Origin of the sequence: Paenibacillus sp. GM2, assembly GCF_900069005.2 — a bacterium.
Classification (GTDB): Bacteria; Bacillota; Bacilli; order Paenibacillales; family Paenibacillaceae; genus Fontibacillus.
Genome location: NZ_LN831279.1, coordinates 1,674,658 through 1,905,343 on the forward strand (window position 1 = coordinate 1,674,658; position 230,686 = coordinate 1,905,343).

General features: G+C 47.3%; 199 protein-coding genes, 2 pseudogenes and 1 other annotated feature (1 of these 202 cut by a window edge). Of the genes and pseudogenes, 117 read left to right on the plus strand and 84 right to left on the minus strand.

Features of this window, described 5'->3' with window-relative positions; all coding sequences use genetic code 11:
• Together hemG and BN1360_RS17345 are read left to right on the plus strand one after the other, a co-directional pair.
• Positions 1–423, plus strand: the final stretch of a protein-coding gene (gene hemG, locus BN1360_RS17340; RefSeq protein ID WP_068781110.1) for a protoporphyrinogen oxidase. The gene continues 963 nt to the left of window position 1, outside the view; only the last 423 of its 1,386 coding nucleotides appear in the window; its start codon lies off the left edge, out of view; its stop codon occupies positions 421–423.
• 316 nt (positions 424–739) lie between these two features.
• Positions 740–2,446 (plus strand): proline--tRNA ligase, encoded by a 1,707-nt coding sequence (locus BN1360_RS17345; protein WP_068781111.1) that lies wholly within the window; start codon positions 740–742, stop codon positions 2,444–2,446.
• A gap of 297 nt (positions 2,447–2,743) precedes the next feature.
• Here the strand turns inward: BN1360_RS17345 and BN1360_RS17350 are convergent, their stop codons facing one another.
• Positions 2,744–3,973, minus strand: coding sequence for an aminopeptidase (locus BN1360_RS17350; protein ID WP_068781112.1), 1,230 nt, complete (start codon positions 3,971–3,973; stop codon positions 2,744–2,746).
• A 317-nt stretch (positions 3,974–4,290) separates the two neighbouring features.
• On the opposite strand from BN1360_RS17350, the gene BN1360_RS17355 reads away from it, so the two are divergent.
• The 10 genes from BN1360_RS17355 (at position 4,291) to BN1360_RS17400 (ending at position 18,452) form a co-directional block, all read left to right on the plus strand.
• Positions 4,291–6,195, plus strand: a complete 1,905-nt coding sequence (locus tag BN1360_RS17355; protein WP_068781113.1) for an assimilatory sulfite reductase (NADPH) flavoprotein subunit — start codon at positions 4,291–4,293, stop codon at positions 6,193–6,195.
• Positions 6,196–6,312: 117 nt separating this feature from the next.
• Entirely contained in the window at positions 6,313–8,037 is a 1,725-nt protein-coding gene (cysI, locus tag BN1360_RS17360; RefSeq protein WP_068781114.1) for an assimilatory sulfite reductase (NADPH) hemoprotein subunit, read from the plus strand.
• A 214-nt stretch (positions 8,038–8,251) separates the two neighbouring features.
• Entirely contained in the window at positions 8,252–8,806 is a 555-nt protein-coding gene (locus BN1360_RS17365) for a MarR family winged helix-turn-helix transcriptional regulator (RefSeq protein WP_068781115.1), read from the plus strand.
• 104 nt (positions 8,807–8,910) lie between these two features.
• Positions 8,911–10,716, plus strand: a complete 1,806-nt coding sequence (locus tag BN1360_RS17370) for an ABC transporter ATP-binding protein (RefSeq protein ID WP_068781116.1) — start codon at positions 8,911–8,913, stop codon at positions 10,714–10,716.
• Between the two features lie 14 nt (positions 10,717–10,730).
• Positions 10,731–11,954, plus strand: coding sequence for an MFS transporter (locus BN1360_RS17375; protein WP_068781117.1), 1,224 nt, complete (start codon positions 10,731–10,733; stop codon positions 11,952–11,954).
• 191 nt (positions 11,955–12,145) lie between these two features.
• Positions 12,146–13,519, plus strand: coding sequence for an extracellular solute-binding protein (locus tag BN1360_RS17380; RefSeq protein ID WP_068781118.1), 1,374 nt, complete (start codon positions 12,146–12,148; stop codon positions 13,517–13,519).
• Positions 13,520–13,614: 95 nt separating this feature from the next.
• Positions 13,615–14,508 (plus strand): carbohydrate ABC transporter permease, encoded by an 894-nt coding sequence (locus BN1360_RS17385; protein WP_068781119.1) that lies wholly within the window; start codon positions 13,615–13,617, stop codon positions 14,506–14,508.
• A gap of 18 nt (positions 14,509–14,526) precedes the next feature.
• Positions 14,527–15,408: a carbohydrate ABC transporter permease gene (locus BN1360_RS17390; RefSeq protein WP_082790105.1), complete on the plus strand. Its 882-nt coding sequence runs from the start codon at positions 14,527–14,529 to the stop codon at positions 15,406–15,408.
• Positions 15,409–15,474: 66 nt separating this feature from the next.
• Positions 15,475–17,250, plus strand: coding sequence for a sensor histidine kinase (locus BN1360_RS17395; RefSeq protein ID WP_229521031.1), 1,776 nt, complete (start codon positions 15,475–15,477; stop codon positions 17,248–17,250).
• Positions 17,247–18,452, plus strand: a complete 1,206-nt coding sequence (locus BN1360_RS17400) for a response regulator (protein ID WP_068781121.1) — start codon at positions 17,247–17,249, stop codon at positions 18,450–18,452. Before BN1360_RS17395 ends, BN1360_RS17400 begins: the two co-directional genes overlap by 4 nt.
• Positions 18,453–18,567: 115 nt before the next feature.
• Here the strand turns inward: BN1360_RS17400 and BN1360_RS17405 are convergent, their stop codons facing one another.
• Both BN1360_RS17405 and BN1360_RS17410 read right to left on the minus strand, forming a co-directional pair.
• A complete protein-coding gene (locus tag BN1360_RS17405) occupies positions 18,568–19,155 on the minus strand; it encodes a TetR/AcrR family transcriptional regulator (protein WP_068781122.1) in 588 nt (195 codons plus the stop codon).
• Positions 19,152–23,384 carry a 2-hydroxyacyl-CoA dehydratase gene (locus BN1360_RS17410; RefSeq protein WP_068781123.1) on the minus strand — a complete coding sequence of 1,411 codons (4,233 nt, stop codon included), beginning with the start codon at positions 23,382–23,384 and terminating at the stop codon, positions 19,152–19,154. The genes BN1360_RS17405 and BN1360_RS17410 overlap by 4 nt, the downstream gene beginning before the upstream one ends.
• Before the next feature lie 234 nt (positions 23,385–23,618).
• Here BN1360_RS17410 and BN1360_RS17415 point away from each other — a divergent pair, with 234 nt between their 5' ends.
• Positions 23,619–24,323: a DsbA family oxidoreductase gene (locus tag BN1360_RS17415; protein ID WP_068781124.1), complete on the plus strand. Its 705-nt coding sequence runs from the start codon at positions 23,619–23,621 to the stop codon at positions 24,321–24,323.
• Positions 24,324–24,445: 122 nt separating this feature from the next.
• On the opposite strand, the gene cls is transcribed toward BN1360_RS17415, so the two are convergent.
• Positions 24,446–25,903, minus strand: a complete 1,458-nt coding sequence (gene cls / locus BN1360_RS17420; RefSeq protein ID WP_068781125.1) for a cardiolipin synthase — start codon at positions 25,901–25,903, stop codon at positions 24,446–24,448.
• A 620-nt stretch (positions 25,904–26,523) separates the two neighbouring features.
• Between cls and rsgA the strand changes: the two genes are divergently transcribed.
• Positions 26,524–27,630 (plus strand): ribosome small subunit-dependent GTPase A, encoded by a 1,107-nt coding sequence (rsgA, locus tag BN1360_RS17425; protein ID WP_068781126.1) that lies wholly within the window; start codon positions 26,524–26,526, stop codon positions 27,628–27,630.
• 188 nt (positions 27,631–27,818) lie between these two features.
• Positions 27,819–28,556, plus strand: coding sequence for a tyrosine-protein phosphatase (locus BN1360_RS17430; protein ID WP_068781127.1), 738 nt, complete (start codon positions 27,819–27,821; stop codon positions 28,554–28,556).
• A 181-nt stretch (positions 28,557–28,737) separates the two neighbouring features.
• Here the strand turns inward: BN1360_RS17430 and BN1360_RS17435 are convergent, their stop codons facing one another.
• Positions 28,738–29,598: a helix-turn-helix transcriptional regulator gene (locus BN1360_RS17435; RefSeq protein WP_068781128.1), complete on the minus strand. Its 861-nt coding sequence runs from the start codon at positions 29,596–29,598 to the stop codon at positions 28,738–28,740.
• Between the two features lie 153 nt (positions 29,599–29,751).
• On the opposite strand from BN1360_RS17435, the gene fabF reads away from it, so the two are divergent.
• A complete protein-coding gene (gene fabF / locus BN1360_RS17440; protein ID WP_068781129.1) occupies positions 29,752–30,987 on the plus strand; it encodes a beta-ketoacyl-ACP synthase II in 1,236 nt (411 codons plus the stop codon).
• A 54-nt stretch (positions 30,988–31,041) separates the two neighbouring features.
• Here the strand turns inward: fabF and BN1360_RS17445 are convergent, their stop codons facing one another.
• Complete coding sequence (locus BN1360_RS17445) at positions 31,042–31,938, minus strand: cation diffusion facilitator family transporter (protein ID WP_148466605.1); 897 nt, start codon at positions 31,936–31,938, stop codon at positions 31,042–31,044.
• Between the two features lie 418 nt (positions 31,939–32,356).
• Here BN1360_RS17445 and BN1360_RS17450 point away from each other — a divergent pair, with 418 nt between their 5' ends.
• From BN1360_RS17450 to BN1360_RS17485, 8 genes are all read left to right on the plus strand, one after another.
• Positions 32,357–33,385 carry a UDP-N-acetylmuramate dehydrogenase gene (locus BN1360_RS17450; protein ID WP_068781130.1) on the plus strand — a complete coding sequence of 343 codons (1,029 nt, stop codon included), beginning with the start codon at positions 32,357–32,359 and terminating at the stop codon, positions 33,383–33,385.
• Positions 33,386–33,496: 111 nt separating this feature from the next.
• A complete protein-coding gene (locus BN1360_RS17455; protein WP_068781131.1) occupies positions 33,497–34,312 on the plus strand; it encodes a Cof-type HAD-IIB family hydrolase in 816 nt (271 codons plus the stop codon).
• A gap of 166 nt (positions 34,313–34,478) precedes the next feature.
• Complete coding sequence (locus BN1360_RS17460; protein WP_082790107.1) at positions 34,479–35,183, plus strand: response regulator transcription factor; 705 nt, start codon at positions 34,479–34,481, stop codon at positions 35,181–35,183.
• Between the two features lie 5 nt (positions 35,184–35,188).
• Positions 35,189–36,586: a sensor histidine kinase gene (locus tag BN1360_RS17465; protein WP_068781132.1), complete on the plus strand. Its 1,398-nt coding sequence runs from the start codon at positions 35,189–35,191 to the stop codon at positions 36,584–36,586.
• A 117-nt stretch (positions 36,587–36,703) separates the two neighbouring features.
• On the plus strand, positions 36,704–37,243 hold the full coding sequence (locus BN1360_RS17470; protein ID WP_069188368.1) for an FG-GAP repeat domain-containing protein: 540 nt from the start codon (positions 36,704–36,706) through the stop codon (positions 37,241–37,243).
• Between the two features lie 181 nt (positions 37,244–37,424).
• Entirely contained in the window at positions 37,425–38,549 is a 1,125-nt protein-coding gene (locus BN1360_RS17475) for an FtsW/RodA/SpoVE family cell cycle protein (protein ID WP_068781133.1), read from the plus strand.
• A 56-nt stretch (positions 38,550–38,605) separates the two neighbouring features.
• A complete protein-coding gene (locus BN1360_RS17480) occupies positions 38,606–39,190 on the plus strand; it encodes an undecaprenyl-diphosphatase (protein WP_068781134.1) in 585 nt (194 codons plus the stop codon).
• A 103-nt stretch (positions 39,191–39,293) separates the two neighbouring features.
• On the plus strand, positions 39,294–40,286 hold the full coding sequence (locus BN1360_RS17485) for an LCP family protein (RefSeq protein ID WP_229521032.1): 993 nt from the start codon (positions 39,294–39,296) through the stop codon (positions 40,284–40,286).
• A 97-nt stretch (positions 40,287–40,383) separates the two neighbouring features.
• Here BN1360_RS17485 and BN1360_RS17490 read toward each other — a convergent pair whose 3' ends face one another.
• Positions 40,384–40,836, minus strand: coding sequence for an SRPBCC domain-containing protein (locus tag BN1360_RS17490; RefSeq protein ID WP_068781136.1), 453 nt, complete (start codon positions 40,834–40,836; stop codon positions 40,384–40,386).
• Positions 40,837–41,017: 181 nt separating this feature from the next.
• Here BN1360_RS17490 and BN1360_RS17495 point away from each other — a divergent pair, with 181 nt between their 5' ends.
• The 8 genes from BN1360_RS17495 (at position 41,018) to BN1360_RS17530 (ending at position 50,478) form a co-directional block, all read left to right on the plus strand.
• The gene (locus BN1360_RS17495) at positions 41,018–41,800 is read left to right on the plus strand and encodes a helix-turn-helix domain-containing protein (protein ID WP_148466615.1); all 783 of its coding nucleotides are present in this window, start codon (positions 41,018–41,020) and stop codon (positions 41,798–41,800) included.
• 24 nt (positions 41,801–41,824) lie between these two features.
• A complete protein-coding gene (locus BN1360_RS17500; RefSeq protein WP_068781138.1) occupies positions 41,825–42,481 on the plus strand; it encodes a hypothetical protein in 657 nt (218 codons plus the stop codon).
• Between the two features lie 228 nt (positions 42,482–42,709).
• Positions 42,710–43,477 carry an ABC transporter ATP-binding protein gene (locus BN1360_RS17505; RefSeq protein WP_068781139.1) on the plus strand — a complete coding sequence of 256 codons (768 nt, stop codon included), beginning with the start codon at positions 42,710–42,712 and terminating at the stop codon, positions 43,475–43,477.
• The gene (locus tag BN1360_RS17510; RefSeq protein ID WP_068781140.1) at positions 43,464–45,395 is read left to right on the plus strand and encodes an ABC transporter permease; all 1,932 of its coding nucleotides are present in this window, start codon (positions 43,464–43,466) and stop codon (positions 45,393–45,395) included. Before BN1360_RS17505 ends, BN1360_RS17510 begins: the two co-directional genes overlap by 14 nt.
• Positions 45,396–45,492: 97 nt before the next feature.
• The gene (locus tag BN1360_RS17515) at positions 45,493–45,864 is read left to right on the plus strand and encodes a YxeA family protein (RefSeq protein WP_068781141.1); all 372 of its coding nucleotides are present in this window, start codon (positions 45,493–45,495) and stop codon (positions 45,862–45,864) included.
• 125 nt (positions 45,865–45,989) lie between these two features.
• Entirely contained in the window at positions 45,990–48,191 is a 2,202-nt protein-coding gene (locus BN1360_RS17520) for a M1 family metallopeptidase (RefSeq protein ID WP_068781484.1), read from the plus strand.
• Between the two features lie 132 nt (positions 48,192–48,323).
• Positions 48,324–49,031 carry a response regulator transcription factor gene (locus BN1360_RS17525; RefSeq protein ID WP_068781142.1) on the plus strand — a complete coding sequence of 236 codons (708 nt, stop codon included), beginning with the start codon at positions 48,324–48,326 and terminating at the stop codon, positions 49,029–49,031.
• Between the two features lie 4 nt (positions 49,032–49,035).
• Complete coding sequence (locus BN1360_RS17530) at positions 49,036–50,478, plus strand: sensor histidine kinase (RefSeq protein WP_068781143.1); 1,443 nt, start codon at positions 49,036–49,038, stop codon at positions 50,476–50,478.
• A gap of 48 nt (positions 50,479–50,526) precedes the next feature.
• Here the strand turns inward: BN1360_RS17530 and BN1360_RS17535 are convergent, their stop codons facing one another.
• Positions 50,527–51,561: a hypothetical protein gene (locus BN1360_RS17535; RefSeq protein WP_068781144.1), complete on the minus strand. Its 1,035-nt coding sequence runs from the start codon at positions 51,559–51,561 to the stop codon at positions 50,527–50,529.
• A gap of 253 nt (positions 51,562–51,814) precedes the next feature.
• On the opposite strand from BN1360_RS17535, the gene BN1360_RS17540 reads away from it, so the two are divergent.
• Positions 51,815–52,822, plus strand: coding sequence for a phosphotransferase family protein (locus BN1360_RS17540; RefSeq protein ID WP_068781145.1), 1,008 nt, complete (start codon positions 51,815–51,817; stop codon positions 52,820–52,822).
• A 235-nt stretch (positions 52,823–53,057) separates the two neighbouring features.
• Here the strand turns inward: BN1360_RS17540 and BN1360_RS17545 are convergent, their stop codons facing one another.
• Complete coding sequence (locus BN1360_RS17545; RefSeq protein ID WP_068781146.1) at positions 53,058–53,537, minus strand: YbaK/EbsC family protein; 480 nt, start codon at positions 53,535–53,537, stop codon at positions 53,058–53,060.
• Between the two features lie 121 nt (positions 53,538–53,658).
• Between BN1360_RS17545 and BN1360_RS17550 the strand changes: the two genes are divergently transcribed.
• On the plus strand, positions 53,659–54,213 hold the full coding sequence (locus tag BN1360_RS17550; RefSeq protein WP_068781147.1) for a helix-turn-helix domain-containing protein: 555 nt from the start codon (positions 53,659–53,661) through the stop codon (positions 54,211–54,213).
• A gap of 15 nt (positions 54,214–54,228) precedes the next feature.
• Here BN1360_RS17550 and BN1360_RS17555 read toward each other — a convergent pair whose 3' ends face one another.
• Both BN1360_RS17555 and BN1360_RS17560 read right to left on the minus strand, forming a co-directional pair.
• Positions 54,229–55,185 (minus strand): tyrosine-type recombinase/integrase, encoded by a 957-nt coding sequence (locus tag BN1360_RS17555; protein WP_229521033.1) that lies wholly within the window; start codon positions 55,183–55,185, stop codon positions 54,229–54,231.
• Between the two features lie 124 nt (positions 55,186–55,309).
• On the minus strand, positions 55,310–56,200 hold the full coding sequence (locus tag BN1360_RS17560; protein WP_068781149.1) for a multicopper oxidase family protein: 891 nt from the start codon (positions 56,198–56,200) through the stop codon (positions 55,310–55,312).
• Positions 56,201–56,555: 355 nt separating this feature from the next.
• On the opposite strand from BN1360_RS17560, the gene BN1360_RS17565 reads away from it, so the two are divergent.
• From BN1360_RS17565 to BN1360_RS17575, 3 genes are all read left to right on the plus strand, one after another.
• On the plus strand, positions 56,556–56,987 hold the full coding sequence (locus tag BN1360_RS17565) for a MarR family winged helix-turn-helix transcriptional regulator (RefSeq protein ID WP_148466606.1): 432 nt from the start codon (positions 56,556–56,558) through the stop codon (positions 56,985–56,987).
• Positions 56,988–57,019: 32 nt separating this feature from the next.
• Positions 57,020–58,636: an MDR family MFS transporter gene (locus BN1360_RS17570; protein ID WP_068781151.1), complete on the plus strand. Its 1,617-nt coding sequence runs from the start codon at positions 57,020–57,022 to the stop codon at positions 58,634–58,636.
• Positions 58,637–58,822: 186 nt separating this feature from the next.
• Positions 58,823–59,989 carry an AI-2E family transporter gene (locus BN1360_RS17575; RefSeq protein WP_069188369.1) on the plus strand — a complete coding sequence of 389 codons (1,167 nt, stop codon included), beginning with the start codon at positions 58,823–58,825 and terminating at the stop codon, positions 59,987–59,989.
• A 54-nt stretch (positions 59,990–60,043) separates the two neighbouring features.
• Here BN1360_RS17575 and fabV read toward each other — a convergent pair whose 3' ends face one another.
• On the minus strand, positions 60,044–61,228 hold the full coding sequence (gene fabV / locus BN1360_RS17580) for an enoyl-ACP reductase FabV (RefSeq protein ID WP_068781152.1): 1,185 nt from the start codon (positions 61,226–61,228) through the stop codon (positions 60,044–60,046).
• 244 nt (positions 61,229–61,472) lie between these two features.
• Here fabV and BN1360_RS17585 point away from each other — a divergent pair, with 244 nt between their 5' ends.
• Entirely contained in the window at positions 61,473–62,018 is a 546-nt protein-coding gene (locus BN1360_RS17585; RefSeq protein ID WP_229521034.1) for a GNAT family N-acetyltransferase, read from the plus strand.
• A gap of 55 nt (positions 62,019–62,073) precedes the next feature.
• Complete coding sequence (locus BN1360_RS17590) at positions 62,074–63,255, plus strand: aminotransferase-like domain-containing protein (RefSeq protein WP_068781153.1); 1,182 nt, start codon at positions 62,074–62,076, stop codon at positions 63,253–63,255.
• Between the two features lie 183 nt (positions 63,256–63,438).
• Here the strand turns inward: BN1360_RS17590 and BN1360_RS17595 are convergent, their stop codons facing one another.
• The 3 genes from BN1360_RS17595 to BN1360_RS17605 all read right to left on the minus strand — a co-directional run bounded on the left by BN1360_RS17595 (position 63,439) and on the right by BN1360_RS17605 (position 66,667).
• Entirely contained in the window at positions 63,439–64,311 is an 873-nt protein-coding gene (locus BN1360_RS17595; RefSeq protein ID WP_068781154.1) for a carbohydrate ABC transporter permease, read from the minus strand.
• Positions 64,312–64,332: 21 nt separating this feature from the next.
• Positions 64,333–65,190 (minus strand): carbohydrate ABC transporter permease, encoded by an 858-nt coding sequence (locus tag BN1360_RS17600; protein ID WP_068781155.1) that lies wholly within the window; start codon positions 65,188–65,190, stop codon positions 64,333–64,335.
• Positions 65,191–65,317: 127 nt separating this feature from the next.
• Positions 65,318–66,667 carry an ABC transporter substrate-binding protein gene (locus tag BN1360_RS17605; RefSeq protein ID WP_068781156.1) on the minus strand — a complete coding sequence of 450 codons (1,350 nt, stop codon included), beginning with the start codon at positions 66,665–66,667 and terminating at the stop codon, positions 65,318–65,320.
• A 242-nt stretch (positions 66,668–66,909) separates the two neighbouring features.
• Here BN1360_RS17605 and BN1360_RS17610 point away from each other — a divergent pair, with 242 nt between their 5' ends.
• Positions 66,910–67,353 (plus strand): MarR family winged helix-turn-helix transcriptional regulator, encoded by a 444-nt coding sequence (locus BN1360_RS17610; RefSeq protein ID WP_068781157.1) that lies wholly within the window; start codon positions 66,910–66,912, stop codon positions 67,351–67,353.
• 51 nt (positions 67,354–67,404) lie between these two features.
• Positions 67,405–68,364, plus strand: a complete 960-nt coding sequence (locus BN1360_RS17615) for a ring-cleaving dioxygenase (RefSeq protein WP_068781158.1) — start codon at positions 67,405–67,407, stop codon at positions 68,362–68,364.
• A 68-nt stretch (positions 68,365–68,432) separates the two neighbouring features.
• Here the strand turns inward: BN1360_RS17615 and BN1360_RS17620 are convergent, their stop codons facing one another.
• Positions 68,433–68,777, minus strand: a complete 345-nt coding sequence (locus BN1360_RS17620; protein WP_068781159.1) for a hypothetical protein — start codon at positions 68,775–68,777, stop codon at positions 68,433–68,435.
• A gap of 203 nt (positions 68,778–68,980) precedes the next feature.
• Between BN1360_RS17620 and BN1360_RS17625 the strand changes: the two genes are divergently transcribed.
• Positions 68,981–69,304, plus strand: a complete 324-nt coding sequence (locus tag BN1360_RS17625) for an iron-sulfur cluster biosynthesis family protein (protein WP_229521035.1) — start codon at positions 68,981–68,983, stop codon at positions 69,302–69,304.
• 147 nt (positions 69,305–69,451) lie between these two features.
• Here BN1360_RS17625 and BN1360_RS17630 read toward each other — a convergent pair whose 3' ends face one another.
• Positions 69,452–70,408, minus strand: coding sequence for a DMT family transporter (locus BN1360_RS17630; RefSeq protein ID WP_068781161.1), 957 nt, complete (start codon positions 70,406–70,408; stop codon positions 69,452–69,454).
• Between the two features lie 144 nt (positions 70,409–70,552).
• On the opposite strand from BN1360_RS17630, the gene BN1360_RS17635 reads away from it, so the two are divergent.
• The 30 genes and pseudogenes from BN1360_RS17635 to BN1360_RS17780 all read left to right on the plus strand — a co-directional run bounded on the left by BN1360_RS17635 (position 70,553) and on the right by BN1360_RS17780 (position 103,702).
• Entirely contained in the window at positions 70,553–71,902 is a 1,350-nt protein-coding gene (locus BN1360_RS17635; RefSeq protein WP_068781162.1) for an aminotransferase-like domain-containing protein, read from the plus strand.
• 86 nt (positions 71,903–71,988) lie between these two features.
• Positions 71,989–72,606 (plus strand): sugar O-acetyltransferase, encoded by a 618-nt coding sequence (locus BN1360_RS17640; RefSeq protein ID WP_068781163.1) that lies wholly within the window; start codon positions 71,989–71,991, stop codon positions 72,604–72,606.
• A 244-nt stretch (positions 72,607–72,850) separates the two neighbouring features.
• Positions 72,851–74,554, plus strand: coding sequence for a molecular chaperone HscC (locus BN1360_RS17645; protein WP_068781164.1), 1,704 nt, complete (start codon positions 72,851–72,853; stop codon positions 74,552–74,554).
• Positions 74,554–77,196, plus strand: coding sequence for a J domain-containing protein (locus tag BN1360_RS17650; protein ID WP_068781165.1), 2,643 nt, complete (start codon positions 74,554–74,556; stop codon positions 77,194–77,196). Before BN1360_RS17645 ends, BN1360_RS17650 begins: the two co-directional genes overlap by 1 nt.
• The gene (locus BN1360_RS17655; RefSeq protein WP_068781166.1) at positions 77,180–77,836 is read left to right on the plus strand and encodes a DUF1266 domain-containing protein; all 657 of its coding nucleotides are present in this window, start codon (positions 77,180–77,182) and stop codon (positions 77,834–77,836) included. Before BN1360_RS17650 ends, BN1360_RS17655 begins: the two co-directional genes overlap by 17 nt.
• Before the next feature lie 233 nt (positions 77,837–78,069).
• A complete protein-coding gene (locus BN1360_RS17660) occupies positions 78,070–79,623 on the plus strand; it encodes a carbohydrate-binding protein (RefSeq protein ID WP_068781167.1) in 1,554 nt (517 codons plus the stop codon).
• Between the two features lie 473 nt (positions 79,624–80,096).
• Complete coding sequence (locus tag BN1360_RS17665; RefSeq protein ID WP_068781168.1) at positions 80,097–81,575, plus strand: Lsa family ABC-F type ribosomal protection protein; 1,479 nt, start codon at positions 80,097–80,099, stop codon at positions 81,573–81,575.
• A 333-nt stretch (positions 81,576–81,908) separates the two neighbouring features.
• Positions 81,909–83,159 (plus strand): sensor histidine kinase, encoded by a 1,251-nt coding sequence (locus tag BN1360_RS17670; protein ID WP_068781169.1) that lies wholly within the window; start codon positions 81,909–81,911, stop codon positions 83,157–83,159.
• Between the two features lie 20 nt (positions 83,160–83,179).
• The gene (locus BN1360_RS17675; protein ID WP_068781170.1) at positions 83,180–83,833 is read left to right on the plus strand and encodes a response regulator; all 654 of its coding nucleotides are present in this window, start codon (positions 83,180–83,182) and stop codon (positions 83,831–83,833) included.
• On the plus strand, positions 83,826–84,719 hold the full coding sequence (locus BN1360_RS17680; RefSeq protein ID WP_068781171.1) for a hypothetical protein: 894 nt from the start codon (positions 83,826–83,828) through the stop codon (positions 84,717–84,719). Before BN1360_RS17675 ends, BN1360_RS17680 begins: the two co-directional genes overlap by 8 nt.
• Before the next feature lie 123 nt (positions 84,720–84,842).
• Positions 84,843–86,375: a nitrate/nitrite transporter gene (locus BN1360_RS17685; protein WP_068781172.1), complete on the plus strand. Its 1,533-nt coding sequence runs from the start codon at positions 84,843–84,845 to the stop codon at positions 86,373–86,375.
• 125 nt (positions 86,376–86,500) lie between these two features.
• Positions 86,501–90,181, plus strand: coding sequence for a nitrate reductase subunit alpha (locus BN1360_RS17690; RefSeq protein ID WP_068781173.1), 3,681 nt, complete (start codon positions 86,501–86,503; stop codon positions 90,179–90,181).
• A complete protein-coding gene (gene narH / locus BN1360_RS17695; RefSeq protein WP_068781174.1) occupies positions 90,171–91,640 on the plus strand; it encodes a nitrate reductase subunit beta in 1,470 nt (489 codons plus the stop codon). The genes BN1360_RS17690 and narH overlap by 11 nt, the downstream gene beginning before the upstream one ends.
• A 33-nt stretch (positions 91,641–91,673) precedes the next feature.
• Positions 91,674–92,333: a nitrate reductase molybdenum cofactor assembly chaperone gene (narJ, locus tag BN1360_RS17700; protein WP_068781175.1), complete on the plus strand. Its 660-nt coding sequence runs from the start codon at positions 91,674–91,676 to the stop codon at positions 92,331–92,333.
• The gene (narI, locus tag BN1360_RS17705; RefSeq protein ID WP_068781176.1) at positions 92,333–93,013 is read left to right on the plus strand and encodes a respiratory nitrate reductase subunit gamma; all 681 of its coding nucleotides are present in this window, start codon (positions 92,333–92,335) and stop codon (positions 93,011–93,013) included. The genes narJ and narI overlap by 1 nt, the downstream gene beginning before the upstream one ends.
• Positions 93,014–93,034: 21 nt before the next feature.
• Positions 93,035–94,066, plus strand: a complete 1,032-nt coding sequence (locus BN1360_RS17710) for a ThiF family adenylyltransferase (protein WP_068781177.1) — start codon at positions 93,035–93,037, stop codon at positions 94,064–94,066.
• Between the two features lie 95 nt (positions 94,067–94,161).
• Complete coding sequence (locus BN1360_RS17715) at positions 94,162–94,341, plus strand: MoaD/ThiS family protein (protein ID WP_229521139.1); 180 nt, start codon at positions 94,162–94,164, stop codon at positions 94,339–94,341.
• A pseudogene (locus BN1360_RS17720) lies at positions 94,328–94,618 on the plus strand (cyclic pyranopterin monophosphate synthase MoaC); the annotation flags it as partial. The gene BN1360_RS17715 and the pseudogene BN1360_RS17720, both read left to right, overlap by 14 nt.
• 26 nt (positions 94,619–94,644) lie before the next feature.
• Positions 94,645–95,178 (plus strand): molybdenum cofactor biosynthesis protein MoaE, encoded by a 534-nt coding sequence (locus tag BN1360_RS17725; protein ID WP_068781179.1) that lies wholly within the window; start codon positions 94,645–94,647, stop codon positions 95,176–95,178.
• The gene (gene moaA / locus BN1360_RS17730) at positions 95,153–96,163 is read left to right on the plus strand and encodes a GTP 3',8-cyclase MoaA (RefSeq protein ID WP_068781180.1); all 1,011 of its coding nucleotides are present in this window, start codon (positions 95,153–95,155) and stop codon (positions 96,161–96,163) included. Before BN1360_RS17725 ends, moaA begins: the two co-directional genes overlap by 26 nt.
• 12 nt (positions 96,164–96,175) lie before the next feature.
• Entirely contained in the window at positions 96,176–96,985 is an 810-nt protein-coding gene (modA, locus tag BN1360_RS17735; RefSeq protein WP_068781181.1) for a molybdate ABC transporter substrate-binding protein, read from the plus strand.
• A complete protein-coding gene (modB, locus tag BN1360_RS17740; protein ID WP_179014956.1) occupies positions 96,982–97,656 on the plus strand; it encodes a molybdate ABC transporter permease subunit in 675 nt (224 codons plus the stop codon). The genes modA and modB overlap by 4 nt, the downstream gene beginning before the upstream one ends.
• A gap of 20 nt (positions 97,657–97,676) precedes the next feature.
• Positions 97,677–98,408, plus strand: a complete 732-nt coding sequence (locus tag BN1360_RS17745; RefSeq protein ID WP_267490893.1) for a YwiC-like family protein — start codon at positions 97,677–97,679, stop codon at positions 98,406–98,408.
• A gap of 266 nt (positions 98,409–98,674) precedes the next feature.
• A complete protein-coding gene (locus BN1360_RS17750; RefSeq protein WP_229521036.1) occupies positions 98,675–99,436 on the plus strand; it encodes a YheC/YheD family protein in 762 nt (253 codons plus the stop codon).
• Between the two features lie 191 nt (positions 99,437–99,627).
• Positions 99,628–100,122 carry a MarR family winged helix-turn-helix transcriptional regulator gene (locus BN1360_RS17755; RefSeq protein ID WP_069188370.1) on the plus strand — a complete coding sequence of 165 codons (495 nt, stop codon included), beginning with the start codon at positions 99,628–99,630 and terminating at the stop codon, positions 100,120–100,122.
• Complete coding sequence (locus tag BN1360_RS17760; protein WP_068781183.1) at positions 100,082–100,708, plus strand: nitroreductase family protein; 627 nt, start codon at positions 100,082–100,084, stop codon at positions 100,706–100,708. Before BN1360_RS17755 ends, BN1360_RS17760 begins: the two co-directional genes overlap by 41 nt.
• Positions 100,709–100,946: 238 nt before the next feature.
• The gene (locus tag BN1360_RS17765) at positions 100,947–101,276 is read left to right on the plus strand and encodes a PadR family transcriptional regulator (protein WP_068781184.1); all 330 of its coding nucleotides are present in this window, start codon (positions 100,947–100,949) and stop codon (positions 101,274–101,276) included.
• A 14-nt stretch (positions 101,277–101,290) separates the two neighbouring features.
• Positions 101,291–102,160 carry a pentapeptide repeat-containing protein gene (locus tag BN1360_RS17770; protein ID WP_068781185.1) on the plus strand — a complete coding sequence of 290 codons (870 nt, stop codon included), beginning with the start codon at positions 101,291–101,293 and terminating at the stop codon, positions 102,158–102,160.
• A 12-nt stretch (positions 102,161–102,172) separates the two neighbouring features.
• Positions 102,173–102,934: an ABC transporter ATP-binding protein gene (locus tag BN1360_RS17775; protein WP_068781186.1), complete on the plus strand. Its 762-nt coding sequence runs from the start codon at positions 102,173–102,175 to the stop codon at positions 102,932–102,934.
• A complete protein-coding gene (locus BN1360_RS17780) occupies positions 102,935–103,702 on the plus strand; it encodes an ABC transporter permease (protein WP_068781187.1) in 768 nt (255 codons plus the stop codon).
• Positions 103,703–103,914: 212 nt separating this feature from the next.
• Here the strand turns inward: BN1360_RS17780 and BN1360_RS17785 are convergent, their stop codons facing one another.
• A complete protein-coding gene (locus tag BN1360_RS17785; RefSeq protein ID WP_068781489.1) occupies positions 103,915–104,448 on the minus strand; it encodes a CueP family metal-binding protein in 534 nt (177 codons plus the stop codon).
• Positions 104,449–104,660: 212 nt separating this feature from the next.
• Here BN1360_RS17785 and BN1360_RS17790 point away from each other — a divergent pair, with 212 nt between their 5' ends.
• From BN1360_RS17790 to BN1360_RS17815, 6 genes are all read left to right on the plus strand, one after another.
• Positions 104,661–105,569: an RCC1 domain-containing protein gene (locus BN1360_RS17790; RefSeq protein WP_068781188.1), complete on the plus strand. Its 909-nt coding sequence runs from the start codon at positions 104,661–104,663 to the stop codon at positions 105,567–105,569.
• A gap of 39 nt (positions 105,570–105,608) precedes the next feature.
• On the plus strand, positions 105,609–106,574 hold the full coding sequence (locus BN1360_RS17795) for an arsenic resistance protein (RefSeq protein WP_068781189.1): 966 nt from the start codon (positions 105,609–105,611) through the stop codon (positions 106,572–106,574).
• Between the two features lie 162 nt (positions 106,575–106,736).
• A complete protein-coding gene (locus BN1360_RS17800; protein WP_068781190.1) occupies positions 106,737–107,138 on the plus strand; it encodes an Rrf2 family transcriptional regulator in 402 nt (133 codons plus the stop codon).
• Positions 107,139–107,315: 177 nt separating this feature from the next.
• Entirely contained in the window at positions 107,316–107,786 is a 471-nt protein-coding gene (locus BN1360_RS17805) for a DinB family protein (RefSeq protein ID WP_068781191.1), read from the plus strand.
• A 178-nt stretch (positions 107,787–107,964) separates the two neighbouring features.
• On the plus strand, positions 107,965–108,879 hold the full coding sequence (locus BN1360_RS17810; protein WP_068781192.1) for a class I SAM-dependent methyltransferase: 915 nt from the start codon (positions 107,965–107,967) through the stop codon (positions 108,877–108,879).
• 37 nt (positions 108,880–108,916) lie between these two features.
• Entirely contained in the window at positions 108,917–109,828 is a 912-nt protein-coding gene (locus BN1360_RS17815) for an NAD(P)/FAD-dependent oxidoreductase (RefSeq protein ID WP_068781193.1), read from the plus strand.
• 176 nt (positions 109,829–110,004) lie between these two features.
• Here BN1360_RS17815 and BN1360_RS17820 read toward each other — a convergent pair whose 3' ends face one another.
• A complete protein-coding gene (locus BN1360_RS17820) occupies positions 110,005–110,817 on the minus strand; it encodes a class I SAM-dependent methyltransferase (RefSeq protein ID WP_068781194.1) in 813 nt (270 codons plus the stop codon).
• A gap of 209 nt (positions 110,818–111,026) precedes the next feature.
• On the opposite strand from BN1360_RS17820, the gene BN1360_RS17825 reads away from it, so the two are divergent.
• From BN1360_RS17825 to BN1360_RS17835, 3 genes and pseudogenes are all read left to right on the plus strand, one after another.
• Entirely contained in the window at positions 111,027–112,412 is a 1,386-nt protein-coding gene (locus BN1360_RS17825) for a DUF4832 domain-containing protein (protein ID WP_068781195.1), read from the plus strand.
• 208 nt (positions 112,413–112,620) lie between these two features.
• Positions 112,621–113,082, plus strand: a pseudogene (locus tag BN1360_RS17830) (MFS transporter); the annotation flags it as partial.
• Positions 113,079–114,023, plus strand: coding sequence for an MFS transporter (locus BN1360_RS17835; RefSeq protein ID WP_229521037.1), 945 nt, complete (start codon positions 113,079–113,081; stop codon positions 114,021–114,023). The pseudogene BN1360_RS17830 and the gene BN1360_RS17835, both read left to right, overlap by 4 nt.
• Positions 114,024–114,708: 685 nt before the next feature.
• On the opposite strand, the gene BN1360_RS17840 is transcribed toward BN1360_RS17835, so the two are convergent.
• On the minus strand, positions 114,709–115,506 hold the full coding sequence (locus BN1360_RS17840) for a helix-turn-helix domain-containing protein (protein ID WP_069188371.1): 798 nt from the start codon (positions 115,504–115,506) through the stop codon (positions 114,709–114,711).
• Positions 115,507–115,643: 137 nt separating this feature from the next.
• Here BN1360_RS17840 and BN1360_RS17845 point away from each other — a divergent pair, with 137 nt between their 5' ends.
• Complete coding sequence (locus BN1360_RS17845) at positions 115,644–117,413, plus strand: glycoside hydrolase family 2 protein (protein ID WP_068781197.1); 1,770 nt, start codon at positions 115,644–115,646, stop codon at positions 117,411–117,413.
• Between the two features lie 125 nt (positions 117,414–117,538).
• Here the strand turns inward: BN1360_RS17845 and BN1360_RS17850 are convergent, their stop codons facing one another.
• Positions 117,539–118,567, minus strand: a complete 1,029-nt coding sequence (locus BN1360_RS17850; RefSeq protein WP_179014924.1) for a nitroreductase family protein — start codon at positions 118,565–118,567, stop codon at positions 117,539–117,541.
• A 57-nt stretch (positions 118,568–118,624) separates the two neighbouring features.
• Positions 118,625–119,107 carry a MarR family transcriptional regulator gene (locus tag BN1360_RS17855; protein WP_068781199.1) on the minus strand — a complete coding sequence of 161 codons (483 nt, stop codon included), beginning with the start codon at positions 119,105–119,107 and terminating at the stop codon, positions 118,625–118,627.
• A 281-nt stretch (positions 119,108–119,388) separates the two neighbouring features.
• On the opposite strand from BN1360_RS17855, the gene sufC reads away from it, so the two are divergent.
• The 4 genes from sufC (at position 119,389) to BN1360_RS17875 (ending at position 124,578) form a co-directional block, all read left to right on the plus strand.
• Positions 119,389–120,216 (plus strand): Fe-S cluster assembly ATPase SufC, encoded by an 828-nt coding sequence (sufC, locus tag BN1360_RS17860; protein WP_068781200.1) that lies wholly within the window; start codon positions 119,389–119,391, stop codon positions 120,214–120,216.
• Between the two features lie 17 nt (positions 120,217–120,233).
• A complete protein-coding gene (gene sufD / locus BN1360_RS17865; RefSeq protein ID WP_068781201.1) occupies positions 120,234–121,553 on the plus strand; it encodes a Fe-S cluster assembly protein SufD in 1,320 nt (439 codons plus the stop codon).
• A gap of 15 nt (positions 121,554–121,568) precedes the next feature.
• On the plus strand, positions 121,569–122,966 hold the full coding sequence (gene sufB / locus BN1360_RS17870) for a Fe-S cluster assembly protein SufB (RefSeq protein WP_068781202.1): 1,398 nt from the start codon (positions 121,569–121,571) through the stop codon (positions 122,964–122,966).
• Between the two features lie 175 nt (positions 122,967–123,141).
• Positions 123,142–124,578: an MDR family MFS transporter gene (locus BN1360_RS17875; protein WP_256872356.1), complete on the plus strand. Its 1,437-nt coding sequence runs from the start codon at positions 123,142–123,144 to the stop codon at positions 124,576–124,578.
• Between the two features lie 125 nt (positions 124,579–124,703).
• Here the strand turns inward: BN1360_RS17875 and BN1360_RS17880 are convergent, their stop codons facing one another.
• Positions 124,704–125,459, minus strand: a complete 756-nt coding sequence (locus BN1360_RS17880) for a YheC/YheD family protein (RefSeq protein ID WP_068781204.1) — start codon at positions 125,457–125,459, stop codon at positions 124,704–124,706.
• Between the two features lie 249 nt (positions 125,460–125,708).
• Here BN1360_RS17880 and BN1360_RS17885 point away from each other — a divergent pair, with 249 nt between their 5' ends.
• The 6 genes from BN1360_RS17885 (at position 125,709) to BN1360_RS17910 (ending at position 131,141) form a co-directional block, all read left to right on the plus strand.
• Positions 125,709–126,119 carry a hypothetical protein gene (locus BN1360_RS17885; protein ID WP_068781205.1) on the plus strand — a complete coding sequence of 137 codons (411 nt, stop codon included), beginning with the start codon at positions 125,709–125,711 and terminating at the stop codon, positions 126,117–126,119.
• Positions 126,120–126,387: 268 nt separating this feature from the next.
• A complete protein-coding gene (locus BN1360_RS17890) occupies positions 126,388–127,239 on the plus strand; it encodes a helix-turn-helix transcriptional regulator (RefSeq protein WP_068781206.1) in 852 nt (283 codons plus the stop codon).
• A gap of 71 nt (positions 127,240–127,310) precedes the next feature.
• Positions 127,311–128,318 carry an ABC transporter substrate-binding protein gene (locus BN1360_RS17895; protein ID WP_068781207.1) on the plus strand — a complete coding sequence of 336 codons (1,008 nt, stop codon included), beginning with the start codon at positions 127,311–127,313 and terminating at the stop codon, positions 128,316–128,318.
• A gap of 40 nt (positions 128,319–128,358) precedes the next feature.
• A complete protein-coding gene (locus BN1360_RS17900) occupies positions 128,359–129,420 on the plus strand; it encodes an NAD(P)/FAD-dependent oxidoreductase (protein ID WP_068781491.1) in 1,062 nt (353 codons plus the stop codon).
• Between the two features lie 297 nt (positions 129,421–129,717).
• Complete coding sequence (locus BN1360_RS17905; RefSeq protein WP_068781208.1) at positions 129,718–130,041, plus strand: ArsR/SmtB family transcription factor; 324 nt, start codon at positions 129,718–129,720, stop codon at positions 130,039–130,041.
• A 92-nt stretch (positions 130,042–130,133) separates the two neighbouring features.
• Positions 130,134–131,141: an NADP-dependent oxidoreductase gene (locus BN1360_RS17910; protein ID WP_068781209.1), complete on the plus strand. Its 1,008-nt coding sequence runs from the start codon at positions 130,134–130,136 to the stop codon at positions 131,139–131,141.
• 90 nt (positions 131,142–131,231) lie between these two features.
• Here BN1360_RS17910 and BN1360_RS17915 read toward each other — a convergent pair whose 3' ends face one another.
• Positions 131,232–133,604, minus strand: a complete 2,373-nt coding sequence (locus BN1360_RS17915; RefSeq protein ID WP_229521038.1) for an ABC transporter ATP-binding protein/permease — start codon at positions 133,602–133,604, stop codon at positions 131,232–131,234.
• 141 nt (positions 133,605–133,745) lie between these two features.
• Here BN1360_RS17915 and BN1360_RS17920 point away from each other — a divergent pair, with 141 nt between their 5' ends.
• The 5 genes from BN1360_RS17920 to BN1360_RS17940 all read left to right on the plus strand — a co-directional run bounded on the left by BN1360_RS17920 (position 133,746) and on the right by BN1360_RS17940 (position 139,846).
• The gene (locus BN1360_RS17920; RefSeq protein WP_068781210.1) at positions 133,746–134,420 is read left to right on the plus strand and encodes a response regulator transcription factor; all 675 of its coding nucleotides are present in this window, start codon (positions 133,746–133,748) and stop codon (positions 134,418–134,420) included.
• Complete coding sequence (locus tag BN1360_RS17925; protein WP_068781211.1) at positions 134,417–135,484, plus strand: HAMP domain-containing sensor histidine kinase; 1,068 nt, start codon at positions 134,417–134,419, stop codon at positions 135,482–135,484. Before BN1360_RS17920 ends, BN1360_RS17925 begins: the two co-directional genes overlap by 4 nt.
• Before the next feature lie 86 nt (positions 135,485–135,570).
• On the plus strand, positions 135,571–137,331 hold the full coding sequence (locus BN1360_RS17930; RefSeq protein ID WP_068781212.1) for an ABC transporter ATP-binding protein: 1,761 nt from the start codon (positions 135,571–135,573) through the stop codon (positions 137,329–137,331).
• Positions 137,328–139,190 carry an ABC transporter ATP-binding protein gene (locus BN1360_RS17935; RefSeq protein WP_068781213.1) on the plus strand — a complete coding sequence of 621 codons (1,863 nt, stop codon included), beginning with the start codon at positions 137,328–137,330 and terminating at the stop codon, positions 139,188–139,190. Before BN1360_RS17930 ends, BN1360_RS17935 begins: the two co-directional genes overlap by 4 nt.
• Positions 139,191–139,657: 467 nt before the next feature.
• Positions 139,658–139,846, plus strand: a complete 189-nt coding sequence (locus tag BN1360_RS17940) for a DUF3934 family protein (protein WP_068781214.1) — start codon at positions 139,658–139,660, stop codon at positions 139,844–139,846.
• A gap of 232 nt (positions 139,847–140,078) precedes the next feature.
• Here the strand turns inward: BN1360_RS17940 and BN1360_RS17945 are convergent, their stop codons facing one another.
• The 3 genes from BN1360_RS17945 to BN1360_RS17955 form a co-directional block, all read right to left on the minus strand.
• On the minus strand, positions 140,079–140,291 hold the full coding sequence (locus tag BN1360_RS17945) for an alpha/beta-type small acid-soluble spore protein (protein ID WP_068781215.1): 213 nt from the start codon (positions 140,289–140,291) through the stop codon (positions 140,079–140,081).
• 208 nt (positions 140,292–140,499) lie between these two features.
• The gene (locus BN1360_RS17950) at positions 140,500–142,248 is read right to left on the minus strand and encodes a sensor histidine kinase (protein WP_068781216.1); all 1,749 of its coding nucleotides are present in this window, start codon (positions 142,246–142,248) and stop codon (positions 140,500–140,502) included.
• Positions 142,245–142,979 carry a response regulator transcription factor gene (locus tag BN1360_RS17955; RefSeq protein WP_068781217.1) on the minus strand — a complete coding sequence of 245 codons (735 nt, stop codon included), beginning with the start codon at positions 142,977–142,979 and terminating at the stop codon, positions 142,245–142,247. The genes BN1360_RS17950 and BN1360_RS17955 overlap by 4 nt, the downstream gene beginning before the upstream one ends.
• Before the next feature lie 161 nt (positions 142,980–143,140).
• On the opposite strand from BN1360_RS17955, the gene BN1360_RS17960 reads away from it, so the two are divergent.
• From BN1360_RS17960 to BN1360_RS17995, 8 genes are all read left to right on the plus strand, one after another.
• Positions 143,141–143,479: a stalk domain-containing protein gene (locus BN1360_RS17960; RefSeq protein WP_068781218.1), complete on the plus strand. Its 339-nt coding sequence runs from the start codon at positions 143,141–143,143 to the stop codon at positions 143,477–143,479.
• Positions 143,457–144,176: a TraB/GumN family protein gene (locus tag BN1360_RS17965; protein WP_068781219.1), complete on the plus strand. Its 720-nt coding sequence runs from the start codon at positions 143,457–143,459 to the stop codon at positions 144,174–144,176. Before BN1360_RS17960 ends, BN1360_RS17965 begins: the two co-directional genes overlap by 23 nt.
• Complete coding sequence (locus BN1360_RS26460; protein ID WP_420707935.1) at positions 144,170–144,235, plus strand: hypothetical protein; 66 nt, start codon at positions 144,170–144,172, stop codon at positions 144,233–144,235. Before BN1360_RS17965 ends, BN1360_RS26460 begins: the two co-directional genes overlap by 7 nt.
• 217 nt (positions 144,236–144,452) lie before the next feature.
• Positions 144,453–144,764 carry a YbjQ family protein gene (locus tag BN1360_RS17975; protein WP_068781220.1) on the plus strand — a complete coding sequence of 104 codons (312 nt, stop codon included), beginning with the start codon at positions 144,453–144,455 and terminating at the stop codon, positions 144,762–144,764.
• Positions 144,765–145,110: 346 nt separating this feature from the next.
• Positions 145,111–145,626, plus strand: coding sequence for a CPBP family intramembrane glutamic endopeptidase (locus tag BN1360_RS17980; RefSeq protein WP_195714277.1), 516 nt, complete (start codon positions 145,111–145,113; stop codon positions 145,624–145,626).
• 325 nt (positions 145,627–145,951) lie between these two features.
• Positions 145,952–146,659 (plus strand): response regulator transcription factor, encoded by a 708-nt coding sequence (locus BN1360_RS17985; RefSeq protein ID WP_068781222.1) that lies wholly within the window; start codon positions 145,952–145,954, stop codon positions 146,657–146,659.
• Between the two features lie 29 nt (positions 146,660–146,688).
• Positions 146,689–148,083, plus strand: coding sequence for a sensor histidine kinase (locus BN1360_RS17990; protein ID WP_068781223.1), 1,395 nt, complete (start codon positions 146,689–146,691; stop codon positions 148,081–148,083).
• A gap of 115 nt (positions 148,084–148,198) precedes the next feature.
• Positions 148,199–148,918, plus strand: a complete 720-nt coding sequence (locus tag BN1360_RS17995) for a hypothetical protein (RefSeq protein WP_229521039.1) — start codon at positions 148,199–148,201, stop codon at positions 148,916–148,918.
• A gap of 459 nt (positions 148,919–149,377) precedes the next feature.
• Here the strand turns inward: BN1360_RS17995 and BN1360_RS18000 are convergent, their stop codons facing one another.
• Both BN1360_RS18000 and BN1360_RS18005 read right to left on the minus strand, forming a co-directional pair.
• Positions 149,378–149,959: a TetR/AcrR family transcriptional regulator gene (locus BN1360_RS18000; protein ID WP_068781225.1), complete on the minus strand. Its 582-nt coding sequence runs from the start codon at positions 149,957–149,959 to the stop codon at positions 149,378–149,380.
• Between the two features lie 94 nt (positions 149,960–150,053).
• Positions 150,054–150,347 (minus strand): hypothetical protein, encoded by a 294-nt coding sequence (locus tag BN1360_RS18005; protein ID WP_229521040.1) that lies wholly within the window; start codon positions 150,345–150,347, stop codon positions 150,054–150,056.
• Between the two features lie 292 nt (positions 150,348–150,639).
• On the opposite strand from BN1360_RS18005, the gene BN1360_RS18010 reads away from it, so the two are divergent.
• A complete protein-coding gene (locus tag BN1360_RS18010) occupies positions 150,640–151,662 on the plus strand; it encodes an MBL fold metallo-hydrolase (protein ID WP_068781226.1) in 1,023 nt (340 codons plus the stop codon).
• A gap of 165 nt (positions 151,663–151,827) precedes the next feature.
• Here the strand turns inward: BN1360_RS18010 and BN1360_RS18015 are convergent, their stop codons facing one another.
• From BN1360_RS18015 to BN1360_RS18060, 10 genes are all read right to left on the minus strand, one after another.
• Positions 151,828–152,283 carry a DinB family protein gene (locus tag BN1360_RS18015; RefSeq protein WP_068781227.1) on the minus strand — a complete coding sequence of 152 codons (456 nt, stop codon included), beginning with the start codon at positions 152,281–152,283 and terminating at the stop codon, positions 151,828–151,830.
• A 60-nt stretch (positions 152,284–152,343) separates the two neighbouring features.
• The gene (locus BN1360_RS18020; RefSeq protein WP_068781228.1) at positions 152,344–153,294 is read right to left on the minus strand and encodes a LacI family DNA-binding transcriptional regulator; all 951 of its coding nucleotides are present in this window, start codon (positions 153,292–153,294) and stop codon (positions 152,344–152,346) included.
• Between the two features lie 152 nt (positions 153,295–153,446).
• Complete coding sequence (locus BN1360_RS18025; RefSeq protein WP_068781229.1) at positions 153,447–154,064, minus strand: NUDIX hydrolase; 618 nt, start codon at positions 154,062–154,064, stop codon at positions 153,447–153,449.
• Positions 154,065–154,188: 124 nt separating this feature from the next.
• Positions 154,189–154,815: an HAD family hydrolase gene (locus BN1360_RS18030; protein ID WP_068781230.1), complete on the minus strand. Its 627-nt coding sequence runs from the start codon at positions 154,813–154,815 to the stop codon at positions 154,189–154,191.
• A gap of 173 nt (positions 154,816–154,988) precedes the next feature.
• Positions 154,989–155,585, minus strand: a complete 597-nt coding sequence (locus BN1360_RS26265) for a sugar O-acetyltransferase (protein ID WP_068781231.1) — start codon at positions 155,583–155,585, stop codon at positions 154,989–154,991.
• 162 nt (positions 155,586–155,747) lie between these two features.
• On the minus strand, positions 155,748–157,463 hold the full coding sequence (locus BN1360_RS18040; protein WP_068781232.1) for an ABC transporter ATP-binding protein: 1,716 nt from the start codon (positions 157,461–157,463) through the stop codon (positions 155,748–155,750).
• Positions 157,456–159,231, minus strand: a complete 1,776-nt coding sequence (locus tag BN1360_RS18045; protein WP_068781233.1) for an ABC transporter ATP-binding protein — start codon at positions 159,229–159,231, stop codon at positions 157,456–157,458. The genes BN1360_RS18040 and BN1360_RS18045 overlap by 8 nt, the downstream gene beginning before the upstream one ends.
• 18 nt (positions 159,232–159,249) lie before the next feature.
• Positions 159,250–160,761 (minus strand): ABC transporter ATP-binding protein, encoded by a 1,512-nt coding sequence (locus tag BN1360_RS18050; protein ID WP_068781234.1) that lies wholly within the window; start codon positions 160,759–160,761, stop codon positions 159,250–159,252.
• A complete protein-coding gene (locus BN1360_RS18055) occupies positions 160,758–161,495 on the minus strand; it encodes an energy-coupling factor transporter transmembrane component T (protein ID WP_082790113.1) in 738 nt (245 codons plus the stop codon). The genes BN1360_RS18050 and BN1360_RS18055 overlap by 4 nt, the downstream gene beginning before the upstream one ends.
• Positions 161,492–162,106: an MptD family putative ECF transporter S component gene (locus BN1360_RS18060; protein ID WP_068781235.1), complete on the minus strand. Its 615-nt coding sequence runs from the start codon at positions 162,104–162,106 to the stop codon at positions 161,492–161,494. The genes BN1360_RS18055 and BN1360_RS18060 overlap by 4 nt, the downstream gene beginning before the upstream one ends.
• A gap of 172 nt (positions 162,107–162,278) precedes the next feature.
• Between BN1360_RS18060 and BN1360_RS18065 the strand changes: the two genes are divergently transcribed.
• Positions 162,279–163,280, plus strand: a complete 1,002-nt coding sequence (locus BN1360_RS18065; protein WP_068781236.1) for a helix-turn-helix domain-containing protein — start codon at positions 162,279–162,281, stop codon at positions 163,278–163,280.
• A gap of 63 nt (positions 163,281–163,343) precedes the next feature.
• On the plus strand, positions 163,344–163,553 hold the full coding sequence (locus BN1360_RS18070) for a CLC_0170 family protein (RefSeq protein ID WP_068781237.1): 210 nt from the start codon (positions 163,344–163,346) through the stop codon (positions 163,551–163,553).
• On the opposite strand, the gene BN1360_RS18075 is transcribed toward BN1360_RS18070, so the two are convergent.
• The 18 genes from BN1360_RS18075 to tyrS all read right to left on the minus strand — a co-directional run bounded on the left by BN1360_RS18075 (position 163,546) and on the right by tyrS (position 184,694).
• Complete coding sequence (locus BN1360_RS18075) at positions 163,546–164,682, minus strand: Ger(x)C family spore germination protein (RefSeq protein WP_068781238.1); 1,137 nt, start codon at positions 164,680–164,682, stop codon at positions 163,546–163,548. The two genes, BN1360_RS18070 and BN1360_RS18075, sit on opposite strands and share 8 nt — an antisense overlap.
• Positions 164,683–164,784: 102 nt before the next feature.
• Positions 164,785–165,846 (minus strand): GerAB/ArcD/ProY family transporter, encoded by a 1,062-nt coding sequence (locus tag BN1360_RS18080; RefSeq protein WP_068781239.1) that lies wholly within the window; start codon positions 165,844–165,846, stop codon positions 164,785–164,787.
• Positions 165,847–165,852: 6 nt separating this feature from the next.
• Positions 165,853–167,259, minus strand: a complete 1,407-nt coding sequence (locus tag BN1360_RS18085; protein WP_068781240.1) for a spore germination protein — start codon at positions 167,257–167,259, stop codon at positions 165,853–165,855.
• Between the two features lie 247 nt (positions 167,260–167,506).
• The gene (locus BN1360_RS18090) at positions 167,507–168,559 is read right to left on the minus strand and encodes a hypothetical protein (RefSeq protein ID WP_068781241.1); all 1,053 of its coding nucleotides are present in this window, start codon (positions 168,557–168,559) and stop codon (positions 167,507–167,509) included.
• A 43-nt stretch (positions 168,560–168,602) separates the two neighbouring features.
• Complete coding sequence (locus BN1360_RS18095; RefSeq protein WP_068781242.1) at positions 168,603–169,406, minus strand: ABC transporter permease; 804 nt, start codon at positions 169,404–169,406, stop codon at positions 168,603–168,605.
• 12 nt (positions 169,407–169,418) lie between these two features.
• Positions 169,419–170,228, minus strand: a complete 810-nt coding sequence (locus BN1360_RS18100) for an ABC transporter permease (RefSeq protein WP_068781243.1) — start codon at positions 170,226–170,228, stop codon at positions 169,419–169,421.
• On the minus strand, positions 170,225–171,220 hold the full coding sequence (locus BN1360_RS18105) for an ABC transporter ATP-binding protein (protein ID WP_068781244.1): 996 nt from the start codon (positions 171,218–171,220) through the stop codon (positions 170,225–170,227). Before BN1360_RS18105 ends, BN1360_RS18100 begins: the two co-directional genes overlap by 4 nt.
• A 56-nt stretch (positions 171,221–171,276) precedes the next feature.
• Complete coding sequence (locus BN1360_RS18110) at positions 171,277–172,452, minus strand: radical SAM protein (protein ID WP_068781245.1); 1,176 nt, start codon at positions 172,450–172,452, stop codon at positions 171,277–171,279.
• Positions 172,416–173,531 carry a hypothetical protein gene (locus tag BN1360_RS18115; protein WP_229521041.1) on the minus strand — a complete coding sequence of 372 codons (1,116 nt, stop codon included), beginning with the start codon at positions 173,529–173,531 and terminating at the stop codon, positions 172,416–172,418. Before BN1360_RS18115 ends, BN1360_RS18110 begins: the two co-directional genes overlap by 37 nt.
• Before the next feature lie 21 nt (positions 173,532–173,552).
• Positions 173,553–174,959, minus strand: coding sequence for a hypothetical protein (locus tag BN1360_RS18120; RefSeq protein WP_068781246.1), 1,407 nt, complete (start codon positions 174,957–174,959; stop codon positions 173,553–173,555).
• A complete protein-coding gene (locus BN1360_RS18125) occupies positions 174,946–175,218 on the minus strand; it encodes an acyl carrier protein (protein WP_068781247.1) in 273 nt (90 codons plus the stop codon). Before BN1360_RS18125 ends, BN1360_RS18120 begins: the two co-directional genes overlap by 14 nt.
• 495 nt (positions 175,219–175,713) lie before the next feature.
• Positions 175,714–176,031 (minus strand): YerC/YecD family TrpR-related protein, encoded by a 318-nt coding sequence (locus tag BN1360_RS18130; protein ID WP_068781248.1) that lies wholly within the window; start codon positions 176,029–176,031, stop codon positions 175,714–175,716.
• A gap of 156 nt (positions 176,032–176,187) precedes the next feature.
• Positions 176,188–177,558 carry a Na+/H+ antiporter NhaC gene (gene nhaC, locus BN1360_RS18135; protein WP_068781249.1) on the minus strand — a complete coding sequence of 457 codons (1,371 nt, stop codon included), beginning with the start codon at positions 177,556–177,558 and terminating at the stop codon, positions 176,188–176,190.
• Between the two features lie 89 nt (positions 177,559–177,647).
• On the minus strand, positions 177,648–178,472 hold the full coding sequence (pdxK, locus tag BN1360_RS18140; RefSeq protein WP_068781250.1) for a pyridoxine/pyridoxal/pyridoxamine kinase: 825 nt from the start codon (positions 178,470–178,472) through the stop codon (positions 177,648–177,650).
• Between the two features lie 82 nt (positions 178,473–178,554).
• Complete coding sequence (gene tdc / locus BN1360_RS18145) at positions 178,555–180,429, minus strand: tyrosine decarboxylase (protein WP_068781251.1); 1,875 nt, start codon at positions 180,427–180,429, stop codon at positions 178,555–178,557.
• Positions 180,430–180,485: 56 nt separating this feature from the next.
• Positions 180,486–181,892 (minus strand): tyrosine-tyramine antiporter, encoded by a 1,407-nt coding sequence (gene tyrP, locus BN1360_RS18150; protein WP_068781252.1) that lies wholly within the window; start codon positions 181,890–181,892, stop codon positions 180,486–180,488.
• Positions 181,893–182,678: 786 nt separating this feature from the next.
• Entirely contained in the window at positions 182,679–183,383 is a 705-nt protein-coding gene (locus BN1360_RS18155) for a protein rep (protein ID WP_068781253.1), read from the minus strand.
• Positions 183,384–183,431: 48 nt separating this feature from the next.
• Complete coding sequence (gene tyrS, locus BN1360_RS18160; RefSeq protein WP_068781494.1) at positions 183,432–184,694, minus strand: tyrosine--tRNA ligase; 1,263 nt, start codon at positions 184,692–184,694, stop codon at positions 183,432–183,434.
• A 71-nt stretch (positions 184,695–184,765) separates the two neighbouring features.
• Positions 184,766–184,988: a binding site (T-box leader), on the minus strand.
• Positions 184,989–185,579: 591 nt separating this feature from the next.
• Here tyrS and BN1360_RS18165 point away from each other — a divergent pair.
• The 3 genes from BN1360_RS18165 to BN1360_RS18175 are packed head-to-tail and all read left to right on the plus strand — an operon-like array spanning position 185,580 to position 189,309.
• Positions 185,580–186,674 (plus strand): endospore germination permease, encoded by a 1,095-nt coding sequence (locus BN1360_RS18165; RefSeq protein WP_068781254.1) that lies wholly within the window; start codon positions 185,580–185,582, stop codon positions 186,672–186,674.
• The gene (locus BN1360_RS18170) at positions 186,671–188,152 is read left to right on the plus strand and encodes a spore germination protein (RefSeq protein ID WP_068781255.1); all 1,482 of its coding nucleotides are present in this window, start codon (positions 186,671–186,673) and stop codon (positions 188,150–188,152) included. Before BN1360_RS18165 ends, BN1360_RS18170 begins: the two co-directional genes overlap by 4 nt.
• Entirely contained in the window at positions 188,149–189,309 is a 1,161-nt protein-coding gene (locus BN1360_RS18175) for a Ger(x)C family spore germination protein (RefSeq protein WP_068781256.1), read from the plus strand. The genes BN1360_RS18170 and BN1360_RS18175 overlap by 4 nt, the downstream gene beginning before the upstream one ends.
• Before the next feature lie 703 nt (positions 189,310–190,012).
• On the opposite strand, the gene BN1360_RS18180 is transcribed toward BN1360_RS18175, so the two are convergent.
• Genes BN1360_RS18180 through BN1360_RS18200 form a run of 5 tightly spaced genes read right to left on the minus strand, consistent with a single transcriptional unit; the run spans position 190,013 to position 193,695 of the window.
• Complete coding sequence (locus BN1360_RS18180) at positions 190,013–190,285, minus strand: HPr family phosphocarrier protein (protein ID WP_068781258.1); 273 nt, start codon at positions 190,283–190,285, stop codon at positions 190,013–190,015.
• A gap of 48 nt (positions 190,286–190,333) precedes the next feature.
• Positions 190,334–191,785: a glycoside hydrolase family 1 protein gene (locus tag BN1360_RS18185; protein WP_068781259.1), complete on the minus strand. Its 1,452-nt coding sequence runs from the start codon at positions 191,783–191,785 to the stop codon at positions 190,334–190,336.
• Between the two features lie 6 nt (positions 191,786–191,791).
• Positions 191,792–193,042: a PTS sugar transporter subunit IIC gene (locus tag BN1360_RS18190; protein WP_229521042.1), complete on the minus strand. Its 1,251-nt coding sequence runs from the start codon at positions 193,040–193,042 to the stop codon at positions 191,792–191,794.
• A gap of 12 nt (positions 193,043–193,054) precedes the next feature.
• Positions 193,055–193,375 (minus strand): PTS lactose/cellobiose transporter subunit IIA, encoded by a 321-nt coding sequence (locus tag BN1360_RS18195; protein WP_068781260.1) that lies wholly within the window; start codon positions 193,373–193,375, stop codon positions 193,055–193,057.
• Between the two features lie 2 nt (positions 193,376–193,377).
• A complete protein-coding gene (locus BN1360_RS18200; protein ID WP_068781261.1) occupies positions 193,378–193,695 on the minus strand; it encodes a PTS sugar transporter subunit IIB in 318 nt (105 codons plus the stop codon).
• A 254-nt stretch (positions 193,696–193,949) separates the two neighbouring features.
• Between BN1360_RS18200 and BN1360_RS18205 the strand changes: the two genes are divergently transcribed.
• Positions 193,950–195,857 carry a BglG family transcription antiterminator gene (locus BN1360_RS18205; RefSeq protein ID WP_068781262.1) on the plus strand — a complete coding sequence of 636 codons (1,908 nt, stop codon included), beginning with the start codon at positions 193,950–193,952 and terminating at the stop codon, positions 195,855–195,857.
• A gap of 100 nt (positions 195,858–195,957) precedes the next feature.
• Here BN1360_RS18205 and BN1360_RS18210 read toward each other — a convergent pair whose 3' ends face one another.
• From BN1360_RS18210 to BN1360_RS18255, 10 genes are all read right to left on the minus strand, one after another.
• Complete coding sequence (locus tag BN1360_RS18210) at positions 195,958–196,257, minus strand: VOC family protein (protein WP_420707936.1); 300 nt, start codon at positions 196,255–196,257, stop codon at positions 195,958–195,960.
• A gap of 3 nt (positions 196,258–196,260) precedes the next feature.
• Positions 196,261–196,821: a DUF1697 domain-containing protein gene (locus BN1360_RS18215; protein ID WP_068781263.1), complete on the minus strand. Its 561-nt coding sequence runs from the start codon at positions 196,819–196,821 to the stop codon at positions 196,261–196,263.
• A gap of 235 nt (positions 196,822–197,056) precedes the next feature.
• The gene (locus BN1360_RS18220) at positions 197,057–197,473 is read right to left on the minus strand and encodes a hypothetical protein (RefSeq protein ID WP_068781264.1); all 417 of its coding nucleotides are present in this window, start codon (positions 197,471–197,473) and stop codon (positions 197,057–197,059) included.
• 220 nt (positions 197,474–197,693) lie between these two features.
• Entirely contained in the window at positions 197,694–198,194 is a 501-nt protein-coding gene (locus tag BN1360_RS18225) for a DUF4358 domain-containing protein (RefSeq protein WP_068781265.1), read from the minus strand.
• 4 nt (positions 198,195–198,198) lie between these two features.
• Positions 198,199–199,338, minus strand: coding sequence for a DHHW family protein (locus BN1360_RS18230; protein WP_068781266.1), 1,140 nt, complete (start codon positions 199,336–199,338; stop codon positions 198,199–198,201).
• A 12-nt stretch (positions 199,339–199,350) separates the two neighbouring features.
• Positions 199,351–200,757 carry an MBOAT family O-acyltransferase gene (locus BN1360_RS18235; RefSeq protein ID WP_068781267.1) on the minus strand — a complete coding sequence of 469 codons (1,407 nt, stop codon included), beginning with the start codon at positions 200,755–200,757 and terminating at the stop codon, positions 199,351–199,353.
• Positions 200,758–200,793: 36 nt separating this feature from the next.
• Positions 200,794–201,465 (minus strand): SGNH/GDSL hydrolase family protein, encoded by a 672-nt coding sequence (locus BN1360_RS18240; RefSeq protein WP_068781268.1) that lies wholly within the window; start codon positions 201,463–201,465, stop codon positions 200,794–200,796.
• Positions 201,466–201,648: 183 nt separating this feature from the next.
• Entirely contained in the window at positions 201,649–202,500 is an 852-nt protein-coding gene (locus BN1360_RS18245; RefSeq protein WP_068781269.1) for a polysaccharide deacetylase family protein, read from the minus strand.
• A 137-nt stretch (positions 202,501–202,637) separates the two neighbouring features.
• On the minus strand, positions 202,638–204,452 hold the full coding sequence (locus BN1360_RS18250; RefSeq protein WP_068781270.1) for a sensor histidine kinase: 1,815 nt from the start codon (positions 204,450–204,452) through the stop codon (positions 202,638–202,640).
• Positions 204,449–205,126, minus strand: a complete 678-nt coding sequence (locus tag BN1360_RS18255; RefSeq protein ID WP_068781271.1) for a response regulator transcription factor — start codon at positions 205,124–205,126, stop codon at positions 204,449–204,451. Before BN1360_RS18255 ends, BN1360_RS18250 begins: the two co-directional genes overlap by 4 nt.
• A gap of 226 nt (positions 205,127–205,352) precedes the next feature.
• Between BN1360_RS18255 and BN1360_RS18260 the strand changes: the two genes are divergently transcribed.
• Positions 205,353–206,528, plus strand: coding sequence for a serine hydrolase domain-containing protein (locus tag BN1360_RS18260; protein WP_068781272.1), 1,176 nt, complete (start codon positions 205,353–205,355; stop codon positions 206,526–206,528).
• Positions 206,529–206,767: 239 nt separating this feature from the next.
• Here BN1360_RS18260 and helD read toward each other — a convergent pair whose 3' ends face one another.
• The 4 genes from helD to BN1360_RS18280 all read right to left on the minus strand — a co-directional run bounded on the left by helD (position 206,768) and on the right by BN1360_RS18280 (position 211,657).
• Positions 206,768–209,173 (minus strand): RNA polymerase recycling motor HelD, encoded by a 2,406-nt coding sequence (gene helD, locus BN1360_RS18265; RefSeq protein ID WP_068781273.1) that lies wholly within the window; start codon positions 209,171–209,173, stop codon positions 206,768–206,770.
• A 478-nt stretch (positions 209,174–209,651) separates the two neighbouring features.
• Positions 209,652–209,978 carry an AzlD domain-containing protein gene (locus tag BN1360_RS18270; RefSeq protein ID WP_068781274.1) on the minus strand — a complete coding sequence of 109 codons (327 nt, stop codon included), beginning with the start codon at positions 209,976–209,978 and terminating at the stop codon, positions 209,652–209,654.
• A complete protein-coding gene (locus BN1360_RS18275; protein ID WP_068781275.1) occupies positions 209,969–210,700 on the minus strand; it encodes an AzlC family ABC transporter permease in 732 nt (243 codons plus the stop codon). The genes BN1360_RS18270 and BN1360_RS18275 overlap by 10 nt, the downstream gene beginning before the upstream one ends.
• Positions 210,701–210,769: 69 nt before the next feature.
• Complete coding sequence (locus tag BN1360_RS18280; RefSeq protein ID WP_068781276.1) at positions 210,770–211,657, minus strand: helix-turn-helix transcriptional regulator; 888 nt, start codon at positions 211,655–211,657, stop codon at positions 210,770–210,772.
• A 128-nt stretch (positions 211,658–211,785) separates the two neighbouring features.
• Here BN1360_RS18280 and BN1360_RS18285 point away from each other — a divergent pair, with 128 nt between their 5' ends.
• Entirely contained in the window at positions 211,786–212,388 is a 603-nt protein-coding gene (locus BN1360_RS18285) for a DapH/DapD/GlmU-related protein (RefSeq protein WP_068781277.1), read from the plus strand.
• A 407-nt stretch (positions 212,389–212,795) separates the two neighbouring features.
• Here BN1360_RS18285 and BN1360_RS18290 read toward each other — a convergent pair whose 3' ends face one another.
• The 7 genes from BN1360_RS18290 to BN1360_RS18320 form a co-directional block, all read right to left on the minus strand.
• Positions 212,796–216,053: a hypothetical protein gene (locus tag BN1360_RS18290; protein ID WP_068781278.1), complete on the minus strand. Its 3,258-nt coding sequence runs from the start codon at positions 216,051–216,053 to the stop codon at positions 212,796–212,798.
• Between the two features lie 80 nt (positions 216,054–216,133).
• A complete protein-coding gene (locus BN1360_RS18295; RefSeq protein ID WP_068781279.1) occupies positions 216,134–217,477 on the minus strand; it encodes an FAD-dependent oxidoreductase in 1,344 nt (447 codons plus the stop codon).
• 4 nt (positions 217,478–217,481) lie between these two features.
• Positions 217,482–219,593: an MGH1-like glycoside hydrolase domain-containing protein gene (locus tag BN1360_RS18300; RefSeq protein WP_068781280.1), complete on the minus strand. Its 2,112-nt coding sequence runs from the start codon at positions 219,591–219,593 to the stop codon at positions 217,482–217,484.
• 36 nt (positions 219,594–219,629) lie between these two features.
• Positions 219,630–221,159 (minus strand): extracellular solute-binding protein, encoded by a 1,530-nt coding sequence (locus BN1360_RS18305; protein WP_068781281.1) that lies wholly within the window; start codon positions 221,157–221,159, stop codon positions 219,630–219,632.
• A gap of 51 nt (positions 221,160–221,210) precedes the next feature.
• Positions 221,211–222,083, minus strand: a complete 873-nt coding sequence (locus BN1360_RS18310) for a carbohydrate ABC transporter permease (protein WP_068781282.1) — start codon at positions 222,081–222,083, stop codon at positions 221,211–221,213.
• A 3-nt stretch (positions 222,084–222,086) separates the two neighbouring features.
• Positions 222,087–223,046 carry an ABC transporter permease gene (locus BN1360_RS18315; protein ID WP_068781283.1) on the minus strand — a complete coding sequence of 320 codons (960 nt, stop codon included), beginning with the start codon at positions 223,044–223,046 and terminating at the stop codon, positions 222,087–222,089.
• A gap of 260 nt (positions 223,047–223,306) precedes the next feature.
• Complete coding sequence (locus BN1360_RS18320; RefSeq protein ID WP_068781284.1) at positions 223,307–225,598, minus strand: helix-turn-helix domain-containing protein; 2,292 nt, start codon at positions 225,596–225,598, stop codon at positions 223,307–223,309.
• Positions 225,599–225,788: 190 nt separating this feature from the next.
• On the opposite strand from BN1360_RS18320, the gene BN1360_RS18325 reads away from it, so the two are divergent.
• Entirely contained in the window at positions 225,789–225,968 is a 180-nt protein-coding gene (locus BN1360_RS18325) for a hypothetical protein (protein WP_068781285.1), read from the plus strand.
• Between the two features lie 42 nt (positions 225,969–226,010).
• On the opposite strand, the gene BN1360_RS18330 is transcribed toward BN1360_RS18325, so the two are convergent.
• Positions 226,011–226,928 carry an AraC family transcriptional regulator gene (locus tag BN1360_RS18330; protein WP_068781286.1) on the minus strand — a complete coding sequence of 306 codons (918 nt, stop codon included), beginning with the start codon at positions 226,926–226,928 and terminating at the stop codon, positions 226,011–226,013.
• A gap of 133 nt (positions 226,929–227,061) precedes the next feature.
• On the opposite strand from BN1360_RS18330, the gene BN1360_RS18335 reads away from it, so the two are divergent.
• On the plus strand, positions 227,062–229,047 hold the full coding sequence (locus tag BN1360_RS18335; RefSeq protein ID WP_068781287.1) for an alpha-amylase family protein: 1,986 nt from the start codon (positions 227,062–227,064) through the stop codon (positions 229,045–229,047).
• 330 nt (positions 229,048–229,377) lie between these two features.
• A complete protein-coding gene (locus BN1360_RS18340; protein WP_068781288.1) occupies positions 229,378–230,481 on the plus strand; it encodes a DNA alkylation repair protein in 1,104 nt (367 codons plus the stop codon).
• Positions 230,482–230,686: the final 205 nt, after the last annotated feature.

The following is a 230,686-nucleotide window of genomic DNA, read 5'->3' on the forward strand; positions in this document are numbered from 1 at the left end:
GGCTTCATCGTTGCCGACAGCAGCGGCCTGAAATGCCAGGCATCTACCTGGACCAGTCGGAAATGGAGCCACACATCGACAAATCATCAGCTGCTGGTTCGCTTGTTCTATAAAAGCTCAGGCCCGCACTATGAACGGTTGCAAGGCTTATCTGAGGAGGAAATGCTGCAGGAAGCGATGTGCGATCTGCAGCAGAGCATCGGTCAGCTGCCGCCGCCAACAACCTATGCAATTACGCGGTGGACGGATGCTATGCCCAACTATCACTTGCGGCATCATGAGGTCGTCCAATCGCTGGAGCGTAAAGTTGCCCAGCAGTATCCCGGCCTGTTCCTGGCGGGCTGCTCATATTACGGCGTAGGGATCCCGGATTGCATCGCCAACGGCGAAGCGACCGCTGCACGAGTAGCTGAGCTGCTATAGTGTTGACTATCCCACCTGCACATGATAAAGTTTCAAAAAAGCAATGACCAAGACAAGTGTTCCGTAGTTCGCGGTGCAGAGAGAGAATCCCGCAGGCTGAGAGGATTCTTCCGACGAAGGAGCGCTTCCCGACTTGCGAGCTGTAACGGGATAACCGTTACCGGGGTTCGGCCGTTATCCGAAGAAGAGGACAATGACAGGTAAGCAGGCTTTTTGAACGACCGCTTAGCATCATTGTTGAAATAGGGTGGTAACACGACACATTCGTCCCTAACGAATGTGTCTTTTTGTTTTTTATAACAAGGAGGTTGTTACAATGCGACAGAGCACTTTGCTGCTGAACACGTTACGAGAATCGCCTGCGGAAGCGGAGACGGCGAGTCATGAATGGCTGCTGAGAGGCGGATTTATTCGGCAACTGGCCGCAGGGATCTACACCTATCTGCCGCTGGGCCGACGAGTATTGCGCAAGATAGAGGGGATGATTCGTGAGGAGATGGAGCTGATCGGAGTCCAGGAAATACTGATGCCGGCGCTCCAGCCTGCCGATCTCTGGAAGGAGTCAGGACGATATGATGTATATGGTCCCGAGTTGATGCGTCTATCTGACCGCAATGAACGGGAGTTCGTTCTCGGACCCACGCATGAGGAAGTTATTACGGCTTTGGTGCGGGATGAGATGAACTCCTATCGCAAACTGCCGGTTACGCTGTACCAGATTCAGACCAAATTCAGAGATGAGCGTCGTCCAAGATTCGGATTGCTGCGCGGACGGGAATTTGTGATGAAGGATGCCTATTCTTTTGACACAGATTGGGAGGGATTAGATCGTTCCTATCGGAAAATGTATGGGGCCTATGAGCGCATCTTTGAGCGTATGGAGCTGAATTGCAGAGCTGTGGAGGCAGATGCGGGAGCGATTGGCGGAGAAGGGGAGACCCATGAATTTATGGCCTTGGCCGATATCGGCGAGGATACGATTGCATCCTGTACTTGCTGTGATTACGCAGCAAATTTAGAAGCTGCTGTTGGCCGAGACGGAGCTGCCCCCGTCGTGACTTCGGCCGAAGTGCCACCGCGCGAGAAAATCCTTACTCCAGGCATCCGCACCATTGACGAACTCGCCGCCGGCCTGCAGGTAAAAGCTCAGCAAATTATCAAGACGCTTGTTTATAAGGCGGATCAACAAAGGGTCGCTGTAGTCGTCCGAGGTGATCACCAGGTCAATGAACTTAAGGTGATGAAGTATTTAAACAGCGTGAGTCTCGAAATTGTCGATCCGGGTGCCTTACAGGAGCTTGGGCTGGCGCCTGCCGGTTCCATTGGCCCTTGCGGACTCCAAATCCCTGTGCTGGTGGATCAGGAGGTGGCCAGTATGGGGGAAGGGATAGCAGGGGGGAATGAAGCCGGTGTTCACGAAATTCATGTGCGTCCCGGACGGGATTTCAAGCTGGAGCAGGTTGGCGACTTCCGCAGCGTAACAGAGGGGGATCGTTGCCTGAATTGCCAGCAGGGGCGGCTGCAATTTTCGCGCGGGATAGAGCTGGGGCATATTTTTAAGCTCGGCACGAAATACAGCGAGAAGCTGCAAGCTCATTATTTGAACAGCTCCGGCCAAAAGCAACCGATGATTATGGGCTGCTACGGTATTGGAATATCGCGGCTGCTCTCCGCGATCGCTGAACAAGGCCATGATGATCGGGGAATGATCTGGCCTATGCCTGTTGCTCCATTCCAAGTCCATCTGATTCTAATCTCCAGCAAGAATGAACAGCAGGTTCAAACTGCGGACAAACTTTATGCGGAGCTGGTGCAGCATAGGATTGAAGTGTTGTATGACGACAGGAATGAAAGTGCAGGCGTTAAATTTAAGGACTCAGACCTGATTGGCATTCCGCTGCGGATTACTGTAGGCAAGAACGCTGAGCAGGGGGAAGTCGAGTTAGCTGTTCGCAAGAATGGACACCGTGAGTTTGTCTCCATCGATGAGGTTGTTAATCAGGTTAAGGCGCAGGTTTTTTAATGTAAAAGGGGCCGTCATAAAAGTCGGGAATCGATTTTTATGACGACCCTTATTTGACATGCCTCACTTGCTGTTGCCCGGCGCCCCGGACAAAAGTGTCCGTTAGCCAGGCAAAGTAGTTAGTTTGTTTTTTGCTCTAATGGTCACTTTTGACCGCTTGAGCGGTGGGATTAAGCAGTTTTGCATCTTCGTGTTATACCTTTTTAGAGACAGTCCCTATAGTGAACGATTCTATATTCCTATGTTACAGAGATGTGGCTCCATTCCCCGGGTCTAACCTACGGCATGGCTTACGGCTTAGGCCCAATTTCCTTTGCGGAATACCGGTTCAAGCGTGCCGTCAGGAAGCTCGCCGTCAATGTCCAGCTCAGCGCAGCCAACCATGAAATCTACATGGGTCAGGCTCACGTTAGCCCCTCGTTCCAGCAGCTGTTCCTTGCTCAGTTTGGTTCCCCCCTCAATATTGACCGGATAGGCACTGCCCAGAGCAAAATGACAGGATGCATTCTCATCGACTCCGGTGTTATAGAACACCCGGTTCATTCGCGAGATCGGGGAATCATGCGGAACGAGCGCGACTTCGCCAAGATGGGTGGCGCCTTCGTCGGTCTCCAGCAGTTTGGCCAGATGCTCACGGCCGGATTTGGCATCGAAGCGGGTCACTTTTCCGTTCTCAAATGTCAGCTCGATTCCTTCGATCAGCTGGCCGTTCAAATTGAGCGGAAGCGTACTGCGAACCTTCCCATTTACGCCTGTACGATGCGGCATGGTATAGATCTCCTCGGTCGGCATATTAGCGACAAAATAAGTGCCGGAAGCATTTACGTCCCCTCCGCCAAGCCACTTATAGCCTTCCGGCAGCTCAACGCGCAGATCGGTACCCGGTGCCCGGTAATGCAAGCTGCGGTAGCGCTTGTTGTTCATGAACTCCTGACGTTCTTTGAGCTGCTTGATATGTTCCTGCCAAGCCAGAACCGGATCACCGTCACCAACCCGATTTATGGCAAAGACCGCCTTCCACATCGCCTCGATTCGTTGTTCTTCCGGAAGATCGGCAAATACCTTGTCGGCCCAAGCGCGGGTTGGGGCTTTGATCAGCGACCAGCTGATGATATTGTTGCGTGTATATTGGCTGAATTTCTCACGGGCAATGGCCGCTGCTTTCACCGCGGTAGATACTCGCCAGCTATCAACTCCATGAAGCAGCTCCGGGTCAGGCACTTTAATATGCAGCAGAGCGCCACCCGCTTCCGCAAACTGCTCCATTTTGTCGGCTTCCCACTTCGGGTAGAAGCTGAAGGAGCCCTCTGACGCCTTTTCATATCTAATTCGCGAGATCATCTCGTCGATCCACTCCACCTGGACAAGCTTAGCTCCAGCCTCATAGGCCTTGCCGACGATCTGACGCGTCAAGTCTACCGTTTCTATCGGGGCTTGTACGATCAGCAGCTGTCCCGGCTGAATATTAACGCCTACCTTTACTACCAGCTCAGCGTATTTTTCTAATAATTGATTGAAGTTATCCACTGCTTATTCCTCCTTGGACTCGCTTGTCTTCAGTACAATTGTACACCAAGCCCTCTAAAAGGACCCGATCTCCATTATAACGCAATCTTCCGGGATGAGGTTATATAAGGAGGGCCGGCTGACTTTATCAATATTATTGATAAATACCATAAGATCATTCTAATTGACCTCATATCCATGCTATGTTAATTTCAGTTTATACAATTCTGATATAAATACTTGGAATTTAAAATGTGTGTTCAAGCAGATCGTTTTTGTCTAGAGCGGGCTTTTTGAACAACCTTCTTAAAATGTGCACGTTGGACGGGGTGAAGATATTGGTCTTGCAAGTTACGAATAGTCCTTTTAATGAAGAGCAGGTTGATCTGCTAAATCGTTTGTTACCGGGCCTGAACGATTCACAGCGGGTGTGGCTGAGCGGTTATCTCACGGCACTGCTGGGAACTGCCGCAGTAGAAGCGGCTCCAATAGCCTCAGCGGCAGCTGGTCAGACAGCAACTGTAAGTACGGCGGATTTTGCGATGCTTACGGCAAGTGAGCCTTCTTCAGCAGTGCAGGCGGGGGCTCCGGCATCCAAAGAAGTGACGGTGTTATACGGCAGTCAAACTGGTAATGCGAAAGGGCTGGCGCAGCAGCTGTCAAGCAGACTGGAGGGAGAAGGCTTCCAGGTAACGACGGTCTCGATGGGAGATTTGAAGCCCAACCAGTTGAAGAAGATGGAGAGACTTCTGCTCCTGGTCAGTACGCATGGGGAAGGCGAGCCGCCGGATGCAGCGATCTCATTTTACGAGTTCCTGCACAGCAAACGGGCTCCAAAGCTCGAAGGGCTGGAGTTTTCAGTACTGGCGCTGGGTGATACGTCCTATGAATTTTTCTGTCAAACAGGCAAGGATTTTGATCAACGTCTGGAGGAGCTTGGCGGCAAGCGAATCGTTGAACGGGCGGATTGCGATGTCGACTTTGATGAGGCAGCGGCGGAATGGATGAATCAAGTTCTGGCTGCGCTAAATGCAGGGCACGCGACGACCGCGGGGGGTGCTGTCCACGTCAGCACGTCTCAGATTGCGGGAGATCAGACCGGCGGAAACTCCTCCGCATACTCCCGTACAAATCCTTTTCAGGCTGAGATCCTTGAAAATCTGAACCTCAACGGACGCGGCTCAAAACGCGAGACACGGCATATTGAGTTATCGTTGGAAGGCTCAGGTTTGCAGTATCAACCAGGCGATTGCCTGGCTATTTACCCGGAGAATCATCCACAGCTCGTTACGGATATCCTGGAAGCGATGGGCTGGTCGGGTCAGGAAACCGTGACGATCAACAAGAACGGCGAGCAGAGGTCGGTTGGCGATGCTCTGTTGACCCATTATGAAATTACAGTATTAACGAAACCGTTGTTAACCCAGGCCGCGGCCTTAACCGGGAATGCCCGGTTGCAAGAGCTAGTACAGCCTGGGCATGAGGCGGAGCTGAAATCGTATCTGAACGGGCGCGACTTGCTGGATCTGATACAGGATTTCTCGTTAAAAGGGCATTCGGCGCAGGAAATTACAGCTCTTTTACGAAAAATACCCCCCCGCCAGTATTCGATCTCCAGCAGTCCAACCGCCTATCCGGAGGAGGTTCATATTACGGTACGTACGGTGAACTATGAGAGCTATGGCCGGGAACGGTACGGCGTCTGCTCAACGCAGCTGGCACAGCGTGCAGAGGTAGGCGAGCACCTGCCGGTATACATTCAGCAAAACGATCAATTCCGGCTTCCGGAGCATCCGGATACACCGATTATTATGATCGGCCCTGGCACCGGCGTAGCTCCGTTCAGAGCGTTCCTGGGAGAACGGGAAGAGACGGGGGCAACCGGAAAATCATGGCTTTTCTATGGGAATCAGCATTTCACGACTGATTTCCTCTATCAGATTGAATGGCAGCGCTGGCTGAAGGACGGCGTCCTCACCCGGATGGATGTAGCCTTCTCCCGGGATACGACCGAGAAGGTGTACGTACAGCATCGTATGCTGGAGCACAGCCGCGAGCTGTTCGCCTGGCTGGAAGAGGGGGCCGTTGTTTACGTCTGTGGAGATGAGAAAAGAATGGCTCATGACGTTCAGGCGACGCTGCTTCAAATCATTGAACGTGAGGGAGTCTTGAATGCAGAGCAGGCTGGGCAATATTTGGCCGGGATGCAGCAGGAGAAGCGTTACTTAAGAGATGTGTACTAAAAGAGTATTGTAGAGGGCCCAAAAGTCCGCTTTCAGCAGCGAAGCTTGTACTTCAAGCATGCGTTTTTCAAGTGGACTTATGGACTACCCCTAAGGCTTGCGAAAGGAGAATGGCCGATGTCAGACAATAACTTACTATCGCCGAACAGTGCGCCGCATAGCGATGTGGAGGATATTAAGCGCAGCAGCAAATATTTGCGCGGCAATCTGCGGGAGACGCTGGAGGATCGCATTACCGCGTCCATCCCGGAGGATGATAACCGATTAATGAAGTTTCACGGCAGCTATATGCAGGATGACCGTGATTTGCGCAATGAGCGTAATAAGCAGAAGCTGGAGCCGGCTTATCAATTTATGCTTCGCGTCCGCGCTGCGGGTGGAGTTGTGACACCGGATCAATGGCTGATGATGGATTCCTTGTCCGATCGCTACGGAAATGGCACGATTCGCTTAACGACGCGGCAATCCTTCCAATTGCACGGGCTCTTGAAATGGAATTTGAAGCAGACGATCAAGGAGGTCAATGATTCCTTATTAACGACGATTGCTGCCTGTGGAGACGTAAACCGCAACGTAATGTGCAACCCGAATCCGTACCAGTCGGAGATTCATGAGCAGGTCTATGCCTGGGCCAGCGAGCTGAGCAGGCATCTTGAGCCAAGAACGCTCGCCTACCATGAGATTTGGCTGGACGGGGAGAAGGTGGAGGGGACGCCGAGCAAGGAGCAAGAACAGGAGCCGATTTATGGCGCGGTCTATTTGCCGCGGAAATTCAAAATCGGCGTTGCTGTTCCACCTTCCAATGATGTAGATGTCTATTCACAGGATCTTGGCCTTATCGCGATCGTGGAGAATGGCAAGCTGCAGGGCTTCAACATAACGGTTGGCGGAGGCATGGGCATGACCCACGGAGATACCCATACTTATCCGCAGGTAGGGCAGTTGATTGGCTTTTGCCGACCGGAGCAGGTTGTGGACCTGGCGGAGAAGACGGTAACGATTCAACGCGATTATGGTGATCGTGCGGTGCGCAAGCATGCCCGCTTCAAATACACGATCGATGATCGCGGTATCGATTGGTTCATCGAAGAATTGACAAAGCGGCTCGGCTGGAGTCTGGAGGATGCACGCCCGTACCATTTTGAGCATAACGGCGACCGTTATGGCTGGGTGAAGGGCAGCGACGGCAAATGGCATTATACATTATTTATTCAGAATGGACGTATTAAGGATGAGGAAGGCTACTTGCTTAAAACCGGTCTTAAGGAGATTGCCAAAATCCATCAGGGGGATTTCCGCTTGACCGCGAACCAGAACCTGGTGATTGGCAGGGTGTCCAGTCATAAGAAGAAAAAGATTAACGAGCTCATCCAGCAGCACGGATTATCCGATGGGGCTAACTACACAGCCTTGCGCAGAAATTCGATGGCTTGCGTCGCTTTTCCGACCTGCGGTCTGGCGATGGCTGAATCAGAGCGTTACCTGCCTTCCTTGCTGGATAAGATCGAGCCGATGCTGCAGGAGGTGGGGCTGGTGGAGGAGGACATCGTCATCCGCATGACCGGATGCCCGAACGGCTGCGCCAGACCGGCATTAGCCGAGATTGCCTTCATCGGCAAAGCGCCTGGCAAATACAATATGTATTTGGGCGGCGGCTTCGCCGGTGACCGCTTAAGCAAGCTGTTCAAGGAAAATATCGGCGAAGCGGAAATTTTGGATTCACTTTCGCCGATCCTCAAGCACTTTGCAGCAGATAGACGGACAGGGGAGCACTTTGGCGATTTCGTCATCCGCAGCGGCTACGTCAAGGAAGTTCGCTCCGGCCTTGATTTTCATGCATAAATGATTACAAGTAAGGCAGCAGCTCCGGCTTCAAGCGGGGCTGCTGTTCTTCGTACAGGGAAGATATGTCCCATGACGATCTGATGGATGGATTCAGGCTGACGGAGTATAGACCATCCGAAAATGTGATTGATCTGACTTGTCAAGAGAAAAAAAGTAGGTTATATTACATATAATTAGATAATCTAACTATATGGGCAAGGAGGTGTGCATGATGAATAGAAAGCCGGCCAAAGAATACACAACAGAGCAGCATTTGCCTAAACTGGGAATAGATCCGTATTTGAAGCTTATGGAGCGTACTGCCTCATCCGAGACGGATCAGAACGCGGCTCATTTGGGATTGGTCATGCTGTGGCTGGGGGATAACGTACTCGACCTAGTGGATGAAGACTTATCTGCTTTTGATATCACCGAGAGCAAGCTCGATCTGTTAATGTTATTATCGCTTCACGCGGATAAAGAGTTGGTTACACCATCATCAATTGCGGATCGGCTCGGCATACGCCGCTCCTCAGTGACGTCATTGCTGATCTGGCTGGAGCAGAGGAATTGGATTATCCGCGAGCCCTATGCCAAGGACGGCCGCATGACCCATGTCCGCATCAGCCCGGAAGGCAGATCGCTGCTGCAGCGAGTATTGCCTAACTTCTGGTCGACCTGCGCATCTATGGTAGAGGAATTAACTAAAGAAGAGCAGGAGGTGTTGAGAAGCGTCCTGGCCAAGTTAAATAAAAATATCGAAAATCGGCTGGGGGCAGGAAGATAATTTTTTTGAACATATAGTTAGATAATCTAATTACATGAAATACGATCCAGTTAATCTTAATCAACTATTTACGCTTATATTGAAATGAAAGTACGTGATCAAACATGAGACGAACACAAGGTTCCATGCATCAACAGAAAGCGCGTACACCTCATTGGGTTACGCTGCGCATGATGGTGAAGGAGATGTTCATGCACACCAGGTCACAATGGAGCCTGCTGATGCTTGGCGCTATTTCTGTTATTGCCATCTCCGTGCTAGAATTTATGATTCCACAGCTAACCAAGAACATTATTGATCAGATTATACCTGCTAAGAGGTATAACGCATTGTTGGAAACGGGAGGGCTTATTGTGTTGGCAGGCTTGCTGCTGGGGGCGTTTAATTTCGGCAGCAGTTACGTGATGACGCTTGTTAGTCAGAGAGCTATCCTCCAATTGCGGAACAAGCTGTATAAGCACACCCTAAGTTTGGATTTGACGTTTTTCGACCGCAATCGTACAGGCGACTTAATGGCAAGGTTAACGGGGGATGTCAATCAACTGCAAGAGCTGGTTTCCGCTGACAGTCTTTCTATCCTCGCAGACATGATTACTTTTATTGCGATTGTCGGCTACTTGTTTTATACCGATTGGAAGCTGGCGCTGCTGACTTTAATTACTTTGCCTTTTCTATTCATTACATCGCGATTTTTCAGTCTGCGCATTAAAAGAGCCTATCGAACAGTCCGGCAAATATCTGCGGAATTAAATAACTCACTTCAAGATACATTGTCAGGCATTCGTATGGTCAAGTCATTTGCAAGTGAGGATAAGGAAGCCATGGAGTTCGCAAAATGGAGTGAGCAGCACCGGGCAGCCATCGTAGCGGCGTCTCGCTTATCAGCCATCTTCGCGCCTATAATCAACTGGTTTAACCTTATAGGCATGACCGTAGTACTCCTGTTTGGAGCATGGCAGATCATGCACAACCGTATGACTGTAGGTGAGATTGTCGCTTACTTGGCCTACTTGCGCCTGCTGCAAGCGCCCATCCGTTCCTTCAGCCGATTAATAACCAAGCTACAGCAATCTGCAGCCGCCTTCGAGCGGATTCAAGAAGTGCTGGAGGTTGTCCCAAGGGTTTGCGATAAGGAAGATGCGATAGTACTCCCTCCTGTTCAGGGGGATATTGTGTTCGATGATGTAGGGTTTGCTTATGAGGAGGGAAGACCGATTCTGCAGAACTTCCACTTGCGGCTGCGGCGTAATCAGACGACTGCGCTGGTTGGCTCATCAGGCTCAGGCAAATCAACGATTGCTTCTCTGATTGCCCGTCTGTACGACGTTCAACGAGGCGATATCTATATTGACGGATATCCGTTAACGGATGTGACGATGAAATCACTGCGTCAGCAAATGGGGATTGTGTCGCAGGAAGTCATTCTATTGAACGGAACAATTCGTGAAAATATTGCATACGGCAAGCCGGAAGCAACAGCCGAGGAAATTCAGGCGGCGGCAGTCGCTGCGAACGCGCATGAATTTATTGCTGAATTTCCTCAAGGGTATGAGACGCCCGTTGGGGAAAGAGGGGTCAAGCTCTCAGGCGGGCAAAAGCAAAGGCTGTCCATGGCCAGAGCCTTCTTGACCAATCCACGTATCCTTATTCTGGACGAAGCTACGGCGTCCCTTGATACGGAGTCGGAACAGCATATCCAGCGTGCGTTATCCTTGCTTCTGCCAGGGCGGACCTGTCTGGTGATTGCCCATCGGCTTTCGACAATTCAAAGCGCAGATCAGATCGTTGTCCTGGAGCACGGACAGATCATAGAGCTGGGGAATCATGAGACACTGCTGCGGCAAAAGGGAAGATACAAGGCGCTGTATGAGATGCAATTTCCGGCAAAATCTGTCTATGAACTATATTAAATTAGAGGTGTGCAATGATTAAACAAACTAATAGAGCAAGAAACTATTCACTCATGACCGTCATTCTATGCTGGTCCGGACTCGTAGTCATGTCCAGCTTATATGTCACCATTCCGCTTATTTCCGTGTTCGCGCAGCTTTTCAGTATTTCCGAGACACAGGCAGCTGCTGCGGGAAGCACCTTTTCAGTTGGCTTTGCCCTCGGATGCTTAATCTATGGCGCTCTATCGGATAAATACGGGCGGAAACCCGTTATTTTCGCAGGACTGCTTTTTCTGGCGATGATCTCTTTCATACTTGGATTTGTTCATCAATTTGCCTGGGTCTTGGTTCTAAGGGGACTGCAAGGTGCTGCGGCTGCAACCTTCTCCCCGGTTTCACTTGCCTATGCGGTGGAAATGTATCCGGCGGAAAAACGGGTTACAACAATCGGGTTTATCAGTACGGGATTTCTGGCAGCAGGGATCGTGGGGCAAGTAATCAGCAGTGTAATCAGTGAGCAATACGGATGGAATGCTGTGTTTTATACCCTGGCAATAGTGTACGCATTAACCGCGGCCGTGGTGTTCTTCTTGCTTCCAAAAGGAGGCATCCAGCAAGCCCATGCTAATATCTGGGAACCTATGAAGCAAATCGGCAAAGTATTTGTCCGGAAGCAGTTGCTGCTATGCTATTTGGTAGCGTTTGTACTGCTTATGTCATTTGTAAGCATGTATACGGTGCTCGGCAATTATTTGAGCCAAGCTCCCTTTGAACTGAGCAAGCAAGAGATCCTCTATGTGCGAATGATTGGCATATTGGGCATGCTCGTGTCTCCCTTCGCAGGCAGAATATCCAAGCGGCTGGGTGTGCGTGTTACGCTGCGGGCCGGGTTGTTGCTGGCAATCATCGGCTTGGCTTCTATGGGAATGATCTCTCATCTGCCGCTGCTGGTTATCATGAGTATCATCTTTGTATCAGGCATCGCCATTGCCGTGCCTTCCCTGGTTTCGCTTGTAGGCCAATTGGGAGGGAAGATGCGCGGAATAGCAGTATCCGTCTATACGTTTATATTGTTTACTGGTACCAGCTTCGGTCCGGTGATTTCACTCTATTCCATGAAGAGCGGCAGCTACCTGATTACATTTATTCTGCTAGCTTGCATCCTGTGCGTCGGTTTATTGGCCGCTATGCTTATTAACCGGGAGGAGGCCGATGAAGTGAAACAGGCGGTTGTCCCCGTAGATTTAGATTTGTAATTATCATAAAGAATTCAACTAGGTAATATCTGCAAACCGGGAAATCTCCAGCTTGAGCTGGGATGACCCGGTTTTTTTGGAAAAATCTTAATTTTACAAACATGACTCCTTAAGATCACGCATTGTGAGATGATCCCGCTTACAACATAATGAAGCTAGAAATTAAATATTGGCTAAGGGGGATTAACGGGATGAAGTTCAAGCCACTGATGATTGCACTGCTTGCCAGCGCACTGACTTTGGGACTGGCTGCTTGCGGCAGCGGCAATAATGGAAGCGCTAGCAGCAACAATGGCGGGAAGAATGAGGGCAGCACGAACAGTCAGACGAACGCCGGCAACAAAGAAGACACGAGCAAGAAAGAGGTCAAGATTACTTTCCAGAACATTTATCCGGATCCGACCGATCCGAAGTACAAAATGCTTCGCACGGTTGTTGCCAATTATGAAGCCGAGCATCCAAATGTCAAAATTGAGCTGGATTCGCTGAATACCGACCAGCAGAAGGTCAAGCTGAAAACTCAGGCGGCTTCCAAGGAAGTGCCGGACATTACGATCGTTAACCCGGCTGCGCAGATGAAGCCATTTGTGGATGCAGGCCTGTTTGCACCGCTCAACGAGATGGTAGAGAAAAATGGACTGAAGGGAACCTTCCAAGAAGGCATTCTGGATTATTACACCTTCGACAACAATCTCTATGCGCTTCCGGACGGCAACAATATCGCCATTGTCTATTACAACAAGAAGATGTTCGAAGAAGGCGGGGTCAAGGTTCCTACCACCTTCGAGGAAATGGTTGATGTGGTGAAGCAGCTTAAGGCGAAGGGCATTCAGCCGATGGCGATCGGCGAGAAGGATTCCTGGACCGGTTCCTTCCTGTTTATGAATATTCTGCTCCGTACGAATGGCGGCCCCGGCTTCCTCCAGGATGTGATCGATGGCAAGAAGACTTTTGAAGATCCGGCGTTCACCGAAGCGGTTAATGCCTTTGAAGATCTGGTGCAGGCTGGAGCCTTCCAGGAAGGAGCAACGTCCTTCGACTATAACGCAGGCGAGAACTTGTTCAAGACAGGCAAAGCCGCGATGTATTTTATGGGCAGCTGGGCTACGGGCGGTATTGAGGAATCGACAGCTAACGAGAATCAAAATGTCGGTGTGTTCAAGTTCCCGACCGTTAACGGCAAGGGAAATCCGGATGAATTCATGCTTGCTCCGGGCAGCGCGTTCGCCGTCTCCAAGGACAGCAAGCATTTGGAGGAGACTCTCGACTTCCTGAACTACTTCCTGGTCAACTATCCGAAGGAAATGTTCAATCTGAAAGGCGCGATCGGTCTGGCGCAGACGGTGGACGGTGATTTCAAAGCGGCCGGATATTCCGATATGGCGATGGAAGTTCTGAAACTGTTCAAGGATGTTAAAGGGGGAGACCTCGCCTTCGATAATACGATGAACCCGGGTACGGCACAGGCTCATCTAAGCAGCATTCAGAATCTGTTCGTATCCAAGACAGATGCGGGCGTAGTTGCAAAAGAGCATCAGACGGCCTACGAAGAGAATAAAGAATAACGGACGCTGAGGAAGGAGACCGGAAGAAAGCTGGAGATCCCAAGCTCTCTTCGGTCTCCTTGCTCTACATTAACGTCTAGATAGGAGGGAACATCATGAATGTGCTTAAGGTGTCCGGATGGAAGATCGCTGCGTTTGTGCTGCCTTGTCTATTCATATACAGCTTGCTGGTATTCGTGCCGATTCTTGTCTCCTTCTACAGCGGCCTGCTGGATTGGAACGGGATCGGCGCGGCTAAGTTTATCGGTCTTAAAAATTTCGAGAAAATGCTGACAAACGATCCTATATTCTGGCCCGCTGTTGGAAGAACCATGCTGCTTGCCGGAGTATCCATGTGCGTGCAGCTGCCTCTGGCTTTATGTATAGCGATATTAATCAGCCGCTATGTCAGGAAGCCCAACTTTCTCGTCTCCAGCTACTTTCTGCCCGTCATTCTATCCGTTGTCGTGATTGGACAACTGTGGAAGACCATTTACAATCCGGCTTCGATGGGCGGAATGCTTAATCAGATTCTGGAGTCATTAGGGCTTAACAGTTGGACGCACTCCTGGTTGACCGAGCCGAAGATAGCGATCTATTCCGTGATCGTCGTCGCTTTATGGCAGTATCTTGGCTATCATATTCTGATTCAATTTACCGGCATTCAGAATATTCCTTCCGATATTTACGAAGCGGCCAAGATCGATGGCGCCAGCGGACTGAAGGCAGATCGTTACATTACGCTGCCGCTGATCGTGCCGATTTTCAAAATTTCGGTGGTGCTATCGTTTATCGGTTCGCTGCAATCTTTTGACTTGATTATGGTGATGACCGGCGGAGGTCCGGCACATGCGACAGAGGTCGTGGCCAGCCTGATGTACAATATGTCGTTCTTATCCATGAAGTACGGATACGGCAGTGCGATCGCTTCTTTCCTGGTCATTCTATGTCTGGCAGCAACGATTATTATCAACGGTTTGTTCAGCAAGCTGGACAAACGGTATTCATAGAAGAGAGGGGGAGATAAGATGAGTCACACGGCACCTGTCCTGCGGAAACCTACTGTGCGGAATTATAGACATAGACGCTTCTCAATAACCACTTCCATCGTCTATGTGATCTTCGCGATCCTGATCGTTACTCAGCTCTATCCTTTGCTGTGGCTGCTGATCTATTCCTTGAAGACGAACGAGGAGATTCTCTCCGGAAGCTTCTTCGCCTTGCCAGCCAGTCTGCAATGGCAGAATTACAGCGATGCGCTCGGAGGCGGGCAGTATTTCCGCTATTTGCTGAATAGTCTATTTGTTACTTCTGTAACGATGCTCTGTGTTATTGTACTGGCTTCGCTGACTGGATTCGCCATCGCCAGATTCCGTTGGAAATTTGCGAATGTGGTATTGATGGTGTTCCTCGTTGGGATGATGATCCCGATGCAGGGCACCTTGCTTCCACTGATGATCATTTTCAAGCATCTGGGGATTTTGAATACGCATCTGTCGCTCATTTTGCCTTATATGGCTTTTCAGACGCCAATTGCCGTATTTATCATTAGCGGCTTCATGCGCTCGATTCCGCACGAGATCGAAGAATCAGCCATTGTAGACGGATCGGGCGTCTTCCGGATTTATTGGAATATCGCACTGCCGATATCGGTTCCGCCGATGATGACTGTCTGCATACTGACTTTCATTAATATTTGGAATGAATACATCCTGGCTGCCACCTTCGTTACAGCCGAGCGGTTAAAAACATTACCTTTTGGCGTATACAGCTTCGTCAGCCAATATTCGGTCAATTATGGGGGAATTGGGGCCTTCCTCGTGCTCGGAGCACTGCCTGTCATCCTGATCTACTTCCTGCTCGCAGAGAAGATTACGAAGGGGATGGTCGCCGGGGCAGTCAAAGGGTAAAATAGGTTTACTATGAGAAGCTTCCGTTCAATTCATACCCGTCTGTTTCTACTATTATTAGTAGGTATGCTAGCTTTAGTATTAATAACGACTTATTTATACTATCAACGGGCGACCGAGCAAATACGAACCAAGGTGAGTGACATTGCGGAGAAGAACATGTCTCAGACCGCGGGGTTATTTGATTTGCTGTTAAAAAGCTATGACAGCGTTACTAAATCGCTGAACAGCAATACCGAGTTGATTCGTCTCCTGCAGGATCGCGGCAATAAAGATAATCCGGTGGTGCAAGTTAATAATGATCAACGGATTACCGATACATTAGGGGCAATCTTTTATTCGCGTGATGATATCGTAGGGATTCATATTGTTACCTATTCCGGCCGGGTATACAGCTATGAACGTTCTATGGGCGGAATGGTTCGCGAATATGCGGAGACGGCCTGGTTCCGGATGCTGCGTCAGTCTTCCGGGGAGATGAAATGGCTGGGGGTGTACCCTCAGTCGCTGATGAGCGGGGGATTCGACAAGCCGGTCTTCGCTTTTGGCCGTCAGCTGTTCGAGCTGACCGAGCTTAAGAAGATCGGCGTCGTGCTGATCGAGACGGATGCTTCCGCGATCATCTCCGCGTTATCCAATGCCAGTCTGGGAGCAGGCAGCATTGTGGCGATCCGCGATGAACATGGAATGGAGATCATCAGCACCGCTCAGGGTGGGGAGGAGACGGGCATTCCGCAGAACTGGCCTTCTACAGCGCGTATCGACGGCATCCGAATCCAGGAAATGAACGGCTCCTTGCTTACAGCCGCGCCGATTCAAAAACCGGAATGGACGTTAATTAGTCAGACCCCGATGTCGGATATGCAGCTTGAATTGAGGAAGACCAGACAGTATCTAATGTCTGTCGTTATTGGCGTCATTATCGCCGCTACATTTCTGGCCGGCTTCATATCGCGGACCTTCTCCCTGCCATTTAAGCGACTGATCCGTCAAATGAAGCAGGTAGAGATGGGGAACTTCCGCGGGGAAGTGAAGGCCGGTTCCTATGAAGAGATTAATGTGCTTGTCGCTTCCTTCAACCGGATGGTCGGACGAATCGATGACCTGATCGAGCGGATTAAGCTGGCATCGATCAGCGAGAAGAACGCCCAGCTTCAAGCGCTTCAGACCCAGGTGAACCCGCATTTCCTGTTTAATACGCTTGATATGATCTATTGGATGCTGGATGAACGGGAAAATGACCGTCTGGGCCGGGTTATCCTGGCCTTGTCCCGCATGTTCCGCTATAACAGCGAATGGGAGGAAGGTGCCAGTTCCACGCTGGGCAATGAGCTGGAGCAAATGCGCAATTACTTGACGATTATCGAGACTCGTCTCGGTGAGAGATTGCATGTAAATATTTCGGTTCCACCGCAGCATCTGGATTCCAAAATTCCAAAAATGACGCTGCAGCCGATTATCGAGAACGCTGTAAAATACGGCCTTGAACCGCTGGCCCAATCGGGCACGCTGCATGTCTATAGTGAGGAAGGTGAAGACCGCCTGCTGTTGATCGTAGAGGATGATGGGGTGGGCATGGACACGGCTACCCTGGAGCGCCTCTCGGATATATTGCTTCCCGGCCGCCGCGGAGCCGAGCACGAGCTGGAACCGCAGATGAAGATCGAGCAAGTGGAGGGATTGGCTGTAAGCCGCCGCGGTATAGGGCTTTTTAATGTTGATCAAAGATTAAGGCTGATGTTCGGCGAGCCCTATGGTCTCATTCTACATAGCGAAGCGGGGCAAGGAACCAAAGTTATTGTTGTAATGCCAAGATCCGATACGAGAGGAGCAGAGGTATGAACATTTTGGTTGTTGATGATGAGAGCATCATCCGCGAAGGGATTCAACGTACGTTAGCTCATCATTTTCCTGAATATTCCGTTCATTTGGCTGCGAAAGCGGATGAAGCGGCCTGGCTGCTCAGAACCGAGTCTATCGACCTGGTCTTAACGGATGTACGAATGCCTGGCATGACAGGGCTTGAACTGATGGAGCTGTCTCGCAGCAGACACCCTCATGTGAAATGGGTGGTCATCTCGGCTTATTCCGAATTTGCCTATGCCCGCGAAGCGGTGCGCCTTGGCGCCCGGGATTACCTGCTTAAGCCAATCGGCAAAGAAGCGTTAATCGATATGGTGGAGCAGCTTAGCGAGGAAATTGAGCAAAGCACGCTGCGCTCCAAGGAGACGCATTTGTTGCGGCAGAATGTGCGCCTGCTTCGGGAGGGCGCACTAACCAGGCTGATTACCGGATTGGACCTTGGCGGTATCGATTTGAACGCGTTGCTGGAGGAGCCGCCTTATTTCTATGTGGTGATGGTACAAATCGAACAGAAGCGATCCGGACATCTGGAGCATTTTATTGTGGAAAATGTGTTGACGGAGTTGATCGACAATATTGGCTATGGTGTCGTAGCCAGCGCTTCGCTCTGTCATCTCGTAGGCCTGGTAACACCGGATTTGCCACACCAGCTGCCTGTGCTGCTTGATGAACTGAGGACCCAGCTGAAGCACTGCTTGAAGGTGCCATTCCGGATCATCGCCTCGGAGGAGCTGGACAATTTCTCCCTCATTCCGAGCCAGGTTGAGCTTCTGAAGAAAGCGGCAATCGATCAATTCAACGAGCCCGAGCATGATAATAATCATAACAATGAAGCCATTGAACTGGCGCTAAAATATATCCGAGCTCACTATCAGGAGGAGCTTACGCTTGAGAAAATATCTTCCGTCGTCTTTCTAAATCCGGTTTATTTTAGCCAGTTGTTTAAACAGAAGGTGGGACAAGGGTTTAAGGACTATATTATCCATCTGCGAATGGAGGAAGCGCGGCGCTTGCTGAGCCAACCGGGCCTGAAAATTTCCGAGGTCGCGGAGAAGGTGGGCTATCAGGATATGAGGCATTTCTCCCAGGTGTTCCGTCGCAAATATAACATGACTCCAAGCGACTATCGCCAGCTGGGCGATTCCGGGAAGGGAGAGGGGCACCGCCTTTCCTGGAGCTAATGATGGAGCCGGTCGGCGTAGCCCATCCTAGATAACCATATGTACGAATTAGCGCAAAAAACCGGAGCAGCCCTGATTTCAAAATGGGGCTGCTCCGGTTTTAACTTTTCCTGAGCTATGATATTCTACTTAGAATATCCGCAACCTGCTGCTCAAGATCAGGCATAGGGCAATGATACATCGGACCGATAATCGGCTCCATCAGGATGGGGAAGAGCAAAGCGCCAAAAATCTGCACGCTCGTCAGTATCAGCTTGTCCGGGTCCAGCTCATTTGTCATTTCTTTCAGGACAGCGGTTACTTTTGGAAATCCCATTGTCTTCACATAATGAGCGAACTCAAATTGGGAGTCAAACGGGAAGCTGCTATGCCTTACAATTTGCCTCAGAAGCTCCGGATATTTCTGAAAGGTTCTGGCGTATTCGGTCAGGAAGATCTCCATGCGCCTCTTGGCGGGCAGTTCCACTTGATCCAGAATGGAGAAGCAGCCCTTATATGAGTTGAGGATCGTCTTGATCGTCTCGTTTAACAGCTTATCCTTGGAGCCGAAATAGTAATTCACCATTGCAATATTTACGTTTGCCAGTGCCGCGATTTTCCTTGTCGTTACGGATTCAAAGCCGGTCTGCATAATATAATCATGAGTGACCTTTAAAATATGCTCTTTCGCTGATAATTCATGTTCTTTAGATGACTGCTTCATAGGCTCACCCCGGCTCTTTCAATATTTTTGAATGCAGTGGCCAGCATCAGCTTCAGACGGTTGATCTGATTGACCTCCGTTTCGCTGGCATCATAGTCAATCGCTGTAATGTTAGCTGCTGGATACAACTCCTTAAGGCCCTTAAGCATTCCACGTCCTGTAACATGATTCGGCAGACAGGCGAACGGCTGAATGCAGGCGATATTCGTTACTCCGCTCTCAATCAGCTCCATCATCTCCGCGGTCAGGAACCAGCCTTCCCCGGCTTGATTGCCGACAGACAGCAGCCGGCTCGCCTTATCGGCCAGCTCGAAGATCGTCAGCGGCGCGGTAAAGCGCTCGCTTACCAGCAGTGCATCCTTGAGCGGCTTGCGGAACTGCTCCAGGAAATAAATCACGCTGCGTCCGCCTGCGATTCCCAGCTTGCTCTTGCCGAGATGCTGGCCTTTGTACATCGGCCCGTAGCTGCAGTAGAGGAAGAAGTCGAGAATGTCGGGGATCGCCGCTTCTGCGCCTTCCTGTTCAATCAGCTCCACAATATGGTTATTAGCTCCGGGATGGAATTTGACGAGGATCTCGCCAACGACACCGATTCGCGGCTTACGCTGATTTGCAATCGGCAACGTGTCGAAGTCCTGCACAATCCGGGCGAGGTTGCTCCTGTAAATTCGGAAGCTGAAATGATATAGCGAAGCCCGGCAAGTGTCCATCCATTTACGGAACAGGTCATCGGTGCTGCCCGCTTGAAGCTCGTAGGGGCGGATCCGGTTTCTGACCCGCATCAGGGCATCGCCATACACGGTAGCCGCAATCAGCTTCTTGATCAGGCCTAGCGAGAATTCAAAGCCGGGATGCTTCTCCAGGCCGACCGCATTCAGCGAGATGACCGGAATCTGTTCCAGGCCGGCATCCTTAAGCGCTTTGCGCAGCAGCGCGATATAATTTGTAGCGCGGCAAGCTCCGCCTGTCTGAGACATAATAACTGCCGTGCGATGGACGTCATATTTGCCGCTTCTCAGGGCATGAACGAGCTGGCCGATGGTCAGGATCGCCGGGTAGCAGGCATCATTATTCACGAAGCGCAGTCCTTCATCGATCGTATCCGGCGTCACTTCCGGGATCAGCTCAGCCCGATAGCCTTCACTGTTCAGCACCGCCTCATATAATTCAAAATGAATCGGCGACATTTGCGGGATCAGAATCGTATAATTCTGCTTCATTTCCTCCGTGAACAGGACTGTACCGCCGGATAGCGTCTCTGTCCGATCCGCTCTCACAGTCTTATGCTCACGCTCTTTCATCGCGGCCAGCAGCGACCGGATTCGAATGCGGGCGGCTCCAAGATTGTTAATCTCATCGATCTTGATCATCGTATACATCTTCCGGTTGCTTTCCAGTATCTCCTGAACCATGTCGGCCGTCACCGCATCAAGACCGCAGCCAAAGGAATTCAACTGTACGAGCTCGACCTCCTCGCGCTTGGCAACTACCCTGGCCGCGCGATAGAGACGGGAATGATAGGTCCATTGATTGACAACACGCAGATCATTGGCCGGCTCGGCAAGATGGGCGATAGAATCCTCGGTTAATACCGCCAACCCGTACGTATTGATTAACTCGGGAATCCCGTGGTGAATTTCCGGATCAACATGATAGGGTCTGCCGGCGAGCACAATCCCCTTTGTTCCGCTCTCCTCCAGGAAACGCAGCGTTTCCTCACCCTTGCGGCGAATATCCCGCCTGACGGCATCTGCTTCTGCAAGGGCGGCATCCACGGCTTCATTTATTTCCTTGCGCGGGATCTGTGTAAAAGTATTTGCCAGCTCTTGCTTGAGTGATTTCGGGTTATCCAAAGTCAGGAAGGCCTGAACATACGGAATGCCCGCCTCCTTGAGTCGATCCATGTTAACGCGGATTACTTCAGGATAGGAGGTGACCACCGGACAATTGAAATGATTCCTCGCTTCTCCATCTTCTTTATGTTCGTAGACGACCGAAGGGTAGAAGATGAAATCGACCTTCTGGTCGATCAGGCTGTCCACATGGCCATGAGTTAATTTGGCCGGGTAGCAGACGGACTCGGAAGGGATCGATTCCATGCCCCGCTCATACAATTTCTTGCTGGAACGAGGCGAGAGGATCACACAGTAACCAAGCTTTGTGAAGAAGGTGTGCCAGAATGGATAATTCTCATACATATTGAGAACTCTTGGAATTCCGACCGTGCCGCGCATTGCTTCTTCAACAGGCAGTGATTCATAGCCGAAGATCCGGTCATATTTATATTCATAAAGATTGGGCAGATTGCTTTTCTCTTTGCGCATGCCGGCGCCGCGTTCACAGCGATTGCCGGTGATGAAGAAGCGCTTGTCCTGGAAGCGATTGATCGTCAGGGAGCAGTTATTGCCGCATAGACCGCAGCGGCTATGGGATACCGAGCAGGTGAATTCCCCAAGCTCGGATAGCGACAACAGGCCGCTTGATCCGTCCTTGTATTGCTCCTTGGCGATCAAGGCGCAGCCATAGGCACCCATCATCCCGGCGATATCCGGCCGAACAACCTGCTTGCCTATCAGCAGCTCGAAGGCCCTTAACACCGCTTCATTGTAAAATGTCCCGCCTTGAACGATGATGTTCTCGCCAAGCTCCTCGGTATTGCGCAGCTTCAGCACTTTCTGGATCGCATTTTTGATGACGGAATAGGAGAGCCCCGCGGACAGATTAGCCAAGGAGACGCCTTCTTTCTGTACCTGCTTCACCTTGGAGTTCATAAAGACAGTGCAGCGCGAGCCGAGGTCAACCGGCTCATCGGCAAGCAGCGCCGCTTCCGCGAACTGCTTGATCGGCACGTTAAGCGAACCGGAGAAGCTCTCCAGGAAGGAGCCGCATCCGGCGGAGCAGGCTTCATTCAGCATCAGTCCATCGATCGCTCCGTTTTTGATCTTGATGCATTTCATGTCCTGGCCGCCGATATCGAGGATAAAATCCACGTCCGGAGAGAAGCGGGCCGCCGCTTTGTAGTGGGCCACCGTCTCGATTTCGCCGATATCGATCTTGAATGCGGCTTTGATCAATCCCTCGCCATAGCCCGTTACCGCGGCATTGGCGATGTAGACATCGCTTGAAAGCTCGCGATACATTGCCTGCAGACCGCTGCGTACCGATTCCAGCGGATTCCCGTGATTGCTGTCGTAGAACGTATAGAGCAGCTCATCATCCGTTCCGGTCAGCACGATCTTGGTAGTCGTGGAACCCGCATCGATTCCGAGGAAGAGGGGGCCGCCATAACTTATCAGCTCCCCCTTGGGGACCGAGGCTTGGGCATGGCGCTCACGGAACTGCTGCAGTTCCCATTCATCCTGGAACAGGCGGGGAAGGGAGACGGTGCTGCGGCTTCTGCCCATCATCGTAAAGCTCTCGAAGCGCGAGCATAGATCGCTGATCGCAATCGGCTCATTGCCGCGGCTCTTGATGGCTGCGCCGAGTGCTACGAAATAGAGACTGTTCGCGGGGAAGATGACCGCTTTGTCAGCGATCTTCAGCGTCTCGGCGAAGCGCTGGCGCAGCTCGGATAAATAGGTCAGCGGGCCGCCGAGAAAAGCGATGTTGCCGCGAATCGGACGCCCGCAGGCCAGCCCGCTGATCGTCTGTGTAACGACGCTCTGGAATACGGAGGCGGCGATATCCTCTTTGCGGGCGCCTTCATTGAGCAGCGGCTGCACATCGGTCTTGGCGAACACGCCGCAGCGGGAAGCGATCGGATAGATCGTCTTGCAGCCTTTGGCCAGCTCGTTCATTCCCTCCGCATCGGTCTTTAGCAAAGCGGCGATTTGATCAATGAAAGCGCCAGTGCCTCCGGCGCAGGCGGAATTCATTCGCTGCTCCAGCCCGCCGGTGAAATAAATGATTTTGGCGTCTTCGCCGCCCAGCTCAATGACAACATCGGTGGCGGGTATGTATTGCTCGACGGCCTCTGTGCAGGCGATAACCTCCTGAACGAAGGGCAGTCCCACATGCTCTGCCAAGGATAGTCCTGCAGATCCGGCTATGTTCATCGATACGGCAGCGTCCGGAAATTCAGCCTTTACATCATTTAGCATTTGCAAGGTCGTACCTTTCACATCCGCATAATGTCTGCCGTATCTCTGATGTATGATCTCGCCATTTGCTGTAATGGCAACCAGTTTAGTTGTAGTTGAACCAATATCCAGTCCAATGTGAAGTAGCATACAAAGGGTCTCCTTCAAACTGTGATTTAAACGTTGTTTAACGCGAATATAGCACTGGGACTTTAAAGAGGTCTGTAATAAAAGGCACAATTTTTTTAAATTAATTAATTTAAGGTGCTGTAGTTTTGTAAGCAAATGCTTTATAATGTAATTGTCATAGTTACAGCTATGGTTCGCATGTATGGACTACGGTGTCTCGGCTTAAGGTCGGGAATAAAATAAGGAGGATTCTAGATGAAAGTTGAAGTATGGTCAGATATTGCTTGTCCCTTTTGCTATATAGGAAAACGGAAGTTTGAACAAGCGTTGGAGCAGTTCCCTCATAAAGATCAGGTGGAGCTCGTCTTCAAGAGCTTCCAGCTCGATCCGAATGCGCCGAAGCAATATGACGAATCGATGGACGAGATGCTTGCACATAAATATGGGGTTTCCGTTGAACAAGCCAGAGGGATGAATGAGCAGGTATCTGCGCAGGCGCGTGAAGTCGGATTGGATTATCACCTGGATACGGCGGTGATGACGAACACGCTTGATGCCCATCGCGTTAGTCATTATGCGGATACGAAGGGCAAGAGCAAGGAAATGATGGAGCGCCTTCTGGCTGCCTATTTCACCGAATCGAAGCATGTCGGGGATCATGACGTATTGGCTGGCCTGGCTGCCGAGGTTGGGCTGGATGGCGCTGAAGTGAAGCAAATGCTGGCTGGCGACGAATATGAAGAGCAGGTCATTGGCGATCAGCAGGAAGGGGCAAAACTGGGTGTTCAAGCCGTGCCGTTCTTCGTACTCAATCGCAAGTATGCGGTTCGCGGCGCACAGCCCGTGGAAGCCTTTCTGGGCGCGCTGAATCAGGTATGGGAAGAGGAGAATCCCAAAGCGAAGCTCGACCTCCTCGGTTCTGACGGTGCAGCTTGCACAGATGACTCTTGCTCATTGTAAGCCGCCGCATAGGATAGCCTAATAGCAAAAAGCCAACCGATGATTAGCAGAGGCTGATCACCCGGTTGGCTTTTGTTTGTGCTTAAGTGTAATAAGGTTAAGTATGTTTCGGGTCCACTTCGCTACAAAATTGGCGATAGCAAGCGGGAGATTGATTCCTTCATGCGGACCCATCGCGGACGTTTCTCATAATCTTCCTCAGTCAGGAGGGTGGAGTCCTTGACGTCCTTCATGAATATCTCTTTCAGCTTCTCGGCGGTAGCTTCATGATATATAAATGCATTGACTTCAAAGTTCAAGCGGAAGCTGCGATAATCCATATTTGCGGTTCCGACCGAAGAAATCTCATTGTCCACGACGATCGTCTTCGCATGGATAAAGCCTTTTTTGTAGAGATAGACATTGACACCAAGCTTCATCATCTCCCCGATATGGGACAAGGTAGCCCAGTAAATAAACGGATGATCCGGCTTGTCCGGGATCATGATATTGACATCCACGCCGGATAGCGAGGCGATTCGCAGCGCATCAAAGACACTCGGGTCCGGAACAAAGTAAGGCGTCTGAATGTAGATGGAGTGCTTGGCGGACATGATCATTTTAATGTAACCGTTCTTGATATGCTCCAGTCTGGAATCGGGACCGCTGGTAACAATCTGCATACCTACCTGATCTTTGGTCTCTATGTCCGGGAACAGGCTAGGCTCGTATGTAATCTCGTTATGCTGCGAGGCTTGACTCCAGTCGAGAATGAAGCGAATTTGCATCGCATAGACCGCGCTGCCTTGAACCCGCAGATGAGTATCGCGCCAGTAGCCGAACTTCTTCTTTGTGCCGAGGTATTCATCCCCGACATTAAACCCGCCGACGTATCCGATCCTGCCGTCAATAATGACGAGCTTGCGGTGATTGCGATAGTTAATTCTCAGGTTGATGAGATGGAGCTTGGAAGGGAAGAAGGCTTCCGCCTCGCCGCCAGCTGCGAAAAACTCCTTGAAGAAGCCCTTGGTTAGCTGCCTGGAGCCAAGCTCATCATACAGCAGACGAACCTTGACGCCTTGTCTCGCTTTTTCCGTCAGCAGATCAAGAAATTCCTTGCCGAGACGATCCCGACGGAAAATATAATACTGAACATGCACCGATTCCTGCGCCTCTCTAATGTCCTGAAAGAGCCGGTCGAATTTTTCCCTGCCATCTGTAAAAATATCGATCTCATTATCTTCCGTCAGCAAGGCGTGATTCTCGTTCAAATGCATGTAAATGAGATCGTCATATTTGTTGGAAACCTCATTTTTGAACTGAAAACGGCTTGATTGGATGCTCCCCATCTGTGTGAGTAATGTTTGTTCATAGTGCAGCTTTTTGAAATCATCCCAATGAAAAAGTCGTATCTTGCGAAAATCCTGGGCAAATAGCAGGTACAGAACGAATCCGAGCACAGGGATGAAGGAGAGGACGAGGAGCCAGGCCCAGGTCGAGCCGATATCTTTCCTCTCCTTGAAGACAATGACTAGACCGAACAAAATGTTCAGTACAAAGATAATACCGGCGACGACAGTAATAAGGGAAGAAATGCTCATATTAGTTCCAATAAGTCCTCCTGCAACTAGTTTGTAATATTGTGATGATTATGCCACATCATTATACTTGAGCCTCTCTCCAAAAGACAACCTCCAAGAGGTTTTCTGAAGTTCGCCTCCGATCACGAAGAGCAATACCAATAGATGACTATAGTTATTTTGTCCATTGACTTCCCTTGGGGCTTTCCGATAAACTATGGGAAATTGTTGAAGGAGGCGATGTTGTATGAGTAACCGGATCATTGCTGTATATGTTGCTTATAAAAATACGTCTCCCGAACGGATATTTGTCCTCTGATCGAAGTCCCTTGCCCGGCTTGTAGTTAATTGCCTACAACGGTGGCAAGTTTTGAGTTCATCAGATAGGCATATGCTTGAGCATCCGTAGAGGGATTTCTGCGGATGCTCTTTTTGGTATGTGCTTATCTCGATTTCAACATTACGGTGATTGGCAGTTGTGAAATGCTTCGGAAATGGCGTCAAGATGACCGGGGAAAGAGTCATTTCTCTACTGTCTATCGTAATGGATGAGTAACTATGTGCCCCGGAAAGCTGCAGCGCAGGGATATCCTTTACGCATCTCTTGATCTGTCGGGAGAAGACGAAAGGGAGAACATCATTTGGAAAATCATCAATTAGAAGCATTTGGATGGACTGCGGAATGGCAGCCTAAATGGCAGCATATTGCCGAGCAATACAGTGTAAAAGGCCAAATGGAGCCGGCGAGAATTGTAGCCGATCATGGCCAGAAGTATGAGATTCGAAGTGAGCGGGGGACGAGTTGGGCGACTTTATCCGGCAAAGCTCGCCTCAAAGCCACGGAGCTGAGAAGCTATCCGGGTGTCGGAGACTGGGTTGCGGTGAAGATAATGAATGAAGGCGATGATGCGATTATCCATGAGATCGTGGATCGTAAGAGCCTGATTGTCAGGCAAGCGGCGGGGTTTGAGACGAAGGAGCAGATTATCGCTGCTAATGTAGACACCCTGTTTATCGTCTGTGCGCTTAACCACGACTTTAATGTCCGCCGCCTGGAACGTTATTTAATCATGGCCTGGAACAGCGGGGTTAATCCGGTGATCGTGCTGAGCAAGTGCGATCTCTGTGTGGATATTCCTTCCTACATCGCCGAGACAGAACTGATTGCTCCCGGAGTGCCTATAATTAGCGTATCGGCTCATCTTGGCATCGGCAGGGAGCAGCTTGAGACTTACGTCTACCCGGGTACAACGATAGCTCTGGCCGGGTCATCCGGAAGCGGCAAATCCACGATCATCAACTGGTTAACCGGAGCTGAGCTGCAGCTTACGCAGGACGTTCGCGAAGACGATAGCCGCGGACGCCATACGACGACGCATCGCGAGCTGTTCCTGCTGCCGCAGGGCGGTGTGCTTATCGATACGCCAGGAATGCGGGAGCTATCGATCTGGGAGGATGATGGCGGCCTGGAGCGTACCTTCGAGGATATCGAGCGACTGAAGGAACAGTGCCAGTTCAGCGATTGCCAGCATAAGCACGAGAAGGGCTGTGCGGTACTGCAGGCGATAGACGAAGGCCAGCTTGACCGGAAGAGACTTGAGAACTACCATAAGATGCAGCGTGAGATTCGATTTCAGATGAGAAAAGAAAGGATCGCCGCGAAGAGAAACGCCGGACGTTCAAGCACAAGCTCTTCTAAATCGGGGAAAAGAAGCCGCCAGGAATGGCGTAAAGAGATCGAGGACTAACTCCTCGATTTCTTGTTTTTAGAGGGAGATATATGGGCAGGTTAGACCTACTCCTTCATATTTCTGCACAAAATTGACGGAAGAGCTGCAGGTTTCCTATAATTTGTAGTAGGAAGCTGCGGATTTGCCTGGGGACTTGCTGATAGGAATCCGACATGACCTGGATCATTTGAAAGGCGGTTATTCTATTGAGAACGGCACCGAACGGCTTGGAGCGTCTGCTGAAATTGGACGGAGCTTATAATGTGCGTGATATTGGCGGATATGAGACAATGGCCGGTGAAATGGTACAGCGAGGACGTTTGTTCCGTGCAGATGGTCTGCACCAGCTCTCGCTGCGCGATCAGGAATTGATTCTCAAGCTGGGAGTAAGGACGATAATTGATCTGCGCTTCAGTGACGAGACGGCAGCGAAGAAGGATGTTTTTGCAGATCATCAAGGGGTCAATTATTATAACATCTCGTTGGTAAATCCAGCGACTACGAAGTTAAGAGATATTCGCAACCTGGGGGATATGTATAAAATACTGCTTGATACCTCCGGGCTGTTGATCGCAGAAGTATTCAGCCGCATTGCGGAGACGGAGGACGGGCTGCTGTTCCACTGCTCTGCTGGCAAGGACCGGACAGGAGTTATCGCTGCACTTCTGCTGGATCTGGCAGGGGTTTCTCGGGAGACCATTGTTAGCGATTATGCCGAGACGGAGACAAACCTGGCCCCCATTATCGATGAGATGGTGAAGGATCACCCGGCGGAAATGTCGCTGGAGGAGTACCGTGCCTTTATGGGCAGTGCACCCGAAAATATGGAGATTATGCTCGATCACCTCTATTCGGTTTATGGCGGTGCAGAGCAATATCTGACCACGAATGGTCTTTGTGCGGATGAGATCGAGACGATAAGACATAAGCTGTTGCAGGCCTAGGCAATGGAATGAACGATAAAATAAAAAAACAAACTTACCTTGATCTGAGCGGACGCTTCCTGCAAAAATGCGGTTTTATGGTTGATTAATATCTGGAATCAGGAAATGGATGCGTATTGCAGAATATTAAAAAGAATAGGCCCTTTCTATGTTAAAACCTGCATATTTGCAGGTTTTTTTCTTAGCTGTTTGGGCCAACTGCCTGCTGCCTCTCCAGCAGTCTTCTCAGCTTATTTTCTGTATTTGATTCAGCGGCAGGGGTGTAAATGCTGCAGCGCAAATCGGCGTCCCCCTGTACCTGGAAGGAGGTGAGATGGAATAACATCTTGCCGGCTTTGGCGTGTCTGAATTCAAGCAGCACCTCCGGCGCCGTACTTACCTTGCTCTGCTGCCACAAGGCGTTGAACTCCGGCGCGGCCCGGTTCATTTCCGCAATAAACTGCTCGTACCATTCATCTTCTACATACTGGCCATAATAAGCGCGGAAGATCGCCAGAAAGCCGCTGACGAAGTCTTCCCAATTGACGGCGAGCCGCCGTAATTCCTTTCTCGTAAACAGGAGGGAGATCATATTTCTCTGTTCAAAGGGAATGCTGTCGAAATTGATGAATACCTGTGAAGCCGCTGCATTCCAGGCCACGATATTATAATGGCGATCCGTGATAATCGCCGGACAGTAGCGCAGCTCCTGAATAATCTTGATCAGAGCGGGGCTGATCTCTGCAAGCTCGCCTTTGGAGCGGGCGGCAGGAGAGACAGGACCCATGGCCAGGGAAAACAGGTATTTCCGTTCGTCAACGGTTAGCTGCAGCGCTGTAGCAACACAATCCAGTACAGAGGCGGATACCTGAATATCTCTGCCTTGCTCCAGCCAGGTGTACCAGGTCGGACTTACTCCGGCCAGCTGCGCCACTTCCTCTCTCCGCAATCCAGGCGTACGCCGTCGCGAACCGTGCGCAAACCCGACGGATTCGGGCGAAATCTTGGCCCGGCCAGCCTTGAGAAATTCCGATAAGGCCTGGAGCCTTCCTTGATCTTTCATCAATCATTCCCCCTTCCAGAAGTCGAACTCGTTAGACTAGTAGTCTTTATACTATGATAACACACAACTTGTAATAGCATAATAAAAGTGACAAGATGGATGGTGAGCAAGGTTCTTAACTGAGCTGGATGAGACAGAAAGGAAGTTTGAACGATGGAACGAGTAGTGATTACAGGAATGGGCGTTATATCGCCTGTCGGACATGAAGTGGACAGCTTCTGGAACAGTCTTGTACATGGTAAATCAGGAATATCATCGATTGATACATTTGATACTTCAGCACATAAAGCAAAAATTGCCGGGCTTGTAAAAGATTTCGACGCCGAAGCGGAGCTTGGACGCAAGGAAGCGCGCCGTATGGACCGCTTCTGTCAACTCGCTATGGTTGCTGCCGAACAAGCCGTTAAGGATGCGGAGCTGAATCTGGAGGAGATCGATCAGCAGCGCCTGGGGGTCTACGTTGGATCAGGCGTAGGCGGCATACAGACATTGATCGATCAGCATGATCAGCTGAAGAACAGAGGAGCGCAGCGAGTCAGCCCGACACTGGTGCCGATGATGATCTCTAATATGGCGGCGGCAATGATCAGCATTAAATATGGAGCGACCGGGCCAACCCTCTCTCCGGTAACAGCCTGCTCGATAGGCAATACCGCGATAGGCGAGGCCGCACGCCTGATTCGCGCGGGCGGCGCCGATGTTATTATTGCCGGGGGGACGGAAGCAGCGATTACGGAAATCTCCCTGGCCAGCTTTGGCAACGCTGGGGCACTATCAAGCCGCAACGAGGCGCCGGAACAAGCGAGCCGACCGTTCGATCGCGATCGGGACGGCTTCGTGATGGCGGAGGGTGCGGGGATCGTCGTGCTGGAATCGCTGGCTCATGCCGAGCGGAGAAATGCCAGGGTTTACGCCGAAGTGCTCGGCTATGGAGCCACTTCCGACGCCTATCATATGGTGGCGACGCATCCGGAGGGAATCGGAGCGTACCATGCGATGGAGCTGGCGCTGAAGGATGCCGGAATGGAGCCGGGGCAGGTTGATGTAATCAGCGCCCATGCGACGAGTACGGAGATAGGGGATATCTCGGAGACGAAGGCAATTAAGAAGCTGTTTGGAGCTGCGGCGTACCATGTTCCCGTAACCGCCAATAAATCGATGACAGGCCATTTGCTTGGCGCATCAAGTGCCGTTGAAGCGATCGCTCTCGTCAAGAGCCTGCAGGAGGGCATTATCCCGCCGACGATCAACCTGAACGATCCCGATCCAATCTGTGATCTGGATTATGTCCCGCATGAGGCGAGAAAAAAGGACCTGCAAATCGGCATGTCCAATTCTTTTGGCTTCGGCGGACATAATGCAGTCATTGTGTTGAGAAAATTTAATTAATGCAAAGAAGAAGAGAGACCGTGAACAGGAAGCCGGGGAGGCTTGCGGTCTCTCTTATTTAATTTTGGGAGCGATATGGATGCCGGCATGCTTCTGCTCATGCTCAGGCTCCACATGTATTAGGATCTGAGCGCGCTCAAAAATGCGTTTAATTGCGGTCTCAATGTTATCGCAAAGCCGATGCGCGGTTTCTATGTCCATTTTGGATGGAAGCACGAGATGAAAGTCGATATATTCCTCCGGGCCGGAGCGGCGGGTACGGAAATCATGGATTTCAATGTATTGGGTTTCGTATAGAGCAATGGCCTGCAAAATCTGCTCTTCCTCCGACTCCGTTAGTTGAGCATCGATCAATGGAGGGAAGGATTCTTTCATAAGCTTGTAGGCTTCCCACATAATATAGCAGGCAAGCACGATTCCGATCAGGGGATCAAGAATGGTCCAGCCCGTGAGCGCGGCCAGAAACAAGCTGATTCCCACGCCAAGCGAAGTATATACATCGGTCAGGAGATGCAGTGCGTTCGATTTCATCGCTACGGAATGTGTCTCGGCTGCGGCACGCTTAACCTTCATCGAAACCACGAAGTTAATCGCTGCACCGATGAACATGACGATAATTCCGAGATGCGGAAGCTCGACCGGGGAAGGATGAGCCAGCTTCTGCACACATTCATAAATAATCCATAAGCCGGCCACGAAGATGAGCAGCGTCTCGATGGTCCCCGATATGTTTTCTACTTTTCCATGCCCGTACGGATGACCGCGGTCTGCGGCCCGGCTTGAGATACGAACGGATATAAAAGCGATCAACGAGGCTACCAAGTCCAGAGCAGAATGAATCGCTTCCGAGATCACGGCAACGGAGCCGGTCAGGAAGCCAACAATAAGCTTTAATATAACGATAAAAGTGTTGCTGAACACAGACAGACTGGCTGTTCTGGAACCGTTCATATCGATCACAACCTTAGAGTTCTTTCTTTATATTGTACTACCTCAACCTATTACTCGTGTAGTCTCCGTCGAAATTCGCTGCCTTATTCAAGCCTCGCATTCTTATTCCATAGCGCAAATCGGAAATCAGGCACATATCTTGTATAGAGACCTATAACTATATATACTTATAGAGATTGTTCAAAAAAGTTCGCTTTTGATAAGAAAACCGACCGAAGTTATGTTTCCTACGGAAACAACTTAGGGGCTTACGAAGGTTTTATCTGGGCTCCGTTTCTACCGTCCCTTGCTTTATCCAACCTTCCCGGTGCTTATAACCGGTCTTTTTGAACACTTACTTACAGAGCCCGCTTCATTAGCGGTTTTTCTTTGAATGGCCTCGCTAGAGGTTTTCTTATTGTTGAAAGGAGACTTACCCATGTTTTGGGATCACAGACTAACCCAGATATGCAAAGAGAATGAAAATTTATCGAAATATTCAACTTATGAAATCGGAGGGATGGCCCGGTTTGTCGCCAAGCCCAGACGTACTGAGGATATTGTACTCTTGTTAGAGCAAGCTCAATCCAGTGGAATGCAAACAGTTATGTTCGGGATGGGATCGAACCTGCTGCTGCCCGATCATCCCGATCCTGAGACGATCTATATATCGATGCGTGACCATATCGAAGTTATGCCCAGAGGAGATTTCCTATATGTGTCGGCAGGAACTCCGCTATCGATGCTATCGCTATTCGGCGATCTGAGCGGCTTCACAGATTATCACTTCACCTTCCTGCTGCCGGGTACGCTGGGCGGTGGAGTCTACATGAATGCCAAATATTTTGACAATGTGATGTGCGATTATTTAGATACGGTATACTATATCGATCTGGAGGCCCCGGGGAGAGGTATCCAAAGCATCCGGACGGATGATTGTCAATTTGCTTACAAGCAATCCATTTTCCAACATCAGCCTTGGTTCATCACCGGAGCTGATTTAAAGCTGAAAACAGCAGGAGCCGCCTTTGATTTTGAACGGATCAACGATTATTTGAACCGTCCCCTGGTTAAGGAGAGCATCGATAATTCCAGCTTGGCAAGCTTCTATCGTTTTTATCGCAGTTATTTGTCTTCATTAGAGCAGGGGAATCAGCCGGTTCCTGAGGCGATGATGAATGTCGTTCTTGACCGGATCGGCAAAAATCATTTCGAATACCCTTCCTGCGGTTCCGTGTTCAAGAACGATTATACGATCGGTACGCCGGTAGGCAAGCTGGTGGAGAGCGTTGGGCTTAAGGGAACGGTTCGCGGCAAGGCGATGATCTCTCCGGTGCACGGCAATGTGATCCAGAACCGCGGTGGAGCAACGGCGGCAGATGTAATTGAGCTCATCAAGATCGTCCAGGAAGCTCTTCATAAAAGCTTCAATTTTGTGCCTGAACCGGAACTGGTCATCGTAAAGTAAACTTGAAGTGTTAATGAATACAGACAAAGCTCGCATACAAACACGTCTCGACCCGGATTAGAGCATCCAGGCCGAGGCGTTTTTTTATTTAAAATTTAAAGGAGGAACAGGATGAGTAGAGGCCGGGTTCAGGAGCCAGTGATGAGATATGCAGCTGTCGTGCTGGATTTAGACGGAACGCTGCTAAATTCGCACAAACAGGTATCGGACAGAAACTTAAGCGCGCTTCTTCAGTGTCATGGACTGGGGATGAGGATGATCTTCGCTACCGGACGCCCGCCAAGGGCTGTGAGGCGATTTCTCCCGGAAGAGCTGCTGGAAATAGGTTCATTTATTTACTATAACGGGGCGATGATCAGCTGCAAGCATACCGGGATTTCCCGTCACGAACCGATAAAAGCGCATCTTACTGCCGCGATATTAGATTATTGTCTGCGTTGTAATCCCGGACTGGATATTAGTCTGGAGGTTGAGGATCAATGGTTCAGCTTGAAGGAGTATGATGAGGCGACTTTAATGAGGGTGAAAGGTCATCCGATCGTAACGCCGCTGGAGGAGCTCCGCAAGCATGCCGCAACGAAAATTTTATTCTCCGGAGATATGGACATCCCCCCGCTTCAGACCAGGTTCGGATCAGAAATAAATATACTGGTCACGGATCAAGGGCAGCTTGTTCAAATTTCATCAAGCAGAGCGTCGAAGGAGGCTGCACTCCTTGTCTTGTGTCATGAAATGGGTATCACGCCAGATCAAGTCATCGTCTTCGGAGATGATATGAACGATCTCGGTTTATTTCATACCTGCGGATGGTCTGTCGCAATGAGCAATGGGGTGGAGGAGTTAAAACAGCTGTCGGACGAGATTACCGATACCCATGATCATGATGGGGTGGCAGTCGTTTTGGAACGAATAGCATTATCGAAATAATAACGGTATGAGTTCAAATATGCTGCTGTTGAAAAGAATGTGGGGGAGAAAATCCGGTCTTGTTTGGGTTTGGAGTTTTTGAATTTCACGATTTTTGACAAGCTCTGCAATTTCGAGTAACATCCATTTTATCGTTAATGCATCCATGGTTGGGAGGTGCAAAATCTTGGATACTATAGCGCGAAATCAAGTATTGGTCTGTGAAGATGATGATCATATCAGACGCTTTATCTCGATTAACCTGTCTAATAATGGATTTATCGTGTATGAAGCTGCGGATGGCGTGTCGGCCATAGAGTGCTATTCTTTGCATCAACCGAATGTGATCATTCTGGATATTATGCTGCCGGATAGCGATGGCTTTGAAATCTGCAGGCAAATCCGGGAGAAGAACCCCTCTGTCATAATTGTATTTCTGACCGCGCGGGGGCAAGATCTGGACAAGATTAAAGGGCTGGAGATCGGGGCCGATGACTATATCGTCAAGCCGTTTAATCCGCTTGAGCTTGTGGCGCGTATTCATGCCATCTTGCGTCGTACGGATAACCGCCAGACCTCGCTGCGGCATATTCTGGAATCCGGTCCGATCCGCATCGACATCAATTCCAATAAAGCGTTCAAGCATGATCAAGTCATTGAGCTGACACCCAAGGAATTCCAGATGCTCCGAACCTTTCTGGAGCATCCTGACACGGCGTTATCCCGCAACGAATTGTTGAACCTCGTCTGGGGTGAGGACTTTGTCGGTGATCCGAAGACGGTGGATGTGCATGTGCGCAAGCTCCGTGAGAAGGTCGAGGATGACTGCTCCGATCCGCAGTGGATTGAGACGGTATGGGGCCTTGGATACCGCTGGGGGAAGGACGGATAAGAAGCATGAGCATACAGAAAAGGCTCGTGGGAAGCTATATGGTCGTGATCTGCCTCACCGTGCTGATTCTTGAAATCTTCTTGATCGCTTCGGTGAGGTTTTATTATTTTCATAATGTCGAGCGGATTCTGATGAATCAGGCTGAACTGTCCGCTTCTTTTTATCAGCAATATTTTGCGGAAGAGGATCTGGCGGCGCAATCGGAACGTCTGCTGAGCGGGTTCGCGCACAATTCCGAAGCCCAGGTGCAGATCATTACCTCTTCCGGCGAGCTATTGCAGGATTCCAACGGGGCGCAGGGGAACCTGTCCATGAAGGAATATCCGGATGTAAAGACGGCTATCTCCGGGATGCCCGGCACATGGAAGGGGAAGGACCCGGTAACCGCTGAGCCGATTCTCGCGGTAACCTATCCTCTTCAAGCGCATGAACACGGCGCTACGCTAGGCGAGGTCAGATTCGTGACCTCCCTGACAACAACGCTGCAAACGATCCATCAGATCACGGTTATTCTTATCATTGTCGGCATTCTGGTCATTGCGATCGTTACGGCGCTTGGATTGCTGCTGTCCTGGACGATCACAAGATCGATCAAGGATCTGAAGCAAGCGGCCGATCGGATGACGGAAGGGGATTTCGGCATTCGTGTACGCAAGCGTTACCGGGATGAGCTGGGTTCCTTGGCAGAGACGCTGAATATGATGGCTGCAAGAATTTTGAAAAGCGAAGAGCTGAAGAATGATTTTATCTCCTCCATTTCACATGAATTAAGAACACCGCTCACTTCCATCAAAGGCTGGGTCATTACCCTCAAAGCAAACGGTCGCGATAACCAGCAGCTTGTTCACGAAGGACTGGATATTATTGAGGCGGAGAGCGACCGATTAACTCATTTAGTGGATGAATTGCTTGACTTCTCAAAATTGGATAATGGGAGAATCACGCTGCAGCTTGCCTCTGTTGATCTGGAGCCATTGATTCGGCAGACCGCCAACCAGCTTGGTCCAAGGGCAGCCAGGCAGGGCGTGGCACTTGAGGTAGAAGTGCCCGAAGCGCTTCCCCATATTCAAGCTGATCTGAACCGGCTGAAGCAGGTTTTGATCAATCTGCTGGATAATTCGCTGAAATATACCGATTCTGGCGGCAGAATCACAATCCGGGCCTATCGGTATCAAGGGAATGCCGTTATCGTTGTAGAGGATACCGGGGCCGGGATCGCTGAGGATAAGTTGGCGAATGTCCTTCACAAGTTTTATAAAGCGGATCAGCATGCCGCAGGCAGCGGGCTTGGTCTGGCGATATCCGAACAAATCATTCAATTGCATCACGGAGAATTGCGTATTAGCAGTACGGTAGGCAAAGGAACGAAGGTGCTTATTTTGCTGCCTATAGGTGGTTCATAAAAGTCGGTTTTTCAGGGCAAAGCGGGTGGATAGAATAAAATTTAACTTTTTCATAACCACTTGCAGGACAGCTGCGATTAAAATAGGTACTAACCTTGAATGGTCAGGGGGATGATCATGAACGTGCTTCAGAGACTTAATCGGACAGGAATCCTGTTGACGAGCTTATTGCTGCTCGGGGGGTGCGGTATTCCGGCGACACCTGTCGATATGATTAAGGCGCCCGCCTCTGCTAGCCGTCCCCAGCGGGACAATATGAGTCAAGAGCTTATGAGGCTGCTGCCCGATCAGGCGCAATTGGTAGTCCCTATGCAAGGTGAACAGGGACAGGATATCTCCTTCGGGGATCTGGATGGCGATGGAATAAATGAAGCGGTCGTCGTATATGAAGAGAACGGGACATCGGGCAAAGCATTGAAGGCTGCATTATTCAAGCAGCAGGATAACACATGGCGAATCGTATCCGAGATCAAAGGCTTTGGATACGGGCTGGAATATGCCGGCTTCCCGGATATTAATCACGATGGCAGAATGGAGCTTGCGCTCGGCTGGTCATTAGGAGCGGCTGGCAATGGACTGGATATTTATGAATGGAATAATGAGCAGTTGGAGCTCGTAAAGAAGAAGGAATATCACGGCAAGCTTGATCTTGAGTAATTGCTAGAGACACAAATTCATATAAGGGTCGGGTATCGGACGAGATATCTCCGATCGTTATGACCCGCCAGATAGTCCGGGGCACTGCGTCTACAGAAGGCGTATGAGCGCTCATTGGACTATTTGTGATGCCTATTTTTAGTATTTTTTTGCAAGCTGGAGGATTGAGGTCATACGACATATGCTTAAACACAAAATTATGAAGCTGGATGAATTAACGTTGTTCATTCTGCTCTGTCTGGTTGGCTGTGGAACGATCTCGATCTACGGGGCAACCCACAATACGAAGCTGGAAGGGCTTCATATCAGCAATATATATCTGTTTATAGCCTTCTGCATCCCGATGCTGGCACTTGCCTGGTTCGATTATAGAATCCTGCTGGGCAAATGGCTTTATCTCTTCTATGGACTGGGTATCGGGTTGCTTATTCTGGTCCGCTTCACCGGCGAAAATATCAATGGAGCTGTACGTTGGTTAAATATTGGACATTTTCAGCTGCAGCCCTCGGAGATCGTCAAAATATTTACGATCTTGCTCGTGGCTCAAATGCTGGGCAGACGTAGGGGAGAGACGCTTCGTCCGATCCGTGACCTGCTTCCGATCTGCCTGGTCTTTATGGTGCCTATTATGCTCATTATGCAGCAGCCGGATCTGGGCACTGCACTGGTATTCGTCGGAGTACTGCTCAGCATGCTGTGGATGGGGAATGTCCGCCTGGTCTATATGATTGTATTCCTTGGTTTCGTGATCACGATGATCGGTGCGGTCCTGTGGCTGTATTATGCGAACCATGACTTGCTGGCCAAATTCGTAGAACCGCATCAAATGGCGAGAATTCAAACCTTTCTCGATCCTGCAAGCGATCCGGACAAATCATGGCATGTTAAAAATGCCATGCGGGCGATCGGCTCGGGAGGGTTAACCGGCGGTGATGGCTATTATTTGCAAATGGGTTATATTCCTTATGCCTATTCCGATTCCATTTACGTCGTTATCGGCGAGAATTACGGATTTATTGGCTCAGCCGTACTCCTGATTCTCTATTTCGCGCTGATCTATCGCATGGTGCAAATGGTGATGGATAGCAAAGACCTCGCTGGGGCGTATATTGTCGTCGGCATAATCGGGATGCTCGTATTTCAGATTTTCGTCAATATCGGGATGCTAATCGGTCTGGTCCCGCTGACGGGAATTTCATTGCCATTTATCAGTTATGGCGGCAGTTCCTTACTTAGCAATATGATCGCTATCGGCTTGGTGTTAAGCGTCCACGCTCACGGAGTGGAGGGACCTATTTCCAGCTGAGAATTTTACAGGCAAGCTTGCAATAGACTATACCGCACATCAGGAAGAAGGTTTTTATGTTGAACATTGCTCAATTCGATCATTCTCTTTTTGAAGCCATTCATCAATTCGCATTATCCCTGCCGGGATTGAATCCGGCTATGCGCATATTGTCGCAAAAAGCAGAATATCTATTTTACCTGGGAATCATCATATATTGGTTCAGCCGCGGACGAGAGAACAAGAAAATGGTTCTAGTCGCACTCTTCGCTGCCTGTGCAGCCTTTGGAACAGGAAGTGTTCTTGCTCATTTCTTCTATCGGGATAGACCGTTCGTTCAATATGCCTTCCATCCACTCATTGAGCATGCTGCGAATGCCTCATTTCCGAGTGATCATTCGATAGGCTCCTTTGTAATTGCCACCGCTATTTTCTTGTATCGCAGAAAGGACGGAACCGCTTGGCTGCTGCTTGCCGGGTTGGTCTCATTTTCCCGCATCTGGAACGGCGTTCATTTCCCGTTTGATGTCATTACCGGAGCCCTCCTGGGCGTATTGAGCGCTATTCTGGTGAAACAATTGTTCCAGCATTGGTCTTTGGCCAATAGATCCCTGAACGCTGGCCTTGACCTGTACGAGGGCATAGTAAGGAAGGTAGGTTGAGCGAGATATGACTGTCAGCAACACTAGTGAAAGCAAAACCAAAAGTAAAAGTACAAGCAAAAGCAAAAGCAAGATAAACCGAAAGGCTCTAAAAATCGCAGGTATGGCGTTAACTGCGCTTATACTTGGTGTTTGCATCTATGTGGGGTATATATACTATAAGGCGGAGACGACCATCCATCGCATTGCTTCTCCGGAAAATCTGACTGAGAAGTATCAATCCTCCGCGCCAGGCAGCGATCATAATGCGGAGCAGCAAGTCCCAGCTCCGCAGCTTAAGCCTATGATCTTCATGCTGGCGGGCGTTGATAGCAGAGACGGAAGCGGAGGTACGGTGAATACGGATGTGCTTATGATTGTAAGCTACAACCCGGATACGCGCTCTGCAAAGCTCTTATCTCTACCGCGCGATCTAATGGTCAAGTCCGAGTTTGCACGTTCTCGCAAAGCCAATTACTATTACGCTTATTACTATATCAAGGACAAAACGGCGGCTATTTCAAATACGAAGCAATTTTATAGCAACCTGCTGGATCTGCCGATTGATTATATGGTGGTGATGGACTTTGATGCCTTGCGCAAGACGGTGGATGCGTTAGGTGGCCTGCAGATCGATGTCGAGATGGATATGAAGTACAGGGACACCGCGGATGGAACGAATATTGATTTGCGAAAAGGACTACAGAAGCTCGATGGCTCGCAGGTGCTTGACTATGTCAGGTATCGGAAGTCCAATCAAGGCACGCAGGAATCCTCCGATTTTGCCCGCAATGAGCGGCAGCAAAAGGTGATCAAGCAGATTCTGGAGAAGCTGGGGGCATTCCAAGGAATAAGCCAATGGGGGACAATCCTGGACATCATCGGTGATCATGTGACCTCAGATTTTCCCGAATCGCTAATACGGCAAGGGATCTTGAATTTCAGCAGCTTGAAGCCCAATCAAATACAAACCTTGAAGATGGATAGCATCTGGAAGAGTCCCTTCGTCTATGTGAAGCAGGAGGACCTGCAAAAGGCGCTGATCGAATTGCGGGAGGAAGTGGGGTTAAGCGCCGATAGTCAGCCCCGGTTTAAATCGATCGGCACGATGGATTAGCCCTAAGTTAAGACATTAAAAAGGTGGTGGAGCCCATTCCGAGAGGAAAAGGGCATCCGCCTTTTTATTTCTGCAATGGTACATATGATCTTTGCTCTTACCCAGCGAAGTCGAGCGTATTCCCGGTTTCGGCGACCGTCTTGATATTACTCAGTATCGCCCACCAGTGTCCCTCTGAATTCTGCAAGGAAGGATGGTTGTCCGACCATTGATCATTGATCAGCGTAAGCTTCGTGCATTTGCCAACTGTATCCAGGGTGAAGGTCACACGCGAGGTCAGCTTCTGATGATTTTCTTGATAGGAAGGGCCCGGATGCTCAATGTAGCTTAACGTCTTGTTCGGTTCATAGGCCAGGATATCTCCGTATACATGCACCGTCTCATCCCCGTCGGCCCCCGGTCCGATGTAGGCGAAGGGCTCTCCGGCAATAAAACTCGACTGAAAGACGCAATTGAAAAAAGTTTTCCGCGTACCTTCCGGTTTCACTAGCAGATTCCATACTTGCTCCGGTTCTGCTCCGATATAAAATTCGTATTTTAAGCTTGTCATATTGCCACACTCCTTATGATATTTCAAATTTGATAGAACTCCCGGATTCAGGAATTTTATGTTAAACTCAGGATACCTTGCAAGTGAAGAAGATGTATTGTAAAAACACGACAAGAACAGATGTTCTTGATGGGGAGACAGGAGTTGATTAAGCTTGCCCGCCAATACCCACAGGCCGAGTATGGGAGTTCTGAATCTGCAGGGAGGAGAGAAGAGATTCAATTTGTCCCGCCTGCCCGCAGCGGAAGCGCTGAGCTATTTTGTGAAGCATTATTGGATGGTCAGTTGGAACAGCCAGGATGATGAGCCTTATATGCAGCATGTTGTTCCGAATCCTTGCCTTAACCTGATTGTAGAACCGGGGAAGACGATGATCTATGCTCCTGCAACGCAGAAATTCACTTACCCCATTTATGGAGAAGGTCTGGTATTTGGGGTCAAATTCAAGCCCGGGGGCTTTTATCCATTCCTGCAGCAGCCTGTCTCCGGTTTGCTAGATCGTCCGCTGGAAGTGAGGGCTATACTCGATATAGACGGGATGGAACTGGAAAAAAATATTCTCTCCCAGGGGGATGAACAGGCGATGGCTGCAATCATGGATCAGCTGCTCTTGTCCAAGCTTCCGCCGCAGGACGAGCAGGTGCTTCAGATCAATCGGATCATTGACTTCATCATGGCAGAGAAGGATTTATCCAAGGTAGATGCGGTATGCGAGCATTTTCAGATCCATATCCGCAAGCTTCAACGTCTCTTTGACCAATATGTTGGTATCAGCCCCAAGTGGGTGATTCGACTGTATCGTCTGCAAAATGCTGCTGAGACAATGGACTTGCAGATGCCGATCGATTTGTCCCAGCTTGCCATAGAACTGGGGTACCATGATCAGTCTCATTTTATCAAGGATTTCAAGGCGGTTGTCGGCTGCACACCCGATAAATACCGACGGAACATCCAGAATGGCTGACTCCACAGGACAAGGGGGAACAGGATGGCTTCGATGCCAGGTTTAAATGCCTTTGAACGTTTTACAAGAAAGTCGGTCTGGCCAGCATATACCGGCTTTCTATGGGCGCTTCTTTACGCGGTTTTTGTACGTTTCTATGAAGCCGCTACAGGTACTGTGATCGGCGGTTACGGGAAATTTTCCGATCCGGATGCCTTTAGCGTAGCCAGCTATGCGGCCGGTGTCCTGATTTTGCTATGTGGATTTATTCTGCTTGGCCTGGGCGGGCCAAGGGGAAGCGTAGTCCCGGACTGGGTTCCGGTGTTTAGAGGAAAAAAGCTCCCGCGTCTTCTAGTCCTGGGGCCAACGCTTGCCGGTGCTGCTTTTTTAGTTGCTCATGGCATCACAGGGATTATTACGAAGCTGCTTTATTTGGCGGGAGCCATTCCGCTCAGGTTGCAGGGATGGGCTGAAGTTGATATGAATCATCTTGCCATATGGGACCTCTGTTTCTATGAACCCTGGTTTCTGATCATGGGGATATTGGCGGGATTAACAGCCGCACATTATGCCCAGGCTTCCGGCATGGCGCTGTCTGTTTTTAGACGGGGGACTGTTCTGTATCTCATATTCCTATTGCTGTTAAGTGCGTTATTGATCTGTGCCATTATTTTTGATTTTTCATGGATTATGGAGTTTTAGCATATTAATTATAGAATCAAACACCACCCTCAGGGTTCGCCTTATTTGCGAGCTCTGGGGGTTTTTGACGTTTGGGCAGTCCTTGACGAGACTTCATCTTTCCGGCGGTCTTTCGCCAGCAAATGATGTTTTAAGGTTTATGTAAGGTTCGGATTAATATGCGGTAAGGTACGTCCGTTATTATAACATTTGTGTTCGCTAACTTATGTATGTAAGGAGATTAACCATATGAAAACTATTTTGCAAGCAGCAGATGTTACCAAAACGTTTGGTACGAAAGGAAATATATACACAGCGCTGCAAGAGATTAATCTAACGATCCAGGAAGGCGAGTTTGTCGGCATAATGGGTCCGTCTGGAGCGGGGAAATCAACGCTGCTCAACATTTTCTCGACCATCGATACGCCAAGCTCGGGAGAAGTGATAATCGACGGTGAATTGATCGCATGGACGGATGAGGAAAAGCTCTCGGATTTTCGCCGCAATAAGCTCGGGTTTATTTTTCAGGATTATAACCTGCTCGATACGCTGACAGTCAAAGAGAATATTCTGCTTCCTCTTGCTTTATCTAAAGTGCCGACGGCCGAGATTGAGAAACGCGTAAGCGAAATTGCCGACACCTTCGGCATTCGAAATATTTTGGACAAATATCCTTACCATATTTCCGGGGGACAGAAGCAGCGTACAGCGGCGTCACGCGCCATTGTAACTAATCCAAGCCTGATTCTGGCGGACGAGCCAACCGGAGCGCTGGATTCTAAATCGGCGACCAGTCTACTGGAGAGTCTGAGCCGTCTGAATGAGACGAATCAATCCACCATTATGATGGTAACGCATGATGCGTATGCGGCCAGCTATTGCAGTCGTGTCATCTTCATCAAAGACGGTCAGCTGTTTACAGAAATACGCAATCTGAACTTTGCGCGAAAGACATTTTTCCAAAAGATTTTGGAGGTTCTGGCAGAGCTCGGAGGTGAGCATCATGACGTTGTTTAGTATTGCCCGCAAAAACATCAGAAAAAACTTTACGAATTATTTCTTATACTTTGCATCGATGATTTTCAGTATCGTAATTTACTTTACATTTGTTTCTTTGAAATACGATACAACGATCAAGTCGGCTTCCGAAAGCTCGCCAAAAATCAGTTCCGCTTTCAGCGGGGCGTCCGTCGTACTTATGATCTTTGTAGCGATTTTTATTTGGTATTCTAACTCATTTTTCACTAGAAAACGCAAAAAGGAAGTTGGATTGTACTCCTTACTCGGGGTACGTAAAAAGCAGATCGGCCGCATGTTGTTTTATGAAAATTTTCTGATGGGCGTATTGGCGCTTATTATCGGGATTGGCTTGGGCTCAGCCCTCAGTCAGTTTTTCGTAATGATCCTGATGAAGGCGATGGGTTATGAATTGCTCAGTCAATTCTCAATTTCTTTATCAGCTGTGATAAATACCATTATCGTCTTTATGGTCATCACCCTGATCACATCTTTCCAAGGCTATCGTTTGATTTACCGCTTTAAATTAATCGAACTGTTTCGTGCTGACCAAGAGCATGAGCGGGAGCCAAAGGTATCGTGGATTACGGCGCTGATCTCGCTGATTATGATCGGGATCGGTTACTGGCTCGCCTTGCAGGATTTGCTTCAGTCCAAGGCATGGATGAAGTTAGGGTTTTTGGTGACCCCGCTAATAATTTTGCTTACGGTCATCCTGGGCACCTATCTCCTCTTCAGCACGCTGACCGTTGTGATGTTGAAATTATCCCGAGCTCGCAAGAAGAGTTATTGGAAAGGGATGAACATTATCGGCACCTCGCAGTTGCTCTACCGGATCAAAGGGAATGCCCGCACGTTGACGATTATTGCGGTGCTTAGCGCAACTACATTAACGGCTGTCGGGACAGCCTACAGCTTCTATTACAACAATCGCAGCAATGCCGAGTTGGCTAACCCTAACAGCATGTTGTTTATAGCCACAGACGATAGTAAGGCGAAGCAGGTCGAAGACCTGGTTGCAAATTCCGCTGATCACAAGCTGCGTTACCATCAATCCATTCCGGTGCTTGAAATGAATGGAGACAGCCGTGTTCTTGAATCCGTCTTTTCTGACGGGAAAATGGCTTTTACCATTTTGTCTGAGCATGATTTCAATCAACTGGCCGAGGTTCAGAATAGGGACGGTAAGCTGTCGCTTGAGGCAAATGAAGCGGTTGTTCTGGACCCAGCCTATATGGAAGGGATGTCGCCTGACTATGTAGGCAAGACCATCACTTTAAAGGACGAACAGCAAGAACAGAAGGTCACCTTCCAGGCTTTACGCAAATATAGCGTTTTGAACCAACGCTCCGTCTATACCACCATTGTCGTCAGTGATGAGGTGTTTGGGAAGCTGCAGCCGAAGGCTACAGTAAACAAGCTTGAGATCTACAGCATTACTGATCAGGATAAAGCTAAGACATTAACTGCGGACATTAAAAAGGTTTTACCGAATGAAGCGAGGTTTTCAAGCTTCTATGACAGCTATTCCAGCGGGATGGAAGCGTCTGGACTCATGATCTTTATGGGCGGATTTTTGGGGCTTGTGTTCCTGGCCGCAACAGGCAGCATCATTTACTTTAAGCAGCTGACAGAAGCAGGCTCCGATAAAGGCCGGTATTTGATTTTGCACAAAATCGGCGTCAACAAAAAGGAAATCCGCAAAACGGTCGGCAAACAGGTTGGTTTCATTTTTGCGCTGCCGCTAATTGCGGGGATCGCCCATTGCGCAGTTGCCTTATCGGCATTATCCAACTTGATGCATACCAATCTGGTAATACCAGTAGTCATTTGCATGGGGGTTTACACATGTATCTACCTGATCTATTATGCGTTGACCGTCAATGCGTACTACCGAATCGTAACGAATGTGAAGTAGATACACTGTGGAAGAAAAGGAACAAGCAAGCGGGTTCGATAGGGGTAAATCAAAGGAAGTCACACCACTTTAATTTAAATGAATGGGGAGAAAGACGATGAAAAAGCGACTTATTATTGGAACGAGTATTATTGTAGTAATTTTGATCGGACTTATTGTTTTCATCCAAAATGTCAACATTAACCGGTTTGGAGCGGATAGTTACTTCGTGCAAATCCAGGACAGCGGCAAAAAAATCGAGGGAAAGTCCGATAACGGTAAATTATTCACTCAGTATGAATACACGATGCAAGGCTTTAATAAAGACGGAAAAGAAAAATCCTTCACGTTTACAGCAGATAAAGATCTGCGCAAGCAAGCTTATCTGCGGGTATACCTGAAGGGCGATAAAGTAAGCTCCTACCAGGAAGTGCAGGCTAGCGAGCTGCCGGAGAAAGCGAGACAGCAGCTGGAAGGCAGCGGGAACTAAGGGATACAGGAATGAAACCTGTAGAAATTGTAATAAAGCGAGGGGAAGAGGATGCAGCCTTTCTGAAGCGATCGGAAGAGACGATCCTTAAAACTGATGCCTTATATATAAAAGGAGAGAATAATATGAACAAACATACAGCTTTTAAATCCATTACCCGAAAAGCAATCGCCTGCTCGGTGGCAGCGGCCTTGGCAGTGAGCCCGGCTGTTAGCGGTATTCACGCGCTGGCAGCGCCGGTATCGGTATCCAAGGCAGGACAAGCGGTGAACGTCTCTGAGGTGCAAACGCCACTTCAATACCGGATCAATGCCCGATTGGATGAGAAAAACATGCATATCCGGGGCAGCGAGACCGTGACGTTCCGCAACACAACCCAGGATACGCTCCATGAACTGGTATTTCATACGTTTGCTGACGCCAATCGTTCGAAAGAGACCCAGGCAGGGATGTTCAAACGAAAAAATGAAGAACTCCAAAAAGAAAACCCTCAACTTACGCCGGATATTTTTCTGGGCGGAATCGATATCAATCAGGTGACGGCAAATGGTAAGGCCCTGACCTATGAGAATAAAAATCAGGCTTTGACCGTTGCACTTGAGCAGGGACTTAAGCCCGGCGGATCGATAACCCTGCAGCTTGAGTTCGATGTCCAGATTCCATATGGCTCTGAACGTTTGTCGTATTATAAGGATATCGTGAATGGTGCGCACTGGTTCCCGGTGCTGGCGGTTTATGAAGAAGCTAAGCATCAATGGAACAATATCCCTTACAGCACAACGTTTGAAACTGACTATTACACGTCCTCGGATTTTGAAGTTCAACTGAACGTACCGGATACCTATCAGGTATTGATGCCGGGAACGATTACTACTCAGCAGGATAAGGAAGCCGGACGCAAGGTTGTATCGACAGTTGCCAACAATACGCGTGAATTCGTCTTTTTTGCAAGCCCTAATTATAAGGTGGAGCGTGTAACCCGCGACGGCCTGACGGTTGAATACTATTATTTTGACAATGTGCCGGACAAGAAAAAAGTCATCGATCAATACATCGACCAAGCCTTCAAAGTCATTCAGTTCTTTAATGAAAAATACGGGAAGTATCCCTATCCTGAATTTCGAATTGCCGAGTCTTATGTAGAAGGTGTTGCGGTAGAATTCTCCCGGGTCATCCAACTGGGCTTGAAAGGAAGCAATGTTGACGCTGCCCATGATGATGTGTTTGTACATGAAATTGCCCATCAATGGTTCCATGCCCTGATCGGCAACAATTCGGAGACAGAATCGTTCCTGGATGAGGGTTTCGCTGATTTCTCCAAGGTCTATTTTGCGGAGAAGCAGGGCGATACGATGAATGGCTTCAAGATGCTTCAATATGATGATTCTTCCTTCGACGAACCGATCGCTTCCACCAACCAGGAAGTTGGAGATAATGCGAATCCGGTATACTATGGCAAAGGACGGCAGGCTATCTACCAGCTATACCGATTGGTTGGCGAAGAGAAATTCGATGCATTTATGAGAGAATATTTCAAGCGTTATGAATATAAAAATGCAACGATTGCCGGTCTACTGGAGACGATAGAGGATACACTTGGCAAACAAGCGCGCGATGAGATGGACAAAGCGCTGCATGAAGGAAATTTTGTATTGAAACCGGAATACCAATTGTCCGAGACTGAAAAAATGGAATATATGGGCGAGCAGTTCAAAGAGATGTATCATGCTTCGTTGAACCAGATCCCCGGGCTTCCTTACGAGACGATGAGCAGAATCATGGACAAGGTGTATGCAGGCGAACCGCTAACCATCGTGGCAAGCGATAAGGTGGGGGCTAAGGCGCAGCAGCAGCAGGAAGCGCTGGTGAGTCAGTTGCAGGCCACGTTATCATTTACAGGGATCAAACCCACTGTAATTACAGAACGCCAGATGTTGAAGCAGAAAATGAGCAAGGAGCTGGCGGCTAGTAATATTATCGTCATCGGCAACGCCAAAACAAACGGATTCATCCAAGCTCTAAAGCCGGGCATTATTCAAAAATCCAAAAATATCGGTTGGGACTGGAAAAAGATGATGAATCAAAAAGAAGGGGCAGGTGCTTATATTATTAAACATCCATACAATCAGAACCGTTTAATGCTTCATTTCTATTGGAATGGGGATACACTAAAGGATGGAATGGTTGAGCCATATGCGGAGCAAGCGTTGACTGCACTAAATTTCACTTCCGATTATTATCAATATTACGAGATGAACGGGACTGGAAAGGTCACGACGGATAAAAAGACGGAAAATCCAATGTCCAAATTTTTTAATCAGGAATAAAAAATAGTTCCCATAGCTTGCCTTCGCTTGTTATAGTAAATCGCAGGGTGGGAGATAAATACGGGTTAGGCTGCTTAGGTTTCAGCAGCTTAACCCGTATCTCCGATTCTTTGAAAGGAGGTTGGAATTGCTATGTCATGGGATCAAAAGGTATTAATCGTAGATGATGAGGCTGATATTTTGCGGCTGCTGAAGACGGTTCTGGTCAAGGAGGGGATCGATCAGGTCTATACGGCTTCGACCGCTGGGGACGGTTGGAGGCAATTTCAGGATACACAGCCCGATCTTGTAATTCTGGATATCATGCTTCCGGACGGGGAAGGCTATGATGTCTGCAAAAAAATCCGCCATGTTTCCAATGTCCCGATTTTCTTCTTATCCGCGAAAACCGAGGAGATTGACAAAATTTTAGGATTTGCCATTGGCGGCGATGATTACATCACCAAACCCTTCAGTCCGAAGGAAGTCGCTTACCGCATCAAAGCGCGGTTCAGAAGGCCGGAAGTTGCTCCGGTGCAGGAATCGCAGCCGCCTATCATTAAGGCGGGGCCTTTCGAGTTTAATGAAGAAAAAATCGAGGTCAGAAAAAAAGGGGAAGTGATAGAGCTGAAGCCCAAGGAGCTTGGTTTGCTGACTCATTTACTTAAGCACCCTAATCAGATCATCAGTAAGGAAAGTCTGGTTGAGCGGGTATGGGGTGAAGAATTTTTCGGATTCGACAACACCGTTATGGTACATATTAGGCGGCTGCGCGAGAAGATTGAAGAGGACCCTTCCAACCCTCGGTATTTGGTTACAGTGAAGGGACTCGGTTATAAATTGGCAATAGAGGATGAATAGCTGAATGAAATGGAAGCTGACCGGGCGATATTTGTTATCCGTTGTTTTGATCGTTGTTATCGTCATCATCATGAATATCTTCGTGCTGATCTGGTTAAATATTCAGCAATTGAAATTGAATGGTCCTCTGTTGCATAGTGAAGATAATTCGGCGGTGTCCTTTGTTCGTTCCTTTGCAGGCCAGATCAGGGTATCCCCCTCCGGAATTTCCATGACCGACCAAGGAAAGGCTGAATTGCAGAATAAGCAAGCTTGGCTTCAAGTGCTGGACGAGGACGGCAAGGTTCTCTATGGCTACGATGTTCCTGAAAAAGCAAAAACAAAATATACGCCTATGGATATCATCCAAACCTATAAATATGTGGAGGAGGAGACTTTATCCACCGTTTTTATTGGCGAAAAGGCGGGGGCTGATTACCGTTACAGCTATCTGATCGGCACCAAAGACCGTAATTTACAACGGTATGTGCTAACTTACGATTATAGAGTAATCGGACGGACCATTAGGCTTGGCATCTTAGTCGTCATTGCGGTTGACGGATTTGTTGCGCTTTGCATCGCCTATATTTTCAGCAAAAGGCTGACTCGGCCGCTTCACGCCTTGATTAACGGGATCAAACAGCTGGCTCACAAGAACTATCATGTGTATTATGAGTCAAAAGGTGTATACAAAGAAGTATTTCATAACATCAATGTATTGTCCCAGAATCTGCAAGCAGGCGAGCAGGAAAGAAAGAAGCTGGATCAGATGAAGGAAGAGTGGATCGGAAATATTTCGCATGATATTAAGACCCCTCTTGCTTCCATTCAAGGTTATGCGGAAATGATGAAGGACAAGGATTATCAATTTTCGATCGAAGAAATGAGAGAATACGCGGAGATTATTGAAAGCAAGTCCTTGTATTTGCGGGATGTAATCGAGGATTTGAATTTATCGACCCGTTTGAAAAATAAAAAAATGATGCTTAACAAAAAAAATGTCAATATTGTTGGCCTGGTCCGGAACATTGTGATCGATACGCTGAATGATGCCCGATATGCCAACCGAAACATTGATTTTCATTGCAGCAACGAGGTGATCAATATCGATGTTGATGGAATTCTGATCCGCAGAGCGGTTAGCAATCTGATTTACAATGCGATTGTCCATAATGATGAACAGGTGGCGATCCAGGTCGGGGTTAAGAAAAGCGGTCTCGATGTCTGGATTTGTGTCCAAGACAATGGCAAAGGCATCCGGGAGGATGAACTGGAGCGGATCTTTGACCGATATTATCGCGGAACGAACACAGGGGAGCTGCATAAGGGTTCGGGGCTTGGCATGGCCATCACCCATGATATTGTCAAGGCACATGGGGGAGACGTTAGCGTTACAAGCGAGCTCCATCAGGGTACACGAATTGAAATTCGACTGCCTATATTTTTCAAAGAGGAACGAAATAGCTGAAAATGTAATCCCCCTCCAGAGCGGAGGGGGATTTTGCATACGGTCGTATCATTCAATCTCCGGATTAGCGAGCAAAATGTCCTCTGCGACTTCGCGAAGGTAGGGAAGAAAATCGCTGACTGCTTTGGCTCGCTGTTGAATGTCCTCCCATGAGCGGATGCCAAGATCGGCTGCCATATCATGAAAGGACGGCGTGTACAGGGCATGAAGCTCCGGGGCATCCGCAGCAAGAATTTTGTGGCATCTGGCGAAGGTCGCCATCATCCAGAAGACGGCTTCGCGGTGATAGCCTGATCGTATCAGCTCCCGGCTTCCGTCAATGACGATCGGCCTTGCTGCTGCCGTAATGTCGGAGCTGAAGAAGAACGGTGTGCTTGCAACGGCGGACGCTGCATCGAAGGTACCGGCCAGTTCATTTAAATGCAATTCGACACGCTGGGGACTGAGATTCTCGCATCCGAGCAGCTTCAGCAGGTGCTGATAGTCATCCGCTCGTCTGTATGCCTGAAGAACTTGCTTCGTAGCGAGATAGCGTTTTCGAACCGTTGGATTGCGCAGCGCGGCGACAAGGAGGAGGTGAGTGGTTATTCCCGTCGGGAAAAGCCATGATGTAACCAGATCATGCCACGGTGCGGAAGGATTTATGGAGCCCAGCCCCATCTCGATCGACTGCAGCACATTTTCACAGCGACGGCGTACCCATGCCCGTTCTGCAAAATGGCGCGATACCTCGCGTTGTACAGCACGCAGATCTCCCGTAGGGTCATCCAGGATCGTGTCCGTCCGTAATCCGCTGGCCAGATGATAGGATGTCAGAACGTTCTTGGCTGATGAAAGCTGAGGCCAGGAGATATAGGAGATCTCGATCAGCGCGCCGCAATGGATTCGTTTTCCCGGTTTAAGGGGCAGGTCTTTCCGGTCCAGTACGACCATGACATCGATATCAGAAGCGGCAGGCAGCTCCTCCTCCTCCGGCAGTTCTATCGTTGAGCCGCTGAAGTACGCCCCCATATACCCTGCTTCCTGGCTGGCGCGGCTGGTCACCCAGTGGACGGCGGCAGCACGTGCATCCTTAACCTTCATGGCATCCTCCCCAAGGCTTCCTTTTTGTTTTGCTCTTCGGCCTGTTGAATTAGTCCCATAAGTAGAAGTTCTGCAGACAGAAGATCGGACTATTTGAGATTTATATTGTCTAAAATATACAGCTTGGATATGCTTATTTCAAGAACCAAGCCCTGCTCATCCCAATTCGGACATAATAGCCCGGACTTAGACTTTAGTTGTCTTTTGATAGTGGGAGCCAGGGACGTATAATCTATCAAGGGAGTTGAACCAGATGACTACGGAAATATTCTTCTCCTCTCCGAAGCTGGGAGAGATCACTGACGAGCTGTTGCAACGAGTGCTGCATCGCTTTAATCTGGGTGAACTGATCTCATTTGCGCCTACCTCGAAGGGAGTTGGTCAACAGACCCTATTCCTGCAATCCTCCACAGGCGAGTATGTGCTGAAGGGAAATCCGCTTTATCCGGGCCAATTCATCGAGGAGAAATATTATATTGAGCATTTGCGCAGCATGACATCCTTACCGGTTCCGCTGGTCTATATCGTGGATGAAGCAGAGGACATCCTTGGCTGGTCATACGCCATCATGTCCAGGCTATCCGGCGTGCATTTAAGCGATCCTGCAACTTATGCCGGACTCAGTGAGACCGAACGGGATCAAGTTGCCTCTTTACTGGCCGATACACTCGCCCAAATGCAGTGCTGGAAGGCTGACAGTTTCGGAGAATACAAGCCGTTGGAGGGGAGCATCGCTGAATTTCCGGAAGGATACACCTCCTGGCTTTATAAGCGGATCAGGTATTGGCTTAGTGATGCCGGGAATTACTCCATGGTTACTGCTCAGGATCTGGCGTGGATGGAGGATGTACTTAGAGCTTCCGAGCAGGCATTTAATGAGCTTTCTGCCCCGACTTTTGTCATGGGGGATTATAAATTGGATAATTTGCTCTTCCAGCGTCAAGGTGATGCATGGAGCTTAAGCGGGATATTCGACTTTACTACTGGCTATTTCGGTGATGGCTTGGCCGATGTAAGCCGGATCATGAATATGTATCTGGACCGTGGGGAAAGAGAGGTGGCAACCCGGTTTATTCGGAAATATTATCTTCAGACCCCATCCAAATCCGGGTTTGCCGAACGATTTCGGGTACATATGCTGCATCAGCGGGTCTTGGATTGGGGCTGTGCTTACGCCATTAACGAGGTAACCTGGGACAGAGAGCTATCCTTCTCAGCCTGGGTCTCGCCGTTTATTGAACTACCCGAAGTGAAAGGTTAATAGGTAGAATGGGCGCATGAAAAAAACGGAAAATGCAAGTATAATGGGGTTTATATTGTATTCATGTGATAAATGATTAATAATATTAATATAACTTATATTCAGATGTTTTCTATTAATTAATGACATTAATCATGCTGTTTTTACAGCGTTTTTGGTTTTATGACAACTTATGGAGCCCAAAATAAAGGAGCTTTCGGCCCTATGCGAAAGCACCTTTATTTACAGTCCTTTTCTATGTTATAGAGATGACGGTTCCATCCACAATTTCTGTTAAAATTTGCGGTGTGAGCCTGAATACGGCGTTAGGCGTTCCAGCTGCTGCCCAAATTTCTTCGTATTGCAGTAGATCTTCATCTATAAAGGTCTTGATCGGGGAATGATGCCCAACAGGGGGAATCCCACCGATGGCGTAGCCGGTATGCTCAAGCACGAAGTCTGCATCTGCCTTCTCCAGCTTCTCCCCAAGATAAGCTCTAATCGTCTTTTCATTAACCCGATTGGTCCCGCTAGCAATCACTAGGATCGGCTGCTGCGATTGTTTACCTTTAAATATTAAAGACTTGGCGATTTGGCTGACTCTGCAACCGATGGTACGGGCAGCCTCATCCGAGGTGCGGGTGGAGTCCTGCAGCTCAATAACCTGTAGCTCGTGCCCGAAGTCTCGTAGAATGTTTTGTACCTTTTCCGCGCTTTTTTTCAATGGGGCTGACATCTTATTCGCTCCTCCCTGGAATCATTATTGCGACATTATAGTAGATGGAAATCTTATGAAATAGATTGTATAATATATTATATATAAATTCAATATATTGAACAAAATTCGGGAGGATGGTATGAAGGATTTCAACCAAATTATTGGCAACAACCTGCAGCATATCAGAAAGCAAAAAAATATGAGCCTGGACAGAGCAGCTGAGCTTACCGGCGTAAGCAAGGGGATGCTGGCGCAAATCGAGAAGGGGGCGTCCAACCCGACGGTATCGACGTTATGGAAGATCGCAACGGGGTTAAATGTGTCTTTTTCTTATTTTATGGAGGAAGAGGAGCAGGAGATTGAGCATATCGCTCTGAAGGATATTAAACCGATCATGGAAAATGACGGAAAAATGCAAGTGTATCCGCTATTTCCCTATGACCAGAATCGCAGGTTTGAGGTGTTCACCATCGATCTGGAGGCGGGCTGGAACCATATTTCAGAGCCACACAACGAAGGGACAGAGGAGTACATCATTGTTACCGAAGGGGAGATGGAAGTGTGCATTGGGGATTCGACCTATAGGCTGTCTACCGGAGACGCCATAAGATATTTGGCCGACAAGCCCCATTGCTACAGGAACGTCACCGACGTGAGGGTTCGCTTCCAGCACATTATCTTTTATTTTAAATAAGAAGGGCGGGCGGCCTTAGTGCTCTTGTCTCAGCTTCAATCTGCCAAGATCCGGCTGAATATTGTTCATCGCTTTTTTCTTCGTCTCATCCAAGACATGGGTATAGATTTGCGTGGTTGAAATATCCTCATGTCCAAGCAACTCCTGCACGGTACGCAGATCAGCTCCACTGCGCAGTAAATCCGTAGCAAAAGAGTGCCTCAGCTTATGCGCGGACAGCTTCATCCCTTGAAGCTCCGGAAATTCGTCTTGAAGTGCTGTGAAGGTCTTCTCCGCCACCGTTTGCACCATACGCTTACTAATCCGCCGTCCAAATTGGGATATGAACATGGCATATTGATCTTTTTTATTTTTCGGTTCGATCCGTTCGCTCAAGTAATGCTGCAGCAGCTCGTTCATTTCGGCAGGGAGGGGAATGTAACGCCATTTCTCCCCTTTACCGAGTACACCAAGCTCGGCTCGTTCTTTATTAAAATCATGGATATCAAGCCGGACGATCTCGCTGACCCGCAAGCCTGCGTAGGCCATCAGCGCTACGATCGTGATATCTCGGACAACATACTTGCTGTCAATCAGCTGAAGACAAGCATCGAGGAACGGCTTCTCTAAATAGGTAGGCTTCCGATTTTTATCTACTTTTGCTCTTTCAATATTCAAAGCCGGATTGTAGTTTGTCATTTGGAATTTAACCAGTACTTTATAGAAGAGTCGGATCGCCGATTGGCATCGGTTTCGATATCTTGCTCCCGCTCCAGCCTCCCGGACGAGGGTCAGGTGATTCATCACATCAAAATCCGATACCTCGGCAACCTTTTTTCCCTCCAGGTTATGAAGAAAATGCATCACATCGAAGAGATAAGCTTTTTGCGTCTCCTTGGAATATTCGCGGTCTTTCATATAAATCGAAAATAGCTGTAATTCGCGTTCATATTGCTCGGCAATCGCTGTGTTGTTCATCAGAATCGCATCCATTTCATCGTTTAAAAGAGAAATTGCATTAAATCTACATTTAATGCAATTTATATTATAGCAGAAATCCGCTTGAAATGGGCATGGAAAGCTGAGATCGACTCTGTTTTCTCCCTAAGCTATCTTTTTATCTTTGATAGATTACAGTAGTGAACATGCCGCCAGTCGGGTCGGTAAAGTTGTTGGCTACATGATGGGGGATATGACAGTGGAAGGGCCAGATTCCCGGATTGTTGGCGGTAAATTCGATATCGAAGGTTTCGCCCGAGGCGACCGGAATCGTGTTCTTGGTGAGTCGATTACAGGGTGCTATTGTATTGCCATCGGAAGCGCTGATGATAAACTGATGACCATGCAGATGCATCGGATGGGCGTTCATGCCCACATTAGCAAGTCGCAGCTTGACCTGATCTCCAGAGGCTACCGGAAGCGGCGAAGTATAGGGATAACAGCGTCCATTGATTGTAAAGAAGTTAAACATATCGCTAATGGGGTCCAGTGAATAGCTTCCTGGCCGTACGATTCCTTTATCCAGCCCATTAGCATGAAATTCATGCAGCATCATGAAATAATCTGGTCCTGCGGGTGATTGGGTGGGCTCCAAAATGATCAATCCGCCGCTTAATCCCATCATTTCCTGACGAACCGTCTGATAATGAGCATGGTACATATGAGTTCCTGGCGGGTTGACGATCCGGAAGCGGTAATCAAAATAACAACCAGGCTCGATGCGAGGCGAAGGCTCCACTTCGGGGACTCCATCCATGACATTGGGAATATCCAGCCCATGCCAATGCACACTCGTGGCAACGGGAAGGCGGTTGTACACCCGTATGTTCACCCAATCACCCGGACAGACCAGAATCGTTGGCCCAGGTGTAGTTCCGTTATACCCCCATGCCTGGAGAAATACCCCCGGTAATATTTCTTGCTGTACCGGTTCGGCAATCAGCTCAAAGTGCTTAATGCCATCTAGCAGCTGATAGGGTAGATTCGGTACATTGGGCGTAATGACCATTTTTTAACCTCCCAAACTTAAAATCTCTACTAATACATATATGTAATATAAATCTGCGCCATTTTGCTTCTTAAATGTTCGGCTATGGAGAAGGTAAGGAAAGCTTTATTGGCTGCCTTACTAATATTTATTTTCTTCATATTATATATAGAAGCAATGTTTACGCAGCTAGCTGTTCTGACTTTGTTTTTTTATGATTTCTGTATAAAAATAAAATTTACACTTGAACTTTTTCATGAAAAAATGTATATTGGTCTATGCAAATTAGTTATACAGTTTAATTATTAATTGTTTATTAATTTAGCAATTAACTTTCCAATAATGAAATGATTCTATTGGATAAGGAGGGACTTGGTTGGCCATAGATCAAGAAATTTTGGAAGTATCCAACATGTTCAGACTACTCATGAAAAAAGCATCCCAGGATTGGAATCGCGGAGCCTGCAAAATGAATCTCACGTTTCCTCAATTTCAAATTCTGTACAGCTTGAACAGCCGTGGATCTCTTAAGGTATCTGAATTGGCCGATACTCTGAATCTGACCTCTGCAGCCATTACTGGCTTGACCGATAAATTGTGCAGTCAGAATTACGCAGAGAGGGAGAGGGCTACGGATGACAGAAGGGTAGTCTATGTCTCTATTACGGAAGAAGGTGTTAATGCTATCGATGCGGTCAAAGAGACCTATCGAGCCATGATCGAGAGATTGTTCGATCAATTATCCAAAGAGGATATTCAGCATTTAAGGCGGATCTTCGCCCAGATGCTGGTTAATATAGATAACTAACTTAAACAAACCGAGGTGGAAAAGAAAGTCATATGGAGCATTTATCGCTTAAACGTAAAATTACGATCATGATTGCCGTAATGGCCGCCATGTTCTTTGCAGCCATTAACCAGACAATCACAAGTACAGCAATGCCTAGAATCATTGCTATATTGGACGGGATGGATTACTATACCTGGACAATCAACATTTATTTGTTAACTTCGACCATCGCCACGATTCTCGTCGGGAAACTGTCCGACATGTACGGACGCAAGCCGTTCATTCTTATCGGGATATTATTATTCATGATAGGGGCTTTTCTGACCGGTACGTCCCACGATGTATTCCAATTTATCACTTATCGTGGTATTCAAGGGGTTGGCGCAGGTATTATTCAATCAACAGCCTTTACGGCGGTTGGTGACTTATTCGCCCCGAGAGAGCGCGGTAAATGGATGGGCCTGATGACAGCGGTATTCGGTTTCTCCAGTGTACTTGGCCCAACGCTGGGTGGTTACCTGGTTGACCATATCGATTGGCACTGGTTGTTCTGGATCTTCCTTCCACTTGGTGTCGTAGCATTTATTATGATTATGGTTCTATTTCCGAAGGTGGATCGCAAGCCTGGCCAGCATATCGATTACATGGGTTCATTGTTCCTGACGATAGCGATTGTGCCACTGCTGTTAGCATTCTCTTGGGCAGGTACAGAATATGCATGGGGTTCGGTTCAAATTCTCGGATTACTGGCCGTAACGGTTGTAGCAGCAGCTATATTCATTTTTATAGAAGCAAAGGTAAAAGAGCCTGTCCTTCCGTTGCATTTATTTAAGAACAGTGTCGTTACCGTATCTAACCTCATCGGTTTCATCATGAACTTCGGTCTGATGGGCGCGATGATCTATATTTCGTTCTTCGTGCAAGGCGTACTTGGAATTTCACCGACTTATGCAGGGTATGTTACGATCCCGATGTCGCTGTCTATGGTGATCACCAGTGCTGTGACTGGACAGCTCATTGCTAAGACCGGTAAATACAAGCGCTTCGCCTTGATCGGGATTCCGATAATGGTTATCGGGATGACCGGAATGATCTTTATGCATCACATCGCATTTACGATCGCTACGACGATTGTTTTTGGTATCGGTCTTGGTCTGGGTATGCCGGTATTCTCATTGGCAACACAAAACGCCGTATCTCACAAGGAACTGGGCGTCGTAACTGCTTCGACCCAATTGTTCCGGAATCTTGGCGGTACGATCGGGATTGCTGTAATGGGAACCGTTATGTCGAACAGTTTGACCAAAAACTTGAAGAATGCCTTCACCTCTTCGTCAGCACCGGACTTCAGTCAGGTCGATCCACAGCTGGCTCAACAGCTGCAAGGATTTGCGAATCCGACGACCTTGATGAATAAGCCGCTGATCGAGAAAACCATGGCGGAGCTTCCTAAAGAAGTACAGCCGTTGTTCACGCAAATGATCGATACGATCCGCGATGCGCTGAGCAGCACATTATCCACTGTATTTTTCACGGGTGCCCTTGTTCTCTGTGCGGCACTGCTGCTGGCCTTCTTCCTGAAGGAACTGCCGCTGCGCACTTCGAATCAAAGCCATAAAGTGAATGCACAAGCTCCGCAGGGAGAAGAAGCCGCGGTTCAAGCTTAATACGAACTGCAAACTGTAAAACCCCTTCTGTAGGATATAGAAGGGGTTTTTTGTTATGTATTTCTATGAATTCGGGAATCCCATCTCGCAGGACAAATAGATTTCAATTAAATTTGAACAGAATGATAGATTAAGGATATAATGAGGAAATACTATAGAAATATTAATAAATAATGGGGGAGTCGAGTGAGTAGACTTAATAAGTTCATTAAAGTGTGCCTGGCTGCAGCACTAGTGCTTTTGATTGTTTTTTTATGCTCCAAAGTAGAGTTTCTCTTTACACCGATCAGATCATTAACCAAAGTGATTCTGATTCCATTATTGTTATCGGGATTCCTCTATTATATGCTGCGTCCACTGGTGGACTATATGGAGCGGCATAAGATCAAACGGATCATATCCATACTGCTGATTTATCTGGTCTTGGCTATTCTCATTACCGGCTTCATTCTCGGTGTCTGGCCGGCGCTCAGTACTCAGATCACAAATCTGCTGCTTAGTGCCCCGGATTATTTGAACAAATTCAGCCATCAACTTACGGAGCTGGAGCAGACAGGGATCCTTTCGAACTTCATTCCTGAAGATTTCAGTCTGTTATCCAATATGTCTGAATACCTAAACAAGGGCTTCTCCTTATTAAGCAACTATGTATCCGGACTATTCTCGTTCTTCTCCAATTTTGCCATTATTTTGTTCACGACGCCGCTTCTGTTGTTCTACATGTTGAAGGAAGGGAACAAATTCAGCGGCGGAATAGCCCGCTTCTTCCCGAGACATTATTACAAGGATGTCAAAGAGGTAACCGCAGAAATCGACAGCGCGCTTAGCGGGTATATCATTAGCCGGGTGCTGGTCAATGTGGCCCTGGGCATATTGATGTATATTGGCTTCCTCTTCCTTGGATTGCCATATGCTCTGCTGCTTACTGTGATCGCAGTCATTCTTAATTTCATTCCTTTCTTCGGGGCGATTCTGTCCTCTATTCCGATCGTGATTATCGGTTGGATCGAATCACCGTCGATGGCGATCTGGTCGTTGATCATTATTCTCGTGGCTCAACAAATTCAGGATAATCTGATCTCACCTTTGATCTTCGGCAAGAAGCTGGATATCCACCCGATTACGACGATTATTCTCGTTCTGGCCGGCGGCGATTTGTTCGGAATTATCGGGATGTTGATCATCATTCCAGTATATATGTTCTTCAAGATTATTATTGTTAAGATCTACAATCTCTTCTTCAAGAGTCAGTGGGAGGCGGAGGACGATCCTGAGGCTGAACAGCCCGGCGACGCTGCTGATGAACCCGATCAGACGGAAGAACCTTCCGTAGAAACAACTGAAGCCGAATAATACAAAAATCCCGTTGTCTCCAACGAAAGTAGAGAGAACGGGATATCTTTATGTTTAGACCAAATTAGGAATCTCTACACTTGCATCTGTGTCCGCTTCATAATCGACACCTTCAGTTTCGAAGCCGAACAATTGGAAGAAGTCCTGGCGATAGCCGGTCAGGTCCGTCAATTCATCCACATTATCCGTCTCAACCTGCGCCCAGCGCTTCATGACTTCAGCCTGGATATCTTCGCGCATTTCCCAATCGTCAATGCGGATCAAGCTATTCGCATCCTTGGCATTTTCGTTATATAGATGCTCCGAGAACAGACGATACATCTGTTGGATGCAATTTTCATGCAATCCATTCTCCTTCATGACTCTGTACAAAGCAGAGATGTACAAAGGCACTACCGGAATCGCCGAGCTGGATTGGGTAACCAAAGCTTTGTTCACCGATACGAAGGCCCGTCCACCCTTATCCGAGAGAAGAGCCTGCAATTGATGCGCAGATTGCTCCAGATCGTTCTTGGCCTTGCCGATTGTTCCTTCACGATAAATCGGGTGGGTAATCTCCGGACCAATATAGGAGTAAGCTACCGTAGTTGCTCCATCAGCGAGCGCGCCAGCCTCCAGAAGCTGGTTGATCCACATCTTCCAGTCTTCACCGCCCATAACGGCGATCGTCTGTCTAACTTCATCTTCTGTAGCTGGTTCGATGCTTGTCATCGATACTTCACCGGTGTGGAAATTCATCGTCTTGTTGGAATAGGGTTCTCCAATCGGTTTGATTACGGACGTAAAAGTTTCACCAGTTTCCGGATGAGTACGACGCGGCGATGCTACACTGTATACGACCAGATCCACTTGTCCGAACTCGGACTTGATCAGATCAATGGTTTTCGCCTTGATCTCATTCGAGAAGGCGTCGCCAACGATGCTGAAGGATTTCAAGCCTTGGCTTTGTGCCGCCTGCTCGAAGGCTGCTGAATTATACCAGCCCGCGGTTGCTGTACGCGCGCCTTCAGCGGCTCTATCGAAGAATACGCCGATCGTATTCGCACCGGCGCCAAACGCTGCGGCAATCCGGGAGGCCAGTCCGTACCCGGTTGAAGCTCCTACGACGAGGACATTGGCAGGTCCTTGAATTTTCTTCTGTGCTTTCACATATGCGATCTGTTGTTCAATTTGTTTTGCGCATCCTTCCGGATGGGCCGTAGTACAAATAAAACCACGAGTCTTCGGCTTAATGATCATGAAGAGATTTCCCCTTTACTATGTAATTAATATTGAATACCAATCATCAACGATCTCTAGAGAATTATAGCAAAATTCACAAGATGAATACAAAGATTATATTTAGCTCAGAGGATACCAGACTCGACTGGCGAACTCCTTTTAAGTTATAATTATTTGATTAGCGCAGCTATGAAGAGTAATAAAGAGCAATGACGAGGAACGATTAGAAAAATATGATGACGGTTTGGGAGAGGAAGCTATATTGAACGGATCATTCAGAATTACAGAAGACTATATCGGCGAAGGGCTTAGAATGGTACAAGCGAAGCCCGCAGACACAGAAGCAGTTGCCGCACTCCTGATCCAGACAGCCGAATGGCTGCGTAGCAGAGGCTCATCCCAATGGAGCGGTTTGCTGACGGGGGAGGATTCCCATAATACGGCCGGAGCAATCCTGAACGGCGATGTATTCGTCTGCACATCAGAAGACGGGATCGCGGGAATGGTCATTCTCCTGCGGCAGCCAAGCGAGTGGGATCGCCGCCTCTGGGAGTCGAAAGCTTACGATGGAGATGGTGCGCTGTACCTGCATCGGCTCGCGATCAGCCGGAAGTATGCCAGCATCGGGTTAGGCGGCTCGATCTTAAAATGGTGCAAGGACGGTATTCACTTCGACGGCAAAGATACCATTCGCCTGGACTGTATTGCGGACAATGCCGCGCTTAACAGCTTTTATAGTAAGAACGGATACACCTGCTTGGGGGAGAAGTCCGGATTTTGCATATATGAGAACAACTTGCATCAGTGATCTATACAAGTCATTTATTTTAAGACTAGCATGTTTAACACAAAGGGGTAGCAGAATGAATAATAAATTTTCCAAAAGAATTCGTGAATTTAAGCCTTCGGGTACGCATCAATTGCTGCAAATGTCAGAGAGACCCGAAGTGATATCCTTCGCTGGCGGATTTCCTGCTCCGGAGCTGTTTCCGGTTGAGGAAATGAAGGTAGTATGTGAAGCCGTATTAAAAGAGCAAGGCCCAGCCTCGCTTCAATATAGTACAACGGAAGGATATATCCCGCTAAGACAAGCGATCTGCGAGAGAATGAGGGACATCGGCGTTGAGTCCGGTTATGAGAATGTGATGATCACCTCGGGTTCACAGCAGGCGATTGATTTGACCGGCAAGCTCTTCATCGATGAAGGGGATATCATTATTTGCGAGAGCCCTACTTATCTGGCGGCGATTAACGCCTTCAAGGTATACAACCCAAGATTCGTTGAAGTCGATATGGATGAAGACGGGATGATCATGGAAGAGCTGGAGAAGAAACTGCAGGCCCATCCCGAGGTGAAGTTCATCTACACGATTCCGGACTTCCAGAATCCAACCGGCCGCACGCTGAAGCTGGAGAGAAGAGAGAGAATGGTGCAGCTGGCCAATCAGTATGACGTTGTCATCCTTGAGGATAATCCTTACGGAGCGATAAGGTTTGCAGGAGAGCCTCTGCCGCCGCTAAAGCATTTTGATACAGAAGGCAGGGTTATTTATCTAAGTACCTTCTCTAAAATATTCTCTCCGGGATTGCGACTCGGCTGGATTTGTGCCGACGAAGCGTTTATGGCCAGATACGTATCGTTAAAGGAATCCGCTGATCTGCACACCGACAGCTTCGCACAGAGAGTGGCGGCTAAATATATAGAGATGTACGATCTGGAGACGCATATTGAGAAGATCAGAGCGGTTTATAAAGAAAGATACAGTGCGATGGTCTCCTGTATTAAGGCGTATCTCCCGCCTAGTGTGTCATACAGCACGCCACAGGGAGGCCTGTTTATATGGCTGGAGCTGCCCAAGTCCATCGATTCCGCAGAGCTGCTTCAGGACTGCTTGCACAATCATGTCGCCTTTGTCTCCGGCGCTTCCTTTTTCCCGAACGGTGGGGGACATCATACGCTGCGCTTGAATTTCTCCAATATGTCAAACGAGAATATTGCCGAAGGCATTAGACGCCTGGCCGATGTGTTGCGAAGCAAATTATAGACAATTCTAAGTCTAAGTTTACGTAATAAATATTATGTAAACTGCAAGTCGCAAGCCACAAATACAAGCTCCATGTATTTCTACATCAAAATAAAGAAAAAGGTCGAGTTAAATGGCATTTAAGCCTAACTCGACCTTTCTTTTTTCATCATATAAGAGCTGCTGATACTACCTAGGGAGCTGTTATCCTTTAATAGCACCTTCAGTCAGACCCTTTTGAATATATTTGGAGATAAAGAGATAGACGATGAGAACCGGAATAACCGTCAATGTGACCGCTGTAGCCATCAAGCCGAAGTCCGTGCCATATTGCGAGCTGATTTCATTCAACAGGGCGACGATCGGACGGACGTTCTCTTTATTGACGAAGATCAATGCCGAGAACAGATCGTTATAGGACCACAGAAATACGAATATGCTGGCCGAAGCAAAGACAGGTTGAGAGATTGGTACGAACACTTTGTAGAACATTTGCCAGCGGTTCGATCCATCCATAAATGCGGCTTCCTCCAGCTCCTTAGGAATCGTAGCCATGTAGCCGGCCATTACGAGAATGGCAAAGGTCAGGTTGCCTGCCGTATGGGGGAGAATCAGCCCCCAGTACGTATTAACAATACTGGTCTTAATCAACAGCTCGTACACAGGTACGACGGTGGCAAATGCCGGAATCAAGAGCGTTGCATAGAGCAGGGAATAGATCGCTTTTTTCCCGGTAAAATGGAATCTGGACAGCACGTAAGCAGCTAATCCGCCAAAGATAAGCACCAGAATGACCGTGGACCCGGACATGATCAGACTGTTAATATAGCTCTTGCCGATATTAATCCGGTCGAGGGCGGTTGTATAGTTCACAAAAGTAGGCTGCCAAGCCACGCTGAACGAGTTGTTCATGACATCTCTGGACACTTTAAACGAGTTGTTCACGATCCAGAATAATGGGTAAATCGTCGTCATTGCCCATGCAGTCAAGACGACATATATCAAGACGGTACTCAGCTTGAACCGCCTGAATTCTCCACGCTGGACATTAGGTTTCACTGAAATTGTTGGTTCCATAACTGTACACCCCTATATGGCTTAGTATGTAATCTCGTCTCTTTTTAACAAACGATTGGCTAACAAGGCCAGCAATACACCGAAAATCACCATATAAATCGCTACGGCTGAACCATAGCCAAAGTTCTGGTCGACCATAGCCTTCTTGTACATGTACGTCCCCAGTACTTCAGAGCCGTTCTGCCCGCTCGTAATGACCCATACAAACTCGAACACCTTAAGCGTCCCTGTAATAGCCAAAGTAATAACGACTTTAATGTCGCTCATAATAAGTGGAATTGTCAGCTTAGTCGTTCGTTTGAAGGCGCCAATGCCTTCCAGACGGGCTGCTTCATAATAATCCGATGGAATCTTCGACATCGCGGTTAAGAACAGTATGAAATAGAAGCCTACATAATGCCATACGGTAGGAATCGCTACCGCTTTTAGTGCATTTCCTTCATCCAGCCAGAGTACCTTGTCGATTCCGAAATTCGCCAGCAGATTGTTGAGTAAGCCGAAATTGTAGTTGTAGAAAAGCACGAACAGCAGCGAGATCGCTGTGCCGGAAATGACGACCGGGAAGAAGAAAACCGTGCGATAGAAAGCTTTTAATCTGCTTATCCCTTCCACAAGAACCGCCAATATAAGTGCAATTCCGACCTGGAACAGAAGCACATACAGCATCAGCTCCAGCGTGTGCAGGGTAGCTGCGCCAAGCAGGTTATCCGTAAATAAACGCTCAAAGTTGTCCCAGCCGACAAATTTTTTATCGAAGAAGCCCTTGGTACGAAAGAAGCTGAGATAAAAGCTCTTAAAGAACGGATAATACAGAAATAGCCCCATAAGCACTGCTGACGGAAGGAGAAACATGAAGATATATTTACGATCGCCCTTCATAATCATCACCTTTGTTATTGTGTATTTTGTTGAATCTACCAATTTGAAAACGGCTGCGCCGCCCGGGGATAAAGCGATTGGGCGGCGCACATCCGTTTATTTAGTTTGGGTGGAGGGGAGGTAAAGTTTACTTTTTATTTGCATCTTCCACTTTCTTAGCACTTTCGATCGCTTGAGCAGGGGTCTTCTTGCCTGTTACAACCTGCTGCACGCTAGCACGAAGGTCTGAGAAAGTTTCAGGAGCAACCTTACTGTCTACCGGCGAATTGATCGAATCTGCTTTGGCAGCCATTGCAAATCCGTCGAGGGCTACTTGAGGAAGTCCAGTAAGCTCTACTTCAGCAGCCGGTGTTCCTCCGTTAGCACTGGCAATCTTCTGAATGCTAGCCGGAGATGTCAGATGTTTCATCAATGCAACTACAGTGTCTTTCTTCGCGGCATTATCATAAGCTGCCTTGGAGATATAGAAGCCGGAACCAAATCCGCCGACCACATTGTTGCCGCTTCCAGCGCCGCCAGGAACTTGCGGGAATGGAATAACGGTAGCGTTATTTCTGGTTTCCTCACTCCAACCGCCAATCGCCCATGAACCTTCAATGGTCATCGCAGCAAGTCCTTCGCTGAAGTAGTTGCCGGACATGCTCAGATCAATCGTTGCCGCATCTTTAGGGAAGGCGCCCAGGTCATACAGCTCTTTCATCGCGGCGTATGCCTTTTCCCAGTTTGGATCTACATCATCCTTCAAGCCTTTATTTTGACTTTCAGGGCCGGCAGCCGACAGAATTGTATATTCAATCATGTAGTGAGATTGGTCAAATGGTACTGACAACGGGATAATTCCTTTAGCCGATAGCGTCTTCGCCGCAGTGGTCAGTTTATCCCAATCCGTTGGCAATTCCAGGCCATTATCTGCAAAGATCTTCTTATTCACGAAGAGACCTTCGTAGAACCCGGTCAACGGGACAGCATAGATATTTCCGTCAGCCTGCTTCGCAAAACCAAGTGCACTTGGCGCAAATCCGTTCTTCCATTCGGCATCAGCGTCCAGGATCTCATTGAGCGGAACGACCTTGCCTGCATCAACAAAACCTTCAGCATCAGCTCCAATGAAGTAGAAGAGGAGATCCGGCTCGTTGCCGCTAGTCATATCTGTATTTACCTTCGTACGGAAACCGTCGTCATTAGCCGACATGGTGTCATTTTCAACAGTCACATTAGGGTTGGCGGCTGTAAATTCGTCAATCGCTTGTTGGAAAGCTTCACGAGCGGCGTCAGTTCCTCCAAACGTGGAGAATACACGCAGCTTAACAGGATCGGCCTCTTTCTTCGTTTCCTCCTGTTTTGTATCCGTTGTATTGTTCTTGTTCGCATTTCCATCCGCAGATGTGTTGCTTCCGTTCTTGCTGCTTCCGCACGCTGCTAAGAACATAGAGAGGAGCAAGAGCAGGCTCAGAAGCATAAATGAATACTTTTTCAACACAATTCCCCCTAAAAGTATAATGTATGCGGTTTCTTTAGCTGCTAAGGAAAATATTAACTGATGTTCTAATTTCAAGACAGGGGGATATTTCTATAATATAGGGGTAATTTTTTCTAACGAAATGATAAATCTGCTTATAAATGAGGAATAATTCTCAAATGAGCTTGGATTTCGCATTTGCATTATTATCAATTGAGTAGTAAAGTGATAATATAAACGGTGCTGAGGAGGGACGTTAGATGCAGGAGAATACTTTAGGTACGTTAATTTGGCTGCGTTTAGTGAAATTTACAAACCAAAGCAACCAAATGTCGAATGAATTTCTGAAACGCTTTAACTTGACGACGGCCCAATTCGATGTGCTGATGCAGATCCGGACTTATCAGCCGCTTACGCAAATGGAGCTGGCTGAACGAGTGACGGTGACTCAAGGTGGGATATCGCGCATGCTGGTTCGGCTTGAGAATGAAGGTTACATCCAACGCAAATGTGACTGGAAGACGAAGACCATCAGCCTGACGGAGAAGGGGGAAGGAATCCTGGATCAGGCTATGCCGGAGCAGCTTAAATTTCAGTCGTCTTTCTTTGAAGAGGTTTTAACGGAAGACGAACAAACAACACTTTATACACTTATGACGAAGGTTCATAAAAATAGCAAAAAAAAGGAATTACCAACAGAGTAGTATTTTTACTCTATCACTTGACTAATCAATTCATGCTGGGAGGAATAGAAAATGCACACCATTTCCGGACATCATCATATTTCAATGCTTAGCAAGAACGCAAAAATAATTAACGATTTCTATCAGCAAGTATTGGGGCTCCGCAGGGTGAAGAAGACTGTGAATCAGGACGATCCTTCCATGTATCATTTGTTCTTCGGGGATCGGAGTGGAGGCGCGGGCACAGAGCTCACCTTTTTTGAAATACCCAACATAGGCGGCACGGTTCGCGGAAGCAATGCCATTACGCAAATCGGACTGCTGGTTCCGTCATATGAGAGCCTGGTTTACTGGAAAGAGCGGTTCGAACGCCTGGCGGTAAATCATGGGGAAATAACGAGCTATGCAGGACGGGATGCGCTGCATTTTGAGGATCAGGAAGGCCTGCGCATGGTACTGCTAAATAATAACGGCGAGAAGGTTCCTAATACCTGGCAGGCCTGGACAGGCTCCGAGGTGGACCCTCAGCATCTTATTCTGGGAATGGGGACGATTGAGATCACGGTTCGTCATTTGGATCGGCTTGCCAACACGCTGACAGAGTTATTCGGTTACGTTGAAGCTTCTCATTCCGATAAGGAGGCAATTTACCAATCTGTCGCCGGGCAGTCCTTCGGGGAAATTCTTATTCGACAAGATCTCGGGCCCAGAGAGAAGCCGGGAAAAGGAAGCATTCATCATTTAGCGATACGGGCTAAGAATGAAGAGGAGCTGCGTGATTGGGAAGCGGCGGTAAACGAACGCGGATTTTATACTTCGGGGGTTGTAGATCGGTTTTATTTCAAAAGTTTGTATTTTCGCGAATCAAACGGGATTTTATTTGAAATTGCTACGGACGGACCTGGATTCACTGCTGATTCAAGCCTTGAAGAACTGGGGAAAGATTTAAGCCTGCCGCCATTTTTGGAAGGGCGACGCGCAGAAATTGTGCAGAATTTGCTGCCAATCGATGAAATAGGGGAGAAAAAGTGACTTCGTTCAAAGTCATATCTTCACACATCTTTGAAGCGAAGTCACTTCTTGTTCAGGAAAGGCCAGACCTATTGCCGATGCTGATTCATATATCCCATGGACGGGCCTGGAATCGATTGGTTCGTATTGTACTGAGGCTGCATATAAGTTGCCGACTGGGACATTATGCTGCTCATTTGCTGAGCCAGGTTAGAGATTTGCTGCAGCTGCTGAATGGCTGTTTGGTGACCTTGAAGCGCGGTCTGAATGACTTGCACAGCTTGCCGCTCACGTTGAGCCAGCTGTTCTAGCTGCATAGCATTGCTCTCTTCCTGACGCATAAGCTGCTGATAAGCCATCGAAGCCTGGTTCGTCTGCTGTTTTAATTGCTGAATCAGCTGTGAAATCTGCTGGGCTTGTGAATTCTGATTCACTTGATTCCCTCCAAGTACTGTAGTTGAATTCTGAGATATTATGTCAGGAATCGAAATGATTTATACAGCAATCCAGTTGCGAAAAGAATTATATCACATTAATGTTTCATTATATTAATTAATAGAAACAGGATTAAGAGCATGAGGCTACCGATGGATGCTATAATAGTCTATACAACTAAAGTTAAAAGGAGCGCTTGGCCTTGAACGTTCATATGGATCCATTTACAGAAAAGAAGCTGAATGAATATATGGGAGCACGTCCCGGTTACTTTAAACTGTTCTATGACACGGAAGATTGCGGCTGCAATGGCGTCCTGACCCTTCAGATTATTGATCAGCCGCTTGATACGGATGTTAAAGTAGAAGCTGATGCGTTCGAGCTGTATGTTGACCGTCAGCAGCAGAGCTTGTTCGATCAGACGATGAAGATCATCGCAGATCCGAACTATCCTTCGTTCACCGTTCGCAGTGATGCTTCATTGTTCAGCAGCAACGTCAGAATAAAGGACCTGCGACAAATTTAATGAAAGACCAATAAGACCACCAGGGGGTGGTCTTTTATGATGTCGTATAGTTTACATAACTATCATTACGTCAACTATATGATAATTGAAGCTCCCTGTACGACCAGGGCATCCAATAAGGACATGGATGAAATGACGCCTTTCATACTATTTGGTGGATGTCGAACCCTGTCGCGTTTTACGCAGCTTGGAGAAGCTATCTCCAGGTTTAGTCAGACTAACGCCCAAGACTCCGATCAAGACCATAGCAGCACCGATGAGATGGTAGTATGCGAGCTGCTCTTTAAGGAAGATGGCCCCTCCGATAATCGTAAATATAGTCCCTACATTGCTGAATATACTCATTTTTGAAGCTTCCATGTACTTTAGAGCATAGTTAGCCAGCAAAGAGGTTATGAGCGATGACAATATACCAAGGTAGAGAATAGACAGGATAAATGACGGCGCAGTAAAGGCATCAAAGTAATGATTTATGCTGCCCTGAACACCATGGCGAATCACAGAGATCCCATTAAAGGATAGGGCACCGATCAAGGACATAACAAACGTAATATCCAGCAGATGAATCTTCTGCGTAATTTTACGAGCAAGCACACTATATGACGAGAAGGACAGCGCAGATAACAAAATAAGTACGATGCCCAGGCTGCTGGACGAATTTAACTGCACGCCTTTCATTACGAAAATAAACACAATGCCGGCAACAGTTAACACAGTGAATAATTTCTGCAGCAGGCTGGAGCGTTCTTTGAGAAATACCGAAGCCAGCAGCATCGTAAAAATGGGAACTAGCGCATTTACGATCCCGGCCTCGGATGAGGTTGTATATACCAACCCGAAGGTCTGCAGTACAAAGAAAAGAAACGGATAGAACAGAGCCAGCGGAATTAAGGTTAGCAGGCTCCTTAAGTCCAGTTGAATGCGACGTCGCTTGATAACCATTAAAATAGCAGTAGCTATGAACGCTATCGTAAACCGATGGGCAAGCGTGTCCAAGGGCTGAGAAACCTGGAGCGCTAATTTAACAAAAAGAAATGAAAAACCAATAATCAAAGCATTGAATATAGCCGCTGTATAAGCGAGCTTCGTTTGCCGACTTTGCACGGATACTCCTCCTCAATAAATTGCTTCAAATAGATGTATGGATCATCAAACGGCTCACCCTTATAGTAAGGTGGGAAGGGTTGTGCTACAATAGCCAAAAAGTTTATTTGTACCGGTACAGATGACGAGAAGGAGTTGATTCGATTGCTAAAATACATACATCTGTCTGATGAACTCGAAAGCGGCATTCGAAATGGAACGTTCCGGCAGGGGAGCAAACTTCCTTCAATCCAGACATTGGCCAAGCAATATGGCTATAGCAAAAGCACGGTGCTGGCTGCTCTCAATGAGCTGATGCGACGCCATATGATCTATTCAGTATCCCGAAGTGGCTATTATGTCGTACAGAAGAGCAGCCGGGGCGAAGGGAAGGAGCCGGCCATGATCGACTTCGCCACTTCTGCGCCAGACCCGGAACTATTCCCTTATCTCGATTTCCAGCATTGCATTAACAAAGCGATCGATATGTACAAGAATGACTTATTCTTATATGGAACGCCGCAAGGATTGCCTTCGCTAATCAAGGTGATGCGCCAGCAGCTGGCAGAATCCCAAGTATTCGCGTTGGAGCGCAGCATCGTCATCACTTCTGGCGTACAGCTGGCTCTAGCCGTGCTGACTTTACTTCCTTTTCCCAATGGAAAGCAGACCATACTCATCGAACAGCCAGGTTATCATCTATACATCGATCATCTTCGGACACACAGGCTGCCGGTGCAAGGGATCTATCGCACAGCTCAAGGGATAGATATGCATCGGTTGGAAGAGCTGTTCAAGACAGGGGATATTAAATTTTTCTATACTATCCCTCGCTTGCATTCCCCTCTAGGGGCGTCTTACACTCCGCAGCAGAAAAAAGAGATCGTTGCACTGGCCCATAAATATGACGTCTATGTCGTAGAGGATGATTATATGGCTGATCTGGAGCAAGACGGCAAATCGGATCCTTTATTTGCGTATGATACGGATTCACGTGTGATTTACTTAAAGAGCTTCTCCAAGATCATTTTTCCGGGACTGCGTGTCGGCATTGTGGTACTGCCCGATCCTCTGAACGAACCGTTCATCCGATATAAGCGCTCTATCGATATTGACAGTTCCATGCTCTCCCAGGGCGCACTCGAAATATATATCCAGAGCGGGATGTTCGCCCGCCATAAAGAGCAGCTGCGCAGCCTGTATTTCTCGCGGGCAAAGCGGCTTGATGCGGCGCTGAGGCGTGAGAGTGAACGTAGTGAGGGGATATTCCATTACGACCCATCGAAATATCCAGGCATTCATACCCATCTGGTTCTGGGGGAGCATCTATCGGTGCCGCAGATTATAAAGCAATCGAAGAAGCGTTCCATTCTCCTCGAACCGATGGATAAGCATTATTGGCCTGGTTATTTGCAAAGAAATCTCATCAAGCTGAACGCCAGCCATGTATCCGAGGAACGAATCGATACAGGAATTGCCCAATTGGCGGATATACTCCGCAGCCTGAAAGCTTGAATATCAGGTCCGGATTCTGTTACGATCAAACGGATTGGTTATGACTTCAGTCCACATATTACATTCAGGTAGGAGAGTAGAGAGAGATGGCAACGAATAAAGAGAAAATGCTGGCAGGCAAGCTCTACATGGCAGGTACAGGGGAATTGGCCCAGGATAGCAAGAAGTCCCGCATGCTTACGCGCTTGTTCAATAACACGACAGAGGAACAAAAAGATTATAGAGGGCAGATTCTCAGAGATTTATTCGAATCGGTAGGAGAGTCGGTGTATATCGAACCTCCTTTCCGCTGTGACTACGGCTGCAACATTTCGGTTGGTGACAATTTCTATGCTAATTTTGATTGCATTATTCTGGACGTAGCCAAGGTGAAGATCGGCCGCAATGTTCTGTTCGGACCGAGAGTTAGCGTATTTACGGCCGGACATCCCGTTGATGCAGACGTGCGAAATACGCTGCTGGAATTCGGGACACCAATTACGATCGGCGATAATGTATGGGTCGGAGGAAATACCGTCATTAATCCCGGGGTAACGATAGGGAATAACGTCATTATCGGCTCCGGCTCCGTCGTAACCAAGGATATTCCGGATGGTGTCATTGCGGTTGGCAATCCTTGCCGAGTGCTCAGAGCTATAACCGAAGCAGACAAGAATCACTGGGAAAAGATGAAAGAAGAATACTACGCGGATATCGAAGACTAGGCTTACTTCGCTGAATCCCTCTCCTTGGACAATAATGATCAGGAGGGGGATTTTTCGCTATACGGTGCAAGAACTATTATTAAAAGTGTTAATAGGTCTTAAGAACCGGTATTTTCGGACCGATAACATAGATAAGTCATATTACTAGACTTTAGGAGTAGGGATCATCTTATCCCAGCATTGTTACATAAATTCACCTCATAATAATGGATCTAAGCTTTGATAGCTATGGGAGGTATAGACTTTGACGATTATTGGAATTGACTTGGGGACAACGAACAGCGTTGTCGCCGCTTTTACGCCTGAAGGACCGAAGATGATTCCTAACTCGCTCGGTCGGCATTTAACGCCTTCTATTATCAGTGTGGAAGAAGACGGGGAAGTGCTCGTTGGAGAGGTCGCAAGACAACGGCTAATTACCCACCCGCAATTGACCGCTTCCGTGTTCAAAAGATATATGGGGACGAACAAAATCTATCAGCTGGGAAACTATCAATTCACCCCTGAGGATCTGTCCTCCTTTGTGCTGCGAGCTCTGAAGGAGGATGCTGAGGTCTGTCTGGGGACGAAAGTTACCGAGGCGGTAATCAGCGTTCCCGCCTATTTCAACGATGCCCAGCGACAGGCGACGAGAAGAGCGGGACTGCTCGCCGGATTGAAGGTAGAACGTCTCATTAACGAGCCTACGGCCGCGGCGGTTGCTTATGGATTGCATTTAGAGGACCCGGATACCCGCTTTCTCGTATTTGATCTCGGTGGAGGCACCTTTGATGTCTCTATTCTTGAACGGTTCGAAGATCTGATGGAGGTTCAGGCTGTCGCTGGTGACAACTATCTGGGCGGCGAAGACTTCACAGAGCTGCTGTACCAGGAATTCATCTCGCGCCAGGAGATCGGGCGCATTAATCTCGAAGATCACAAGTTGACCGGAGCGATTCGCAAGCAAGCCGAAGCGGCCAAGATTGCCTTGTCCCAAGGCAAAGCAGCCGTGATGGAGCTTAGCCATCCGGAGTCACTGAAGCCCTGCAAGATAAGTGGAGATTACTTCGAAAATCTGGCCAAACCGCTCTTGACGCGGCTCAGACAGCCGATCGAGCGGGCAGTCCGTGATGCGGCAGTTCGTCCGTCCGACCTCGACGCGATTATTCTCGTCGGCGGGGCGACGAGGATGCCGATCATCTCTTCGTTTGTGGCCAGAATGTTCAATCGATTGGCCTCCGCGCATATCGATCCGGATGAGACGGTAGCGATCGGAGCTGCGATTCAAGCAGGAATGAAGGCGCGGCATGAAGCTGTGAACGATATCGTGCTTACCGATGTCTGTCCGTATACTTTAGGCGTGGGCATGGCTGTGGAAATTTCCGCGGGACAATATGAATCCGGCCATTTCAGTCCGATCATTGAGCGGAATTCAGTCGTTCCCGTTAGCAAAATCGGACGCTACTATACGATCCATGACGGGCAGACCTCGATGCGAATTGACGTCTATCAAGGGGAGAGCAGACTGATCCAGAACAATATCGCCCTTGGCGAATTCCTGGTTGATCTTCCATCAGGCAGGAAGGGGGAGCAAGCCGTTGATATTCGCTTCACCTATGATATTAATGGCATCCTTGAGGTAGAGACTACCGTGGTCAGCACAGATGAGAAGAAGCAGGTGATCTTCGAAGAGCATCCTGGACAATTCTCCAAAGAACAGATCGAGCAGAGGTTTAAGGAACTCTCCAAGATTAAGATTCATCCGCGTGATCGCATGGACATTAAGCTGCTCCTGGCTCGCGGGGAAAGGTTGTATGAAGAATCCCTGGGCAGAACGCGCGATCAGGTGGCGATGCTGCTGCGCCAGTTCGAGGATATTCTGAACCGTCAGGATGACCGGGAAATAAGACAGGCCGTTGCCGATTACAAAGCTTACCTGGATACGATTGAGAGGGGGATAGAATTCTGATGACAGAATTCTGGAGCCTCTTAGGCATCGAACCTACAGACGATCTGGCAGCCATCAAGCGCGCTTATGCAGCCAAGCTTAAGGTGACGCATCCGGAGGATGATCCGCAAGGCTTCCAGCGATTGCGTGCAGCCTATGAAGCGGTGGTAGAAGAGGTTCAATATCATCAGCTTCGTACGCGTGAAGATGAAGCCGGTGATATTGAACAAGACGGCTATGCCGTCGCTCATGAAGAGATGGCTGATGCCCCTCATACTGAAACCGCTAAGGTTTCCATTATAGAGAATAACGAACCGGAGGCAGCGCAGGAGTTAGATATCCCCACAGCTCTGGCTGTAGAGTTTCTCCACGAAGCAGCCGCGCTCTACGATAATATTCACGCTCGGGTAGAGGTAAGTCGTTGGAAATCACTGCTTGATGATGATCGGTTTATCGGGCTTGAGACGCGTCAAATGCTGGAATATGAGTTGCTTAGAATGCTTATGGAGAGATCCTGGGCTCCCGGCGCCGTGTGGAGAGCGCTTGATGAGTCTTTTCAGTGGTCCAGTATGACACCATGGCTGGAGAAGCATTTTCCTGAGGCCTATCTCTTTCATTTCTATCGACAGCTAAAAGCTTATTGGGATTTGAACTATGATTTTATTGCCAAATGCGAACTGGATGATGAGGTGGTGGAGAATTTCCTGTCGCTGCGAGGGAAAGCACAAATCACCTTAATTCATCATGATTATGAGCGCTCAGAGCATTATTTGCTTGAAGCTGCCAAGCTTATCCCGAATGAGCCTGATCTGTGCCGATTATTAGGTCAATACTGGATGCAGCAGGGGAAGTGGGATGAGGCGCTGCGGATTTTACAGGGGATGGATGCTTCGGCCGGTGATGCCGATTATTATATTGAACTGGCAAACGTGCTCTACAAGACAGGCAGCTATGAAGAAGCCCGACAGGCCTATCTTCTAATTCTAAATGATGAACCGGATCATCCCCAGGCCCTTACAGGCTTGGCTCAGTGTCTTACCGGGCTTAAGCAAGATATTGAAGCGATTCATACCTATCTGCGCATCCTGAAGCGTTGCTCATGGGATATGCATGCACTATATCAATTAATGAGGTACTGCAGCCGGCTTGAGTCTATTTTGACGCATCTGGAACCCAATCCCGAACTTATTGAATGGCTGTCTGGAATCGTTGAAGCTTATCAAGAGATAGGCCTGTTCCAGGACGCAACCCTTGAAATATTAAGTTATCTGGAGAAGCACGGGACATTGAATGTTAGGCAAAACTATCTGTACGGACATATTCTCCACCAGGCTGAACGCTATGATGAGGCCGCTCATTATTATAAGGCAGCCGTTCAGGAACAGGATTCGGATCATAGCTTCAGGCTTGAGCTGCTGTTGGCGGCCGCGCGCAACGCCTATTTTCTGGGGGATCACAAGTTAAGTCTGACCTTGATCGACCAGGTGCTGGAGCTGGAGCCTGCTCATAACGAGGCGCTCTATTATAAAGCGGAGGCGCTTAGAAAATCAGAGAAATATGAAGACGCGATTGGAATCTACAAGCATGCTCTGGAGCAGCAGGGGCACCGTCTGTATCATGTCGGGATCGCCGACTGTTATTATCATCTGAGACGATATACCGAGAGTTCTTTCCATTTTAACAACGCTGAATTGGATGATGCGAGTGATCCGATCTATTTCCTTGAATACGGTGAAGTGTTGCTGAACATCGGCAAGCACCGCGAATGTATAGATATGCTTAATATCGCATTGGGGAAGAGAAACTTCTATTTTGCCTATTATTTTAAAGGGACAGCCCATTATCGCATGGAGGAATATGAGTTATGCCGGACAAATATGCGCGAGTTCCTGAGCTATGAATTGGAAGACTTGCAACTCTATGCGAATCTGTTCATAGGCAACAGCAGTATGTACCTTAGAGAGTGGGATGCAGCAGTCACCGCATATAAAGAGCTTCTCAAACATCTTGATGGCGTCGAAGATCCAAGCGCTTTTGTGAAGATTTATGCGGCTTCTCTATTAGCATCCCGCCGTTTTGACGAGGCGATTGATCCGCTTGAGAAGGTGCTTAAGCTGGAAGAGAACAATGAATGGGCTTTGTTGCAGCTTGTGAGGGTATTCGTTGAATTGCAAAATTGGAATCGTATAGAGGACTCGCTTCTAAGGATGATCGATACCTCGGTAGGAAGGTATTTCGATCATATCTCTGAAAATGATCGGAATCCATATGTCTGGTTCTATAGCGGAATTCTTATGTATTATACCAATATGTATGATAAGGCTAAAATTTACTTTCAGGCCGCCTACAATTCAGGACTGCGCGGAGATACGAGCAGTTATTATAGTCTGGTTCTCTACGGGCTTGGCGATCATGAGACTGGATTGGAAGTAGCGCGAAGTGCTGTAGAGGCACGTCCTGACCATCCGGATTACGCAAGAAGGCTTAAGTATATGGAGGAGCATTATAGCAAACGAGGCAAGCTCTTAAATAGATTAGGCATGAATCCTTATAGCTATTTAAAAGAGACGGCTATGGATTTTGATTTTCCTGATGTTCTTGATGATGAAGCGCTACGTATTGAATTCCCGGGGGAAGTGATCTTAAATGAATACCTTGCTTAGCTCAAGCCAACTCTGGGCGCTGGCTGCAGGCGATATATTGCTGCATGCGAACGGGTTTACCTATGCCCATGAATACGCTCCTGATGAAGAAAGCTGCAGTTTCGATGTTCTTAAGAATGTGCTCTTGCGTGAAGGGTGGAGCATCGTAGATGAAGAGAGTGCCTATAGAATTCTGAATTGGCTAGCTGAAGAAGGCCACCGCACAGATTTTAACCAACTCCGGGGAATTCTTCGGGTTATGACCACAAAGCAGCAGGACCTGTACATCGCATCCTTGCAGGACGAATATAAGGAGATCAATGCCCGGATTGTGCAACGATATGACAAGCTGCTCCCTGAATCCGGCATTCTCGCCTGGGATTTGGGGCGCGCGGCCACCATATGTCACTTTTGCGCAGAAGTCGGATATATCCCGCGAGAATACGCCTGGTCCTATCTATTGAACAATGCGAATCAGGTCCAGCAGTCTTATCGAAGTTGGACTGAATATGGGCTCGCCTATATTATCGGCCGGCAATTTTGGCAGAAAGAGCTGGATGCCTCCAGCACTTCAACACATCTTGAATCGATTCAGAGACAGCTGACCGACTCGGATTGTCCATGGAGCTTCCTGCCTTGGGATACAAAACTGAAATATTGAAGCCTGTACAGTCACTTTCCTTAGGGAGGGTGGCTTTTTTAAATTCAAGGGATTAGACAATTTTATCCCCATGAACTACATATTTTCCCCTTATACCTTGCAACCCCCTTCATATTTATGAGAGGTAAGGTCTCGATTTCCCGAGCCGGAGAGGGGGGATGCGATTAGCCTTCAGTCAGATTGTAACCGCTATCAGCGGTGAAATGGGATGAAAATAAGGAGGAAGATCCAAAGTGAACATCCATCGTTATTTACCTCGCCAAATTTCGATTGGCGCCTTGATTGTTGCGTTGATAGTTACACTGTTTCAATTCGGTTCTGTCGCTGTGCCTAATGCCCAAGCGGCCGTAAGCAGCAAGACGATCGTTGGCTACTGGCATAATTTTGATAACGGCTCAGGTTTTATTAAGCTGCGTGATGTATCCACGAAGTTCGATGTCATTAACGTCTCGTTCGCAGAGCCTGTATCCGGTGTAACGAACGGGACGATCGGATTCACCCCTTATAATTACACGGATGCGGATTTTAAGGCGGATGTCGCTTATTTGCAAAGTCTGGGCAAGAAAGTCATCATCTCAATTGGCGGCGCCAACGGCCAGGTTCAATTGAGCACGACCAGCGCCCGCGACAACTTTGTCAACTCGGTTACCGCCATTATTGAGAAATATGGCTTTGATGGTCTGGATGTTGATTTTGAAGGGCATTCTCTTTATTTGAATGCCGGGGATAACGACTTCAAGCATCCAACAACGCCGGTTATCGTAAATCTGATCTCAGCACTCCGTACGATTAACGATCATTTTGGAACGGATAAATTCTACTTAACAATGGCGCCGGAAACCTTCTTCGTTCAGCTTGGTTATACTTTCTATGGCGGAAGCTGCATTAGCTGTGACAGTCGGGCCGGGGCCTATTTGCCTGTGATCGAAGCTACGAGGGATATACTGGATTGGCTGCAGGTGCAAAATTACAATTCGGGGCCGATCACCGGGCTGGATAATCAGTATCATAATATGGGCAGTGCGGACTTTCATGTAGCTATGGTTGACATGCTGCTCGCGGGCTTCCCGATTGCAGGCAATTCCAATCAATTCTTCACGGGCTTGCGGCCGGATCAGGTGCTGCTTGGTTTGCCGGCAAATGCCAATGCCGGAGGAGGATTCACCTCGACCGCAGAGGTTCAGAAAGCGCTTGATGCGATTATGAAAGGAATACAGCTTCCTGGTTACCAAATGCGCAGCAGTACCAGTGGATTTCAAAATTTCCGCGGTCTGATGACCTGGTCGATCAACTGGGACAAATACAACAATTTCGAGTTCTCCAACAGTCATCGCGCATACCTTGATGCGCTAGGTCCCTCGGTTCCGGATGATCAGCCGCCTACGGCCCCTGCGAATCTCATCGTAACCGGAACAACATCGACAAGCGTTTCCCTAAGCTGGACTGCATCAACGGACAATATCGGCGTTACCGGTTATACCGTAACTTACGGAACAAACGTCGTTCAAGTAAGCGGGACCACGGCTACGATCGCCAATTTACTCCCCAACACCAGCTACCAATTCACCGTGACAGCCAAGGATGCCGCAGGAAATGTCTCGCCGGGCAGCTCCGTCAGCGCAACGACGGATGCGCAAGGGAGCTCTGACGCCTGGGCGCCCAATGTCGGCTATAAAGTAAATGATGAGGTCACCTATGGCGGAAAAACCTATGTATGCCGTCAACCCCACACCTCGCTCCTCGGCTGGGAGCCGCCTAATGTCCCCGCCCTCTGGAGTTTGAAATAATTCATTATTTGACGGGAGTATGCTATTAGTGCCGAAAAATTTTAGAGAGAATAATAAGGATACCGGCTGATGGTTACTAAGGTTGTATTCCCGAAAAATAATTGTTACTATAAGAAGCATACAATGATGAGAGGACTGATGGATGGACAATGAATAACTAATCTATATTTTTATTTGAAATGAATAACTTCAAACTACAAAATATAGGATTAGTCTATCCATTTGTATAAATCATTTTATACTTGAATATCCATGGTTCTAATGGTGAGCAACCCACCCTTGATTTGATCCAAAGTGAGAGACTAATCCTTCCAATGATGAATTGGGAGGATTTTTTTATTCTCCCATAGATTGGTCTATAAGCTTTGACAATAAAGGAGGGAAGGAATGAGTACCACAGACGCCATCGTTACACATGTAATGCTCCGTATAAGCCGCTAAAATCTATCAAACTTATACGGAGGAATCAAAACATGTCAATCATACAGGTTCAAGACCTAACGTTTTCTTATCCGGGCAGCTATGACAACATTTTTGAAGGGGTCAGCTTTCAAATAGATACGGATTGGAAGCTTGGATTTATCGGTAGGAACGGACGGGGGAAAACCACATTTTTTAATCTCTTATTAGGGAATTATGAGTATAGCGGGAAGATCACTTCATCGGTAGAATTTAATTATTTCCCATATCCGGTTTCGGATACCGCCAAGTATACTTATGAGGTCCTTGAGGAAATTTGTCCCCAAGCGGAAGATTGGGAATTCCTTCGTGAAATATCTTATCTAAATGTGGATGCCGAGGTCATGTACCGCCCTTTTAGAACCTTATCAAATGGGGAACAAACCAAGGTGCTGCTGGCCGCTCTATTTTTGAAGGAAGGTCAATTTCTGTTAATTGATGAGCCAACCAATCATTTAGACACTGAAGGGCGCAAGATGGTCTCCAATTACTTGAAGAAGAAAAAAGGGTTCATTTTAATTTCACACGACAGAATCTTTTTAGATGGATGCGTTGACCATATCCTGTCGATCAATAGAGCGAATATTGAGGTTCAAAGCGGGAACTATTCTTCATGGAAGTTGAACTTTGATAGGCAGCAGGAATATGAAGAGGCAACCCATGAGCGTCTACAAAAAGACATCGGGAGATTAAAGGATTCCACAAAGCGTTCGGCAGGTTGGTCTAATCAGGTGGAAGCTTCAAAAAATGGGACAACAAACTCGGGTTCCAAGCTGGACAAGGGGTTTGTAGGACATAAAGCGGCAAAGATGATGAAGAGAGCAAAGAATATGGAGTCAAGACAACAAAAAGCGATTGAAGAAAAGTCCAAGCTGCTAAAAAATGTGGAAAAAACCGAGCCTTTAAAATTGGAACCCTTGGAATTTCACTCGAAAGAATGGATTGTTTTGTCCGATTTGTCTGTTAAGTACGATGAACAGATCGTGAATAAGCCTATTAGCTTTATCGTTGAGCCAGGCGACCGGATTGTACTTGATGGGAAAAACGGGAGCGGAAAAAGCAGTATCCTGAAGCTTATCTTAGGTTATCCGATACCGCATACCGGCTTAATCACTTTAAGCAGTGGATTGATCATATCCTATGTGGAGCAGGATACTTCTCATTTGAAGGGGAGGTTATCAGACTTTATCCAGGAACATGAGATTGATGAATCGTTATTTAAATCGATCTTACGCAAAATGGACTTTGATCGGATACAATTTGAGAAAGATATATCTCATTACTCTGGGGGACAAAAGAAAAAGCTGCTAATCGCCAAAAGCTTATGTGAAAAAGCTCATTTATATATTTGGGATGAACCGTTGAATTTTATTGATATTTTTTCGCGCGTACAGATTGAAGAGCTTGTTCAAACCTTTAATCCAACCATGGTGATTGTTGAACATGATCAGGCCTTTCAACAAACCGTTGCAACAAAGACTATTTCCATGTAGCTGAGGTGTTTTCGCGAAAAAAGGACATTACATATTTATATGTAGTGTCCTTTGCTTTTTCAGAGCTTATAAAGTTGGCAATAGATTCACACAGCCGTTCCACTTATGGACTATTCATGTTAATAAACTCGCGAATCCTCCATTTTTGTCCGTTTATCGCCTACATATGCTTATTTTAACGATACAGAACGTATGTTCTTGACGAACGGAAATGTGGTCGCTATAGAACTGCTGAAGAGAATGCTCTAAGGCATACACGTGATGAGAATCACACTTTGCCCAATTTAATCAATGATAGACTTTCAGTAAATAAGGATGGGGGGAGGAGCACCTTTGTTATCCACGTTTCAGAGAACCAAAGCATTTGCGAAATTCATGGTGAAGAACGGGATCTTAACCCTGAGCACCACCTTGATTATCGTATTTGCGATTCGCGCCGTCCTTCATGAGGAGAGTCGAGGCTGGCCGGAATATGTGCCGGTTTTTTTGTTTGTATTGATGATTACCACGATGTTTTTCTTTATTATTTATTGGCAGAGCCACAAGCTCCGCTCCGAGCAGGAACTGCTCTCGAATGTCTTCAAGCATAGTCCGGATGGAATTCTGGTGCTGGATCATGCCCTAAATATTGTTCGAATGAACCCTGTTGCCGGTCAGATGATCCATATGGATCATGAGTCGGTTTCGATCAATTTCTGCAATCTATGTTCGAATTATCCGGGGTTAAACAAGATTTGTTCCTACCAAAAATGTTTTATTACGTTGCCTAACCAACAGGCTGTGGAATTGCAATTGACGACGCCAAGCGGTTTGACAAAGTCGCTTAATGCCAGCGTCTCGAAATATCGGGATCCCATGTATGGCCAGTTGAACATTATTCGTATACAAGAAGTGGAGGAACAGCGTCAGGAAGAACAGCATCAGATAGCCAAAATGATTACCCACTCTATTTTGTCCGCGCAAGAAAATGAACGCAAACGCATCTCAAGAGAGCTGCACGACGGAATTGGTCAGTCCTTGTACAGTATTTTGATTCAGACAGAGATGCTGAAAGCTTCACTTGAGTCGGAGGAGACTGACGCAGCAGAAAAACCCCTGGATGCTTTGCAGGCATCCATTCGTCATACCATTGAAGATATTCGTGATTTGTCCGTTGAATTGCGACCTTCTGCGCTTGATGATATCGGCCTTGTGGCGGCACTTCGCAACTATGTGAGGTTATATGGGCAGAAATTCGGAATTCAAGTGTTGTTCACAATTGAAGGAGACAGCGGGCGGTTGCCAGCAGCGCATGAAATTGCTTTTTACCGCATCGTTCAAGAGGCGCTTACCAATGCTGCGAAATATTCGCATACCGAAGTCGTCGATGTCAGATTAAAGCTGCTGCCGAGGTTCGCTGAGCTGCATATTCGCGATTATGGAATCGGATTTATGCTGACAACCGAATTGCGTCAAGGCGTTGGACTCTATAGTATGGAGGAGCGCGTCAATATTCTGGGCGGAGAATTCGATATTCAATCGACACCGGGACAAGGAACAGCGATTCAAGTCAAGGTGCCCATTGGCGACCAACACGCTATGTAAACAAAGAGGATGTGTATACGATGGATATCAAAGTGTTAATTGTCGACGATCACGCGGTTGTTCGCAGTGGACTTCGTGCTGTTCTGGATACGAAACCGGGGATTCAGGTCGTGGGAGAAGCAGCGGATGGCATATCTTGCATGAAGGCAGCCTTTGAACTGCATCCTGATCTTGTACTTATGGATTTAAGCATGCCCAATGGTCGCGATGGACTATATACGACAAGCGAACTGCTGCAATCGATGCCGGAGGTCAAGGTCATCATTCTTACGATGCACGATGATGAGCAGTACTTATTTCGCGCGCTGAGAGCAGGCGCTTCCGGTTATATTCTCAAATCGGCCCCAATCTCGGAACTTGTGACGGCCATTACGCAGGTTCATCAAGGACTGGTTTATTTGCATCCGACAGCAACGAAAAAAGTCATCGAAGGTTACTTGCAAGCCCAGACAAGGGAAACAAAGGACGCGTTCGAGACATTAACCGAACGGGAAAAAGAAATTTTGACTCTTGTTGCGAAAGGCTACACCAATAAAGAGGCTGCTGACCTGCTAACGATCAGCGTGAAGACGATTGAGAACCATAAGGCCAATATTATGGAAAAGCTCCAATTAAATAATCGACGGGAACTGATGAAATTCGCATATAGAAGGGGGTTGCTCGATTTTGATTAATGAAAGCGATCAACCGCTGACGATTCAGCAGCAAATTCAACTGGAATTGCAGCAGCTGAAGTCAGACATGGCGCTTGATTTTGTCGCCGTGGCACTGGCTGATGCCAATTACCGGGATATATACTGGAAAATTGCACTTGGCGCCAATTCAGAGCGTTACAAGAAAATCACGGTGCGAATGGGCAACGGAATGGCAGGGAAGGTATTGCAAGCCAGACGCCCTCATGTGGTGACCTCCTTTCCTGAAGAAGTGCAGGATGAGGTGTTGGAATATCCTATTTTCCTCGTGGAATCATTACGTTCTGGCGTAGGGGTCTCGGTAGACTCGGGACGGATCGAACAGAAGGAATCTTACGGCGTCCTGCTCGTAGGTCAGCGGGAGAAGAGGCTATTCAGCCGGCAGGAGATTGAGCGTGTGGAACAAGCAGCCTCCATACTGGCAGCATTATATGACAGCATCACGATCCAGCCTTTGTCAGAGGTTATGCACAGCAAGGTGGAGATGCTTCAATCAAGCCCGCTGCTTAAGCATTTACGGAATTTTCGTGCTCAAGGGGTCACCTGTGAACTGCTGGACCAGCGTATTACGCGATTGCCCGATGAGCGCCAAGAGCAGATCGCAACGATTCTCGAACTGCTCGTATGCCGCTGTATCCAATCCCATGCGGCAGCGAAGATTGTGCTGGGACAGGACGATAGGGGGCATACGTTGGTTGAATATGAATGCGAAGGAGTCTGCCATTTATCCCGGGAGTTGTTTAACCCCGTTCAGGAACAGCTCATCGCATTGAAATGCAACTTGGAAATTATGGTGGAAGAACGACAACAGTCCGTGCGCTTTACCATACCCACGCGATTATTATTGGATGAATTGAATTGGAACTAAATAGCTTAAGTCCGAGATGGGGAATTTCCTAGAAAGCAAATGAGGGAATTCCCCAATTTTTTTCGTGACAGTCTCCACGGATAATGATCGATAGGTAGTCGATTTCACGAGGAGGAATAAGCAATGAAACGATCCAAAGCGATATTACCCTTGCAAACGTTAAGTCTGATTCTCGGATTTGCGGTATGGGGCATCTTGTCATCATTAATTGTATTTATTAAAGACGGTATTTCACTAACACCGGGACAGCTATCTTTAGTCACGGCGGTCCCGGTTGTCCTGGGTTCGATTCTGAGGATTCCGTTCGGCTATTGGACCAATAAATACGGGGCGCGCAACATGTTTATGATCAGCTTCATCTTGCTGCTCGCTCCTGTATTCTACATCAGTCAAGCCAAGAGCTTCCCGGATCTGATTATAGGCGGGTTGTTCTTAGGGATCTCCGGTGCAACATTCTCCGTAGGGGTAACCTCTTTACCCAAATATTATCCCCAAGAAAGACATGGGTTCGTTAACGGGATTTACGGACTGGGGAACTTGGGCTCGGCGCTAAGCACATTTTTCGCCCCGGTCTTGGCGACACAGATCGGATGGCGTTCGACAGTTCAGGCCTATTTGATTCTGCTCGCGATCTTTGCCCTTGCCAACTTCTTCATAGGCGATCGGAAGGAAACGAAGCTCAATACCCGATTGATGGAGCAAATTAAAGGCATCTATAGAAATGAAAAACTGTGGCTGATTTGCTTCTTTTACTTCATTACGTTCGGGGCCTTCGTAGCGTTCACCGTCTTCTTGCCCAACCATCTGGTGAATACCTTCGGGATCAGTAAAGTCGATGCGGGTCTACGTACCGCCGGGTTCGTAACTCTCGCTACCTTTATGCGGCCGGTGGGAGGATGGCTTGGGGATAAGCTCAATCCATTTAAAATACTGCTGTTCGTATTCAGCGGACTTACGATCGGCGGCATTTTGCTCGCTTTCTCCCCGTCGATTCCGCTCTTCACTATGGGTTGTCTGTTAATCGGTTTATGCGCGGGATTGGGTAACGGTACGATCTTCAAATTGGTTCCGCTTTACTTCGCGAAGCAATCCGGGATTGCGAACGGGTTGATATCGGCGCTGGGCGGATTGGGCGGATTCTTCCCGCCGCTTATGTTATCCTTGCTATTTGCGATGACAGGTCACTATGCGATCGGATTCATGGCGTTGGCAATGGTCGCGCTGTGCAGCGTGCTTCTTGTTCTCTACATGTATTGGCAGGATCGCGTGAAATTAGCGGAACAAATTGTACGAGGTACATCGCAAGCCGTATTGGTTACTAATTCCAAAGGGCTGATTCTAACCGTCAATCCGGCGTTCACAGAAATTACGGGCTACCCCAGTGAGGCTGCTATTGGCCAGAAGCCAGGCTTCTTGAAATCCGGAAAGCATGATAATACCTTCTATGAAGCTATGTGGAGGCAGCTTGGAATAGAAAACGCATGGTCTGGCAACATCTGGAACAAAAAGCAAAATGGCGAATTGTATTTGCAGCATCTGACCATTAACGGGATCAAAAATGATGTTGGTGAGACAAATTATTATGTCGGCGTGTTCAGTGAAATCGACCCTGTGGATATTCAGAACCAATCCCGCAATCACGCAGTGAATCTATAGAGCGCAAGTCATTTCAATGATCGATATCGGGAAATCCCTACTGTGAAATGAGGGAGTTCCCCCCTCTTATCGACCAGCCCCAGCCTCTACAATAGAAATATCATAAGGCGCAAGGAGCTGGAAAGATGAACAAGACCAATCCGCTAATCCAAAAGCTGAAATTTTTCCGTAAGCGCGAGACGAATGCGGAAGGGTGGAGCGAAGAATCCACAGCCGATCGTTCTTGGGAGAATATGTATCGGAACCGCTGGCAGCATGATAAGGTTGTTCGCTCAACCCATGGCGTGAACTGTACAGGTTCATGCAGTTGGAAAATTTTCGTGAAAGACGGGATTGTGACGTGGGAGACACAGCAAACGGATTACCCGACGACAGGACCGGACATGCCGGAATTCGAGCCGCGCGGCTGTCCGCGTGGAGCCAGCTTTTCCTGGTACCTCTATAGTCCGCTGCGTGTGAAATATCCCTATATTCGTGGCAAGCTGCTGAATCTATGGCGTGAAGCGAAGAGCCGGCATCCCGATCCCGTTGCAGCGTGGAAATCTATCGTACAGGACGACAACAAAAAATTGACATATAAATCGGCTCGCGGGAAAGGCGGCATGGTTCGCGCGACTTGGGACGAGGTATCCGAGATCATCTCCGCTTCCATGATCCACACGATCCGGCAATATGGTCCGGACCGCATCATCGGGTTCTCCCCGATCCCGGCTATGTCGATGGTAAGCTATGCCGCGGGCTCACGGTTCTTATCCCTCATCGGTTCGCCGCTGCTCAGCTTTTACGACTGGTATGCCGATTTGCCGCCGGCCTCGCCGCAAATATGGGGAGACCAGACAGATGTTCCTGAGAGCAGCGACTGGTACAACTCGAGTTACTTGCTCGTATGGGGTTCAAATCTGCCGATGACAAGAACTCCGGATGCACATTTCATGACGGAAGCTCGTTACCGCGGAACCAAAGTCGTATCGATCAGTCCGGACTATGCGGAATTCGTAAAGTTCGCCGATAAATGGCTTGCAGCGAAGCAAGGAACGGATGGCGCACTCGCTATGGCGATGGGGCATGTCATCCTCAACGAGTTCTATGTGAAGCAAAGTACTTCGTATTTTGAAAATTATTCGAAGAAGTATACCGATTTTCCATTCCTCGTACTGCTCCAGGAGCAAGATGGCGTATTCACAGCCGATCGGTTCCTCACGGCAAACGATCTTGGAATCGATACAAATAACAAGGAATGGAAGACGGTTCTCATAGATGAGAAATCCGGTGAACTTCGCATTCCTAATGGTACGATCGGCTCCCGTTGGGGGGAAGAGGGCACATGGAATCTGGAAATGGTCGACACGTTCACAGCTGAAGAAATTGTACCCCAGCTCGGACTTAGGGATTCTGCTGAGGGCCGGCTTGAGATCAAGCTTCCTTATTTCGCCGACGAAGGCAAATCCGCGATTTCCAGGCGCATCCCTTACCGTACCGTTACGGGGGTAGGGGGCGCGGAATACCGCGTCACAACTGTGTTCGATCTTATGCTCGCCCAGTATGGCGTCGATCCGACCATTGGAAGCGACTACGATGACGCGAACATCGCATATACCCCCGCATGGCAGGAGCCAATTACGGGCGTTGACCGTGCATCCGTCATTCAGATTGCGAGAGAATTCGCGCAGAATGCAGTAGACAGCGAAGGACGATCGATGATCATCGTCGGGGCAGGCATTAACCACTGGTACAACTCGGATACGATTTATCGCAGCGTGCTGAACCTCGTCTTAATGACAGGCTGTCAAGGGGTCAATGGCGGCGGCTGGGCGCATTACGTCGGACAGGAGAAATTGCGTCCTGCAGAAGGCTGGGCGAATGTTGCCTTTGCAAGAGACTGGACCCTGCCGCCACGACAGCAAAATGGAACATCCTTTTTCTATTTTGCAACGAATCAATGGAGATTCGAATCCAATCCGGTGGATGGACATACGTCAGCCCTGGTCGACAAAGCGCGTTATGCGCATTATGCAGATTACAATGTGATGGCCGCACGCTTGGGCTGGCTGCCGTCTTATCCGCAGTTCAATGCGAACTCCATTGAAGTGGCGAACAAAGCGGCCGCGCAGGGGGTTGATACCCCCGAGGCGATTGCGAGCTATGTTGCGGCTCAGCTCAAGAATCGGGAATTGCAGTTCGCGATCGAAGATCCCGATGCCGAGGTGAATCATCCGAAAGTGATGTTTGTCTGGCGCGCAAATTTGATCTCCAGCTCGGGGAAAGGGCATGAATATTTCTTAAAATACTTACTTGGTGCGCATAACGGCTTATTAAATGATGATGCGGATACGATCCGTCCCGAGGAGATAAAATGGCATGAACAGGCGGCAGAGGGCAAGCTTGATCTCATGGTGGATATCGATTTCCGCATGTCCGGAACCGCCGTGTATTCGGATATCGTCCTGCCAGCGGCTACCTGGTATGAGAAGAGCGATCTCTCGTCGACGGATATGCATCCGTTCATTCATCCATTTAATCCGGCGGTGCCGCCATTATGGGAATCGAAGTCCGATTGGGAGACGTTCAAGACGATTGCCAGGACCTTCTCCGATATGGCAGCAACGCAATTTGATGCGCCGCAGCGCGATATTGTCGCCGTACCTTTGCAGCATGATACGCCGGATGAGCTGGCGCAGCCTTTCGGTAAGATCCTCGACTGGAGCAAGGGAGAGATCGAAGCGATCCCAGGCAAGACAATGCCGAAATTCGTAGTCGTTGAGCGGGATTATGCCGAGGTGTATAAGAAAATGACGGCGCTTGGGCCGAATATTAAAGATAAGCCTTACGGCATCAAAGGGATGAACTGGTCAGCGGCCGATGAATACGAGCTGATGAAAAAAGTGAACGGCGTTGTCGATGAGCCCGGGATCAGCGAGGGCTGTCCGAAGCTCTTCACGGATCGACACATGGCGGAAGCGATACTCACTCTGTCTTCGACGAGCAACGGAAAAATGGCCGTCAAAGCATGGCAGGCATTGGAGAAGAAAACCGCGCTTCAACTCAAGGATTTGGCAGAGGACCGCATCGAAGAACGCTTCACCTTCAATGAGATTACAACACAGCCGAAGACGGTCATTACTTCACCCGCCTTCAGTGGCTCCGAGCAGCACGGACGCCGGTATTCGCCATTTACGACCAATGTGGAACGTTTGATTCCATATCGAACGTTAACCGGGCGTCAGCATTACTTCCTGGATCATGAGATGCTCACCGAATTTGGCGAGAATATGGCGGTCTACAAACCGACGATGAAGCATGCGCCATTCCATACGAACAAGAAGCGCCCGGCGGCGAAGGGGAAGGAGATCGTCCTGAACTTTATGACTCCGCATAGCAAATGGTCGATTCATAGTATGTATTTCGACTCCTTGCCGATGCTTACGCTGTTCCGCGGCGGCCCCACCGTCTGGATCAATAAGGACGATGCCGCCGCTGCGGAGGTCGAGGATAACGATTGGATCGAATGCTTTAATCAAAATGGCGCTGTTGTTGCCCGTGCAGTGGTTACCCACCGGATGCCGCGCGGTATGGCTTATATGCACCATGCACAGGATCGGACGATTAACGTGCCTGCCACCGATGTGACAACAACGCGCGGTGGAACGCATAACAGCCCGACCCGGATTCATGTGAAGCCGACCCATATGATCGGCGGATATGCGCAGTTGAGCTATGGATTCAACTACTATGGACCAACAGGGAATCAACGGGATCTATATGTCGTGATTCGCAAACTTGAGGAGGTGAATTGGCTTGAGGATTAAAGCGCAAATCGGGATGGTCATGAACTTGGATAAATGTATTGGATGCCACACCTGCTCGGTTACGTGCAAGAACACATGGACAAACCGTAAAGGCGCGGAATACATGTGGTTCAACAATGTTGAGACCAAGCCGGGCATCGGGTACCCCAAGCAATGGGAGGATCAAGCCAAGTATAAAGGCGGTTGGATGCTCAAGAACGGCAAGCTGGAGCTGCGCTCCGGCAGCCGCGCCAACCGATTGAAGAATATATTCCACAATCCGGATCAACCGACGATCGATGAATACTACGAACCGTGGGACTATGATTACGAGAAGCTTCAGCAAAGTCCGGAACGCAAGCATCAGCCCGTAGCTCGTCCGAAATCCCAAATTACAGGCGAATATATGAATTTGGAATGGGGACCGAACTGGGAAGATGACCTTGCGGGGGTTCATGAGTCAGGTTACCGCGATCCGAATATGGCGGGCATCGAAGAGGCGGTGCGAATGGAATTCGAGCAGGTGTTCATGATGTATTTGCCACGAATTTGCGAGCATTGCATCAATCCCTCCTGTGTCTCGAGCTGCCCATCCGGTGCGATGTATAAGCGTGACGAGGACGGAATTGTGCTCGTCGATCAGAACGCCTGCCGGTCATGGCGGTTCTGCGTATCCAGCTGTCCGTACAAGAAAGTCTACTTCAACTGGCAGACGAATAAAGCCGAAAAATGTACCTTGTGCTTCCCGCGAATTGAACAGGGATTGCCCACGATATGTTCCGAAACCTGCGTAGGGCGCATTCGTTACCTGGGCGTCATGTTCTACGATGCAGATCGGGTGGAAGCAGCGGCTTCCGTGACTGATGAGCAGGAACTCTACGAGTCGCAGCTGGATATTTTCCTCGATCCGAAGGACCCTGAGGTAATTGCTGCCGCACGCGCAGCGAATATTCCCGAAGATTGGATTGAGCACGCGCAGCGTTCGCCAATCTATAAAATGGCGGTCGATTGGAAAATCGCGCTTCCGCTGCATCCGGAATACCGGACATTGCCGATGGTCTGGTATGTTCCGCCGCTTAGCCCGATCACGAACATGGTGGAAGGCAAAGGGGCGACAGCGACGCCGGACGATATTTTCCCGGCGATTGATGATATGCGAATTCCCGTACAATACCTCGCAAACCTGCTCTCTGCGGGCGATACCGAAGTGATTACTCGCGTGTTGAAGAAGATGGCTGTCATGCGTTCCCATATGCGTTCGCTTAACCTGAACAAGTCGCCTGACCTTGTATTACTGGAGCAATTTGGGATGACCGCCAAAGACACAGAGGAAATGTACCGCCTCTTGGCCATTGCGAAGTACGAGGATCGCTTTGTCATACCGTCGGCGCATCGTGAGGAATTCGCGGATCTCTATTCCGAGCAAGGTGCTTGCGGATTTACGAATATGATGGGCGGCCCGGGGCCTTGCGGCGGTTAACAGCCTGCTACTCATCAAAAAAGGAGGTTGGATATGAAGGAGTTTACGCGGCGTTCCAGTTGGATGCTATTCTCGCAGCTATTGCAGTATCCGGATGTTACATGGCAAGACACGGCGGATGAGATGTATGTGAATTGGTGCCATTTGATCCAGGATGAGCAAGCGGAGTCGGCAAAGTCCCTGCAAGAGCTCGCGGGTCAGTGTCTTGTTGAATTCGCAGGAATGGATGCGGAGGCCATTACAGCGGCTTATGTGAAGACCTTTGATTTTAGCAAAAAGGCGAATTTGTATTTGACTTACGCACAGCTTGGGGATGATCGAGAACGCGGTCCGGCATTATTAAAGTTAAAGCAAGTGTACGAGGAAGAAGAGATCGTTCTCGACACGGATGAATTGCCGGATTATTTACCTCTGGTATTGGAATATGTGGCAATCGCAAACGAAGAGAGGGGCATGGGCCTCCTCGTTTCGTTCCGCAAAGCGTTAGTGAGTATCCGGGATGCGCTGCACCATGCAGGCAGTCCCTATCGACATGTACTTGATGCGATATTGCTTACCCTGGATCAATCGGGCATAACAGAGGGGTCCTTTGATATGACGGCATTTGTTGGTTGCGGAAGTACGCCATCCTCACTTGGATGCGGACCGATGTGGGCCGCTGCCGGGTACGGCAACGTAGGGGGGAATGCGTAATGTCATGGGGAAGCCAGTTCCTCTGGGTTATCTATCCCTATATGATTCTTATTATTTTCCTGGTCGGTCTCTACTATCGTTACCAGACGGATCAGTTCGGTTGGACGGCAAAATCGAGCGAAATGCTCGAGAAGAAGAAGCTTCGTTGGGGAAGCAATCTATTTCATGTCGGGATCATGTTTGTCTTTTTTGGCCATGTCGGTGGGATTCTGATTCCGAAGTCATGGCTTGAAGCGATTGGTGTCTCGGATCATCTGTATCATGCGATGGCGCTATGGATTGGCTCAGCAGCAGGGCTGATGACGCTCATCGGATGTATCATTCTTGTGATCCGCCGCTTCTCCGATGTGCGAATTCGTAGAACGAGCAGCTTTGGCGACATGCTGTCGATTATTCTGCTTACGCTCATTATCGTGGTAGGTATGGCATCGACGCTGTTCAATATGACGGATCGCTCTGGCTTTGATTACCGGGAGACGATCGGGCCCTGGCTACGCGGGGTAATGCGATTTATGCCCGATTATACATTAATGAACACCGTGCCATGGATCTTCAAGATTCATATTATTCTCGGCCTGGCTTTATTTGCTGTTTTTCCTTTTACGAGACTCGTACACATGCTAAGCTTGCCGATCAAATATCTATCACGCAGCTATGTGGTATATCGTAAACGAAAGTAATCCTTGATAAGGGGGTGACCCATGTCATACGATCGGTACAGCAGACAACAGAACTTTGCTCCAATCGGCCCGGCAGGTCAGCAAGAATTATCGGCAAAGCATGTTCTGATCCTTGGAGCGGGGGCGCTGGGCGCCGGGAATGCGGAGCTCCTGGCACGCTCAGGCGTCGGAACGATCACCATCATCGATCGTGACTATGTGGAATGGAGCAATCTCCAGCGGCAGTCGCTCTACTGCGAACAGGATGCGATAGATCAATTGCCCAAAGCTGTAGCGGCGGCGAAGCGTCTCCGACAGATCAATTCAGAGATTACCGTGCATGCACAGGTCATGGATTGCACAGCCATTGAGCTTAGTGCGCTGCTGGATAACAGGAAGGTAGATTTGATGCTTGATGCCGCGGACAATTTCCCAATACGATATATCCTGAACGATGTCGCCTATCGATATAAAATTCCGTGGATTTACGGTGCCTGTTCGGGCAGTTATGGTGCAGTGTGCGGCTTCATACCAGGACAGACCCCTTGTCTGCACTGTGTATTGGAACGGATGCCGATCGGTTCGGCATCATGTGATCGCGAGGGAATTATTGCGCCGGCGGTGCAGATGGTCGTTGCGATGCAATCGGCAGAAGCGCTGAAATGGTTGTCTGGAAACCCTGCGCGAATGTCGAATCGATATACCGTCTTTGATCTCTGGTCGAACATACAGCAATCGATTCAGATCAATAGAGCCGTGAAGCAGCAGGCCTGTCCCACCTGCGGGGCACAACCAAGCTATCCTTATCTGAAGTCGGAGTCAGCGATGAGAACAGAAGTGTTATGCGGTCGATCCTCCGTCTGGGTTCGTTATCCACGCCAAGAGCCTTTGGATTTGAATCTGGTAGCCTCCAAGGCTCTGCAGTTGCATGCCGTTGTGCATCTGAATCCTTATCTGCTTCAAATTCAAGAGGGCGGATATCGCCTCGTTATTTTCCAAGATGGTAGAGCCCTAATTCATGGCACCTCAGATCCGCTTGAAGCCAAAAAACGGTATTATAGGTACTTAATCTAATTAATTTCTTATGATATAAAATAAGGGGGTGTGAACTTAAACTTATGAAAATATTATGTTTCGCCCATTTGAGTGAACAGCTAGGAACGTCCAGCATGGAAATAGAGCTGGGGCCAATCTCGGCAGCAGATTTCATCGCTGAGCTGAAGCTTCGCTATCCGGCTCTGCTGCTCGATCATGTCATGATTGCGGTTAATGAACAATTTGTCGAACCGACCTCTGTCATAGCGGCAAATGACACGGTCGCATTGCTCCCCCCGGTTAGTGGCGGTTAAGACGGCGGATCTCATTCCTATGTGCCATCCGCTTCCGCTCACGGGGGTTGATATTACGTTCGAGGTTGAAGATGCGCAGACGATATCTTTTCGTATACAGGTCAAGACGACAGGGGTGACGGGGGTCGAGATGGAAGCTTTAACGGCGGCCCAAACCGTGGGGCTCACGATTTATGACATGTGCAAAGCGTTTGATAAAGATAGGGTGCTGGGTCCGGCTTACTTGGAACAAAAGCAAGGCGGCAAAAGCGGGGATTATGTCCGTTATAATATGTAAGGCGCGTGTAGTTAGGAGAGGAACCTATGAATAGCTCGATGTATGTGATTACAGATCAACCGATCGTGCCGGAGGAAGTTTCGAATAAAGTGAAGCGGAGGGAAGCCGGGGCAATCACGTTATTCCTTGGCACGGTGCGTGAATGGACCTATGGCCAACGAACGATATTCCTCGAATATGAAGCCTACCTGACCATGGCGCTCGCACAAATGGAGCAGATCGGGCACGAGGTCCGTGAACGCTGGGCAGATACCGTCGTTGCTGTGACGCATCGCGTAGGCCGATTAGAGATATCGGATATCGCCGTCGTGATCGCCGTCTCCTCACCGCATCGCAAAGCGGCCTATGAAGCGAATGAATACGTCATTGAACGAATCAAGCAGATGGTTCCCATCTGGAAAAAAGAACATGGGGAAGATGACGCCGAGTGGATTGGCGATCAACTCAATCGGCAGGTCTATCCTGACGGACGGCCATTATTAGCAGAGATGCGGAAGGAAGACCAGAAGGAACTTCGGAAAGGAGTGTCGAACAATGAACATTCCCCGCTTAATCGATAATTATGGCCGAGAGCATCATTATTTGCGGATATCAGTGACCGATCGCTGCAATTTGCGCTGCGTTTACTGTATGCCCGAAGAAGGAATGGAGTTCGAGCCTGCGGAGAAAATTCTGACGTTCAAAGAAATCACCGAAGTCGTACGTGTCGTAGCAGGGATGGGGATTCGTAAAATCCGCTTAACGGGCGGCGAGCCTTTGGTTCGAAAAAACCTTGAACAGTTAGTGGCAATGATTGCGCAGATCCCCGAGATTGAGGATATCTCGCTGACGACAAACGGCATGTTCCTTGCGGCCAAAGCGTCAGCTTTGAAGGAAGCTGGGCTTACACGCGTGAACATCAGTATGGACTCGCTTCAGCCGGATCGGTTCAAGCTGATTACGCGCGGGGGTGATGTCCGGAAGGTGCTGGATAGCATCGATGCTTGTGTGGAGGCTGGCCTCCGCCCCATCAAATTGAATGTGGTGCTGATGAGAGGATTAAACGATGATGAAATCGCGGAATTTATCCGATTAACACGGGATCGGGACATCCATATCCGGTTCATTGAGTATATGCCGATTGGACATAGCGATGCGACGTGGAAGAACTTGTACTTGCCGCTCTCCCGGGTGAGGGAGGTCTGTGCTGAGCAGCGATGGGATTATGGCCCGGTGGCAACGGTTCAAGGAAATGGCCCTTCGGAGAATTACCGTCTGGACGGGGCGCTTGGGAGCTTTGGATTGATCCATCCGGTTAGCGAGCATTTCTGCCAGTCTTGCAACCGGCTAAGGCTTACCGCTGACGGTTATATCAAGCCATGTCTAGCCTGGACGGAACAATTCCATGTCCGGCGTGTTATCGGGGATGATAAGGCAATACGGCAAATGTTTCTGGATGCTCTCGGTACCAAGCCTGAGAATCATGAAATGTCACATTTCTTGAACGATGATCTAGCGATTACACACACGCCTACTGCGCGTAGAATGTCACAAATTGGTGGATAAGGAGAGATTTATATGAGACATGTTTTAGTGAAAAGAAAATGGGGCTTGCTTGCCTTGCTATTGGTCACGACGCTGCTGATCTCAGCCTGCGGCAATCAACAAACCAGTAAGGACTCCGGTGCAAAGGGAGAGGCTGTTGAACTGACGATCTCCGCTGCAGCCAGCTTAACCGATGCGCTGCAAGAAATTCAGAAAAATTATGAGGCCAAGACGAGCGGCGTAAAGCTTAATTTCAACTTCGGCGCTTCCGGCGCATTGCAGCAGCAGATTGAGCAAGGGGCACCGGTGGATCTGTTCCTCTCCGCGGCTTCTAAAATTGTGGATAAGAAGCTGATTACACAGGATCAACAGAAGGACTTGCTCGCCAATGAATTGGTGGTGATTACCGCTACCGAGCCATCGATATCCGTTCAAGAAGCGAAGGATCTCCTGAATGCGGATATTCACAAAATCGCTATCGGAATACCGGAGTCGGTTCCCGCGGGAAAATACGCGCAAGAGGCTCTTACGAACGCCGGCGTTTGGGACGAACTGCAGTCCAAGCTGGTGCAAGCCAAAGATGTCCGCCAAGTACTGCAATATGTTGAGACAGGAAATGCAGACGCGGGGTTCGTGTATAAAACCGATGCATTATCAACAGATCAGGTGAAAATGGCCTACACCGTCGATCCTGCCTTGTATACGCCGATTACCTATCCTGTCGGAATCGTCCAAGCGACAACCCATGCGAAGGAAACTGAGGAATTGTACAATTATCTGCAGTCGAAGGAAGCGATAGACGTCTTCACAAAATACGGATTCTCCGTGCCGAATTCGAAATGAGTATGCTGCAAGTCGACTGGGCTCAGCTATGGATGCCTATTCGGTTATCTCTACAGGTTGCGCTGATCGCAAGTATTCTCAGTACGCTCTTCGGAGTGGCTTTGGCATGGCCGATGTCGAGAAGCAAGGTGAAGGGGAAGATTTTACTTGAGACCGCATTTATGCTGCCCCTTGTGCTGCCGCCCACGGTCGTCGGCTTCTTGCTCCTCATCCTGCTTGGACGACGAAGCTGGATCGGGCAGTTCGCGGAATGGCTGTTCTCTGCGCCGATTATTTTCTCGTGGGGTGCTGCGGTGATTGCTTCGGTTGTCGTATCGTTTCCACTCGTCTATCAGACGATGAAGACGGGATTTCATACCATTGATCAACAAATAACCGATGCCGCACGTTCGAGCGGCGCGAATGAATGGCAGGTTTTTCGCTATATCACGCTGCCGCTTGCATTTCCATCGGTGATCACCGCCTATATTCTGAGCTTCGCTCGCAGTTTGGGCGAATTCGGCGCGACACTGATGATCGCGGGCAACATTCCAGGAAAGACACAAACCGTACCCACAGCGATCTTCGTAGCGGTTGATTCCGGCAATATGACGATGGCATGGTTATGGACGATTTCCATGGTAGTTATTTCATTTTTATTGCTGCTCCTAACTGGGCGGCAGCGAACATGATTATGAAGTAGGTGAAATGATTGAAGGCTGCAAATCAGGGCATCGTGATTCCGCATGAGCATGGTGGCTGGGCAATGGTCAGCGTGCCATTTCTATTCGGGGTGATGGCGGGGACGCCTAAGTGGGATCATATATTATTGTTCATCGCCTGGCTGTGCTTATATTTAGCATCGTATCCTACGCTGCAAGCTTTGAAACGAAGGAAGCAGCGCGATCATCTGTTGAAGTGGTCAGCCATTTATGGAGCTATCGCACTGGCCGCTCTCGTGTATCCGCTTTACCACATGCCGGCGTTATTCTATTTTGCCATTCCATTCGTCTTGTTATTGATCGTAAATATATGGCATGTGAAGCAGAGGGCAGAACGAGCGCTCGTGAATGATCTCTGCGCCATTCTGATCTTCTCCATCGGAGGCGCTGCAGCCTATCTGTATGGGGATGGAGATTGGAATTTAACGATGCTGTTTGTCGTTCTTTTTAATTTCCTGTATTTTATGGGGACGGCCTTCTTCGTGAAGACGATCTTCCGTGAGCACGGCAACAAAAAATGGGAGGCAGCTGCACGAATTTACCATATCCTTTTGCTCTTCATCCCTTGGGCATGCGGTTATCCCTGGATGACATTGCCTTTCATCATTCCGCTAATTCGCACACTCCTCCTGTCAGGAAAGCAGATCAAACCGATGAAGGCAGGCATCATAGAAATTATCGGTTCCGTGCAGTTTATCGTTATTTCATGGATTGTATTCTAAGCTGCCAACAAATTCAGATTTAATTCGAGCATCTCAAGCTCATTCCTTCCGCTCGGGGCCCTCCATTTAATAGGGGTTACCGGGCTTTCTATGCATGTTCATTTTAATAATGCATTCAAATTCAATAAGCGTTACATCGTCATATGTTGGAGAGGGGATCTAATTTTCGGAATTCCTTCAAATGACCTGTCTTCGTTTCTCTGGGAGAAGCATAGTATATTCTAATTTCCTAGTTAAAACAGCAGGCGTGCGAAGGGAGAACAATCATGGCGATGGTATTAAAGAAACGTCGCAAGTATGTATTGAGCAAATGGCTTAAGACTAAAGCGCTCCTTGGGAATAAGGAAGCTCGTGCTCATATTCCGGATACCCGAAAATTCTCCAAATCTACACTTAGGACGATGTTGAAATTATACGAAATGGTATACGTTAAGCCCGAGATCGGAACTCACGGAAAAGGAGTTATCCGCGTGGAGAAGCGAGCGGAAGATAAGTATACCTACCAGCTTGGTCTCGCAGAAAAAAGCTTCCAGGATTTCGAAAGCTTCTACCAATCCCTATTAAGTGACACTAAGAAGAAAAGCTATTTGATCCAAAAAGGGATTCATTTGGTGAAATACAAAAAAAGGCGTTTTGATATAAGGGTGATGGTTCAGTTAAGTCCCGAAGGAGTGTGGGAAACGACAGGCCTCATAGGTAGAGTTGCCCCGCCGGAGAAGATTGTAACTAATTATCATAGCGGTGGTAAGCTAATGGATGTCAAGCGATTGTTCGTCACGCATCTGTCAGCAAGTAAAACGGATAAAATCATCCGGAAATTAGATAAATTGGGAGTAGTAACAGCAAAGCATCTTCATAAGAAATATCCCGGAATCCAACAGATCGGGCTTGATATCGGATTCGATCAGTCCTGGATTCCTTGGATCATTGAAGTTAACACCAATCCGGATCCTTATATTTTTAATAAGTTGTCAGATAAATCGGTGTACAGGAAGGTTATGAAATACAAAAAAGCAGCAATGAAGTAAATTGGCTATGAACGAATAAATCCTTTATAACTGAAAAAACGATGCTCCCAGAGCTCCTGGAACAAACAGGAGTTTTTTGGTTTGGCGGGGTATTTTTCGATAAGTTTAAGCAGCTTCTTGATAAATTAATATCACTGTTTTATAATTGACAAGTCAATAATTGATTAGTCATATATGGAGGTGGGAAACGAATGGCGCTGTCTCAGCAGGAAATGAAACAGATTTTCCTCATGATCAAAAATATTGATAGACACGTAACCCAATACTTTGAGAAGCGAACAGGCATTAGCTTAACCAGATACGAAATATTGTACAAGCTGCTTGAAAAAGGCCAGCTGTCTCAAATGAAGTTACGACATGAGTTGAAAATTGATCAGGCTGCTATAACGAGACACTTAAAAATACTTGAGGAAGAATGCTATGTCACCCGCAATCGCAATGCGCAAAATAATCGGGAAGTGATTGTACAGATTACAGAGGCGGGGAAAGAAACCTTAAACAACTGTGATCTTGATAAGAATCGATATATGCTGGAGTTATTCGGCAGTTTTACAGCGCAAGAATTGAAGCAGCTTCAAGCTTTAATCAAGAAGTTTGAAGGCGAAGCAGAAAAATTGAAAAGTGAACCAGAAAGGGGTATCCAGGATGCCAACGACACAAACCACAATAGAACAATTAATGCATGATCGCAAATCCGTACGTAAATATAAAGAGGGAGTTGTCATTCCGGAAGAAAAGCTGCAACATCTGCTTGAACAAGCGATTTCCGCACCCTCATCGAGTAATATGCAGCCTTGGCGATTCCTTGTCATTAAGGATCAACAAGTGAAAAAAGAGCTGCGTGCCATCGCCAATAATCAGGAACAAGTGGAGACTTCCTCAGCGATTATTGCTGTACTTGGCGATCTGAGCATGTATGAAAATGCAGAGCAAATTTATGATGCCAATTATGAACAGGGGTTTATGACTCGTGAAGTAGCGGACTTCATGATTCAAAATTCCCGGACTTTATATAGCAGCTTACCCGAAGCCGTATTGAAAAATATTATACACTTCGATGCAGGGCTCGTATCGATGCAAATTATGCTATTAGCCAAGGATATGGGGTACGATACAGTACCGATGGGTGGTTTTGACAAGGTTAAATTTGCGGAAAAATTCAATCTTCCTCAGCATGAAATCCCTATTTTGCTCATTGCCATTGGTGAAGCATCAGCCCCTGCATATGGGTCATCCCGTCTGCCTTTGGCTCAGATCACACGTTTTATCTAACAAACATACATCAGGGCAGCGAACTGGATTGAATTTACAGCCGATGTCAGATTATATAATAAGTTGAGATATGGTTAAAGCCGCATAATTGCGGCTTTTTTGTATTTTAACAGCAAAACCCTTGGCCCTGCCAACCCAGGTGAACAGTAAGAAAAGAATTCAACAAGGTATTTTGGTTAACATACTACCTTGACTGTCATAGTACTTTAATTTAAACTGCAAATATGGAGGTAATTATATGAGCGATAACAAAATCACATCAGACCTGCTGCGTGGCCATACCGATACGATGATATTACGACTCCTCTCTGAAGCTGACCGCTACGGCTATGAGATTGTCAAGCTGATTGCCCAGCGCTCTGAGGGCGAGTATGAATTGAAAGAAGCTACCATGTACTCCAGCGTACGGCGGCTAGAGGCTGATGGCGATATCGAGTGGTATTGGGGCGATGAATCTCAGGGCGGACGTCGTAAATATTTTAGGATTACCGAGAAGGGCAAGGCGACTTACGCCCGCAACAAAAGCAATTGGGAGTATGCCAAGCGCGTGCTTGAAAACTTATTATAGGGAGGTTTGCTGTGATGAATGAGAAATTGAATAGCTATTTAAACGGGGTTTTTGCGCCCTACGACGGATTAAAAAGCGTGGAAGAACTAAAGTCCGACTTACTCTCCGATTTGCAGGAGCGATTCCATGAACTTAAAGCTGAGGGGAAGGACGATGAGACCGCTTTTGAGATGACTATAGATAGCATCGGTGACATTGAGGAAACGCTACTGGAAGTTGCCAATCTCTCCCGTTCGCTGGAACGGCAGGTGCAGATTAATCTCCGAGCGATCAATTTGCAAGAGAGCGACTTCGCGGGCGTTACGTTGCACGAGGGCGAATTCAAAGTGAGCGATTTACAGGGGGCCAACTTTGCCGGTGCCGACTTGACCGGTACATCGTTTGCAACCAGCAATGCGCAAAAAGCCAATTTTGACGGCGCAAATCTGACAGACTGCAGCTTCTCTGTTACTGACCTAACCGATGCCAGCTTCCACAAATCCGTCCTTGTACGCACCAATGTGATCACCTCAAGCATGAAAGGTGCGAAGTTCAATCATATAAGACTGACCGATGTCAGGCTGACCAAGACGGACCTGAGAGAAGCCACTTTTGAGAATTGTGTATTTAATGGCGTTGATTTCAAATCCTGCGATTTGCGCGGGAGTCATTTTGACGGGCAGACCTTTATTGGTGTCAAGTTTGATAAATCTTCACTGATCAACGCTTCATTTCGAGGAGCGACGCTCAAGAACGTGTCATTCCGTTTGCCTTTCTCTATGACAAACAAGTCTTACCTTGATTTCAAAACCGTCTGCTTTGACGATGCGGCGATGGATAAGCTGACCTACGCTGCGCTCAAAGGCCTATGGGTTGTCGATTTATCAAAAGTCACGATTATTTAAGGAGGGAGAAATATGTCAGCATTGGCAATCCAAGTCAAAGGACTGCAAAAGTCCTACAAGCAGCTGCAAGTCCTGAAGGGCGTTGAATTCGAGGTGGAAAAGGGCAGTATCTTCGCCTTGCTCGGCTCCAATGGGGCAGGGAAGACAACGGTTGTTAAAATTCTCAGCACGCTGCTCAAACCTGACAGCGGTAAAGCTGCCGTAAACGGGTTCGATGTGGAGTCCATGCCGGATCACGTGCGGCAGGCAATCAGTCTGACCGGGCAATTCGCCGCCGTGGATGAAATATTGACCGGACGAGAAAATCTGATCATGATTGCCAGGCTGAGATACCTTAACAATCCCCGGCAGGTGGCGGATTCCATGCTCAGACGCTTTGATCTGACAGACGCCGCCAACCGCAAAGCATCTACTTATTCGGGGGGGATGCGCCGCAGGCTAGATATTGCCCTAAGCCTTGTAGGAGATCCTCAGATCATTTTCCTTGATGAACCCACTACTGGGCTTGATCCCGAGTCGCGCATCGAGGTCTGGAAGATCGTGAGGGAGCTTACTGACAACGGTACGACCGTATTCCTGACTACACAGTATCTGGAAGAAGCAGAACAGCTTGCCGATCAAATCGCAATTCTACATGAAGGAAGAATTATTGCCGAAGGCACGCTCGAAGAACTAAAAAAGCTGCTCCCGCCAGCTGAGGTAGAATATGTTGCCAAACAACCGACTTTGGAGGAAGTATTCCTCGCGATCGTCGGTAAAAAGGGGGAAAAGTAATTGGAAGCCATCAAGAAGCACTTCTTGCATGATATAGGAGTTATGTTCGGGCGTTCCATGCGTCATATTAGCCGAAGTATGGACACTATCATCACAGTTACCTTTATGCCGATCGCAATGATGTTGCTGTTCGTCTATGTGCTGGGAGGTGCAATTCAGGCCGGAACGGATAACTATGTAAATTACCTGTTGCCCGGTATACTGCTTATTGCGATTGCCAGCGGGGTATCCTACACTTCCTTCCGCCTGTTTACCGATGTGCAACGAGGCATATTCGAGCGGTTTCACTCTATGCCAATATCACGTTCCACCGTACTGTGGGGTCATGTATTGACCTCACTGGTATCTAATGCCATATCGGTTGTCGTTATTCTTCTCGTAGCGTTAATTATGGGCTTCCGTTCGTCGGCAGGGGTGCTGTCCTGGCTTGCAGTAGCGGGCATACTCATGCTGTTTACACTGGCTTTGACCTGGGTCGCGGCGATCGCCGGATTATCGGCCAAATCAGTGGATGGAGCAAGCGCCTTTTCCTACCCGATTATCTTTCTGCCGTTTATCAGTTCAGCCTTTGTACCGACGGAGTCAATGCCAAGCGTCGTTCGCGCGTTTGCTGAAAATCAGCCGGTAACCGCGATTGTGGAGGCGATCCGTTCGTTACTTTCAGGCCAGCCCGTAGGCAATGATATCTGGGTCGCTCTAGCGTGGTGTGCTGGAATACTGCTTGTAGCGTATCTTTTGGCGATGAGGGCTTATAAAAAACGGATGTAAGCGATCGGACGGACCTGATCGGGAAAATGAACTTGTCATCATTCATAAAGGAGCAGATTTGCCAACGGCAGCTGCTCCTTCTATTTTGATGAGAATTATTGCCCGAATTAGCAAAGCTATTCTCCATGTATTGAACTTGCTGTACGATCATCTAATATTGATCTCATCTTTAGGCATTGAAATAAGAACGGAGGACAAAGAGCTCGGATTTTTTAGGCCAATTGCATAGTTGTAATGCAGGTATCGTCACTTTCAAACGTTGAGAAATCGGATTTTACGGTTTTTCCATTTTGGGTAATCGTGATCCTGTATTCTTGATCTCTTGGAAGCCATAAATCAATAAACCCATGGGAATTTGACGTTATTGTTTCATCACGTATAACGTTCCCTTCGTGATCTTCGATGTAGATTTCAAACTCTTCATTCATCAATTCACCTTGGCAACCCGTCAAGCTGTGAGTGGCGCAGGGATGTGTTTGCTCAATATAGGGTGCAATCGAAACAAAGAACTCGTCTTTTGGCAGTGCATAGGTTAACTGACTATTATCCTGCTTAGTAACTATGAGCTGTGTTGAATTAATCGAGGCGGATTGGTCTTCTATATTACCGGCACTGTAATCATTAACTAATTGTTTGATATTCACCAATTCACTATCTATGTTTCCTTTGCTTTCTGACTGCTGACCTGCACATCCGCTTAAAGCGATTATTGAAGCGATACAAACCAAGAGCAATTGTTTTCTCATTAGACGATCTACCTCAGCTTTCATAGTTTTCAAAATTTGTATAGATGCCATAATTTGTATATACACCATAAATGAGATGAAGTAAATGATTCTCACTCTTACAATCTGTTGAACTTTTCCGATGATCCATTAAGAAATTTGATGTGAATATGGAATCTTGCATGAAAATAGTAGATACTTAGATGTGCGTTTAAGTGGTCAGGAGGTAGAAGATGGATGACTTTTCAACGAAAGATATGGCACTCATGGTAGAACGGTGGCCTAAATATCCCCTGGCGGCGGGACTTCGTCATACTGTAGGTCTTAAATTGGACGGTACCGTGGTGGCCGTGGGTGATAATAAACGGGGTCAATGTGATGTAAGCGGCTGGCGTGATATGGTGGCGGTTGCGGCGGGCAATGTTCATATGGCGACGAACACAGGCAACGCTCACACCGTTGGGCTGAAATCAAACGGCACGGTAGTCGCCGTGGGTTGGAATGGGCACGGCCAATGCGATGTAAGCGGCTGGCAAGATATTGCAGCGGTAGCAGCAGGTTGGCGTCGTACCGTGGGAATCAGAACGGATGGCACGGTGGTGGCGGCCGGCCGGAATCATGAAGGGCAAAGCCAGGTAAGCGATTGGTGTGAGATGGTGGCAGTTACGGCGGGGGACTGGCATACAGCAGGCCTTAAATCGGACGGTACGGTGGCGGCTGTGGGGAATCATCGGCATGGGCAATGCGACGTAAGTGATTGGACCAAGATCGTGGCCGTAGCAGCGGGTTATCTTCATACGGTCGGTCTTAAATCAGATGGCACGGCGGTAGCTGCGGGCTTGAATAAGCATGGCCAATGCGACGTAAACGGTTGGAGCGGTATTGTGGCGATATCGGCGGGGAGTTATCACACCATCGGTCTTAAATCAGACGGCACCGTGGTGGCTGCAGGCCTGAATAAACATGACCAATGCAATGTAAGCGGCTGGCGTGAGATGGTGGCCGTAGCGGCGGGCTGCACTCATACTATCGGGCTTAAATCGGACGGTACAGTAGCCGCTGTGGGAAGTAATGAATTTGGCCAATGCGATATAGGAGACTGGTGTGATATCCAGTTACCCGGCCATCGTTTTCAGGCATAATGTCAGCGTGGAATCCGAATAAAAGGGGAGAACATATAGGTGTTTTCAAGAGAAAGTCTAGAAAAGAAACAAATCAGCGTATATGCAGTGGCATTAATCGTTGGAGGAACCTTGGGATGGTTAAGTCCGCAAATTGGCAGCTTTCTGGAACCCATGGTTTCATCCATAATTGCTATCCTCTTATTCAGTATGTTTTGTCAAATTCCTTTTTTGAAATTAAGGGAAGCACTTTCCAACAGACGCTTTATAGGAGCCTTATTGCTTGTCAATTTCATCTTAATTCCTTTGCTTGTACTCGCCTTAACCAAGCTTTTTCCTCAGCCTGGCCCGGTTCTGATAGGGGTTTTCTTGGTGCTTCTAACTCCATGTATAGATTATGTCATTGTTTTTACTCAATTGGGCAAAGGGAATGAAAAGTTAATTCTGGCGTCTACTCCAGTGCTATTTGTAGTCCAAATGATAATGCTGCCTTTTTACCTTTGGTTATTTATCGGTGCCGAGGCATCCGAAATCGTAAGAATTGGCCCCTTCGTTGAAGCTTTTACTTATTTAATTATTGTTCCTTTATTTTTGGCATTGGTCATTCAATTTTTGGCGAGAAGAAACGCTGGCGGTGTTAAAGCGCTGGACTTTACGGCATGGCTGCCCGTTCCGCTTATGGCACTTGTGCTTTTCATGGTGATCGGCTCGCAAATCGACAGGGTGGTAAAGGAATTCAATATCATTGTAGCTGTGATACCGATCTACGTATTATTCCATATCGCCTCCCCATTCATTTCACGAGCTATCGCAACTATTTTTAGAATAGGGCCGTCAGACGGCAGAGCACTTATTTTTAGCGGGGGAACACGCAATTCGCTTGTTGTGCTTCCACTGGCCCTTACCTTACCGGGGGAGATGGCCACCATAGCTGCGTCAGTGGTCGTAACTCAAACCATTATTGAACTGATCGCAGAGCTTATCTATATCTATGTTGTGCCTAATCTTATCTACCAAGACGTATGAGCATATACAAGCCTTGAAGAAGGAAGCGGCACTTGGGCTGAAAATCATACAACGGCAATCGACCCTGCGATCGGCTGCCGTTATTTATGGCAGGCATCCTTGACGATGTGAGACATAATAGATATTATGGACTTATTAAGTCTGTGTTTGAGGTGATCATGAATGAAGTTCTCCAAGGCTACTGATTATGCCCTCCATACGATGCTCTTTCTTACTGTGGCAACTCCTCAGAAACCAATCGGTGTACAGCAGCTAGCGGAGCGGCAAAAGGTGTCTCCAACCTATCTGTCCAAAATACTGACCAAGTTGGTGAAGGCGGGCATGATTGAATCGATAACGGGCGTGAATGGCGGGTACCGCCTCAAGCGTGATTGGGAAAATATTTCGTTCCTCGATATTATTCATGCGATTGAAGGCTCGGCCTCCTTGTTCGATTGCAGTTTCGATCATGGACCGAGATGCCCGATTCAAAAGGTCGTGTTATCGGCAGAAGAGAAGATGGAAGAACACTTGAGAAATCAGAAAATGTCTGATCTTGTGCGTGATCTGAATATCGTCGTATGATTCCCTTTTTTAGCTTAATTAAAGACACTAAATGTCTTTAAAGTCTGTGATTAATCATCGGCATGATTAAATCGATAATGGGGGTGAGGCGCTTGAAAGCACGGCTGGCGGATATGTAGGCGGATTGGTTATAAGCGATACCGCTATTCAACTGATTGCCAAAAGGAGAGCGGAAACATGAATGTATTCGAAAGCCAGTATGATTTGATCCAAAACACAAGGGAATCATTGTTTCGTTATTGCGAAATTATGTCCCCTACAGATTATGTTAAAAAACTTGAAACCTTGGGTGGAGTATCTATTCACCGTTTACATGCTCACGTAGCCGAGTGTTATCAGGTATGGTTGGGGACTCGCGCCCTTGGTAAATCACTACCCAAAATAACACCGGAGTCCATTCACAATATACAGGAAATGCGTGAAGTTTTTAAGAAAACGGATGAACTGGTTTATGAATTTCTAAATGAATTTAAGAACAGATGGGATCCTGCCCTTCAAGCATCGTGGCAAAGTGATAGCATGGAGCTAACCGAATTATGGCTTTTTACGCACACGATCACCCATGAATTTCATCATAGAGGACAAATTGTAAAAATTGGCAGGCAACTCGGGTATATCCCGCCCAAAATGAACCTCGCTAAACCATAGTGGTTTCATGCAAACACTTTCGATAAGTTGGGTTCAACCCTTAAAGGCTGTATCCTTGTTCAAGGGCGGTTTCGATTTTGGAGCAGGATGTTTTTTAGGCTAATTACAGACAACCACTATCTTTAATGTCTGTAATATTCATTTAAATTTATTATGAAAAAAGCAGGTGATGAGTACAATGACAAATGAACTGTTTGATTCGTCGGTATGGGAACAGGCTTGGAAAGAGGATTCAAATACGGGAGTCAACAAAATGAAGAGGGCTGGCATCGATCCAGCGCATTCTTTTGATTCATCCGCCAAGTCATTCAATAAAGAGGTGTTTAGCGAAGATGGGAGGCGAAGGGCCAGACGGATTATGAACTGGCTGGAGGACCAGGGCGTTGAATTTTCCGGAGCTTCTATTCTGGATATAGGTGCGGCATCGGGGGGATTTTCCGTACCTTTCGCGGAGCGGGGAGCAGCTGTAACGGCGGTGGAAACCTCCCGGCCATTGGTTGAGCTCCTTCAGCAGAATAGTTCGGGCTTGGGGAAGGGAGCCGTCAAAGTGGTCCACGAACCCTTCGAACATATCGATCTTGAGGTAAGGGGATGGAAGCGAGCCTTTGATATTGTCTTTGTCTCCATGTGCCCGGTTCTGGTCGATTGGGCCAGTGTAGAGAAGGTGCTTAGCTGCGCGAGGGCGTTCTGTTATATGAGCTTGTCGGTAGGTTCCCACAAGCACAGCCTGGTTGACGAGATATGGCCGCTTGTCACCGCTCGGCCCCGAGAGGCCGAACATTTGGAGATGATGTACCTGACCCAGCTACTGCTATTAAAGGGATACTCTTATCAATCATTAGTAACCCAGGAAATGAAAACAATAACAGTCTCCAGAAAGACCGCATTCAATGATACGATCAATCGGTTGAAAATGCACGGGATCACGGTCGACGAGAGGGTCCGTGATGTGATCTCCCGTCATCTGGATAAGCGTTATCCCGGTGATCAGGTGGAAATTCAGCAAGGCGGTCGGTTCGGCAAAGTGCTTGTTCGTCTGCAAAATCAGCATATGTACGACAGGGAGGAGCGTTCTAGCCTGCAGTTGCCTTAAATATCGAAAAACACTTAACGAGGAGGACGAAGCATTTATGAACAAAGTGGATGTAGCGATTATCGGGGGAGGTCCCGCCGGTTTAAGCGCCGGACTTATGCTGGGACGCGCCAGGAAGCAGACAATTGTGATTGATGAGGGACGTCCGCGCAATGCCGTGACCCGGGAGGCCCATGGGTTTTTAACGCGAGACGGGATCAGCCCGAGCGAGTTCCGACGTATCGCAAAGGAGCAACTGCGTGCTTATCCGTCGGTTTCCCAAGTGGAAGATACCGTGGTATCGATCACGCGGGAGGACGGAAGCTTCTTGCTGAAGACGGCCGCCGGGATGAAGATCGCCAGCAAAAAGCTGCTGTTTGCCGCAGGCATGAAGGATCGCAAGCTTGGAATTCCGGGATTGGCCGAGGTCTACGGAAAGAGTGCATTTGTTTGTCCGTATTGCGACGGTTGGGAATTAAGGGAGGAGCCGCTGGTTGTCATCAGCAGAGGAAATGCGCTCATGCATTTCGCTCCATTGCTGTCGGGGTGGACGAAGCGGTTTACCGTTTGCACAAATGGCCCCGATGAATTGAGTGAGGCTGAACGCAATGACTTGCGGGATCATCATATTCCGCTATTCGATACGCCGATTCGTGCCATTTTATCCTATGAGGGCATGGTGAGCCATGTTCTGCTTGAGGATGGGACAGAAATTCCGTGTACGGGGATCTTCTTCAAGTCGGAACTGGTTCCGGGAACGGACTTGCCGCAGTCCCTTGGCTGCCGCCTATCAGAGACGGGAGTGATCGCCGTCGACGAATTTGGAAAATCCAGTGTCCCTGGTGTTTACGCAGCGGGTGACATGTCTTCACGAATGCATCAATCCATTGCGGCAGCCGCATCAGGAGCTGCCGCCGCGGCTGCAATAAATGGAGAATTAAATCAGGAAGCCTGGAAGCAAACACCATAAATGTTCCGCCCCCAGCTAGCAGCTCTGAACTTTTATCCAGAGCTAATTAAGGGGTCGTTCCATTGCTGGAGTAGGAAGGCTTTAAGGTGAAGAGGCGGTAGTATTCAACCATAAAAAACCAGGGATCCGGGCGAACTTCCCTTGCTTAGATCCCTGGTTTATTACGTTCAGTCGGATTATAGCTTCCTTGCCTTGATGACAAAGGTTACGGGAAGCATCTTGGCTTTTTGGGCAAAATCGTTGTTGTCTCCTCGCGATTGTATGATATCTTCATCCGATTGCTCGATCATTTGCTCAATAACAAACCTGGCCTTTGAGAGTGCATTCACATAGGTTGATAGTTTACGGTCCGACAAGGTTAGGGTACCCTCCTCAAGAGATACCGAATACCAGGATTCATCAAAATAGCATTTTTTAAAAGCAAGACTATCATTTTCTGCAGCAACACATTTGTGAATAGGGTGGGACCAACTGAAAATAAATACGCCATCTTGTTTTAAATAAGAAGCGATGCGGCCAAAGGTACCTTCCAGATCGGTGGTCCAGCCTATGGCATAAACCGAATAAACAAAGTCAAAATAATCCACCGGTATGCCGCATTCCTCTTCCATGGGAGAACAGATAAATTGAGCTGAAAGGCCGCAGTCCGTCAAATGCTGCTTTGCCTTCTCGATTTGTTGTTCAGATATATCCAAAGCCCATAGTTCAGATGCATTGCGTTCCCCTTGATATTGCAAGGAATGACCAGTTCCACAGCCGATCTCCAGCATCTTTTTTCCCGAGACATCACCAAATAGCTGGCATTTTTCTTCTGAGACAAAGGCTCCATAGTAAGGAAGCGAGGTTGCCCCTAAGATGTCATTTCCTTTTGTATCCCAGAAAAGGCTGTTTGTTTGGTGAATAGATTCCCTGTCCATCTCAACCGAGATAGCACTGCCAACTTCGCCAGCGCCTATAATGTTTGGTCTATAAACCGAATTCTTGTCCATTCCAACACCCTCCACAAAATAAAATACGAACATTTGCTCTGTTAATCCCTAATCTACCATTTTTATAGGAACAAATCTACACCGGAATATTCCATAATACGTCCTATCAAAAATAGTAAAAAGAACAAAAGTAAAATCAATAAATTGATATTGAGCTGCTGTTCGGTTCATTTATGATTAAAGTAACGAACCCGGAAGGAGTGGAAGGAATGAGTACTTGCAAAGTCATGGTTACAAGACCTAAATTAATCGACAATGTTCTGATGAACCCCGGAATCGGATTTACGACTTTTCAACGCTTTAATGGAGACAAATTGAACGAAGGAAAACGTTGGACAGAGGGATCCCCCATTGTATATCAAGACTTCGATGGAAACCTGGAGAATGAAAATCATCCAATGACTTCAATCGCTTATTTCAGGATTTACTGGAAATACATAGAGCAGGAAAAGGGCAGCTACAATTGGGAGCTCATAGACAAGGCCCTCGCGACAGCCCGGCAGCGCAAACAAACGCTAATGCTTCGAATAGCCCCTTATGGTGCTAACGAAGAAGAAGACGTTCCCGCTTGGTATCGGGAATTACTAGGGAAACCGCCCGAGAAGTTTGATGGGCCAGGTTGGATGGTTGATGCGGAAGATCCGACTTATGCCGAGTATTTCGGAGACTTTATCCGCGCCTTGGGCAGAAGATACGATGGCCACCCGGATATGGAAAGTGTGGATCTCTCCATTGTAGGCTCCTGGGGGGAAGGCATCGGTTCAAATCTGCTAACCCGTACAACAAGAGAGGCGCTGGTCGATGCCTACACGGATTCCTTCAAAGAAACACCGCTTGTGATGCTGCTGACCGATAAGAAGACGAACGGCTACGGCTTGTCTAAAGCTAATGTAGGCTGGCGTGTCGATTGTCTGGGGGATGTGTGCGGCAAAGCGTGGGATTTCTCGGATGACTGGTCGCATATGAACGATTATTATCCGCAGCAGCTTATACGCTCAGGCATGCAGGACGCGTGGAAGAAGGCTCCCGTTTCGCTGGAGGTATGCTGGGTGGTTCAGCACTGGAAGGATATGGGGTGGGATATCGATTACATTATTGATCAATCGTTGAAATGGCATATCTCATCCTTTAACGCAAAGTCTTCACCGATCCCCAAGGAATGGGAGCCCAACGTGGATCGTTGGCTCAAAAAAATGGGCTATCGTCTGGCCTTACGCAAGTTCTCATTCCCTGAGACGGTAAAACCGGGCGGCAAGCTGGCGTTTGCTTCCTGGTGGGAGAATCTGGGCGTCGCTCCTTGCTATAAGAAATTTCCTTTAGCTCTGAGACTTAAAGGCGAGCGAGCGACACAAGTTTTTATCACGGATGCCAATATCTGCGAGTGGCTCCCCGGGGACAGCCTTTTCGACAGTAACGTATGGATTCCGGCAGATATGCCACTGGGCAGTTATCAGCTTGAGCTTGCTATTTTGCATGGGCATACCCATCGGCCCGCCGTTCAACTGGCCAATACCGGCCGACAACCGGACGGTTGGTATCTGCTTGGCAACGTAGAAGTGCAGCTTGAGCTTGAATCGCCTGATGCAATCGAATAACAGTAGGGGAACAGGAACATATATGCATAAAACCGCGTAAAATCGCGGTTTTTTATTTTGCGCCAGATTTAAACCTCGGTGAAAATAATACTATAGTTATAAAATCGGATATTTTTGTTATGTTAATTTGAATAATTGAAACTATAATTATAAATATCGTGATCTGCGATTAAAGAACAGAAAAGGAAATAGAAATGGAGAGGAATGGATGGTTTCGATTTTACTTATTATCATTTATTTGGCATTTATTAGTTTGGGATTGCCGGATTCCCTAATTGGATCTGCCTGGCCTGTAATGCAATCAGAATTCGGTGTTCCTGTTTCTTATGCCGGATTGATTACTATGATTATTGCCTGCGGAACCATTATTTCCAGCTTGCTTTCCGATAAACTCACCAGGAGGCTTGGAACCGGACTCGTAACGGCAATCAGTGTTTTGTTGACAGCGGCGGCTCTTTTCGGCTTCTCCATATCACATTCGTTTGTCTGGTTATGTTTATGGGCGATCCCTTATGGTCTTGGCGCAGGGGCGGTTGACGCCGCACTTAATAACTATGTTGCTCTGCACTATGCTTCCCGCCATATGAGCTGGCTTCACTGCTTCTGGGGTGTTGGCGCGGCTGTCAGTCCCTATATTATGAGCTATTATCTGACGGGCGGGTTTTGGTGGGATTATGNTCCATATCACATTCGTTTGTCTGGTTATGTTTATGGGCGATCCCTTATGGTCTTGGCGCAGGGGCGGTTGACGCCGCACTTAATAACTATGTTGCTCTGCACTATGCTTCCCGCCATATGAGCTGGCTGCACTGCTTCTGGGGTGTTGGCGCGGCTGTCAGTCCCTATATTATGAGCTATTATCTGACGGGCGGTTATGGGTGGAATAATGGTTATCGCACGATCGGCATCATTCAGATTATATTGACTGTGATCCTCTTTATCAGTTTGCCGTTGTGGAAGAATAGAAATGCAGAGAACTCTAAGGAAGAGATTTCATCTAAGCCGCTAAGTTTGCAGCAAGCTGTTCGAATAAACGGGGTTCCTCTTATTCTAGTTGCCTTCTTCTCATATTGTGCACTGGAACAAACAACCATGCTTTGGGCAAGCAGCTATCTGGTACAACATCGGGGAGTAGATATTAATGTAGCCGCTCGTTTTGCATCCCTGTTTTTCCTTGGAATTACATTCGGTCGCTTCCTTTCTGGATTCATCGCTGATCGATTGGGCGATAAGTTATTGATTCGCATCGGAATCTTCACATCAATGGCAGGCATCATTTTCATTGCCTTACCCGTAACAACGGATGTACTGGCGTTAATTGGGCTAATTATCGTTGGACTGGGGTGTGCGCCTACTTATCCTGCGATTATTCACTCTACACCGTTCAATTTTGGCAAAGAAAATTCACAGGCTATTATCGGTATCCAAATGGCAAGCGCTTATGTCGGCACAACCTTTATGCCTCCGCTTTTTGGCTTCATTGCAGCCCATGTTAGCATAGGCTTGTATCCTTTATTTTTGATTATTTTGGCAATTCTAATGTTATTCATGTCGGAGAAGTTAAACAAAGTGGTAGCAGAAAGAGAAGCTGCAAAATTACAACCCCAATGAAATGACGAGCGCTACAGTTTACTATCAAAAAATAATAAAGCTGTTCACTTTACTCACCATAGGCTCCGCGCGTACGTAGTACGGGGCTGAGATGGTGAGTCTTTTTTTGTTCATCTCCCCAACGCATGAAACTCAACCCTTCATCTTCTCTTTAAATGAGAGATTCAGCGATATCATCCTCAATCACCTCCACACTTATTTACTTAAATCTCATTTTCTACATATTCAGATAAAAAAAGAGTTTATTTGGAGCGAAACAAACTATTTCCAATCCAATTTGTGGTAAAGTATTCTCTCTGATGCTAGAAAGTCTAGGCGGATTTGCGACTTCCGCACAAGCCGCCGGTTTTCAGCTTAAGCCTACAGCGAGCGCATATGCGAAAGCCTTATTCAGCAAAGTGAAGGACAGCAGTGGTTCATCGAGGAAGTCGAGAGGCTGCTTAACATCCAGGAGAAGAGCTTGAACACCATCCAAAGCCAGGAGGACCTGAATCAGATCCTGACCTTAGGCCTGTACAATAAGGAACAGGAGCTAAGCCCAATCTATGGGCTTAGCTCCTGTTTTAATTAATACCTTTTTTCCATAACTTCTATAGCAATTTGCATCCCCAAGAAGAAACTTTGGAATTTCGATGTAGACGGGAAAGATCACTTCCTATTTTTAACAAAACCCAGTGCTTGCAGTTTACGGCAGCTCGGCAACATCAGGCCTTTCTCTGTATTCACTTGGCGTTAGTCCTATGAACTTTTTGAATTGCCGCATAAAATGCACATCGTTCTCATAACCACAAATTCCAGAAATATGGCTGATCGTATACGATGTGTTCTTCAGTAAATAGGAGGCATACCCTAGTCTGTTAAGGATAATATCGTAAATTACCGACACGCCAAAAATTTGTTTGTAGATATGCTGAAAATAAGATCGACTCATCTTCATCTTATCCGCCAAGAACTCGACAGTGTACCAGGTAGATGGGGAACTGAAAACTTCATTTCTCAGATTCAGGAACTGATCATAGTATTTGCTGATCTGATGATGTGGCTCCAGATGATTTCGTATATCGCTAAGCTTCATGAACAGACAACGAATGGTATAATCGATGATCTCATGTCGAAAGGTTCCATTCTGTAAATTCTCCCAATGAATCTCATTCACTTTTCTGGAAATATAAAAGGGGTCATAGGCTTTGATTAAGGTATCTAGAGGCAGATTCAATCGATCAAAAAAATCGTCTGCGGCCTCCATTTCAAAATGGAACCAGTCATGAACCAGAGGTTGTTCGGTATCCCGGTAGAAATACGGGCTGTTTTTGTTAAAAATAATAAAGCTATTGGGTTCAACAAACACATTCTGCGATTGCACCCTAAGCTCCATTTTGCTGCGAAAGAGTAAAAATACGTAATCCCCGGAGCCTTCCGGGCGATCGACCGTAAAGCCTTCCGGATGAATCACATGATAACCGCATCGCTTCAAATGTATCAATCAAGTCCACTCCTCAAAAGGATAATAGATCAGTTATTAGATAGGATAAGTCATTTCCTTTCTCTATACAAGATAGTAATCTGTGATAAGAAATACAGAGTATACTTCAGTGATTAGAGAGAGGATAGGTGCCTAAAATGTCCACAGCAGCTACGAAATTTTATATAAAAAACTATCCAAGACCCCAATTTGTACGAAATAAGTGGGTGGATCTGAACGGGGAGTGGGATTTCAGTTTCGATGATGACGAAGTTGGGGTTGCTGAACGTTGGATGGACCATTTTCCGGCCGCACTCCAAATAAACGTTCCATTTACCTATGAAACCCGGGCGAGCGGGATCGGTGAGGAGAAGTTCCATGCGCAGGTCTGGTATCGCAGAAAACTGATACTGTCCCCTGAGGCGGAAGGGAAACGAACAATCCTGCATTTCGAAGGCGTCGATTATAAAGCCACCTGTTGGGTGAACGGTAGTTATGCGGGAGAGCATGAAGGGGCATATGCTCGGTTCTCCTTTGATATTACCGACCTGCTGGCTCAAGACGCTGAAAATGAAATGGTGCTGAAAGTGGAAGACAGCGATAGCTGTTTGCAGCCTCGAGGCAAGCAGCGCTGGGCCGGGCGGAATCATGATTCGTTTTATGTGCAGACAACTGGCATTTGGAAAAGCGTCTGGCTTGAGCATGTCCATGAAACCCGCCTGGATATGGTGAAAACGACGCCGGACATCGACGCCCAAAAGGTGCGGTTTGACTTTCGCTTTAACGGTACAAAGAAGAAAAATAATCTGCGGCTGGAGACCGAAATTACATTTAAAGGGGAGACAGTAAGAAAGCTGAGCCTTTCGGTGGACAGAGCCTGGCTTATGGTGGAAACCGGCATGATGAGCGGCATCAACGGACCTTGGCTGCAAAACCTGTGGTCCCCGGACCATCCTAATCTATTTGATGTGGAGTTTGTGCTGTATGAAGGAGAACAAGAGATCGATCGGGTGGGCTCCTATTTTGGCATGCGCAAAATCTCGATCAGGGATGGCCAAATCCTGCTGAACAATATTCCCCTTTACCAAAGATTGATCCTGGATCAGGGCTACTGGACCGAAAGTCATCTGACACCGCCGTCGGAAGAAGCGCTGATAGAAGATATCGAGGCGATTGCCCAGATGGGCTACAACGGTTTGCGCAAGCATATGAAAATTGAAGACGCCAGGTTCCTGTACTGGTGTGATGTCAAAGGCATGTTGGTCTGGTCCGAAATGGCGGCTGCTTTTGAATATAACGACGAAGCTGTGGAGCGTTTTACCAAGGAATGGATTGAGGTTGTACAGCAGCAGTATAATCATCCCTGCATTATTACCTGGGTACCCTTTAATGAATCCTGGGGCATTCAAAATATTATCCATGACGACCGGCAGCAAAAATTTACGGAGGGCATTTATTATTTGACCAAATCGATCGATCCTTATCGTCCAGTCATCACCAATGATGGATGGGAGCACACTATTTCTGATATTTTGACGCTTCATGATTACGTGGAGCGAGGCGAAGATTTGTATGAAACCTACAAGGATAAAGACTCGATTACGGGCAGCATCGGTACGTACAACGAGTGGAAATTTGCGTTCGCCCAAGGCTACAGTTATAAAGGCCAACCGATTATGATCAGCGAGTTTGGAGGGATTGCTTTCAAGAGCGAGCATGGCTGGGGTTACGGTAATCAGGTTGATAGTGAGGAAGCTTTCCTGGAGCGATTCGGCAGCATAACAAGAGCGATCAAAGCAATTCCGTTTATTTCCGGCTACTGTTATACGCAGATTACAGATGTGCAGCATGAGGTCAACGGCCTGCTTACCGAAGACCGAAAACCGAAAGTGGCACCGGAAAAGATCCGGGAGATCAATTTGGGATAGAGAAGCTATTAAAGAATGCAGGGTTAGTAGGATGACGACAAACAGTCCCCCTTCCGCTAGGGGAGACTGTTTTTTCTTTGGGTCAGGGTGCTAATTCCGTTTCATACGAGATATTTAATATCCCCTCATAGCTGCGTGATGTTAAGGAATGGGGAAGGGGAGGAGTGCGAGCCCGACGGTCGATCGTCTTCTCTGAATTCCAGAACCGCCACGATCCGCTCGCCCGGCTGAATGCCAAACGGCTCACACTGATTCGGGTCATAAATCCAATTCGGTATTGATCGGCGCGAGTACCATGATCTGGATTTAGCCAACAGTTGGACGTTCTGGATCAAACAGCAGACCGCCGCGTAATCCTCCTCCTGCTTGTGGGGATCAACTTCTTGCTTGGCTACAATAAGGAGAAAAGCTGATGATGCATTTCCGGATGAATCCGAGAGTTTTGTGGCAGCGAGGCTGCCCGTCACATGGATAAAGCGCCATGGCTCCCTTAGTCCATCGTTTGGTGCCCAGACGGCATCATTCAGCACTTCAAGAATGCTCGGCACCGCAATGCGCACGTGACCCGGCTGAAGCTCATCCGCTTTCCCACCGCCGATTGCAGTCCATTTCTGCTCCGCCGGCGTTCTTCTTCGGGCTCTCGGTGCTTTATCGAAATACCCTATATGCAAAATCCCGGCAAATCTTTCACCGGTCTGCAATCCGATTTCTGCAAGAAACGCCTCGCTATGAAACATAGGGTCCGTATCCCATAGCGCGCCCAACCCGCGATGCCAGGCAAGCAGCTGAAAATTTTGCATTACACTACAGACTGCAGCGTAATTTTCGTCGCTCTTCCGCCGATCGGAGGCAGACTCGGCAATGAAGATCAGGTGAGCGGGAATATCCGTTATTCGTTTGACGAAGAAATCGATCATTTTAGCGGGGATGAGCTTACCGAAGCGGCTTTCCTTCATCTTGGCCATCATGCTGTCCACCAACCTATGGCACGCCTCAGGTGTATTCGCGATAAGGCAGCGCCAGCGCGGCGCGCCTTCAGCTTCGTATAGACTGGCCGCATCATTCATCAAGGATACGACCAGTTCTGGCGCTACCGGTGTTGTGTTAAATCTCCGGATGGTTCTGCGTTCTTTGATCGCTTGGGGATAATCCAATATAATTCCTCCTTGCTAAATTTGTTTACTAGTAAACAATAATACCAAAAAATTTTTTTATCTCTTGTCTACATACCGGGACATACCTTGAAAAAACTTGAAAATCGTCTGCAGCTCGCTTTCGGAGTAATCTCCCAAAAATTGTATAAAGCGCTGTTCCTCCTCTTCATGCAAATCCCGATGCAAATCGTACATCTGCTTCCCATGGGGCGTTAGACGAAAATACACCTCTTTACGATTGTCGTTCAGCTGGGTCCGGCGAATGAGGTCAAGCTCAAGCAGCTTCTTACTGATCTTGGTAATGCTTGCCTTGGACAATTTTAATTTCTCTGCAATCGCGGAATGATTAATCGGTTCATAATGGCCGATGCAATCCAGCACATGGATAGTCGATAAATTACCTGGGATGCTTTTCAATTGCCGGAGCTGCACCATATCTTGAATCTCTTTAAGTTCAAGCTCCATTCGCTGTTCATGCAAATGAGAGAAGTGAAGCAACTGTTCATAAATTAACGCCTTAATATTGACAGGATAATCCATTGATTCGGAATCACACTCCATATTGTTAACTCGGAAATTAAAATATCACAATTTAACGGATTCAGCAAGTGCCGCAACCAAGGTTTTTCTCAAATCATCATTGACATTGAGAATCATTATCACATATTATGTTTACTAGTAAACAAAACAAAAGTGTTCTGGGGAGGTATGGTAACGGAAGCCTAAAAATGATGAGTATAAGATCAAACGGATATGTACCTGGTCAGCAGTTTTGTAAGAATACGGGTTGAATGAGGCAAATGAAAAGGAGTGGCGATGAAATGACAGTGAACCTGCGAATCGAACATTTAAAGGCGGCAGTAGAAGGCAAAGAGATCCTGAAAGGTCTGAACCTTGAGGTGAATGGCGGAGAAATTCATGTTGTAATGGGACCGAATGGAACGGGGAAGAGTACATTGGCCTCAGCTTTGATGGGGCACCCCAAGTACGAAGTGACAGAGGGGATTGTTACACTTAACGGGGAAGATCTGCTGGAGATGGAAGTGGATGAAAGGGCCCGGGCAGGATTATTCCTGGCTATGCAATATCCGAGTGAGATCACCGGGGTCACGAATTCTGACTTCATGCGCAGTGCGATCAATGCAAGGCGTGAAAAAGGCCAAGAGCTTTCGTTAATCAAATTTGTACGGATGATGGAAGCGAGCATGCAGACGCTGGAGATGAACCCGGAATTTATGCATCGTTACCTGAACGAGGGTTTTTCCGGAGGGGAGAAAAAGCGGAATGAAATTTTGCAAATGCTGATGCTCGAACCGCCTTTGGTCATATTGGATGAAATCGACTCCGGTCTGGATATTGATGCGCTGCGCATCGTTGCTGAAGGGGTCAACGCTTTGCGCAGCCCAGACCGCGGATTTTTAATTATTACGCATTATCAGCGACTGCTTAATTATATCAAGCCGGACTTCGTACATGTAATGATGCAAGGAACCATCGTAAAATCCGGGGGGCCGGAATTGGCGGAGCGGTTAGAAGCCGACGGATATGAGTGGATCAAAGAAGAACTGGGGATTACAGAGGAATCTGCTGCTCCGGACGAAGAAGAATCGTTTCAAATGCCAATGCAAACCAAGTCACCGCGTATCTGAAAGGAGAGAGCCGTAACATGACAATGAACAGTGCAGAGAACCGGGCATCAGAACAAGTTCGCTATGAAGCAGACCCGGATTGGCTGACGATGTTGAGGAAGAGAGGCCTGGATGCCATCAGTACCCTGCAGTTGCCCAGGCTGGAGAAGACGAATTTGCAGCGCTGGCCTTTACCTCAGCAAGGCGTATACCGCAAGCCAGAGCTATTGACATTTCTCGAAGAATTACCGGAATCCATCAGAAAATGGGTGTACTCTGACAATGTACTGGTACAGCAAAATTCAGGCCCTTTGATCAAGCACTTGACGGAAGGGCTGGGGGAGCAAGGCGTTATTTTAACCGATTTGGAAACAGCGGCCCGGCAATATCCGGAACTGGTTAAGCCCTATTTGATGCAAGCCGTGAAGACGGAGGAGAATCTGCTTACCGCGCAGCATGCCGCACACTGGAGCGGCGGAGCCTTTATTTACATCCCTAAGGGGGTTCATGTGGAGGCCCCGCTGCAGACGCTATTTTGTGTAGATGAATCCGATACGCTCTTTATGCCGCATGTATTGGTGGTAGCCGAGGAGGGCAGCTCCGTAACACTGGTGGAGAATACCATGTCCTCCTTAAGCAAGATTGTGGCGGTGAACCAAGCCGTTATGGAAGTATTCGTCGGCGAAGGGGCAAAGGTCCATGTCGTGTCATTGCACCAACTGGAAAGAGACTTGATCGACCTGACGTATCGACGCGCCATTGTTGAACACGACGGACAGGTCAACTGGTTGATTGGCGAAATGAATTGGGGCAAGACGATGAGCGATACAGTATCCGTGCTCCAAGGCGAAGGGGCTGGTTCGGATTTAAAGTCCATCTTGGTAGGATCCGGTCGTCAGACGATGAATATTACAGCCCGGACGGTTCATATCGGCAAGAATTCGCCAAGCGATATGGTAATCAGAGCGGTGATGAGAGAGCAGTCAACCGCCATATTAAACGGAATCACCAAAATTGAAAAGGGGGCAACAGGCGCGAACGGACAGCAGACCGAAAAAATATTGATGCTGCATCCCGAGGCGCGCGGCGATGCCAATCCGATCCTGTTGATTGATGAAGACGATGTGAAAGCCGGACACGCCGCCAGCGTCGGACAAGTTAATCCGGAACAGCTGTATTATTTGATGTCCAGAGGAATTAGCCGGGTGGAGGCGGAGCAGCTAATCGTATATGGGTTCCTTGCTCCCGTCGTGGCCGAAGTACCGCTGGAAGGTGTAGCCACCCAGCTGCAAGCGCTTGTGGAGCAGAAGCTGGGACAAATCAAGGAATCGGATCAAGCAAGCATATTTGCTGAATAAGGAGGATGAGAACATATGGCCAAGGAAATGGTGGAGCTGGGAGAATATCAATACGGCTTCAAAGATGCGCATCAAGCAGTGTTCCAATCCGGTAAGGGACTGACTCGTGAGATCGTTACTACCATCTCGGAGATGAAGGAAGAACCCGACTGGATGCTCGACTTTCGGCTAAAGGCGCTGGAAGTGTTCCAAAGTATGCCGATGCCTGCATGGGGGGGCGATTTGGGAGCCCTGGATTTCAATGATATCCAATATTATGTCAAGCCTTCCGAGAAGCAGGGCAAAACTTGGGAGGAAGTGCCGATCGAGATTAAGCAAACCTTTGACAAGCTTGGCATACCGGAAGCGGAACAGAAGTTTCTTGCCGGGGTGTCGGCTCAGTATGAATCCGAAGTCGTCTATCACAGTATCCAACAAGAGCTGGAGGAACAAGGGGTTATATTTACAGATACCGACACAGCGCTGCGCGAGCATCCCAAACTGCTGCGTCAACATTTTGGCACCATTATTCCGCCAAGCGATAATAAGTTTGCCGCACTGAACAGCGCGGTATGGTCCGGAGGAAGCTTTGTTTATGTTCCGAAAGGGGTAAAATGCGAGGTTCCTTTGCAAGCTTACTTCCGCATCAATTCGGAGAACATGGGACAATTCGAAAGAACGCTCATTATTATGGAAGAGGATAGCTTTGTCCATTATGTAGAGGGCTGCACGGCACCGATCTACAGCACGAACTCGCTTCATAGTGCCGTTGTAGAGATTATCTGCAAGCGAAATTCCCGGGCGCGATATACAACTATTCAAAATTGGGCGCCCAATATTTATAATATGGTGACAAAGCGGGCGATAGCTGAAGAAAACGCAACCATGGAATGGGTGGATGGCAATATTGGCTCGCGGCTGACGATGAAATACCCTTCCGTAGTGTTAAAAGGACGCGGATCAAAGGGGAACATGCTCTCGATTGCGGTCGCAGGCAAGGGGCAGCACCAAGATGCCGGGGCCAAAATGATTCATCTGGCTCCGGATACGACATCGACCATCATATCAAAATCGATCAGCAAACACGGTGGTAAAGTGACGTACCGAGGTTTGGCTACTTTTGGACGAAAAGCTTTCGGCGCCAAGTCTAACATCAAATGCGACACGCTTATTCTCGATAATGAGTCCACGTCAGATACGATACCTTATAACGAGATCATGAACGACAATATCACGCTGGAACACGAAGCGACTGTCTCCAAGGTATCCGAGGATCAGCTCTTCTACTTGATGAGCCGAGGCCTGTCCGAGGAAGAAGCGACCCAGATGATCGTGATGGGCTTCATCGAGCCGTTCACGAAAGAACTGCCCATGGAATATGCGGTGGAAATGAACAGGCTCATCAAGCTGGAGATGGAAGGCAGTATTGGGTAAACAGCCGATCCCCCCGACGTTCCAGCCCGTCCGGGCAATGCTTGGAATGAAATTGCCGCGGATGTGTCCGAGTAGATATTTTGTTAACAAGTAAACAATAAGTAAATGGATGGTTTAACCTGCTATGGAAAAAAAGAATTTAATCAACACCGAAGAGCCACAAACACAGAAGCCTATGAAGTTTATCCCCATAATAATAGCTATTTTCATGGGAAATTTCCTTTCGCTGTTGAACAGTAATACGATTAATATAGCTTTACCGGTTTTGCAAAAAGAATTTTCCACCGACTTAAATGTCGTGCAATGGACATTGACAGGCTTTATGCTGGCGCTTGGCACGTTCGCGCCAACTGCCGGGTATTTCGGTGAACGCTACAGTTACAAGCGGCTGTATATTTTCGCTTTGCTTGGCATGACGGTGGCCTCCGTACTATGCGCTTTGTCCTGGAACGCACCGATGCTGATCGTGTTCCGCATAATTCAGGGTGCATTCTGCGGTATTATCGTGCCTGCATCGATGACGATGATATTTCAGATCATACCGCGACACCAGCAGTCTGTCGCCATGAGCATCTGGATTGCCGCTTCGATCGTGGCGCCAGCGATTGGACCGAGCTATGCAGGTTGGCTTATCCAGCACGGATCCTGGAAATGGCTCTTCTGGACCAATGTGCCGCTCGGTGTGCTTGCTATCGTTACTGCCTTTTTCTTCATTCCTTACTATCGCCTGCGCGTACCGAAGGGATTCGATTTATGGGGGCTTTTGACAGTCATCGCCGCCAGCTCGCTGCTGCTGATCGCGTTGTCGCAAGGCTCCGGTTGGGGCTGGGGATCGGTTAGCACACTGCTTTGTCTGGGCGGGGGACTATTGGCGCTGGCGCTCTTTCTGTGGCGCGAGATGTCCATCGAGTCGCCGCTACTGCAGCTCAGAGTGTTTCTAAATCGACGCTTCACGATGACGGTCATATTGCTCTGTATCGTAATGATCAACTTTTTTTCAGGCATGCTTCTCGTGCCCGTCTTCCTGCAAAATGTTCAGGGGCATTCGCCACTTGATACAGGGATCATTTTGTTGCCGTCCACGCTTGCCATGGCAATAATGTCCCTGGTTGTTGGCAGACTATATAAGGGGGTTGGACCCAAGCCGCTATTACTTATTGGCGTATTGCTGATGATTGCAGGAAATTTGCCGCTAGCGTGGCTTCAAATCGACAGTTCATCTGCTTATACGCTCTTATGGATGACAATCCGCAGTTTAGGTCTGGCTCTGGTGCTAATGCCGGCGACGACAGCCGGCATGGAGGAGGTTTCACGCGAGTATATCGGCCATGCCTCCTCCATTCAGAATTGGTTGCGAAATGTATTCGTATCGTTTGGTGTGGCTCTTTTCACCACGCTGCTAGCTTCACGTACAGCAGATCACGCTGACAAGCTAAAGGATGGGGACGTCGGATCGAGCTTAGTCCAGCTATCAACCACGATGGGCATTAACGATCTAAACATTTTGTCAACGCTTGTAGTAGTACTGGCTCTGCCATTTGTTTTTATGATTCGCTCCAAACGGAAGAAGGAACGGGGCATTGACAGCACTTTAAGCGATCCAGTACGTTAATCATCTCGTATCTAATAGAGCTAGACTTTTCGTAGAGTGATAGAAATAGCTTTATAAATAACCTGCAACTGCCGGGCATAGAGCCCGGCAGTTTAGCCATAAGTAGCATTCATTTCACTTTATGGCTATTTGAGACGCCCATATTGCTTCCCATAGGACAGAATCTTATTATATAGGCTCTGATCTTTTAATGCTTTAAGGGGGTATATTTGCGGCCGAGTATTCACTTCCAGAATCCAGGGTTTCCCCTTGGAATCGACAGCTACATCCAGACCGAGTTCTTGGAATCCTTGGTGATGACGGTCAAAGTTCCGGCCAACGGCAACACCCATTCTTTTGAGTTCTGATTCCAGTTGCGGGGTGAAGATGGAGTTGAAATCGGCACCGTTCATCGTCTTGCTGAAAGTGCCAATGGTTCCGCCCTGATTATAATTGGTGGCTACCTTCTTGGGGTTACCTACTTTGGTAAATAAGGCCGTGCTGACCCAATCTCCAAATCTGGTCTTCTGGACCATAACCCGGATATCGAATGGCTTGCCTTTGCTTTTGGCTAAGCGTATTCCTTTTTGCAACAGATAAGGTCTGCTCCCCGCAAAGCGTTTTAAAGCCCGATACAATTGGGCTGCACTTGAGTACACTGTTTTAGTAGTATTCAGCTGGCTCTGGTAACCCTTGTCTATTTTACGAATTCGGATAATATTTTTTCCGCCTGATCCATTGGTGGGCTTTAAGAAGACGATATTATAGTCATCCAGCATAGCGAGTAGATTTTTTTTGTTAAATAATAATGTACGCGGTACGTATCTTTGGAAAAAGGGATCATTTAGCAACCACTGAGTTTTCGTCCATTTACTCTTGATCGTGGTACTTTTATATTTCATTGTTGGGAGACTCACCCCTTGTTTTTTGTTTAGCTTATGCTGAGTAGTAGAACAAGTCTCCATGATGGCCTTGAACCAAGATTTGAGCCCAAGACCATTTTTATTGAATATGATAAGAAGTAAAGATGAAGTCCTTTACGCATGAGTGTTACAGAATGCGAGCGCTTAAGGCCAGAAACATTGAACAAATTTCAATAGAATGCCGATACATATATGAGAAGATATAGACAGAAAAAGGAGTAGAGTAATATGCGGCTTGAAACAGGCACCACGGCAAGATTGAAATTTCAGGAGCCTAAACAGGATATCCGCCGGCCAGCGGAATATATGTTTGAGCTTGGCAAAGAACAGACTGACAATCCGTCGAACAAATCAAAAGAAAGCAGCGGCAAACTGGTTACATGCCGAGAGAACGGTTATATCAGGCAGTACATTGTCCGGGCGGACGGCAGCCGGATTTTGCTCAGCGAGATGCAGGAGCCGCAAAGTGATGCCGCACCTCAGAGGCAAGAAGGGGACAAGGCGCTTCACAGCGAGCAGGAAGGCTCTATGGACCAAAACACGAAGGATATGATTCAACTGCTGAATGTGCAGGCAGGGATCGCGACCGATTATCGCAAAAAATCGGCTCATCTGGCGGCTTCGTATAACGTATTGTAAATGAAGAAACGCTGTAGTACTCGAACAAGAATATATACGCTTAAGGAGTCGCGAAAATCGCGGCTTTTTTTGTTTTTACGTATATAAGATCTATTCCCAAGCTCAGAGCAAAAGCTGATAGCCTGGTTCCATAGTAACGGCAACGGTTGCCACGATAATAGACGCGCCCCTAATTGATATTGATAATCAATATCAATTAAAGTAATATAAAATCATGTGATTTGTTGATTGGATAACTCATTAAAGCAGTACAGAGGAGCGGTGTAAAATGAAAATAGACATTAACAAGCTGGCTGAGCATTTTGCGCAAACCTCTTTTCAGGTAGAACAAGTTAGCCGGTACAGCCAGGAACCGGGAAGGTTCTGTAACGGATATACCGAAGCATTTCCAGGCTTTGTATTTCCTTTAAGAGGGGAAGCGGAATTTGTCTTCAACGGAACGCCCTATTTACTCACTCCGGGAAATGTGGTTCATGGGGGAGCAAATATGAAATTGGACAGAAAGGTTATTGGCAATGACAGGTGGGAGTATCTGCTTATACACTATCGCCTTTGCATTCCAGAGCCCCCAAGCTTTTCTCTGCAAAAAACGCATTTCCAGCTCTCACCGGGCCAGAGCCCCCGTCTGATGGAACTGCTTAAACTGCTGTGGCGATTATCCCGCCAGCCGGGAGGTATTACAGCCTTTCAGACAGAGACCTTATTCCGCCGCGTACTGGAGGAACTCTTCATCTGCGTCCGAAATCAAAGCAACGACGGTGATCAAGCGTTATTTGAGCAAATATCCAATTACATACACGAGCATTATATGGATGCGCTGACCGTGCGTGCTTTAGCGGAACAAAATGATATCAATGAAAACAGGTTATTTTACGTGTTTAAGAAATACACAGGTATGGGACCGGGCAATTACTTGATGGCCTATCGTCTTAACCAGGCCAAAGACTCCTTGTTAGCCAGCGATGCGCCAATAGGCGAGGTGGCCACATGCGTTGGTTATGCCGATGCCTTATATTTCAGCCGACTGTTCAGGAAACAGTTCGGTGTCTCCCCCGGTGAGTTCAGGATCAAGTTCAGGAATAATCCATATGGATTTCAGGATGGCTCCATTCACATCTAAAATCGGTTTTGCTAAACTGGCATAGCCAAGCCAGACAAGGCAAAACAAAGAAGATAAATGGAGGAATTAGCATGAAAAAGTTTATGGGACTGATCGTCTCCATTGCACTTTTAGCAAGTATGAGTATACTAGCTGGATGTAGCGGAACACCTAAAGCTAACAGCTCTGAATCATCGAACCATACCCCGCCTGTAACGGAGGTCGCCAATTCCGAACAAAAGGAGGGGGAAGCAAAAAACTGGCCGAAAACTTATGTGGATGCACTTGGCCGCGAGGTTGTGTTGGAGAAAAAACCTGAAAAGGTTGCGCTCCTTTTCTTCCGTAATTTCGAGCATCTGTTCTTACTTGGCGAATCCCCGGTGGCCGCTACAGATATCGATGTGCTTGACGAGTGGGAGTCATTGGCACCGTATAAGAATAATGAAATTGAGGATATCGGCTCAATCGCCAACCCCAATATAGAGAAATTGCTGGAGATTGATCCGGATCTGATTATCGCGGTCTCAAGCCGATATGCGAACTACAACGGGCAGTTGGACAAAATAGCTCCTGTCATTACTGTTGACAGCAATGAAAATAATTGGCAAGGGGCGCTGCGGGAATACGGAATAATTTTCGGAAAAGAAGAGAAGGCGGAAGAGGAAATCGCACGGATTGAAGCGTTCATCGCTGAATCAAGAGAGAAGCTTCAAACCTATAACGACAAAACGTTTGGCGTCACGATGCTGGGAGATAAACAATATTGGGCCTTTACTACACAATTTATTTTCAACAAAGACAATGGTCTTGGCCTAAATCCTCCAACCTCCTATGTCGATATGTCTTCAAAAGGAGAACTGATTTCGATGGAGGGGCTGGCGAATATGAACCCCGATTATATGTTCGTCGCGGATATAGGGGGGTCTTCCCAGAAATTAAAAAGCTATTTGAAAGATTTGGAGAGCGATTCGGTATGGAATTCTCTTCAATCCGTCAAGAACAAGCATATCTACCCTTTGGATAGTTCAATTGCGGCAGGGGGTCCGCTGGCAATCGAACTAGGGGTCAAAACGATTGTTGAAAATGTTTTATCTCAATAGGGTGATATAGCCATGTCTTTGCGAGGGAGAGATTCGAATGATCAACCATGAGGAATTATACGACGTTACAATCATTGGCGGGGGGCCAGCCGGTCTGTTCGCTGCTTTTTATAGCGGTCTGCGAGAAATGAAAACCAAGTTGATCGAGTATCAGCCGGTGCTGGGTGGAAAAGTTCATGTTTATCCGGAAAAAATGATATGGGACGTGGGGGGACTTACCCCCATTCTGGGCGAACAATTAATTGAACAGATGGTTGCCCAGGGGTTAACCTTTCATCCGACCGTGGTCTTGAATGAGAAAGTGGAGTCGATTGAACGTGATGATTCCGGTTTATTTGTACTGCGGGCTGCCTCAGGAGAACTGCACTATACAAAAACGGTCATCGTAGCGATCGGGGGAGGCATTTTAGAGCCTCAGAGAATTGACCTGGAGGGTGCAGAGAAGTTCGAAGTGACGAATTTAAATTATGCCGTCAAATCACTCATGCGCTTCAAGGATAAGACAGTTGTCATTTCAGGCGGAGGAAATTCTGCGGTGGATTGGGCCAACGAACTGGAGCCTATTGCCCGTCAAGTATACTTGACTTATCGCAAGGATACTTTGTCAGGACATGAGGCTCAAGTGAAACAACTGCTGAACAGTTCTGTAAAATGTTTCTTTCACACCACGATTACGAAGCTGATTGCCCATCCTAATCACGAGAGGATTGAAACCGTTGAGTTGACCAATCACCTGACGGGTGAGGTAGAGGTACTAGCCATTGACGAAGTGATCATCAATCACGGTTATGAACGGGACCGATCATTATTGGAGAACAGCAAAGTCAATCTGAAATTAATCGACGGTCACTATATTGATGGTGATGGAGTAAGCGGGACGACTGTACCGGGGATTTATGCAGCAGGCGATATCCTGAAATATGATAAGAAATTGCAATTGATTGCAGGGGCTTTTCAAGATGCGGCGAATGCAGTGAACCAGGCTAAGCTATATTTGCAGCCTGAAGCACATCAAAGCGGGACCGTATCTTCTCATAATGATATTTTTAACAGTCGGAATCGTGATTTAATTAATCAAATCATGCTTAAGAGTGAGCAATGAGGGTAAAGCATATCCGTCTTGACTGAAGAGACGATGTATATTTCAGCCTTATAGCACAATAACAAAAAACAGTCCGTTCTTGCGATGCAGGGCGGACTATTTTTTAGCTGTTTTTACAGGACTTAGTTTCTTGAATCTTAGTTACAGCCGAAGGCGGCCAAGCTCCCATTCATGCGGGCAAGATCATACCCGTGAGTAATTTGAGGTGTTGCTAGTGAGCATGGGCTTGATTTTGTGAAGAAAATAGCTATAATTATGTTCAATAGATTAAACCAATGGACTAAAGAGGTGGATTGCATGAGCCAGCAAACCGAGGATATTCTTCAACAATTTAAAGATTGCATCCCTCTATTGGAGGTGCTGACTGATGAAAACCGTCAAGCTATTATTATGCTGTTAGCTCAGAATAAATCGGGACTTAATGTTAATACAATAACAAGTCATATCAATTTGTCCAGACCGGCTATATCTCATCATTTAAAGGTATTGAAACAGTCCGGTTTTATTAAATCCGCGAAAAAGGGCGTAGAGAACTATTATGTATTGACTGTCCGGAAACCACTTGAGCAACTCAAATCGCTAATAACCGCCATCGAAGACGAATGTACTGGACCTCAGTAATTTAGAGAAGACTTAAGTGGATACATCGTGAGATTTAATTTAACCATTTGGTTTATATGATTAAACCAATAATCATAAGGGAGTGATAAGAAATGAAGGCTATAACTATTGAGAAATACGGAAAAAGGGTTCCCTTTGTAATGACAGAACAACCTATGCCGGATATCGGAGAACAGGATGTACTTGTAGAAATTCATGCAGCCAGCTTAAATCCTATTGACTATAAAATTAAGCAGGGGAAAGCGAAGATACTCTTAAATTACAAGTTCCCTCTCATTTTGGGAAATGATTTCTCTGGCGTTGTAGTCAAGGTTGGCCGCCGGGTGAACACCTTTAAACCCGGGGATGAAGTTTACGGTAGGCCACGCAAGAACCGAATCGGAACATTAGCTGAGTTTATTGCTGTTCACGAGGAAGATCTTTGGCTGAAACCGCAGAATCTAACCTTTGAGGAGGCAGCATCGATCCCCCTGATTGGACTTACAACTTATCAAGCTTTTGTTGATATTTTAAATCTTCAAAAAGGCCAAAAAATCTTGATTCACGCAGGTTCGGGAGGTGTAGGAACCTTCGCTATCCAATTGGCCAAGCTGATGGGTGCATTTGTTGCCACAACCGCAAGTGAAAAAGGCGATGAATTGGTCAAATCGCTGGGGGCTGATCTAATTATTAATTATAAAAAAGAGAATTTTGAAGAAATCCTTACCGGATATGACGCTGTTTTTGATACTTTGGGAGGAGAAGCTTTGGAAAAATCATTCCGCATTCTAAAACCAGGCGGACAGATTGTATCCATCTCCGGCTTACCAAACGCCAGATTTGGTAAGGAAACGAAAGCGGGTTGGCTAAAAACCGCCATTTTTTCCATCGCGAGCCGTAAGATCAAAGCCCAGGAGAAGAAGAGTCAAACGAGATATCACTTCCTGTTTATGAAGCCGAGCGGGGAACAATTGAAGGTTATCAAGGAATTTATGGAAGGCGGACTCATTAGGCCTGTGATTGATAAGGTGTATCCTTTGAAAGATACCGAGCAAGCCTTTCACTACCTGGAAAGTGGAAGGGCCAAGGGAAAAGTCATAATTAGTATTAAAGGTGCTTAAATATAAAATGGATACAAAAAAGAAGGACACCTATCGCCATAATAGGTGTCCTTCTTTTAGTCGTGCCAGGGTAGGCCGTCTTTAAAATGGCTATTCGCTTCGAAGTGCAACAACGGGATCTTTCTTTGCCGCCATCCTTGATGGAATAAATCCGGCAATTAAGGTGAGTATCATACTTCCGGCAACCAGCACAGCTGCATGAAGCGGGTTAAGATTTGCAACGCCAGAAATTCCGGCCAGATTAGATATAATAGTATTGATTGGGATTTGAAGCAGATAGGAAAGACCTACCCCAATCATTCCTGCCGTGAAACCTATAATCATCGTTTCCGCATTAAATACCCTTGAAATGTCTTTCTTACGTGCCCCTACACTGCGAAGGATGCCGATTTCTTTGGTGCGCTCAATGACCGAAACATAGGTTATAATACCGATCATAATTGTCGAAACCAAAAGAGAAATAGCAGCAAATCCGGTCAAAACATAAGTTACGGTATCCAGTAATGTTCCTGTTATGGAAGAAATCATTTCCGCCATATCCGAATAGATCAGTTTATCATCGTCTGATTTGCCATCATTAAATTTATCAAGGTAATCCTTGATCTTGTCTTTACTCTCGTAATCCTTCGGATAAATATTGATGCCTGTTGGAGTAGAATCAGCTCCAAGCATGATCAGCGCATTGTCCTTCGCCTTATTGTCTAAGGGAATGCCGAGCATAACATCCTTATCCGATTTTTTTTGGGCAGTTGCAATTTCGCTCTTCTGCGCATCGCCAACTACCTCTTGGGTGAGTGCCGTAGTATATGCAATACCCGGTGATAGATAACTGCTTGTCACATCTTCTTTAGCACGCAAAATGCCGGTAATTGTGAGTTTTGTTCCGGTATCACTGTCATACAGTTTTTCATAATCTGTAGGCGCAGCCGCAGTGAATAAATCGCCATTCCTGGTATAGTAATCATCATTCGGTATGACCTTTAATATGGTTTTGCCAATAAAATCGGTCAGCTTATAATTTTCGGTATCCTCAGTAATACCAAGTTTCTCAAAAAATGCTTTGTCAATGCGATTATATTGGTCCATAACTAAGACGACTTCATTTTTTTCTGTAGGCAGCCTGCTTCCTTCACCCATTAAATCATATTGGGCTAAAATAAAATTCTTATTTTCAGGAAGCTCCTGCAAATAGGTGCTATTGCCGCCCATCATCATTCCCATTGAAGTAGAAGTTGTTTCAAACTTTACGGCCGTGTCTTGTCCCTTTGCCAACAAATTGAGATTTACTCCGTGCATATAGGAAATATTGTTGACGGCATTAGGCAATTCAGTTTCAAGTTTTCCGATATAATTCAGATAGTCTTCGGTAATGATATTACTATGCTTTGTACTGTTTTTCTCGCGATCATAGGAGTACATCACGTTATCCTTCGGATATTCTGTATAGCCTGCAGCATCCTGATTTCCTTCAAGACCACCCGGGCCGCGTTCGGTCAAATCTATGGTTTGCTCGCCCGTGCTGATGGTGATGGGAAAGCTGCTCAGTGTATCGGACTGCATACTGCTCATATAGGTAGACAGTCCGTTGGAAAGAGCCAAAACCAGGGCAACACCGATAATGCCAATGCTTCCTGCAAATGCGGTAATAAGCGTTCTGCCTCGCTTTGTCAGCAGATTTTTAAAGGAAAGCGCCGTTGCTGTTATCAGTGACATCGAGGTTTTCTTAAACTTCTGTTCCTTGGCTGCTTGTACAAATGCTTTTTCTGCTTCAGCTTCCACAATCGGATTACTGTCCGACTGAACTTCACCGTCTAAAAAACGGATAATTCGGTCCGAATACTCCTCTGCCAGTTCACCGTTATGGGTCACCATAATGACAAGACGGGTTTTGGCTACCTCCTTTAGAATATCCATGACTTGAATGCTGGTATGACTGTCAAGTGCTCCGGTCGGCTCATCCGCAAGGATAATATCGGGGTCGTTTACGAGCGCTCTTGCTATGGCGACGCGCTGCATTTGACCGCCCGACAATTGATTGGGCTTTTTGTTCAAATGGTCTGCAAGTCCGACTTCTATTAATGCCTGCTTGGCCCGTTGTTTTCTTTCGGAAGTTGATACGCCAGATAAAGTCATCGCGATCTCAACATTTTGCAATACCGTTTGATGTCCGATCAGATTATAGCTTTGAAATACAAAACCTATAGAACGGTTACGGTAAGCATCCCAATCACCGTTCTTGAACTCTTTTGTGGACAAACCGTTTATTACTAAATCGCCACTATCATAACGGTCTAAACCGCCAATAATATTAAGAAGTGTGGTCTTTCCACAGCCTGACGGACCCAGTATGGAAACAAGTTCGTTTTCTCGAAATCCCAGTGATATACTTTTTAAAGCTGTAACAACCTCGCCGCTATTATATGTTTTTTTGATTCTCTCCAGTTTGAGTTTCAGCGTAAACACCTCTCTATTGTTTTGTGTGCACCAATAGGGTAGCAGTGCAAAGTAAACTGAAAATCAAGTGAAATTGTTCCAATTGATTTTCAGTTTACTTATGGGTGGTAAAGTTGATTAGCAATAACAAGGTAAATGGAGGCATTGGATATGCTGAAAATATTAGTCGTAGAAGATGACACCAACTCCAGAAAGCTGATGTGTGCCGTTTTAAAACAGAACGGGTTTGAAACATACTGGGCGGAGGACGGCATCGTCGCACTTAAATTAATGGAACAGCAGCATTTTGATTTAGTAGTACTTGATTTAATGATGCCGAATATGGACGGCTATGAATTAACACGGCAGCTCCGACTTTCATGGGAGAATTTGCCGATCCTGATGGTTACAGCTAAGCAGGAGCCCAATGACAAAAGGAAGGGGTTTCTGGTCGGTACGGATGATTATATGACAAAACCTGTAGATGAGCAGGAGATGGTACTTCGTATTAAGGCACTTCTTCGCAGAGCAAAGATTGCCAGTGAACACAAATTAACTGTCGACAAGGTCGTGCTTGATTATGATGCGCTCACCGTATCCCGTGAAGATCAGGTGATTACACTACCGCAAAAAGAGTTTTACCTATTATTTAAGCTGCTTTCATATCCAAATATGATTTTTACCCGCCTTCAACTTATGGATGAAATTTGGGGGATGGAATCTGAAACCGATGACCACACGCTTAATGTTCATATCAACCGCTTGAGGGACAGATTTCGGGGTTGGTCAGAGTTTGAGATTGTTACCATTCGGGGGCTTGGCTATAAGGCGGTAAGAAAAACATGAGAGATTTTTTTAAGAAGCGATTAAGTCTTGCTATAACCTTAGTGATGTTTGTGTTTGGTGTGATGGTGTCAACTTTTCTGCTGATCGGAGCGAGCGTTGTCCTCTTGCAGCATATTGGAGTTATTTCTCTTTCGGATCATTTTGTACCGGAATCGAGAGGGAGCAGCGGGAATCACATTATCCCGTTATTTATTCTCTTTGGTCTTTGCATTTTGCTTGGAACTGCACTTACGGCCTTTCTTAGTAAAAAAGCGCTGAATCCCATCCGCAAGGTAATTGATGCCACACATAAGGTGGCCGGAGGAGACTTTAGCGTTAAGGTAGATCTAAAAGGCATTGGAGAATTGGAAGAATTGTCTCAGAGCTTTAATAAAATGACCCAAGAACTTTCGAGTATAGAAACACTGAGAAGCGATTTTGTTAACAACTTTTCCCATGAATTTAAAACACCTATCGTATCTTTACGTGGCTTTGCAAAACTTCTCAAGGAGAATAATCTTTCGGACGAAGAACAACGGGAGTATCTTGACATTATCATAACGGAATCTGAGCGTTTAGCTGCACTTTCCACCAATGTTCTTACTCTGTCCAAATACGAGACCCTTGAAATTGTTGTCGATAAAACCCCGTTCAGGTTAGATGAACAAATTAGAAAGTCTATCGTTTTAATGGAGCCCAAGTGGTCTGCAAAAGAGATTACCGTAAATGTGAATTTGGATAAGGTGATTTATAACGGAAATGAAGATTTGACACAGCAAATATGGATTAATCTTTTAGATAACGCGATTAAATTTACCGATCCATATGGCTTTATAGATATTACCCTTGTAAATAAAAATGACGAGATCCAGTTTATTATTCAGGATGACGGACCCGGCATGGATGATCAGACGAAAGCTCATATTTTCGATAAATTTTATCAGGGCGATACTTCACATTCCAAAACAGGATACGGGCTTGGACTTTCACTTGTAAAACGGATAGTGGTACTTTGCGGCGGTGACGTTAGCGTTCAAAGTCAACCGGGGAAAGGCAGCATATTTACCGTTATATTTCCGGTATAAGAGTTACCCGGAACGCAACCCTTGTTATTCTTCGTAAAGCTGCCACTATTTAATTTTAGCAATATTAACAAACAGGAGGATTGTGCATGATAAAAATTTTTAAGTATCTTAAGCCCAAAGAATGGATACAAGCGGTTATCAGTCTGGTATTCATTGCCCTGCAAGTATGGCTTGATTTGAAACTGCCGGATTATATGGCGGAAATTACTCAGCTTGTCCAAACGACAGGCAGTGAGATGAGTGAAATCTGGAAAGCCGGGGGGTTCATGCTCCTGTGTGCGCTAGGGAGTCTTGTTTCCGCGATTTTGGTCGGCTTTTTTGCAGCGCGGATTGCATCGTCTTTCTCACAAAGGCTTCGCAGTATGCTGTTTAACAAGGTCGAGTCTTTTTCCATGGAGGAAATAAACCGCTTTTCTACTTCAAGTCTGATTACCCGTTCCACCAACGATATTACGCAGATTCAAATGCTTGTCACAATGGGATTGCAAATCATCATCAAAGCGCCGATCATGGCGGTCTGGGCCGTTACGAAGATTGCTGGAAAAGGATATGAATGGTCGCTGGCGACAGGTGCAGCTGTTTTGATCTTGCTGGTCATGATTGCATTCATTATGGTATTCGTACTGCCGAAGTTCAGAAAAATGCAGATGCTCACCGACAACTTAACCCGCGTGGCTAGGGAGAACCTTACAGGTTTGCGTGTGGTTCGAGCTTACAATGCCGAGGATTACCAGGAACAAAAGTTTGAAACGGCAAACGAAGAACTTACCTACACCAATTTGTTCACCAACCGGGCCATGTCGATAATGATGCCGGTGATGAGTATGATTATGAGCGGGCTTAGCCTTGCTATTTACTGGATTGGCGCATATCTAATCAATGCGGCTCAAGCAACGGATCGATTGACGCTATTCTCCAATATGGTTGTATTCTCATCCTACGCCATGCAAGTAATTATGGCCTTCTTGATGCTAGTGATGATATTTATTATGCTTCCGCGAGCCAGCGTTTCCGCCAAACGTGTTAATGAGGTGCTGGATACGCAGCCGACTATAAAAGACGGTGTTGTGACTGAGGGCTTACAAGGAATAAAAGGCGAGGTCACCTTTAATCATGTTAGCTTTAAGTACCCGGATGCAGCTGATTATGTTATACATGATGTCAGCTTCACAGTGAAACAGGGGGAAACGATCGCGTTTATCGGCTCTACCGGAAGCGGGAAGTCAACCCTTATCAACCTGGTACCGCGTTTCTTCGATGCGACTGAAGGCGAAGTGCTGATTGATGGTGTGAATGTACAAGAGTACAGCATGGAATCGCTCTACAATAAAATCGGCTATGTGCCGCAAAAGGCGGTTATGTTCAAAGGAACGGTGAGTTCCAATGTGGCCTATGGAGATAATGGCAGCGAGGGTTACAGTGAAGAGGAAGTTAAAAAGGCCGTACAGATAGCACAGGGTGCGGACTTTGTGGAAAAGATGGAGGATGGTTACAATGCCTCGATTTCACAAGGCGGCACAAATGTATCGGGTGGTCAGAAACAACGTCTCGCTATTGCTCGTGCAATTTGCCGTAAACCTGAGATCTATATTTTCGATGATTCATTTTCGGCGCTGGATTATAAAACAGATCGTGTGTTACGCAGCGTGCTGAGGAGGGAAACTACTGGTGTGACAAGTATGATTGTGGCGCAGCGAATTGGAACCATCATGGACGCCGATCAAATCATCGTACTGGATGAAGGCAAAGTGGTCGGAAACGGAACACATAAAGAGCTGCTTCGCGACTGTGATGTATACAGGGAAATCGCTATGTCGCAATTGAGTGAGGAGGAATTGATATCATGAGTGAAAATACGGAAAGCAGAAGACCCGCCAGAGGACCAATGGGGGGACCTCCCGGAATGCAAGGTCACACCGAAAAACCAAAAGATTTCAAGAATACATGGGGCAAATTAATTCAATATTGCAAAAATTATATGCCCGTTATTGTCATAGCCCTCATCATCGCGGCTGTCGGTACTGTATTACAAATCATAGGGCCTGATAAATTAAAGGATATGACCAATGAAATTACCAAAGGGCTTCCTGCGCTTATAAACGGGCAACCGGTCGTGAGGGCCATTGATATGGATGCTGTAATGAATATTGCAATCATACTCGTATTCTTCTATGCTTCTTCTGCGCTGTTAAGTTTTGTTCAAAACTATATAATGGCAACTGTAACCGCCAGAATATCGAAAAATATGCGAACCGGCATCTCTCATAAAATTAATAAGCTGCCGCTTAAATACTTTGATAAAACAAGCTATGGCGACGTACTCAGCCGTGCCACGAATGATGTTGATACGATAGGACAAACGCTAAATCAGAGTGTCGGTACAATGGTAAGCGCAGTAACCATGTTCGTTGGTTCTCTAGTGATGATGTTCTACACGAACTGGATTTTGGCGTTGACCGCAATCGGCTCTACCATTGTCGGTTTTGTGTTAATGATGCTGATCATGTCAAAATCAAAGAAACATTTTACAGCGCAACAAGAAGGCCTTGGGGAAATCAATGGTCATATTGAGGAAATTTATTCGGGGCATAATGTGGTTAAAGCCTATAACGGCGGCAAAGCGGCGAAAGAGACCTTCGAGAAAATTAATGAAACTCTTTATGACAGCGGCTGGAAATCACAATTTCTATCGGGATTGATGATGCCTATTATGAGCTTTATTGGAAACTTAGGTTATGTAGCCGTGTGCGTAGTCGGAGCAGTGCTTGCCATGAACGGCACTATTTCCTTTGGTGTAATCGTTGCATTTATGTTGTATATACGCCTCTTCACGCAGCCGTTAGCGCAGTTGGCCCAAGCAGCTCAAACCATGCTAAGAACCGCTGCCGCCAGCGAGCGCGTCTTTGAATTTTTCGAAGAAGAAGAAATGGCTGATGAAAGCGAAAAAGCAAAAATACTAAGTAATATTAAAGGCGATGTAGAATTTAGACACGTGAAATTCGGCTATGATAAAGATAGAACGATAATCCACGGCTTCTCAGCTATGGTCAAAGCGGGGCAAAAGGTCGCGATCGTTGGCCCGACAGGGGCGGGAAAAACGACGATGGTTAACCTTTTAATGCGCTTTTACGAGCTGGATAGCGGCGAGATCTTGCTTGACGGTATACCTACACATCAAACTACCCGGGAAAACGTACACGAACAATTTTGCATGGTTTTGCAAGATACATGGCTCTTTGAGGGAACAATCCTGGAAAACATCAAATACAGCAAACAAGACGTCACGGAGGAGGAAGTCATTTCTGCATGTAAGGCCGTCGGACTGCATCATTTTATACGAACGCTTCCCGATGGGTACAACACCGTATTGAATGACAAAGCGAGCTTATCGGCTGGACAAAAGCAGCTTCTTACTATCGCGCGAGCCATGATCCAAAATGCACCCCTCTTAATTTTAGATGAGGCGACAAGCTCGGTGGATACACGCACGGAACGCAAAGTGCAGGAAGCGATGGATAAGCTAATGGTGGGTAGAACATCATTTGTTATTGCCCACAGACTTTCGACGATACGCAACGCGGATATGATTCTGGTCATGAAAGATGGAGACATTATAGAAAGCGGCAATCACATCGAGCTTCTGGAGAAAGGCGGATTCTACGCGGAACTTTATAACAGCCAGTTTGAACTACAAGATGCCATATAGTTTGCCATCAGTATGAATGCAGATAGAACCCCAATTTCAGCAACATTAATGCAGCTGAGATTGGGGTTTTTCTCTATTTTTTAGGCAAGCGGGCAGGAGGGAGCTGATTGAATATTGATTCAAGATTGATGATGACTAACAACCGCAATGGAAACTGATTTTTGTTAGACTAACAGGCAGGAGGGTTCAAAAGTTTCGCGAATACCCTGCATATCCAGCATTTCAGCGCTACGGGCGGGGGCAAGCTCGACCTTTGGTCCGGAAGAAGCATGATACAATAGAAGTTGGCAATTTGGAACGGGGGGGAAGCATACTCAAGTGGAATAGCGCTGTATGGGGAAAGCTGACAGGATCAGGGCTTTGAAACATACAGTATGTACATACTGACCGAAGTGGTGTATATTTCAACATGCTGGTGAATTAGTCTATGACCAAAATAAGAATACCGCATGTAACGGAGTGATCTATTGAGCAAACCAAAAGGCAAGAGTGGAACAGGTAGAGGCACGGGTAAGAAAGGCTGGACCCGCTGGGACGCAAAAGCCCGCCGGGCCAAAAGCGCCCCGAAACCTTATACGAGTAAAGGTACGAAGAAATCCAGCGATGCTAAAGACGAGGGACCTATCAAAAACGATAGCGGTGTAAAGCGCAGCTGACAGTTGTGTTTCGACAAGTATGTTTCGACAAGACATGATAATGTTTAATAAAAGCCGCATAATCTGCGGCTTTTAATGTTACTATGTTTTTTGTCACCCGACATGAACTTCAGATAAGCGCTTCCTAAGATTCATTAAAGAGGCAATCTCAATACGATGAGATTGCCTCTTTAATAATTTATTGAATCTTTGGTAATATTCGCAGCAAGTTAATTGGGGCCGAAATTAATAATTAGTGACGCCCTTGAATAGACTGTTCAGCCATTTGAACAAGACGTTTAGTAATGTATCCTCCAAGAGAACCAGTTTCGCGGGATGTCATATTGCCATAGTATCCATCCTGAGGGATTTGAATACCCAATTCCTGAGCAGCTTCGATTTTCATTTGCTGCAAGGCCATTTTGACTTGAGGTATAACCAGGCTGTTTGAACTAGATTGAGCCATGTTAATTTTCTCCTTTCAGTTGTGCATTATTTGGAATAAGCAAGCAAGTTTATTATGGCTCCGTCGCTAATAGTTATACAGGAAAAATGAAGTTCCTCAAACAAATCACTTTTTAAAAAATTTAAACGACTTATTACCCGGTTCTTGGCTTCATAAGTTGTTGGAATTTCCCTGCCTTTTAATTACGCATAACAACAGTTAGACAAAATCATATAGCATCGCAGGGCAATAGAATCTCAATCTTCATGCCTTGCCATACTTTGGAATGCACCTGGATTTCGCCGCCGTGCGCTTCCACAATGGCTTTGGCGATGCTCATTCCGAGCCCGGAGCCAACCGTCGATTCTTCCGTATTCGTTCCCCGATAGTACCGCTTGAACAAATGATGCAGCGTTTCCTCGTCCATTCCTTTGCCGTTATCGATGACTCGTATACCGGCCTTGCCGTTTATTCTGCCGACTGATGCAGTGACGACTACACCCTGCGGATTATGCTTAACGGCGTTGGACAGCAAGTTATCCATCAGCCTCTGAAGCCAGGTCTCATCTGCTTTTACCATTAGGGGACTCTCCTCCCCAACATAGTGAAACTGATAGTCAGACATCGTGGCGTCATTGACGTACTTCAATACCGAGCAGCGCACCAGCTCATCCAAATCCAACTCCTGAAGATTCATAATCGAATCTCCCTGCTTAAGCTGATGAATCATGGAAAAATCAGAGATCAGTTCAAGCATATAATCCCCTTTTTCCCGAATCGTCGATCCCATAACCCGCATCTCCTCCTGGCTCCACTGCTCAGGCAAGCTCTCGAGCATATATCCATAGCCTTGAATGGTGGAGAGGGGAGTGCGCAGATCATGGGAAATCCCTGACATCCATTCCGCTTGTGCCTGCTCCAGCTTCTCACGTTCCTTCTCCGTTTGTGCCAATTGATGGGTCATCTGATAGAAGGATTCAATGACTTCCCTATAAAGTTTGTAGCTGGTTCGCATCGTACCGTTGCGGCGGAATACCTTGCGCTTGTCCTTGGCGGTCAGCACTTCGTCGTATTGACCCTTGCGCATGCGTTCGAACCAGCCTGCGAACAGAATGAGCGGCTGACCATAACGGTATCCATGCCATATGGAGACCGGAACCGCCAAGAGCAGGATTAGACCCGAAAACCATACAAGCCCACGCGTTGCCGTATCCAGCACGGGATGCTTCAGTGGACCTCCAGTTGGATTAGGCGTATAGAGGATCCAGGTCTTTCCGCTTTGCTTGTCCCGCTGGGAGACAATATTCGTGTCATAATTGCTGGGTGATTGCTGGATGGCCAGAATATCCAGCGGACGATACGCCTTTTTCGCGTTTGCTTTATCGCCGATGTCTTGTATGGTTTTGCCTGCGGGGTCGATCACCTGCAGATAGCTGCCGGTTTCGCGCAACCGCTGGTCCAAAGAGGGGATCGCTTCACTTCGCACTATCCCCTTCTGGCCGTAAGCGTCGAACCAAGCCACGAGTTGGTCGAGATCAGGACTATGGTATCCCAGCATGTACAGATGCGGCTCGTTGAAGGCAAAATTCAGCTCCGTGTTTACGGCATAAGTCCCAAGCGTACGCGTCTCTTGAATTTCAAGCAATTGAGCGGTGGAGTAGGAGGGCGGCAGCGCATGCTGCGGAGTTGAGTTTACATCATAAATTACCCTTCCTTCGGCATTCACAACCTGCAACCACATTCCTCTATCCTCAATGAGCTTAACCCACTTGGGGGAAATTTGAATGGTCCCATCCTTGGAGCTAGCTTCTTGAGCGATCAGCTGCAGGGCGCCTGCTGGAAAGTTACGGCGTATCTCATTGTTCTTCGCATTCTGAAAGTACAGGATGCATGCTACCAGAGTAATGGCCAGAATCAGTAGGGAATAAAAGATCAATTGATAGGCAAAGTGGAAAGCCATGCGTTGTTGTATTTTCATCGCACCTGCGACTCCTTCACCAGCTTGTATCCGAGCCCGCGGACGGTAACGAGCAGTTTCGGATCACCGGGCTCGATCTCGATCCGCTCCCTAATGCGCCGAATGTGTACCATGACCGTCGAATCATCTCCCAATCCGTTAATCCCCCAAACCTTATCGTATAGCTGCGTTTTGGAAAATACGATTCCCGGATGCTTGCAGAAGTGCAGCAGCAGTTGGAACTCCTGTGCGGGGCATGGAACAGGCTGTCCATCCACGATCAACTCGCCCTCCGCCTCGTTAACGGTAAGACGGCCTAACCGGTAAACCCCTGAATCCGGCCGCTTTATTGGCATGGGTGTAGGAGCCTCCTGCTCCAGTCGGCGGATGCGCGCCTGAATTCTAGCAGCTACCTCCAAGGGATTGAAGGGCTTTGTGATATAATCATCCCCGCCCATAGCGAAGCCTTGAAGGACATCGAGATCGGAAGCCTTGGCCGTCAGGAACAAAATATGCGGATTCCCATATTCGCGGAGCTTGGAGCAGAGCTCTAATCCGCTGCCGTCAGGGAGCATGATGTCGAGCAGGACGATATCGGGGGCAATGCGCGCCGCTATGTCAAGTCCTTCTGCACATGTGGAAGCCGGGTACAGACGATGAAACCCTTCCCTGCGGAGCACCATTTGGAGCATTGTAACAATCGAGGGCTCATCGTCAACGATTGCGATTTTAATATCAGATAGATTGGTCATTGTGTTCACCCTTTCCCATAGTAGCATACACACATTAACAGAACCTAAACTTCCGTGAGCAACATTAAGGTATTGTTCATCGATTTGTTTAGGTTCTGTTTTAGTAGGGTTGATAGGCTAGGAAATGAGGGATCAATTCACGAAAAGGAGCTTATACGCAAATGAAAAAAATAATTGTCTCATTGCTATCTTTATCCCTGCTTACCTCTGGACTCTCTTCGGTGTATGCAGCAGAGAAAGTCTCGACGATATGGGTTAATGGTGTGCAAATCCAGTTCAGCAACTCGGCATTGATCGTAGAAAAAGGGGTGACACTCGTCCCGATGCGTCTGCTTCTGGAGAAGATCGGCGTCAAAGTGAGCTGGAATGAAGCGACCCATACCGTCAGCGGTACCCAAAGCGGCATTTCCTTGTCCCTGGAGATTGGCAACGCTAATGCTACTATAAACGCCAAAGCAAGTCCGGAATGTAACGTATGTGCCGCTTCGCTTTCTCGCTGAGGCTGCAGGCTATCAAGTGGCATGGAATCCTTCCTCGCGCCAGATAAACCTTATTTCTAAGCAGCGAACCGCTGGCAGCCACGGCTATTTATGGAAGGTAGAGCATAAAGGCAACACTGTGTTTATGCTGGGTTCACTTCATTACGTGCTTGAAGGAATGTACCCGCTGCGTCCGGAGATTGAGAATGCGCTCCATGCAGCTGATTACTTGAGCGTTGAGGTCGATTTGTCGAAGGTCGCTCCCGAAGAATTACAAAAACTGGTGTTGGAACTGGGTGTTTATAAAGACGGTACAACATTGAAAGATCATATCTCCGCTATAACGTATAAAAAAGTCGCCGCTTTCCTAAAAGCAAATGGATTGCCGGAAAGCAGCTTCGACAATTTCAAACCGTGGTTCGTCCAACAAAACATTCTGGGCGTTATCGCTGACAAAGAAGGCTATCAGTCAGACATTGGTATTGACCATTACCTGATCAATAAGGCCAACAAAGGGAAGAAAACGGTTGTTGCTTTGGAAACTATTGATTTCCAGTTCCAAACGAACAATAACTACTCAGACGCTCTGCAGGAAAAATTGCTGCTCCAAACACTGGACCCAACTGCAGGGGTCATCCTTGCTCCGGATGGGGGGATCGATACCTTGGTGGAAAAAAAGAAACCTATCTGGTCGTCGTCGGAATGCTGCACATGTTAGGCGACGAAGGGGTAGTTCCATTGCTGAAGAAGGAAGGGTATAAAGTGGAAATACAGTAGTCCTTATGCGATTTGTGTACACAAAAGTTGCCATAATAAATGGCCGGAGGCGCCACTTTAACAGAACCTAAATGCCAGAAGATTAATTAAGCTTATGTTTAGCGGTTCGTTTAGGCTCTGTTTCAATTGGGCTGTTAGCATAATGAATAAGCAAAGCAATCAATATCCCACAAGGAAAACAAGGTGTCGTTCATAATGAATTAAGGGGGGATAACTTATGATCATAACCACTACATCAACTATTGAAGGTTCACCAATCAGGAAGTATTTGGGCATTGCCACTGGTGAAGTGATCATGGGGGCTAACGTATTCAGAGACTTCAAGGCTTCCATTACCGATCTGGTAGGGGGACGCTCGCGCGTTTATGAAGGTAAGCTTCAGGAAGCAAGGGATGCAGCATTTGCCGAGATGACCCAAAAAGCTTCGGTGATGGGGGCTAACGGGATTGTTGGAGTCGATATTGATTATGAAGTTATTCGCGAAGGCATGTTAATGGTTGTTGTTAGCGGGACTGCGGTAATTGTATAAGCCCACACAACAGCATTGCTATGCTAGAAAATTTTAATTTATAGTGGGAGTGTTTATGATGTCAACCAAAAGGAACTTACAGCAAGAAATTATGGATCCCGCCCTTCGAGTTCGTCCTCGCGTGCGATGGGGTGTTCTCACATATTTTCTCTACATTGCAGTCTTCTACGGAATCTTTGTGCTCAACGGCATCGACTATATGAAAGTGGGCGAGAGTGAGCGTACCCTTCTTCTCGGGTACGTAGCAACGCTGTCCGGCGGCGCTATACTAACCCTCACAGTCCTCATGATCTACGGATGGTGGCGTCCCGCCCTGGTAGAAAGGCGGAGTCTTTCTCGATGGACGATGACGCTCCCGATTATCATGGCGGTCATCGCGATTGTGAATATGCTGATCGGCGATTTCACCCGTGTAACGCCCCTCATGTGGCTGTATCTTATCGTCGGCAGCATCCTGGTCGGCTTCAATGAGGAGATGATCCACCGCGGTCAATTAATAGTCGCTCTGCGTAGCAGATTCGGTGAAACTGGAGTCTGGCTGCTCTCAACAGCGATGTTCGCAATCTTCCACCTGCCGGGCATGTTTCTGGGCCTCGGAGCGGGTGCGCTATTCCAGGTAGTGATGGCTTTCGGCCTCGGTTCAATCTTCTACCTCGCCAGAAGGTCGACCGGATCGCTCCTGGCCTCCATGTTCCTGCATGGACTTTGGGACTTTAGCGTTTTCTCTACACATAACTCGTCGTTTCACCTAGCTGGTATATTAGCTCCGTTGTTGGCGATCGCTGCAGCGATTTCGGTTCCGATCATTCTCCGCCGTAAAAAGCGACGCGATAGTATGAAACGTGTAAGCCAAGTAAACTGAAGAATGGGTACCCTCGCCCTGTAGGGTTACTCAATCACAACACCTTCAAGGAAAATGTCGTCTTATCATCAGATAAGGAAACAACCTTGAAGGTGTTTTTTACGTCCGGGCAGCTCTATGCGATAGGACGATTGCTGGTAAAAATGAGCTAATCCAGAAAGCTGGGAATATGTATTATATATCTCTTAGTGATTGTTTGATCAAGTACAGTTGAGCTCAGTGGAATATACCTCATCTTCCATTGGTGGAGGAATCTAAAGCGTCTGTGCTAAGATGAGGGTAAATGATCATTCAAGCTGAGGAACAAGGCTAGAAGGGGTGTACATTGAAGAAAATACTTGTCATTGACGATGAAGTCGCAATCAGAGATTTAATTGAGCTCGTACTGAGAAGAGAAAACTACGTCGTTCAAACGGCTGAAAACGGTAAAATAGCCCTGCAGCTGCTGAATGCTTTTCAACCGGACCTGGTGGTGCTTGACTTGATGCTGCCTGACTGCTCCGGATATGACTTATGCAAGGAAATCACCGGGAAACGTGCCGTTCCTGTGATCATGCTCTCTGCCAAAAATGAGGTAATCGACAAGGTGTTGGGACTAGAGCTAGGGGCGGAGGATTACATGACCAAACCCTTTGACAATCGTGAATTGCTCGCTCGAATCAAGGTGATTCTGAGAAGAAACGAGAGCAAGGAGGAATCAAGTGAAGGAACAGAAGTGAAATCTACACGCATCATTCATGAAGAGCTGACATTTGATCTGGAAAGCCGAAGGGTGCTGAAAAACGGTGTACCCGTGTCTTTAACGGCCAAAGAGTTCAAAATTCTGGAAACGTTACTCAAAAGGCCAGACAAAATCTTTACCCGGGATGAGCTGCTGCAGATCGGATGGGGATATGACTTCATAGGAGACAGTCGCAGTGTGGATATGACCGTCATGCGATTACGGAAGAAGCTGGAGGATAACGCGGACGAACCAAAGTATGTTAGGACGATCTATGGATTTGGCTATCAACTTGGAGGTGGCGAGGCCTGAAGTATGCAACCCGGTTACTGCTGAATTATTTGTTTTTCTCCGTACTGTCCTTTGGCATCATCATTTTTGCGGTGAATAAAGCCATCGATTACTACAGCTTCATTACCATTGAAAAACAGATGATGGAGAAGGCGGATCTGTCCGAATTGTCCTTCCGTGAGGTGTTGGCACAGCATAGATCATCAACAGGAGAGCATCAGACAAAAGAAATCGTCAGACTTGCTCTGGAAAAGCTGAAAGCTTCAGGCAAGGAAGTACGTATCTATGATAGCTCCAAGCAGTTGCTGGGCTTGGCTGTGGATGGCATCATCATTAATGATGGCAAACCTCATATTTTTGAAAAGAATATTGAGAAAGCCCTGAGCGGCAGTTATGCCTACACCGTAACGGAAGATCATCTGCTTTACTTTGCCACTCCCATTCAGGATCAATACTACCGAAACGCTTATGTGTATGAGTTCGTGGAGGACATTTCTTACTTTTATGCGATTATGGATCAAATCCGTTATATCCTGTTTGCGGGTGCAGGCGGATTTATTGTACTGATTACGTTATCCAGTCTGTGGATCGCCCGCAACACAACCAAGCCGATTAAGCTGTTGCTTGGCGCTGCGCAAAGTTTCTCCAGACAGGAGTTTCGGAGAGTTCATCTAAACCGGAAGGATGAGCTGGGCATGCTGGCAGACGGACTGGATTCCATGGGACGGCAGCTTCATGATTACATTCAGTACCAGAAACAATTTGTCTCCAACGTATCTCACGAGTTAAAAACACCCTTGGCAGCAATTCGTGGTTTCTCTCAATACTTGTATGAAGGGGAGAACGAGAACAAGGAGTTGCAAAAAATCTATGCTCATCTGCTGCAGGAATCGGATCGGCTGACGCGCTTGATTAATGAACTGTTGTTGCTATCCCGATTCGACAAGGCTGGATCTAACGAACTGGAAGTCGAGAAGACGGAAATGAACGAACTAATTCAGCAAGTCGCAAGGAGTATGGGTGCCAAGGCCAAAGATAAAGGAATCGAGATTAAGTTCAGTAAGGCGGAAGTGGAACCGGAGGATAAGCTGCTGACGAGAGTCCGCGCCAACGTGAATCCAATGCTGATGTCCCATGCGATCGCCAACCTTGTGGACAATGCCATCAAATATTCAGGCAGTCCATCGCTAATCGAATTGAAGTTGGAACATACGCCAAGCGAGGTAGTTATACGGATATGTGATCAAGGTATCGGTATCGCGGGCGATGAGCTGGAGAGAGTGCAGGAACGCTTTTATCGGGCAAAAAATGCAAGCACAGCGAACGGTTCAGGTCTTGGACTTTCTATTTGCAAAGAGATTGTAGAACGGTTTAATGGATATATCGACATGGAAAGTCAAATCGGGGAAGGAACGACCGTTACGATTGTGTTACCCCGTGCGTAAACCAGGCGCGCAAATAGTTGACGTTACAAGATTGGTACAATTCTGTTATGAGACTAACAAACGCTTTTTTTATAATCACTCTATAAGAAGAAATCACACGTTTTATGGAGGGATCATGATGAAATTAATAAACAAAGCTACAGCTGTTATCCTGCTGAGCATTTTACTAACGATAGCACTGACGGGCTGTCAGTCCAATGGTGCCAAGTCGCCAGAAGCGGCGCAGAACTCGGCTGAAAAATACACGTCGAACGAACCGGGCAAAGGCGAAGGAGCATCAAATTCTACTTCGCCTGCTTCAGAAAACTCGGAAGGACAGAGTGCTGAAGCTATTAAGGAAGGTTCGATAGAGAAGGAAGGCAATGTGGTGCTGAAGGAGCTTGCTTTTGTCTATAATGAGCACACCATTGCGATTTCGGATACAGCGAATGAAGAACAGATGGAACAGATGCTGGGCAAACCGGATACCTTGAAATCTCATACGTATAGTGCCGACGATGGTACAAACATGGATATGTTAATCGGTTTTACAGAAAAGGTTTATACGTATCCTGGTCTGGAGATTAAAACAATCAGCATACCGGAAGGTAAACAAGACTCCATCTTTCATATTGAAATTACAGATCCTAAGTACGCGACAGCGCGAAACATTAAAGCAGGAGATAGCCTTGATACACTCAAAACGGCCTACCCTGAGGGGAAACTGCTTGGTGATGGAGCCCCTAATGAGGAGGATGACTTCCGTTACGAGCCATCCAATTATGTGGATGTGATGTCGTTTCATATCAACGATGCCAAGGTGGAGAGCATTCAGATCTACAGCCTTCTGGACTAATATTTACGAATCGATGTTGGTCGGAGGACAAGAGCATACGCTTAAGTTTAAGGGGTCGCGGAAATCGCGACTTTTTTGTTTTAACAAGTTCCTGACCCGAGCTGAGGACAAAGAATTGCAGGGAATTAAATTTACACGGGTTTATTTTAGATATATTCACAAAACTCGTATTTTGTACATATGTCTATAAATCCGTTTGAACCACGTTGTTACTACATTCTTCTCTACAGTGTGAAAACCAAAATGTGATAAATACCTTGCATAGTTGTCCTTTACGGCAATCGGTACAAGTTCTTGTCCTTGTCTCGGGACAGAACTTGTACCGATAAAATAAAAAGCTACTAAAATAGCGGTTTTCAATGGGACCATGTTGTTTTCCCTCGGCATAAATTGTCATGGCCCTTCTGTTCCTCTTTGGTTTTTTTTGAGTATTCTATACCAATATGTACTGAGCCAACGTTATGCCTGAGATAACATCCCTTTTACAAACAATGGGACACTGTGCTTGTAGAACTCTTCCTCGGTGACGAGATGGGACTGATAATCCCGGTGAATCAGCTCGCTCATCTGAAATCCATAGCACATCGAGAGAAAAGACATAGCGGAAAGACGCTCATCTTGTATGGCTATGACTTTTTTCTTCTGCAGTCGTTCAAAATATTCAACCAGCAAGGAGTGCAGCTTTACCGGCGGATCAGCCAGCACTCTGTCCAATTCGGGAAGCATTCCTTTGTCGCGGATCCCAATTAAAATGATGTCCGCATTTTTATGGAAAAACAAACGGTACTGCTGGCTTATATTGAAAAGATCGATTTCCGGATTATCGGTCGCATCCTCTCTTAACAGCTTCTCAAATTGCGGGATATCCGAATGTCTTTCAATGATAGCTTCCAATATGCCTTGCTTGCTTCCAAATTGCCGGAAAATCGTAGATTCATTGACTTTGGCTTCCGTTGCAATGGTTTTGGTACTAACGCCCCGATAGCCCTTCGTTTTGATGAGCCGTGTCGCGGCTTCAATGATTCTGTCTGAAGTTTGCATTGTACTTCTCCTTTTGCAAATGTTAAACCTATTCTACTACAAGTTTTGCATACGCACATCAAGGCCAGGGTTCATCATTTACATAAACCTTTATTTAGAGTAAATCGCTTCTTAGTTCCCTGCGGCTTGGTTCCGTAATCTTGACATGATCAGACACCAATTGTGTGAGTGTGCCTAATTTATCAAATGTAATCTGGATTCGGTCAGAGGGCAACAGCCATTGCTCGATCTCGATTGCACAGCAATCCGGTATCGTTCCCGTTCCTATCATCGTACCTGGGAGGCGCGTGGAAACTTTGAGAACCTCCTCCATCACTTTTGCAGGATGTGCAGAATACTCGAATGTGCTCCCCTTCCAGTGCAATCTCTCCCCGATGCGTACATCCACTTCCAATGCCAGCGGGTTGTCGATTTCATCCGGGGGTAATCAGAAATGGTCCAGTTCCCCAATTTCTCGTTAATTACGAGCCAAACAAAGATTCCAGGGATGTATTGGTTTTAAAAGTTACTAGCTTCATATCAGCGCCTCTATGCATGTAGTGTGATGTTGTTCTGCTACTATCATATAGCATTGAATGGATGCATGCAAGTGCTTGCTTGCATTTTTGTTTTCCATTCTCTATAATAAGCCTTAGTCAGCATGCCTTATCCCTAAAACATATACTCAAAGGAGAATTTTCATGAAGTATGGACGTATTATTCAAAAACCTCGCGTTAAATTTTTTGAAGTCGCAGATGGCGTCTTTGCCGGTATTTCGCCGTATCGAGGCATCAGTTGGGCCAATGCCGGGTTCATCAACAAGGGTGAAGGGCTGGTGTATGACACGTTCTTCGATTTGTTCCATGCGCGGGAAATGCGGGAAGCTTTTAAGGAAGTAAGCAACGGCGGCTCTCCCGCATATGTGGTGAACTCGCACTATAATAGCGACCATGCCTGGGGAAATAAAGTGTTTGAAGATGCTTGCATTATTATGCATAAAGAAGCGTCCAGAGAACGTCTCACCGAAAATATCGCCTGGATGGACAGCGTCATCAGAAGAGGAAAGTATTCTCCGGAATCGACCTCGGGCGAGCGGTTTTTTGCAGCGGAATTTGAAGGATTCGACCTGGAAGGTGTAGAATGGGTACTCCCGAATATTGAGATACAGGACGATATCAACATCCGTCTTGGCGATACGGAAGTAATGGTATACAACGTAGCTCCGGCCCACTCCGACAGTGACTTACTACTTTGGATGCCAAAAGAAAAGGTGCTGTTCGCCGGTGACGTCGTGTTTAACGGTTGTACAGCATACAGCGAAGAAGGAACCCTGAATTGGGTTAAAGTGCTTGATCGCATTATTGATGAAATTAAACCTGAAATCGTTGTTCCAGGACATGGCGCCATCTGCGGCCTGGACTTTGTGAAAGAGCAAAGAGACTACCTCCTGAACCTGATTAGCGAGTTCAACAAGTATTACAATGACGAAATGGATGCTTTGTCCCTGACCAAGAAAATTGATATTTCCCGCTTCCTTCATTGGATTCAGCCAGAACGCTTGTATGTTACAGTGGACATCCTATTGAAAAGCAAACGAGGGTTACCCCCCCTTCCAATTTGGAACGAGGTGCCTGCTAAGCTGGAAGACATGAAAGCTTTTTTAGCCGGAAAATATGGAAATCAGATTAAGCCATGGGACCCTATGAGTGTATGGCAAGAATAGTTATTTAAGGCTAGCCTACGAAAAACAAAAGAACGGCCCTGTCGCAAACGATGCGAACAGTGGCCGTTCTTTTGAATGATCCACGGAAATAAAATCGGCGCTTAGAACCATGTTCGCGCATATGTCCAAATGTAGCATCGAGTCCGTGAAGTTATCTAACACCAGTTACAGCCTCGTGAACGTGATGTAATCGACTTGAACTGGCTCTGCGGATTCGATTCGAAGTGCCCGGTTGATCTGTCCCCGGTGATATTGCCCATGTAAGAGAACCTGCAACAGGATATCCCGAACAGAGGTTCGGAACGGAACCCCGCTCTGGTTCGCATAGTTGACCATCTCATCCAAGTCGGATTCCTCTAACCCTTCGATATAAACGCGATATTGCTCGGCGTTTTCTACGAACATCGTCCGAATCGCTGTCAGGTCTTCCGCTTCCTCCCACAACGAATATTGGGAGCTCCCTTTGCCCTGCAATCGGGACAGCCAGACTCGTTCCGCGACCGCAATGTGACGAACCAGTTTCAAAAGCTGCTTGCTCTTCATCTCACTCTCCTCGAGAGCATCCAGGATGCGTCCGTCCGCCCAATACAGGTGGTCCATCATACACTTGATCGTTTTCATTCCGTTTCCCCCTCTTCATCTCATTGATAACATCCGGTTGATGGTTTTTACTAAATTCAGCTATGTAGTTTGCCGTACAATTATTTGATATGGAATCTCTATCTTGTCCTTGGATTTGTTAATGGTTAGATCAAAAGCTTGTTCCCCCACTTTTACTAGTTGATGATCAACCGTAGATAAGCTTAGCCCAATGCCGACGGGTTGGTTTTCCTGACCGATAATCGCCAGATCCTCCGGAATTCTCAGCTGCAGGTTTTTCGCATACCGATAGATGCCTGAAGCAACCTCGTCCCCGTTCGCGTAAATTGCCGTGGGTCTGGGGTCCAGATGAAGCAGTTGTTGAGCAGCTCTTTCCCCATCCTCCATACTATGGCAGTCCCTGATATGGTATTCCGGCGGCAGATGGCCAAAGATTTTCCGATATGCTTTTAACGTCAGCTTCGTACTATTGCTCTCTTCTCCTCTTGCCGTTGTAAAAGCAACGAGGGAATGCCCTTTATCCTTTAATAATTGAAACGTATTTATGTAAGATTCATATCGATCCATGTAGGCACAGCCAATCTCAGGATGATCGGAAAGCTCGCAAGCCACGATCGTCCCGTATTTTGTATAGGGCAGGATCACATCCCAGGTATTCGAACGAGAGGTAATGATAATTCCATCAAGCTGTTTATTTTTCAGCATATTTAAGTAGCTTAGCTCTTTTTCCGGATCGTACTTGGTAGGCAAAATCACCACGGTATAATCAAGCTCAACCGATCGATTAAGCACGCCATGAAGCAATTGATCAAATGCCTGATTGTTATTGTACGGCATGATTACACCGATGCTTCTCGTTTCATTACGAATTAAATCAACAGCTAATCGGTTTGGAGTATAGTCCAATTCATCAATCACACGTTGTACAGCTGCCCGCTTCAAATCCGACACATAGGGATGCTGATTCAATACCCTGGAAACCGTTGACACGGATACGCCGGCACGCTTTGCGATTTCCTTAATGTTTGCCATCGTCACCTTCTCCTCTTTCTTACTTCTACCATACTCTAGCCAATGGACCCGTGCCAGGCAAATTAATATGCCGAAAGCGAAAAAAACACTGTACCAACTCACGCGAATAACCGTAAAAATCATATATCAAATTGCAGTTAGTCCCCCGACCATCAGTCACATTCCACTTGCTCCTTCTCCCTACTTAGACGAAAAGCCATTCTGATTTGGGATTCCGTATTCCTCTCAATAGACAGCTCCTCAGGCAAATCATTTTCACTAAAGAATTTAACTTCACTGGTTTCAGCCCCTATCGCAGCTTGCCCCCCAATAATTTCACACTGTATAAAGAGCTTATACACATGATAAGGTGAAGGAGGATGCGGATGAAACTTTTTATCATGTACTGCTAACAATCTGATAGCCCTCACCTCAAACCCTGACTCCTCTTTCGCTTCCTTAACCGCTACTTCTGTAGGAGATAGACCAATATCAGCCCAACCGCCAGGCAAAGCCCATCTCCCGTCCATTTTTCCCCTAACCATAAGGATATGATCATCTTTAATAATTACCGCTCTAATATCAACCTTAGGTGTAGCATAGCCCGTTTCATTGGCAAAAAGTTCTTCGATTAATTTCATTTCTGTACCTGTATGCCCTGACATAATTTCTACACTCATGTCTCGTATCTGCTGAAATCTTTCCAGGTCATATGAGTCCTTAGAGTAGGTTAACCCCGCCTGTGCTATAGACTGCAGTTGTTTTGCCCATGCAAGCCACTTATCTTCCAAGCTTATCCCCCCTTGATATAACCTTCGAAATCATTAACAGGCGAATCGCCGCCCTCTCCTCGTTTTTAGCGTCGCTTTAGCCGGGCATCCGATATATTCACTCTCTTGCTATCGTTTAATACCATTATCGGGATTTTAGAAGGGAAAGAAGATCTTTGGGATGCTCCAGCTTATACTTGGCAGGTATAAGATCAGGTTGTTTACAGCCCCACAATGCTAATCCAAAATCGACCCCCGCATCTCTGGCACATTCATAGTCATAGATCGTGTCTCCGATGTATAAGGATGTTTTTCCCTGGGCACCGGTAATTTCAAGGAATTTCAATAAAGGCTCGGGATGAGGCTTATGTTGCCTCGTATCATCAGCACATACAGTGTAAGGCAGGTCGCCAACAAGACCAAAAGGAACAAAGTCATCCATAAATTCTTGGTTCGTCTTTGAGGTGACTATCCCTGTAAGTATCGACTGCTTCTTTAGCTCAAACAGCAGTTCCTGAATTCCCTCATATACATGAACAGTATGCCGGTAATCCCTCATAAGATCGTTCCAGCATTTATTCGCATCATCAATGTCTTCGATACCGAGCTGGCGCAGGGATACAGCCCCCGGGATTCCAAGCACAAAAGCTAGATCTTGTTGGCTCATTTTCCGACTATAATTATTCAACAGCAGCTTCTGCAAGGATTTCAACACCGCTTCTTCTGTGTTAATCAATGTTCCATCAATGTCAAAAATAACGGTAGTATACATGAATCCCAACCTCCATCCGCATGATCAAGAGAACCTTCCCTTTGATGATAAAGTATGAAATCCATTTCAGGTCAATCTCAGTGATACTTTATACACAATAGCTATATCAAATACTAATAAGGACAAAAAAAGGGGCTGTCTTATAGCCCCTTCTGAACAATGAATATGTTAGGTTAAATCGTGGGTCTTTTCCAGCGATGGTCTGAAAATCGGATCGGCCTGATCACTTTACATGGAACCCCGGCAGCAATTGAATTTGGAGGAATATCCTTAGTGACTACGCTTCCTGCCCCGATAATACTATTTCTGCCTACGGTCACGCCTTGCGTAATCTTAACATCACCACCAAGCCATACATTGTCCTCCAGTATTATGGGGGCGGAATACACCCCTTTGTCAGCACGTTCGTAAGGATCTTCAGCATGATTTGCTGCATATAGTCCGGCTCTGGGACCGATATAGACGTTATTGCCGATCTTTACTTCGTTGCAGTCAAGAATGATCATGTCATGATTGATATAAACATCATTTCCGATGGAAATATTAAAACCAAATTCACACCGAAAGTTGGATTCGATATACACATTTTCCCCAACTTCAGAAAATAACGCTGTCAAAATAGACATATCGTAATCATCATTGGTATTTACTTTGTGATTGTACTTCCGGCATCTGGATATCGCATGCGTTCTCAACGCTGATACCTCTACTCCTGCATCATCATACATTTCCCCGGAATTAATCATCTGCTTTATTTCTTCGATATTCATAAGCCCTCCTGATCATCGTCCAATTTCACTTATCGTGTGATAATTCAATATTCATAATTGAACTTCTTCAATATAGCTTTTTCTGTTTTACATAAGATTATATCATTGAACGAATGATCAAAAGGCACTTTATTTATTCCCAATAATACATTCCACTCCAAGTCACATCGAATTAAGCTTGTACTCCGTACGCCACATAGCTGCATATCTTCCTTCTTTTTCCAGAAGCTGCTGATGGGTTCCCTCCTCGGCTACACGCCCCCCATCCATAACTACAATCTTGTCCGCATGTTTAATAACGGATAACGTATGGGCGATCATCACAACCGTTTTTTGTTTATTCAGCAAATGTTGAGTAGCTTCCTTGACAGCCCATTCATTTTCTATATCCAAAGACGATGTTGCTTCATCCAACAGCAAAATCGAACTATCCTTCAAAATCGCCCTCGCTATAGAAATACGCTGCCGCTCTCCACCGGAAAATTTGTTGCCGTTATCTCCAGCCATCGTATCATAACCTTGTTCCAACTGTTCTATAAACGTATGACAATTAGCTTCCTTAGCCGCCGCCATTACCTCTTGCTCCGATGCCTCTGGCTTCGCGTAGCGGATATTGTTCAGAACCGTATCATTAAACAGAAAAACCTCCTGATCGACCATGGAAACGGCCTGCAGCACCTTTTCGGAATCAAGCTTTCCAATATCCTGTTTGCCTATGCAAATCTGGCCATGATCAGGTTCATAATACTTGCTTATAAGATTTAATACCGTAGATTTGCCTGAGCCGGAAGGCCCGACAATAGCCGTGAATGCTCCTGACTCTATCGAAATGTTGATGCCATACAAAACCTGCTCGCCCTTTTGATATGAAAAATCAACATTTTTAAAGGTAATGCTGTAATCCTCGGGCACAAATTCCCTCTCGCTTGCAGGTTCTTCCGGCGCCGCAAATATGTGTTCAATTTGCTTTTTGGAAATCATCAGATTTTTATAGGAAGTCAGATCGATAAACAACGTTCCGAACAACTTGTTAGTAAATAGCGGTGCAATGGCCACCAGAACAAAAGAAGGACCAGCCAGATTTCCTTCCATCCATTGAGCCCCGGCCAAGTATAAGACGACCGGCAGACTCAACCAGCTCAACATGCTGAATACCGCACCAATCGGGATTATCTTCACTTCGTAGGTATAACTAATGTCGCTATATGCTTTCATTGAGGCTGTCGTTGCTCTGTGTTTACCGCCTCCCAGCCCATAAGCCCGCAAGGTTTGTATGCCGTTTATATACTCGACCACCGCGCTGGTACTGGCAGACATGATTTCCTGTTTGCGGTTGCCGTACTTGTTCACCATAAGAAAAGAATAATAAAGCGACGGAATCAGCAGCAGACCTGCGCAAAATATAACTGCCCCAGCAGGTATATATACGGTAGCTATAAAACCTGTGAGCAATAAAGTAAATGAGATATTTTTAATGATATCGCCGATTTTATGCGTTAATACATTTTCATAGCTGTTCACACTGGCGGTTGCCGTATTAATATACTCGCCTGCTTGCGTTTTGGAGAAGAAGGACAGCGGAATTCGCCTCATTTTATCCCCTAAGGCAAGCCGCAAACTTCTACTGACGGCCGCTCCGCCAATCTGTCCTCTTGTATAGCCATACGCATAGACAACCAGACGGACTAAGAATATAACGATTAACAGAAATACAGTCCGGTACAGCAAATGAGACGTTAGCCTCTCCGTCATCAGCACCTCAATAGAATGATACAGCACGATAAAGTTAAAGCCTGCGAGCATCCCTTCCAGTACATTGCATACAACAGAAATGTAAAAAGAGACATTCTTCTGAAAAGCCTGCTGCTGTTCATGCATCGGGCTGCCCCCCTTCACCCAGTTCGTATACAATCTCCCTGGCATTGCTATAGCTTTGCCAGGCTTCCCTATAATAAAGGCTCTTCTCCAGCAGTTCCTGATGCGTACCGCAAGCTTGAATCGTCTGATTTTCCACAACCGCAACCCGGTCGCAATGCTTAATGATCCCCAGTCTATGCGCAATAATGATTACTGTTTTACCCTGACAAAGCTCCGTGATCGCTTTATCGATTTCAGCCTGATTTTCCGGGTCTGCCGCTGAAGTGGCTTCATCGAGTACAAGAATTGGAGAATTCTTCAATATAGCACGCGCAATGGCAATCCGCTGCTTCTCTCCTCCGGAAAAGCGGTTGCCCCAGCTATCTATCCTGGTATCGTATCCGTGCGGCAAGGATTGAATAAAATCGTCGATTTGCGCTTTTCTTGCAGCTTCTCTTACTTCCTGCAGAGGGGCGTCTGTGCCCATAGCAATATTTTCAAATACGGTCCCGCTTGTTAAGAAAGATTTCTGAAATACAAGGGTGATATGCTTCAGCAATTCCTCATAGTCGATATCCTTCACATTGACATTGCCGATTAGTACCTCCCCCTCATCCGCATCATAGAAACGGGATATAAGCTGTACAATTGTGCTTTTCCCCGCGCCGGAAGCGCCGACAATCGCGATTTTCTCATGCTCGGCAACAGACAAATTGACATGCTGTAATTGGGGTTGCCGGCCCTCATACGAGAAGCTGACATTTCTCAACTGTATTCCGCAATGATCCGGAAAAGCCTCGCCCCGCTCAAAAATCGGCGTTTCCAAAAACGCTTGGCATTTCCTGACCGCATTTAACACTTGGGCAAAGTTGGAGCCAAGCTCCTGCAGCGGACGCAGCTCGGTTAAATATAAAGAGCCTACAAATGCAAACAGAATAAAAATACTGCCGCTCAACTTGCCGCTAAGCAGCCACATGCCTCCAATCGGAATCATTAGCAGCAAGCCGCATTCGATCATAATGACATAACTGGCATAGGGAGGGCCCATTTTTAAGGACATTTCCTTCCATACGCCAAACTCGTCGTCTACCGCCCGGGCATATTTTTTAAATGACTTGCCGCTCATACGATAAGCTTTAATCAGGCGCATTCCTTGAATATACTCAATGACGGCCGCATTCAATGCCGCGATCGAGCGCGTTGCCCGGTCCATCAGCTGGTTCGTGCCGCGAAACATCACGGCCATAATCATAACCGCAAGCAATAGTGGAACAAAAGAAATCGCGGCCAGTGGCAAATGGATGCTGCACAGATAAATAAACACGGCGATTGGACCGCTCATATAGAAAATAAGCTCCGGCAAATGGTGGGCCAAGAAGAGCTCCAGCTTTTCGATTTCTTCATTCAGCAAGGTTTTCATTTCCCCGGTATGCCGTTCGTTTAAGGAACCCAACGATACCTTCGACATATGCTCAGTGACCCTGGATCGCGCATCAAACAGGGTCCGATAAGCTCCTTTGTGAGACAAAGCGCCAGACACGGCAAACATGGCGAAGCGCAGAATTAGCGCCGCTGTTAGAAACAGTACATGCTGCAGGAAATATGACTCTGTTAAAACATGATGATACACACGCTCTATCAATCGATAAATGACGAGGTAGGGTACGATCGTACATAATCCGCTAGTCAGCGAGCACAGTACCGACAAATACAAATATATTTTGTTTTTTCCCGCCCACGCGAGCAAGATGGCTACAGGGTTTCGGGGTTTGTTACATGTTCCTTCCATTTCCGTACCGCCTTTTCTTTATTGTAAAATAGAATGATAAATAGCGTGCGGCCAGTTGGTTTCATCCAATCGGCAATCTTCCAGCAAACCTCCCTTTCCCAGCTGAATTATATGGCTACAGCAGGAGGCGATCAATTCGGGATCGTGTGTAACAACGAAAATCAGTTTATTGGCCGCAGCCAAATTGCGTAAAATAGAGGCTACCCTGCACATACTGTCTCCATCGAGGCCGCTTGTCGGTTCGTCAAACACCAAAATCTCCTTCTTGCTGACGAGGCTGGCAGCCACGGCTAACCGTTGCTTTTGTCCGCCCGATAGAGTGTTCGGGTGGCGTTCGGCGAATTCCGCAAGCCCCATCTGCTCCAATGCTTCCCGCACAGCATGCGGATCAGCTCGCTTGACGCCAAAGGCGCATTCTTTCTCCACCGTCTCGGCAAACAGCTGGTAGTTCACATCCTGCATGACCATATAAGCCAGTTTGGATAGCTTATGGGGAGTCAACCTCCGCCCATTCAAGGAAATGCTGCCGTTATCCAGCTTCTGCAGCCCGCACAAAGCTCTGGCCAGGGTTGTTTTGCCAGCTCCGTTATGCCCCGTTATCGCAATAATTTCACCGCTAACGGCCGTAAACCGAACGTTCTTCCAGACCGCTTTTTTACGATGTGATGCTGCCGCATTCTCTATCGCCAGTTCATACGGTGGACGATGCTTCCCGCAATCGAAAATGCCAGCCGTTTGGCCGACAGTGTTATAGCCTCGATTGTCGCAGGTGGCGCCAAATCGCACTTGCTCCAAATCGAACGCGCGCAGTCCCAGTTGCTCCCTCTCCGCATCCGTTAGCTGCAAAAATTCCTCGCGTGAATAAACAGCCTTGATTTCCCCCTGTTCCAGCACGAACGCTCTATCCAGCAAATCCCGCAAATAATACAGCCTGTGCTCGGAGATAAGGATGGTTTTACCCTGCTTCTTCAACAAAGAAATCATGTCCTTCAATTCTTCAATAACAGCGGCATCCAGATTGGCTGACGGTTCATCCAGTAAAAATACATCCGGCGCAATGGCATATACACTGGCAAAAGCGATTTTTTGCTTTTCTCCTCCGGACAGGTGAAAAATATTGCGGCGGCGCAATGGATGCAAATGCAATTCTTCCGTAACCTGCTGCATTCGCTGCTCCATTTTCGCTCTGGAATAAGCCAGATTTTCCATGCCAAACACAATTTCACTATCCGTATCCACATTAAAAAATTGCGATCTCGGATTTTGAAAAACCGTGCCCGCCAGTCCACTGATTTCATGCATGGGCATGTCCTCCACGCTCTGTCCGTACAACAGCGCCCGCCCCTGCTTGATTCCATCGTAAAAATGGGGAATCAGGCCATTTACAGCTCTGATAGCTGTTGTCTTGCCGCAGCCGCTTTTTCCGCACAACAGCACGCATTCTCCTTGGCCGACACAAAGCTCAATCTGTTTCAAGCCTTCATCACGTCCGCCGGCATAAGCAAATGAAAAATGAGATAGCTCTATCATATCCACACTCCTGCCGCAACATATGATGTAAATACTATAGCTGCCAGCACATCCGAGAATTGAAAGGACACTCGCTCATAGCAGGTGCGTTGTTTCGGATTCTCTATTCCTCTCGTTATACTGGCAACAGCCAACTCATCGGCAATTTTGGAGGCAGCCATCATTAAAGGAACATAAATGCACTCTACCGTCATCAACGGCCGTCTTATAAAACCAAGCATTGAAGGCGTGATACCTCTTAACTTCATCGCATCCTTAATATATCGCCAATCCTCGCCGATCACCGGTAAGTAGCGCAGCATCACGGCAAAGGGAATAATGATCTTCTTGGACAGCCCTATTCGTGTTAATGCGGTCATGAATTCATTAATTTTGGTCGTTCCAATCAGCAGGCTTCCCAGCGCAATACACGGATAAATCTTCCTGATAAACATGGCAAAGGATACGAACATCAACTGCCAGACCCCCGGTAAAAATCGCTCGCTCAGCAACTGCACAGCCATAACGAAGCTATAACTCAGCAGTATTTTAAACAGAAGAGAATACATCCCCATCCATAAATAAAGCAGGAAAATAAGAGCCATAAAGAGGAGCTCATACTCCAAAGAAGGCGATAAAAAGACGGCGGCATTGGCTAACAACAAAAGATACATTTTCGTTCTGGGATCAAGCTTGACCGTCAACATTGCAGCTGTTGCCACACTTTGCCCAACCGTTCCTGTCTTCTCCCTCATCTGACCAGCACGCCCGATTTCTCAAACTGCTTTCTAAGCAGCTTCTTGCCGAGCAGCGCGCTAATCAACGCACACAGCAGCGTTCCGGCGATCATAGCTGGAAGCATCCAGTCCTGAGCGGTGGACAACATCGTGTCCATATATGCCGCCTCTGTTCCTTGATTCGTCAGATATTCCTTATAGGACTGCTGATTAAGCCATAGCATAATATACGAACCCATAGGATGAAGCGAAAAAATGAGAAAACTGGCTATATTGGCGCTCATTCGTTTGTATTTACCAAGCGAGGCGATCCACTCCCCGATAAAAGCTGCTGCTATACAAGCTAGCGACCAGAGCCAGTACATCCCTGTCACGAACGTGAACACCGCCAGCACAATACCTAAAATCAAAATAGGACCAAAGCGCGGAACCTTCGCTATCATTAATAGATATACTGGCCCGGTCAGCAGCGCCGCTCCCGCCGGCATTAAAAAGGTCAACACCGGATTAGGCGCAAAGAAAGCCGACCCAATCATCATAAATACAAAGTATAGCGCTGAAAAAACGCCGATCGTGATCAGTTCCTTGACAGAAAGCGATTTTTTGTCATTCATTTTCCCTTGATTCATACTCAATCCCCGTCCTTTTTCTGCAAACGATCTTTTGTCATGACAAATTTGCTATAATGATAATGATTATCACTCTTAATTATAAGAAAGCGTCCGCTTTTTAAAATAGCTCTACAGCAAACTGGGCTAATCAAGGAGAAGAATCGTCTGATCAAGGAAAGGGGCTTCAACAATGTGTTCACACCCTCTTGAGTACTTACTATTGGAGAACGGTTTCATAAATTGCGAGCATGCCGAAAGTTTTAATCCGGCCGGCAATACATATCAACTGGATTCCAAGCGGGGACAAGGCTATTACTGGATTTACAATTACAATCAACTATTTTCTATTCTCATTCATGACTTTTATTTCTATGAGGATTTCTGTATCGATTTGACCCTGCCTGAGCTGCTGACGGTCACTTATTACGAATCAATCTCAGGTACAGAGCTGGACTCCAAAGAGAATAAACTGCAGCAAGGGAGGATCAGGTGCTACTGGGGAACAGAGGGGAAATACCGCGCATTCATCAATAAGCATGTACCAGTTAGAACTATTGGCATTGAGTATACTCCCGAATTTTGCAATCAATTTCTAAAGCAAAAATACGGGAGTCAGTCCGATGGCTTATACTCTATCTTAACGGGAATGGAAGATACCTTTTCGTTTCCCGAGTTGATTGTTTTGCTTCGTCAAATTGCTGCTTATCGCGGTTCTTCCCTGGCTTCGGCATTATTTTATGAAGGGAAAATATACGAAGCTATAGCGCTTATTATTGAGAGGGAACTGTCCGGAGCAAGCAGACGGCAACCGTCGATAACGATCAAAGACCGGGAGCAAATTCAAAAGGTTTCATCCTATATAGAAAGCCATTATTCCCTTCCTTTATCCCTGGAACAGTTATCCAAAATTTCGTATATGAGCACGACCAAGTTAAAACAACTGTTTCGGCTAGTCCATCACTGCACGATAACGGAATATATCCAGAAAAGCCGCATTCGCCAAGCGGAGCAATTGCTCGCCCAAACTGAGCTGTCTATTCACGAAATCGCACGCTCCGTAGGCTATCAAAGTGCAGGAAGACTCTCTGAATTATTCAAAAGATACGCCTGTCTGACACCGACAGAATACCGCCAGCGTTTATCGGGCTATTCACTGTCTGATGCGAAGCACTGGACTGATGTGACACAATGATTATAGTTTTCTGTTCGGGGAATGCTAATTCAACAACTATCCCTTAAATGAGGTGTCCTGCAGATGAGCATTTTGACCTCCTTTATTGAATCGGATTCCTCCTCTTACCTGGCGACCCTGCTGGCAGGAATTGGCCTCTTTTTGCGCTTTCGTTATTCCGTCAGCTATGCGGACCGGAAGCTATCATACGATGCAGCTTTTGCAAAATACGGAGGTTACGTCTGCTTGCTGCTCTGCTGCGTCGTTATTATCGGCAAATGGATTGTTATTTGACGTGACCGATCCGGCGTATCGAGGTCTCTACCTCAACATTTACATCTACGGTTCGAAAGAGGTTCTCCCAATCCTGTTCGTGCTGCTTCCAATAGGCATACTTGTGCCTGCGTAACTGCTCTCCAAACCCGAAAATGTCAAGCCCAATCTCTTTTTGAAGCTTTTGGATAACGGTATCTGCATCGTGACGAATATTTTGATTTAGCATTTGTTCGATTTTTCTTAAGTCTCCCGGGGTCGAATTCGGTAAGATGCTGTCCTCGCCGATATTTCCTTCCACAATAATCCGTATTGTGAAGTAGGGGTCCCCATTACGGATATGAGGCTTAATAATGGACCGCATATTTTTCACCTCAAACGTGGTAAAGACTTGATTCTCTTTATCATTAACTGTCAAGTAATTCCCTGCCCGTACGGTTCCAATCACCCATTGGTACGACCTCACTTCATTGCTGTTCAGCCAGCCTGCAAACTTATCTTTGTTCAAAATCGCCCCGCCTTGCATAATGACATGGTCTTCGCGAGGTTCTACCTTTGTCAACAAAGTATTGCGATTCGCCCTGAAATTGACTGAAAAAGTATCAACGGTTGAATTTTGAGGCATTTTTGAGGTTTTATTGACCGATTCCTGCGTGAGCATACTCAAATAAACCCCAGGTACGGGGATTAATTTATGATTAATGTCCAGAACATCCTTCGCTTGGCCTGGCGCCACCACTAGATTTGTCTTTCTGCGCAGCTCATGATCCCGCAGGAACAGATCCATCGGTGCTGCGATGCCTTCTTTAGCGAGTTCTTCACTGATCACGATTACCTGCAAATGCTCATAAAATGGAATCCTGGCCACCTCGGTGGCCATCGAGCGCATACAATCAAATATGGAGTAGCCTGTGACACTGACATTCCAGACCGGCTTGATGTCTGTCGGAGGGCTCTTCCCGGATAAAGCCTTTGGCTCTGCCACCTGAATCGTCAATTCATACAGTATCTTTCCTTCCTTCTTAGCAACTTTATCGATCGCGACGGCAAGGACGAAAATACGATTCTCAATTTCCAGCCGATCCCAGCACCCGGTCAATGAAAGAATAAGCAGCAGAATAGCGATCTTTTTTAGGCAGCGAAATGTCAAATCCGTCCCCTCCTTTTGTTCACCCCGTACCCCAACCACAAGACAGCGATAGTTACCAGATTAAGTGAAGCGCCAAACGCTCCAACCCCCTGGCTCCACTGTTCAACCTCCAGTACATTTTGGGGCAGCACCGCCAGCATATAGACGANCGCCAAACGCTCCAACCCCCTGGCTCCACTGTTCAACCTCCAGTACATTTTGGGGCAGCACCGCCAGCATATAGACGACCGGGATCAACAAAATAGAAATCACGCGATGTTCCTTAAGGCCAAGCAACTTGGCCAGAATCAGGCTGGAACAATAATGAAGCAGCAGCATGGTCGTCAGTGCAAATGGGACCCAGCTAATCATCATAATCGACTCTACCCGCTCTATAAAGCTTCCTGGAAACTGAATATTCTTGGCGATCGTCAGCGTCGGGTAATTCACATAACCTACTTCCTTGGCACCCAGTACACTTACACAGGCAATGACAATAAACACATAAAGGAAGATAACAATACTGAACGCAACAAGAATAACACGGGTAGATTTCTGCGGTGTCTTCATAAACGGCAGCAGAAATAGGATCGCTTCAAATCCCAAAAATGAAAACGATGTCGAGGGCAAACTGCTAATGATCGGTTGAATTCCGTCTCCAAGAATCGGCAGATTATTTCCCAGATCCGCCCCGCTAAATGTAAGCAGCAATACAAGGATCAGCAAAAAGAGAATGATCGGCTGAATGAACTGATTGAAGCGAGCAATTGCGTTGATGCCATGCAGAACGATTAAGGTGCTGGTCAGAAAAGTACTGAGAATAACCACCTCAACCGGCGTATCATCCAGCAAATACAACTTGGTCACATCGGCTGAAATCCGGGTGACCGTGCTGGCAAATACGATAAAGTAGATTAAGAATAAAAGGCATAGCATGATACCCATAGGTTTGCCTATGAGTACCGGTCCATACTCAATCAGGCTTTTCTCAGGAAAACGTTCACCGATTTTCGCCATCAATAAGGCGGAGACTGCAGCCAGAATGCCGCTCAGGATAATTACGATCCACCCATCCACACCAGCCTGGTTAGCGACCTGCTGAGGTAGCGACAATATTCCGACACCTACCATCACCGAGAACAGCAAAAATCCCATTTGTATATTTGTGATTTTGTCTTTAATCATCAGGCGCTACCACCCCTTTTTGCGTTGATCCAGCTTCAATCGCTGTTCTTTCAAAGGCTTGAGTACGGATGGTCGCTTTTTTAGCAAAGGAAGCGGAGCCCGGATGACGGAATCTTTCCAATCCGCCGCTTGGTAAGGAGCAAACGGGGACAAGTAGTTTACTCCAAAGGATTTTAACGAGACGAGATGGGCAATGATGATCATAACCCCCAGGATTAATCCCAACATCCCCAGGAAGCTCACGAAAACCATAAGCGGAAATCGCAGAAGTCGTATTGCTATCGCACCGTTATAGGCTGGAATCATAAAGGAACAAATTGCGGTCAGCGCCACAACAATAACCATAATAGGACTGACGATGCCCGCCTCCACAGCCGCCTGACCAATTACCAGCCCACCGACGATTCCAATCGTTTGCCCGATAAAACCGGGCAGACGCAGACCGGCCTCCCGCAACAGTTCCAATGTGGCTTCCATCAGAAGCGCTTCAACAAAGGCGGGAAAAGGAGCATCGGCCCGTGAAGCGGCAATCGATAACGTCAGTTGAGTTGGAATCATCCCCGGATGATAGGACAATAATGCAATATAAAGCGCAGGTAGAATTAAAGCGAGAATTGAACCGATAATGCGGATGAAGCGGATAGCCGATCCAACGAGCCAGCGTTCCGAATAATCATCCATAGCCTGAAACAGCATGGAGAAGGTAAGCGGCACCATCAGTACTATAGGAGTTCCATCCACGACAATGGCAATCCGCCCTTCTGCAATGGCCGATACCACTCTTACTGGCTGTTCTGTATATTGCACCTGAGGAAAGGGAGAATACCAGCTATCCTCAATCCATTGCTCAACCGCTCCGCTATCCAGCAGCTCATCGATCTGGATTGAATTCATGCGCTGCTCCACTTCCTTAAGAATATCGGGATTTACGATGCCATCGACATAGACCAAGGCAACCTTGGTCTTGCTGTGTGCGCCAATCCGGGATATTCTCACCTGCAGACGGGTGTCGGGATACCTTCTTCGGATGAGCGACAGATTGGTAGAAATGGATTCAACGAACCCGTCTCTGGGGCCGCGAAGGGTATGCTCACTCGTCGGTTCTACGATAGAACGGCTTTGGATGCCTTCCCCCGAGAAAACATAGGAGAATTCACTCTGATTCGTCAGCACAAGAACACTGCCGTTAAACAATGCCTGCAGCGCTTGATCCACTTCATCCAGGGTATACTTTGGAACGGTGTCAAACCTGCTCCCATGAAATAAGGAAGGTATGATCTGTTCCTGTACGTAAACATCATTTACTAGGCCTTCTATATAAACCAGTATCATTATTTCACTCTGAATCTCCATTTTGCGAAATACGATATCCGAGTTCTGTTCAAGTAAATCGCGCAATTTCGTTTCCCACATGATGCTCCCCCCATGAAATGAGATAACAGTTAGTATGCAGCATGAAATGGAATGATATGTATATAAAAAAGCAAACTCGTTGTTTCATCCGAGTTTGCTTTTGCTTCCAGTGATATTTAGCAAGTTAACATAATATATATTCTGTTAACTTTATAAACGTTAGCTAAAATGAAACTATTGTATCGGATAACATCGCCTTGCCGTTGGTTGAAGAGCAAAGTGATTTTGATTTTACTATCGCAGCAAATCACAGAGCTCTGCCCTCAAGCCGACTGATCAGTTTTTGCAGTAATACAGGCTCTTCCTCCCGCAGCTCATTAATCCGCAGCCGCAGCCGTTTATACACGTCCTTATCCGCGCGAATCTCATGGCGAATGTACTGATCCCTAAGCTTCAAGATCTTTTTGCTAATCTCCTTGTAGCCCTCCACAAGCTCCCGGTCATCAGGAATGATCCCCTCCTCCACCAGATATTCAATACGCTCGCTCATCATTCTTTTGTGCTCCCAGAGGACATGAAGATGCCTCACATCATTGCGTTCTACCAACCGGGCATCGTTGTTCTCCACAGCATCATAGTACATTTGCAAATAGTCATAGACCTTGATTCCGAAAGCTTCCTCCTCGTCAGGATTGTAATTGATCCGATTTAAATGAGTCTCTCCGTTAAGATAGTCGCGCAGCTGGTCGATCGCAGCCATTTTGTCGAAAGGATAAGGCGAATGCGGTTCGTATTTATAGAAATACGTATGATGGTCCGCCGTCAGGTTGTTGTTCAGAAGCTGTCTCATCGACTGGATGGCCTCCACCAACTCCCGGAACGGGATCAGCAAATTGCGATATACTCCCGTCTTATCAAACATTGAGGCATGGAAGCTGCTCTCCTCCCAATCAAAGCCATATAGAAGCAGATGATGCGGGAACGGTTCCCTCTGATAAGCTGCCGCCGGAGATAGCTTGGATTCATCCAAAAACACGATGCAGTAATAACCGTTGCGGATCTGATCCGCGAAAAGTTTCGGCCATGACTCCAATGGCAAACTTTCCAGAATCGTATAATTGACGGAGCAAGTGAGAAGAAATGGATTATTGAAGTTCAATTCGTTGGGCTTGCCTCGAAAAAAATCGATATAGTACTGTCTGCCCTTTTCCAGAAATTTTTTGTTGCAGGACAGCTGAATAAAGTTGCTATAATACCAGGGAACGGTCTCTTCGTGGGCGCTAGTGATCGAAAGCGTATAGGCCCAGCGCAAAAATCCTTTGAGCGGCGGATCCAACACAGGAAGCTGAACGGCGTTCATCTGATTCTCCCCCTTCTAGCGAATGGTTAAGTAGCGGCTAAGTCTAACTGCTTGCACTGCTGTATACCCTCAAGGCCCGCTTCCAGAAGAGCCTTACGGCTGCAAAGAGCAGAAGCGAAGCGGCCAGCGACAGTCCTGCGTGAAGCCAAGTAAGCTGTCCCAGCAGGAACATCGGTCCAAAATTCGTAATAAGAAACAGAGGAATAACAAAGGTGCCGATCCGACGGACCCAGGCTGGGTAAATGGACATGGGGAAATTGTTGGCGTCCCAGACAGAATGAGCGATCTCTGACACGGAACCCGTCTGGATGAACCAGAAGGAAAGCAGCGCCGGGATGATCATCAAGCAATAGGTAATAACAATCGAGACCAGCAGCAGCAGTGCAAACCCTGCAAGCTGCGGGAACATAAGCGGGATATCCATCGCATGCCAGCCGATTCCGATCATGGCGAACCCAACCAGAATATCGGGAATTGGCAGCGCCAAATCGACATAACGCAAGGAAGCCATAAATTGCAGGGAAACCGGCTTTGTCAGCATTAAATCAAGCGATCCGTCCTTAATATACTCGGGAATTTTCATAAAGTTTGTAAAAAACAAACCTACATAGAGGCCGGTCACCACCGTATGCATGCCTATAAACAGGAGCAGCCCTTCAGGCGGTATCCCCTCTACGTGAAGATCCGTACGAAACACGACCAGCACATACAACAGCTTGGCGATCAAGTAGACGGATTCAACAATCAGGCTCATCATAAAGTTGCCGCGGAACTCCATCTGGGCGATAAGACAATTTTTGATGAACATGCCGTAGAGGCGCGTGTATTTTTTTATGGTTTTCAACATTTGGAATATCCGCTACCCCCCGACCGCCGAATATTTCTTCATGGAAACATGCCACGTCAGACGGGAGAGTCCAAAGAACAGCAAAATCCACCCGCATTGAACGAGCAGCCCCTGGTACATCGCCGCCGCTTCCATCTTGCCGCTAAGAACATTGACAGGGAAATAAATAGTATAAGGAAATGGCGTGTAACCCAGCAGCTTCACCACCGAGTCCCCGAATATCTCCAACGGAAACATGCCTCCGCTCAAAATATTGACAAGCAGACTTGTAATGACGAAAAAATAGGAGATTTCATGCAGATAAAAAGCGCTGGCGCAGAGGCAATAGGCGATAAGAAAGTTAAGCAGAAGCGCTCCCCAGAGTGTGAAGGCAAAAACCAGCAACCGTGTGACCTGGACTTCAAGCGCCCCCCTGGAAGAGGCTATCCAGATTAATCCGACCAGCAGCAACCCCGTAATCCCATAATAAATCACCTTTTGACCGAAAAAGGAAACCAACCGATACCCGAAGTAGCTGACCGGTTTAATTAAATACTCGTTCAGCCCGCCATTTTTGATATCATCGGCAATCTGCTGCTCGAACTGGGTAGAGATCAGCTTGGATACCAATCCCGCCAAAATGGTATACAAAATAATTTGACCGTATGAATAGGAAAACAGCGCCGACTGACCGGAATGGCGATAGACCGCGGTCCAGATAAAATATTGAACAAGGATCGGAAAAGCAGCCCCTATCAGACTGAGGAAGAAGTGAAATCGGTATTCCATCGAATGCTGAACGCCCATTGAAAATATAGTCAAGTATAATTTGCGTCTGTTCATCCGACGGATTCCTTCTGATAGAGCCTTGAAATGCTTTCCTCCAGCGGTACATCCTCAATCGTCCAGTCAACCGCTGGAAACGAATCGAACACGGCGCGCGATACTTCCTTTAACAGGTATTTGGGAAGCTCCAGAACAGCGTTGTAGCCGTCTTCCATAACTACTTTCCCGTATTTGGCCAACTGCAGCGTGGCAACAGGCTCGGAGAAGCGAAGCCTAATTATTTTTCGCTCGTCAAAGAGCTCGTTGATTTTGTGCAGATCCCCGTCATACAGCAAACTTCCCTCGTTAATAATAATCGTCCGTTTGCAAAGATCCTCCACATCTTTCATGTAATGACTCGTCAGCAGGATGGTGGCACCAAATTGCTCATTATAGTATTTCAGAAACTCCCTGACCTTCTTTTGCGAGGGAAAATCAAGGCCGATCGTCGGCTCGTCCAGATAAAGCAGTCGGGGCCGATGGATCAGCGCGGCGATTAATTCCATTTTCATCCGTTCGCCCAGGGAAAGCCGGCGCACTTGTACGTTCAGAAGCTCCCGGACATCAAGCATCTCTGATAGCTCGGCAAGGCTTCGGCGATAAAGCTCATCCGGCACATCATAAATACATTTGTTCAAATAAATGGATTCAACGGCGGGAAGATCCCACCAAAGCTGGTTTTTCTGGCCCATCACAATGGAGAAAAGCCGCTTGAATTCATTTTTGCGCTCCCATGGCACATAACCAAGGACATTAGCTTCCCCGCTAGTGGGATACAGAATGCCTGATAACATCTTGAGCGTCGTGGTTTTCCCTGCCCCATTGGGTCCGAGAAATCCAACACATTCGCCAGGTCCGATCGTGAAGGAAACGGATTTAACCGCTTCCTTCAGCAGAGACTTGCGAGCAAATAAATTTTTGAATGAATTTTTGAGTCCAGCTTCTTTTCGATAGTATACAAAAGACTTGTGCAGCTCCCTCACACGGATATAGTCCGGCTTATAGTCCATCTCCGCTCCTCCTGAATGATCGCTTGTTTTGCCTGGACGGGTTAAAGTTTAACCGCTTAAACTCCATTATTGTAGAGAAGAACGCACTTTGAACAAATCGGCATCAGACCGCAAGCCAAAGTCTCTCTTTGCTTCCGCAGGTCTTCGCCGTGGAATATATCCGCCACGCTCTCCTCGTACAAATTGCCGACACTGAATTCCGGAAAAAATTTACAAGGGTTCACTTTGCCATCGGGCATCACATCCATCCGATTCGAGATCGCGAAGCATTTTGTCCGGTTCATGGCTGGCTTCTCATTGCCGCGGATAAACCCTTCCACTTCTTCAGGCTCCAGCGCCGGCTGATAGCGGATGCGAACATTCCATACGCGGGAATTAACCCGCTTAAGTTCTTCAATAAGCGTGTCGAAATTGTTCGGTGAGATATGGAACGTAAACGAGTGCCAGCTGTTCTTATGATCGTTTGCAAAGCGGGCGGCAAGGTGCGGGAAATGGGCATCAAAGTAGCTGTCCATTTTCTCCGCTGTATCGGGAGGAATGTACCAAGGGAAACAGAAATATACGGAGTCTACCCCCATCTCTTCAAAGAATTCCATAAAGTCATAGAGCTGGCCGACCATTTGGTCATTTACGGTCAGAGCAACAGATACTTTGCCTTTGTACACGCCCTCCTTCTGTAAATCCAGCAACAGTTGTATCGCGTGGATCACTTTCCGGAACGTGCCTTTGCCCCGGATCGCGTCATTCTCTTTCTCGAAGCCTTCCAGGCTAACCAGCATGACCAGATTCTCCGACATCTTCAGAATAGAGTCGAGCTTCTGTTCAATGAGAATGGCGTTCGTGCAAATGGTCGTATACCGTTCTTCTTTGGCCAGCAGCTCCGCCAGTTCGTCGAACTTGGAGTAGAACAGCGGCTCCCCGCCCCATAGAAATACGCGCGACTTGCGTTCCCTTGTCTCCTCTAGCAGCTTCTCCACGACGGGAATCTCGATTTCATCGTTCTTCACTTCTCTCGTGAAGTCGTGATGAAAGCCGTCCGGATTCCATTCAAAACAGTGCTTGCAGCGCAAATTGCAGCCGTTATTAAGCTTGATCCCGATCTCGTAAGGCACGGGAGCCGCGTAAGTCGGGTCCTCCCGGCGCTTCCTTCCCGTTTCCGCCAGTGGAATCAAAGTTCTTTTCATATTGCTGAATGTCACTTGGTCAAACGCAACTGTTGTTTTCGGCTGCATAAGTATTCCTCCCCAAAATGGTTGATTATTGCTCGCTGCTCCAGCAAACATCTGTAGATGCCCTCTAAATGAAGCTTCGAAAAATCCCGCGCTTTCCATTTATCGAACCGGACACCCAATCCGCAGGATTCCCAATAGGCGGAATTATGAAGCTCATGGTCCCCAAACGGCTCCAGCATGACAAACGGGATTCCGTATGACAGCGAGTCGTTGAGAGTCGCTCCGCCCGGCTTGCTGATAATTGCTGCGCAATTCCGCAGCAGGTCTGTATATGCAGAGTAAGCCCCGAGCGGGAAAGCGCTAAGAACACCGCGTCTGCGGACATACCGGATCATGGGCGGAAACGTATGCCGCCCCAGTGCATCCCGGCTCCACGGATCCCATGAAGGCTCCGCCCCATAGTAGCGTGTTATGCCATCGTCCTCTCCGACTTCGGAAGGATCATAGACGATCACATCAAGATGATAACCGAGCCTGCGAAGCTCTGTGATCGTACTGGCATAAGTCCCGATCCCCCAGCCGCCGCCATGGATCAGAAGGCGTCCGGCACGCTCCGCGTATGGCAGAGGCCCCACATTATCCGACGTGATATAGCTGCTGGGAGACAGCTTCGAAGAATCATAGAACCAGACATTGTCGTAACCAGGGTATAGCTGCTTGTGTACTTTAAACGATGGCGTGTCCCAGGCATCCAACCGGATTAGCTGAATATCCAGGGGCTTATCGACCGCTTGCTTATAGCGCTCCAATATCGGTATCCAAAAGCCGGTAAACACAGCAAATCGAAAGACACCGGCCTGTTTCCAGCTACGCAGCAGCCTTTGGACCGCTTCCTCGTCCAGAGAAGAATCCACCGGCTTGGCCAGCTTATGCCCCATACGAGCCACGGAAAAATCAGCATGAAACGCTTTTTTAGTTGCATGAATCTTGAGCCGAACCTCTTCATGATACAAGTTTTCCAGAACAAGAATGTCTGCACCTGCCCCCCTGCTTTGCAGGTAAGTGTACAGATGCATAGCCGGAATGTATGCGCCGAGCGAATTTCCCGACGCCAGCAAGGTTATCGGGGTTGAATGCATAGCCGCCCTCCGAGCTCAGATTTAGTTGTACACTTTAATGGATAGATCGGCGAGCACCTGCCGCAGGTCTTGGAGCAGTTCGCTGCGGTGTTCGTCATCACGCCCCACTACTGATACATACAGTCTTCCCTTTGGCATGATCGGCTTAATTTGTATGCCATCCGCGATACGGCGGCGGATTAGAAACTCATTGACCATTACAGTATTGGAGGAGAGAGGAACGATCCCATAGCTGCCCGGGGCTGTCAAGAGAAGATTGGATTCACGCAGAATGTGCAGCAGTCTCCCGAATACAAAGCCATCCGGCAGACCAAGAGACAGGAAGGTAAGCCAGCTTGTACACCCATATGGGCCCCAATGTTTATCAAGATAAGCATTAATCAGGCCCATAGACTTGCGGGCGTTAATCTCCACAATAGGCACGACTTCACCGCCCTTAAGGATCATGGAGTCGATGCAGACAAAGCCGAAATAGCCGTCCTCCGCCAGAAGCCGAAGTGCGTTTTCTATCACAGCAAAATAATCTGCCTTCTCCAACAAGTGGATAAAGGCTTGATCGGCTTGGATAGACCCGCTGTAATTTTGCTGGTGGTTAATCATCCGCTGAATCGAGATAAGCTCCTTCTCACCACTTACCCGGATGAACCAGTGCGAACTGAAATCCGTCTCCTTATGCAGCAGAGGCTCGAGCAAGAATTGAGAATACATTCCGCTATTCTCTTGTTGATTCAAGTGCGACATTATCCTTCGCTGCATAACCTCGCTGTCGATAAGCAGATTCCCTTTCCCTGAAACACCGAAGGGATCTTTTAGCAAATACGGTCCGCGCTTCAGAAGTAAGTTTCCAGTCTCCTCTATTTCCGCTGCACTATTCACCTCAGTCCCCCAGCACTTGGCCCCGATTCGCCAAAGGAGCCGATTATGATATAGCTTTGAATTAACGCGTATCACCGTCTCAAGGGCCGGTAAAGGGTTGAGCGGCCTTGCTGCTTGCTGATACGCTTCCGTATCCGCCGTGATGGCGTATGGGGATAACCACCCGGAATCGGCAAATGGCCGCCCCTTGTTCATCGGTTGAAGATGCCGGTCGGGATCGACCGCATGTCTGAATATACAACGCTTGAAGATATCCGGTTCAGGTAGCGGTTCATTCGGATCATTCAGATCGTAGTGATAATGGCTGCGGAAGGAAAATCCTAATCCGTTCAGGTACTCCTGCAGTACCGGATCGAGTTTACAGCGGCTGTAGAGGATATCGTCCGGCCCACAGAACGGAAAGAGCAGCTCGTCCATACACAGGACAATTGCCTCACGGTTTTTGTCCGGCATCGCAGGCAGCCGGGTCAGATTTGGATCTCTCCAGCGGGTTTCGGGATCAAAGGTACCCATAACGGTGGTGGAAATTACACGGACTTTATGGGTTGACATCTTCGTATAACGGCTGCTCTTGTGGCTGGCAGCTCTTCAGAAAAGAAATGAAAGTATCCATCGAGTGGAGATGCTCATAATCGAATTGGTCATAGTCGATGACCACGTTCAACTGATCTTCAACCTTGAGCATAAACTGGATCATTTGCAGGGAATCGAGGCCAACTTCATTGTTTAAATCCGTATTGAGGGAAAGAGAATGGCGGAGTTCCGGCTGGTCTTTAATAGCGCATAAAATGTCTACGATTTTATCGTACATTTGTACACTCCTTTTATAGGGATATAGTGTGTCAAGGTACAATCGAATCTTACATCTACGAGATTTTTACATTTAAAAGCCTAGTCTCATACCTCCTTTTCCTATGAATACAATTATTATCCTTATTGTGTTAAAAACTGTCAATCATTAATCCAATAAAAATCTGCTTGACGAAGATACTGCAGAACTGCTGAGTATAATCATTTATGTGATTAATTATCAAGTGGCGTCGCAGCAAGCTTGCTGCTTTCCCGAATGGTAGGGCTTAGTTTCAGCGGTCTTATCGTCTTTCAAGGTCCTATAAGAAAATGAGGCCAATAAAAAAGTCGAACGCGATTCGGATAGAATCATGTTCGACTTTCCTCTCTTTACCTCTCATTTTCACCTATAAGAAAGAAAATATCTTTTATATCCAATAATACCAAAATCATATATTTTGGAAGCGCTTTACCCTATTGGCAGTATTAAAAATTTCCCCAAATCATTTTACACTGCTTAATCTGTCTTCTTGTTGGACTGAGGATTGTTTTGCATTCGACTGAACATCAGTTCATAGCTGTTATTGCCATGGTACAGAGATCGCTTCACCCGCGAAATGGTGGCTGTACTCGCTCCTGCATCGGATTCAATTTTACTGTACGTATGATTGTTATACAGCATTTTCGCAACCTGAAAACGTTGTACTAAAGTCTTTATTTCATTAACCGTACATAAATCATCAAAGAAAGCATAGCACTCCTCTTTTGTCTCTAAAGTTAGGATGCCTTCTATAAATTCATCCAATGCTTTGCCTTTTAATTCATCAATAAGCATTAATAGTCCCTCCTCGAGTCATGAAAGCCCCTGATTTATGTATAACACAATTTAGCAATTATTTTCACTTGCAATTATTACCATCCTCACCTCGCTTAGACCTTGACGTAAAAAAAGTTGGCTCTACTACCAACTTTTTTTACGTCAAAATGGAACTTAATGCGCTGGTTTTGCCGTTTTTCTGCCCAGAAATCCGTACAGAATGTTTAGGATCGGCGCTACAATACAGAAGATAGCGAACGGCAGATACTCCAGCGTGGATACGCCTAATGTGCCCGTGATAAATACCCCACTGACTCCCCAAGGAATCAGAGCGTTAACCGCTGCTCCGCCATTGGCTAAGACCCTTGACATCTCTTTACGGTTCAATTGGATCGCATCGTATTGAGTTTTAAATGCTTCACCCGGTAAAATAATCGACAAATATTGCTCGCCAAGCAGCAGATTGACGCCCATCGAGCTTAAGCCCGTCATAAGAATCAGCTTGCCTTTGGTGCTTACGAAGGAGGTAATACGCGAGATGATCGTCTTGATGATATTCATTTCGACGAGCAGTCCCCCCAGAGCAAGCGCCAAGAGGATTAGGGATACGGACCACATCATACTTTGAATCCCGCCGCGTGTAAGCAGCTTGTCCACGCTCTCAACCCCTGTATTGGCTACATATCCATTTTGCATCAGCGCGGAAATATCCGATAAACTGGTATGCGGATGATAAATGTAGATCACACCGATCGTAAACAGAATGCTTAACAGCAGTGTCGGAATAGCGGGTACCTTCCGCCAAGCACATAAGAAGAGCACAAGAACAGGAATTAAGGTTACAACAGAAATAGGGAATGAGGTGCTTAGTGTGTTTACAAGTTCATTGACTTCCTGTCCGGTTGTCAATACCTTGGCATGTCCCGTGACTGCGAAGAAGACTAAGGAGATGAGGAATGCCGGGATGACAACACGCATCATATAACGGATATGATCGAATAAATCGACCTCAGCAATGGCCGATGCCAGGTTGGTGGTATCGGATAATGGAGAGATATTGTTGCCCAAGAAGGCACCTGAAATGATAGCACCAGTCGTAATGGCAGGATGGTAGCCCATAATTTGCCCCATGCCGAAGAAAGCGATGCCGACGGTTGAGATCGTTGTAAATGAGCTGCCTACCGTAATTCCTACGACCGCGCAAATGACAAATACGGAAGGCAAAAAATATTTAGCGGATAAAATTTTAAAGCCATAAATCATGATCGTCTGAATGGTACCTGCTGAAATCCAGACACTAATTAATGCACCAATTAACATAAAGATAAGTATAGGTATCAGTCCTGGAGAAATGCCGTTCTGAATTCCTTTATGAATCCGATCCCAGGAAGCCCCTTTAATTTTAGCAAATACGATAATAACGCCCAGAGAGACTAAGATTGGAATTTGCGGATCCATGCCCAAGCCGATAATACAAGCTCCAATAATGGCTAACAATACAACTAAAAGAAATAGGCTTTCTTTTAGAGTGACCTCTTTGTTCATAAGCTGAACTCCTTATCATGTATTAAACACCAGTTGAATGGGTGGTCATTTTTATAGATTGATCTTAGAGTGGACAAAAGGAGTCTTTGCTATTCAATGCGTCCCTCTGCCTTGTTATATGCGCCGTGCCAGACAGGACCAACAAAGCGGTTAAAAGCAAATCCGCCTTGAATAGCTGCTGTAGTGAATTGTTTTGCTCTGGAGACAGCATCCTTGACGTTCATTCCTTTGGCTAATCCGGCAGCGATAGCAGCCGCGAAGGTACAGCCTGCCCCATGGTTATGATTCGTCTCAAGCTTGTCCGCTTCATATAGCGTAAATTCACGTCCATCATACAGCAGATCAACTGCTTTCTCCGCCTCAAGGGTCTTGCCGCCTTTAATAACGACATTTTTGACGCCACGCTCATAAATGCGACGTGCGGCTTCCTTCATATCGTCGATCGTTCTTACCTTCGCGATTCCGGCAAGTTGACCCGCTTCGAACAGATTTGGTGTTGTAATTGTAGCCCTCGGCAGCAGAAGCTCGCGGATCGCTTGACCATTCTCGGGTTGAACAACTTCATCTTCACCTTTGCAGACCATGACCGGATCGATTACGATATTGCTGATCTCATGCTCCTCAATCACTTTGCTCAGCATTTCAATAATTTCAACTGAGCCGAGCATGCCGGTCTTCATCGCATCCAGCTTGCCGCCAGCCATTACCGTCTTAATTTGCTTAAGAACCAGCCCGGTATCAATGGGCTGAACCTCGTGATGCCAGTGATTATCGGGATCCATGGTGACTATGGAAGTAATGCTGCAGAACCCGAAGGTCCCATATTCCTGAAATGTTTTTAGATCGGCTTCCAGACCGGCGCCACCGCTGGAATCTGAGCCTGCGACCGTCAGCACTTTTCTAATGTTGGACATTTAAAGCACCCCTTATATTGGAGAAATGAGGAATGCGCAACAACCACAATTGGGTGTTACGCATTTCCTTATTTATAGCAGATTAGTTCATTTCGTACATGTAGATTCTTTCCAGCTTTTGTTGCATGGCCTTTTCAATCTTGGCTGCATAATCTTCAAAAGTCTCAGCATCGTGAGCATATGGAGACAATGCACAAGCACGAAGAATAGTCACTTTACCGGCGCGATCCCATTCTTGTTCGGTAAAACCAAGGCTCTTCACGAATTCCAATGGGCTGTTGCCATAGTCAGGAATTGCAAAGTCAGTATGAGAAGTAATAAACTCATTGCTGTACAGGCCGCCTTTAACATAGGAAGCATAATCGAAGAAGTCATGGTTCAATTTGTTCATTCGAGCCAAATCGGTATTTCCTTCTTCGTTAAATACGTAGTCGACCATGTTGAAGTCCGGCTTGGTCAATGGATGAAGAACGATTGTCTTATCGCCAACGGTAAATTTCTTGTTCTTCAAGAAGTTGTAGAAGCGGTATGCCCCTTCGATACTTGCACCCATCAGTTTACCATAGCCAGTTACGTTCAGCGGCAATACTTTGTGAGCTGTCCATACAGCAGCTGCAGTCGCACCGGCTTTGGAACCTTCAAGGATATAAGCACCAAGCAATGCCGGAATATCTGCCCCTTTTTCAAATACATAAGTGGCGAAGTAAGAGATCGATTCGCGCATACGGATGTCACGGATCGCAATCGCACCAGCAGAGTAAGGAATATAACCCATTTTATGAGGGTCAATCGTTACGGATTCCGCTTTGCTCATCGCCTTGAAGGCATTGTAGATATCTTCAGTTAACCATTCATCCTTAAGCTTCATATCTGTAAAGATGTTGTATTTCTTGTACACTTCGTTAATTTTGTTGTATTCAATGAACTCGTCATTCTCATCAAGGAAGATGGCCCGTGCATAACCGCCATAAGCAGCATCAACGTGAACATAATAATAAATGCCTTCTTTAGCGAGTTTTTCACGAAGTTCAATGATTTTATCGATGTGGTCAATTTGACCTTCTTCTGTACTACCGACAACACCCACAACCCCGAGAACCGGAATTTGCTCAGCGGCCAATTCGCGAATACGTTTTTCCAGCTTGTCGATATCCATGCGATATTCACTGTCAACATCAACAGCTTCAACTTGATCCAAGCCGATACCGATAATGTCGCCAGCTTTCAGCCAGGAATAGTGTTTCGTTTGTGGAATAAGCCATTTGCCAAGCTTTTGCAAATGTTTACCGGCCCGAGCTGATTTAGCTTTCACCTCATCCATTTTATCAGGAATCTTCTCAATAAGGTCCATAATTTCTTCCGTGGACATATTCAGCAGTTCCCATTCGGATTTTCCTGCCACCAATTCAGGTGCAACTTCTTGGATAGCCAGTGGAAGAGATTTGATATTACGCGCATACCAGAGACCTTCCAGGTTGGCAATCGAACCGTCGGCACAAATGTGGCCCCAGCTTTCGCCTGCTTTGTAGCTCATCAGTTTGGCAATTTCATGCCCCACTTCTTCTTCCATTTGCGATGTGCCTGGAGAGGATTCATAAGCCACGTTATTCCCATTCCAGAGCATCGCTGCTGAATAAGCGATAATCGATGGCATCAAGGTTTCGGAGTTCATATGGCCCCAGAAGCGGCCCGCAGTGTGCCAAGGCAGCGATTCGGAGCGAAGCTTCGAAGACAATACGTTAAATACGCTGCGCATATGGTCGGCGGTATCCTGGAAGCTCTTAGAACTTTTATCGAAAGGAGTGATGGCCGGCAAGTCCTGAGGCATATAATTCTGGCGCCAGCCGACATGCTCATCAACCATTTTTAGTAAGATTTCCTTAAACAAGTCGACGTTCTCGCCTTTATCTCCAAGGAATAATGCTTTGAGGTTAATATCAGGGATTGAATAGTTCATGTTGAGTACCTCCGTATAATAAAGTTATAAAAAGGATTAGTACGAAATAGCTGTAATTAATTGCTCTTTTTCCAGCTAGGTTTCTTGAATTTGTATATAATCAGGGCAACGCCCACCATTACTACCGTCGCAACGACTTGGTAAATGATGTATCCCGTGGAGAAGCTCTTAGGCAAAATAGATGGTGGAATCAAGCTCACCACGATGGTAATCACAACACTAAGCATCGACAGCAGAGAGACAAACCACATCATGCCATTGCCTTTGCCAAGACGGAACGGTCTGTTCATATTCGGCTCTTTATAACGCAGACGAACTGCGGAAATAGCGATCAAGGCATAGACGATACAGTACAAAATCGTGGTTGTAATTGTGATAACCAGGAAGGCACTGTTTACGTCAGGCACGACGATGTACATCACCGATACCAAGGAAATAACTATGGCTTGAAGCATTACGAAGGTAATTGGAATACCTTTGCTGTTTCTCTTCTGGAAGAATGGCGGCAAGTTGCCGTCTTCTGCAACTTTAATCATCGATTTACTTGGTCCAAGTACCCATGCGCTGAGCTGAACAAGCACACCGATCAGGATCATCGCGGAGATGATGTTAACAAAAATAGATGGAATACCCAGGTCCGCACAGAAAATCATATAAGGCTGAGTAATATTGGAGAGCTCCATTTTGCCCATTGGAACACCGTTCGCAACCGTCAAACCGGCAATCAGGTTGAAGATAACCAACAAGATTACGGAAGCGATAACTGCAATTGGATAGTTGCGCTTCGGATTCTCGATATTATTCGCATGCACTGAGGAGATTTCGACCCCAGCAAAAATGAAGATAATACCGGATAGATAAGCCAGGCTGCCCAGGTCGCTAAGATTAGGCAACAAATCGCCGGCCTTGAAGTTAGCTAAGTAACCGGACGGATTAATTCCGTTCTTGAACATGTAAGCAAGACCAAGTACGACAAGTACTAAGAATGGAATATATACACCGATGATCGAACCCCAGTTACCGGCGATCTTAACCATGTCGAACTTCAAGTTCAAGAGTGTAACGCCCCAGTAAGAAATCAAAATAACTGCAAAGATGAAGAAGTTGTTTGAAGATAAATGAGGTACATTAATTACATATCCGAACAGTACCCCTACTGTTGAAGCAACCATAACCATACCGAAAAACATTTGAACCCATAAGAGCCATGAGGTAACAAATCCCCATTTTTCTCCTATTGCTTTTTTTACCCAGACTTGTGGTCCGCCCTCTTCTTGAAATCCTGTGGACAGTTCAGCCGACATCAAAGCGATTGGAAGTGCAAATAATACTGCTGCAACGAGCATGTAGAAAATTTGTGTCCAACCGGTGATAGCGAGCGTCGGCACACTACGTACAGTACCGAAGAAGGCCATCGTGATACCAATCAACCCGAATAGGGTTAATTTTTTTGAATTGGCCATAAAGTCTCCCTTCTTTCTCTCTAGTCTAGCTTCTTAACCCATCCAAATATGAATAATTGATGTATTACAAATAAATGGATGAATCTTGAAGTTGTGGTGCAAGGAAAATTTATGAATTCGTTAATCGATTAACTTTCATCGTCAATATACGCCTAATTTTTTGTTGTGTCAATTTGGTTCAAAGCCTTGTCACATAAGGTGTTTTTGATAATTTCCAGAATCTTATTAACATTTACTTTAAAGGTTTTATTATTTCATCGTAAAGTGCTTTAAACCATTTTCGCTTTCATGGGTTAAAGCACTTTCAGGCAAAAGTGATGCATAACAATTCTGTTATTTGAATAATTATCAATCCCTATATTGGAGAATTATCCATGCACAAGTCCACTGAATTATAGGCGGCACTCTCCTCCTCACTTGAAGAAATCGGCAACGAATGATGGCTGGCTGTTGACTTTGCTTATCGTTATGATGGCTTGAGCTAAAGAAACTTATGACTGCACATTACCCCAAGTTGAGGAATATAGTGGTCATATGCTGTGGGGAGATTAATAAAAAGGAATACTTATGCGCTATGGGGAATAGCTAATCACGTTATCGAGTTACAAAACCCGTTTTACAGAAAAAGTAATATCCATCATTGTTTCTAATATTTTGAATTTCGCTAATTTTTTAAGCGTTCATTTTACTGGTAAAATAAAACAAAATAAACCGATTTTCAGCTGTTAAAACAGTGAAAAATCGGTTTATTTTTTTGCAGAATACACCTTATATTTGTGATGAAAATCATAGATTTGATAGCGTTTTAAGGGATGGCTTTGCATCTTCTCTTAATCCTGGATGCCAATCAAGAATTAACTCGAAGGCATTATTGGCAAATGCATCATATAAATTGTAATCCTGTAATTTATAGACGAATTTTGGTTGTAAGAAATCCATTTGTTCTTTTAACAATCTACTATAACCGATCATTCTTCTTGAGGTAATTGAATCAGCATTTCTTTTTGGCGCTTTATCCAAGTCATTATGTAAGAGGACTAGCCCCTTCTCCATCTTGTCCGTAATGGATGGCTGATCACTCTTATTATTTAATACATTAACATTCAACGATAGATTATAGTCGGGATTCATATCCAGCGCTCTACGCCAATAGGAAGACCATTCACTTAATTTAATATAATATCGCCCTTGAAAATAACCTCGGATCGTTGGCATCAAGATATGAATAACCGGAGATAGTTGTTCTTCTTCCTTTATAATGTCCAGCATTCGGAAGTAACCAAGACTGGCTTGCTTCACTTTCTTGTACTTGAATAACCGATTTAATCCGAGCAGCATCTGATCTAATACTTCATTAATATGCTCCGCAGCTACATGACCGATGCCTAGATCGATGATTAGCCAATTGACTTGTCTGGTTCGATTTACTTCCGATATCAAACGATGATTAATAAATGCTAGCTCCAGTGTTTTTTTCCACGATCCAAGCATTCTTAATCCTCGCCTCCATTCTTAAGGGAAGAGAATAGCTGATGTCAGCTATTCTCCGAGTTTAACGAGGTTGTAGTTCTTCTTGCCCTTACGGATAATAATGAAGCGTCCTTCGAAGGAGTTGTCCACTGTTACATTCATTTCGGTATCCGAAATCTTCTCACCATTCAGAGAAATAGCTCCGCTCGTAATATCTTCGCGTGCTTGACGCTTGGATGGTTCAATTCCCAGATCCACGAGCCAGTCTACGATATTCTTTGCTTCCTTGGAAGCGTGGAATGTTGGCATTTCTTTAAATCCTTGTTCAATTTCATCTGCGGTCAGCGACTTGATATCGCCACTGAACAATGCTTCTGTGATCTTCTTCGCTTGGGCCAGCGCTTCTTCGCCGTGTACAAATTTCGTCATCTCTTCAGCCAACACACGTTGTGCTTCACGTTTATGAGGTTCAGTTTGTACTTTCACTTCAAGAGCATCGATCTCTTCCTTCGTTAAGAAGGTGAAGAATTTCAGGTATCTAATGACATCCCGGTCATCTTGGTTCGCCCAAAACTGGAAGAATTCAAATGGAGTCGTCTTGTTCGGATCGAGCCAGATGGCCCCGCCGGCTGTCTTGCCAAATTTCGTTCCGTCTGCCTTCAGCATCAGTGGAATCGTTAAGCCGAAGGCTTTCGCTTCAGGTCCTTCCTTCTTACGGATCAAATCAAGTCCGCTTGTGATGTTGCCCCATTGGTCAGCACCGCCGATCTGTAATTGCACATCCTCATTCTTAAATAAATGAAGGAAGTCGATCGACTGCAGGATCTGGTACGAGAACTCTGTGAAGGAAATTCCCGAATCGAGACGGCTAGCTACAATATCTTTGGCCAGCATCGTGTTGACGCTAAAGTTCTTCCCAAAGTCACGAAGGAAGTCCAGGATAGTAATATCCTTCGTCCAATCGTAGTTGTTCACCATGCGAAGACCCGTGTCGCCCTCGTTCAGGAAAAGCTTCTTCATTTGTGCAGTCAGAGCATCCACGTTGTTCTGTACCTGATCCATCGTCTGCAATGTACGCTCTGTAGTGCGTCCGCTCGGATCACCGATTGTACCTGTCGCACCGCCGATCAGAATAACGGGACGATGTCCTGCGAGCTGAAATCTTTTCAACATCATAAATGGAATCAAGTGGCCTATATGCATACTGTCACCGGTAGGATCAACACCACAGTACAATGAAATCGATTTTTCGCTTGTTAGTTTACGCAATCCTTCTGCATCTGTCTGTTGATTAATGGCACCGCGCCATTCCAATTCATCGATAATGTTCATCATTGTAGTTCATCTCCCTGGTGAATTTTAAGTTTAGAAAATAAAAAAATCGTCTCCTAGTCTATTGTAGACATAGGGACGATTTATTAACCGTGTTACCACCCACATTGCATCAATGGCGCTGCAGTTCACCATTAATACCACTCGTAGCAATGATATCGATTGCCAGTCCGCTTAGCATTACCTAAGGTACTCCGGAGTGTAATTCGCAAAGTTTTGTATGACCAGGTCGCATCAACCCCTGGCTTTCTGAACAGTGACAAACTTGCTACTTCGCTCTTTCATCGTGCATCCAATATTAGATTACAGCAATCATAGTGCTAATAAATTTCTTTGTCAACACTTTAATTTCATTTTTTTTCAGGGGAATATTCCTGTATCCAAATTATACTGGCCATGATCTGTATTATTTGCATCACTAGAAATAGGTGGCTGGAAAGGAAAAATCGAAGCTTTTGGATACAGTCGCTATACATATTAAATTTCTTATATTTAATGATATTAATGATATTTTCTCTCGCTTATTGTTACATTGCTTAGCTGGGCCATCTTTGTCGACGAAACCTTGATATTACAGCTACTTCCTGTAACGTAGGTTTCTGAAATGACCCTTGAATTAACACCGGTGATCATGGCCACAAAGACAGCTGCCCAAAATCATCCCCGCTAACTGCATAATTAATAAAAATTCGTACTTCAGAAAAAATATTGATCGGATTTACAGACTAAATACGGCCGGAAAGCGGCTATTATTTCTTTATAGACTCGTTAATTTGATCATTCTCTCGTACAGCAATTTGATGCATATTTTGGTGAATAATGCTCAAGCTATATTAAACCAAAGTCGGCTAAATATTGAATTCGATTGCTATGGAGTGAGTTCTTGTGGACAAAACGGGCGGTAAAGTTGGGATTACCCAGGTCATTATGGTCATCATGCTCTTCAACGGATTGCTAAGCCACGTTATCGTTAATCCTATCCTGCTCGATGCTTCCCGCAGGGATTCCTGGATATCGCTACTGTTCACAGGTATTCTCTATGTCCCCTGGTCTGTCCTGATTGTCTATATTATGAGGAAATCCGGGAGACAGCATCTTCAGGAATGGCTTGCAAAGAAGACCCGCCCCTTCTTATCTTGGGTCATGCTGGTTCCTGTCGTTCTGCTGCTATTTATTATCGGAAATATGACAGTGACACAGACTACGGTGTGGACGGTATCTAATTATTTGCCGGCCACTCCACAAACCTTAATTATTATCGGCTTGATTATAGTCTGCCACTATACAGCCAAGCATGGGATTACCGCTATCGCTATCGGTTCAGGTATTCTACTGCCTGCGGTGCTTGTTCTTGGTTACTTTGTGGCGATTGCAAACATGCCGGAGAAGGATTGGTTATTGCTGCTGCCTGTTTTTGAAAATGGCTGGAAGCCTATCGCCAACGGAATGATTTATGCCGGAGGGGCATTAAGCGAGATTTTTCTAATTCTGTTGCTCCAGCATCGTCTAAAGTCAACGATGAAGCCCTGGCAAATCATGCTTCTGGCCTCGCTGCTTGTCTATATCTCGCTGGGTCCATTGGTTGGCGGCATCACCGAATTCGGCCCGACGGAATCCGCGAAGCAGATGGTATCTCCTTATGAGCAGTGGCGGCTAGTGAAGCTAGGAAACTATGTTGAGCATGTTGACTTTCTATCTGTGTTCCAGTGGTTATCCGGAGCGACGATTCGCATCAGCCTGGCTCAGTTCCTAATTGCGGATTTATTTGCACATCGGAATCCCCAATTACGCAATCGGATCATTACGTTAATCACAACGATTTACCTCGTATTGGCGGTTGCTCTCCAAAGATACAATACGTTCTATTTGGGGCTGTTCAAATTGGTTCTTATCACCACACTTATCCTTGCTGTTGTCTTAACCGTCAGTTGGGCGGTCATCGCCCGGTTCGCCAAACCTGCCAAGGAGGAGACATCATGAGCGAACAGCACAACCAAACCTCGGTCTGGACCAAGCAGAAGCTGGCCGATTTGTTCGAGAAGGCCTCCGATGTCCTTCTCCAGTCCTTTCATTTTCAGGACCAGGGGACAACTTGTGAGATTATGCTTATTTATTCCGGGGGACTTTGTGACGGTGCGCAAATTGTGCATACGGTGATTCCGGAGCTGAACCAAATGTTCAAGGGCGATCACTTTCAGAACTTGCTAGAGGACAAGGCTGTTGGCGCTCTGCCATTGATTCCTTTCAGCAAGGAGGTGTCCGAGGAAGAGATCGTTGACTCCATCTTTGAGGGCGATCTGCTGATCTCCTTTACGGATAGTAATGATCTGTTCAAGCTGAATATCAGCAACCTGCCGGAACGTTCTCCGGAAGAATCCAGTACCGAGATTTCCATTAAAGGGCCGAAGGATGGATTTGTTGAGGCATACGCCACAAACATCGCTCTGGTTCGCAAGCGGATCCGCAGCACCTCGTTGTGCTGCGAGACGCTTATGGTGGGAAGACGAACAAGAACAAAGATCGCTTTGATGTATATAGACGATATTATTTCACCGAAAATTCTGAAAGAAGTTAAGCACCGAATCGTTAAGATTGGTGTCGATGGACTCTTCAGCGTCAATCAGCTTGAGGAAGCTCTATCCGATGTGAAATACCCGATTTTCCCGTTACTGGACACCACGGGCAGACCCGATTATGCCGTAAATGCTCTTCTTGCCGGAAGATTTGTCATCATTGTAGACGGGAACCCGCTCGCTCTCATTGGTCCCGCCACCTTCGGACTTATCTTGAAATCACCTGAGGATGTTCATTTTGGTTTTCAATATGTCTCCTTTGTCAGATTAATCCGACTGTTCAGCTTTTGGATGTCGATTCTCTTGCCTGGCCTGTGGGTCGCCCTGACCGCATTCCATCAGGACCAGATTCCGTTCCAGCTGATGGCAACCATCGCCTCTTCGCGCCAGGGGCTCCCTTTCTCTGCACAGTTGGAGATGTTCATTCTGCTGCTCCTATTAGAGATTTTCCGCGAAGCAGGTGTACGGCTCCCTACCTCAATTGGACAGACATTGACGGTGATTGGGGCGCTCGTTATCGGAGATGCGGCGATCCGGGCGGGATTGGTCTCTCCTTCTGTCGTTGTGGTTGGATCGATTACAGCGGTGATGGGAGTCACACTGGTCAATCAATCGTTGAGTTCCATCGTCAGCGTGCTGCGTTTTGTAATCTTCCTGATCTGCTCTTTTGTCGGGATGTACGGGCTTATTCTATCGATGCTGCTGCTCTTGTTCTATATGTCCAGGCTCAAGTCATTTGGCATCCCTTATCTCATGCCGATATCCCCACTTAATTTCAAGGACCTGTTAAAGAGCTATTTGCGGCTTCCCTGGAGCAAGATGCGCAGTCGTCCAGCCGGGCTGGAACCGATCGACCCAGATCATCAGCAGGAAGATGCGCAATGAGTACGGTTAGATGCAAGCTCCTGCTGCTGGCGAGTGTGATTCCTATTTTTTTGCTAACGTCCTGCTGGAACTCCAAGGATATTCAGAACATGGCCTATGTAACCGCGATAGGGTTTGATTATAAAGATGGAAAATATGTTACGTATGTTCAGGTGCTTAATTTCGCCAACGTAGCCAAGTCCGAGACCAATTTGTCGGGAAAAAACGTGCCTACCTGGATTGGCAAAGGAGAAGGTTCGACGGTAACCCAGTCCCTCAACTCGATCTATTCAACAGCTCAGCTCAGGGTGTTCTGGGGACATGTGAAGGCCATCGTCTTTAGTGATGAGTTTCTTAAGGATGGAGAACGAATTCGATCCTCATACGATTTCGTCAATCGTTATCGGGAAATTCGATATAACATTCCTGTATACGGAACCCGGGAGTCGATGCGGGATATTTTCGCAATGAAATCGAATTTGAACATTTCTCCGCTTCAGACATTAATGGAATCTCCCGAGATGACTTATTCGCAGCGGTCAAGCATCATGCCACTACACGGTTATAAGCTCGTAGCTCTTATTAATGAGCCTGCGGGGGCTCCGCTTCTTCCTTCACTAGCGATTGATCATCAAGCATGGACGGAAGACACAGATCAGAAGCCAATGTTCAAAATTGATGGCGCTTATTTCTTCAAGGGTACTGTGGCCAAAGACTGGTTCTCCGAAGATGATCTGCAAGGCTACCGCTGGATGCAAAAGAAATTGCAGCGCTCGATCATCGACATTCCGAATGATATCGAACCTGAAGCGGCGATTGTACTTGAGAATCCCAAAAGCGAGGTTCATCATGTTGTCCGGAATGGGCACGTCAATTTCACGATCAAATTGAAACTGAACGCTTACGTAGATGAACTCCGGCGTAATCTTAAGAAGCAGGAAATCGAGCAAATGGCCGCTCAGGCCATCGAAAAGCAGATTAGACATACCTTTATGAAGGGAGTAGCCCGCAAAGTTGATATCTTCAACCTTACCGAGTGCCTGTATCGTGAAAATCCGAAGAAATGGCGGGAGTTGGAATCGGAAGGCGGGTTTATGATCGACAAAGAATCGCTAGTGAACGTCAAGGTCCATGTAAAGCTGCAGCATAGCGGAAAATATAAGCTAAGAGTAGATTAAAAAGACCTATGAAAGAGCATTCGGTTTGTCTGCCAGGCTAGTATACACCTGCGGACCATACTTGAATGCTCTTTCTAATTTCGAACGATCACGTTTACCCCATAAGGTGTTCATTTGTTGAACCCGCCTTGTGATCTGTTCCGCCTCATCGGCCTCTACGAGACTAGGTACGCACTCTAACGAGCCGTGTACCTTGCTCCCCACTCTAACGAAACTGGGTATCGTTATTTCTAGCTATATTCCCTTGCTTCGCACTCTAGCGAAACAGTGTGTCGTTATTTAGCCAATTGCCTTGCTCCCCACTCTAACGAGCCGTATACCTTGCTCCCCACTCTAACGAAACTGGGGATCGTTATTTAGCTATATTTGCCTTGCTTCAGATTCTAACGAAACTGGGGATCGTTATTTGGCCCAAAAAGCCATGTTCACACCCTTTCTCGAACGAATAGCGATCTGTAGTTTCGTTAGATTTTTTTTCGTCTCAATTATGGCCAAATAACGTGTCCCAGTTTCGTTAGCGAATGAGACCGCCACCACACCAGTGAATATGGAGCACCAGCGAATAACGAGCTGTCCAAGCATCAGAGATCTGTTACTAGGGAGTAAACAGGCCTCTTTACAATCACAACAAGGATGATCTCCTCGCTGATAGCAGGCTTTCGGCAGCGGCAATCCCTCACCGCGATGCACCCGGCCTTTGATCTTACCTGTAAACGATGCCTAACCCTTCTTGGGAGAAAACATCGTCAAAGGCTGCCAATAAATCGGACGCGTCTTCCCCTTCCGTAATGAACGTAACAAGGTCACCCGACTCAAGTCCCAGGGAAAGCACACCAAGGATGGATTTCATCGTAACCTTACGGTTGTTGGCTTCTGCGAACACCTCGGATTTGAACTTATTTGCCGTATTGACCAGCGCTGTGGCCGGGCGGGCATGGATCCCGTCTTCATCGGTAATCTTATAGGTTTTCTGCATTAAAGTTCACTCCTATCCTGATGGATCTATCTAAAATGACGGATCAATCTAAATTTCTGAGCCATTGGTCGCGATGACCTGCTTATACCAATGAAAACTATCCTTCCGGATGCGCTCTCCGCTTCCTTTGCCTTCATCGTCCAGATCGACGTATATGAATCCGTAACGCTTGGACATCTGCTGCGAAGAACAGCTGACAATATCAATCGGCCCCCAGGCACAATAGGCAATCACCTCAGCGCCATCATAGATTGCGCGGCCAACCTGCTCGATATGCCTGCTCAAATAGGAGATGCGATAATCATCATGAACGGTACCGTCTTCAAGCTGGTCATGCATCCCGAACCCGTTCTCGGCAATGATGATGGGTTTTTGATAACGGTCCCAGTATTGAGAGAGCGTATGGTACAATCCTTGCGGATCGATATTCCAGCCCCATGGACTGGCCTCCAAATGGGGATTATTCGTCGTCGAGTCCGGTTTATTCGTATTTTGGGTCGAATCTACCATTTGGGAGAAGTAGTAGGAGATGGCCATATAATCCATCGTGTTTTCTCTTAAAAGCTGCAGCTCCGCTTCAGTGACATCTAATGTATAATCGTTCTCCCGGAAGTAATTGAGCGCGTATTTTGGATACTCGCCGCGCAGCTGCACATCCGTAAAGAAATATTGCATACGGTTATGCTGTAGGGCCAGTACAATATCATCCGGTTTGCATGAATAAGGATAAACCGTGCCGTCAGCTATCATCGTGCCGATTTGCAGATCGAAATTTAAACCCTTCGCGTAGTTTCGAATTTTGGCAGAAGCAACCATCTGATTGTGAACCGCTTGGTATTCAGCTTCTTCAATCGGAACATATTGATCACTGCAGATCCCCAAAGACAAGAACGGTTCAACTTGTATCATGTTAATTTGGTTAATTACGATCCAATACTTAACCCGATCACCAAAACGATCCAATAACACTTTGCCGTAACGTTCAAACATATCGATGACCGCTTTATTCTTCCACCCGCCATATTCCAGCGTGATGTTAATTGGAGTTTCATAATGCAGCATCGTGATGATAGGTTCGATTCCGAGGGACTTCATTTTGTCGATCATCTTGCCATAATGCTTTAAAGCCGCTTCATTAGGCTCGGCTTCGTCCCCCTTCGGGAATACCCTGGACCAATCGATCGAAGTTCTGAAGGTTTTGAAGCCCATTTCAGCCAGCAGTTCTAAATCGCTTTCATAATGATGATAGAAATCAATACCGAAGCGTTTTGGAAAATAGCTCGTCTCATCCTGAAGATTCTTCCTCACTTCTTCCAAGGTCATGCCTTGCATTTCCAAACGTTGTATTTCCAGGTTCGACAAGCCTTTCAGATAGGGCTGTACATCGGATGAATTGGGCAGCTTCCCGTCCTCCATATATGCACCGTCCGCTTGGCTGGCAGCAATAGCACCGCCCCATAAGAAATTTTGCGGGAAATTCGGATAGTCATTCTTTCGCATATGTTTTTAGTCCTCCTCGTCCAATAATTCCAAATCCTGCTTCACGGCCTGCTTATCATAAATCTTGAAGAACGGATAGTAGATCACCCAGCTGATCGCAAACAATACCAGTAAGAAAATAAGTCCACGAATCGACTCCGTGACAATCCAGCTCAGAATCGGCACCGGCATATACCAGAGCTGGAACGGCTTATGCGGGATCGGCACTAGCCCCATTTTCATCACGATCCAGGTTAGCACGGGCCCAACGATCCCATTGATCCACATCGGTACCATCAATATGGGGTTAAATGCAATTGGCGCACCAAACACTACCGGTTCATTAATATTGAAAATAGCGGGGATCAAGGAAGCTTTGCCGATCATTTTCAGCCGCTGTGACTTCGCCATGAAGGCCAGCATAATCACCAGCGCTAATGTAGCCCCACCTCCGCCGATCAGAAATATCATGCCTGTCTCATTCGTGAAAATGTTGGTCACAGCACGGCCCGCCTCATAATTGGACTGATTCTCGGCGATTCCGGGCAGAGCGATAGCATTCATAATCGGATACATCACCCAACTCGATATTCCAAACGTGTAGAGAAAGGCGAATCCAAGGAAGCAGGTGATTACGAGTCCCCAGAACCCTTGTCCCAGATTGATGAGCGGATAAAAGATGGAATTCACGATGTCGTACAAGTTGATATTTAATTCAAAGGTGAATAACCAGCCAATCAGAATGATTAAAGTAATCGGTATTAATGTATTAAACCAGGTGGCTACAAAGTCCGGAATAGCGGAGTCCTCGCCAATGATTTTCCATTTGGCAAATAAATTCATAATCATGCCTACAAATAGTCCGGCAATCAGAGCGGCAATCATGCCCGGCGTACCAAAGGAGTTGAGATCAAAGCTAATCCTCCCCTCTTCGGTGATCATAGGGAACACCAAGATCATAAAGAATGCCAGACCGGCAAGCCCGGCTTGTTTGGAAATCCCTTTATGACCTTTATTGTTCATCACAGCTTCCGGAATTAAATACGCCAGAAACAGCGAGAACAAACCAAACGAGAAGGTACTAAGCAGTGAGAAATCGGGAAAGCCCTTCCAATAATCTTTGACAATAGACAAAATGGTGGCGAATGAACCGATGAATACCATTGGCATCGCGGCTAACATCGAGCTTTGGACAGATGCAACCCATGGGTTCTTTGCAAATGCATTCACCTTTGGCGCAAAAACATCTGTCATCCATGACATCAACTTATCCAGCATTTTGGCCCCTCCCTACAGTCTCTTATATAACTTGATTATTTCCCGCATGACATTCATTTCGGATTTAACAGTCATTAACGTATCCTGGGCATGACCAAATAACGGCGAGAACGGGAATTCGACTCCTTCTGCTTCTTTTTGTAACGTCTTGGTTTGTGCTTTATGGGCAATGGTGATTTCGTTATTGGCTTCTGCCATAAGTTTGTCTGCTTCGTCAAACTCTCCTTTTGAGGCTTTATCCACGGCTTGAAATACACAGTCGCGGGACTTGCCGGCATGCATGATCACTTCCATGGATATTAAGGCAAGTTCCTCCAAGGTCACTTTCTCCATGCTTACTTACCGCCTTCCAAATATGGTTTGGCCACATTGACTAACCCTTGGCCATCCAGCGAACCATATACTTTTTGTGGAATGACGCCGTATTTAACGCCTGCTGCTTCACATGCGTCCTTTACATCTTCAATCATGTACTTCAAATGAGGTGCAACGAGCAACAAATCAATCGTACTCAAATTCTCTGCAAGCTCCGCTTCGCTTTTAGCTTTAAACTCAATCTCTTCGCCTGTTTTTTTAACAGCCTTTCGCGCAGCCGCAGCCATAAAACCGGATGATGCCCCAGCGCCACAAACTAACAAGACTTTTTTTGTCATGATGTTTGACCTCCTTTTGATTTACAAGCTCAGTATGGCACATGCCGAAATCCTAAACTAATAATATAATTTCCTACCCCCAGGAAAGCCTGGAATCAATTCAACCCAAGCGGGTTACTACTATAAGAAAGGTTCTTGTGAAAACAAAAAAATTTCCTGAGGGTAGGAAACTTTTAGAAACTGAGTATTTTCAAATCTACTTTATACTAATAGTAGGGATAAGTTTCGTCCAAAAGGATCAGGAGGGTTAGAGGGTGAAGAGTTCCAAAATAACAGCTTTTCTCAACTACCTGGAAGCCCGGAATGACTGGGTGACCGCCGCTTCCTTAGCGAATCATTTTAAGGTTTCTACCCGAACCATCCGTAACTATGTAAGAACAATTAACAGCGATACGACAAGGATTGCATCCAATTCCAACGGATATAAATTAATAACACAGAATAATCAGAAGACCGTGCCTGCTCTTCAATCTCAGGATACCCCTTCGAAACGAATGAACATGGTTCTGAAGGAGTTAATTGTAAACACCGAAGGACTCGATATTTTCGATTTAAGCGACAAGATTTTTGTCAGTACCTCCACCATTGAGAATGATATTCTAAGCGCTAATCATTTGCTTGTCCTGTTTCAATTAAAAGTGAAGCGCAAAGGCGATCGACTGATCCTGATCGGAGCGGAAACGGAAAAGCGAAAGTTAATGAGCCACATTATCACCCAGGAGACTTCTCCGCAATTTTTGAGTACGGTTAAAGTTCAGGAAATGTTTGAGGGGTATGATATCGTTCGCTTAAAATATATCGTTACCAGTACCCTAGAAAAGTATAATTTGCTCATCAATGAATATAAGATCAACAGTATCCTTTTACACTTGGTTATCACGATGGACCGCATCAAAAGCAACAAATCCATTGAGCATAATCAGGCAAAGGACATGAAAAGCAGCCTGGAGATGAACGCTGCTATCGATATTGCCCGGATGATTGGAGACGAATTTGGGATTGAGTTTAATGAAGCCGAAAGAAGCTATCTTATGATTCTCCTGTCCGGCAAAACGACACTGCTGAATTATCAAACCTTAACTTTAGATACGTTAACCAACTTTGTGGACAAGCATTATATCGAGCTTGTGCAAACGTTGCTGGAGAAGGTTTATGAATCTTATTTTATCGATCTCTCCGATGATGAATTCATCGTTAAATTTACGCTGCATATTCGCAACTTAATATTTAGAGCGAAGAACAAGCAGTGGTCCAAAAATCCGTTAACGTATACTTTTAAAGACACCTATCCCCTAATACACGAAATATCAGTCTTTATCTCAAACGAATTGCAGCAAATGGAGAATATTACGATGGTTGAGGATGAGATCGCTTATATTTCCTTTCATATCGGCTCCTTTTTCGAGCGAAAAAAAGAACTGGAAAGCAAGCTATTATGCGCTGTGGTCTGCCCCAATTACTACGGTATGCAATTAAATCTGGTTCAAAAAATAGAAGCTAAATTCAAGGATGTCATGGAGATTATGCAAGTCACCTCAGAAATTGACAACTTGCAGCATAACAACAAAATTGATTTTATTATTACGACGCTTCCCGTGAAGTCGCCGCAAATTCCCACGATTTTTGTTCACCCGTTTATTACGAAGGAAGATTACGAGCAGATTCAAACGCTGATGGTTAAATTAAGCGAGCGGAAAAATATTTTGAACGTGAAAAATTATCTTGAGATGTTTTTTGACGAAGAGCTGTTCCTGAGAAACATTTATTTGGATAGCGCGGAAGACTATATTAAATTTATGTCCCAGAAGCTGTACGAGAAGCATTATGTCAAAGAAGATTATTACGATTCTGTATTGGAACGAGAGAAAATGTCATCAACAGCCTTTAACAACAATGTGGCGGTGCCTCACTCTTTAAAGATGGATGCCTATCGAACGGGAACATGCATCATTATTAATGAGAAGCCGGTAAAGTGGGGAGAAGAAAAAGTCCAAATCATCACGATGATTGCAATCAATAAAACACAAAGACAACTGTTTAGCCATGTATTTGAGAGTTTTATCAATACGCTCTCAGAATGGGAAAACATTAAAAAATTAACCAAAGCCACAAATTATCAAGATTTTGTAGATGAATTCAGCTATCTAATGAACCAAATATAAAATCCAACAACTCGCTCCAACATAGCGATTAGCAGCTTTATCTCTCACGGAAGAGGGCTATATCTTCCTCGGATATAGCCCTCTTCCCCTGCCGCAATGCTTATCCCTTTTCTGCTACGGCAAAGTAATTTTCTTCATTATCCGCAAAGTTGAAGACTCTGCCGGTCGGGAGCTCCACAATTTCTCCAACTTTCACATTTTTATTTCTCAGATCACAATATAACTCATCGAATTTCTCAGTGAAGTACATAAGAGAAGGCGTTCCCAGATTCATGTCCGGGTTCATCTTGGCAACGAGCGCTTTACTATGAAGGACTATGCTGGTTGCTGCACCTTTTGGCGCGATTTCGATCCAGCTCATTGGACCCTGAGTTACTTCCGCGATAACCCAATTTTTGATCGCTTATACTTCCATAGATTTTGCTAAGTCACGGAGCTTGTTCATTGTTTTCCAATTGCGCACGGTTGAAGGTACAATCATCTTGGCAAGTTGATTGGCCAGCTTGGAATTACGAACGCCTTCACGGAGCAATAAATAAACTTCCCGACCTTGAACATGATATTCATCAATCTCCGAAGCAAATGCTTTAAGCCGTTCGATTCTGTCTGGAGCAGGTGCATCGAGCAGCATAGCGACATAAAAAGTCTCCACCTGGGCTGATGCCTGCGCTTCGGTGAGTACTTCCGCAGAGAATGGACAGCTTTCAATCATTTGATCCAGCTCTTCAGAGGTTCGGATGATAACGGTGACTGAAATAGAAAAAACCTTCTCGATTTCATGTTCTATCCGCTCGCGTAATGAATCTGCATCCTGCTCCGCTTCAAACAGCACATTGCCGCTTTGAATGTACGTTTGTACTCGTTCGAAGCCCATCGATTGGAACATACTTTTCAATTCAGCCATCTTGATTTTATGATGTCCACCTACGTTGATTCCCCTCAATAACGCAGTGTAAATGGCCATTAAGTCACCTCTCTGTTTGTTATTTATGAACCTTATATAGGCATTTGTCATATGCGAAGACAAGATATCCAAATTTATGTATAAAGGAATATTGCAACAAAACGAGGATCTACAGCACGGAGAAACCCTGGTATCAGAAAAATAAAGCTAAGCAAACAAACGATGTAAGCCCCGTCCTTCCTTAGGCGGAGACTTACATCGTGAATAAAAAGCCGCGATTTCCATGACCTCTTATTTAATTGGCATCAGCTATTGCTTCCAGTTGTTGAATGGTATCTACATGGATCCATCCTCTTTCCCAACCACGCTCTTTTTGCAGGCGATCTTTGATGGTATCCTTCACTGCATTCTTATGCCAGGCCTGAACGACCATATCCCCTGTTCTGAGCTTCTTATCCCGTCCATGGTACTTATAATTTGCCTTAAACACTAACATATCGTCAGGACTTTCCTCAAAACTGCTTACTGTCTTGCCATCTTTGGATAGTCTTAGACCAAGAACCTTGTCGAATACCGATTGGGCAACTTCGATTTGATGATTGAGGAATTCGTTATCTGAAGCGTCTTTATGCTCACTCTGTAATTTAAGCAAATATTCCTGGACACCCTGTTTGATCAATGCTGCTTCTTCGCTTTTTAATTTTTCGTGCATACGTACACGCTCCTTATTCCTATTTATTTAACAGATGAACAGAAGAACCTTTGAACTTGGGTTCACTCTCGATCTATTATCGCAATTATCCACCTAATAAAAGTATTTTGCAATAAAAATTCTTTGACACTTTTAAACAATAAAGCGGCAAACGGTAAAATCAATAAAATCTTTACAAAAAAGGGAGCTGTCAAGCCCCCTTATGTTTGTAAAATTTGCCTCAAAATGCATCGTCAAACGCACGCTCTATTTTGTCCGCCTCTTTGGAAACGGCGAACAAGACGAAAGGTCCCTTCGTTTTCAGGACATGATGTTCTACCCAATAATATTCGTCTGGCCGATAATCCTTGAATTTTATTTTCTGCGCATCGATTCGCTGTCGAATCTTAGCTTTGACGCTCTCGGCTTGACTGGCATCCTTAAGCTTGACGATAACCAATTCATCCGCTCTTACATTCGATGTTGAAATATAAAGAATAAAATCATCCACATTGTCCGCATTCAGCTTATACAATTTCTGCAGCTTGGTCCGATCTCCCGCTTTCAGGTCCTTCAAGCTCACAGCCTGTTCGATGCTTGCTCCGATTTGAGCGGCCGACAAATGGTCAGCCGTCCTGCCATCCTGGCCTGAACATCCGGTAAGCACGTAGATCGCAGCGATAATTACCAGTACCAGTACTACGGGGAAAAAACGGCTTCTATCCTTCCATGGTCTTCTCATACTATCACTCCGATAAATCATTTATTGATGGATCTTCAAAAAATGTGTTCACATTATAAAGCAGCAGCATGTCATCGATGTCGTGCTCATTTACGAACGTCGTTAACTCTCCGTCATAGTAACGCAGGTCTACCACATCAATTTCGCTAAAGTGCGGCAATAAGAACGGAATGAAACTGTTGGCATACGAATCTTTAACTACCAGCAGCTTTTTCCCGTCCGGATGAGCCGTTTGGATATGGACAAGCGCATGATTGCCATTCAGAAACACAGCATATTTATCCTTCTTTTGAAGCTGTTCCATTGCATATAACGTATCCGTGCTTCTCTGTTCATCGACATAGGTTACAGTATAGTTCTCCGGATCCTTCGGCAGATACAGATCTATGCTGTCGGGAGGCAAATGCCTGAACCCGCTCTTGGAATACAATGAACCATAAAAATTGGCGGATGCTTGGCGGATGCTATAATCTTCCTTACGCTGAGGTGTCAACCCCATTTGCCTGCAAAGCTCCACGTAGGCGATATAAGCACCTTCGGTCGTCCAATGATGATCTGTTTTATAAAATATAGGCAGCTCCCGTCCTGCATACAAAGCGGGAAACACATCAAGAAAATGAATATGGGACGGCAGCAAACGCCTGACTTTGCCCAGATAAGCTTCTTCATCGCCAACGATGGCATATCTCGGGAGCTTATCTTTATACAGAGCCGCTGCTGTTGGAACCAGCATCACAAACTTGTTCAAGCCGGGTGTGGCTTGATCAAACGCCTGAATAGCGTCCGCTTTCTCCTGCAGCTCCTCTTCGGTCGGGGGGATAAAATTCTGAATCAAATACCCGTCCTGGCCCAGATATATTCCGTTACTCTCCTTTTTCCCCGTAATGCGATCCGTATCGGTTTTCACACCGATCCAAATATCCCTATAAATAAATTGGTCAGACATGTATTTCTCAAAATCGGAAGTAAAGGTTCCCGACATTAGTGTTTTCAGTGAGAAAGCCGGCAGCTGCTCCAGCATCCGGTTCTCCGCTTCCGAGAATTCTCGGTCCGATGCCATAAGATTAAACGTGCTAACTACTCCTATAAAGAGCAGGAGCGATAACGCCAGCAATTTCCGATGGGTTTTGATAGGTTCGTCCATGGCCGCTCCCCCTTAAAATCGAAAATACAAAAATGGATTGTAGGTTTCATTTACTAAATAAGCGGTCGATAAAGTTATGAACAGAAGATAGATCAACGGAACAGTAATTCTGCCGGCGATCTGCCATTTCTCTTGCATAGACGATAAAATCTTTGCGGGAAACGGAGTGGCACAGAAGGCCAATACGACTAATAATATAGCATTTGTTGATAAAGCATAAAGCGCCTGCTGATCCGCCCAGCCATGCCCGCCGAAACCGAACATCACAGCGATGAAGCGTCCGGCGGATGTCAGAGTGTCCATTTCGAATAATACCCAGCCGATGATCACAACCAGCAGCGTATAGAGATGAGCGACAAAAGCAGGTCCGCGCTCCATCCACTTTAGCAGCAGCAATTTCTCAATCATCACGAAGAAACCGAAATACAGCCCCCACACGATAAAATTCCAGCTGGCTCCATGCCATAAACCGGTTAAAAACCATACAACCAACAAATTCCGCAGCTGCTTCCTCAGCCCTGACCTGTTACCGCCAAGCGGAATATACACGTACTCCCGAAACCATGTGCCCAGCGAAATATGCCATCTGCGCCAGAATTCCGTCACACTCCTGGAGATATAAGGGTAGCGAAAGTTTTCCATAAAATCGAAACCAAACATTTTGCCAAGTCCGCGGGCCATATCAGAATACCCGCTGAAATCAAAATAGATTTGCAGTGTGAACGCAATGATGCCAAGCCAAGCAGATAACACCGACAATTGTTCGATCGGAGTGGCTTTGACGCTTGTCCACAATAGCCCCATATTGTTGGCTAAGAGCACCTTTTTGGCGAGACCTCTGATGAACAGCTCCGCCCCTTCGCCAAATCGATCCAGAGTCACCCTGCGGGAATCGAGCTGCCTGGCGATATCTCCGTATTTCACGATGGGACCGGCAACCAGCTGTGGGAACATCGTCACGTAAGCGCCAAAAGAGATAAAATTCCGCTGCACCGGCACTTTATCCAGATAGACATCAATCACATAAGACATCGTCTGAAAGGTGTAGAAGGATATGCCTACCGGCAGAGGCAAATCAGCGGCTTGGAGATGCAGATGGAACAGCTGGTTGAGATTGTCGACCACAAAACCGGCATATTTGAAAAATCCAAGAATCCCTAAACTCCCCGTCATAGAACCTATAAATATTGCCCTTGCAAGGGGCTTACGATGCCTATACTTATCGATCAGCAGCCCATTGAAATAATCAAACACAGTTGAAAATAACATAATCAGAATATATAAAGGCTCGCCCCATGCATAGAAGATCAGGCTAACTATAAGCAGGACAGCATTTCGAAGCTTCCTGGGCGATAGATAATAGATCAGAATGGTGAACGGCAGAAAGAGGAATAGAAAGATCAGGCTGCTAAAGACCAATATTCACACCTCCAAACAGATGGACCCGTTCTCATGCTATTTCACTTGATCCTTCAGCAGATCCAGCAATTTTGTATAATACTCGGGTTTAAAATGAATGCCGTCCGAATCGTACAAAGCGTCAGAGCCGCTTGTGAATAATGGGGACAGATCAACAAATCCGATGTTCTCCTGCTCTGCCAGCTCTTTTAATGCCTGGTTATAATCGCTGATGTTGTTGTATCTCGGCTCTTGCTTGACTGCTTTGGCAGAAACCGGGGTTACCGTCAGAAGCGTAATTTGCGTTTGCGGCAGCTTTTCCTTGATCCTGGCGATCAGCTTTGCATAGTTCTGTATCGAATATGCTATGGGGTTGTCTACAGGCCACAGAATGTCGTCCGATCCCAATTGAATATACACTTGCTTCGGACTCCGCTTGGTCAATTCATCGATATCTTCTAATGCAAACTCCGCCGTCTTGCCTGCACCTGCCAGCACATTTTCCTGTTTGAGAACGTCATAGAAGGATAACCCCTCGGTAATGGAATCTCCCATAAATACGCTATTTTTATAGATGGTTTGGTACCGTGTCTCGGTTAATCCGCTTGAATTCATGGCCTGCCCCTGAGCCACAGTTGTCGACTGCTGCTGTTCTGCGAGACTATTTCCGCATGCTGCCAAGCTGAGTGCAAGCCCCCCCAGAAGCACTATCATCATCATTTTTCTCATAGCTTAAATTCCTCTCTTTCTTTAATTTCAGAGCTTTATGGGCTCTGCTCTGTACAGTAAGGAGCCCTGCCCTTTTCGGCAATTAGACTTGTTCTTCCGGAACCAAGTGTAATCTCTGGAGATAAAGATAAAGTGCAGATCATATCAAAATCATTTGGAGAATTGCTAAAGCCAAGGCTACTTCTACAAACGATGATCCTTTTGAAAGTTCATAGGGAAATGCTGGTGATCGCCGTAAACCCTAAAGCGGTATCCTTCTTCTTTGTAGAATTCAATGATCTCCGGAAGAACCTGCAGCGTCTGCAGCTTTTCATGCATCAATACAACTTCCAAATCAACCTTGGTCGCTTTTTTGATGTTCTCCACAATCTGTTCCGGATGATCCTTCAGTTTCCAGTCGTTTGATTCAATGGTCCAGTCCCAGATTTTCATTCCTTCCCGGGCAATTTGGTCGCGCAGCCCCGTATCGTCCAACCCAGGCACTGAACCATACGGCGCACGCACCAAAAGTGGATGGGTACCTGTAATCTCATGGATCAGCGCCAGGTTGTCTTTCATCTCGGATACGAATTGTCCCTCTTCATACAGCTTCTTGTATTGATGGGTCATGCTGTGTCCGCCGATGTAATGTCCCTCATCAACCGCGCGCTTCACCGTGCTTTGCAAATCCTTATGCCGCAGATTGCTTCCTTGCATAAAAAAGGTCGCCTGGACGCCATGCTCCTTTAAAACGTCAAGAAACTTACCTGTCCATTCGCTCGGACCATCATCAAACGTTAAATAGACGATTTTGCCCTCCGGCCTGGCCTCCCCGTCTTTCGGATCAGCCTTGCTCACCTTGCTCGCAAGTTGTTGGTACACCGGCTGCTCCCCTTGCTGCTCCGCAATCGCGGCTGTATTGAGCGGCAGTATCCATCTCAACAGGGCCAAACCAAACAAGCCGATGGCTGCAAATATAACTATTTGCCGCCTGCGCTGCTTAGCTCTTTTTTTTCTTTCTCTCCAACCTCGATCCAGATTTGTTCTTGCTGTCATTTTCAATCCATCTCCTCTCCCCATGTAAAAAAGAATAAGAGAGAGAGATGTAGAAGAAGTGCAGATCATGTCAAATTCATTTATAGAATTCGATTTCCAGCAGGTAACAAGTGCAAAAAAAGCGCAGAACCGAAGTTCTACGCTTTTTTATTTAATTGAAAATAAAATATCACCCCGTCGGAGGTGTTAATTGCGCCATAGGGCACGCCGTGCATCTCCAGGATTTTCTTGGAAATGGCAAGGCCTAAGCCGGTGCCGCCGGCCAACCGCTGGCGGGAAGGCTCCCCGCGATAAAACCGCTCCCAGATCTTCTCCAGTTGCTCGTCCGGAATGCGTGTCCCTTTATTTTCAATGCAAATTTTTACGGTGTCCCGATCCTCCAAGAGCCTGATGAGTATGGATTCCCGCTCCGGTGTATAACGAATCGCGTTGCTGAGGAAATTGACAACGACCTGCTCAATCCGGCGCTCATTGGCCATCACTTCGATTGGCTTCAGCCACGTATTCAAATGCAATTGCTTCGCCTCGATGTCCGTAGCCAACTTCTCACATACCCGATCGATAACGGCGTCGATATAAAAGAAATCCATAGCCATGGTATAAGTCCCCGACTCATATTTGGCCAATTCCAGCATGTCCACGATCAGCAGATCCATTCTTTTCACTTCGTCCTCCATCGCCTGGAAATAATAATCCCGTTTATGGCTTGCTACCCCATCCTTCATAATTGCCAGGCAGCTCTGGATAACGCTTAGTGGAGTTTTCAACTCATGGGATACGCCGGAGATAAACTCTTTTCTCGTATTCTCCAGCTGCTTTTCCTTCTCGATGTCCTGCTCAAGTCGAAGAATATGGGAGTGCAGGCGTTCGGAGAGCACGTTAATATTACGCGACAAATCCCCGATTTCATCTTTCGTTGTGATCGGAATTTTCTCCGAAAAGTCAAGATCGGCCATTTGCCGTGTGGTACGGTTGATGCGCAGCAGCGGTCTAGTGATCTGACGGGAGTAATAGAACGATGCCAGCACGACGAGAAGCAAAGTGGCAACAATGATGTACACATAATAATTTTTGATCATCCCGGCGGCTTCATTAACCGGCTGGAGTGACGTCATCGCGAACAGGTATGCGGGATTTCCGTCGCGATCTTGAATGCGATTCACGAAAATTTTGTAATTCACATGGTTTTCTTCATAATCGATGATCCGATTGGCATTTTTACTATCCTCCAAGTCGCCGTACAGTAGATCCGCCTGGAAAGCCAGGACACGATCCAGCATCAAGTGATTGGTGTAACGCGAGACACCTGCCCCTTCCGGTATCCGAACCTTTGTAATGGTCCCTTTGATCAGAAATGTGGGATATTTCTCATGATATTGGATCGGGTTCTCATACCGGGTGACGATCTCGTATTCCTTTTTCACCATGTGTCGGTTTTCCAGGTGGCTCTCGTCTCTTAGGTTGGGATTGCCCATCCTCTGGATCACCGGTTGACCGTTCATGATCAAACCTTCCATAGCGATTTCCTGCCCTTCCTGAATCCAAGGAGTGAGGAACGGGTTATCGCTGCCGAAGTCCTCCACGTTGATTACACTGTATAGAGGGAGGGTCATGGTTTGATTGGAGAACATAATCTCATCCGAAGGGGCCAGCTTAATCTCCATGCTGAAGTCGTCGGTATATTTTAAATTTCCCCGGGTGTCCACGGTCGTAATCCAGGTGTTATACTTTTGATAAAAATCTTGCTCCAGCTTTGCCATCCCCTGTGTGTCCGCTGCATTATTCAGGTAGTTCTGTTCATAGGTTTGAAGCGCCGCGTTCACGTCCTTCACTTTCTGATGAACATAAAACTGCTTGAAAAATACGGTTTGCAAGGTAAAAATAACGGCAAGAATGAACAAGCATAACCCCGTCGTTAATAGAAACAGCTTAAGAACAATGCCTTGTTTCATAGCTTCTCCTCAAATTTATAGCCGGACCGAACAATCGTGGCAACGTGCTTGGCACGCTCCCCCAACTTGGCACGCAAATTACGGATATGGCTGTTAACGGTGCGATCGTCACCGACGAAATCATACCCCCAGATCTTTGTAATCAGCTGTTCTCGGGTAATAATAACGCCTTTGTTTTTCATCAGATAAGCTAGAATTTCAAATTCCGTATGCGTCAAACTGCAGTTTTCCCCATCTACGTTAACTGTCCGGGACGGAAAATGAATGGAAATACCGCTGGCGGATAATGTATCGTCTTCTTGCTCCCGATTCTGTTTGCTCTCCAAAAGCCGCTTCGCCCGTGCCAGCAAGATGGGAGGGCTGTAGGGCTTGGTTACATAGTCATCAGCTCCCAGTTCAAACCCCAGCAGGGTATCGTCCTCATCCGAACGGGCTGTTAACATAATAATTGGAACATTAGATCTTTTTCGAATCCGTTTGCATACGGACCATCCGTCCAGTTCTGGGAGCATTATATCGAGTATGATTAAATCTACTGCATGCGATTGGAACAACTCCAGCGCCTGCTTGCCGTCGCCAGCCTCAAGCACCGCGTATCCTTCTTCCAGCAGATAATCTTTCATCACTTCCCGTAAAATAGGCTCGTCTTCCACAATCAATATCGTGCTTGTCATATAACTACCTCACCCTGTTTTTCTTGCCTCCCAAAAGCTTGAGACTTTTTTCCATTCTCCATATGAGTATAATTGGATGCTAGCATGTTTTCAAAAACCAAACAAATGCACTCGGGTGTTATTTCTTCTATACAACCGTCGCGAAAGCGCTTAATATTTTCTATAGTAAATGGCTTTACATACGCTACGCTGAAGTGAACTTATTCGTGAAGGGGTCATTGCAAACATGCTGGAACTGAAATTAGCCAACCAATTGAAAAAAACGCTAAAAGCAAGTATTGATCGTCAGGAAATCGCCGGTGCGAACTTTATGGTAATTAAGGATGGAAATATGGTTTTTTATCATGAAGACGGCTTGGCCGATATTGAATCGGGACGCCCGATGACCAGGGATTCTATCTTTCGCTTATATTCGATGACAAAGCCGATTACCGCCACTTCCGTCATGATGCTGCTGGAACGCGGGGAGATCGATTTATTCGATCCGGTAAGCCGCTATATTCCAGGATTTAATAACCCGCAGGTCGAGAACAACGGTGAATGGGTACCTGCCAGTCGCGAGGTTAATATTCATGATTTGCTGAACATGACATCGGGATTAGTATATGGTGGAACCGATCAGGCTGGGCAATATACCGAAGCACTGTTTCAAGAAATGAACGAGCGATTGTATGGTAAGAATCCCATGAGCACCCTGGAGTTCGCGAACCGCCTGGGGCAGGGCCCCCTTTCGTTCGAGCCAGGATCGAGCTGGCAATACGGAGCATCGGCGGATATCCTTGGCGCAATTGTAGAGTCGGTCAGCGGCATGCGATACGGCGAGTTTTTGCAAAAGGAAATTTTCGACCCATTAGAGATGAAAGATACCGGATTTTGGCTGCCTGAGGAAAAAAGATCCCGCCTGGTGAAAACCTATCAGGATGATGGTGCAGGCGGCTTGAAGCTGTTTGCGGAAACCCATCTGGGAATACAACATCAGATGGATCAGCAGCCCGCATTCGAATCTGGCGGAGCGGGTCTGGCGTCTACAATTGACGATGCCGCCCGGTTTACAACGATGCTGATGAATCAGGGAAGCTGCAACGGTATTCAGCTATTAAGGCCAAGAACTGTTCAATATTTAACTTCAGCGGCTCTCACGGACTGGCAGCAAAAAGGCTTTGATACATGGCATACTTTCCACGGCTATAGCTATGGCAACCAAATGCGCATCATGACCAACCCGGAAAAAGCCGGATTGATCGGCAGTTCCGGCGAATATGGCTGGGACGGCTGGCTTGGAGCATACTTCTGCAACAGCCCTCAAGACGGTCTGACCATCCTGTTTATGATCCAGAAAAAAGATGCCGGTACGATGGCGATTACACGCAAGCTGCGGAATATCGTGTTCAGCGGTTTGTAAATTGTGTTGATTTAATAAAAGATAGACTTGGTCGGTGAACTGGCCAAGTCTATCTGCATAAGGAAACTTTCTCAATATTCTCCACCTGATTCCCAGACTCATTGAATGGATAATCCTCTAAGTCGGCCCATTTCATCTGAGTTGCGGTTTTCTGCGATCTTTCAGCCTGTAACGGACAATTTGGTCCATTACAAGGGCTGCATACCCAAAATGGAGCGCTAAACGGACACTTTTGACCATTAAGCGTATAAATTGCGGTTTATGTTCTCCACAAAGGGCGTCCAATCGCCAGTCGAGTAGAGCAGCAGTTCATGCATGGCCCGCGTACAGGCGGTGTATAGAAGCTTGCGATCATTGCCGCGGCTATAGGCTTGAGACGAGGCTTCATAGATTAAGACGGCGTCGAACTCAATCCCCTTGGCCAGATATACGGGAATGACCATCACACCTTTATCAAACTGTATCGTCTGCTTCGTAATCAGCTGCAATTTTAGGCTTCCTTGTGCCTGCAATGATTCAAAGGCTGCACGGCTTTCCGCCGCTGTCTTCGTGATAACGGCAATCGAGTCATAGCCTTCGGCTTGAAGTACCGCAATATCTTGCAGTATCTGCGCATCACGTATCTCCCCGCCTTCTAATCTGGCAAGAATCGGCTTCGGTCCCCTTCTGTCAAACGGCACGATCTCCGACTCTTCCGGGAGCAGTTCCTTTGTGAACTCTACAATCTCCCGTGTTGAACGATAACTTCTCATCAGGCGGATCAAGCTGGTCTTATCTTCCCCATAAAGCCTGACCAGCGGCGAATCATCCCCATGCAATCTTGTAGACTGCGTGAAGATCGCCTGCGCAAAATCGCCGAGCACCGTCATGCGGGCACGAGGAAACAGCTTCTTGAGATATTCGTATTGAAATGCCGAATAATCCTGTCCTTCATCAATGAAGACATGGCGGATCTCCGTGTTCGTCCGAACACCCTCAATCAGTTCTTTTAAATACAAGTATGGAGTCGCATCCTCATAAAACAATTCATTCTGACCCAGCTTCTCTCTGGTTTGCCGGCAAATTTCAGACCATAGAGCAGGAATCTCCCCCTCTTGCGTCTTCTCTTGATAATGCGCTTCCGCTTCAAACAATTGGTCGTATAACCCCCGGACATCTATAAAAGATAATTTCTTCACGTTTTGTCTTACCGGTTTGAAGTTCTGCTTCACAATCCTCTGGCTAAGCGATTTTTTCTCCTGCTCGGCAAAGTCGAAGTCACCTTCATCTTTCCGGCGCTTTTTGCTTATGATCTCGTACACTTCCGCATAACGCTCGGCAATATCAAACACTTCCCGATCCCTATGCAGCTCGCCGAAAACTTCCTCATATTGTTCAATGTCAAGATATTGGAGTTCCTCCTCTACCCAGCAGGCTTCGCGTTCTTTGCGTTCCAGAATCGATAGCTCCTTCATAAGCCATTTCTGCAGCAGATCGATCCGATTGGCCAGGCTCAGGGTAAAGTCATAACTGTAAAATTGCGTGCTTATCTGCTCCGCAGTGATCAGATCACGGTCGCGAAACCGAATACTTTTAAAGAGCATTCCCTCCTGCCCTAGCCACAGGGCATAATTCTGCAAAGCTGTCAAGAAAGCCTCCGAAGCCTTGTATTTCATTCCCTGAAGCCGAGCCTCGTACTCCGGCATTGATTGTGCGGTCAGCACATATTCGATCTGATCGAACGGGTCCTCCAGGCGCAAGGATGAACCCAGCCAATATTCGAGGTACTCCTGGAAAGTCGTCTGCTGCATATTCTCCTCCCCCAGCTCCGGAAGTACAGAGGATACATAGCTGTTAAAGATCGGATTCGGCGAGAAAAGAACGATCTGATCGGCCTTGAGTGTATCGCGGTTCTTATACAATAGGTAGGCTGCACGCTGCAAAGCCGCAGAGGTCTTGCCGCTGCCGGCAGCTCCCTGCACAATAAGCAGCCGGCTGTGATCGTCACGAATGATCGCGTTCTGCTCCTTCTGAATCGTCGCTACGATGCTTTTCATTTGCGAGTCCGCGCCTTTAGACAAGACTTGCTGGAGCAGCTCATCACCGATCGTAACATTCGCATCAAACATGTTGCGGATTTGTCCATTTTGAATCTGATATTGCCGCTTCAACTCCATCGATCCCGTAATCCTGCCAACAGGCGTGTCATAAAAGGCCGTACCGAGGGAATGATCGTAGTAGAGACTGGCAATGGGAGTGCGCCAATCATACACCAGGAAGTTTAGTCCATCTTCTTCAACGAAAGAAGCTACACCGATATAGATATGCTCCGTCAAATTCAAGCCGTCCTCTTGAAAATCGATGCGTCCAAAATAAGGTGAGGGCAGCAGCCGATGCAAGCTCTTCCATTGCTGGCTGAGCATGCGATGACGGCGCTCCCGCTCGGATAAAACTGCGGCTTGCTGATTAATGTTATGGAAGGTCTCCTCAAAGTCCTCATCCGAGCTTGTGTTGACCGTTACTTCTTCCCAGAAGTGCCTGCGCATCTCCGAAGCCTGCTCACGCGTCCCGGTAACCTCCGGCTCCAGTTCGTCGATCCTTGCTTGCAGCTTCTCTCTAACCTGATCCAGTCGCGCCTGCTCTATCTGCCATTCCTTCGCTTCCATATTCTTCTGAACACACTCCTTTTCATTCCGAAAAATGGGCATTGACAAATCAGAAGTCACTGGTGTACAATAAAATTAGGAATAGTAATTATAATAATCAGCTTTACTTTGATTTGAAATGCGCTATTGATTATATCATAGCGTTTTTAGTGTTTCAATTTATTTATTTTACTTGGTCATTTGACCAAGTTTTTTGTTTGACGAAACCCGACCGGCCTGAAATTTCTCGTCCCCTTCAAAGTTTGGGTTTACCCCTGATAAACCTGAAAAAGAGCATTGCCAAAGTTTCGCGATGACACAAAAACGAATGCCCAATTAAAGGCATCCGTTTCTTTTTTTTCAAATCTTTCTCTAAATCCTGAATGAATATAATTCTCTACTTTATAAAGTGAGCGTCCTACCTTGTTTTCAGTTCAACCTTACCTAAATAGGAATTGCCCTTCAAAACAGATCCTGACAGCGATCACAACTTCGCCTTTCAGAAAATGAAACGCAACACCATGATAGAAATAATACCGACTACTACAGTTCCTAGTAAACTCCGCGTGAATTTAGCCACAATGAAAGTTGGCAAGGCCGCCAATAACTCCAGGTTGCTGTGTAAGGGAGACAATTCTCCATTCTTCATAAGCAGCTCTTGTCCGACCAGCGCCGCCATGACGGCGATTGGAACATAATTCAACCAGCGCATTCCCCAATCCGGTATTTGTATGCGACTAAGCACAACAAGCGGAAGCACCCTTGGAATGAGGGTAACAATGGATGCCCCGATAATAATCAGAAGAATTGACCATCTTACTTCCATTTTTCCACCGCCATTCCAATTGTCGAGGCAATAATTGTAGCTATGATGACGCCTACACTTCCTGAGGTCAGCAGGGATACGCCTACAACAATGATCACTGCGCTTACAGCGACCACAATATCTACAGCCACTTTAGAACGGCTGACCATCAGCAGAACCAGCAATCCAATAAACATGGCTGGCAAGGCAAAGTCCAGACCAAATTTCTGGGGATCTGTAATCCACTGTCCCAAGAAGGCTCCGGCAATATTGGCGATGACCCAATTCAGATATGCGGTTATGTTTAGGCCGTGCATCCATTGATCACTGATGTATGTCTTGTTCGCGGTCTGAGCCATGGCAACACCAAATGTCTCATCGGTGAGCAAGGAGCCTATTAACATGTTCTTCAAGGGAGATAAATGGCGAAAATAAGGCGATAATGCCGCACTCAATAAAAGGTGCCGAAGATTCACAAAGAATATCGTAAAGATAATAGCCGAAGCGGAGCCATTTGCCGCCACCATCCCGGCAATAATAAATTGAGCGGAGCCAGCATAGACTAGCAAGCTCATCAGGGTGATCTCAGTGATGCTTAGTCCTGATGTTTTTCCCAGCACTCCGGCAGCAAATCCGATGCTCAAGTACCCCAATAAGGTAGGAATACAGTCTTTTACTCCCTGTAAGAAGCTCTCTCCGCTAACTTCAACCCCATGTTGCTTGATTTGCAAATTCTCTTGCATCTTATGATCCTCTCCACCTTTTCTCTATCTGTGTCTTCATTATAATAGAAAAACGGCCGATTTTCCGAGTTAATTACTAGTTATTGTTTTTCTGTACTCAGTTGGAGAGACTCCCCATGTTTTTTTGAAGGTTTCAGCAAAATAACTTGAACTATTAAACCCGCAGGCAGCGGAGATTTCTGTCATATTAAGACTATCATTAGTCATGAAGTCTACACTTTTTTGGATACGGTAGCTGGCAAGGTACTCTATCGGCGATTTTTTCAAAGAATTTCTAAATAAAGTACAGCATTTACTACGGCCCACAGATCCAGCAGCAGCGATCTCTTGCAAACTGATATTTTCGGCAAAATGGGATTGAATGTACCCCAGCATATTTTTAAGAGCGTTCATATCCCTGGAGTACTCTTGGTGCAGTCCATGATAGCCAACCGTATTCTGATATAATAGTAAAAATAATAACTCAAACTGACTGAGGGCCAGAAGCTCATAACCTTCCACTTGTGCATGACATAGCTCATACAGCTTTCTGATATAATCAAGCGCCTCCTTTTGCCAGACAATTTCCTCTCTGAACACAATGGCATTGCTCAGGTGATCCTGTAATAACGGCCGAATATATTTATTCTCTATATGAGAATTCCGCACCAGCAGCTGAGGGCTAAGCAATAACACGAGAAAATCGCAGTCCTCCTCCTTATGTCCATAGCCGTAGTGCAGCCGATTTGAGTTCACAAAAATACCTTCCCCTTTTTGAAGGGTATAGTTCTCCCCGTCCACAAAGTAGTTCATGGAGCCATCCAAAACATATATAAACTCCAAATCGATATGCCAGTGGCAGCTCGCGCTGCGATTATAAAAATAAGATAATTTGGATCGTCTCGTACGAATAGGAAGATAAGGTGTATCGTATTCAATGATTTCCGACAGATTTTCAGCAACATTCAGCTGTGCCATATTGCCCTCCCAAAATACGATTGTTATATAAATATGGTTAATTTCGATATAATCGAAAATTATTATGCACTATAATTATAAAATAATTCAATAAGATATCAATTCTGTGCAGAAAGAGGGTCGTAAGCATGTCTCAACGCGACAATATAAAAAATGGAAAGCTTTTTACGGATATGGGGGAAGGATTGCCGGAGGAACGCCTAAAAGGAAAAGAACGGGTATATGACTTTAACCAAACCAGACCCTCAGAGGCAGAAAAAAGAGCCGCCTTGGCTCATCAGCTCTTTGGGAGTTATGGGGCGAATTGCTGGATCGAGCCTCCCCTGCATATTTGTTATGGCTCCCATACGTTTATTGGAGACGGTTTCTATGCCAATACGAACTTGACTATTATAGATGACACGACGGTTACGATCGGCAAGGGCGTCTTAGTCGGGCCCAATGTAACGATATGTACGGTAGGGCATCCCGTTGATCCGGAATTGCGGGCGACCGGGCAAATGTATGCCTTCCCTGTCGTGATTGAAGATGGCGTATGGATCGGAAGCGGCGCCATTATTAATCCTGGCGTAACGATTGGCAAGAACAGTGTCATTGGCGCAGGAAGCATCGTCACAACAGATGTGCCTCCCGGTGTAATCGCCGTAGGGAACCCGTGCAGAGTGCTGCGTGAAATTAATGAAGAGGACAAAATTTACTATTATAAGAACCGGCGAGTAGAACCCTCATGAGCCTCTTGGTGAGAGACCGAAGCATCTACAAAAGCTTTTTCAGCTTAACGCTGATTATTGGTCTGCAAACACAATTACGATACAAAGCGGCAGAGATACAACCTTCGTGATATATAATGAGTTTATCTTGATGTGGCTGCTAATTTTGCTGGCCTCACTGCGGGGAGCATTTATGTTTAACTTCTCACCGGTGTTCATTTTTATAGTTCTTAAAAGCGATCAAATGCTTAAGTGCTTTTGTAGAGCTGGTCAAAGTAAATCGATCAAGTGATGGAGCACTCACCGAAGCGAAGTGGAATGGTAAGAGAAGAAAGAGGCAGCCGGTTTCCCGGCTGCCTCTGATTGCTTTAAATCCATATCCCGTTGCGTACATATCTCTTCATCACCCGCGGACAGAATCCTGCTCTTTACTGCACCAGTTGTGCGTGGCGGAACAAGGCAGGGTTCTTCGGCGTAGTGCCGACTCCCGAGCCCCACTGCAAGAAACCATCGCGAGAATCGCCACTGGAGCCCTGGTCATCGTCATTTACCAGGAATGATATGCCAAGGGGCTGCATCGGCGGTCCATTAAATCCAAGCGAAGCCCACGGGACGGAGATGACGTAATGCATAGTGCTGCCATCTTGAACGATGTCCGCTTGAGCGCCAGGGGTTGGGCCCGGCTGCTGGCCATCCGGTGCCGCGAAGGTGTAAACGGACGGTCCACTGTCGAGAAGCGCCGCCCCGATTTCAACGCGTTGCCCACCCTCCTGTCCTGGCACCCGGTCGTAAGTGCTGAACTGGATGGAATCGGTCTGCCATAAGGCGTCGGGCGCGCGCGCGCCGAAATGCTTGTCGTCCGTGATCACAGCGTCGATGATAAGCCCGTCGCTGTTATAAGTGATGCGCAGCTGCCCGCTGAGATCGCTGTTGCTGCTTCGCGTCCCGGAGAGCGACACCCATGCCGCTTGCGACGCCAGGTCGATGGCAGGCAATGTATATTGGTCCGCAAGCTCAATAGGCGAGTAGGATATCGATCCGGCTGAAATGTCCGAACCGTTCCCGCTGGCAACGGTCACACTATAGCTCAAAGCATCAAATAACGGGACATCGGGGAGCGGAACACGCATCGAGACCATTCCATTCGCAGCGATCTGAACCGCATCCGTCAGCTCCCCGGACACCGGACCGACTTGGTAGGTAACCTGGGTGGCCGTGAAGGCTTGGTTGCGATTATTTTTCAGATCAAGATCGAGAAAATAGCTTCGGGATGTTGCCTTCGATGTGATTGTTGGCTGAACGCTGATCTCGAACGGCTTTACGACATGGGTGGTTGCCCTCAAGCCGGCAACAAGGCTTGGCTCGTGTTTGTCCTTGCCTCCCTTCCCCGGCTTCACCTTCGTCACATCCACGGCTATGGTTCGCTGACCCAGGAGCAGGGACGCAGGGACATTGATAGTGGCGCTTGTTGCCTTGCCCGGGGAAGTGCGAAGCTTAACAGGTTGTGCCCCGCTGGCAATAAGCGTCAACTCATTAGGAAGGTCTGTCTTAGGGTTCGAACGATCTGCCGTCACCGTCACAGAGATCGCATCTCCTTTGATCGGCTGTCCGACAACTTTCATCGAGAGCGCTGATTGTGTTACGCCCAAGCTGTCAACTTCGCCGGTGACGTAAATCGGGCTGCCGTTGAGCGTGAGAATGATCTTGCCGTTAGTCGGATTTACCGTTTTTATCGCCCCGTATTCATTCGTGACGATCAGAGGCTGGGTAGTGTTCAGAGCAGCGCTTTCACTGCCGGTGGACCACATGACTCGAGTTGTAGAACCTCCTCCCGTATACGGATATGAGTAGGCGGTATCGGAGCCGAGACTTTCGCGAGCTTCAATACCCTTTCCGGTTACCGCACGAATAAGCACGGCGTTTGTAACTGCCCCAGGCTTTGGGGCTACACCAACTACACCATCCACAGGTTGCCTGAACAGTCCAAAGTGATGCTCTCTGTTATTGGGGTCCGTCCCGTCATCCATAGCCGAGTACCAGCTGAAGACATCTACGCCTGCTGCCCTTGCCAGCACCTGCGCACGCACCAGATTGTCCGCCTGCTGCTGCTCCGTAGAGGCAGCGGCATAAGTTGGCCAGCCGTTCTCGGTTATCCATACAGGAACATGCCGATCCCCAGCCTCCTGCTTCACCTGCTGTACCAATGCAGGCAGCTTCGACACCAGCAATGTGCGCTCGGGCGGGGTATTCGCTCCCTCGAGAGCGTACCCGTAGACATTCGTTGCAAAAGTATCCATGTATTTGATACCGTTAGCCGCAAAAAAGGCATTATTCCAGTTATCGTCAATGGTGGATGGAATCGGGCCAATAACGTTCGCGTCGGGATTTCCTTCGTGAATCGGTCCATACATAGCCTGAAGCATCTGTACATAACAGGCTGCGGAAGTGCCGCAAGCCCCGTTGTTAAAGCCGGTGCCATTGAACTCGTTATAGACGTTGAAATCGCTGACCTTGCCTTTGTAATGCTCGGCAGCAGCCTTCCCGAACTGGCCGAATGCGGCCAGCCCCTCCTCGGAACTTGGTGTTTTACCGTTGTCATAATTGGCGTTGCTGTAGGCCAGAACCCCCTGGGGAGTCATACCAAGTTCAAGAGCTTGCTGTGATCTGGCTTCAAAATCATATCCGGCCCAGTTGTACACGCCTGGCTGCTTTTCAATTAACGACCAGTTCACATCGCTTCGAATGTGACCGTAACCGATGGTCGCCAAAGCGTTCATCAGCCCGCCTTCCAGCGCTTTGTAGTGACCAAAATGAGTGTCGATCCCAAAAAAGGAATCGGGACTCAAGGCCCCGGCTGGCGTCGGGGTCACAATGCCAAATGTGGTGGTGCGCGTTATCGGATGATCGTCAATGACGCTGGAGAAAGTGAGATTGTAGAATCCCGGACCCAGATCCTGTACGGATAGCGGAGCATGTCCGTTGGCACCCACAGGAATGGATCCCGTGCGAAGACTCGCACCCTGATCGTCTGCAATTTCATAGGAGACCGAGTCACCCACCGTCCCGAAGTCCAGGTTTGCGGATTGGGTGGTGAAGAGCAGGCTCGGATTCATTACGGATAGCGTTGGAGTCGTCGCAAAGGTCACCTGGATTCGCGCAAAACAGATTTCTGGCATAACGCCATTGATACTGTGAACGCGCAGACGGAAATCCGCACCGTTTGTACGATTGGCGAACTTGATTCCTTTCAGCTCAAAGATTTGGTTCTTCCAAGTCTGACTGCCGCTGGTGGGCATCCATGGAGTAGCTTGGTACGCGTTGTTTTGGCCGTCGTATTCAATGGCTACCGTCGTTGCCGCTGCGTCATAGTAGTCCACAGACACAATCGCATAGGTTGCGTCAGCAGGTTTTACTGTGCTTTCGACATCGACATACAAGTAAGGATTTAGCGGATCTTGCGATGTTGTCCAGCATGCCGTGCCCTTCCTGGTCGTCGCAGCATGTGTCGGATCTTTGTCCGCATCCCCGGGCCAAGCCCTGTTAACCCCTTGGTATATCGGGGGCGAGCTGAGAATAACCTCGGCCTGAGGCTGGGCAGCGGCGGCCCGAGGCGCCGCCCCCGGAATAATACTGACGGATACCAGCAAAACAAGCACCAAACGGATCATCCATTTTTTCATGAACATGACTTTTCACTCCCTTATCTTGACTGGAATACAACCACCTCACTGTAAGCGTTTTCTAGGATGATGGGATTTTTACCATCTTATCGGGCCTCTTCTGCCCATGCAGGGCTGGCCGGCATAGCAATCCGCTTCACCTCCCCTTCTACAAATTGCCCCCGCAGCTGCAGGATGAACCGGATATGAGGGCTCTCCACCTGCCTGACATCCTGGAGCCCTTGCAAGACATAGAGCGCAGCGGCCGTTCCCGCCGCTTCCCCGATCGCACTGACCGAGGCCATAATCCGATAAGAACTGTGGGCTTCATGAGTACCGCTGATGCATCGGGAGCTTAGCAATAGATTGGTGCAGCCCTTGGGAATAAGCGAACGGTATGGAATATGGTAGTAGCCTGGCTCCGGAATGCTTTCGAGCCGGCTAGCGCCTCCATCCGGACTATGAATATCCAGGGAATAGGCGCAAGCGGCCACCATATCCTCAAAGCGCCGGCTCTCAAGACAGTCCTCTGCCGTCAATTCATATTCCCCAACGATTCGCCGCCCCTCCCGGATTCCCAGCTTGGGGGCGATATATTCCAGCTTGGCATGATGGAAAGCCGGATGCTGCCGGATCGCTTCAAACAGCTCCTGCGCTTGGCGGATTCCTTCTTCCTTCCCCCGAATCAGCGTCTTTGGACGGGTCGGGTCTACATCCAGCACCGAGGTCGAATTAAACAGCAGGGACTCGCCGTCCGGATAAGGAAAACAGGTGATGCTCTGCCGCGGGTTGCTGGTGAGGCCTGCTGCTTTCCTATCAAGGTAATAAGGCAGCAGCTCCCTGCGCAGCGAATGAATGGCTGACCATTGCCGAATATCCGGCTCCTTCAGCCGGGAGCAGTCAACCCCGCTGACCTTGAAAGTCGCAGTGGCGGATTGCAGCCTGCCATCGCCTTCTCTGCCCAGCTTGTATTGCAAGCCCGCCAACGCGGAAAGATTGCCGTCGGCAGTGGCATCGAGATAGATTTTGGCGGTAACCGTTGTGGTCCGGCTGCCCTGAAGATGCAGACGGACAATTCGTCCGTCCTTCGTATCCACTTGGGACACCTGGCAGTGGGTCCATAACGTCAGGGTCGGTTCGGAGGCCAATAGCCTCTCATATGCAGCCTTCAAATCCCGCTCATCATAGGTTGGAACGAGCTTCTCATTGTAATGCGTGTACGAGGCGGGGAACAGCTCCCGGTGAATGCCGCTAGTAATCGGTCTTCCCCAGGAATCCCGGAAGTTGCATATTAAGGACACGCTTGAGAATACGCCGGTTCCCCCAACTTCATCGGCTTGCTCAAGCAGCAGCACCTTCATCTGCAATCTTGCGGCAGCAAGCGCCGCGCTGATCCCTCCGACGCCCGCACCCGCGATGATCATATCAAAATCATAAGACTCCTTGTTCATATGGTTATACCTCCTGAATGTGCAGCTTCTCTCCCCCTGCGGAAAACCGGCCTGCCAGCACCCGTTGCGGGGCACCGCTATAGACGATGCCGCCATCGCAGGAAATCTCGCAAAAGCCGGGGCTCATGCTGATGTCCAGGCTATGTCCCCGGAACAGGAAGCCAGAAACTCGCACCGAACCTTCTTCCGGCGGATTTGGATGCATCCACAAGCTGCCGTCCAATCCCGGTTCGATTCCCGCCATCCCGAACAGCAGAGCTTCCATCCCCGATAGACCTGCTACTACATTGGCCCGTTTATGCGCAGGTACAGCCGGTCGATCGCAATAATGCTCCTGCGGATAGTAAGGCAGATGCTGCCCCATCCACAATAAACGCTTAAGCACGTTCCACGCCGGCCCACTCTGACCTTTTTCCCATAAAGTCAAAGCCAGCATCGGTCCGTCCCCGGTATATGATCCGCTGCCGGACCAGTCCGGATCGTTCTGCTCATAATGAAGTTCGTCCCTGGCAGATACACTGCTGACCCCGTAAGCGCCGAGGAACGCACCGTCTGCAACCTGTCTGAGCATTCCGTCCATCATCGTCCCGGTGCAGGCACCAAAGCGCATAGCGTCATAATATTGGATCGAGTAGATGATTTCCTCATGCCCTTCGGGATAGAGCGCTTTGAACCAGCCAGCCTCTTCATCCCACAGATGTTCCCGGATGGACCGCCGAATCCGCTCCGCTTTTTCCTGCCACTCCTTGATCGGCTCATGGTTCGCTTCCAAATGCGCCGCCAGCTCTGCCAGACGGTCGTAGCTCCAGGCCCGCTCGGCATTCGGGCTGGCTACGATATGCTCGTAGCCCGCTCCGCGCATTTCCAGCAAATTGTGCTGCAGGCCGTAATCCAGCAAATCATTCCACTCGGCCAGGTGCTGGTCATCATGCAGCGTCAGCAGCCTCACTGTCGGGAACAGCTCGCTCCCCTCCCCGTGAAGCAAAATAGCGGACCAGGCAAAATGGATAAAGGACCACATGCTATAGGAATAAGGAACGTCCGCTCCTCTGCCGCTTGGGGCAAACCGGGAGTGGCGGTCAATTCCGCTTGCCACCATCAGCCTGGCCAATTCCAGGCTTTTCTCCGGGCCAAGCAGCAGAACCATCGTCTTAGCTGCATAGCCGCCAACATCCCACGGATAGCAGCATATGCCTGCCCCCTCCACACCGGATACCGCAGGAAACGGCGTCATAGCGAACTCCGGGTTCTCCCATAAACAGACGAGACCGCTAATTAACGACCGTTTATAGTAATCTTCCAGACCGGGGATGTCGGATTGCAAGGAAGGCAGACGTTGGCCGGCTTCCTCCAATCTTTTCTTCCAACCCGCTGTTGTCCGCAGCTCCAGCTCTGCCAGCGTATCATCCGTGTAGTATGCCACTCCAGACTCGGTCATAAGGAGGGCCAGACGAACCTCCAGCTCCTCCCCATCGGCCAGCTCCGCTTCCCAAGCTCCTTCCTGCAATAGAGTTACTCGAGCCTGCTCATTCTCCCAAATTCCTGACACCGCAAAGGCCAGCTTTTCAGATTCGCTTTTGCTGCCATCGATCCCCAATTCCTGAGCGGGGGATGCTGCCGTCTCCGGCCAGCCATAGTCCCACCTGTCATAAGCCACATAAGCCGGTTTGTCTGGTGCTACTTGCGGACATAAGCTGATCGGTACCGAACTTCCGCTGCGGTTGCGGACGATTACCTTCAACACAAATCCATGAGCATTCAACAAGGGAACGAGCTCGCTGCGAACGCTTAAGGAAATCAACCTTTCCCTGACAAAATGGTGGTAGGTGCCTCGGCGGATAATCCGATCAGGGCGCCAGTGCTCTTCAGCGTAAAGCACTCCGCAGTCTCCCTTGCCCAGGTTTCCAGTATCCTCAATTTCGTGACCGTTCGCGAACATTCGAATCCCGATCTGCAGATTTTTAGCAGCAAAAGGGGGCGAGTAACACCCCTTGACCCCCATTACCGTATTTCGCTCTGGAGCTACGGTGCTATAACCGCTGCATACCCAAATATGCTCTTTAGGTGCAAGGCTAGCCCGCAGATCAAATGCAAAGTCCTCCAGCAAATAACTCATAACGCACCTCATTTTCTTGAAATAGCCATAGCCCGATTATTTCTCAGCCTGCTTTGCGTACAGCTCCGTGTAATCCTGGATCATTTGATCCCCACCCTGAGAGCGCCACTTCTCCACTTCTTTATTGAAGCCGTCTTCATCCAGAGTTCCCATAATGAATTTGACACGGGCGTCAGCGATGATCTTGTTCAGCTCCGTCCCCTTCTCCACCGCCGTTTGAGAGATCAAAGGCTCCACCGGGTTGGATATAGCTATGGCCTCGTTGTCTTTCATCATCGTGCGGAATTTATTGTCCGCTTCCCCTTTCCCTTTCCAGATCATCAGCGAGCCGTCATAGGTAGGCAGCTGCTTCAGCGGAGACACCTCATTGGCATACGCTGTCTGGTCAGAGATGGCCGGTTCGCCGTCTTCCCCCTTCGTGTAATGAACCCCTTCGATCCCCCATGTCCAGGTATACATCATTTCGTCATCGACGATCTTATCGAAGAAACCAAGCAGCTGCTTCAGCTCTGCCTCTGACTTGACTGTAGCCTTCGGAAATACAAACATTCCATTATACCCCGTGGTTGCAAATACCCGTTCCCCTTTTGGTCCTTCAATTCTGCTGAAAATATCGATCTTGGCGTCAGGATTCGCCTTCTTCAACTCGTTGCCTCCGGTGATCACAAAGTCAAGGGTTGTGAACAGCATCCCGGCCTTGCCCTGGAAAAATTGCTCTTGCTGTTTGCTGATTTTAGTGGCCGCAAAATCCTGATTTATCAGCTTTTCCTCATACAGCTTCCTATAGAACTTCATGGCTTCCATATTTTCCTCGGTCATAAACTCGGGTACCGCTTTGCCATCCTGAATATCCCATTGGTTGGGCGCACCGAAGAAGGAGGCGATGGTCTGGAATCCAAGCAGACCTGTGGAGCCTGCGCCACCGGAATCCTCGGCTTCTACCAGCCCGAATGTATCGTCTTTGCCATTTTTGTCCGGATCGTCTAGCGCGAATGCGCGAATAACATTGTAGAGCTCATCGATCGTCTTGGGCTGCTGCAGGCCAAGATTCTCCAGCCAATCCTGCCGAAAGGTGATGCCCTGGCGGGCCAGCGCTCTGGCGCGGTACAAACCATAAACCTTGCCATCTACTGAGATATTGTTCAGTACCTGTTCATTGGTGTTGTACTTGCTCAGGTTAGGATAGTCCTTAAGATAAGGTCCGATCTCCCAAAACATGCCCGACCGCTCCGCATTGATGATTGATGAGGATTTGGTGTCCGCGATCATCAATACTTGAGGCAGATCATTGGAGGCGATAGAAACGTTGATCTTGTCATTGTAGGCAGACGCGGGAACCCAAGTAATATTAAGCTTGGTATTCGTATACTCCTCGATCTTCTTGATAATCGGATTGTCAGCCTTGGGCGGCTCGGTCGAGGAATACTGATTCATCATGGTAAATGAAAGCTTTCCGCCTGCCTGTGAGCCCTTTCCTTCCTGATTGCTTCCGCACGCTGACAAGCTTGCTACTGCCAGAATGGTTAACAGACTCATTAGGAACACTTTGTAGCTTAGCTGCTTCATGTCTTACTCCCCCTCGTTATACTAAAAATATTATATTAAAAGATGAACAAGTCATCCCTTAACCGAACCCAGCAGCACTCCTTTGGCAAAGTGCTTTTGCAGGAATGGATATATGGACAGGATCGGAACGGTAGAGAACACGATAACCGCCATATTGATAATTTTAGATGGTGGAGGAGGCGCCTCATTCATATCAGACAACCCCTTCTCCGATAGAATCACAATCTGTCTTAACAAAACCTGGATGGGCCATTTTTTCGAGTCATTGATATACAAAATAGCGCTCAGAAAAGTGTTCCAATGCGTTACGGCGTAAAACAGGGAAAAGGTAGCCAGCGCAGGCAGAGACAGAGGGATAACAATGCGGAATAAAATCCCAAGGTCATTGCAACCGTCGATCTTGGCCGATTCCTCCAGGCCATCAGGCAGCTGCTGGAAGAAATTTTTGATAATGATCATATTAAAAGCACTGATCGCGCTAGGAATAATCAGCGCCCAGTAAGTATTGGTCAGGTGCAGCTCTTTGACAATCAAAAAAGTAGGCACAATCCCGGCGTTAAATAACATCGTGAAGATAACCATAAGCATGACGGGTCGGCGTCCATAGAGATCTTTACGGGCAAGCGGGTAGGCCATTAACACGGTCAGCAGCAGGTTGACCAATGTGCCGATCACCGTCACCCCGATGGTCACCGCCAGGCTGCGAAGCAATATCGGAGTGGAGAAAATATAACGGTAGCCCTCCAGCGAAAATTTTGTTGGAAATATAAGAAAACTCTTGGACAGCACCTCCTGCTCGGTCGCAAAGGAGATCAGGATGATGTAAATAAACGGAATGATCATCACCGCTGATACCACTAGCAGGATGGCGAGATTAAGTCCGTCAAACAGATGGGTGCTCCAGCTTCGATTCTTTTGATTCATCGCTTAATACACCCCTTCCTCGCCGAATCTTTTGGCCAACCAGTTGGAACTGATGACTAACACAAATCCAACCAGCGATTTGAAAAGCCCCACAGCGGTGCTGAAGCTGAACTGCCCTTGCGTAATCCCCGCCGTATATACATAAGTATCAAATACTTCTCCCACCTCGCGGTTAATCGGATTCAGCATCAGGAAGATCTGCTCGAAGCCCGTATCCAGGAAGCTGCCCAGCCGAAGGATGAAAAGAATGACAATCGTGGAGCGTATAGCTGGCAGCGTCACATTCCACAGTTGTCGCAGCCGGCCTGCACCGTCCATCTTTGCCGCTTCATATAGCTGAGGATCGACCCCTGCCAGCGCAGCGAGGAATATAATCGTTCCCCAGCCCGTCTCCTTCCAAATAACTTCCAAGGTAATCATCGGCCTGAACCAGCCCGCACTGGCGAGGAAATTGATCTTCTCCCCTCCCATCGCCATGATGGCTTCATTCACTAATCCGCCGTCAATGGTAAAGAAGGTATAAGCGATGCCGACGACCACGACCCATGAGACAAAATGCGGGATGTAGATCACGGTCTGTATAGCCCGTTTTAATTTGTCCCGGCGCACTTCATTAATCATAAGAGAGAGCAGAATCGGTGCCGGAAAGAAAAATAAAATATTGTATCCGGCCAACACCAGGGTATTCCGTAAAAGCATCCAGAACGCGGGGTCATGGAACAGCCGCTCGAAGTGCTTCATGCCCACCCAGTTACTGCCGAAAAAGCCCAAGAAAGGCTGGTAATCCTTAAAAGCTAACAGAAGTCCCCACATCGGGAGGTATTTGAATAATAGAAAATAAAGCACCCCGGGAGCCAGCATCCCGTATAGCCATTTGTTTCTCCGTATCTGTCCCCAGAAGTAGGTTCGTTTTCTGATCGGGGCAGATATTTCAATCGCAAGATTTGCTTTGCTTTGATTCATCTTCGACTCCACCTTCGTGTTATTTGTGCGGTACCCTCAAGATAAGCGCCCCGGCAAGCCGGCGTCTATAATCAAGGGATAATCATCAGGAAAGATGTTTGCCGCTGTGTGGAATATAATCAGAATCACGTATGGAATAATCATGGGAATGCCTCCGCCGCCCCTCTTTTGCCTCTCCTTTGCCCCCCTTCGTAACCTCACAATAAAAAAAACCCGACGACGGGCTGGCAGCCTATCGCGGGAGTCTTCGACTGGAGCGTTCATATTTTCGAATTGCCATGCAATTTCCGGTATTGTCCGGGCGTCATATTCTCCATCTTGCGAAAGAAGCGAATAAAGTTCTGAGGATTGGTATAGGTTAGCCGATCCGCAATATCCCCGATCTTCATATCCGTTTCGATCAGCCATTGCTTCGCCATGTGCAAGCGATAGTTCTGCAGGTACTCGCTGAAGCTGATCCCTTTTTCCCGGCTGAACAGCGGGCCTAAATGGTTGGGATGATAATTCAATTGCTTGGCGCAAGCTTCAAGCGTAAGCTCAGTATCGAAGTTCTGATGGATCATATTCGTGAGCTGGTCCGATAATTTCTTGGCATGAGACTTGCTCTGCTGCTCCAATCTGCATATGATCGGAGCGATAACGGTATCGTTAAACCAAAGGCGGATTTCCTCCCGGGATTTTAGATCAAGCAATCTGTCAAAAAGCTGCTTTTCCTGTTCGGGCGGAAACTCTGCGGCGGAATCCTGCTTCGTATCCGCTGCTGCTGTCTCGGATTGTCCCAGCTCCGTCAGCATCGTGTACAGCCTGACCAATGCCATCCGGTATTGGCGCCAGTCGGCTTGCTCTGCGAAGATCAAGCTAATGCAGTGTTCCAGCAGCTCTTCGGCTCTTGTTCGCTCCGCGAGCTTAACGGCGTCGTAGAGCTCTTTTGCTGCACGGTGCGGGAACACACTGGACACCAGGTCGTTAGGCTGGACGTCATCGATAAACAGCACCGATTCTGTGCCAAACCGAATCTTATAGCGAAGCGCCTCCAGTGCTTGCTCGGCAGACTCAGAAATTTCGGCGAACCGTTTTTGGGGGCGGCTGATGCCGATGCTAATATGCAGCTTCAAGTATTGCAGCACGGTTGTCTGAATCAGCTCCGCTACGGTAAATAACCGGCTCTTGTACTCCACATCTGTCGATCCGGTACCTCCGATCACGGTAATTTGGGATTGCTCCAGCAGCACAGGATCCAGCCTTTCCTCGGGAGGGATCAGCTCGCCGACGATATTGGCGATGGCGAAGAGCAGCAGATCACGGTCGTTTTCGCTGTATTGGGACTTCTCCAGCGCATCGATCTGAATGGCAAGTGCGGCATGCCAGCTCCAATCGATGGGGTAGCCATATTCTTTCAGTCTGGCTGATAGCTGAGATTCTTTCTGTTCGCCGCGGATTAGCTTCATAACGAAAAACTGCTTCAGCTCCCGCACTTGCCCTGTCAGCTGTGCCAAGAGGCGGGATTCCGTCTGCAGCATGGATTGCAGACGATAGCCAATCATCGCAAACTCATCGGTGCGGGCTTCATCTGGCGGATCCCCAAACCTGTTGGCTATCGTTGCGACCAGCTTCCCAATCGGCCGATAGAACTTCCGGGAACCAAGCCATGCCAGACCGCCGGTGATCAGAACCATGAGCAGGCATACAAACAGAGTAACCCAGCCTATAGAGCGGGAATCTCGGGTAATATCCTTAATGGAAATAGCGGAGACATAAGTCCAGCCATTATAACTTGACTTGCGAATGATCACGCTGGTGTTGTCTCCATCCAGCTCAACGTTAAATTGCCCTTCTGTTTCACTTTGCCTTTGCATCTTGGCCACGAGCTGCTCCAAGCCGGATTGCTGTAGCTTCTGATCACTCCGGGACAATAGCTGGTAAGCTTGATCCATAACCATAATGCTGCCAAGCTGATTGTCGGCTGTCAGAAGGTTGGCCAACTGCGATTCAGCGATGGTCACGATAGCCAAGCCATCGGCTTTCAGCGAATTCAGCGGGATTTTTTTCACAAGGCTAATGCTTGGCGAACTCTCGTTCTTGTCCGTTACCCAAACGGAAAATGAAGGCAGCTTCTCGTACCCTAGAAGATCATCCAGATTCGACACATCGTCGAATGTAAAAATATTGTTGTTGTCGACGCCCCATTGCCCCCTCAAATTGAGCACCGTCATATTGTTTATGGTTAGCTCGAAGGTTTGGCTGCGCACCATGTTCTGGTACATTTCACTATAAACCTGATAATGCTCTGCTGAATATGGGAGCGACATGGCATTTACCACAAGAGGCGAGCTAATATACTGCGTAACCGAATGATCGATCGTCTTGAGAGTTTGCTCCACGCGAAGTTGAGTCTGCTGAAGCGCCGCCATGCTGCTCTGGTTCACCTTGTCCTGAACGATTGAGGAAGCTTTGTAATATGATATAATTCCAACTATAATCACTGGAATAGAGCCAATCAGCAGACTATACATTAAGAGACGGGTGTAATAATTGCCGGAACGAATTTTCATAGCATCTCCCTTGTAAGCGATTTCATTTATGTTTCTCCTATTATAGAGATGAGATGGAAAGAAGTCTATAATCAGGGCATAATCATTAGAACGGGTGTCGCCGCTTGAATCCTCGATTTCCTCCCTTGTGATCTACTTCCTAGTTCCAAACGGATATCCGGCAATATGAAGCAGAAAGGAGAAGAACCTTATGAATGATTTTCGCAACCCGCCTGGACAATACGATCCCCATGTACACAAGCAGCGGCATGAAGAGAAGCAAAAAATGGGAGTCGGCAGCCTAAAGGAAGTATTATGGGACTTAGTCAGTTTACTTATTGCCTTGGGAATAATGGTATTGATTTTTTGCATGTTTAGATTTTTCTTTTAAGTGGACACGCCAATCATGTAAAATGCGATGATATGCTCCGTATCATCCGTCAAGTTGTTCCTGCTCCCCGGAAGCTTCCTCTCCCTTCCTCTGCTGACGAAGCATCAGCCGATAAGCCCCAGGTGTCATGCCCAGCTTGGCTGTAAACAGTCGTACCATATAGTTGGGATCGCGGATTCCTACCTTTTCCGCGATCTCGGAAATGCCAAGCACCGTTCCTCCCAACAGTTTTTTGGCCTCCTCCAGGCGCAGGTGCAGTACATACTGCAGCGGGGTTTTGCCGATATGTCTCTTCATGCATCTCGTGATGTAATTGGCCTGGAAATGCAAGCTTGCTTCCAATTCTGCAAGCTGGAACGGCTGCCTCCAATGTTCGTTCAAATACGCTACGGCAGCCCTGGCCAGCCGCAAGGATGGCTCCGGTTCGAACGTCCGCACACACTCTGCCTGCAATGCCGCGAACAGCTCGGCCAGCAAGAGATGGAGCCGAAGTGCAGTTTCTACATTTAACCCATTGTGGATATCGTCCAACTCGCGCAGCAGCGGCTCTATGCTTTGTACATCGACGGCAGCGAATTTCGGCAAGTACACCCGCTGCTGCGAGGATGGCTCGACATCCTCGTTCGTGCCTTTGGACAGCAGGGTCGACCAAGGAATATCCTCCTGTCGGATATGTGCCGCCGGATGTCCATGGACGAAATGCACCCAATAAATCTCCGTATCCTCCGAGCAGGAGCGATGCCCGAAATGCGGCAGCCCCGCTTCCAGCACAAGCATCTTTCCTGCGCCAATTTCATATTCCGTCTCTTCTTCCGTCATATAGAGCGTTCCCCGCGTTACCAGAAGCAGGTCGTATACGCCAAAGATACGGGCGAAATGCTGATCTCCCGGCTTCCATACGGCATGTCCTGCCATTAAAAATTGCGGCAGTGGCGGAATGGCAAATTCCAGACAATACACGTTGATTCTCTCCAATCTACAAGTCCGTTTTGTGCTATTCAAAGTTTATATTATCACTGGTTGCGCCCCGGTAAAAGAGGTACATTGAACACAAGAAATCGTTCTAATCTACCGCTAAAGGGGCTGTTCACACATGCGTTTTCGCCAAGTTCATCTCGACTTTCATACTTCTGAGGCCATCCCGGGCATCGGAAGCCAGTTTTCCAGATCACAGTTCCAGAATATGCTGCGTATTGGTCATGTTGATTCGATTACTGTCTTTTCGAAATGCCATCACGGCTGGGCTTACCATCCCAGTGAAGCTAATACGATGCATCCGCATCTCTCATTCGACCTGCTCGGCGAAATGATTGACTCCGCTCATGAAATCGGCGTTAAAACCCCCGTCTATCTCTCCGCAGGCCTCGACGAAAAGCTGGCCAGACGCCATCCCGAATGGCTAATCCGTGATGCAGAGGATCGAACACGCTGGGTGAGAGATTTTATGACGCCAGGCTACCACGAATTTTGCTTTAATACCCCTTATCTGGACCTCCTGCTGGCTCAAATCCATGAGATCGTGTCCAACTATGATGCGGACGGCATCTTCCTCGACATCGTCGGGATTCGCGAATGCCGATGCCAGTATTGCGTGGCCGCGCTTCGGGAGGCCGGACAGGATCCGCGCGACGAAGCAGCCGTAGCCGCCTTGGGCGAACGAACTTACCTGAACTATACCCGGCGAGTGCGGGAAACTATCGATGCTGTCAAGCCCGGCCTTCCGGTCTTTCATAACAGCAGTCATCAACTGCGGGGCCGCCGTGATCTTGCTCGTGTTAACAGCCATCTGGAGCTTGAATCGCTGCCAACCGGGGGCTGGGGTTATGATCACTTTCCGCTTTCGGCGCGTTACGTCCAGTCGCTGGGCATGGACTATCTGGGCATGACGGGCAAGTTCCACACCTCCTGGGGCGAATTCGGCGGGTACAAGCATCCGAACGCGCTTCGCTTCGAGACGGCGCTTAGCCTCGCTCATGGCGCCAAATGCTCGATCGGCGACCAGCTTCATCCTTCGGGACAGATGGATGAAGCAACCTATGCCCTGATCGGCGCCGCCTATGCTGAAGTAGAAGCAAAAGAGCCGTGGTGTCGTAACACTTCATCCGTGGCAGACATCGCCGTCTTGTCACTGGAAGCGGCTCGGGAAGCCTGCCCGGACACCCTGCAGCAGGACCAGCAAGCCAACCTGGCTGATGCAGGCGCAGTGCGAATTCTGACCGAAGGTCATTATTTGTACGACATCGTGGATGTCGATGCGGATTTCAGCCGTTACAAAGTGTTGGTCCTCCCCGATGAGGTGCCGGTATGGCCGGAATTAAGGGATCTCATCAACCAATTTACAGCGAACGGCGGAAAAGTTCTGGCTACAGGGCGTTCCGGCCTAAATGCGGCCGGCGATACCTTTATGCTTGAACTGGGATTGAACTGGAAAGGTGCTAACCCGTACCAGCCATCCTATTTTCATCCGCAGTTCTCCCCGGGCCCCCTTCTGCCTGCTTCTTATGTGATGTACAGTGAAGGACAACTGGTGGAGCTTAACGGAGGCCGTTCGCTTGGCCGACGGGAGAATCCGTATTTCAACCGCGACGTCTTTACCTTCAGCTCGCATTTGCATACCCCAAGCGCCGGGGAGGATAACGGGCCCGGTATGATTGAAAGCCAAAGCGGCATCTATATCGCCTGGAATGTATTCGGCGACTATGCCGACAACGGCCACCTCGTCCTGAAGGAGACAGTATTGCACGCTCTTTCCCGGCTGCTGCCGCAGCCGTCCCTGCGCTGCGATTTGCCAGCCCGGGGTATCGCGACACTGCAATATCAAGCGGAGGAAAACCGCTATATCCATCACTTATTGTATGCCGCCCCTGTGCTGAAGGGGCGTGTTGAAGTCATCGAGGACATCGTGCCGCTGCAGAAGGTTGCCGTCAGTTTGCGTCTGCCCGCTTCCGCTGCAATGAAGCGGGTCTATCTGGCCCCCTCTATGGAGGAACTTCCCTATAAGACCGGCGAGTATGGCGAAATCAAGTATACGGTTCCTTACTTAGAGAATCATCAGATGGTCGTATTGGAGCTGGTGTAAGCTCAAAGTAAACCACCCTGCCGGCCCTTTTCACAAGGCGGCTCGCAGCATATTATAAAAGGGGCATCTTAAAGGTCGATTTCCGGCCTGTAGATGCCCTTTTGCGTGGGCAACAATCTTGATATGCCCATATTTTCGAGCTGATCTATCGGACAATGATTGACCGTTAACTAGGTGCGATAACGTTGCTTTCCATGTTTAATTGGAAAATTGCTGTGCGAAGCTCTCGCGCATAACATGCCATACTGCTGTCAGGTTAGATCTGATAAAATTCGGATATAGTTACAAAGACATAAATCGATCTATGCTTACGTTGAAGGAGGATATACATTGGCGGAATTATTAAAAGATATCTATAATGAAAAGTTTTTATTGGATTTTAGTAAAAAGGTGCAATCCGCTTATAGCGTTTTTGATGCTATGGCGTTTGTAACAGCGGTGATGGATGATATATGGGATACGCTTCCGCTTAAAGCCCGGACACGGCGGATTTCCGAGAAGCTAGGGCTGTATCTGCCCCATGATTATGCCGCCACGCTGGAGATTTTGCATGCCATTGCAGACAGCTGCATTGGTTTTCCCTATCTTTTCTTTCCGGACTTTGTAGAAGTATATGGTCGGGAGGAACAGCACTGGGAGCTCTCAATGAACGCATTAGAGAACTTTACGCAAAAATCGTCCGCCGAATTTGCCGTTCGAACCTTTATCCTGGCTGACCCTGAACGGGTTATGCGCCGGATGTCTTCATGGGCTGAGCACGCCAATGAGCATGTAAGACGGCTTGCCAGCGAAGGCTGCCGTCCGCGTCTTCCCTGGGGACAAGCCCTTCCGATATTTAAGAAGGACCCCGCTCCGGTATTGTCCATCCTTGAGCTGCTTAAGGCGGACCCTTCCCTATATGTACGCAAGAGCGTGGCTAATAACCTCAACGACATCTCCAAGGACAACCCCTCCCTGGTGCTTGAGACCGGACGCCGCTGGATCGGCTCGCACCCTGATACAGATTGGATCATACGGCATGGCTGCCGCACCCTGGTTCGCGGAGCGAATCCTGAAGCCATGAAGTTATTTGGCTATGCAAGCACTACAGAGGAAGCTCCGCTTGCCACGTCAGCTTCAATCTCTGTACAGCCGTTGTCTCTTAGGATTGGCGATAGCAGCGAAATACAATATAGCCTTGATGTCCGTGAAGGCGAATCCCTGCATATTCGGATCGAATACGGGATTTACTTCATTAAGGCAAACGGGAAACCGTCGCGCAAATTATTTCTGCTCTCCGATAAGACCCTATCCGGCGGTGTACATCTCACCGGGACAAGAAGCCATAGCTGGGCTAATTTGACCACACGACGCCATTATCCGGGTCCTCACAATCTTGTGCTTCTCGTAAATGGGGTCGAGGTCGCCGAGACTTCCCTGACGCTTCGTTCGTAAAGACAAAAGCATCCCCACCCTGATCGGTGGGGATGCTTTAATGAGTCTCTACACTAGTATTATTCTAGCAATATCTCTATAAAAAATTCTCCGTCTTACAAACACGCCTCTAATTCTAACACGAAGAATAAGAGAGAAAAGCCCTGCAAAGACAATAACGCCTTCTATGCGCCTGCCTGACCTGAGCACTACGATTACACGCCGG

Coding starts and splice junctions, on each gene's coding strand:
- BN1360_RS17345 (WP_068781111.1), top strand. CDS start 740: ATGCGACAGAGCACTTTGCTGCTGAACACGTTACGAGAATCGCCTGCG.
- cysI (WP_068781114.1), top strand. CDS start 6,313: ATGTCAGACAATAACTTACTATCGCCGAACAGTGCGCCGCATAGCGAT.
- BN1360_RS17365 (WP_068781115.1), top strand. CDS start 8,252: ATGAATAGAAAGCCGGCCAAAGAATACACAACAGAGCAGCATTTGCCT.
- BN1360_RS17370 (WP_068781116.1), top strand. CDS start 8,911: ATGAGACGAACACAAGGTTCCATGCATCAACAGAAAGCGCGTACACCT.
- BN1360_RS17375 (WP_068781117.1), top strand. CDS start 10,731: ATGATTAAACAAACTAATAGAGCAAGAAACTATTCACTCATGACCGTC.
- BN1360_RS17380 (WP_068781118.1), top strand. CDS start 12,146: ATGAAGTTCAAGCCACTGATGATTGCACTGCTTGCCAGCGCACTGACT.
- BN1360_RS17385 (WP_068781119.1), top strand. CDS start 13,615: ATGAATGTGCTTAAGGTGTCCGGATGGAAGATCGCTGCGTTTGTGCTG.
- BN1360_RS17390 (WP_082790105.1), top strand. CDS start 14,527: ATGAGTCACACGGCACCTGTCCTGCGGAAACCTACTGTGCGGAATTAT.
- BN1360_RS17395 (WP_229521031.1), top strand. CDS start 15,475: ATGCTAGCTTTAGTATTAATAACGACTTATTTATACTATCAACGGGCG.
- BN1360_RS17400 (WP_068781121.1), top strand. CDS start 17,247: ATGAACATTTTGGTTGTTGATGATGAGAGCATCATCCGCGAAGGGATT.
- BN1360_RS17405 (WP_068781122.1), bottom strand. CDS start 19,155: ATGAAGCAGTCATCTAAAGAACATGAATTATCAGCGAAAGAGCATATT.
- BN1360_RS17410 (WP_068781123.1), bottom strand. CDS start 23,384: ATGCTACTTCACATTGGACTGGATATTGGTTCAACTACAACTAAACTG.
- BN1360_RS17415 (WP_068781124.1), top strand. CDS start 23,619: ATGAAAGTTGAAGTATGGTCAGATATTGCTTGTCCCTTTTGCTATATA.
- cls (WP_068781125.1), bottom strand. CDS start 25,903: ATGAGCATTTCTTCCCTTATTACTGTCGTCGCCGGTATTATCTTTGTA.
- BN1360_RS17435 (WP_068781128.1), bottom strand. CDS start 29,598: ATGAAAGATCAAGGAAGGCTCCAGGCCTTATCGGAATTTCTCAAGGCT.
- fabF (WP_068781129.1), top strand. CDS start 29,752: ATGGAACGAGTAGTGATTACAGGAATGGGCGTTATATCGCCTGTCGGA.
- BN1360_RS17445 (WP_148466605.1), bottom strand. CDS start 31,938: ATGAACGGTTCCAGAACAGCCAGTCTGTCTGTGTTCAGCAACACTTTT.
- BN1360_RS17450 (WP_068781130.1), top strand. CDS start 32,357: ATGTTTTGGGATCACAGACTAACCCAGATATGCAAAGAGAATGAAAAT.
- BN1360_RS17455 (WP_068781131.1), top strand. CDS start 33,497: ATGAGTAGAGGCCGGGTTCAGGAGCCAGTGATGAGATATGCAGCTGTC.
- BN1360_RS17465 (WP_068781132.1), top strand. CDS start 35,189: ATGAGCATACAGAAAAGGCTCGTGGGAAGCTATATGGTCGTGATCTGC.
- BN1360_RS17470 (WP_069188368.1), top strand. CDS start 36,704: ATGAACGTGCTTCAGAGACTTAATCGGACAGGAATCCTGTTGACGAGC.
- BN1360_RS17475 (WP_068781133.1), top strand. CDS start 37,425: ATGCTTAAACACAAAATTATGAAGCTGGATGAATTAACGTTGTTCATT.
- BN1360_RS17480 (WP_068781134.1), top strand. CDS start 38,606: ATGTTGAACATTGCTCAATTCGATCATTCTCTTTTTGAAGCCATTCAT.
- BN1360_RS17485 (WP_229521032.1), top strand. CDS start 39,294: ATGGCGTTAACTGCGCTTATACTTGGTGTTTGCATCTATGTGGGGTAT.
- BN1360_RS17490 (WP_068781136.1), bottom strand. CDS start 40,836: ATGACAAGCTTAAAATACGAATTTTATATCGGAGCAGAACCGGAGCAA.
- BN1360_RS17495 (WP_148466615.1), top strand. CDS start 41,018: ATGGGAGTTCTGAATCTGCAGGGAGGAGAGAAGAGATTCAATTTGTCC.
- BN1360_RS17500 (WP_068781138.1), top strand. CDS start 41,825: ATGGCTTCGATGCCAGGTTTAAATGCCTTTGAACGTTTTACAAGAAAG.
- BN1360_RS17505 (WP_068781139.1), top strand. CDS start 42,710: ATGAAAACTATTTTGCAAGCAGCAGATGTTACCAAAACGTTTGGTACG.
- BN1360_RS17510 (WP_068781140.1), top strand. CDS start 43,464: ATGACGTTGTTTAGTATTGCCCGCAAAAACATCAGAAAAAACTTTACG.
- BN1360_RS17515 (WP_068781141.1), top strand. CDS start 45,493: ATGAAAAAGCGACTTATTATTGGAACGAGTATTATTGTAGTAATTTTG.
- BN1360_RS17520 (WP_068781484.1), top strand. CDS start 45,990: ATGAACAAACATACAGCTTTTAAATCCATTACCCGAAAAGCAATCGCC.
- BN1360_RS17525 (WP_068781142.1), top strand. CDS start 48,324: ATGTCATGGGATCAAAAGGTATTAATCGTAGATGATGAGGCTGATATT.
- BN1360_RS17530 (WP_068781143.1), top strand. CDS start 49,036: ATGAAATGGAAGCTGACCGGGCGATATTTGTTATCCGTTGTTTTGATC.
- BN1360_RS17535 (WP_068781144.1), bottom strand. CDS start 51,561: ATGAAGGTTAAGGATGCACGTGCTGCCGCCGTCCACTGGGTGACCAGC.
- BN1360_RS17540 (WP_068781145.1), top strand. CDS start 51,815: ATGACTACGGAAATATTCTTCTCCTCTCCGAAGCTGGGAGAGATCACT.
- BN1360_RS17545 (WP_068781146.1), bottom strand. CDS start 53,537: ATGTCAGCCCCATTGAAAAAAAGCGCGGAAAAGGTACAAAACATTCTA.
- BN1360_RS17550 (WP_068781147.1), top strand. CDS start 53,659: ATGAAGGATTTCAACCAAATTATTGGCAACAACCTGCAGCATATCAGA.
- BN1360_RS17555 (WP_229521033.1), bottom strand. CDS start 55,185: ATGGATGCGATTCTGATGAACAACACAGCGATTGCCGAGCAATATGAA.
- BN1360_RS17560 (WP_068781149.1), bottom strand. CDS start 56,200: ATGGTCATTACGCCCAATGTACCGAATCTACCCTATCAGCTGCTAGAT.
- BN1360_RS17570 (WP_068781151.1), top strand. CDS start 57,020: ATGGAGCATTTATCGCTTAAACGTAAAATTACGATCATGATTGCCGTA.
- fabV (WP_068781152.1), bottom strand. CDS start 61,228: ATGATCATTAAGCCGAAGACTCGTGGTTTTATTTGTACTACGGCCCAT.
- BN1360_RS17590 (WP_068781153.1), top strand. CDS start 62,074: ATGAATAATAAATTTTCCAAAAGAATTCGTGAATTTAAGCCTTCGGGT.
- BN1360_RS17595 (WP_068781154.1), bottom strand. CDS start 64,311: ATGGAACCAACAATTTCAGTGAAACCTAATGTCCAGCGTGGAGAATTC.
- BN1360_RS17600 (WP_068781155.1), bottom strand. CDS start 65,190: ATGAAGGGCGATCGTAAATATATCTTCATGTTTCTCCTTCCGTCAGCA.
- BN1360_RS17610 (WP_068781157.1), top strand. CDS start 66,910: ATGCAGGAGAATACTTTAGGTACGTTAATTTGGCTGCGTTTAGTGAAA.
- BN1360_RS17615 (WP_068781158.1), top strand. CDS start 67,405: ATGCACACCATTTCCGGACATCATCATATTTCAATGCTTAGCAAGAAC.
- BN1360_RS17640 (WP_068781163.1), top strand. CDS start 71,989: ATGGCAACGAATAAAGAGAAAATGCTGGCAGGCAAGCTCTACATGGCA.
- BN1360_RS17650 (WP_068781165.1), top strand. CDS start 74,554: ATGACAGAATTCTGGAGCCTCTTAGGCATCGAACCTACAGACGATCTG.
- BN1360_RS17655 (WP_068781166.1), top strand. CDS start 77,180: ATGAATACCTTGCTTAGCTCAAGCCAACTCTGGGCGCTGGCTGCAGGC.
- BN1360_RS17665 (WP_068781168.1), top strand. CDS start 80,097: ATGTCAATCATACAGGTTCAAGACCTAACGTTTTCTTATCCGGGCAGC.
- BN1360_RS17675 (WP_068781170.1), top strand. CDS start 83,180: ATGGATATCAAAGTGTTAATTGTCGACGATCACGCGGTTGTTCGCAGT.
- BN1360_RS17685 (WP_068781172.1), top strand. CDS start 84,843: ATGAAACGATCCAAAGCGATATTACCCTTGCAAACGTTAAGTCTGATT.
- BN1360_RS17690 (WP_068781173.1), top strand. CDS start 86,501: ATGAACAAGACCAATCCGCTAATCCAAAAGCTGAAATTTTTCCGTAAG.
- narJ (WP_068781175.1), top strand. CDS start 91,674: ATGAAGGAGTTTACGCGGCGTTCCAGTTGGATGCTATTCTCGCAGCTA.
- narI (WP_068781176.1), top strand. CDS start 92,333: ATGTCATGGGGAAGCCAGTTCCTCTGGGTTATCTATCCCTATATGATT.
- BN1360_RS17710 (WP_068781177.1), top strand. CDS start 93,035: ATGTCATACGATCGGTACAGCAGACAACAGAACTTTGCTCCAATCGGC.
- BN1360_RS17715 (WP_229521139.1), top strand. CDS start 94,162: ATGGAAATAGAGCTGGGGCCAATCTCGGCAGCAGATTTCATCGCTGAG.
- BN1360_RS17725 (WP_068781179.1), top strand. CDS start 94,645: ATGAATAGCTCGATGTATGTGATTACAGATCAACCGATCGTGCCGGAG.
- moaA (WP_068781180.1), top strand. CDS start 95,153: ATGAACATTCCCCGCTTAATCGATAATTATGGCCGAGAGCATCATTAT.
- modA (WP_068781181.1), top strand. CDS start 96,176: ATGAGACATGTTTTAGTGAAAAGAAAATGGGGCTTGCTTGCCTTGCTA.
- modB (WP_179014956.1), top strand. CDS start 96,982: ATGAGTATGCTGCAAGTCGACTGGGCTCAGCTATGGATGCCTATTCGG.
- BN1360_RS17750 (WP_229521036.1), top strand. CDS start 98,675: ATGGCGATGGTATTAAAGAAACGTCGCAAGTATGTATTGAGCAAATGG.
- BN1360_RS17755 (WP_069188370.1), top strand. CDS start 99,628: ATGGCGCTGTCTCAGCAGGAAATGAAACAGATTTTCCTCATGATCAAA.
- BN1360_RS17760 (WP_068781183.1), top strand. CDS start 100,082: ATGCCAACGACACAAACCACAATAGAACAATTAATGCATGATCGCAAA.
- BN1360_RS17765 (WP_068781184.1), top strand. CDS start 100,947: ATGAGCGATAACAAAATCACATCAGACCTGCTGCGTGGCCATACCGAT.
- BN1360_RS17770 (WP_068781185.1), top strand. CDS start 101,291: ATGAATGAGAAATTGAATAGCTATTTAAACGGGGTTTTTGCGCCCTAC.
- BN1360_RS17775 (WP_068781186.1), top strand. CDS start 102,173: ATGTCAGCATTGGCAATCCAAGTCAAAGGACTGCAAAAGTCCTACAAG.
- BN1360_RS17785 (WP_068781489.1), bottom strand. CDS start 104,448: ATGAGAAAACAATTGCTCTTGGTTTGTATCGCTTCAATAATCGCTTTA.
- BN1360_RS17790 (WP_068781188.1), top strand. CDS start 104,661: ATGGATGACTTTTCAACGAAAGATATGGCACTCATGGTAGAACGGTGG.
- BN1360_RS17800 (WP_068781190.1), top strand. CDS start 106,737: ATGAAGTTCTCCAAGGCTACTGATTATGCCCTCCATACGATGCTCTTT.
- BN1360_RS17805 (WP_068781191.1), top strand. CDS start 107,316: ATGAATGTATTCGAAAGCCAGTATGATTTGATCCAAAACACAAGGGAA.
- BN1360_RS17810 (WP_068781192.1), top strand. CDS start 107,965: ATGACAAATGAACTGTTTGATTCGTCGGTATGGGAACAGGCTTGGAAA.
- BN1360_RS17815 (WP_068781193.1), top strand. CDS start 108,917: ATGAACAAAGTGGATGTAGCGATTATCGGGGGAGGTCCCGCCGGTTTA.
- BN1360_RS17820 (WP_068781194.1), bottom strand. CDS start 110,817: ATGGACAAGAATTCGGTTTATAGACCAAACATTATAGGCGCTGGCGAA.
- BN1360_RS17825 (WP_068781195.1), top strand. CDS start 111,027: ATGAGTACTTGCAAAGTCATGGTTACAAGACCTAAATTAATCGACAAT.
- BN1360_RS17845 (WP_068781197.1), top strand. CDS start 115,644: ATGTCCACAGCAGCTACGAAATTTTATATAAAAAACTATCCAAGACCC.
- BN1360_RS17855 (WP_068781199.1), bottom strand. CDS start 119,107: ATGGATTATCCTGTCAATATTAAGGCGTTAATTTATGAACAGTTGCTT.
- sufC (WP_068781200.1), top strand. CDS start 119,389: ATGACAGTGAACCTGCGAATCGAACATTTAAAGGCGGCAGTAGAAGGC.
- sufD (WP_068781201.1), top strand. CDS start 120,234: ATGACAATGAACAGTGCAGAGAACCGGGCATCAGAACAAGTTCGCTAT.
- sufB (WP_068781202.1), top strand. CDS start 121,569: ATGGCCAAGGAAATGGTGGAGCTGGGAGAATATCAATACGGCTTCAAA.
- BN1360_RS17875 (WP_256872356.1), top strand. CDS start 123,142: ATGAAGTTTATCCCCATAATAATAGCTATTTTCATGGGAAATTTCCTT.
- BN1360_RS17880 (WP_068781204.1), bottom strand. CDS start 125,459: ATGAAATATAAAAGTACCACGATCAAGAGTAAATGGACGAAAACTCAG.
- BN1360_RS17885 (WP_068781205.1), top strand. CDS start 125,709: ATGCGGCTTGAAACAGGCACCACGGCAAGATTGAAATTTCAGGAGCCT.
- BN1360_RS17890 (WP_068781206.1), top strand. CDS start 126,388: ATGAAAATAGACATTAACAAGCTGGCTGAGCATTTTGCGCAAACCTCT.
- BN1360_RS17895 (WP_068781207.1), top strand. CDS start 127,311: ATGAAAAAGTTTATGGGACTGATCGTCTCCATTGCACTTTTAGCAAGT.
- BN1360_RS17905 (WP_068781208.1), top strand. CDS start 129,718: ATGAGCCAGCAAACCGAGGATATTCTTCAACAATTTAAAGATTGCATC.
- BN1360_RS17910 (WP_068781209.1), top strand. CDS start 130,134: ATGAAGGCTATAACTATTGAGAAATACGGAAAAAGGGTTCCCTTTGTA.
- BN1360_RS17920 (WP_068781210.1), top strand. CDS start 133,746: ATGCTGAAAATATTAGTCGTAGAAGATGACACCAACTCCAGAAAGCTG.
- BN1360_RS17925 (WP_068781211.1), top strand. CDS start 134,417: ATGAGAGATTTTTTTAAGAAGCGATTAAGTCTTGCTATAACCTTAGTG.
- BN1360_RS17930 (WP_068781212.1), top strand. CDS start 135,571: ATGATAAAAATTTTTAAGTATCTTAAGCCCAAAGAATGGATACAAGCG.
- BN1360_RS17935 (WP_068781213.1), top strand. CDS start 137,328: ATGAGTGAAAATACGGAAAGCAGAAGACCCGCCAGAGGACCAATGGGG.
- BN1360_RS17945 (WP_068781215.1), bottom strand. CDS start 140,291: ATGGCTCAATCTAGTTCAAACAGCCTGGTTATACCTCAAGTCAAAATG.
- BN1360_RS17950 (WP_068781216.1), bottom strand. CDS start 142,248: ATGAAAATACAACAACGCATGGCTTTCCACTTTGCCTATCAATTGATC.
- BN1360_RS17955 (WP_068781217.1), bottom strand. CDS start 142,979: ATGACCAATCTATCTGATATTAAAATCGCAATCGTTGACGATGAGCCC.
- BN1360_RS17960 (WP_068781218.1), top strand. CDS start 143,141: ATGAAAAAAATAATTGTCTCATTGCTATCTTTATCCCTGCTTACCTCT.
- BN1360_RS17975 (WP_068781220.1), top strand. CDS start 144,453: ATGATCATAACCACTACATCAACTATTGAAGGTTCACCAATCAGGAAG.
- BN1360_RS17980 (WP_195714277.1), top strand. CDS start 145,111: ATGACGCTCCCGATTATCATGGCGGTCATCGCGATTGTGAATATGCTG.
- BN1360_RS17995 (WP_229521039.1), top strand. CDS start 148,199: ATGATGAAATTAATAAACAAAGCTACAGCTGTTATCCTGCTGAGCATT.
- BN1360_RS18000 (WP_068781225.1), bottom strand. CDS start 149,959: ATGCAAACTTCAGACAGAATCATTGAAGCCGCGACACGGCTCATCAAA.
- BN1360_RS18010 (WP_068781226.1), top strand. CDS start 150,640: ATGAAGTATGGACGTATTATTCAAAAACCTCGCGTTAAATTTTTTGAA.
- BN1360_RS18015 (WP_068781227.1), bottom strand. CDS start 152,283: ATGAAAACGATCAAGTGTATGATGGACCACCTGTATTGGGCGGACGGA.
- BN1360_RS18020 (WP_068781228.1), bottom strand. CDS start 153,294: ATGGCAAACATTAAGGAAATCGCAAAGCGTGCCGGCGTATCCGTGTCA.
- BN1360_RS18030 (WP_068781230.1), bottom strand. CDS start 154,815: ATGTATACTACCGTTATTTTTGACATTGATGGAACATTGATTAACACA.
- BN1360_RS26265 (WP_068781231.1), bottom strand. CDS start 155,585: ATGAATATCGAAGAAATAAAGCAGATGATTAATTCCGGGGAAATGTAT.
- BN1360_RS18040 (WP_068781232.1), bottom strand. CDS start 157,463: ATGCATGAACAGCAGCAGGCTTTTCAGAAGAATGTCTCTTTTTACATT.
- BN1360_RS18045 (WP_068781233.1), bottom strand. CDS start 159,231: ATGGAAGGAACATGTAACAAACCCCGAAACCCTGTAGCCATCTTGCTC.
- BN1360_RS18050 (WP_068781234.1), bottom strand. CDS start 160,761: ATGATAGAGCTATCTCATTTTTCATTTGCTTATGCCGGCGGACGTGAT.
- BN1360_RS18055 (WP_082790113.1), bottom strand. CDS start 161,495: ATGAGGGAGAAGACAGGAACGGTTGGGCAAAGTGTGGCAACAGCTGCA.
- BN1360_RS18060 (WP_068781235.1), bottom strand. CDS start 162,106: ATGAATCAAGGGAAAATGAATGACAAAAAATCGCTTTCTGTCAAGGAA.
- BN1360_RS18065 (WP_068781236.1), top strand. CDS start 162,279: ATGTGTTCACACCCTCTTGAGTACTTACTATTGGAGAACGGTTTCATA.
- BN1360_RS18070 (WP_068781237.1), top strand. CDS start 163,344: ATGAGCATTTTGACCTCCTTTATTGAATCGGATTCCTCCTCTTACCTG.
- BN1360_RS18085 (WP_068781240.1), bottom strand. CDS start 167,259: ATGTGGGAAACGAAATTGCGCGATTTACTTGAACAGAACTCGGATATC.
- BN1360_RS18090 (WP_068781241.1), bottom strand. CDS start 168,559: ATGAACGCCGTTCAGCTTCCTGTGTTGGATCCGCCGCTCAAAGGATTT.
- BN1360_RS18095 (WP_068781242.1), bottom strand. CDS start 169,406: ATGTTGAAAACCATAAAAAAATACACGCGCCTCTACGGCATGTTCATC.
- BN1360_RS18100 (WP_068781243.1), bottom strand. CDS start 170,228: ATGAACAGACGCAAATTATACTTGACTATATTTTCAATGGGCGTTCAG.
- BN1360_RS18105 (WP_068781244.1), bottom strand. CDS start 171,220: ATGGACTATAAGCCGGACTATATCCGTGTGAGGGAGCTGCACAAGTCT.
- BN1360_RS18110 (WP_068781245.1), bottom strand. CDS start 172,452: ATGCAGCCGAAAACAACAGTTGCGTTTGACCAAGTGACATTCAGCAAT.
- BN1360_RS18115 (WP_229521041.1), bottom strand. CDS start 173,531: ATGCATTCAACCCCGATAACCTTGCTGGCGTCGGGAAATTCGCTCGGC.
- BN1360_RS18120 (WP_068781246.1), bottom strand. CDS start 174,959: ATGTCAACCCATAAAGTCCGTGTAATTTCCACCACCGTTATGGGTACC.
- BN1360_RS18125 (WP_068781247.1), bottom strand. CDS start 175,218: ATGTACGATAAAATCGTAGACATTTTATGCGCTATTAAAGACCAGCCG.
- BN1360_RS18130 (WP_068781248.1), bottom strand. CDS start 176,031: ATGCTTATTGATGAATTAAAAGGCAAAGCATTGGATGAATTTATAGAA.
- nhaC (WP_068781249.1), bottom strand. CDS start 177,558: ATGAACAAAGAGGTCACTCTAAAAGAAAGCCTATTTCTTTTAGTTGTA.
- pdxK (WP_068781250.1), bottom strand. CDS start 178,472: ATGTCCAACATTAGAAAAGTGCTGACGGTCGCAGGCTCAGATTCCAGC.
- tdc (WP_068781251.1), bottom strand. CDS start 180,429: ATGAACTATTCAATCCCTGATATTAACCTCAAAGCATTATTCCTTGGA.
- tyrP (WP_068781252.1), bottom strand. CDS start 181,892: ATGGCCAATTCAAAAAAATTAACCCTATTCGGGTTGATTGGTATCACG.
- BN1360_RS18155 (WP_068781253.1), bottom strand. CDS start 183,383: ATGCTTGGATCGTGGAAAAAAACACTGGAGCTAGCATTTATTAATCAT.
- tyrS (WP_068781494.1), bottom strand. CDS start 184,694: ATGAACATTATCGATGAATTGGAATGGCGCGGTGCCATTAATCAACAG.
- BN1360_RS18170 (WP_068781255.1), top strand. CDS start 186,671: ATGAGCGAACAGCACAACCAAACCTCGGTCTGGACCAAGCAGAAGCTG.
- BN1360_RS18175 (WP_068781256.1), top strand. CDS start 188,149: ATGAGTACGGTTAGATGCAAGCTCCTGCTGCTGGCGAGTGTGATTCCT.
- BN1360_RS18180 (WP_068781258.1), bottom strand. CDS start 190,285: ATGCAGAAAACCTATAAGATTACCGATGAAGACGGGATCCATGCCCGC.
- BN1360_RS18185 (WP_068781259.1), bottom strand. CDS start 191,785: ATGCGAAAGAATGACTATCCGAATTTCCCGCAAAATTTCTTATGGGGC.
- BN1360_RS18190 (WP_229521042.1), bottom strand. CDS start 193,042: ATGCTGGATAAGTTGATGTCATGGATGACAGATGTTTTTGCGCCAAAG.
- BN1360_RS18195 (WP_068781260.1), bottom strand. CDS start 193,375: ATGGAGAAAGTGACCTTGGAGGAACTTGCCTTAATATCCATGGAAGTG.
- BN1360_RS18200 (WP_068781261.1), bottom strand. CDS start 193,695: ATGACAAAAAAAGTCTTGTTAGTTTGTGGCGCTGGGGCATCATCCGGT.
- BN1360_RS18215 (WP_068781263.1), bottom strand. CDS start 196,821: ATGGCCATTTACACTGCGTTATTGAGGGGAATCAACGTAGGTGGACAT.
- BN1360_RS18220 (WP_068781264.1), bottom strand. CDS start 197,473: ATGCACGAAAAATTAAAAAGCGAAGAAGCAGCATTGATCAAACAGGGT.
- BN1360_RS18225 (WP_068781265.1), bottom strand. CDS start 198,194: ATGAGAAGACCATGGAAGGATAGAAGCCGTTTTTTCCCCGTAGTACTG.
- BN1360_RS18230 (WP_068781266.1), bottom strand. CDS start 199,338: ATGGACGAACCTATCAAAACCCATCGGAAATTGCTGGCGTTATCGCTC.
- BN1360_RS18240 (WP_068781268.1), bottom strand. CDS start 201,465: ATGAGAAAAATGATGATGATAGTGCTTCTGGGGGGGCTTGCACTCAGC.
- BN1360_RS18245 (WP_068781269.1), bottom strand. CDS start 202,500: ATGACAGCAAGAACAAATCTGGATCGAGGTTGGAGAGAAAGAAAAAAA.
- BN1360_RS18250 (WP_068781270.1), bottom strand. CDS start 204,452: ATGAAACAAGGCATTGTTCTTAAGCTGTTTCTATTAACGACGGGGTTA.
- BN1360_RS18255 (WP_068781271.1), bottom strand. CDS start 205,126: ATGACAAGCACGATATTGATTGTGGAAGACGAGCCTATTTTACGGGAA.
- BN1360_RS18260 (WP_068781272.1), top strand. CDS start 205,353: ATGCTGGAACTGAAATTAGCCAACCAATTGAAAAAAACGCTAAAAGCA.
- helD (WP_068781273.1), bottom strand. CDS start 209,173: ATGGAAGCGAAGGAATGGCAGATAGAGCAGGCGCGACTGGATCAGGTT.
- BN1360_RS18270 (WP_068781274.1), bottom strand. CDS start 209,978: ATGGAAGTAAGATGGTCAATTCTTCTGATTATTATCGGGGCATCCATT.
- BN1360_RS18275 (WP_068781275.1), bottom strand. CDS start 210,700: ATGCAAGAGAATTTGCAAATCAAGCAACATGGGGTTGAAGTTAGCGGA.
- BN1360_RS18280 (WP_068781276.1), bottom strand. CDS start 211,657: ATGGCACAGCTGAATGTTGCTGAAAATCTGTCGGAAATCATTGAATAC.
- BN1360_RS18285 (WP_068781277.1), top strand. CDS start 211,786: ATGTCTCAACGCGACAATATAAAAAATGGAAAGCTTTTTACGGATATG.
- BN1360_RS18290 (WP_068781278.1), bottom strand. CDS start 216,053: ATGTTCATGAAAAAATGGATGATCCGTTTGGTGCTTGTTTTGCTGGTA.
- BN1360_RS18295 (WP_068781279.1), bottom strand. CDS start 217,477: ATGAACAAGGAGTCTTATGATTTTGATATGATCATCGCGGGTGCGGGC.
- BN1360_RS18300 (WP_068781280.1), bottom strand. CDS start 219,593: ATGAGTTATTTGCTGGAGGACTTTGCATTTGATCTGCGGGCTAGCCTT.
- BN1360_RS18305 (WP_068781281.1), bottom strand. CDS start 221,159: ATGAAGCAGCTAAGCTACAAAGTGTTCCTAATGAGTCTGTTAACCATT.
- BN1360_RS18310 (WP_068781282.1), bottom strand. CDS start 222,083: ATGAATCAAAAGAATCGAAGCTGGAGCACCCATCTGTTTGACGGACTT.
- BN1360_RS18315 (WP_068781283.1), bottom strand. CDS start 223,046: ATGAATCAAAGCAAAGCAAATCTTGCGATTGAAATATCTGCCCCGATC.
- BN1360_RS18320 (WP_068781284.1), bottom strand. CDS start 225,598: ATGAAAATTCGTTCCGGCAATTATTACACCCGTCTCTTAATGTATAGT.
- BN1360_RS18325 (WP_068781285.1), top strand. CDS start 225,789: ATGAATGATTTTCGCAACCCGCCTGGACAATACGATCCCCATGTACAC.
- BN1360_RS18335 (WP_068781287.1), top strand. CDS start 227,062: ATGCGTTTTCGCCAAGTTCATCTCGACTTTCATACTTCTGAGGCCATC.